163 protein-coding genes, 1 tRNA gene and 2 pseudogenes (1 of these 166 running past the window's edge) are annotated in these 175019 nt (G+C 66.1%); 104 read left to right on the forward strand and 62 right to left on the reverse strand.

Going from position 1 to position 175019, the window contains the following annotated elements:
- Together ACQR1D_RS24605 and ACQR1D_RS24610 are read left to right on the forward strand one after the other, a co-directional pair.
- Positions 1-822, forward strand: the 3' end of a protein-coding gene (locus ACQR1D_RS24605) for a hypothetical protein (protein ID WP_434840268.1). Its footprint begins 828 nt before the window's first position; 822 of the gene's 1650 nt are visible here — the last part of the coding sequence; its start codon lies beyond the left edge, outside the window; its stop codon occupies positions 820-822.
- Between the two features lie 54 nt (positions 823-876).
- Positions 877-1314, forward strand: a complete 438-nt coding sequence (locus ACQR1D_RS24610; protein ID WP_316237573.1) for a DUF5413 family protein — start codon at positions 877-879, stop codon at positions 1312-1314.
- Between the two features lie 28 nt (positions 1315-1342).
- Here the strand turns inward: ACQR1D_RS24610 and ACQR1D_RS24615 are convergent, their stop codons facing one another.
- Together ACQR1D_RS24615 and ACQR1D_RS24620 are read right to left on the reverse strand one after the other, a co-directional pair.
- A complete protein-coding gene (locus tag ACQR1D_RS24615) occupies positions 1343-1591 on the reverse strand; it encodes a GCG_CRPN prefix-to-repeats domain-containing protein (RefSeq protein WP_315803337.1) in 249 nt (82 codons plus the stop codon).
- 32 nt (positions 1592-1623) lie between these two features.
- A complete protein-coding gene (locus ACQR1D_RS24620) occupies positions 1624-1869 on the reverse strand; it encodes a hypothetical protein (RefSeq protein ID WP_316177639.1) in 246 nt (81 codons plus the stop codon).
- A 260-nt stretch (positions 1870-2129) separates the two neighbouring features.
- On the opposite strand from ACQR1D_RS24620, the gene ACQR1D_RS24625 reads away from it, so the two are divergent.
- Both ACQR1D_RS24625 and ACQR1D_RS24630 read left to right on the forward strand, forming a co-directional pair.
- Positions 2130-3089 carry an AraC family transcriptional regulator gene (locus ACQR1D_RS24625; RefSeq protein ID WP_434840269.1) on the forward strand — a complete coding sequence of 320 codons (960 nt, stop codon included), beginning with the start codon at positions 2130-2132 and terminating at the stop codon, positions 3087-3089.
- 63 nt (positions 3090-3152) lie between these two features.
- The gene (locus ACQR1D_RS24630) at positions 3153-3704 is read left to right on the forward strand and encodes a DUF4112 domain-containing protein (RefSeq protein ID WP_434840273.1); all 552 of its coding nucleotides are present in this window, start codon (positions 3153-3155) and stop codon (positions 3702-3704) included.
- 100 nt (positions 3705-3804) lie between these two features.
- Here ACQR1D_RS24630 and ACQR1D_RS24635 read toward each other — a convergent pair whose 3' ends face one another.
- From ACQR1D_RS24635 to msrA, 3 genes are all read right to left on the reverse strand, one after another.
- Positions 3805-4089 (reverse strand): hypothetical protein, encoded by a 285-nt coding sequence (locus tag ACQR1D_RS24635; RefSeq protein ID WP_315733902.1) that lies wholly within the window; start codon positions 4087-4089, stop codon positions 3805-3807.
- Between the two features lie 396 nt (positions 4090-4485).
- Positions 4486-4896, reverse strand: a complete 411-nt coding sequence (gene msrB / locus ACQR1D_RS24640) for a peptide-methionine (R)-S-oxide reductase MsrB (RefSeq protein WP_315803340.1) — start codon at positions 4894-4896, stop codon at positions 4486-4488.
- Positions 4897-4966: 70 nt separating this feature from the next.
- Positions 4967-5680, reverse strand: a complete 714-nt coding sequence (gene msrA / locus ACQR1D_RS24645) for a peptide-methionine (S)-S-oxide reductase MsrA (RefSeq protein ID WP_316217472.1) — start codon at positions 5678-5680, stop codon at positions 4967-4969.
- A 1030-nt stretch (positions 5681-6710) separates the two neighbouring features.
- On the opposite strand from msrA, the gene ACQR1D_RS24650 reads away from it, so the two are divergent.
- Both ACQR1D_RS24650 and ACQR1D_RS24655 read left to right on the forward strand, forming a co-directional pair.
- Complete coding sequence (locus ACQR1D_RS24650; protein WP_316237571.1) at positions 6711-6968, forward strand: hypothetical protein; 258 nt, start codon at positions 6711-6713, stop codon at positions 6966-6968.
- 159 nt (positions 6969-7127) lie between these two features.
- Positions 7128-7379 carry a hypothetical protein gene (locus ACQR1D_RS24655; RefSeq protein ID WP_315803343.1) on the forward strand — a complete coding sequence of 84 codons (252 nt, stop codon included), beginning with the start codon at positions 7128-7130 and terminating at the stop codon, positions 7377-7379.
- 10 nt (positions 7380-7389) lie between these two features.
- On the opposite strand, the gene ppk2 is transcribed toward ACQR1D_RS24655, so the two are convergent.
- From ppk2 to napE, 7 genes are all read right to left on the reverse strand, one after another.
- Positions 7390-8544, reverse strand: a complete 1155-nt coding sequence (gene ppk2 / locus ACQR1D_RS24660; RefSeq protein ID WP_316237570.1) for a polyphosphate kinase 2 — start codon at positions 8542-8544, stop codon at positions 7390-7392.
- Between the two features lie 146 nt (positions 8545-8690).
- A complete protein-coding gene (locus ACQR1D_RS24665) occupies positions 8691-9800 on the reverse strand; it encodes an ATP-dependent DNA helicase (RefSeq protein ID WP_434840042.1) in 1110 nt (369 codons plus the stop codon).
- A gap of 288 nt (positions 9801-10088) precedes the next feature.
- Positions 10089-10751 (reverse strand): NapC/NirT family cytochrome c, encoded by a 663-nt coding sequence (locus tag ACQR1D_RS24670; protein ID WP_316182347.1) that lies wholly within the window; start codon positions 10749-10751, stop codon positions 10089-10091.
- Positions 10748-11200 (reverse strand): nitrate reductase cytochrome c-type subunit, encoded by a 453-nt coding sequence (locus tag ACQR1D_RS24675; protein WP_434840104.1) that lies wholly within the window; start codon positions 11198-11200, stop codon positions 10748-10750. The genes ACQR1D_RS24670 and ACQR1D_RS24675 overlap by 4 nt, the downstream gene beginning before the upstream one ends.
- Before the next feature lie 23 nt (positions 11201-11223).
- Entirely contained in the window at positions 11224-13728 is a 2505-nt protein-coding gene (gene napA / locus ACQR1D_RS24680; protein ID WP_434840043.1) for a nitrate reductase catalytic subunit NapA, read from the reverse strand.
- 15 nt (positions 13729-13743) lie between these two features.
- Positions 13744-14064, reverse strand: coding sequence for a chaperone NapD (locus ACQR1D_RS24685; protein ID WP_315803349.1), 321 nt, complete (start codon positions 14062-14064; stop codon positions 13744-13746).
- Between the two features lie 16 nt (positions 14065-14080).
- Entirely contained in the window at positions 14081-14266 is a 186-nt protein-coding gene (gene napE, locus ACQR1D_RS24690; protein WP_316182353.1) for a periplasmic nitrate reductase, NapE protein, read from the reverse strand.
- A gap of 373 nt (positions 14267-14639) precedes the next feature.
- Between napE and ACQR1D_RS24695 the strand changes: the two genes are divergently transcribed.
- From ACQR1D_RS24695 to ACQR1D_RS24720, 6 genes and pseudogenes are all read left to right on the forward strand, one after another.
- The gene (locus ACQR1D_RS24695; protein WP_434840044.1) at positions 14640-15596 is read left to right on the forward strand and encodes an aliphatic sulfonate ABC transporter substrate-binding protein; all 957 of its coding nucleotides are present in this window, start codon (positions 14640-14642) and stop codon (positions 15594-15596) included.
- Between the two features lie 35 nt (positions 15597-15631).
- Positions 15632-16806 (forward strand): annotated as a pseudogene (ssuD, locus tag ACQR1D_RS24700) (FMNH2-dependent alkanesulfonate monooxygenase).
- A complete protein-coding gene (gene ssuC, locus ACQR1D_RS24705; protein WP_316182359.1) occupies positions 16803-17609 on the forward strand; it encodes an aliphatic sulfonate ABC transporter permease SsuC in 807 nt (268 codons plus the stop codon). The pseudogene ssuD and the gene ssuC overlap by 4 nt, the downstream one beginning before the upstream one ends.
- 10 nt (positions 17610-17619) lie before the next feature.
- Positions 17620-18480: an ATP-binding cassette domain-containing protein gene (locus tag ACQR1D_RS24710; RefSeq protein ID WP_315803354.1), complete on the forward strand. Its 861-nt coding sequence runs from the start codon at positions 17620-17622 to the stop codon at positions 18478-18480.
- A gap of 14 nt (positions 18481-18494) precedes the next feature.
- A complete protein-coding gene (locus tag ACQR1D_RS24715; protein ID WP_434894110.1) occupies positions 18495-19070 on the forward strand; it encodes a flavin reductase family protein in 576 nt (191 codons plus the stop codon).
- 80 nt (positions 19071-19150) lie between these two features.
- The gene (locus ACQR1D_RS24720; RefSeq protein ID WP_284421132.1) at positions 19151-19306 is read left to right on the forward strand and encodes a hypothetical protein; all 156 of its coding nucleotides are present in this window, start codon (positions 19151-19153) and stop codon (positions 19304-19306) included.
- Between the two features lie 444 nt (positions 19307-19750).
- Here ACQR1D_RS24720 and flbD read toward each other — a convergent pair whose 3' ends face one another.
- From flbD to ACQR1D_RS24760, 8 genes are all read right to left on the reverse strand, one after another.
- Positions 19751-21130, reverse strand: a complete 1380-nt coding sequence (flbD, locus tag ACQR1D_RS24725; RefSeq protein ID WP_315803356.1) for a sigma-54-dependent transcriptional regulator FlbD — start codon at positions 21128-21130, stop codon at positions 19751-19753.
- A 53-nt stretch (positions 21131-21183) separates the two neighbouring features.
- Positions 21184-21531: a flagellar motor switch protein FliN gene (fliN, locus tag ACQR1D_RS24730; protein WP_015669138.1), complete on the reverse strand. Its 348-nt coding sequence runs from the start codon at positions 21529-21531 to the stop codon at positions 21184-21186.
- 30 nt (positions 21532-21561) lie between these two features.
- On the reverse strand, positions 21562-22185 hold the full coding sequence (locus ACQR1D_RS24735) for a FliH/SctL family protein (protein WP_315803357.1): 624 nt from the start codon (positions 22183-22185) through the stop codon (positions 21562-21564).
- Positions 22185-23279 (reverse strand): flagellar motor switch protein FliG, encoded by a 1095-nt coding sequence (gene fliG / locus ACQR1D_RS24740; RefSeq protein ID WP_315714167.1) that lies wholly within the window; start codon positions 23277-23279, stop codon positions 22185-22187. Before fliG ends, ACQR1D_RS24735 begins: the two co-directional genes overlap by 1 nt.
- Positions 23280-23323: 44 nt before the next feature.
- The gene (gene fliF / locus ACQR1D_RS24745; RefSeq protein WP_315803358.1) at positions 23324-24922 is read right to left on the reverse strand and encodes a flagellar basal-body MS-ring/collar protein FliF; all 1599 of its coding nucleotides are present in this window, start codon (positions 24920-24922) and stop codon (positions 23324-23326) included.
- 335 nt (positions 24923-25257) lie between these two features.
- Positions 25258-25533 carry a DUF1153 domain-containing protein gene (locus tag ACQR1D_RS24750; protein WP_002714638.1) on the reverse strand — a complete coding sequence of 92 codons (276 nt, stop codon included), beginning with the start codon at positions 25531-25533 and terminating at the stop codon, positions 25258-25260.
- A gap of 249 nt (positions 25534-25782) precedes the next feature.
- Entirely contained in the window at positions 25783-26481 is a 699-nt protein-coding gene (locus ACQR1D_RS24755) for a flagellar hook capping FlgD N-terminal domain-containing protein (RefSeq protein WP_315803359.1), read from the reverse strand.
- 12 nt (positions 26482-26493) lie between these two features.
- On the reverse strand, positions 26494-28098 hold the full coding sequence (locus ACQR1D_RS24760) for a flagellar hook-length control protein FliK (RefSeq protein ID WP_434894109.1): 1605 nt from the start codon (positions 28096-28098) through the stop codon (positions 26494-26496).
- Between ACQR1D_RS24760 and ACQR1D_RS24765 the strand changes: the two genes are divergently transcribed.
- The 5 genes from ACQR1D_RS24765 (at position 28085) to ACQR1D_RS24785 (ending at position 31057) form a co-directional block, all read left to right on the forward strand.
- Positions 28085-28312, forward strand: a complete 228-nt coding sequence (locus tag ACQR1D_RS24765) for a hypothetical protein (RefSeq protein WP_315803361.1) — start codon at positions 28085-28087, stop codon at positions 28310-28312. The two genes, ACQR1D_RS24760 and ACQR1D_RS24765, sit on opposite strands and share 14 nt — an antisense overlap.
- A 142-nt stretch (positions 28313-28454) precedes the next feature.
- The gene (mnmA, locus tag ACQR1D_RS24770) at positions 28455-29651 is read left to right on the forward strand and encodes a tRNA 2-thiouridine(34) synthase MnmA (RefSeq protein WP_434894108.1); all 1197 of its coding nucleotides are present in this window, start codon (positions 28455-28457) and stop codon (positions 29649-29651) included.
- Between the two features lie 27 nt (positions 29652-29678).
- Positions 29679-30314, forward strand: coding sequence for a class I SAM-dependent methyltransferase (locus ACQR1D_RS24775; protein WP_315803363.1), 636 nt, complete (start codon positions 29679-29681; stop codon positions 30312-30314).
- Positions 30315-30390: 76 nt separating this feature from the next.
- Positions 30391-30741: a hypothetical protein gene (locus ACQR1D_RS24780; RefSeq protein WP_316237562.1), complete on the forward strand. Its 351-nt coding sequence runs from the start codon at positions 30391-30393 to the stop codon at positions 30739-30741.
- A gap of 239 nt (positions 30742-30980) precedes the next feature.
- Positions 30981-31057 (forward strand) — tRNA-Met (locus ACQR1D_RS24785).
- Between the two features lie 78 nt (positions 31058-31135).
- On the opposite strand, the gene ACQR1D_RS24790 is transcribed toward ACQR1D_RS24785, so the two are convergent.
- Positions 31136-31987: a LysR family transcriptional regulator gene (locus tag ACQR1D_RS24790; RefSeq protein ID WP_315803365.1), complete on the reverse strand. Its 852-nt coding sequence runs from the start codon at positions 31985-31987 to the stop codon at positions 31136-31138.
- Positions 31988-32122: 135 nt separating this feature from the next.
- Between ACQR1D_RS24790 and ACQR1D_RS24795 the strand changes: the two genes are divergently transcribed.
- Both ACQR1D_RS24795 and ACQR1D_RS24800 read left to right on the forward strand, forming a co-directional pair.
- Positions 32123-33112, forward strand: a complete 990-nt coding sequence (locus ACQR1D_RS24795) for an alcohol dehydrogenase catalytic domain-containing protein (protein WP_434840049.1) — start codon at positions 32123-32125, stop codon at positions 33110-33112.
- Between the two features lie 244 nt (positions 33113-33356).
- Entirely contained in the window at positions 33357-33686 is a 330-nt protein-coding gene (locus tag ACQR1D_RS24800; RefSeq protein ID WP_316182395.1) for a hypothetical protein, read from the forward strand.
- A gap of 142 nt (positions 33687-33828) precedes the next feature.
- Here ACQR1D_RS24800 and ACQR1D_RS24805 read toward each other — a convergent pair whose 3' ends face one another.
- The 3 genes from ACQR1D_RS24805 to ACQR1D_RS24815 all read right to left on the reverse strand — a co-directional run bounded on the left by ACQR1D_RS24805 (position 33829) and on the right by ACQR1D_RS24815 (position 36479).
- Entirely contained in the window at positions 33829-34572 is a 744-nt protein-coding gene (locus ACQR1D_RS24805; RefSeq protein ID WP_316182396.1) for a response regulator transcription factor, read from the reverse strand.
- Positions 34569-35390, reverse strand: a complete 822-nt coding sequence (locus ACQR1D_RS24810; RefSeq protein ID WP_315803369.1) for an alpha/beta fold hydrolase — start codon at positions 35388-35390, stop codon at positions 34569-34571. Before ACQR1D_RS24810 ends, ACQR1D_RS24805 begins: the two co-directional genes overlap by 4 nt.
- 189 nt (positions 35391-35579) lie before the next feature.
- On the reverse strand, positions 35580-36479 hold the full coding sequence (locus tag ACQR1D_RS24815) for an AraC family transcriptional regulator (RefSeq protein ID WP_315803370.1): 900 nt from the start codon (positions 36477-36479) through the stop codon (positions 35580-35582).
- 238 nt (positions 36480-36717) lie between these two features.
- Here ACQR1D_RS24815 and ACQR1D_RS24820 point away from each other — a divergent pair, with 238 nt between their 5' ends.
- Positions 36718-37683, forward strand: coding sequence for an MBL fold metallo-hydrolase (locus ACQR1D_RS24820; protein ID WP_315803498.1), 966 nt, complete (start codon positions 36718-36720; stop codon positions 37681-37683).
- Positions 37684-37703: 20 nt separating this feature from the next.
- Here the strand turns inward: ACQR1D_RS24820 and ACQR1D_RS24825 are convergent, their stop codons facing one another.
- Positions 37704-38693, reverse strand: coding sequence for a helix-turn-helix transcriptional regulator (locus ACQR1D_RS24825; protein ID WP_315803371.1), 990 nt, complete (start codon positions 38691-38693; stop codon positions 37704-37706).
- 85 nt (positions 38694-38778) lie between these two features.
- Between ACQR1D_RS24825 and ACQR1D_RS24830 the strand changes: the two genes are divergently transcribed.
- The 5 genes from ACQR1D_RS24830 (at position 38779) to ACQR1D_RS24850 (ending at position 42908) form a co-directional block, all read left to right on the forward strand.
- Positions 38779-40152 carry a PLP-dependent aminotransferase family protein gene (locus ACQR1D_RS24830; protein ID WP_434840050.1) on the forward strand — a complete coding sequence of 458 codons (1374 nt, stop codon included), beginning with the start codon at positions 38779-38781 and terminating at the stop codon, positions 40150-40152.
- A 93-nt stretch (positions 40153-40245) separates the two neighbouring features.
- Positions 40246-41523 carry a sulfite dehydrogenase gene (soxC, locus tag ACQR1D_RS24835; protein ID WP_316182403.1) on the forward strand — a complete coding sequence of 426 codons (1278 nt, stop codon included), beginning with the start codon at positions 40246-40248 and terminating at the stop codon, positions 41521-41523.
- A complete protein-coding gene (locus ACQR1D_RS24840; RefSeq protein WP_315803374.1) occupies positions 41510-42049 on the forward strand; it encodes a c-type cytochrome in 540 nt (179 codons plus the stop codon). The genes soxC and ACQR1D_RS24840 overlap by 14 nt, the downstream gene beginning before the upstream one ends.
- Before the next feature lie 104 nt (positions 42050-42153).
- Positions 42154-42567 carry a DUF302 domain-containing protein gene (locus ACQR1D_RS24845; protein ID WP_434840051.1) on the forward strand — a complete coding sequence of 138 codons (414 nt, stop codon included), beginning with the start codon at positions 42154-42156 and terminating at the stop codon, positions 42565-42567.
- Positions 42568-42578: 11 nt separating this feature from the next.
- Positions 42579-42908, forward strand: a complete 330-nt coding sequence (locus tag ACQR1D_RS24850; RefSeq protein ID WP_434840052.1) for a hypothetical protein — start codon at positions 42579-42581, stop codon at positions 42906-42908.
- Between the two features lie 348 nt (positions 42909-43256).
- Here the strand turns inward: ACQR1D_RS24850 and ACQR1D_RS24855 are convergent, their stop codons facing one another.
- Positions 43257-43955, reverse strand: a complete 699-nt coding sequence (locus tag ACQR1D_RS24855; protein ID WP_434840053.1) for a helix-turn-helix domain-containing protein — start codon at positions 43953-43955, stop codon at positions 43257-43259.
- 197 nt (positions 43956-44152) lie between these two features.
- Between ACQR1D_RS24855 and ACQR1D_RS24860 the strand changes: the two genes are divergently transcribed.
- From ACQR1D_RS24860 to ACQR1D_RS24910, 11 genes are all read left to right on the forward strand, one after another.
- On the forward strand, positions 44153-46894 hold the full coding sequence (locus tag ACQR1D_RS24860) for a nitrate/nitrite transporter (RefSeq protein ID WP_434840054.1): 2742 nt from the start codon (positions 44153-44155) through the stop codon (positions 46892-46894).
- Between the two features lie 11 nt (positions 46895-46905).
- Positions 46906-50658: a nitrate reductase subunit alpha gene (locus ACQR1D_RS24865; protein ID WP_434840055.1), complete on the forward strand. Its 3753-nt coding sequence runs from the start codon at positions 46906-46908 to the stop codon at positions 50656-50658.
- Entirely contained in the window at positions 50655-52175 is a 1521-nt protein-coding gene (gene narH, locus ACQR1D_RS24870) for a nitrate reductase subunit beta (RefSeq protein ID WP_316237557.1), read from the forward strand. The genes ACQR1D_RS24865 and narH overlap by 4 nt, the downstream gene beginning before the upstream one ends.
- On the forward strand, positions 52175-52885 hold the full coding sequence (gene narJ, locus ACQR1D_RS24875) for a nitrate reductase molybdenum cofactor assembly chaperone (protein ID WP_316182414.1): 711 nt from the start codon (positions 52175-52177) through the stop codon (positions 52883-52885). The genes narH and narJ overlap by 1 nt, the downstream gene beginning before the upstream one ends.
- Before the next feature lie 11 nt (positions 52886-52896).
- Positions 52897-53619, forward strand: a complete 723-nt coding sequence (narI, locus tag ACQR1D_RS24880) for a respiratory nitrate reductase subunit gamma (protein WP_316217448.1) — start codon at positions 52897-52899, stop codon at positions 53617-53619.
- Between the two features lie 63 nt (positions 53620-53682).
- Positions 53683-54447 carry a peptidylprolyl isomerase gene (locus ACQR1D_RS24885; protein WP_316237556.1) on the forward strand — a complete coding sequence of 255 codons (765 nt, stop codon included), beginning with the start codon at positions 53683-53685 and terminating at the stop codon, positions 54445-54447.
- A gap of 11 nt (positions 54448-54458) precedes the next feature.
- Positions 54459-54752 (forward strand): hypothetical protein, encoded by a 294-nt coding sequence (locus ACQR1D_RS24890; protein WP_316237555.1) that lies wholly within the window; start codon positions 54459-54461, stop codon positions 54750-54752.
- Between the two features lie 45 nt (positions 54753-54797).
- Positions 54798-55403 (forward strand): DUF2478 domain-containing protein, encoded by a 606-nt coding sequence (locus tag ACQR1D_RS24895; RefSeq protein ID WP_316217446.1) that lies wholly within the window; start codon positions 54798-54800, stop codon positions 55401-55403.
- Between the two features lie 295 nt (positions 55404-55698).
- On the forward strand, positions 55699-57090 hold the full coding sequence (locus ACQR1D_RS24900; RefSeq protein ID WP_434894107.1) for a hypothetical protein: 1392 nt from the start codon (positions 55699-55701) through the stop codon (positions 57088-57090).
- A gap of 10 nt (positions 57091-57100) precedes the next feature.
- Positions 57101-57610 carry a DUF2249 domain-containing protein gene (locus tag ACQR1D_RS24905; RefSeq protein WP_316182423.1) on the forward strand — a complete coding sequence of 170 codons (510 nt, stop codon included), beginning with the start codon at positions 57101-57103 and terminating at the stop codon, positions 57608-57610.
- Positions 57607-57921, forward strand: a complete 315-nt coding sequence (locus ACQR1D_RS24910; protein ID WP_316182424.1) for a metal-sulfur cluster assembly factor — start codon at positions 57607-57609, stop codon at positions 57919-57921. Before ACQR1D_RS24905 ends, ACQR1D_RS24910 begins: the two co-directional genes overlap by 4 nt.
- A gap of 168 nt (positions 57922-58089) precedes the next feature.
- Here ACQR1D_RS24910 and ACQR1D_RS24915 read toward each other — a convergent pair whose 3' ends face one another.
- Both ACQR1D_RS24915 and ACQR1D_RS24920 read right to left on the reverse strand, forming a co-directional pair.
- Positions 58090-58722: a UbiX family flavin prenyltransferase gene (locus tag ACQR1D_RS24915; RefSeq protein WP_316182426.1), complete on the reverse strand. Its 633-nt coding sequence runs from the start codon at positions 58720-58722 to the stop codon at positions 58090-58092.
- Positions 58719-60245, reverse strand: coding sequence for a UbiD family decarboxylase (locus ACQR1D_RS24920; protein WP_315803389.1), 1527 nt, complete (start codon positions 60243-60245; stop codon positions 58719-58721). Before ACQR1D_RS24920 ends, ACQR1D_RS24915 begins: the two co-directional genes overlap by 4 nt.
- Before the next feature lie 143 nt (positions 60246-60388).
- Here ACQR1D_RS24920 and ubiT point away from each other — a divergent pair, with 143 nt between their 5' ends.
- The 3 genes from ubiT to ubiV are packed head-to-tail and all read left to right on the forward strand — an operon-like array spanning position 60389 to position 62801.
- Positions 60389-60907 (forward strand): ubiquinone anaerobic biosynthesis accessory factor UbiT, encoded by a 519-nt coding sequence (gene ubiT / locus ACQR1D_RS24925; RefSeq protein ID WP_316217443.1) that lies wholly within the window; start codon positions 60389-60391, stop codon positions 60905-60907.
- Positions 60898-61875: a ubiquinone anaerobic biosynthesis protein UbiU gene (gene ubiU, locus ACQR1D_RS24930; RefSeq protein WP_316237553.1), complete on the forward strand. Its 978-nt coding sequence runs from the start codon at positions 60898-60900 to the stop codon at positions 61873-61875. Before ubiT ends, ubiU begins: the two co-directional genes overlap by 10 nt.
- Before the next feature lie 35 nt (positions 61876-61910).
- On the forward strand, positions 61911-62801 hold the full coding sequence (gene ubiV, locus ACQR1D_RS24935) for a ubiquinone anaerobic biosynthesis protein UbiV (RefSeq protein ID WP_316237552.1): 891 nt from the start codon (positions 61911-61913) through the stop codon (positions 62799-62801).
- 240 nt (positions 62802-63041) lie between these two features.
- On the opposite strand, the gene ACQR1D_RS24940 is transcribed toward ubiV, so the two are convergent.
- Positions 63042-63977 carry a LysR family transcriptional regulator gene (locus ACQR1D_RS24940; protein WP_316237551.1) on the reverse strand — a complete coding sequence of 312 codons (936 nt, stop codon included), beginning with the start codon at positions 63975-63977 and terminating at the stop codon, positions 63042-63044.
- Positions 63978-64084: 107 nt separating this feature from the next.
- Between ACQR1D_RS24940 and ACQR1D_RS24945 the strand changes: the two genes are divergently transcribed.
- Positions 64085-64498, forward strand: coding sequence for a hypothetical protein (locus ACQR1D_RS24945; protein WP_434840057.1), 414 nt, complete (start codon positions 64085-64087; stop codon positions 64496-64498).
- 660 nt (positions 64499-65158) lie between these two features.
- On the opposite strand, the gene ACQR1D_RS24950 is transcribed toward ACQR1D_RS24945, so the two are convergent.
- Positions 65159-66496 carry an MFS transporter gene (locus ACQR1D_RS24950; RefSeq protein ID WP_315803397.1) on the reverse strand — a complete coding sequence of 446 codons (1338 nt, stop codon included), beginning with the start codon at positions 66494-66496 and terminating at the stop codon, positions 65159-65161.
- 437 nt (positions 66497-66933) lie between these two features.
- Between ACQR1D_RS24950 and ACQR1D_RS24955 the strand changes: the two genes are divergently transcribed.
- Both ACQR1D_RS24955 and ACQR1D_RS24960 read left to right on the forward strand, forming a co-directional pair.
- The gene (locus ACQR1D_RS24955; RefSeq protein ID WP_315803398.1) at positions 66934-67959 is read left to right on the forward strand and encodes a histone deacetylase family protein; all 1026 of its coding nucleotides are present in this window, start codon (positions 66934-66936) and stop codon (positions 67957-67959) included.
- Between the two features lie 223 nt (positions 67960-68182).
- On the forward strand, positions 68183-69616 hold the full coding sequence (locus ACQR1D_RS24960) for a lysophospholipase (RefSeq protein WP_434840058.1): 1434 nt from the start codon (positions 68183-68185) through the stop codon (positions 69614-69616).
- A 13-nt stretch (positions 69617-69629) separates the two neighbouring features.
- Here ACQR1D_RS24960 and ppsA read toward each other — a convergent pair whose 3' ends face one another.
- Positions 69630-72083 (reverse strand): phosphoenolpyruvate synthase, encoded by a 2454-nt coding sequence (ppsA, locus tag ACQR1D_RS24965; RefSeq protein ID WP_316182439.1) that lies wholly within the window; start codon positions 72081-72083, stop codon positions 69630-69632.
- A gap of 174 nt (positions 72084-72257) precedes the next feature.
- Here ppsA and ACQR1D_RS24970 point away from each other — a divergent pair, with 174 nt between their 5' ends.
- Complete coding sequence (locus ACQR1D_RS24970) at positions 72258-73385, forward strand: SbmA/BacA-like family transporter (protein ID WP_434840059.1); 1128 nt, start codon at positions 72258-72260, stop codon at positions 73383-73385.
- Here ACQR1D_RS24970 and ACQR1D_RS24975 read toward each other — a convergent pair.
- The 3 genes from ACQR1D_RS24975 to ACQR1D_RS24985 are packed head-to-tail and all read right to left on the reverse strand — an operon-like array spanning position 73345 to position 76625.
- Positions 73345-74283, reverse strand: a complete 939-nt coding sequence (locus tag ACQR1D_RS24975) for a 1-phosphofructokinase family hexose kinase (protein WP_315803402.1) — start codon at positions 74281-74283, stop codon at positions 73345-73347. The genes ACQR1D_RS24970 and ACQR1D_RS24975 overlap by 41 nt on opposite strands.
- 6 nt (positions 74284-74289) lie before the next feature.
- Entirely contained in the window at positions 74290-75270 is a 981-nt protein-coding gene (glk, locus tag ACQR1D_RS24980; RefSeq protein WP_316217435.1) for a glucokinase, read from the reverse strand.
- A 2-nt stretch (positions 75271-75272) separates the two neighbouring features.
- Entirely contained in the window at positions 75273-76625 is a 1353-nt protein-coding gene (locus ACQR1D_RS24985) for a GH1 family beta-glucosidase (RefSeq protein ID WP_316217434.1), read from the reverse strand.
- Between the two features lie 212 nt (positions 76626-76837).
- Between ACQR1D_RS24985 and ACQR1D_RS24990 the strand changes: the two genes are divergently transcribed.
- The 5 genes from ACQR1D_RS24990 to ACQR1D_RS25010 are packed head-to-tail and all read left to right on the forward strand — an operon-like array spanning position 76838 to position 82241.
- The gene (locus ACQR1D_RS24990) at positions 76838-77788 is read left to right on the forward strand and encodes an ABC transporter permease (protein ID WP_315803404.1); all 951 of its coding nucleotides are present in this window, start codon (positions 76838-76840) and stop codon (positions 77786-77788) included.
- A gap of 8 nt (positions 77789-77796) precedes the next feature.
- Complete coding sequence (locus tag ACQR1D_RS24995; protein WP_316182444.1) at positions 77797-78663, forward strand: ABC transporter permease; 867 nt, start codon at positions 77797-77799, stop codon at positions 78661-78663.
- Entirely contained in the window at positions 78660-79670 is a 1011-nt protein-coding gene (locus ACQR1D_RS25000; RefSeq protein ID WP_434840060.1) for an ABC transporter ATP-binding protein, read from the forward strand. The genes ACQR1D_RS24995 and ACQR1D_RS25000 overlap by 4 nt, the downstream gene beginning before the upstream one ends.
- Positions 79671-79684: 14 nt before the next feature.
- Positions 79685-80719 (forward strand): ABC transporter ATP-binding protein, encoded by a 1035-nt coding sequence (locus tag ACQR1D_RS25005; RefSeq protein ID WP_434840106.1) that lies wholly within the window; start codon positions 79685-79687, stop codon positions 80717-80719.
- Between the two features lie 34 nt (positions 80720-80753).
- Positions 80754-82241, forward strand: coding sequence for an ABC transporter substrate-binding protein (locus tag ACQR1D_RS25010; RefSeq protein WP_315803407.1), 1488 nt, complete (start codon positions 80754-80756; stop codon positions 82239-82241).
- A gap of 288 nt (positions 82242-82529) precedes the next feature.
- Here ACQR1D_RS25010 and ACQR1D_RS25015 read toward each other — a convergent pair whose 3' ends face one another.
- Positions 82530-82691: a hypothetical protein gene (locus ACQR1D_RS25015; RefSeq protein WP_315714266.1), complete on the reverse strand. Its 162-nt coding sequence runs from the start codon at positions 82689-82691 to the stop codon at positions 82530-82532.
- A 225-nt stretch (positions 82692-82916) separates the two neighbouring features.
- Between ACQR1D_RS25015 and ACQR1D_RS25020 the strand changes: the two genes are divergently transcribed.
- Both ACQR1D_RS25020 and ACQR1D_RS25025 read left to right on the forward strand, forming a co-directional pair.
- Entirely contained in the window at positions 82917-83810 is an 894-nt protein-coding gene (locus ACQR1D_RS25020; protein WP_434840061.1) for an NAD(P)/FAD-dependent oxidoreductase, read from the forward strand.
- Positions 83811-83919: 109 nt separating this feature from the next.
- Positions 83920-84087 carry a hypothetical protein gene (locus tag ACQR1D_RS25025; protein WP_315803409.1) on the forward strand — a complete coding sequence of 56 codons (168 nt, stop codon included), beginning with the start codon at positions 83920-83922 and terminating at the stop codon, positions 84085-84087.
- A gap of 6 nt (positions 84088-84093) precedes the next feature.
- On the opposite strand, the gene ACQR1D_RS25030 is transcribed toward ACQR1D_RS25025, so the two are convergent.
- Genes ACQR1D_RS25030 through ACQR1D_RS25055 form a run of 6 tightly spaced genes read right to left on the reverse strand, consistent with a single transcriptional unit; the run spans position 84094 to position 90353 of the window.
- Positions 84094-84951: an ABC transporter permease gene (locus ACQR1D_RS25030; RefSeq protein WP_315803410.1), complete on the reverse strand. Its 858-nt coding sequence runs from the start codon at positions 84949-84951 to the stop codon at positions 84094-84096.
- On the reverse strand, positions 84948-85877 hold the full coding sequence (locus ACQR1D_RS25035) for an ABC transporter permease (RefSeq protein ID WP_316217428.1): 930 nt from the start codon (positions 85875-85877) through the stop codon (positions 84948-84950). The genes ACQR1D_RS25030 and ACQR1D_RS25035 overlap by 4 nt, the downstream gene beginning before the upstream one ends.
- Positions 85877-86869: an ABC transporter ATP-binding protein gene (locus ACQR1D_RS25040; RefSeq protein ID WP_315803412.1), complete on the reverse strand. Its 993-nt coding sequence runs from the start codon at positions 86867-86869 to the stop codon at positions 85877-85879. Before ACQR1D_RS25040 ends, ACQR1D_RS25035 begins: the two co-directional genes overlap by 1 nt.
- A complete protein-coding gene (locus ACQR1D_RS25045) occupies positions 86866-87840 on the reverse strand; it encodes an ABC transporter ATP-binding protein (RefSeq protein WP_315803413.1) in 975 nt (324 codons plus the stop codon). Before ACQR1D_RS25045 ends, ACQR1D_RS25040 begins: the two co-directional genes overlap by 4 nt.
- Positions 87841-87844: 4 nt before the next feature.
- Positions 87845-89482 carry an ABC transporter substrate-binding protein gene (locus ACQR1D_RS25050; protein WP_315803414.1) on the reverse strand — a complete coding sequence of 546 codons (1638 nt, stop codon included), beginning with the start codon at positions 89480-89482 and terminating at the stop codon, positions 87845-87847.
- A 49-nt stretch (positions 89483-89531) separates the two neighbouring features.
- Positions 89532-90353 carry a sugar phosphate isomerase/epimerase family protein gene (locus tag ACQR1D_RS25055; protein WP_316182448.1) on the reverse strand — a complete coding sequence of 274 codons (822 nt, stop codon included), beginning with the start codon at positions 90351-90353 and terminating at the stop codon, positions 89532-89534.
- Between the two features lie 215 nt (positions 90354-90568).
- Between ACQR1D_RS25055 and ACQR1D_RS25060 the strand changes: the two genes are divergently transcribed.
- Entirely contained in the window at positions 90569-91708 is a 1140-nt protein-coding gene (locus ACQR1D_RS25060; protein ID WP_316237543.1) for a hypothetical protein, read from the forward strand.
- A gap of 30 nt (positions 91709-91738) precedes the next feature.
- Here ACQR1D_RS25060 and ACQR1D_RS25065 read toward each other — a convergent pair whose 3' ends face one another.
- Complete coding sequence (locus tag ACQR1D_RS25065; RefSeq protein WP_315803417.1) at positions 91739-92383, reverse strand: Vgb family protein; 645 nt, start codon at positions 92381-92383, stop codon at positions 91739-91741.
- 32 nt (positions 92384-92415) lie between these two features.
- Positions 92416-93636, reverse strand: a complete 1221-nt coding sequence (locus ACQR1D_RS25070) for a helix-turn-helix domain-containing protein (RefSeq protein ID WP_315803418.1) — start codon at positions 93634-93636, stop codon at positions 92416-92418.
- 87 nt (positions 93637-93723) lie between these two features.
- On the opposite strand from ACQR1D_RS25070, the gene ACQR1D_RS25075 reads away from it, so the two are divergent.
- Positions 93724-94485: a DUF899 domain-containing protein gene (locus tag ACQR1D_RS25075; protein WP_316217424.1), complete on the forward strand. Its 762-nt coding sequence runs from the start codon at positions 93724-93726 to the stop codon at positions 94483-94485.
- A 41-nt stretch (positions 94486-94526) separates the two neighbouring features.
- Positions 94527-94763 carry a hypothetical protein gene (locus ACQR1D_RS25080; RefSeq protein WP_434840062.1) on the forward strand — a complete coding sequence of 79 codons (237 nt, stop codon included), beginning with the start codon at positions 94527-94529 and terminating at the stop codon, positions 94761-94763.
- 318 nt (positions 94764-95081) lie between these two features.
- Here the strand turns inward: ACQR1D_RS25080 and ACQR1D_RS25085 are convergent, their stop codons facing one another.
- From ACQR1D_RS25085 to ACQR1D_RS25105, 5 genes and pseudogenes are all read right to left on the reverse strand, one after another.
- Complete coding sequence (locus ACQR1D_RS25085; RefSeq protein WP_434840063.1) at positions 95082-95867, reverse strand: ABC transporter ATP-binding protein; 786 nt, start codon at positions 95865-95867, stop codon at positions 95082-95084.
- Complete coding sequence (locus tag ACQR1D_RS25090) at positions 95864-96637, reverse strand: ABC transporter permease (protein WP_434840107.1); 774 nt, start codon at positions 96635-96637, stop codon at positions 95864-95866. Before ACQR1D_RS25090 ends, ACQR1D_RS25085 begins: the two co-directional genes overlap by 4 nt.
- Before the next feature lie 200 nt (positions 96638-96837).
- Positions 96838-97781 (reverse strand): annotated as a pseudogene (locus ACQR1D_RS25095) (ABC transporter substrate-binding protein).
- 127 nt (positions 97782-97908) lie between these two features.
- Positions 97909-98646 (reverse strand): histidine utilization repressor, encoded by a 738-nt coding sequence (gene hutC, locus ACQR1D_RS25100; protein ID WP_315803423.1) that lies wholly within the window; start codon positions 98644-98646, stop codon positions 97909-97911.
- A complete protein-coding gene (locus ACQR1D_RS25105) occupies positions 98643-100001 on the reverse strand; it encodes a formimidoylglutamate deiminase (RefSeq protein ID WP_434840064.1) in 1359 nt (452 codons plus the stop codon). The genes hutC and ACQR1D_RS25105 overlap by 4 nt, the downstream gene beginning before the upstream one ends.
- 88 nt (positions 100002-100089) lie before the next feature.
- On the opposite strand from ACQR1D_RS25105, the gene hutI reads away from it, so the two are divergent.
- The 10 genes from hutI to ACQR1D_RS25155 all read left to right on the forward strand — a co-directional run bounded on the left by hutI (position 100090) and on the right by ACQR1D_RS25155 (position 112331).
- Positions 100090-101304: an imidazolonepropionase gene (gene hutI / locus ACQR1D_RS25110; protein WP_434840065.1), complete on the forward strand. Its 1215-nt coding sequence runs from the start codon at positions 100090-100092 to the stop codon at positions 101302-101304.
- Positions 101301-102848 carry a histidine ammonia-lyase gene (gene hutH / locus ACQR1D_RS25115; RefSeq protein WP_316237540.1) on the forward strand — a complete coding sequence of 516 codons (1548 nt, stop codon included), beginning with the start codon at positions 101301-101303 and terminating at the stop codon, positions 102846-102848. The genes hutI and hutH overlap by 4 nt, the downstream gene beginning before the upstream one ends.
- 9 nt (positions 102849-102857) lie before the next feature.
- On the forward strand, positions 102858-104528 hold the full coding sequence (gene hutU, locus ACQR1D_RS25120) for a urocanate hydratase (protein ID WP_434840066.1): 1671 nt from the start codon (positions 102858-102860) through the stop codon (positions 104526-104528).
- An 84-nt stretch (positions 104529-104612) separates the two neighbouring features.
- A complete protein-coding gene (bchI, locus tag ACQR1D_RS25125; RefSeq protein WP_434840067.1) occupies positions 104613-105659 on the forward strand; it encodes a magnesium chelatase ATPase subunit I in 1047 nt (348 codons plus the stop codon).
- On the forward strand, positions 105656-107398 hold the full coding sequence (locus tag ACQR1D_RS25130) for a magnesium chelatase subunit D (RefSeq protein ID WP_434840068.1): 1743 nt from the start codon (positions 105656-105658) through the stop codon (positions 107396-107398). Before bchI ends, ACQR1D_RS25130 begins: the two co-directional genes overlap by 4 nt.
- A gap of 136 nt (positions 107399-107534) precedes the next feature.
- Positions 107535-108503: an alpha/beta fold hydrolase gene (locus ACQR1D_RS25135; RefSeq protein WP_434840069.1), complete on the forward strand. Its 969-nt coding sequence runs from the start codon at positions 107535-107537 to the stop codon at positions 108501-108503.
- Between the two features lie 33 nt (positions 108504-108536).
- A complete protein-coding gene (bchO, locus tag ACQR1D_RS25140) occupies positions 108537-109442 on the forward strand; it encodes an alpha/beta fold hydrolase BchO (RefSeq protein WP_434840070.1) in 906 nt (301 codons plus the stop codon).
- Positions 109443-109494: 52 nt separating this feature from the next.
- Positions 109495-111033, forward strand: coding sequence for a phytoene desaturase (locus tag ACQR1D_RS25145; RefSeq protein ID WP_434840071.1), 1539 nt, complete (start codon positions 109495-109497; stop codon positions 111031-111033).
- A complete protein-coding gene (locus tag ACQR1D_RS25150; RefSeq protein WP_434840072.1) occupies positions 111030-112070 on the forward strand; it encodes a phytoene/squalene synthase family protein in 1041 nt (346 codons plus the stop codon). The genes ACQR1D_RS25145 and ACQR1D_RS25150 overlap by 4 nt, the downstream gene beginning before the upstream one ends.
- Positions 112071-112187: 117 nt before the next feature.
- The gene (locus ACQR1D_RS25155; RefSeq protein ID WP_315803434.1) at positions 112188-112331 is read left to right on the forward strand and encodes a hypothetical protein; all 144 of its coding nucleotides are present in this window, start codon (positions 112188-112190) and stop codon (positions 112329-112331) included.
- A 781-nt stretch (positions 112332-113112) separates the two neighbouring features.
- Here ACQR1D_RS25155 and ACQR1D_RS25160 read toward each other — a convergent pair.
- Positions 113113-113952 carry a hydratase gene (locus tag ACQR1D_RS25160; RefSeq protein ID WP_434840073.1) on the reverse strand — a complete coding sequence of 280 codons (840 nt, stop codon included), beginning with the start codon at positions 113950-113952 and terminating at the stop codon, positions 113113-113115.
- 20 nt (positions 113953-113972) lie between these two features.
- Entirely contained in the window at positions 113973-115502 is a 1530-nt protein-coding gene (gene crtD, locus ACQR1D_RS25165) for a 1-hydroxycarotenoid 3,4-desaturase CrtD (RefSeq protein ID WP_434840074.1), read from the reverse strand.
- A 122-nt stretch (positions 115503-115624) separates the two neighbouring features.
- On the opposite strand from crtD, the gene ACQR1D_RS25170 reads away from it, so the two are divergent.
- The 12 genes from ACQR1D_RS25170 to ACQR1D_RS25225 all read left to right on the forward strand — a co-directional run bounded on the left by ACQR1D_RS25170 (position 115625) and on the right by ACQR1D_RS25225 (position 126698).
- Positions 115625-116494 (forward strand): polyprenyl synthetase family protein, encoded by an 870-nt coding sequence (locus tag ACQR1D_RS25170; protein ID WP_434840075.1) that lies wholly within the window; start codon positions 115625-115627, stop codon positions 116492-116494.
- Between the two features lie 527 nt (positions 116495-117021).
- On the forward strand, positions 117022-118167 hold the full coding sequence (locus ACQR1D_RS25175) for a methyltransferase (RefSeq protein ID WP_316237530.1): 1146 nt from the start codon (positions 117022-117024) through the stop codon (positions 118165-118167).
- Between the two features lie 89 nt (positions 118168-118256).
- Complete coding sequence (gene bchC / locus ACQR1D_RS25180) at positions 118257-119198, forward strand: chlorophyll synthesis pathway protein BchC (protein WP_434840076.1); 942 nt, start codon at positions 118257-118259, stop codon at positions 119196-119198.
- A complete protein-coding gene (locus ACQR1D_RS25185) occupies positions 119195-120205 on the forward strand; it encodes a chlorophyllide a reductase iron protein subunit X (RefSeq protein ID WP_315803440.1) in 1011 nt (336 codons plus the stop codon). Before bchC ends, ACQR1D_RS25185 begins: the two co-directional genes overlap by 4 nt.
- A gap of 31 nt (positions 120206-120236) precedes the next feature.
- On the forward strand, positions 120237-121787 hold the full coding sequence (gene bchY / locus ACQR1D_RS25190) for a chlorophyllide a reductase subunit Y (protein ID WP_316237529.1): 1551 nt from the start codon (positions 120237-120239) through the stop codon (positions 121785-121787).
- On the forward strand, positions 121787-123238 hold the full coding sequence (bchZ, locus tag ACQR1D_RS25195) for a chlorophyllide a reductase subunit Z (RefSeq protein WP_434840077.1): 1452 nt from the start codon (positions 121787-121789) through the stop codon (positions 123236-123238). The genes bchY and bchZ overlap by 1 nt, the downstream gene beginning before the upstream one ends.
- A gap of 29 nt (positions 123239-123267) precedes the next feature.
- Entirely contained in the window at positions 123268-123495 is a 228-nt protein-coding gene (locus tag ACQR1D_RS25200; RefSeq protein ID WP_315803443.1) for a hypothetical protein, read from the forward strand.
- A gap of 150 nt (positions 123496-123645) precedes the next feature.
- Positions 123646-123876, forward strand: coding sequence for a light-harvesting antenna LH1, beta subunit (pufB, locus tag ACQR1D_RS25205; protein WP_315803444.1), 231 nt, complete (start codon positions 123646-123648; stop codon positions 123874-123876).
- A gap of 16 nt (positions 123877-123892) precedes the next feature.
- Positions 123893-124081, forward strand: coding sequence for a light-harvesting antenna LH1, alpha subunit (gene pufA, locus ACQR1D_RS25210; RefSeq protein WP_315803445.1), 189 nt, complete (start codon positions 123893-123895; stop codon positions 124079-124081).
- A gap of 134 nt (positions 124082-124215) precedes the next feature.
- Positions 124216-125061: a photosynthetic reaction center subunit L gene (gene pufL / locus ACQR1D_RS25215; RefSeq protein ID WP_315803446.1), complete on the forward strand. Its 846-nt coding sequence runs from the start codon at positions 124216-124218 to the stop codon at positions 125059-125061.
- A gap of 18 nt (positions 125062-125079) precedes the next feature.
- Positions 125080-126006, forward strand: a complete 927-nt coding sequence (gene pufM, locus ACQR1D_RS25220) for a photosynthetic reaction center subunit M (RefSeq protein ID WP_315803447.1) — start codon at positions 125080-125082, stop codon at positions 126004-126006.
- 17 nt (positions 126007-126023) lie between these two features.
- The gene (locus ACQR1D_RS25225; RefSeq protein WP_434840078.1) at positions 126024-126698 is read left to right on the forward strand and encodes a heme oxygenase (biliverdin-producing); all 675 of its coding nucleotides are present in this window, start codon (positions 126024-126026) and stop codon (positions 126696-126698) included.
- A 340-nt stretch (positions 126699-127038) separates the two neighbouring features.
- On the opposite strand, the gene ACQR1D_RS25230 is transcribed toward ACQR1D_RS25225, so the two are convergent.
- The 3 genes from ACQR1D_RS25230 to ppsR (ACQR1D_RS25240) all read right to left on the reverse strand — a co-directional run bounded on the left by ACQR1D_RS25230 (position 127039) and on the right by ppsR (ACQR1D_RS25240) (position 132411).
- Entirely contained in the window at positions 127039-128598 is a 1560-nt protein-coding gene (locus tag ACQR1D_RS25230; RefSeq protein ID WP_434840079.1) for a GmrSD restriction endonuclease domain-containing protein, read from the reverse strand.
- A 267-nt stretch (positions 128599-128865) separates the two neighbouring features.
- Positions 128866-131040 carry a GAF domain-containing protein gene (locus tag ACQR1D_RS25235; RefSeq protein ID WP_434840080.1) on the reverse strand — a complete coding sequence of 725 codons (2175 nt, stop codon included), beginning with the start codon at positions 131038-131040 and terminating at the stop codon, positions 128866-128868.
- On the reverse strand, positions 131041-132411 hold the full coding sequence (gene ppsR / locus ACQR1D_RS25240) for a transcriptional regulator PpsR (protein WP_315803450.1): 1371 nt from the start codon (positions 132409-132411) through the stop codon (positions 131041-131043). It lies immediately after the preceding gene.
- A gap of 330 nt (positions 132412-132741) precedes the next feature.
- Between ppsR (ACQR1D_RS25240) and ACQR1D_RS25245 the strand changes: the two genes are divergently transcribed.
- Positions 132742-133176: a c-type cytochrome gene (locus ACQR1D_RS25245; RefSeq protein ID WP_315803451.1), complete on the forward strand. Its 435-nt coding sequence runs from the start codon at positions 132742-132744 to the stop codon at positions 133174-133176.
- Positions 133177-133445: 269 nt separating this feature from the next.
- Here the strand turns inward: ACQR1D_RS25245 and ACQR1D_RS25250 are convergent, their stop codons facing one another.
- The 6 genes from ACQR1D_RS25250 to ACQR1D_RS25275 form a co-directional block, all read right to left on the reverse strand.
- The gene (locus ACQR1D_RS25250) at positions 133446-133709 is read right to left on the reverse strand and encodes a hypothetical protein (protein ID WP_315803452.1); all 264 of its coding nucleotides are present in this window, start codon (positions 133707-133709) and stop codon (positions 133446-133448) included.
- An 11-nt stretch (positions 133710-133720) separates the two neighbouring features.
- A complete protein-coding gene (locus tag ACQR1D_RS25255) occupies positions 133721-134932 on the reverse strand; it encodes a geranylgeranyl diphosphate reductase (protein WP_434894106.1) in 1212 nt (403 codons plus the stop codon).
- A gap of 3 nt (positions 134933-134935) precedes the next feature.
- Entirely contained in the window at positions 134936-136270 is a 1335-nt protein-coding gene (locus tag ACQR1D_RS25260) for a BCD family MFS transporter (RefSeq protein ID WP_434840082.1), read from the reverse strand.
- Positions 136267-137181: a chlorophyll synthase ChlG gene (gene chlG, locus ACQR1D_RS25265; protein WP_434894105.1), complete on the reverse strand. Its 915-nt coding sequence runs from the start codon at positions 137179-137181 to the stop codon at positions 136267-136269. The genes ACQR1D_RS25260 and chlG overlap by 4 nt, the downstream gene beginning before the upstream one ends.
- 14 nt (positions 137182-137195) lie before the next feature.
- A complete protein-coding gene (gene ppsR / locus ACQR1D_RS25270) occupies positions 137196-138563 on the reverse strand; it encodes a transcriptional regulator PpsR (RefSeq protein ID WP_434894104.1) in 1368 nt (455 codons plus the stop codon).
- A 138-nt stretch (positions 138564-138701) separates the two neighbouring features.
- On the reverse strand, positions 138702-139598 hold the full coding sequence (locus ACQR1D_RS25275) for a cobalamin B12-binding domain-containing protein (RefSeq protein WP_434896499.1): 897 nt from the start codon (positions 139596-139598) through the stop codon (positions 138702-138704).
- 229 nt (positions 139599-139827) lie between these two features.
- On the opposite strand from ACQR1D_RS25275, the gene bchF reads away from it, so the two are divergent.
- From bchF to bchJ, 16 genes are all read left to right on the forward strand, one after another.
- Positions 139828-140421 carry a 2-vinyl bacteriochlorophyllide hydratase gene (bchF, locus tag ACQR1D_RS25280; protein WP_316183310.1) on the forward strand — a complete coding sequence of 198 codons (594 nt, stop codon included), beginning with the start codon at positions 139828-139830 and terminating at the stop codon, positions 140419-140421.
- Positions 140418-141704, forward strand: a complete 1287-nt coding sequence (locus ACQR1D_RS25285) for a ferredoxin:protochlorophyllide reductase (ATP-dependent) subunit N (protein WP_316217401.1) — start codon at positions 140418-140420, stop codon at positions 141702-141704. The genes bchF and ACQR1D_RS25285 overlap by 4 nt, the downstream gene beginning before the upstream one ends.
- Before the next feature lies 1 nt (position 141705).
- Complete coding sequence (gene bchB / locus ACQR1D_RS25290) at positions 141706-143262, forward strand: ferredoxin:protochlorophyllide reductase (ATP-dependent) subunit B (protein WP_434894102.1); 1557 nt, start codon at positions 141706-141708, stop codon at positions 143260-143262.
- Positions 143237-146827: a magnesium chelatase subunit H gene (locus ACQR1D_RS25295; protein WP_434840088.1), complete on the forward strand. Its 3591-nt coding sequence runs from the start codon at positions 143237-143239 to the stop codon at positions 146825-146827. The genes bchB and ACQR1D_RS25295 overlap by 26 nt, the downstream gene beginning before the upstream one ends.
- The gene (gene bchL, locus ACQR1D_RS25300; protein ID WP_434840089.1) at positions 146824-147729 is read left to right on the forward strand and encodes a ferredoxin:protochlorophyllide reductase (ATP-dependent) iron-sulfur ATP-binding protein; all 906 of its coding nucleotides are present in this window, start codon (positions 146824-146826) and stop codon (positions 147727-147729) included. Before ACQR1D_RS25295 ends, bchL begins: the two co-directional genes overlap by 4 nt.
- A 13-nt stretch (positions 147730-147742) precedes the next feature.
- Positions 147743-148444: a magnesium protoporphyrin IX methyltransferase gene (bchM, locus tag ACQR1D_RS25305; protein WP_434840090.1), complete on the forward strand. Its 702-nt coding sequence runs from the start codon at positions 147743-147745 to the stop codon at positions 148442-148444.
- Positions 148441-149871 carry a BCD family MFS transporter gene (locus tag ACQR1D_RS25310; protein ID WP_434840091.1) on the forward strand — a complete coding sequence of 477 codons (1431 nt, stop codon included), beginning with the start codon at positions 148441-148443 and terminating at the stop codon, positions 149869-149871. The genes bchM and ACQR1D_RS25310 overlap by 4 nt, the downstream gene beginning before the upstream one ends.
- A gap of 19 nt (positions 149872-149890) precedes the next feature.
- Positions 149891-150670: a photosynthetic reaction center subunit H gene (gene puhA / locus ACQR1D_RS25315; protein WP_434840092.1), complete on the forward strand. Its 780-nt coding sequence runs from the start codon at positions 149891-149893 to the stop codon at positions 150668-150670.
- On the forward strand, positions 150667-151320 hold the full coding sequence (gene puhB / locus ACQR1D_RS25320) for a photosynthetic complex putative assembly protein PuhB (RefSeq protein WP_434840093.1): 654 nt from the start codon (positions 150667-150669) through the stop codon (positions 151318-151320). Before puhA ends, puhB begins: the two co-directional genes overlap by 4 nt.
- An 11-nt stretch (positions 151321-151331) precedes the next feature.
- Positions 151332-151835 carry a photosynthetic complex assembly protein PuhC gene (gene puhC, locus ACQR1D_RS25325; protein ID WP_434840094.1) on the forward strand — a complete coding sequence of 168 codons (504 nt, stop codon included), beginning with the start codon at positions 151332-151334 and terminating at the stop codon, positions 151833-151835.
- On the forward strand, positions 151832-152137 hold the full coding sequence (locus ACQR1D_RS25330) for a hypothetical protein (protein WP_434840095.1): 306 nt from the start codon (positions 151832-151834) through the stop codon (positions 152135-152137). Before puhC ends, ACQR1D_RS25330 begins: the two co-directional genes overlap by 4 nt.
- On the forward strand, positions 152134-153195 hold the full coding sequence (acsF, locus tag ACQR1D_RS25335) for a magnesium-protoporphyrin IX monomethyl ester (oxidative) cyclase (RefSeq protein ID WP_434840096.1): 1062 nt from the start codon (positions 152134-152136) through the stop codon (positions 153193-153195). The genes ACQR1D_RS25330 and acsF overlap by 4 nt, the downstream gene beginning before the upstream one ends.
- A 13-nt stretch (positions 153196-153208) precedes the next feature.
- A complete protein-coding gene (gene puhE, locus ACQR1D_RS25340) occupies positions 153209-154261 on the forward strand; it encodes a putative photosynthetic complex assembly protein PuhE (protein WP_316183321.1) in 1053 nt (350 codons plus the stop codon).
- Positions 154258-155469, forward strand: coding sequence for a 5-aminolevulinate synthase (gene hemA / locus ACQR1D_RS25345; RefSeq protein WP_434894101.1), 1212 nt, complete (start codon positions 154258-154260; stop codon positions 155467-155469). Before puhE ends, hemA begins: the two co-directional genes overlap by 4 nt.
- Before the next feature lie 95 nt (positions 155470-155564).
- Positions 155565-157169: a magnesium-protoporphyrin IX monomethyl ester anaerobic oxidative cyclase gene (gene bchE, locus ACQR1D_RS25350; RefSeq protein WP_434840098.1), complete on the forward strand. Its 1605-nt coding sequence runs from the start codon at positions 155565-155567 to the stop codon at positions 157167-157169.
- 1 nt (position 157170) lies between these two features.
- Positions 157171-157836 carry a bacteriochlorophyll 4-vinyl reductase gene (gene bchJ, locus ACQR1D_RS25355; protein ID WP_434840099.1) on the forward strand — a complete coding sequence of 222 codons (666 nt, stop codon included), beginning with the start codon at positions 157171-157173 and terminating at the stop codon, positions 157834-157836.
- A gap of 48 nt (positions 157837-157884) precedes the next feature.
- On the opposite strand, the gene ACQR1D_RS25360 is transcribed toward bchJ, so the two are convergent.
- Positions 157885-158805, reverse strand: a complete 921-nt coding sequence (locus ACQR1D_RS25360) for a LysR family transcriptional regulator (RefSeq protein WP_434894100.1) — start codon at positions 158803-158805, stop codon at positions 157885-157887.
- 146 nt (positions 158806-158951) lie between these two features.
- Between ACQR1D_RS25360 and ACQR1D_RS25365 the strand changes: the two genes are divergently transcribed.
- The 9 genes from ACQR1D_RS25365 to ACQR1D_RS25405 all read left to right on the forward strand — a co-directional run bounded on the left by ACQR1D_RS25365 (position 158952) and on the right by ACQR1D_RS25405 (position 168728).
- Positions 158952-160007, forward strand: a complete 1056-nt coding sequence (locus ACQR1D_RS25365; RefSeq protein ID WP_315803475.1) for a class 1 fructose-bisphosphatase — start codon at positions 158952-158954, stop codon at positions 160005-160007.
- Between the two features lie 35 nt (positions 160008-160042).
- Positions 160043-160918 (forward strand): phosphoribulokinase, encoded by an 876-nt coding sequence (locus ACQR1D_RS25370; RefSeq protein ID WP_315803476.1) that lies wholly within the window; start codon positions 160043-160045, stop codon positions 160916-160918.
- The gene (gene tkt / locus ACQR1D_RS25375) at positions 160915-162942 is read left to right on the forward strand and encodes a transketolase (RefSeq protein ID WP_434840100.1); all 2028 of its coding nucleotides are present in this window, start codon (positions 160915-160917) and stop codon (positions 162940-162942) included. Before ACQR1D_RS25370 ends, tkt begins: the two co-directional genes overlap by 4 nt.
- Before the next feature lie 44 nt (positions 162943-162986).
- Positions 162987-164069: a class II fructose-bisphosphate aldolase gene (gene fba / locus ACQR1D_RS25380; protein WP_315803478.1), complete on the forward strand. Its 1083-nt coding sequence runs from the start codon at positions 162987-162989 to the stop codon at positions 164067-164069.
- 35 nt (positions 164070-164104) lie between these two features.
- Positions 164105-165565: a form I ribulose bisphosphate carboxylase large subunit gene (locus tag ACQR1D_RS25385; protein WP_434840101.1), complete on the forward strand. Its 1461-nt coding sequence runs from the start codon at positions 164105-164107 to the stop codon at positions 165563-165565.
- A 75-nt stretch (positions 165566-165640) separates the two neighbouring features.
- Complete coding sequence (locus ACQR1D_RS25390) at positions 165641-166060, forward strand: ribulose bisphosphate carboxylase small subunit (protein ID WP_316183328.1); 420 nt, start codon at positions 165641-165643, stop codon at positions 166058-166060.
- 163 nt (positions 166061-166223) lie between these two features.
- Complete coding sequence (gene cbbX, locus ACQR1D_RS25395) at positions 166224-167168, forward strand: CbbX protein (RefSeq protein WP_315803503.1); 945 nt, start codon at positions 166224-166226, stop codon at positions 167166-167168.
- A complete protein-coding gene (locus ACQR1D_RS25400; RefSeq protein WP_316218904.1) occupies positions 167165-167887 on the forward strand; it encodes an HAD-IA family hydrolase in 723 nt (240 codons plus the stop codon). The genes cbbX and ACQR1D_RS25400 overlap by 4 nt, the downstream gene beginning before the upstream one ends.
- A 148-nt stretch (positions 167888-168035) precedes the next feature.
- Positions 168036-168728, forward strand: a complete 693-nt coding sequence (locus ACQR1D_RS25405) for a TetR/AcrR family transcriptional regulator (protein ID WP_315803482.1) — start codon at positions 168036-168038, stop codon at positions 168726-168728.
- A gap of 9 nt (positions 168729-168737) precedes the next feature.
- Here ACQR1D_RS25405 and ACQR1D_RS25410 read toward each other — a convergent pair whose 3' ends face one another.
- Positions 168738-169325 carry a PepSY domain-containing protein gene (locus ACQR1D_RS25410; protein WP_316183329.1) on the reverse strand — a complete coding sequence of 196 codons (588 nt, stop codon included), beginning with the start codon at positions 169323-169325 and terminating at the stop codon, positions 168738-168740.
- A 591-nt stretch (positions 169326-169916) separates the two neighbouring features.
- On the opposite strand from ACQR1D_RS25410, the gene ACQR1D_RS25415 reads away from it, so the two are divergent.
- Positions 169917-170732 (forward strand): lytic murein transglycosylase, encoded by an 816-nt coding sequence (locus tag ACQR1D_RS25415; protein ID WP_316183330.1) that lies wholly within the window; start codon positions 169917-169919, stop codon positions 170730-170732.
- Positions 170733-170827: 95 nt separating this feature from the next.
- On the opposite strand, the gene katG is transcribed toward ACQR1D_RS25415, so the two are convergent.
- Complete coding sequence (gene katG / locus ACQR1D_RS25420; protein ID WP_434840102.1) at positions 170828-173005, reverse strand: catalase/peroxidase HPI; 2178 nt, start codon at positions 173003-173005, stop codon at positions 170828-170830.
- A gap of 226 nt (positions 173006-173231) precedes the next feature.
- On the opposite strand from katG, the gene ACQR1D_RS25425 reads away from it, so the two are divergent.
- Positions 173232-174161, forward strand: a complete 930-nt coding sequence (locus ACQR1D_RS25425) for a hydrogen peroxide-inducible genes activator (protein WP_315803486.1) — start codon at positions 173232-173234, stop codon at positions 174159-174161.
- Positions 174162-174548: 387 nt separating this feature from the next.
- Positions 174549-174875 (forward strand): hypothetical protein, encoded by a 327-nt coding sequence (locus tag ACQR1D_RS25430; RefSeq protein WP_434840103.1) that lies wholly within the window; start codon positions 174549-174551, stop codon positions 174873-174875.
- The last annotated feature ends 144 nt before the right edge of the window (positions 174876-175019 follow it).

Below are 175019 nucleotides of genomic sequence, written 5' to 3' on the forward strand. Positions count from 1 at the left end.
ACCTCGACCCGCCAGCGTGGCGCCGCTCCGGATCGCGAGGGCAAGAAGAAGTCGGAGCGCAGCGGCTCGACCTTTCCGTTCAAGGCCGCCATCGCCGCCGGGATCGTGCTGATCCTGATCGGCGCCGGAATTCTGTGGGGCCGGCCGCTGGTCGGCATGGTCAACGGCCTGTTCAAATCTTCCTCGACGGTCGAGGCGCCGAAGGACACCGGCGCGCCGCTGAGCAAGCCGAAGATCACCGACCGCGTCGGCCAGTCGCCGTCCTCGGACCAGATCGCGCCGGTCGCGCAGCGCGTCGTGCTGTATGACGAGGATCCGTCCGATCCGAAGGGCAAGCAATATATCGGCTCGGTGGTCTGGCGCACCGAGCAGATCAAGGCGACGGCCACGCAGAAGGCCGACATCGCGGTGCGCGCCGACATCGAGATTCCGGATCGCAAGTTCAAGATGACGATGTCGTTCCGCCGCAACACCGACACGTCGCTGCCGGCGAGCCACACCGCCGAGCTCACTTTCATCCTGCCGCAGGATTTCAACGGCGGCGGCGTCGGCAACGTGCCAGGCATCCTGATGAAGTCCAACGAACAGTCGCGCGGAACGCCGCTGGCGGGCCTCGCGGTCAAGGTCACCGACGGCTTCTTCCTGGTCGGCCTGTCCAACGTCGATGCCGATCGCGCCCGCAACGTGCAGCTCCTCAAGGAGCGCTCCTGGTTCGACGTTCCCTTGGTCTACACCAATCAGCGCCGGGCGATCATCGCGATCGAGAAGGGCGCCCCGGGCGAGCGCGCCTTCAACGACGCTTTCGCGCTGTGGGGTGACTGAGGAATCAGCACGGGCTTGGCCCGGTCGGCGGGCCGGTGAGGCAGGAGATTGGGCATGAAGCGATATCTCATCTTCGTTGCCGTAGGCCCGGCGCTGGGCGGCTTCGCGCTGCTCCTGGTCACGACCTACATGTCGGGTTATTGGACCAACACCAATCCGGGCGAAGTGGCCAAGCTGTTCAAGGTCTTCGTCACCTCGCTGCAATACAGCTATCTGTTCGGCTTCCTGCCGGCGCTGATGATGTGCGCGATCGACGACATCCTGTTCCACGTCAGGCGCATCGGGCCGACGTTGCGGATGCTGCTGGTGGGAGCCATCGCCTTCCTGCTCGCGGCCTTCAACTACGCCTCGCACGGCTCCGAATACGGCATCATCCAGTGGATTCTGTACGGGCTGGTCGGCTTCATCCCGGCGACGGTGTCATCGTGGCTGGTGCACAGATTCGTCGAGGAGCCGCAGCCGGCGGTCGCCACCGAGCCGCCGACTGCGTAAGCAAGCTGAACACACGAGCAGCTCGGCCCTACCTGCCGTTGCCGCGGCAGCGGCCGCCGGGGCCGATGTGAAACCCGCGCGGGCAGGCGTGCGCCGCCGGATTGGCATAGTTGCGCAGGCATCCGCCATACGGACCGCGGTGCCAGCCGGGGCCGCAGCCGCCGGCGACCTGGATCACCTCCGGCTTGGATCCGGCGTCGATCGAAGCCAGCGGCATCGCAGATGCGCCGACGGTCAGAATTCCCAACAGGAGCGTGCTGGTGAGGATGGTTCGCATCGATGGTCTCCCTGGTTTGATTTGCGAATTGGTCAGCCGCCCGCCGCGAACGCGATGCCGGCACGCACCTCGGTGATGGCCTGATCGATCAGCCCCAGCGCGCGTTCGCGATGGCCGCCCTTGTTCGGTGTCGCCTGAGCCAGCTCGGCTCGCGCCGATTGCAGCATGGTGACGGTCGCGGTCATGTGCGGCTGCGCGCCGAGCGCGTAGCCGATCCCGATGCAACCCGCGAGGGCGGCGCCGAGGCCGAGCTTGCGGGCCGCGGAAGACATGGTCATTTCAATCTCTCCTCGGACTCATGGCTGTTCGACTTGGAGGATGCAGGCCGCAACGCATGTCGGCGTGCGTCCATCCGCATCGCTAGTTGAACCCGTTGCCGCTGTCTTGGACTCATCGGCATGAACGGTCGCGCGACTTGGACTGATCGGCGCTCCCGATCCGTCCTGATGAGCTTTGCCGACTTCAGCGGCCGTTCATCCCGCCGCTGCCACATTGATCGCGTTGCTTCGGAAATTCCTTTGCCTCGGATCTGATTTCGATGACCATCGTCAGGAAAATGCTGTCGACCGACATGCTGCCGAAAGGGCTCGACGACAGGCAGCGCTTCTTGTGCTTTGCGGAAATGTTCGAGCACTTCTCCAACACGGGCGAGCTCGATCCGGCCGAGGACGTGCCGTTTCGCGCCGTAATGAACGCCATCCACATCGGCACCACCCTGCTCGGGCGCTGCGACGGCACCTTCACCCGTGTCAGGCGCGAACGGCGCCAGGTGCTCGCGACCAACGACGACCGCTATTGCCTGGCGCGCAACGCCGGCAGTCGCGAGGCGATGGTCGTTCATCGCGGACGCGAGTTCGCTCTGCGGCCGGGGGCGATGGTGCTGCTCAAGCTCGATGAGCCGTTCTTCAGCGCCGATGGCGCCAATCACAAGCGCTTCGTCAACGTGCATCTGCCGATGATGACGCTGCGCTCGATGGTCTCCGGTGTCGATGACCTGGTCGGGCGCGAATTGGCGCCCGGCGGCGCGCTGTCGCTCGCGATGGACTACAGCGAATTGCTGCTCGCCCATCCCGCCGCGGCCGACGAAGCCGGCCCGGCGATCGCGCAGCATCTGCTCGATCTGGTGGCGCTCGGGCTCGGTGTGCGCGGCGACGCGATGCGCAAGGCCGGCCGCGGCGGCCTGCGCAGCGTTCGCCTGGCGGGGCTGCTGACCATTCTGAACAGCCGCTTCGCCGAGCCGGATTTTTCGGCGCAGAAGCTTGCGGCCGCGGCGGGCCTGTCCGAGCGCTACGTCAATGACCTGCTGCACGAGGCCGGCGCCGGCTTCTCGGCCCGGCTGAACGAGCTGCGCCTGCGCAAGGCCATGGACCTGCTGGCCGGTGGCGGACGCCGCATCAGCGATATCGCGTTTGCCTGCGGCTTCAACGACCTGTCCTATTTCAACCGCTGCTTCCGGCGCCGCTTCGGGCTGACGCCGACCGGCGCACGGGGCCGCTAGGCGAGACAAGGCGGCGGTTCGACGCAACTTGTGCCGGGCCCCGCGCGTTGCCATCTCATGGGTATGCAAGACCAGATGTCCACCTCGCCCCGCCGCGCATCGGGACGCGCCTCGCAGGCGCGCTTCAACGCCGATGAGGCGCGCGGACCGATCATCGACCAGGACGGACGAGAGATCCCGCAAGGGGCGTTCCGGTCCTCGTTCAATGGCGCCTTCGTCGGCCCGGATGGCGTGCGCTTCGATTTCAACACCGCCAATCCGTTCGGCAACCTGAGCCGCGAGCAGCGCATCGCGCGGCTCGAGGCGGTGGCGAAGCTGCTCGACGTCGCCTTCGTCCTGCCCGGCACCAACATCCGCTACGGCATCGACGGCATCATCGGCCTCATCCCGGTGGTTGGCGACCTCATCGCGACCGCGCTGTCGCTGTGGCTGGTGCGCGAGGCCCGGGCGCTGGGCGCGCCCTGGCACGTCATCACGCGGATGCTGGGCAATGTCGCGGTCGAGGGCGTGATCGGCATGGTGCCGGTGGCGGGCGACGCCTTCGACGTGCTGTTCCGCGCCAACATGCGCAACGCCAAGATCCTGCGGCGGTGGCTGGATACCCAGCCGCGCTGACGTGCGACGGGACCGGGGCAACAAACGGACAAACAGACCCCCATAAAAAAACTGCCCCGCACGAGGCGGGGCAGGGTATCGAAGAATGCTCTGGCAGCCGTCAGGCCGCATCGGCGTCCGGCGCCTTGTCGACCACGCGGCGCGGCAGCGGAAACGCCTCGCTCTCATACAGGGTGCGGATGCCGTTCTGGTCGAACCGGGCCTCCTCGACCTGCAGGTAGGCGCCATTCAGCGAATCCGCAGGCAACTCCTCCATGGCGAAGCGCACGGCTTCGGCCGCGGTGCCGAACCGCCGATAGGCGAAACCCGCCCGCTTCTTCTTGCGGATGGCGGCGGGAAACAGTTCGGCAGAGGTGTTGAAGTTGAACGGACGCAGTGGACGCATGGTCTGAGACCTCTTCTTGTCGGCTGGAAGCGCTGACGCGAGCTTTCAAAACATTCAGCTTGGCAATGACGCCAGCGATTGCGGGGGTGGAGGGCGGGATTTGCCGCTCCAGGCGGCCCGGCCCTGCATAGTCAGTTACGACCCCTAATATAGGCCGATTTGGCAGAAATGCGAATCCTGCACGCTCACATCGTAAATCCGGCCCGCTGTGGGCCGCCTTGAAACATGCTGTCTTTTCAGTAGCTTAATTGATCCGCAACTTGTGAATGCAGGAGAGCCCGATCTGCACGGCTAAAATCTCACCCCTTGTGGCCGGTTTTGGCCGCCCGCGCCTCGCCCGCCGCAAGCCAGCGGCCCCGAGTACCGTCGATGACGGGACCGGGGCCGGGCGTGCCATCAGCGCGGTTTCAGCTTCAGCGCCGCCGAGTTGATGCAATAGCGCAGGCCGGTCGGCCCCGGGCCGTCGGGAAAGACGTGGCCGAGATGGCCCGAGCATTTCGAGCACAGCACCTCGGTGCGAACCATGCCATGGGTCGTGTCGGTCTCCTCGTCAACGTGGCTCTCCGTCGCCGGCCGGGTGAAGCTCGGCCAGCCGCAGCCGGAATCAAACTTGGCGTCGGACTCGAACAGGGTCTGGCCGCAGCCGGCGCAGACATAGGTCCCGGCGCGGTGCTCATGCTCATACTCGCCCGAGAAGGGGCGCTCGGTCGCCTTCTCGCGCAGCACGGCGTACTGCATCGGCGTCAGCTCCTTGCGCCATTCCGCCTCGCTCTTGACGACCTTGTTGTTCGTCTTGGTGTCGCTCATCCTGTGGTCCTCCAGGCGGACCCGTATGGTCCGCCCCTGTCATGGCGCTGGTCGGGCCGAACGCGACGCCTCAGTTCGTCGCCTTGGCGTCCCGGACCAGCGTCGGCTTGTCGATGTAGTTCTCGGCGAAGATCTTCTTCAGATTGTCGATCTTCGGCAGGTCGTTATAGGCGATATAGGGTTGGCTGGGGTGCAGCGTCAGGTAGTCCTGGTGATAGTCCTCGGCCGGATAGAACGCCTCGAGCTTGCCGATCTTGGTGACGATCGGCTTGCCGAACACCTTGGCCTTGTCGAGCTGCGCGATATAGGCCTCGGCGACCTTCTTCTGCGCCTCCGAGGTGGTGAAGATCGCCGAGCGATATTGGGTTCCGCTGTCCGGGCCCTGGCGGTTCAACTGGGTCGGATCGTGCACGACCGAAAAGAAGATCTGCAGGATCTTGCCGTAGGAGATCTTCTTCGGATCGTATTTGATCTGGACCGATTCCGCGTGGCCGGTCGTGCCGCTCGACACCGTGCGGTAGTCGGCCGTGGCCTTGGTGCCGCCGGCATAGCCGGAGACCGCGCTGACCACGCCGGCGGTGTGCTGGTAGACGCCCTGGACGCCCCAGAAGCAGCCGCCGGCGACCACAGCGGTTTCCAGCGCGTCGGAGGCCGGCTGGTCCTGGGCCGGCGGCGGGATCACAACGGCCTGCTCGGCGGCATGCAGCGGCTGCCAGGCCAGGATGCCTGCCGCCATCGCACCGAGCACGGCTGTCTTGACGAAAAGGGAGCGGGTGAGGCGCATCTTCGAATCCTTGTGAGGGGGCTTGTCTCGTCTCGCCGGCCGGAAACACTGGCCCGGCCCGGCCTCTGCTGCAAGATACGTCCGTGCCCGTCCGGCGTTACGGGGGAAGTGACACGACTGCGTGAACAGGCGGGGGGCGGCGGCACGTGCGCAACCGCCCGATGGGTGCCGGGACGACGCTGGGAGTTGTGGCGAGACCGTTCCAGGCATGACGATGTGGTCTCGCGGCCCGAATTGCCCGAGGGATGCCGGTTCATCGGCCCTCCGAAGTGGAGGGCGCAGGGAAGGCCGGACCTCGACTGAGGCCCGTGGCCCGCCTGCTTAAAAAATGCAGGCGGCAGGTACCACAGGTTCAGCCGGACAGATCCGGCCCTCCCTGCGCGACGGTGTTAACGCTTATACGTGCTCTCCCCGGGGACCGGCTGTCTTGCCCCCGTCGCCGGCGGATCATCACCGCCAGCTTGGCCTCAGCGTCGGGAGGCCAGGACCACACGCTTTCGCCGTCCGCGCCATGCCGTTCGTCGGCAGGTCCAGGACCCGCTGCAACATGTCGCGTCCATCGCATTCCGCTGCCAACGTCCGTGACGATCGCGATACGTCCCCTGCCGTGCAACGAAACGCAGGCATCATAAGCCTGATTTGGGCAGAGCGCGAAATGATTTATGTTTTTCAGAATACCTTGACAGCTTTTGTCGTCGCCGGCCGATTTGCCCGACGGGCTGCAGGGCGGTGCTGGGCGCGGTAACCGATCCTGCATCGTCGGCAGCCATCAAATTCGCAACGACGGGGTGAGGTCATCGGATGCGCGCCATCTCGTTCACGAACTCACGATGACGTCACGCTTCGTCGATCCTCGAATGATGGTGTGGTTCAGGTCTCGCGGTCGTGATCCCGGCAAGGCGACGACGCCGCGAATATTTCGTTTCCTCTGCGGTCAATACAGAGGCGGTCGCGCCTCGCTGATGACGGCTCTGACCAGAGCATCAATCGCGTGCGTGGTCTCCGCATCCTGAGAACCTGGAGAACAATCATGACATCCTGGAAATCAAAGGCGGCAGCCTTGCTGCTGTCGATGGCCACTGTTGCGCCAGCATCGGCGCAGGGCTGGTTTTTCGGCGAGCAGGAGCCCGGGGCGTTTCAGGCGATGTATCCTGATCGCGACGTGCTCAACGGCGGCGCGCTGACTCCGGCGGGGAAAATGGGCATGGAGCGCGCCTCCGGCGCGGTGCTCGTGTTTCCGCCGCGGGCCCGTCTCAGCCCGTATGATCGGCTGCCGCTGCGGCGGTGACGCGTCGGACCGTCGGCACGAATGATCCCTTCGCCAGCTCTGAGACATGAGCGCGCTCACGAAGGGTTACCGGCTCGCGCAGTCGTGATAGGGGGGCAGCCTTCGCCCGCCTACATGATCGCAAGCGTGAATTGATGCACCACGGAGGGAAGACCGATCATGATCATATTCAGGAGCCTGGCGGCAGCTCTGCTGATGTCGACGCTGGCGGTGACCGCGGCATCGGCGCAATTCTCCGAGCCGGCGGCCTATGAGGCCATGCATCCCGAACGCGACGTGCTCAATGGCGGCACGCTGACGCCGGCGGCACAGGCGGAGTTGGCCCGTCGCGGCGCGCCGGGCCTTCCGAATGCCAATGCAGCGATGCGGCCGGCCGATATGGCGAGGCCGCACCGGCGTCATCGGCGCTGAGCGGGGTGGCTCAGCTCGCGTGCTCCTCGCGCTCGTGGATCACGCTGGCGCGGCCGACGATGAGGTCGTCGACCTGGCCGATGCGCGAGACGTCCTTGCCGGCATAGGGCAGCGAATGCAGCACGCAGCGCATCGCGTTCAGCCGCGCACGCTTCTTGTCGTCTGACTTGATCACGGTCCACGGGCAGTCGGCGGTGTCGGTGGAGAAGAACATCGCCTCCTTCGCGCGGGTGTAGTCGTCCCATTTGTCGAGCGACGCGGTGTCGATCGGCGACAGCTTCCACTGCTTCAGCGGATGCGCCTCGCGCTCCTTGAAGCGGCGGCGCTGCTCGTCGCGGCTGACCGAGAACCAGAACTTGATGAGGTGGATGCCGCTGCGCACGAGGTTGCGCTCGAACTCCGGCACCTGGCGCAGGAACTCGTCGTACTCGACCTGAGAGCAGAAGCCCATCACGCGCTCGACGCCGGAGCGGTTGTACCAGGAGCGGTCGAACAGCACGATTTCGCCCGCGGTCGGCAGATGCTCGACATAGCGCTGGAAGTACCACTGGCCGCGCTCGACGTCGCTCGGCTTGTCCAGCGCCACCACGCGGGCGCCGCGCGGATTGAGATGCTCCATGAAGCGCTTGATGGTGCCGCCCTTGCCGGCGGCGTCGCGGCCTTCGAACAGCAGCACCAGGCGCTGGCGCGCATCCTTCATCCAGTTCTGCAGCTTCAACAGCTCGGTCTGCAGGATGAATTTCTGCTCCTCATAGTCCTTGCGGTACATGCGGAATTTGTAGGGGTAGCCGCCCTGGCGCCAATTGTCGGCGAGCTCGTCGGAGGTGTGGCGCTTGTCGGGCTTGGCCTTGCCCTCGATCAGCGCCTTCATCAGCCTGGCATCGTCCGGCGCGGCGCCGTCCAGCATTGCCCTGACCGGCGCGGAGTTGGGGTCGAGGGCCGGCGGACCGTTGAGCACGGTCTCGAACGCCGACAGCTCGGTGATCTGCGCGGCCTGCATCGATTCGTCCACAAGCGACTGACCGATCGGATCGAGCTTGGCTGCGGACTGCCGGCGCGCGACACGCGCCGTGGCGCTCGCGCGCTTGCGGCGCTGACCGTTGGAAGCCTTGTCTTTCGTCGACTTGCCTTTGGTCTTGCCTTTCGTGGTGTTGGACTTTGCCATACGATCCCGCCGCCTGCTGCTGGTTTAACAGAGATGTGAATCGATCTTTATCCGCCAAGGACCCTGCGTCAGGTTGACGTGGATCAACCTGCCGCAGGTGGGTACCAGCGAGGCGAGCAAAATCGTCTCGCGCGGTAAAGCCGGCGTTACACCACGATCGACAGCCGCTTCGCGGCGCGGGTGATGCCGGTGTAGAGCCAGCGAGCGCGGCTTTCCTGGAAGGCAAAGCTCTCGTCGAACAGCACGACGTCGTCCCATTGCGAGCCCTGCGACTTGTGCACGGTCAGCACGTAGCCGTAGTCGAACTCGTCATAGGGCTTGCGCTGCTCCCACGGGATGTCCTCGATGCCGCCGGCGAAGCATTCGCCGCGCACCGAGACTTTCGTGACCTTGCGTCCGAGATCCTCGTCGGGCGCGACCCGCATGGTGACGATCTTGGACTTCGAGGTCGCGCGCGACTTCACCCGCCACAGCCCGCCATTGAACAGGCCCTTCTTGCGGTTGTTGCGCAGGCAGACCAGCTTGTCGCCGGCGACAGGGAGGGCGTCCTCGATGTCGAGGCGCTGCCGGAAGCGGTTGTTGTAGGCGCGTCGGGTGGCGTTGCGGCCGACCAGCACCTGGTCGGCCTCCATGACGCGGGACGGATCGAGCTCGCGGCGCTCGACCACCTCGCTCTCGCCGTAGCGGCCGACGTCGAGCGTGTTGCCCTCGCGCACGTCCATCGACATCCGCACGATCGGATCGTCCTTGGCCTGGCGGTGCACCTCGGTCAGCATCACGTCCGGCTCGCTGTCGGTGAAGAAGCCGCCCCCCTTGACCGGCGGCAGCTGCGCGGGATCGCCGAGCACCAGCAGCGGGCAGTCGAAGGACAGCAGGTCGCGGCCGAGATCGGCGTCGACCATCGAGCATTCGTCGATGATGATCAGCTTGGCCTTGGAGGCCGGCGCGTCGTCCCACAATTCGAAGTTCGGCTGCTCCTCGCCGGTTTCTTGCGCGCGATAGATCAGCGAATGGATGGTGGAGGCGTTGTCGCAGCCCTTGCTGCGCATCACCAGCGCCGCCTTGCCGGTGAAGGCCGCGAACTTGACCTCGCCGTCGACGCCATCGGCGATGTGGCGGGCCAGCGTGGTCTTGCCGGTTCCGGCATAGCCGAACAGCCGGAACACTTGTGGCGTGCCGCTCTGGCCGGGCTTGGCCTTCAGCCAATCGCCGACGGCCTTCAGCGCGGAATCCTGATGCGGGGAGAAGGTGGTCATGGCTCACAGGGATGGAGCCGCGCGGCGACTCGGGGACATTCCGTGAACCTAAGGGCTGATGCGGGGAGATCAAGCGCTAGCTAAGGCAGGGGTGCCTCGCTTCAGAGAATGGAGGCCGAAAGCGCGCGGCGCGTACGGTGTGCTCCCTCCCCCCTTGTGGGGGAGGGTTGGGGAGGGGGGGGGCTCCGGGCGACACCGCCCGTGTGGGCCCCTCCCCAACCCCTCCCCACAAGGGGGAGGGGAGCCGACTGCGCGCGCGGCGACGGCTCGGCCATTCAGAGAAGTCGACTACTGCCAGCCCGGCACGCCCCGCATGTCCGGCAGGTGGTGCGCGATGCCCTTGTGGCAGTCGATGCAGGTCTTTTCGCCGGTGAACAGGAAGCGTTGATGCGCTTCCACGGCGCGCGGCGACTGCTTGGTGATGTCCATCGACTGGGAGCTGTGGCAGTTGCGGCATTCGAGCGAGTCGTTCGCCTTGAACCGTGCCCACTCATGCAAGGCGAGCTCCAGTCTGCGGTCGGTGAACTTCTCGCGGGTGTTGATCGAGCCGAACAGATGGCCCCAGACCTCCTTGGAGGCCTGCATCTTGCGCGCGATCTTGTCGGTCCAGTTGTGCGGCACGTGGCAGTCCGGGCAACTGGCGCGCACGCCGGAGCGGTTTGAGAAGTGAACGGTCGACTTCAGCTCGGCGAACACGTTGTCTTTCATCTCGTGACAGCCGGTGCAGAACTTCTCGGTGTTGGTGATCTCCAGCGCGGTGTTGAAGCCGCCCCAGAAGATCACGCCGGCGAGGAAGCCGGCGAGCACCAGCACGCCGAGCCCGAACACGGAGCTCGGCTTCAGCAGCACGTCGATGAGGTCGAGAATGAACTGCCAGGCGCGGCCGGCAAGGCCGAGCTGCTGCTCGGGGACGGGTGCCTTGGCGCCCTCCGGGATGTCGGCGCTGCTCATCGCTTGCCACCCGGCTTGTCGTGCGCCAGCAGCGTGTCGATGTCGACGAAGTCGTTGCTGACAAGCGGATTGGCGACACTCTGCGGCACGTGGCACTGGGTGCAGAAGTAGCGGCGCGGCGACACCGACGCCAGGAACTGGCCGTCGCGGTCCATGAAGTGGGTGATCGACAGCATCGGCGCCTTCGACTCCGCGATGCGAGCACGGGCATGGCAGGACAGGCATTTGTTGCCCTGCATGTCGACCTGATAGCCGTCGATCGAATGCGGGATCACCGGCGGCTGCTCCGGATAGTTGCGCACCTCTTTCTCGGCGGTGTTCTTCGTCGGCTGCATCGGCGGCGCCGGGCCTTCGTCATTGAGCGGCGTGGGGCCGCGCAGCGACGAGGAGACGCTCTGGGCGAGCAGGGCGCTCGAGCCGGCCGCAAGGCTGGCTGCGAGCAGCATCATGGCAAGTCTCTTGATCATGATCGTCACACCCGCTCGATGCGCACGGCGCATTTCTTGTAGTCGGTCTGCAGCGAGATCGGGTCGGTGGCGTCGAGCGTCACCTTGTTGATCAGCTTGGACTCGTCGAACCACGGCACGAAGACGAGCCCGCGGGGCGGCTTGTCGCGGCCGCGGGTCTCGACGCGGGCGCGGATGAAGCCGCGCCGCGAGGCGACCTTGACCTCGTCGCCGCGCCTCAGGTTCGCGGCCTCGGCATCGTCCGGATGCATGAAGCAGACGGCTTCGGGGAACGCCTTGTAGAGCTCGGGCACGCGGCGCGTCATCGTGCCGGAATGCCAGTGCTCGACCACGCGTCCGGTCGACAGCCAGAACGGATAGTCCTTGTCCGGCGATTCCGCCGGCGGCTCGTAGGGCAGGGCGAAGATGCGCGCCTTGCCGTCCCGGAAGCCGTAGAACTGCACGCCGGTGCCGGACTTGACGTAAGGGTCGGAGCCCTCGCGGAAACGCCAGCGCGTCTCCTTGCCGTCGACGACAGGCCAGCGCAGGCCGCGCTCTTTGTGATAGGCCTCGAACGGCGCCAGGTCATGGCCGTGGCCGCGGCCGAACGAGGCGTATTCCTCGAACAGGCCCTTGTGGACGTAGAAGCCGAACGCCTTGGATTCGTCATTGGCATAGCCCGGCTCGATCTGGTCGACCGGGAATTTGTCGACCTGGCCGTTCCTGTAGAGCACGTCGAACAGCGTCTTGCCGCGAACCTCCGGCTTCTTGGCGATCAGCTCCTCGGGCCAGACCTCTTCGATCCTGAAGCGCTTGGAGAACTCCATCAGCTGCCAGAGGTCGGAGCGCGCCTCGCCCGGCGCCGAGACGAGCTGGTGCCAAAACTGGGTGCGGCGCTCGGCATTGCCATAGGCGCCTTCCTTCTCCACCCACATCGCCGTCGGCAGAATGAGATCGGCGGCGAGCGCGGTCACCGACGGATAGGCGTCGGAGACGACGATGAAATTGTCGGGGTTGCGGAAGCCCGGATAGGTCTCTTCGTTCGCGTTGGGGCCGGCCTGCAAATTGTTGTTGACCTGCACCCAATAGGCGTTGAGCAGGCCGTCCTTCAGCATCCGGCTCTGCAGCACCGCGTGATAGCCCGGCTTGTCCGGGATCGTACCTTCCGGCAGCTGCCAGATGTGCTCGGCCTTGGCGCGGTGCTCCTTGTTGGTGACCACCATGTCGGCGGGCAAACGGTGCGAGAAGGTGCCGACCTCGCGCGCGGTGCCGCAGGCCGAGGGCTGCCCGGTCAGTGAGAACGGGCTGTTGCCGGCCTCGGCGATTTTGCCGGTCAGAAGATGGATGTTGTAGACGAGGTTGTTGCACCAGACGCCGCGGGTGTGCTGGTTGAAGCCCATGGTCCAGAACGAGACCACCTTGGTCTTCGGATCGGCATAGAGCTCGGCGAGCGCCTGCAGCCGGTTCAGCGGCACGCCGGACATCTCGGCGGCCTTCTCCAGCGTGTAGCCCGAGACGAACTTCGCATACTCGTCGAACGAGATGTCGGTGGCGTCGTTCGGGTTGGCGGCGCCCTTGGCCTTCTTCTGCAGCGGATGCTCCGGCCGCAGGCCATAGCCGATGTCGGTCTGGCCCTTCTTGAACACCGTGTGCGCCTGGACGAAGTCCTTGTTGACGCGGCCTGTCGTGATGATGTGGTTGGCGATGGCGTTGAGGATGTAGAGGTCGGTCTGCGGCTTGAACACCATGCCGATATCGGCGAGGTCGAACGAGCGGTGCTCAAAGGTCGAGAGCACGGCGACCTTGACATGCGGCGTCGACAGTCTCCGATCGGTCACGCGGGTCCACAGGATTGGATGCATCTCCGCCATGTTGGAGCCCCACAGCACGAACGCGTCCGTGGCCTCGATGTCATCGTAGCAGCCGGGCGGCTCGTCGATGCCGAAGGTGCGCATCATGCCGGCCACGGCCGACGCCATGCAGTGCCGCGCATTGGGATCGATGTTGTTGGAGCGGAAGCCGGCCTTGAACAGCTTGGAGGCCGCATAGCCTTCCCAGATCGTCCACTGGCCCGAGCCGAACATGCCGACGCCGGAGGGCCCGCGCTTCTTCAGCGCCTCCTTGTACTTCTGCGCCATGATGTCGAAGGCTTCGTCCCACGTGACCGGCGTGAACTCGCCGTTCTTGTCGTACTTGCCGTTGGTCTTGCGCAGCATCGGGTGCGTCAGGCGATCATGGCCGTACATGATCTTGGACAGGAAATAGCCCTTGACGCAGTTCAGGCCGCGATTCACCTCGGCCTTGATGTCGCCATGGGTGGCGACGACGCGGTTGTCCTTGGTCGCGACCATCACGCTGCAGCCGGTGCCGCAGAAGCGGCAGGCGGCCTTGTCCCATTTCAGCTCGCTCTGCTCGCGCTCGGTGACGAGGTTCGCCGCGAGCGAGGCGCTCGGCATGCCGGCGGCGGCCGCGGCAATCGCGGCGGCTTCCAGCTTCAGCATCTGGCGGCGATCGATCTTCATGTCGGTCATTGGAGTCTCGTGTGATTAGCCGGCGTCGATGGCGTGGAAGACGAGGCAGGCGGAGTGCACGTGCGGCAGCAGTCCGATCCGGTTCATGGTGGCGCCGAGCGCGCCGGCATCGGGCGCATCGACGACGACGATCAGCTTGCCTCTGATGTCGCGGCCGTGGATCTCGCAGCCGGACAGCGCGAGGATGTCGGCTGCGACGCGGTCGAGCTGCTCGGGCCGGGTCTGCACGATGATGCTGGCGATCTCGCCCTTGGCTGGTGCGACGACGGGATCGGCGGTGAGGACGCGGCCGGTGATCAGCGCGCGCCGGTCGAGGGAGGTGCGGTGTGAGAGCACGGCGGGGTCCTTCCGATCAGTGCGCCGCGGGCGGCCCGGGCGGTCCGGCCATCATCTGGTAGACCCACACCGTGAGTCCGTAGGAGCCGACAGTGGCGACCGCGAGCGCAGGCATCAGCACGGCAGTGAGAAACAGGAAGGCAAAAATTTCCATGCGTCTGCGACGCGCACGCGCGTTCGCATCGCCGCCAATGAGCGACATGAGAGAATTCTCGGCTAGGGGGAGGTTCAGGAGGGGTTGCGGCATCCGGGCCGCGCCTGTTCCAACGTTAAGCAAGGAAGCCTTGCCAAAGGCTTGACCTGGATCAAGCGGCGGACCGCGGGGACAATTGGTCGCGGATCGGCGAGCATGCCGGTGCGATCGTGGTTGATGGTCTGTGAAGACCCGTGATCGCGTTGTCGATCGTGAGAAATTCTCGCTGCTTTGCACGGGCGTCTCGATACGAACATCCCTTCGCCGTGTGACGAAACAGGACCGGCATCGCTATTTTTCCGGGGTGCTCGACACGCGTTTCGCCCGCCACCATCATCCCTTGCATCGCATCAATGCGGATGCGCAAGGGTCGGAGAGGGCAATGAAGCGTCGCGATTTTCTCAAACTGTCATTGGCATCAGCTGCGGTGATGAGCTGCGCGGCGCCGCTGCGCGCCGAGGACAGGCCGAAGGAGATCCGCATCGGCACCCAGAAGGGCGGCTTCTTCCCCGCCGTGAAGGCGCGCCGCACCATCGAGGAGACGTTCAAGCCTCTCGGCATCGAGATCGTCTGGGTCGATTTCCAGTTCGGTCCGCCGCTACTTGAGGCCATCAATGTCGGCAGCGTCGATTTCGGCTATGTCGGCGACGCGCCGCCGATCTTCGCGCAGGCCGCGGGCGCCAAGATCCGCTACGCCGCCGCCGTCAAGCAGAACGGCAGCAGCCAGGCGATCGTGGTGCAGAAGGATTCGCCGATCAGGACGCTTGCCGATCTCAAGGGCAAGCGCGTCGCCTTCGGCAAGGGCTCGAGCGCGCACAATCTGCTGGTCGCAGCACTCGAGAAGGCGGGCCTGTCGTGGAGCGACATCACGCCGGCGCCGCTCGCGCCGGCCGATGCCACCGCGGCCTTCGTCAAGGGCTCGGTGGACGCGTGGTCGATCTGGGATCCGTACCTCGCGCTCGCCGAGCTGAAGGAGAATGCACGGGTGATCGCGTGGGACAAGGACGTGCATAAGCCGAACTCGTTCTACATCGTGGGCTCCGACTTCGTTGAGAAGTATCCCGCCATCGTCGCCCGGCTGAACGCCGCGTTCGCCGCCGAGGGCATCTGGGCCAACAGCCATCACGACGAGGTGGCCAAGGCGCAGGCCGAGGCGACCGGCGTCGACATCGCGGCGGTCAGGCGCTTCGTCGACCGTTCGGTCTACAGCGTCGTGCCGCTCGACGACGACATCATCAGGAGCCAGCAGGCGGTGGCGGATCGGTTCGCCCGCATCGGCCTCATTCCGAAACAAGTCAACGTCAGCGACATCGTCTGGAAGTGGACGCCGTCCACCTGACGCCTGATCGCCATCCCAATCCGAAAGAGACTGACATGAGTAACGCTTCGAAGCCCAACGTGCTGTGGTTCCTGCCGACCCATGGCGACGGCCGCTATCTCGGCACCTCGCAGGGCGGCCGCGAGGTCAACTTCAACTATCTGCGCCAGGTCGCGCAGGCCGCCGATCAGCTTGGCTATTACGGCGTGCTGATCCCGACAGGACGGAGCTGCGAGGATTCCTGGATCGTGGCCTCGGCGGTGGCGCCGTTCACCGAGCGGCTGCGCTATCTCGTCGCGGTGCGGCCCGGCCTGCAATCGCCGGCGGTGGCCGCGCGCATGACCGCGACGCTCGACCGCGTCAGCAACGGCCGGCTGCTGGTCAACGTCGTCACCGGCGGCGATCCGGTCGAGAACAAAGGCGACGGCATCTTCCTGTCGCATGAGGAGCGCTACAAGGTCACGCGCGAATTCCTGACCGTCTACAACGCGCTGCTCGAAGGCGAGGCGGTCAACTTCAGCGGCAAGCATATCACGGTCGAGGACGGCCGGCTGCTGTTCCCGCCGGTGCAGTCGCCGCGGCCGCCGCTGTTCTTCGGCGGCTCGTCGGATGCCGGCATCGACGTCGCGGTAGACACCGTCGAGAAGTATCTCACCTGGGGCGAGCCGCCGGCCGATGTCGCGGCCAAGATCGCCAAGGTGAAGGCCGTCGCCGACAGTCGCGGCCGCAAGCTGTCGTTCGGCATCCGCTTGCATGTGATCGTGCGCGAGACCAATGACGAGGCGTGGGCGGCCGCCGGCGACCTGATCAAGCACGTCACCGACGACACCATCGCCTCGGCGCAGAAGATTTTTGCCCGCATGGATTCGGTCGGGCAGCAGCGGATGTCGCAGCTTCACGGCGGCCGACGCGACAAGCTCGAGATCAGCCCGAACCTGTGGCCGGCGTCGGCCTGGTCCGCGGCGGCGCCGGCACGGCGCTGGTCGGCGATCCCGACACGGTGGCGGCGCGCATCCGCGAGTACCAGGATCTCGGCATCGATACCTTCATCCTCTCGGGCTATCCGCATCTCGAGGAAGCCTACCGCTTCGCCGAGCTGGTGTTTCCCAAGCTTGGCTTGAATGTGTCGGAGCGGACGGGCAACGTCACCAGGCTCCGCACCAATACCGGCCCGTTCGGTGAGACCATCGCCAACGAGCACCGTCCGTTGCAGAGGGCCTCGCAATCATGAGTCTGATCGAAAGTGTTCCCAAGGTCCGCAGGCTCGCGGTGCCGCGCGCGGATGGGCTGATCCCCTGGCTGGTGCCGCTCGCGATCATCCTGATCTGGCAGGCGGCCTCGGCCGCCGGCCTGGTCTCGCCACGCGTGCTGCCGGCGCCGAGCGACGTGGCGCGCGCCGGCTGGAAGCTGCTGTGGTCGGGCGAGCTCGGCCGCAACATCTGGGTCAGCTTCTGGCGCGCCTCGATCGGTTTTTTGATCGGCGGCGGCATCGGCTTCGCCTTCGGTCTGGCCAACGGCCTGTCGCAACTGTCGGCGAAGCTGACCGACACCACTCTGCAGATGATCCGCAACGTGCCGCATCTGGCGCTGATCCCGCTGGTCATCCTGTGGTTCGGCATCGACGAGAGCGCCAAGCTGTTTCTGGTGGCGCTCGGCGTGTTCTTTCCGGTCTACCTGAATACGCTGCACGGGATTCGCACGGTCGATCCGCAACTCATTGAAATGGGCCGCGTCTACGGCATGTCCGACCGCGAGCTGTTTCGCCGGGTGATCTTCCCCGGCGCACTGCCGTCGATCTTCGTCGGCCTGCGCTTCGCGCTCGGCATCATGTGGCTCACCCTGATCGTCGCCGAGACGATCGCGGCGTCCTCGGGCCTCGGCTACATGGCGATGCAGGCGCGCGAGTTCATGCAGATCGATGTCGTCGTGCTCTCCATCCTGATCTACGCCCTGCTGGGCAAGGTCGCCGACAGCGCCTCGCGGGTGCTGGAGCGGCTGACGCTGTCCTGGCATCCGGCCTTCAGCAAGCATTGAGGTTCTGGAAATGCAGCAAGCGCTCCGAATTCCCGTCTCCGGTGTGGAGGCGATCGACGGCCCCGATGTGATCGGGCATGCTGAGGCTTTCCGCCCCGTGAGGAAGCACAGCGTGAGTCCGGCCCAACCCGAGACACGCGGCCTGCCGCTCGTGATCCGCGATCTCCGCAAGGCGTTCGGCGACAACGAGGTGCTGCGCGGCATCGACCTGGAGATCGCGGCCGGCCAGTTCGTCGCCGTCGTCGGCCAGAGCGGCTGCGGCAAGAGCACGCTGCTGCGGCTGATTGCCGGCCTCGACAAGCCGACGTCGGGCACGATCAGCTTCGGCGAAGCGGCCGCGCGGCCCGAGGACGTCCGCGTCATGTTCCAGGAACCGCGGCTGCTGCCATGGGCGCGGGTGCTCGCCAATGTCGAGGTCGGGCTCGGCCGCGAGCGCAAGGCCGCCGGCGCGCATGAGCGGGCGCGGCGGGCGCTCGACGAGGTGGGTCTCGCCGACAAGCGCGACCAATGGCCGGCGGTGCTGTCCGGCGGCCAGAAGCAGCGCGTCGCGCTGGCGCGCGCGCTGGTCAGCGGTCCGCGCCTGCTGGCGTTCGACGAGCCGCTCGGCGCGCTGGACGCGCTGACGCGGATCGCGATGCAGCGGCTGCTGGAGCGGGTCTGGGCCGATCAAACCTTCACCGCAATCCTGGTCACCCATGACGTTGCGGAAGCCGTGGCCCTCGCTGATCGCGTCCTCGTCATCGAGAGCGGCCGGATCGCCGAGGACATCAGCGTCGATCTGCCGCGCTCGCGCCAGCGCGGCTCTGCCGAGCTTGCGGCGCTGGAAGGCTCGATCCTGGGCCAGTTGCTTGGACCGGGCACGACGGGGTAGGAAAGGTCAACGCAATGAACTCCATCGTCCGTCACATGCCTGATGCCACGGCGCTCCAGCCGGATTTTCGCTCTGCGATGCGCCAACTGGTCGGAGGCGTCAGCGTCATCACGGTCGGACGCGGCGATGAGGTCACCGGCATGACGGTGAGCTCGCTGTCGTCACTTGCGGTCGAGCCTCCCTCCATCATCGTCAGCCTCAACCGCAACGCCTCGTCCTGGCCAATTCTGCAGCGGGAGGGCGTTTTTGGCGCCAATCTGCTGGCGGCGGATCAGATCGGCGTGGCCGAACGGTTTGCGGGTAAGGGTGGCTTGCGCGGCGTCGAACGTTTCGCAGGGGCGGAGTGGCGCAAACGGGTCACCGGTGTGCCGCTCCTCGTCGGAGCGCTCGCGACGCTGGATTGCGAGGTCGAGGAGATCATCGAGCGGCACTCCCATGCCATCGTGATCGGCAGAGTGGTCCATATCGATGTGGCGCCGCAGTCGGCGGCCCTGGCGTATTGGCATGGCAGCTATGTCGGGGTTGATCGCGACGACGGTCACGGTCGGCTCGCGGCCTTCAGCGTCCCGGATCCGCGGCTGACGCCGTAACGTTCCGACGCTCCCGGGGCGAGCTGGCAACTTTCCTGCGGACGCCTTAAAAGCCGCTGTCGGCGTCAGCAGCGGAAATCATGAAACGGATCGGAACCTGGGCTCTGTATGCGATCGGCACGGTCGCCATCCTCTATCTCGCGCTGTATGCGTACGCGGTCCTGACGCAGCGCGAGTTCACGCCCGGCGATCCCATTCACATCTTCCGCAATCCCGAGGCGCCGAACTATTCGTGAGGCTGTGCCCGGCGACGCCGCGCCGGCGTATTCTCGCGAACCCACGGATCCGCGGACTGTTCACAGTCCTGTAGCTGCATCCAATCGTTGGTCAGAAACTGCACGCGGCAGCGGCGCCACACTTTGATGTGTCCGCCATCCGGCGACGTCTCGACGTCGGATAGCGACAGCGTGGGCGGCCGCCAGCGATAGCTGCGTTCATTGTCCCAGCCGTCGCAGCCCTCCCTGCCACAGGCGATCGTTCGCGAGATCAGCTTGCCTTTTCCTGCGAAGCACCAGCTCCGGACGCCCCATTCCTGACCCGACGATGGGGTGACGAGCGGTGCGTGCGACGTCTGCTCCCAGCAGCCTGACAGCACGCCGCGCGTTGCGGCACCGGCCGGCGAAACGGCAAGCGGCGCGCCGAGGGCCAGCGCGCCGCCGAGAACGATCCGGATGGGCAGATTATACGGGGCTCGGCATGCGCGGCGTGTCGCCGGAGCCCGGCGGCGGGATCGGCACGCCGCCGTCGGCATATTCGTTGAGCTTGTTGCGCAACGTGCGGATCGAGATGCCCAAGATATTGGCCGCATGTGTCCGATTGCCCAGGCAGTGCTTCAGGGTCTCCAGGATCAGGTCACGTTCGACATCGGCGACCGTGCGGCCGACCAGGGCGCGCGTGACCTGTTCCGCCGCCATCGTAGCATGCGCGACGGCGGGTTGGGTCTTGCCGATGTCGAGGCGGGCGCCGTCGGGCGTGAGGATGGCATCCGGCCCGATCTCGTCGCCCTGTGCCATCAGCACCGCGCGATGCATCGTGTTCTCCAGCTCGCGCACGTTGCCCGGCCAGCGGTTGGTGGTGAGGATGCGCTTGGCCTCCGCCGAGATCGGCCGCAGCGGAACGGCATTGGCCTCGGAATATTTGCGCGCGAAATGCTGCGCCAGTTCGAGAATGTCGGCGGGGCGCTCGCGCAGCGGCGGGATCTTGAGGTTGACGACGTTGAGCCGGAACAGCAGGTCCTCGCGGAACGTGCCCTCGCGCACGGCGTCGGCCAGGTTGCGGTTGGAGGTCGCGATGATGCGGATGTCGACAGGGACGGGACGGGTGCCGCCGACGCGGTCGATCACGCGCTCCTGGATCGCGCGCAACAGCTTCGACTGCAGCCGCACGTCCATCTCCGAGATTTCGTCCAGCAGGAGCGTGCCGCCATTGGCCTCCTCGAACTTGCCGATGCGGCGGGCGACGGCACCGGTGAAGGCACCCTTCTCGTGGCCGAACAGCTCGGACTCCAGCAGGTGCTCAGGGATTGCGGCGCAGTTGATCGAGATGAAAGGACGCTTGGCGCGGGCCGAGCGGGTGTGGACGTAGCGCGCCAGCACCTCCTTGCCGGTGCCGGATTCGCCGGTGATCATCACCGAGGCGTCGGAGCCGGCGATCTGCTGGGCGAGCTTGATCACCTTGGCCATCGCCTCGTCGCGATAGACCAGATCGCGGCTGTCATTGGCGACAGCGGCGAGCACCGCCGCGATCAGCTCAGGATCCGGCGGCAGCGGAATGTATTCCTTGGCGCCGGCATGGATGGCGGCGACCGCGGCGCGGGCATCGCTGGTGATGCCGCAGGCCACGATCGGCACGTGGATGTGCTCGGCATCGAGCCGCATCACCAGGTCGCGGATGTCGAGCGCGACGTCGACCAGCAGCAGGTCGGCGCCCTTGCCGCCGCGCAGCACCCGCATCGCCTGCTCGTTGTCCTCGGCATGGGTGACGGTGGCGCCGTTCTCCATGGCGATCTTGGTGGCCGTCGTCAGCTGGCCCTTCAGCGTTCCGACGATGAGAAGCCGCATGTTGGTCTCCTATTCGGTCGTGCCGCTCTCGATCGGCACGCAGGTCATGTCTGTCAGTTGCGGTCGGACTTGATGATTTCGGTCATCGTCACACCGAGCTTGTCTTCGACCAGAACCACCTCGCCGCGTGCCACGAGCCGGTTGTTGACGTAGATGTCGATGGCTTCGCCGACCTTGCGGTCGAGTTCGAGCACGGTGCCGGGCCCGAGCTTCAGCAGCTCGCCGACATCCATCTTCGAGCGGCCGAGCACGGCCGAGACCTGAACCGGGACGTCGAACACCGCCTCGAGGTCGGCCGCGATGCGCGCAGCATGCTCTTCTTCATTGTAGCCGACGTCGCCGCCCAGCGGAGGCGCGTCCGCCGCATTGAGGTCGGGAAGCGGGATCTCGTTGTCGCTCATGACTTAAACTCCCTCGGCCACCACGGCGGCCTAGTTCTTCTTGGACGCCATGTAGCGTCCGACCAGCTCGTTGATCTTGGCGTCGATCGCAGCGCGCTCCAGCACGACCCCGCCATCGGCCCATTCGATACGGCAGTCGCCGGTCGCGATCTCCGGCTCGGCGAGGATGACGAGGCGCCCCTCGAAGCCGCTCTGCTTGGCGAGCTTCTCGATCTTCTCGCGGGCAAGCTCGTACAGCGCGTCGTTGATGCGCAGCACGAGGTGCGGCGTCGCCACCAGATGCGCGAAGCAGTCGTGCACGAGTCCGGTGATCTCGCCGAGCGGCTCCGCCTCGACCAGCGCCGCGCATAGCTTGCGGGCGACGGCGACCGCGACATCGACGGCCTCGGTTTCCATCCGCTGCTCGATGCCTTCGAAGCGTGCGGAGATGCCCTGCAATTGGATGTTGATCTGCTCCAGCGCCGAGGCGACGCGGCGGTCGGCCTCGACCTTGGCTTCGCGCTGCGCCGCCTCGTAGCCATTGCGATAGGCGGCGGCTTCGGCGGCCGCGACCTTCTGTGCGATCTCGGCGGAGGTGGCGGCAGCGCGCTCCCGCGTCGCCTTCTCCGGTGCGGCGAAGTCGGTATCGAACAGGAATTTCGCGGGCTGAGCCATCAATACACCAGTTCGTCGTCGGCGCGGTTCTTGCTGAGCATGATCTCGCCCTTGGCGGCGAGATCCTTGGCGAGGTTGACGAGCAGGGCCTGCGCCTCGTCGACGTCGCGCAGGCGCACCGGTCCCATCGCGGCCATGTCGTCCTGCAGCATCTTGGCGGCGCGGGAGGACATGTTGCCGAAGAAGAAGTTGCGCACCTCCTCGTTGGCGCTCTTCAGCGCCACCCCGAGCTTGTCCTTGTCGACGTTGCGCAGCAGCGTCTGGGCGGAAGCGGAGTCGAGCTTGATCAGGTCGTCGAAGGTGAACATCAGCGCCTTGATGCGCTCGGCGGATTCGCGATTCTCTTCTTCCAGCGAGGTGATGAAGCGGGTCTCGGTCTGGCGGTCGAAATTGTTGAAGATCTCGGCCATCACCTCGTGAGCGTCGCGGCGGCGGGTCTGCGACAGGTTGGACATGAACTCGACGCGCAGGGTCTGCTCGACGCGCTCGATGACCTCCTTCTGCACCGCTTCCATGCGCAGCATGCGGCCGATGACGTCGAGCGCCATGTCCTCGGGCAGGATCGCGAGCACGCGGGCGGCATGCTCCGGCTTCAGCTTGGACAGCACGACCGCGATGGTCTGCGGATATTCGTTCTTGAGGTAGTTGGCGAGCACCTCTTCCTGGACGTTGGAGAGCTTCTCCCACATGTTGCGGCCGGCGGGGCCGCGGATCTCGTCCATGATGCCGTTGACGCGTTCCGGCGGCAGGTATTGCTGCAGCAGGCGCTCGGTGGCGTCGAAATTGCCCATCAGCGCGCCGGAGGCTGACATGCGCGAGACGAATTCGAGCATCAGGTCCTCGACCACGTCGGCTTCGATGGTTCCCAGCGTCGACATCGCCAGCGACAGTTCACGCACCTCGTCGTCATCGAGCTGCTGCCAGATCTTGCCGCCGTACTGCTCGCCGAGGGCGAGCATCATCACCGCGGCGCGGCGCGGCCCGCTCAAGGGCTCGGTCTTCTCGCGCTGCGCCTGGCGGCTCGCCAAGGTCGCGATGACCGTGGAAATGTCGTTGTTGTTGGCGTTGGCGTTCTGGGTCTGCGGCAGCGACATGGCGTCTACGTTCTTTTCAGTTCAGGCGGTTCACGTCGATCGGGTCAGCTCTGCGGCTCGGCGAGCCACTGGCGGATGATGGCGGCGGCTTCGCCCGGGTTGCGGTCGGCCAGCTCGCCCACCCGGTGGACGGACTGAGCGTGGACCTGGCCCTGGACCTGGGCGACGTCGATCATGTTGGCGGTCTGCTGGGCGTGAGCGGCTGCCTGGATGGTTTCGTCGGTGAGCGCCGGCAGGCCGCCGCCCGGGACGGCGATCTCTTCGGTGGCGATGATCTTCTTCACCAGCGGCCGCACCACCATGAACACGACCACGATGCCGAGCAGCATCATCACCGCGAGCTCGATGACGTACATGACGTCATCCTTGGTGAAGTGGAGCATGCCGAGGAAGCCGGTGGGCTCGTTGATCTGCGGCACCGCGGGAGCGTCGGCGAATTTCAGGTTGACCACCTCGACCTGGTCGCCACGCTTCTGGTCGAAGCCGATGGCGGAGCGGACCAGTGCGGCGATGCGGTCGAGCTCGTCCTTGCTGCGCTCCTGATAGACCAGCTCGCCCTTTTCGTTCTTGGAATAGGCGCCGTCGACCAGAACCGCGACCGAGATGCGGTTGACCCGTCCGGCCTCGGTGACCTCCGTCTTGGTGGTGCGGGAAATCTCGTAATTGTTGGTCTCTTCGGTCTTCTTGCTCTGGTCCCGCGGCTGTTGCGGCGGCTGGTTCTGCTGGTTGCCCGGCAGCTCGTTGTTGACCGTGACCTGGCCGTTGTTCTCGTTGGTCGCCGACTGCTCTTCGCGGGTCTGGCTCGAGCGCAGCACGCGGCCTTCCGGATCGTAGCGGTCGGAGGTCTGGGTGATGCGGTTGTAGTCGAAATCGGCGGAAAGCTGGACGCGGGCGCGGCCCGCTCCGACCACCGAGGAGACGATGTCCTCGACCTGCTTGCGCATCCGCTTCTCGAAGGCGTTGCGACGCTCGTCGCCGACCTGCTGGTCGATGTCGGTCTGGGTGCCGTCGGCGAGCAACTGTCCGGCCTCGTCGACGATCGACACCCGCTGCGGCTTCAGGCCGTTGACGGCGGAGGCGACGAGGTGGCGGATGGCGCGGATCTGCGCCGGCTCGAGGGTGCCGCGCACGCGCACGACGATCGAGGCGGACGGCTCCGGGGTCTCGCGCGAGAACAGCGGCCGCTCGGGCAGGACGAGATGGACGCGCGCGGCCTGGACACGGTCGATGGCGCGGATGGTGCGGGCAAGCTCGCCTTCGAGCGCGCGGAGATGGTTGATGTTCTGGACGAAGCTCGTGGTGCCCAGCGCGTCCGACTTGTCGAAGATCTCGTAGCCGACGCCGCCGCCCTTGGGCAGGCCGCCCTCGGCGAGCTTCATGCGCAGCCGGGTCACCTTGTCCTTGGGCACCAGGATGACGCTGCCTTCATTGCGCATCTCGAAGGGAATGCCCTGCCGCTCCAGATCCTTGATGATGCTGGAGGAGTCTTCCATCGTCAGGTCGGTGAAGAGGGTGGTCATCTGCGGCGCGGTCACGCGCATGATGACGAAGCCGAAGAAGCCGATCAAAGCAGCGGTCACCGCGATCATGGCGGTGAGCCGCGCGGCGCCCAAACCCTTCAGGAAGTCCAAGAGACCTTGCAAGCAACTGCCCCATAGTTCGGCATTCGACGGGTGGCCGCTGAAAGGCGATGTGAGCTTCGCGGGCCTTTACGGCCGGTTGCATAGATCGCGAAATTCAATCCTTAACCTTCACCAGCACCCGCATTCCAGGTGGCGATCCGATGTCAGCCGCCACGTCCGCCAGTCGCAGAGGGGGCGCGGAGGTTGGATCGAACCGCTGGGCAATTATTGCCTATGGGAAGGTTTCGATATGGTTAACGATGGTTAAAGGGTCCTAACAAAGTGTAGACATGCAAAAAATCGGCTTGGCGGGGCCAAGCCGATTTTCGAACAAATCCCGTCGCGTCGGTAACGTCTTATTGGCGATATTGCTGAATTCGGGTGGTGCGCAGGCCGGCGAGACCATGCTGGTCGATCGAGAACTGCCACGACAGGAATTCGTCGACGGTCAGGGTGTAGCGGCTGCACGCTTCCTCGAGGGACAGCAAGCCGCCGCGAACGGCGGCAACGACTTCAGCCTTCCGGCGAATGACCCACCTCTTGGTGCCTGGCGCAGGCAAATCCGCGATGGTGAGCGGGCTGCCGTCAGGCCCGATGACGTATTTCACCCTCGGGCGATGGGGTTCTGTCATGGCGTACTCACAAACTCTTAACCACTGAACTCACGGTAAGACCCTACGCCGCCTCGCTTAAAATTTGCCTAAGCGAAGGGCGCGAATCCGGCGCTATGCGCGAACGCCGCCACTTCCGGTGGCGCTGCGCCCCGGGAGCGGAATCGTGGTAAATGATTGGTTAAGAATTTCCGGCGCTTACGCTGACATGTCGCCGCGGCGGCTGAGCTTGTTCGAGCTCAGCCGGGATCGGTTCAGACGGGGCGGGAGCTAGCTCACGATCCGCTGGATCTGGTTCACCGTATAGGTCTGGCCGCCGATCGACAGCAGCGGCGGCTGCTGGGTCAGGTCGACCGAGGATACGGTGCCCTTGACCTGGGTCGAGATGGCCACCGGCGAACCGTTCGTTGCATCGGTGCCGACCACCGTGATCTTGTATTGCCCGTCCGGCCATTGGGTGCCGTCATTGCCCTGGCCGTTCCAATTATAGGTCTGGTTGTCGCCGGCGCTCGCCGAATATTTGCCGCTGAAGACGGTCTGGCCGACGCTGTTGGTGATGCTCACCGTCAGGTTGCTGTCCTTCGGAATGCTGAGATCCCAGCTCGCTTGCCCGTTGGTCATGGTCGTCGTCGAGCCGTTCACCACCGCTGTCTTGCCGACGAAGGCGAGCGCCTGGGTCGCCTGCGTCGTCTGCTGCATCGTGAGCAGCGATGCGAGCTGGTCGTTGGTCTTGAGCTGCTGCTCGACGCCGGCGAACTGCACGAGCTGCTGGGTGAACTGGTTGGTGTCCAGCGGATCCAACGGATTCTGGTTCTGCAACTGCGTCGTCAGCAGCGTCAGGAAGGTCTGGAAATTGCCGGCAATGGTCGAGCCTGCGCTCGAGCCGAGGCTGCTGTTGCCGGTTGACGAATTGGTGTTGGTCGTGCCCGAGACCGGCGGGGGTGCCGTGATCGCGTCGCCGATTGCCATGGAAGCCTCCTGTTAAACCCTGATATCCACGCCGCCTTGCGCGCCGAACATCCGTCCATAGGACCGTCCGGCGAGCTGGACCGGGACGTTTTCGTCCTCGGTCACGATCAGGCGTTGTGCGTTGCCATTCTGTTGATAATCGCCGCCATTCTGGCCGGACGAGTTCTGGTCGCGCAGCGAGAACTGCAATCCGCTGTTGTTGCTCTTGAGGCCGGCGTCCTGCAGCGCCTGCTGGAGCTGCGGCGCCGTCTGCTGCAGCATCGCCAGCGTCTCCGGCTTCTCGACCCGCAGATGCGAGGTCACCTGGCCGTTGCGGTCGACGTCGATGCGGACGTCGATGCGGCCGAGCTCGGCCGGATCCAGTCGGATCTCGAAGCGGCTCTTGCCGTTGAGCGCGGAGGCTGCGATCTCGACGGCAAGCCCATGAAGCGGCACAGCGGCCGCCGTGGCGGCTGTCGCGGTCAGGTTGGCCGAGGTGATCTGGCTGGTCGATGCGGCCGGCGTCGACAGCTGGGGCTGCAACGCGGCCGTGGCCTGTGCACTCGGATCCGGCGCCGGCCCGTTGGTCTGGCTGGTCGTCGGCGCGGCGTTGCGATCATGTGAGGCCGGTGCCTGCACGTTGCCATTCGCCTTCCCATCGCCGGCCTCGACGGAGTCCGGCTTGGCTGCAACAGCGGGCTGTTGCGCGAGCGCGCCATGGCCCGGCTGCTGAGTGGACTGGACGTTGCCATTGCCAGTTTCGGTGACCTTGCCGGCTGCGCCGTCGGCGAGCCCCGTCTTGGTCTGGGTGCCCGGCTTGCCCGTCGTCTTGGTGCTGCCGGGAACCGCCGCATCGAGCGCGGCGGTGAAGCTCTGATCGGCAGATGCGGCAGCGTCGCCGGAGGCCGCCGCTGCCGTCTCCGGCGTCGTCGCGGTGGATCCGGCTCCGTCGGCATCCTTGGCCGCCCCGGTGGATTTGGCTGCGGCCGCCAGCAGGCCCGCCGCGGCATCGACCGAGCCCTGCGGGCCAACACCGGGCACTCCGACGGGAGCGGCCGCACCGGGCGCATTGGTTTTGCCGTCGCCGTCCGCCGTGCCATCGCCGGTGGCGGGGTTGGCGAGGGTGATCTCGGGCTGGATGGCGACGGCGACCGGCGTCGGCACGGCCACGGTCGGCCCGGCTACAGCGGTCGTCGCGGCGCTCGCATCCGTGCCGGCCTGATCGCCGTCCTTCTTGTCGCCCGTCTTGCCGTCGCTGGTCTTGCTGTCGGCGGTCCCGGCCGCATCGGTTTTGGTCGACGTGCCGGCGCTCGCGTCGCCCGGGGTATCCGAACCGCTGTCGTCGGCGCGCGCGGTGCTGCCGTCGGCCTTGTCCGCCGGCTTGTCCTGCGACCTGGCCTGGGTGGTGCGATCGGCGTCGCCGGCCCGCGCCGGCTCGCGGCTCGGGGTGGAAGCGCTGGCGGCGCGCGGCGACGGCGACGCGGAGGTGGGCGGCGACGCTGTCGACGGATCCGGAGTCGCGGCGTCGACCAGCGCCGAGAAGCTGTCGGACGGCTGCGGAGCGTCCTGACGGGACTGTCTCGGCGCCGTGGTCTTGAGAACCGTGCCTGCCTGGATGTCTGACGTGACGCTGAACACCTTGGACCCTCTCGCGATGAACTCGACCAAGCAGTTCAGCAAGGAGCGGGCCAAGCCGGGGTTGCAGAAAATCGCCAACAAATTCAGGTTCTTATGGAATCAATCGGGGCGCGGGCCGCAGCCCTCGTCCTCGCCATTTCTGCCCGGCCGGCAAGATTTGCCGCCGGCATCTGCGACCGGCGCAATTGCTTCGCAGGAAGTGCGCCTATATTAGAGACAGATGCTTTCGTGTTGTTTCCGATCAGGACATCCTGTCCGGAGATCGCCCGAAGCAAGCCATCCGCAAAGACGGCGCATGCGAGGCGTTCCCGCGCCGGGAACCCGTTGCCTGACGCCGCGATCGCAGTGACCGGATCATGCTCAACAGTCTCGATCTCGAAGGCCGTCCCGAAGACACCAGGGTCGTCGTCGCCATGTCCGGCGGCGTGGACTCCTCGGTGACGGCCGCGCTGTTGAAGTCGGAAGGCTACGACGTCGTCGGCATCACTCTGCAGCTCTACGATCACGGCGCGGCGACGCACCGCAAGGGCGCGTGCTGCGCCGGCCAGGACATCCACGATGCCCGCAACGTTGCCGAGCGCCTCGGCATCCCGCATTACGTGCTGGACTACGAAGATCGCTTCCGCGAGTCGGTGATCGACAATTTCGCCGCCAGCTACGCTTCGGGCGAGACGCCGGTGCCGTGCATCGAGTGCAACCGCGCGATCAAGTTCGGCGATCTCCTGAAGACCGCGCGCGAGCTCGGCGCCTCCGTGCTCGCCACCGGCCATTACGTCGCCTCGCGGCGGCTGGCGGACGGATCGCGCGCGCTCATCTGCGCGGCGGACAGCGATCGCGACCAGAGCTACTTCCTGTTCGCGACCACGCGCGAGCAGCTCGATTACCTGCGCTTTCCGCTCGGCGACATGACCAAGCCGGAGGTGCGCGAGCTCGCGCGCCGCTTCGGCCTGGAGGTCGCCGACAAGCACGACAGCCAGGACATCTGCTTCGTGCCGACCGGCCGCTACACCGACATCATCGGCAAGCTGCGCCCGAACGCGATGGAGCCGGGCGAGATCGTCGATCTCAGCGGCCGCGTGCTCGGCGCGCATCACGGCATCGCCAACTACACGATCGGCCAGCGCAAGGGCCTCGGCATCGCTGCCGGCGCGCCGCTCTACGTCGTCAAGCTGGACGTCGCCACCCGCCGCGTCGTGGTCGGCCCGCGCGAGGCGCTGCGCACGCATCGCATCACGCTCCGCGAGGTCAACTGGATCGGTGATGGCGCGCTCGACGCGGCCGCGCGCGAGGGCCTCGAATTGTTCGTGCGGGTGCGCTCGACGCGGCCGCCGCAGCCGGCCTGGCTGCGCGGTGCGGACGGCCGTTACGAGGTCGAGCTCGTTGCCGGTGAAGAGGGCGTCTCGCCGGGCCAGGCCTGCGTGTTCTACGATGCCGCGTCCGGCCGCGCCCGCGTGCTCGGTGGCGGCTTCATCCAGAGCGCTGTTGCGGAAAGCAGCAGCTTGGGCGGCAACGCGATCAGGCCGCAGCGCGTGGCCGAGCCGGTCCGCGGCTGATCAGCATCCATCATTCAGGGCAGGGGCATGGGGGACATCGACCGCGCGGGGGTCGAAAAGGCCTATGAGCGCTGGGCGCCGATCTACGATCTGGTGTTCGGCAAGGTCTTCGATCAGGGCCGCCAATCGACCATCGCGGAAGCCGATCGCATCGGCGGCCGCATTCTCGACGTCGGCGTCGGCACCGGTCTGTCTTTGTCGGACTACGCCCGGACCACGAGGATCTGCGGCGTCGATATCTCCGAGCCGATGCTGCGGCGGGCGCAGGCCCGCGTGCGCGAGCTGAAGCTCTTCAATGTCGAGACGCTCGCGGTGATGGATGCCAAGCATCTCGCGTTCCCCGACAATTTCTTCGACGCGGTGGTCGCGCAATACGTCATCACTGCGGTGCCGGATCCCGAAGCGACGCTCGATGATTTCATCCGCGTGCTGAAGCCGGGCGGCGAGCTGATCCTGGTCAACCATATCGGCGCCGAGAGCGGCCCGCGCCGCATCTTCGAGCTCGCCTTCGCGCCGATCGCGCGCCGACTCGGCTGGCGGCCGGAGTTCCCCTGGGCCCGGCTGGTGAACTGGGCTGCAAAGCATGGCGGCGTCACCTTGGCCGAGCGCCGGCCGATGCCGCCGCTCGGACACTTCTCGCTCATTCGCTACCGCAAGGGCTGATCACCGGATACCCTGGCCGTGCGCTTTGCCAGGCCATCCGCGCGGAACGCGAACGCGCGGTTTGCGTTGCCCCGCCATGAGCATCAGGCAAACCTTGTTCCTCTCGTTCGCACTGGTCTCGGCCGCGGCTGCGGCCCGCGCCCAGGCGCCGCCGACGCCGGCCACGCCGCCGCAGGCAACGGCGCCGGCCCCCAACGCGAATGCCGCTTGTGCGCCGAATGCCCGCGCGACGGCGACGCCTGACGGCATCACCACCGGCCGCGCCGGCGAGCTGCTCGGCGACAAGCTGGCGAAGACCAACGGCGTGTTGTGTCCGCCGAGCGGGGTCGACCCGGAAATGCACGCGCCGACCCCGGAGGGCGGCACGACCCCGGTGATCCCGCCGCCCGGCAGCCCCGGCGGCAATCCGAACGTACAGCCGAAGTGAGCCTCTTGTGATCCGCATTGCCGAGCAGCTGCTGTTGGTCGCACACGTCGGCGTGTGACCCTCGACGAGCGGCGGATACATGCGCAAGGCCTTGGAGAGTCGTCCGGAAATCCCCTCGTGCGAAAACCGCTGCTGCCCGCGAGCTTTGCTTGACAGGGGCGGAGACGCCTCCTTATATGCCGCCCGTTCACAAGGTCCGGCGGCCCGCTTCAACCGGTCTTGCCTTGATCGAACACCGTGGCGGGGTAGCTCAGCTGGTTAGAGCACGGGAATCATAATCCTGGGGTCGGGGGTTCGAGTCCCTCCCCCGCTACCAACGGTCCCCTCCCCCACCCGAACGCTTCGTCCCCATTCTCCCGGTCCGCAAGGCTGGCGCGCCACGCCACGGCGCGGCCTACGATGCCAGCCGCGCGATCACCAGATCGAGCACAGCGCGCAGCCGCGCCAGCCGGCGCAGATCTCGATGATAGCCGAGATAGGTGTCCCGCCCCGGCGGCTGCTCGCCGACGTCGACCTGCTGGAGGCCGGGCGTAGCGTCTCCGAGCGGTCGGGGCAGGACGGCAAGGCCCGCTCCCTGCGCGCAGAGAATGGCCTGAACGTCCCGGTTGTTGCTCCGCATCGCGACCTCCGCCTTCGGGAGTTTCTTCGCCAGCCAGCGCGCGTCGGGCATGTCGGCGAAGGCCGTGTCCATGGTGACGACCCTGATCCCTTCGCCGTCGCCTCCGACGTTCCGGGGGCCGTGAACCGGGCCGTACACGGCATAGGGAATGTGCAAGAGCCGCCGCGAGATCACCTCCGGCTCGTCGAACGACCGAATGCGGAACACGAGGTCCGCCTCGCGGCGGGGAAGGCTGTAGAGCCGAGCATCGGTCAGCAGCTCGACACAAACGCGCGGGTGGAGACGGCCGAACTCGGCAAGGACAGGCGCCAGCATCAAGCGGCCAAACCAGTCCGACGATGAGATCCTGAGGAAGCCGTCGAGTTGCGCCTGCGTTCCGGCCAGGCGTCGCTCGAAGGCGAGCGCTTCCTCCTCCACGCGCTCGGCGTGGGCCAGCACGGCCGTGCCTTCGTGTGTGAGCACGAAACCCTCGGACGTCCGCTGGAACAGCGTCTGGTTCACGGCGGCCTCAAGGGCTGCGAGGCGGCGTCCCATGGTCGGTTGAGACAGGCCGAGCCGACGCGCTGCAGCACCGAGCGTGCCCTCGCGCGCAATGGCAAGGAAGATCCGCAGGTCGCTCCACTCCATGCCGGTCCTTTCAAAAACAGCGCGACGGGATCGCTGGACACCTATTCAGAACTGAATGAATTACGTACAAATTCGATGATGTCCATTCAGAACATGAGGGATCATGGTCTCCGCCATCACAGCAGGAGGTTCTCAATGACCCATTCGATGATGGCTGCCGTCCTCCCCGAAACTGGCGCGCCGCTCCGCGTCACCCCGATCAGCCGCCCGACGCCGGGGCACGGTGAGGTCCTTGTGCGCATCGCCGCGGCGGGCACCAACCCGTTGGACGCCAAGATCCAAGCCGGCCAGGCCGCGCATGCCAAGCATCCCGCGCCCGCCATCCTCGGGCTGGACATGGCTGGGACGGTCGAGGTCGTCGGCCCCGGCGTCACCCGGTTTCGCCCTGGCGACGAGGTGTACGGCATGGTCGGCGGCGTCGGCGGTCATCCCGGAACGCTGGCCGAATATGTCAGCGCCGATGAGGATCTGCTTGCGGCCAAGCCGGCCAACCTCTCCATGCGCGAGGCCGCGGTTCTGCCCCTCGTGACGATCACGGCCTGGGAGGGTCTTGTCGATCGCGTCGGCATTCGACAAGGACAGACGCTCCTTGTGCTGGGCGGAGCCGGTGGCGTCGGTCACATCGTGGTCCAGCTGGGGCTCGCATTCGGTGCAACGGTCCATGCCACGGGAAGCGCGGAGAGCAGGCCCGTGATCGAGCGCCTTGGCGCGACCTTCATCGACCGGCACGAGCCGATTGCCGAAGCGGTCGGCCGCGTGACGGGCGGGCGTGGCTTCGACGTCGTGTACGATACGGTTGGCGCTCTCGACGTCGCCTTCGCCGCGGTGGCGAGGTTTGGTCACGTGACCTCATCGCTGGGGTGGGGCACCCATCCGCTCGCGCCTCTCTCGTTCAAGGGCGGCACCTATTCCGGCGTTTTCACCCTCCTGCCGCTGATCGAGGGTGAAGGACGGCGGCACCACGGCGAGATTCTCGAGAAGGCCGCGCAGATGGTCGAGGCCGGCAAGCTCACGCCGCTGCTCGACCCGCGCCGGTTCGCACTCGAGGACGTCGGCGCGGCCTATGACGCCCTCAAGAAGGGGGGTGGCGCAGGCAAGATTGCGGTCGACATCGGGGCGGCGTGAGCTTGCTCGACCAATCACGGCTGCACAGGTTTCACTCGCAAATGGCAACGCCAAGGGATCGCGCGATGAGAGTCTGGTGCCGCGCCCGCTTCGACCACCTTGTCGACAAAGCCGGAGCAGGCCTCTTCGCCACCGTCGACCAGGTGACACCCGAGATGTTCGATAACCTGCTCGCCACGCATCTCAAGGGTTCGTTCTTCCTCGATCGAGGTCTCCGGTGGGGACCAGATCTGACAGGCGAGACATGGTGACGGCCAGCGAGACACGTCACGCGCGGGGCTTGCCTCAGGCGGCGGAAGTCACCTCGTTCCGCATGAAGCCGGGGATTGCGGCGAAGCAGGCCGTCGAAGCCGGCCGTGACATCGATGCTTGGCTTCGTCAGCAGCCCGGCTTCGTCTCCCGGCTCATGATCTCCAACGCGGATGGCTCGATCACCGACATCGTCGTCTGGAGGTCTGAGCGGCACGGTCAGAATTCGTCGAGAAGGCTAATGGCCGAGACCGCGTTCTCGCCCTTCCACGCAATGGTCGATGGCAAGTCGGTCGACTGGAGATTCGCTGCCGTCCTGATCTGAACGCAGGCGAGGACATGCGCAGCACGCCTGCAGTTGCCCGCACATTCACGGGTGAACGTGTCGCTCGCACCGGATTGCGCAAGGCGGGCTTCGACCTATTCTCTATCGACACCACCCAGACGACAACTCCATGGCGCCCTCGCTAGCACCGCCCGAGCTCGAGGTCGCGGACCTTCTGAACCATGTCCGTCACGGATGTCGCCTCGAGCTTTCTGAAGGCATTGCTTCGATGCATCTTCACCGTGATGAGGGAAATCCCGAGTTCGGCCGCGATCTGCTTGTTGACCAGGCCGCGATCGAGAGCCGTCAGGACCTCCATCTCTCGCGGCGTCAATCGGGTGGCGCGATCCCTCAAGTGATCCTTCGCGCGCTCCTCCTTCTGCCGTCGCGCCTCGATGTCAATGGCTTCGTCGACCGCCGTGAGGAGGTTCCGCGGCTGGAATGGCTTCTCCACGAAGTTGATTGCGCCGGATCGCATGGCGCTGACAGCGGTCGACACATCCGCGTCGCGGGCGCTCATGATGATCGGGGTTCGGACGTTGCGTGCAAAGAGATGCTGCTGCAGCGCCAAGCCGCTCTTGCCCGGCAACCGGACGTCGATCAGGAGGCAGCCGACTTCGCGATCAACGCCCCTGGTGAGCAGCGAAGCTATCGAATCGTGCCACCTGGACTCGAGACCCGCTGACATCAAGATGGCATCGAGTACGTCTCGCGACGTCGTGTCGTCATCGACGACAGCGACGACATGAGGTGGTGGGATCTCCGGCCTGGCCAACCTGAGATGGTGCAACTCGCCGCGGCCACGCGTCCGCGCACCGTGCTGCAGGAGAGGGGAGTCCGCAGCCGAATGCGAGGATGTTCGACGGCGAGGAAGCTCTGCCGTCATTCTGCGATGAACGCGAGAATGTCTGCGTTGAGGACGTCGGCATGGATCGTCAGCATGCCGTGCGGAAAGCCCTTGTAGAGCTTCAAGGTGCCATGCTTGAGCTGTTTGGCCGACAGCAGCGCGGCGTCTTGATAAGGCACGATCTGATCGTCATCGCCGTGCATGACCAGCGTCGGTACATCGATGAGCTTGAGGTCCTCGTTGAAGTCCGTTTCCGAGAACACCCTGATGCATTCATAATGCGCGTGGGCTGCGCCCATCATGCCCTGACGCCACCAATTGTCGACGACACCCTCGATGAGGCGCGCGCCCGGCCGGTTGAAGCCGTAGAACGGAATCGGCACATCGCGATAGAACTGCGCCCGGTTGGCCGCGAGCTGGGCGCGGAGATCATCGAATACGGCGAGCGGCGTGCCGTCTGGATTAGCTGACGTCTTGAGCATGATCGGAGGGATCGCGCTGACCAGAACGGCCTTTGCAACGCGCCCCTGGCCGTGACGGGCGACGTAGCGCGTGACCTCGCCGCCGCCGGTCGAGTGTCCGACGTGGACGGTATTGCGCAGATCGAGCGCGCGCGCGAGCTCCGCCACGTCGGCCGCATAGGTGTCCATGTCATGGCCGGTCGAGGACTGGCTCGACCGGCCGTGACCGCGCCGATCGTGCGCGATCACGCGATAGCCGCGATGCAGAAAGAATAGCATCTGGGTGTCCCAATCGTCGGCGCTGAGCGGCCAGCCGTGATGAAACAGGATCGGCTGTCCGTTGCCCCAATCCTTGTAGAAAATCTCGGTTCCGTCGGTCGTCGTGATGAAGGGCATGGATGCATCTCCAGTTGAGACCCGTCGAGGATTCCGATTGCAGCGCGGGCTACGGCGCGGCCTCGGACGTGAGCGTTCGTTCGACAACGACTTAAAAGAGACCCACCGGAGAAGTCTTCCGTGCGGACTTCCAATCTTGAAAGAATGCACGAGCACGCGCTGGGCAGCTGCAGCGGATGGAGCTACGGTTCAGCTTGTTCGATTGCGGGCGCCCAGCCGCCAAAGCGCCGGGGAGTTTCCGGTCATTCGCCGAAAGGCGGTGGTGAAATGGGCCTGGCTGCTGAAGCCGAGATCGAAGGCGATCGAGACGACTGGCTGTTCCGTCGCTCGAAGCCTCTCCTGGGCGCGGACGATCCGGCGGTGCAGGATATAGGCATGGGGCGGATGCCCGGTGGCGGCCTTGAACTGGGCGGCAAATCGAGATCGGGGAAGGCCAGCGATGTCACTGAGTTGCGACAGGGAGATCGTCCTACCAAGGTGCGCATCGATATAGTCGAGGGCGCGGCCGATACGGTCGGCCGCGGGCTTCGCCGCGTCGCCGGCGCTGATCGTGCGGCCATGATGTCGTTCGATCAAGCGCGAGCCGAACGCCAAGGCGAGCCCTTCCACGAAGGAGGGTCCCGCGATTCCGTCATAGAGGTCCGCGGCCCTGAATGCCAAGGCAAGCTGTCGGAGACCGTCGTCGACGATCCGGTCGGTCTCGAACAGACAGATGTCGCCCGATGGCAAACGCCCGAGCACGCTGTTCATGCACTCGCGCAGCAGATCCTGCGAGAGAAAAACCCTGAGATTGTCGAGCCGGCCCCTGGCCACCCCGCGCCAACGTCCCTGCCGCGGGCCGGTGATCAGCATGGCATTCGGCTCCTCGCCGCCGCTCCAGACGCTGCGTCCGGAGATCAGCAACTCTTGTCGCGCGCGCCGCTGCACCAGCGTCACGACGTGTGAATCATCCTCGCAATCGGAGCAGACTTCGATAGGACCGTTGTGCTCGCTTCGCCAGCGCGACAGGCCGACTTGAAGATGGCGGCCGTTTGCGAGCGTGGCGGGGGCAGGCTTGGCGCGCCATTGAGTTTCGTCGTGCACCAGCATGGAGAGACCTCGTCGAGAAATCGTTTAGTTAGACAGCGCCGACCGGATGCGAAAGAGGCCGTAGGCCGCAGCGCCATCGATTGACGTGCGAATTGGAAAGTCATTCGCACTTTCAGGAAGCAAGCATGGTCTCTCGTCCGCTAGATGTCGTGACCAGCCGTCGCAACGCTGCGCCGAGGCCAGATTGTGGTGGCTGCCGGGAGACGTTGCTGCCGAACGGGCAATGGGAGATCGCAAGATGACACTGGCTGAGAACCATTCCCGCCGAACGTTCTGCATCTGCTGTATCGCCGCAGCCGGTGCAGTTGCCGCGGGAGGCTGGCTCACGCCATCGCAGGCGTTTGCCGAAGCCCGCAACATCGTGGATACGATCCGCGACGCGGCGGCGCATGCGCCGATCAAGGTCCACGCGCTACGCGGCGATGTCAGCATTCTCGAAGGATCCGGCGGCAACATCGCGGTTCTCTCCGGACGCGACGGCAAGCTGCTTGTCGATGCAGGCATTACGGCGTCGCGTCCGAAGCTGCTGCAGAGTCTGAATACCATTGGCCGCGGCCCTGTGACGCGCCTGATCAACTCGCACTGGCATTTCGACCATACTGACGGGAATGCGTGGTTGAACGGCGAGGGAGCGGCGATCGTCGCCCACGCGAACACCCGCAAGCATCTGTTGTCAGCGCAGCGCGTCGAGGACTGGGACTACAACTTCCCGACATCGCCGCTCGCCGCAGTTCCGAGCGAGACCGTCAGCGCCGAGACGACGCTGAAGCACGGCGGCGCGACGGTTGTGCTCCGGCCCTACGGCGCTGCGCATACCGATTCCGATTTGTCGATCACGTTCACCGAGGCCGACGTCCTGCACTGTGGCGACACGTACTGGAACGGAATCTATCCTTTCATCGACTATTCGACCGGCGGCAGCATCGACGGCATGATCAAGGCCGCCGATGCCAATCTGGCCGCGGCGGGCGACAGGACGATCGTCGTTCCCGGACATGGCGCGCCCGTGAGCAACAGGAAAGAGCTCGCGGTTTATCGGGACATGCTCTCCGCCATCCGCGACAATGTCGCCAAGCTGAAGCAGCAGGGACGTTCGGTGGAGGAGGCCATCGCGGCCAAGCCGACCACGGCCTTCGACAGCCGCTTCGGCCAATTCCTGATCACGCCGGCGTTCTTTACCCGACTGGTCTACCAGGGCGTCTGACGTCCGCGGCCGAGACGAAATCATGGCACAGCGCGGCGCCAGCGTCCGGGCGCTTCTCCGACCAGGCGCCGGAACACATTGATGAAATGCGTTTCGCTCTTGAATCCGACGGAGATGGCAACATCCCGGATCGATCGCTCGGGATCGAGCAGCAGCCGCTTCGACGCATGAACCCGGCACTGGAGGACATACATGTGGGGCGACATGCCGGTGGAGGCCTTGAACTGAGCTGCGAAATGCATGCGGCTGAGACCCGCGGCGGCGCTCAGATCCGCCAGCGCGATCGGCTGTTGAAGATGAGCATCAATGAAGGCCTTTGCCCGATTCAGCCGCCACGGTGTCAGCGGCGACAGCTTTCGCTTCGGCGAATGCTCCTGCTTCAGGTGGTAGCGCCCGATCAGGTGGGCCGCGAAGCTGATGCTCAGGCTGTCGAGGAACAACCGGCTCGGGGCGGCGTCATCGGCGAAGGCGCGCATCAGCGACGTCATCAGGTGACGCAGCACCTTGTCGTCCGCTTCCTGCGGGCCGAACAACTCCATCGAAGGGTCGGCGGGCCTGCCGCTGATGTCCTCGTAACATTCCGTCACGGTGGCCGGAGAGACGAACGCCCGCAGGATCGCGTAGTCCTCGCGATAGATTGCCCGCGCATTGGGAAGCGCGGGCCCTGTCAGGACGATGGTGCCTGGAACGACGTCGCCATCGATCACGGACCGTCCGGCAATGGAGAGCGACAGGTTCGTGCACCGCACGGCGTAAGACACCGTGTAGGGCAGGTCGGCCAGATCGGCTTGCACCTCGAGTGCGGCTCTGTCGATCCTTCCGCTCCACATCGAGACCGAGAGTCGTGCTCCGCCGTCCGCGGTCAGCGATGGTGAGTGCGGTGGCTCGCGCCAGCGTCGTTCGGCAGGGATGTGCGCCAGGCTTGGCAGCGAGGTGACCAGGGCCGGCACATGTCGGCCCGTGTGCGATAGTCGCGTCGCCGTGTTGGCTTCTCTGGCCTCGTTGTCCATTGCGCGCCTCCGTCCTTGACCGAGGGGGATGATCCATACAATCTGTCAGAAGAAGCATGCAATCAAAGGAATTGCGGAGAATTGCATGGATTGGCTCCCTACACTTTCCGAATGGCAAGGGCCGCTGTTCGTCCGCATCGTCGATGCGCTCGCCGCGGATATCGCGAGCGGACGGCTGCTGCGTGGGCAGCGGCTGCCGACGCACCGCAGCCTCGCGGCGGAGCTGAGGATCGATCTGACGACGGTCACACGCGCCTATAGCGAGGCGCGTCGTCGAGGCTTGATCGAGGGGCGCGTCGGGCAGGGGACGTTCGTGTCCGAGACCACGGCGCGTGCGTCTCCGGACCAGCCGGCCACGGTCACCATCGACCTCTCGATGAACCTGCCGCCACAGCCGGTCGAGGCGCAGCTCGAACGGCGGATCGAGCAGGGGCTTTCGACCATTCGCACGGAGGCCGGCTTGAGCGCGTTTCTGAGCTACGCGCCGCCGGGCGGCAGCGTGGACCAGCGCGAAGCTGCCGCCCTCTGGCTGCAACCGCGGCTGTCTCATGCCTCGCCCGAGCGGATCGTGATCTATCCGGGATCGCAAGCGATCATCTTCAATGCTCTGCTGGCGCTGACGCAGCCGGGCGATGTCGTCGTGACGGAGGCGCTCACCTTTCCCGGAATCAAGGCAGCCGCTGCGCAGCTCGGTGTGCGTCTCATCGGGGCTGCCATGGATCTGGAGGGGGTCCGGCCCGACGCGCTGGATGACGCCGTGCGCAAGCACCGGCCGAAGGCGGTCTATCTGGTTCCGACACAGCAGAATCCGACTACCGCGACGATGAGCGCCGGACGGCGGCAGGCAATCGCCGACATCATCCGCAAGCGCAACACCGTGCTGATCGAGGATGATGCCTATGGCCCGCTGGAGCCGCGCGTCGCGCCGATCGCGACCTTGATCCCCGAGCGAACCTATTATGCGGCCAGCATCGCCAAATGCATCGCGCCGGCCCTGCGTGTCGCCTATCTGCTGGCGCCCGACGACAAGGCCGAGCAGATGATGCGCGTCAACCTGCAGGCAACGATGCAGATGCCGGCGTCGCCGATGGTTGCGCTGGTCACGCACTGGCTGAAGTCCGGTGTCGCCGACGAGATCATCCGCGCCATCCGCAACGAGGCCGCCGCCCGTCAGCAGCTCGCGTCGCGTCTGCTGAAGGGAGTGACCTATGCCGCGCGTCCCGCCAGTCATCATCTTTGGATGCCGCTGTCGCCGCAGCTCGACGGCACCGACCTGCTGTCGCATCTGATGCGGAACGGCCTGGCCGTCGTCGGTGAGGTCGCGTTCGCGGTCGGCCAGCCGGCACCGCGCGGTCTGCGTCTCTCTCTCGGAGCGGCACGCAACCGGGCCGAGCTCGGCCAGGCATTGCAGGTGCTGTCGCGCGCAGTCACCGCGCGCCCCGTCAGACAGATCGTATAGCGCGATCCCCGGGCGTTCACATCCCCCGGTATAATGGAGGCGCCACCGAATTGCAGATAAGCCTCTGCGACCTCCGTCATCCTGAGGGCACGCATGAGCATCGAAAAGCCGTCTCACACCTGGCTCCGGTCCGATGAGGGAGGCGGCATCTCGCGTCGACGCTTCGTCAAGGCGTCGGCGGTCGCCGTCAGCGTCTCGATAGCCGGCGAAGCGCTCGCCGACGATCTGGCCGACGTGCCGGCGCGGGAGCCGGGTGATGCGTTGTCCGCCTTCAGCGCGCGCTCGCCCTATGTTCACATCGGACGGATTCCGGAGGCGACGCCCGGCAAGCGGAATGTCGATCCCGCCGATGCGATCAACTCTAAGACGCCACTCGACAGGCTCGTCGGCACGATCACCCCGTCGGATCTGCACTATGAGCGCAGCCATTCCGGTGTTCCGAACATCGATCCGGCCAGGCACAGGCTGCTCATCCACGGCATGACACGCGAGCAGCTTGTGCTGACGCCCGATGACATCGCGCGAATGCCCTCGATCTCGCGCGTCGTTTTCATCGAGTGCACCGGCAATGGCTGGGAGAACTGGAAGAAGGCCGACCCCAATCTGACGGTGCAGAATACCCATGGTCTCGTCAGCAGCAACGAATGGACCGGTGTCCCGCTTCGCCATCTGATCGAGCTGGTCGGCAAGGATCATCGCTCCGCCTGGATGCTGGCCGAGGGCGGCGACGCGGCGGGCGTTGCACGAAGCATCCCGCTCACGGATGAGATCATGGACGAGGCGTTCGTCGCCTATGGCCAGAACGGCGAGCCGCTGCGGCCGGCCCATGGCTTCCCGTTGCGTCTCATCATGCCCGGATTCGAAGGCAATCTGAACATCAAATGGCTGCGCCGCCTGAAGTTCGGCGACGCGCCCTGGATGACGCGCTGGGAGACCGCGCGCTACACCCAGCTGCTGGCCAACGGCAAGGCGATGCAGTTCCAGCTCAGGATGGAGACCAATTCCGTCATCACCTCGCCCTCGGGGACGATGACGATCCGCCCCGGCTACAACCGCATCACCGGCCTGGCCTGGAGCGGCCATGGTCGGATCGCAAAGGTCGAGGTGAGCACCGACGCGGCCCGAACCTGGCAGCAGGCCCGGTTGAACCATCCCGTGCTGCCGAAGGCGCAGGCGCGCTTCCAGCTCGACTGGCAGTGGGACGGCAAGCCCACCAGGATCGTCAGCCGCTCGACCGACGAGAAGGGCAACGTGCAGCCCGATCGCAAATCGTTCATCGCGAAGACCGGGACCAACGCGCTGTTCCACTACAGCGCCCAGCAGACATGGAGTATCAGCGGCGATGGGAAGGTCAGCAATGTTCTCGCCTGAGCGCCTTTTCGCTACCGCGCTGGCCGCGGCGCTTCTCGTCTGTCCGGCACATGCGGCCGAATTCGGACGCCCGGCAACGGCGCAGGAGATCAGGCTATGGGACATCGACGTCCGTCCCGACGGCAAGGGCTTGCCAGAGGGCAGCGGCACGGCCGCGCGTGGCAGGGAGCTGTTTGCCGAGAACTGTGCCGCCTGCCATGGCGAAGGCGGGCAGGGCGGCATCAAGGATCGTCTGGTGGGCGGTCAGGGGACGCTCGCCTCTGGCAATCCGGTGAAGACCGTCGGCAGTTTCTGGCCTTATGCCACGACCTTGTTCGACTACATCCATCGCGCCATGCCGTACCAGGCTCCGGGCTCGCTCAGCGTCGACGACTACTACGCATTGTCGGCCTACATCCTCAGCCTGAACGGCATCCTGCCGCCGGACGGCCGTCTCGATCAGGCCTCGCTTCCGAAGGTTAGAATGCCGAACCGCGACGGCTTCGTTCCCGTGCCGGAGTTCAGCAGGGTGCGGGCGCCAAAATGAGCGGATCAGGCTGCCGGCAATCCGCCGGCCGGGGCCTCGTGATCGGGTGGACGCTCGCTCTGCTCGGCCTTCTGACATTGTCGACAACGATCGGAGCACAAGCCATGGACCCGAACGGGCTGATCACGATTCAAAGCCATAATGATCCGGGCACCACGATGCGGAAGCTGCAGGACGCGGTCACATCGAGGGGACTGACGATCTTTGCTCATGTCGACCATCGGGCCGGCGCCGTCGAGGCGGGCATGACGCTGCGCCCGACCGACCTGCTGATCTTCGGCAGCCCCAAAGGGGGAACGCCGCTGATGCAGGCCGCACAGACCAGCGGCATCGATCTGCCCCTGAAGGTCCTCGTGTGGCAGGACGCCGAGGGCCGCACCTGGTTGTCCTACAATGACCCGGCCTGGCTGCTGGGGCGTCACGGCCGACCGGCGGCGGCCGAGCCGGCCGTGCGGGCCATGACCGGCGCGCTCGAGGCGATTGCCGGAGCCGCGGCGTCCGAAGCGTCGCCGCAATAGGGGCGCATGCCATGCCGCGCATATCCTGGCGTTCGCTGTGGGGAGAGATGGCGTCGGATGCCCGCACCATGGGGGCCAGCGCCTATCTGCTCGTCGCAGCATTGCTGTCGATGCTGGTTGCGGTGATCGTCGTCGCGGTTCTCGGCTGGTCGTCCGCAGAAGGCACCGACGTGCCGTCGTCAGGCTATGCCGCGATGGCCATCGGCGTGCTGTTCTCGCTCGTATGCGGCATCGGGCTGATGGTGCTGGTGTTCTATAGCAGCCGTGCCGGCTATGATGAGCCGCCGACGATCGTGTCGCGGGACGCCGACGATCAGCCAGGTCCGCCGGGCCTGGTCTAGGCGGATGTTGCGGCGTGGCAAGATAGAGGCGGGGCTGATTAACCTCACACTGGACAACGTCCAAGCCCTGGCAGTAGCGCCCGGCGTTGAGCCCGCCGATATGCTGAAGTGGCCTCGTCAAATCTAAAAGCAGTCACGTTTAGAGGAGGGCTGGTGAACCCCTGGCTTGGCAATGCCGATCGCGCAAAACCAGATCACCGACGCAGCGGCCGATCGGTTTCGGGCCGTCTCAGCGACTGCCACGCGGAGTGGGTGTGGCGGCGGAGAAGAACCATATCGACGGCTCCGATTCCGGACTCTGCTGATTGACCGTTCCCAACAGAGGGCAGGACCGTTCGCAAAAGAAGCCTACGAGCCGGGATCGTCGATCAGCGGCTTTGGCCGGGCAAACAGCTCCAACTTCTCCTTGCGGTCGATGACGATCTCTCGTCCGCGGATGCGAACCCCATGGCTCGTAAGTTGGGCAAGACTGCGTGACAGGTTTTCGCGCGTCGTGCCGATGTGGGAGGCCAGCGTACCGCGGTCGAATGGAATGACGATATTCGCGTGCGCCGGTTCGCGCTGGGCTTCGGCAAGGATCCAATTGGCGAGGCGCTCGATGCTCGACCGGGCCAGGGTGCCCTTCAGCTTCTTGACAGAAGCGCGATAGGCATACGCCAGCTCCTGAGCGACAATCCGTGCGAATGCGATGTCTTCGTCGAAGAGTGCCCTTACATCGCGGGCCGGGATCAGCAGCACGCGCGACTCGGTCAGCGTGCGGGCTGAATTGAGATACGCCTGATCGACCACGACCGCAGCCAGTATGAAGGTCGACACGGGACGAAGCAGCGAGATGCCCCACTCGGCCTCGTCCTGCTCGGTGTAGATTTCCACCAACCCGCCAATCAGCACATGCAGGAAGTCGGCCTGATCTCCCTCGCGAGCCAACCGCACTCCGGCCGGAAATTGCTGCAGCAGAGCCGCGCCAAGCAGCCGCTTCAGATTCTCGTCGCTGAGGTCCGCGAACAGCGGCAGCGTCTTCAACTGGGCGAGTTCGTCGGGGCGCAAGCGAAGCTCCAGCGGTCACTCACCTGCTATCGCCCTGAATTGTGACAAAAGTCAATTGCATACGTGCGGTCTGATAATCCGATCTGGAGCATTTGGCAGATTGTGGCAGACCGGGCCGTCCGGTTGATGCATCGCAAAACCTTCCCCGGGTGCCCCGAATAACTGCTGTGGCGTCGAATTCATTCGTCGAGGCCACCATGGACGCCGTAGATTCTAGCCCTGTGCACCGAACGCGAGCACTTTGGCTCTCAACAATCTCGTTCACGATCTGCTTTGCGGTGTGGACGATCTTCTCGATCATCGGCATCCGGATCAAGCAAGAGCTCGATCTGAACGAAACCGAGTTCGGCCTCCTGATCGGCACCCCGATCCTGAGCGGCTCGCTGATCCGGCTGATGCTCGGTATCTGGACCGATCAGTATGGCGGGCGCCGCGTCTATACCGTTGTGATGCTCGCTGCCGCGGTCGCGACCTATCTTCTGACCTGGGCGCATACCTATCCGCAATTTCTCGTCGCGGCGCTCTTCGTAGGAATCGCCGGTGGCTCGTTCGCGGTCGGCGTCGCCTATGTGTCGCGGTTCTATCCGACGGCCAAGCAGGGCACTGCGCTCGGAATCTTCGGCGCCGGCAACGTGGGCGCCGCCGTCACCAAGTTCGTGGCGCCGTTCGTGCTGGTCGCCTATGGCTGGCAGACCGTGGCCCAGGTCTGGGCGCTCGCGATCGGCGTCATGGGAATCGTCTTCTGGCTGTTCTCCGAGGAGGACCCGGTGGTCCGCTCGCGAAGACAGCGCAACCAGAAGGCCGGCAGCGCCTGGCTCGAGCTCGCGCCGCTCAAGAACATCCAGGTCTGGCGCTTCGCGCTGTACTACTTCTTCGTCTTCGGCGCCTTCGTCGCGTTGTCGCTGTGGCTGCCGCAATACCTGATCAAGGTCTACGGCGTCGGAATCCAGTCGGCCGGCATGATGGCCGCCATGTTCTCGTTTCCGGCCAGCGTGTTTCGCGCCTATGGCGGACACTTGTCCGATCGGTTCGGCGCCCGTCGCGTGATGTACTGGACATTTCTGGTCGCCGTCGTCGCGACCTTCCTGTTGTCCTACCCGCCGACGGACTACGTTGTGACGACCGTCAACGGAAAGGTCGGCTTCCATCTGGAGATGGGGCTCGTCCCGTTCGTCGTCATCGTCTTCGTGCTCGGCTTCTTCATGGCGCTCGGCAAGGCCGCCGTCTACAAGCACATCCCCGTCTACTATCCGAACAATGTCGGAGCCGTCGGCGGCCTGGTCGGCATGATCGGCGGGCTCGGGGGATTTGTGCTTCCGATTGCGTTCGGCGCGCTGGTGGATCTCACCGGTCTGCGAACCAGCTGCTTCATGCTGCTGTTCCTGCTGGTCGCGGTCGCGCTGGTCTGGATGCATCTCTCGATCCGGCAGATGGAGCGCGGCGTCGCCGGCGAAGCGCTGAAGAGGCTGCCGGAACTGCCGGAAATGGAGGAAATTCACCGGCCCGAGCACATCGGAGCCCTGTCCGGCGCGATCCTCACCGACTGGCGGCCCGAGGACGACACGTTCTGGAGAGAGAAGGGCCGAGCCATCGCGCGACGCAACCTCTGGATCTCCATTCCGGCGCTGCTGTTGTCCTTCGCGGTGTGGCAGGTTTGGTCTGTCGTGGTTGCGAAGCTGCCTTCGGTCGGCTTCAAGTTCACGACCGATGAACTGTTCTGGCTGGCGTCGCTGCCTGGGATCTCCGGTGCAGTTCTGCGCATCTTCTATTCCTTCATGGTGCCGATCTTCGGCGGCCGGCTGTGGACCACGCTGGCCACGTGGTCGCTGCTGATACCCGCGATCGGAATCGGCTATGCGGTGCAGAATCCGGCGACGCCCTATCCGGTGTTCCTGATACTGGCTCTGTTGTGCGGCTTCGGCGGCGGCAATTTCGCCTCGTCGATGGCCAACATCTCCTTCTTCTTTCCTCGCGCCGAGAAGGGCAACGCGCTCGCGCTCAATGCCGGCCTCGGCAATCTCGGCGTCAGCGTCGTCCAGTTCGTGGTGCCGATCGTGATCACGGTCGGAGTCTTCGGCTGGTTCGGCGGAGATCCGGCGATGACGAGTGGGTCGCAGCCGACGCCGATCTGGCTGCAGAATGCCGGCTTCGTCTGGGTACCGTTCATCGTCGCCAGCGCTTTCGCCGCCTGGTTCGGGATGAACGACATCGCCTCCGCGAAAGCGTCCTTCGCCGATCAGGCCGTCATCTTCCAGCGGCGGCACAACTGGATCATGTGCTGGCTCTACACCGGCACGTTCGGCTCGTTCATCGGCTATTCTGCGGGCTTCCCGCTGCTGGCAAAGACCCAGTTCCCGGCCGTCGACGCGTTGCAGTTCGCGTTCCTCGGGCCGCTGGTGGGTGCCTTGTCGCGGTCCGCGACGGGCTGGATGGCCGACAAATGGGGCGGCGGGCGGGTTACCGTCGGGGTGTTCCTGCTGATGATGGCCGGTGTGCTCGGGGTGCTCTACTTCCTCGGCATCAAGGATCAGCCCGGTGCATTCTGGGGCTTCTTCGCGATGTTCCTGCTGCTGTTCTTCGCGACCGGTGTCGGCAATGCATCGACCTTCCAGATGATCCCCAACATCATGCGCCAGGAAATGGCCCGGCTCATGCCGACCGCAGACGCGGAGACGCGGCTGCGCCAGGCCGAGAAGGAATCCGCCGCCATCACCGGCTTCACCTCCGCGATTGCCGCTTTCGGCGCATTCTTCATTCCCAAATCCTACGGCACCTCGATTGACCTCACTGGCGGCGTGCAGGCCGCCCTCTGGGGCTTCTTCGGCTTCTACGTCACCTGCGTGCTGATCACCTGGGCCGTCTACACCCGCAAGGGCGGCGTCCTGCACGACGTCGAAGGGCGCCGAGCGATCGCGACCGCTGCCCAACCCGCTGAATGAGGACGTAAACGATGAGCCATTTTCTCGATAGGCTGACCTTTTTCACCCGGGCCAAGGAGGAGTTCGCAGGCGGACACGGCGTGACGACGACCGAGGACCGTTCCTGGGAGGAGGGCTATCGCAAGCGCTGGCAGCACGACAAGATCGTGCGCTCGACGCATGGCGTGAACTGCACCGGCTCCTGCTCGTGGAAGGTCTACGTCAAGGGCGGCATCGTCACCTGGGAGACCCAGCAGACCGACTACCCCCGGACGCGCCCTGATCTTCCCAATCATGAGCCGCGCGGCTGCGCCCGCGGCGCGAGCTACAGCTGGTACCTCTATTCCGGAAACCGGGTGAAATATCCGCTGGTGCGCTCGCGGCTGCTCAGGCTGTGGCGCGAGGCGCGGGCGCGGATGACGCCGGTCGCGGCCTGGAAGTCGATCGTCGAGAATCCGGACAAGCGCTCGGACTACGTGCAGAAGCGCGGACTGGGCGGCTTCGTGCGGGCGAGCTGGGCCGAGGTCAACGAGCTGATCGCGGCGGCCAATGCCTATACGGTCAGGGCCTATGGTCCGGACCGGGTGTTCGGGTTTTCGCCGATCCCGGCGATGTCCATGGTGAGCTACGCGGCCGGCGCGCGCTATCTGTCGCTGCTCGGTGGCGTCTGCATGTCGTTCTACGATTGGTATTGCGACCTCCCGCCGGCCTCGCCGCAGACCTGGGGCGAGCAGACCGACGTGCCTGAAAGCGCGGACTGGTACAATTCGGGCTTCCTGATGCTCTGGGGCTCCAACGTGCCACAGACGCGTACGCCGGATGCGCATTTCTATACGGAGGTTCGCTACAAGGGGGCCAAGAGCGTCGTTGTCTGCCCGGACTATTCCGAGGCTGCGAAATTCGCCGATCTCTGGCTGTCGCCGAAGCAGGGCACCGACGCGGCGCTGGCGATGGCGATGGGTCACGTGATCCTCAAGGAGTTTCACATCGACCGGCAGACGCCATACTTCAACGACTATGCGCGCCAGTATACGGATATGCCATTTCTGGTGCGGCTGGTGAAATCCGAGGGACGGCTCGTTCCTGAGCGGTTCGTGCGCGCCTCGGATTTCGCCACATCTCTCGACGAGGCCAACAATCCCGAATGGAAGACCGTTGCCTATGATGAGATCAGCGGGGCCATTGTCGTGCCCAAGGGATCGGTCGGCTTCCGCTGGGGCGAAAAGGGCAAGTGGAGCCTGGAAGAGAAGAGCTCGGCGAACAACGATACCCGGCTGCGGCTGTCTCTGGCCGGCATCGAGGACGAGATCGCGCCGGTGGGATTCCCCTATTTCGGCAACCGTCAGCACGATCACTTCAGCGGCACCAATCATCCGGACGTGCTGACCCGCAACGTGCCGGTGAAGCGACTTCGTCTTGCCGATGGTGAGGCGGTCGTGGCCACGGTCTTTGACTTGTTCGCCGCCAATTATGGTGTCGATCGCGGCTTCGGCGGCGACCATCTCGGCAAGAGCTACGATGATCTGGAGCCGTACACCCCGGCATGGGCCGAGGCGATCTGCGGGGTGCCGCGCGGCCAGATCATCGCGGTGGCCCGCGAGTTTGCCTCGAATGCGTCGAAGACCCGGGGGCGTTCGATGGTCATCGTCGGCGCCGGTCTGAACCACTGGTACCACATGGACATGAACTATCGCGGCATCATCAACATGCTGGTGATGTGCGGCTGTGTCGGCCAGTCCGGCGGTGGCTGGTCGCATTATGTGGGCCAGGAAAAGCTGCGGCCGCAGTCGGGCTGGACGCCGCTCGCCTTTGCGCTCGATTGGGGGCGCCCGCCGCGGCAGATGAATTCGACTTCGGCGTTCTACGCCCACACCGACCAATGGCGCTACGAGACGGTCAATGTCAGCGAGATTCTCTCACCGACCGCACCGGCCGGCTCCTGGCACGGCGCGCTGATCGACTACAATGTCCGCGCCGAGCGCATGGGATGGCTGCCGTCGGCGCCGCAACTGCAGGCCAATCCGATCGAGGTATCCAAGCGCGCAGCCGCCGCCGGCCTGGAGCCGAAGGACTACGTCGCGAAGGCCTTGAAGTCGGGCGAGCTGAAGCTCTCCTGCGAGGATCCCGATCAACCGAAGAACTGGCCCCGCAACCTGTTCGTCTGGCGCTCGAACCTGCTCGGTGCCTCAGGCAAGGGCCACGAATACTTCCTCAAGCATCTGCTCGGCACCAAGCATGGCGTGCTCGGCAAGGACCTCGGCGATCAGGGCCACAATAGGCCGGTCGAGGTCACCTGGCATGAGGAGGCTCCGGAAGGAAAGCTCGATCTGCTGGTCACGCTCGACTTCCGGATGTCGACCACCTGCATGTATTCGGACGTCGTGCTGCCGACCGCCACGTGGTACGAGAAGAACGACCTCAATACGTCCGACATGCATCCCTTCATCCATCCGCTTTCGGCGGCGATCGATCCGGTGTGGGAATCGCGCAGCGATTGGGACATCTACAAGGGGATCGCCGAGGCGTTCTCCAGGGTCGCGCCCGAAGTGCTGGGACTCGAGAAGGACGTCGTGCTGACGCCGATCATGCACGACAGTCCGGGCGAAATCGCGCAGGCGTTCGACGTCAAGGACTGGAAGCAGGGCGAGATCGATCCGATCCCCGGCAAGACCATGCCGGCGGTGACGGTGGTCGAACGTGACTATCCGAATCTCTACAAGCGCTTCACCTCGCTTGGTCCGCTGATGAACAAGCTCGGCAATGGCGGCAAGGGGATGGCCTGGAACACCGACCATGAGGTCGAGCTCCTGAAGCGCCTCAACGGCGTCGTCGCTGAGGACGGGCCGACCCAGGGGCTGGCTCGCATCGACAGTGCGGTCGACGCCTGCGAGGTGATCCTCAGCCTGGCGCCGGAAACCAATGGCGAGGTCGCGGTCAAGGCGTGGTCGTCGCTGGAGCAATTCACCGGCCGCGACCATGCTCATCTCGCCATTCCCAAGGAGGATGAGAAGATCCGGTTCCGCGACGTCGTCGCGCAGCCGCGCAAGATCATCTCGTCGCCGATCTGGTCGGGGCTCGAGTCCGAGAAGGTCTGCTACAACGCCGGCTACACCAACGTCCACGAGCTGATCCCCTGGCGGACGCTGACCGGCAGGCAGCAGCTCTATCAGGATCACCTGTGGATGAGGGCTTTCGGCGAGGGCTTCTGCGTCTACCGGCCGCCGATCGATACCAAGACCGTCAAGCCGGTGATCGATCGCAAGCCGAACGGCAATGCGTCCGTCGTCCTGAACTTCATCACGCCGCATCAGAAGTGGGGCATCCACTCCACCTATACCGACAACCTCCTGATGCTGACCTTGTCGCGCGGCGGTCCCATCGTGTGGATCAGCGAGATCGACGCAAAGGCTGCCGGCATCGCCGACAATGACTGGATCGAAGCCTACAACACCAATGGTGCGCTGGTTGCGCGCGCAGTGGTCTCGCAGCGGGTCAAGCAGGGCATGTGCATGATGTATCATGCGCAGGAGAAGATCGTGAACGTGCCGGGCTCCGAGCAGACCGGGCAGCGCGGCGGCATCCACAATTCGGTCACGCGTGTCGTTCCGAAGCCGACGCACATGATCGGGGGCTACGCTCAGCAGGCCTATGGCTTCAACTACTACGGCACGGTCGGCGCCAACCGCGACGAGTTCGTCATCGTCCGGAAGATGTCGAAGATTGATTGGCTGGACCAGCCGACTGCTGACCGGTCGGCCACGACCCCCTCGGAGGCTGCAGAATGAAGATCCGTGCTCAAATCGCCATGGTGCTCAATCTCGACAAGTGCATCGGCTGCCACACCTGCAGCGTGACCTGCAAGAACGTCTGGACGAGCCGCGAGGGGATGGAATACGCGTGGTTCAACAACGTCGAGACCAAACCGGGCGTCGGCTATCCCAAGGATTGGGAGAACCAGTCTCGCTGGAAGGGCGGCTGGTCGCGCAATCGCGACGGGTCGATCCAGCCGCGGATCGGCGGCAAGTGGCGGGTTCTGGCGAACATCTTCGCCAACCCTGATCTTCCTGAGATCGATGACTACTACGAGCCGTTCACCTTCGACTATCAGCACCTGCAGAGTGCGCCCGAGGCATCGGCGATGCCGACCGCGCGGCCGCGCTCGCTGGTGTCCGGAGAGCGGATGGAAAAGATCGAGTGGGGGCCGAACTGGGAAGAGATCCTGGGCGGCGAATTCGCCAAGCGCTCTCGGGACATCAATTTCGACGGCGTGCAGAAGGAGATCTACGGCCAGTTCGAAAACACCTTCATGATGTATCTGCCGCGGCTGTGCGAGCACTGCCTCAATCCGGCCTGCGTCGCATCCTGCCCGTCCGGCGCGATCTACAAGCGCGAGGAGGATGGCATCGTCCTGATCGATCAGGACAAGTGCCGCGGCTGGAGAATGTGCGTCTCCGGCTGCCCCTACAAGAAGATCTATTATAACTGGTCCTCGGGGAAATCGGAGAAGTGCATCTTCTGCTATCCCCGGATCGAGGCGGGGCAGCCGACCGTGTGCTCCGAGACCTGTGTCGGGCGCATTCGCTATCTCGGTGTCGTGCTGTATGACGCGGACCGCATCGCCGAGGCCGCGTCCAAGCCCGACGAGGGCGATCTCTACCAGGCCCAGCTCGACGTCTTTCTCGATCCGAACGATCCCAACGTCCTTGCAGAGGCCGAGCGCCAGGGCATTCCGCATGCCTGGCTGGAGGCAGCGATCCGGTCGCCGATCTGGAAGATGGCGATGGAATGGAAGGTCGCCTTCCCCTTGCACCCGGAATACCGGACCTTGCCGATGGTCTGGTACGTGCCGCCGCTGTCGCCGATCACGTCGGCGGCTTCGTCCGGCAAGATCGGGCACGATGGCGAGATGCCCGACGTCAAGTCCTTGCGCATTCCCATGCGGTACCTCGCCAATCTGCTGACTGCGGGCGACGAGAAGCCGGTGACGCTGGCGCTCGAGCGAATGCTGGCCATGCGTGCCTATATGCGGGCCAAGACCATCGATGGCGTGGTCGACGAGGCGATCGCGAGGCGCGTCGGCCTGAGCGGCGCGCAGATCGACGACATGTACCACATCATGGCGATCGCCAACTACGAGGACCGCTTCGTGATCCCGACCGCGCACCGCGAGCTCGGTGGCGACGCGTTTGATATCCGCGGCTCCTGCGGCTTCTCGTTCGGCAACGGCTGCTCCGGGGGCGAGAGCGAAGTCAACCTGTTCGGGTCGCCGCGCAAGACCAAGAATCCGATGGAGGTCGCCTGATGAAGACGTTCAAGGTGCTGTCGGCGTTGCTGAACTATCCGAGCGGGGAATTGATCGCGGCCATCCCGGAGCTCGCGCGGGTGCTCGACCAGGAAGGCCTCGTCCAGCCTGGCATTCGCCGGGAGCTCGACGTGCTGCTGCAGGAGATCGCCACGAGCGACGTCTACGACCTGCAGGAGCGCTACGGCCTGCTGTTCGACCGCAGCAAGACCCTGGCGCTGCATCTGTTCGAGCATGTCCATGGCGAAGGCCGCGACCGCGGCCAGGCCATGGTCGACCTGCGCGCCATGTATGACAAAGCCGACCTCGTCATCGCCGGCAACGAGCTGCCTGATTATCTGCCGCTGTTCCTCGAATTCCTCGCCATCCGGGAGCTTGCGGATGCGCGCGAGTTGCTCGGCCAGACCAGCCACATCATCGCCGCGCTCGCGGAACGATTGGGGCGGCGGCAGTCGAGCTATCGGGCGGTGTTCGACGCGCTGCTCCAGATCGCCGCGGACCAGCCCCGCGCGGAGATCGTCGATGAGCTGCTGAAGGCGGCGGACGTGGATCCGATGGACCTGCACGCGCTCGACGCGGCCTGGGAGGACGAAGAGGTCAGGTTCGGCCCGGGAGGCGGCGACCAGGCAGCCTGTGGGCACGACAATCTGATCGCAAAACTGCGCCACGCCAAACGTGCGGTCAACGCGCCGCCGTCACAGTTGCAATGAGGGGATTGGCCATGCAAACGCTCAATGCCATCGTCTTCGGCTGGTATCCCTATCTCTGCCTGACCGTCTTTCTGATCGGCAGTCTGATTCGATTCGACCGCGAGCAGTACACGTGGCGCTCGGGCTCGAGTCAGCTGCTTCGGCGGCGCCAACTGATCTGGGGCTCGAACCTTTTCCATGTCGGGATCCTTTTCATTTTTGCGGGGCATTTCGTCGGGCTGCTGACGCCGATCTGGGTGTTTGACATGCTCGGCGTGTCGCACGGCTTCAAGCAGATGCTCGCGATCGTCGCCGGTGGCGGCGCCGGACTGATGTGCCTGGTCGGCATTTCGCTCCTCGCGCATCGCAGGCTCTTCGATCCCAGGATCCGCGCGACGTCGTCTTTTGCTGACACGGGTATCCTTCTGGTGCTGTTCGTCCAGCTGCTGCTTGGCTTGGCGACCATCCCCGTGTCGCTCGGTCATCTCGATGGTCACGAGATGGTCAAGTTCATGGCCTGGGCGCAGGGCATTCTCACGTTGCAGCCTGGAATCGCCGCCAACATTGTCGACGTCCATCCGATCTTCAAGGCGCATCTGGTCCTGGGAATGACCATCTTCCTGCTCTTCCCCTTCACCCGCCTGGTCCACATCTGGAGTGCGCCGGTGTGGTATCTCGGCCGCCGCGGCTATCAGGTGGTGCGCAGCCGCGACGGACGCCGTCATCTTGTGCAACCGATTCAGCCTGCGGAGTAACCGATGGACTGTTCATTGGGCGCGGCGCTTCCAAAGCCGAAGATGGTCAGTGTGAACGGGGTCGTGATCGAACGCGACGTCATTGCCCGGGAAGTTCAGAACCATCCGTCGGACAAGCCGATCCTCGCCTGGCAAGCGGCGGCGCGCGCGCTTGCGGTGCGCGAATTGCTGAGACAGGAGGTCAGGAGGCTCGGCGTAACGGCCTCCCCTCTGCGTGATGCCGAAGGTCGCAGCGAAACCGAGGAAGAAGCGGCGATGCGGGCGCTGATCGCGCGCGAGGTTCTGATACACGAGCCGGACGAATCGACGTGCCGTCGCTTCTACGATCAGAACAGGCAACGGTTCCTTGTCGGCGAGCTCTACGAAGCGTCGCACATCCTGCTGATCGCGCCGAGCAGCGATTCGCTGGCTCGATCGGCTGCGCGAGACGAGGGGCGGACGATCATGGAGGCCGTGCGGAGAAGCCCGGAGGTGTTCGAGACCATCGCGCGCGATCGCTCCGACTGCAGGGTCTCGGCGGAGAATGGTGGCAGGCTCGGGCAGCTGTCGCGTGGGCAGACGACCGCCGAGTTCGACGCCGCGCTGGCCCGGATGTCGGTTGGAGAGGTTGGTCTGATTGAGACACGCTTTGGTATCCATGTCGTGCGCCTTGACCGGCGGGCCCCCGGACAAGTCCTGCCGTTCGACATGGCGAGGGCGCGCATTTCGCAATATCTCACCGAGCGTGTCCGGCACCAGGCGCTCGCGAAATATGTCGCCGATCTGGCAGGCCGCGCGGCGATCGTTGGCGTGACTTTGCCGGCGCCGCAATCGGCGCTGCCGCAGTAGAGGGGGCGATCATGCTGCTCGGGGATCTCATTCACGATCTCAGCGACGACGCGAAGTCGAGTGCGGTGTTGCAGGGGTGTGGCGACCTTACGCTCCTGGTGCGCGTCAGCTCTGTCGCGGATCGCCTCGGCGAGGATGTCGGTGAGTATGCGTCGGCTGCTGTCCGGCGCTTTGCAAATCTCGCCAAGAACGAGGATTGGCTCGGGTTGATGAGCGCCATCGACAGAGCCGCCGATCCCGCGATCGTCTGTCTGACGTCCATGATCAAATGGTCGCTGCAGAGGGATGAAATCGATCACTCCTAGGCCGGGTCCGCCACAGGCTATCTGTGCTGGAGGAGTGGGTTGGACATGTCGAAGCATCAAGCTGATGTTGGGATTCGCATGCACGATGAGATGGTAGAGAAGGTCGGTGTTGAGGCCGCGCCGCTCGTGGCGCTCGTCTACGACGACGGGAAATATCCCTACGAGACGTTCGATCACCTCGTGGATCACTCGCGTCGAGTGCGATTGAAGGTCGCCGGCGCACTGCAGCGAAGGCTGTTCCTCGACGAAAATCGCCGGTGCGACGTCCTGCTCGAGGAGATCGACACGGCCAATCAAACCCCGATCTTCGAGGATCGTGGATCGGGAGCGAGAGGTTGCCGGCTGGATGAATCGGCGCTGGCAGAGGTGACGGTTCGAGTCCTCGCCAGCCTGGATGCGCGTCCAAACATCCTGGTGTTGAACAAGTTTGGAAAGGCAGAGTGCGAGGGACGCGGAACGCTTGATCTGATTGCCCGCGCGCTGGACCTCGCGATACCGACGATTGTCGGCGTGCCGCGCAGCAATATCGATGCCTGGAGAGATTTCTCCGGAGATATGGGGATTGAGCTCGAAGCCCGCGGAGACGTGGAGCGGTGGCTGGAAAGTGTTCGGCAGGATCGAACTATAAACTCAGCCAGCCAGCTGCGCTGATCGCGATTGCGAGCAATCGACGGGTCGGGGGACACAGAACTGCCGAGCCGGGCCGCCGAAGATATCTGCCGGCTGACATGGATGTTCCTCGACGCGACAGGGAGTCCGCCGGTCGTGCTGGAGTCGTCATCACGACGCTGATGACGCGAAATGTTGCGCTCCGACAAAGAATGGCCGGTCGGGCCTGACTAGCATCTTTCCGATGGTCGGGAGATTGTATGGCGCAAGCTCATCGTTCGCGCTTCCTTCGGGCGTGAGGGGACTGTGTTCCTCCGGGCGCCACGGCAATTGCCGAATGGCGCAGCGTCGTCGCGAGTGCTGCGTCCGCGATCAAGAACTGGAGCCGCTCATGATTGGAGCGAAAATCTCGCGCTGGACGATGAGCTATTTCGCGGCAGCGCTGGGGTGGCTGCTCGTTGCCTTGGCAATGCTGGTCGGCGGACTCGGTTACCCCGCTGCAGACCTCGGCGCTCCCGATACGCTTGTCGTTGTGCATGCGGTCTGCATCGGTTGGCTCAGTCTCTCGGTATGCGGCGCCTTGTTCCAGTTCGTTCCCGTTCTCGTCGCAAGGCCGCTCCCCTTCGACAAATGGGCCTTGCCGGCCTTGTTCCTCATCAACGTCGGTCTGGTCTGCCTGATATCGGGTTTCCTCTCACTGGCCGGACGAATTGCTCCAGCCGCTTGGCTTCTGCCGGCCGGCAGCGTGGTGCTCGGCGCCGGTCTGGCGATGGTCGCGCTCGATCTGGGCCTGACGCTCTTCAGCCAGCCGAAGGGGTCTGCTCTATTTGTCATCGCCGGACTTGGCTCGTTATGCGCGACTGTCGCGCTCGGCGCCGCGTTCTCGTTTGCTCTCGCCGGATCGGCGGGCACCTTCGGCGCCGCGCTCCTGGCCGCGGCGATTCCGATCCATGCGATTGCCGGGCTGGGAGGCTGGCTGACCCTGACCGCCATGGGGGTGAGCTATCGCCTGCTGGCCATGTTCATGCTCTCGGCGGACCTCGGCGATCGACAGAGCACATCCGCGCTGAAATTTGGTGCGCTCGCGCTATCGGTGGCAGTCGTGGGCGGATTGTTCGCAATCGGCCTCGCAGCCGAGCTCGGAGCCGTGCTCATCCTCGCTGCTGGTCTTGGGGTGATCTCGCTTGCGCTGTATGGACGGGACATCGCGACGATCTATCGCTCCCGCAAACGGCGCCAGCTCGAGCTGAACATGCGGATGGCAACCGTGTCTTTCGCCAATCTGGCGGCGACGGTGGCGCTCGGCACCGTCATCATCGTCACCGGAAAGGTCGGCGTTCATGTCGGCGCGTTCGCGTTCTTGGCCGTGTTCGGCTGGCTGTCTGGTCTCATATTCGCGAAGCTCTACAAGATTGTCGCCTTTCTGACCTGGCTCGAAACCTACGGTCCCGTGATGGGGCGCGGCCCGACGCCACGGGTTCAGGACCTGGCGGTGGAACGCCGGTCCGAGAAGTGGTTCATCATCTATTTTCTAGGCGTCTGGGCGGCGACCATCATGTTGATGATGGGCGAGGACCAGGCGTTTCGCGGCGCCGCGGCGGTCATGGCCGTGGGCAGTATTGGAATCATACACGAGCTTGTGCGAGTCCGACGTCTTTCCGATGTTGCGGGCTCCCGGAGGCTTCCGGCCGGAGCCATCGCGCCAAGCCTGTTGTTCGCCAGAAACTAGGAGGGAAGCCATGATCGCGTACATTGACGTCGACGTCCGACCGATTCTCAGGGCCGGAGGCGAGCCGTTCTCCGTCATCATGGACGCGGTTGGCCGGCTGGCGCCAGGCCAGGGCGTGCGGCTGATCGCGAGCTTCAGGCCGATTCCGCTGCTCTCCGTCATGGCAAAAAAGGGCTTCGCCCACACCGATCGACCGCTCGACGATGGCGACTGGGAAGTGCTGTTTTCGCCGCTGGCTGCCGAGGACGCCGGTCAGGAAGACGCAGGTGCCAGCCTCGCATTCGAGCGATGGCCAGATCCCGTGGTCACGCTCGACAACCGGGAGCTCGACCCACCCGAGCCGATGGTGCGCATCCTTGCGGCCGCGGAGGAGTTGGCCCCTGGAGAGACCTTGTCGGCACTTCTGGGCCGCGAGCCGGTGTTCCTGTTCCCTGAACTTGAGAAACGTGGCTTTCGCTGGCTCGGCGGGTTTACGCCGGATGGATCGACCTACGAACTGTCGGTGAGGGCTCCGCTATGAGCCGCGATGTCATCGACCGCATCCGCGACGCCATGCGCGTGGTCATCGATCCGGAGCTGGGAGAAAACGTGGTCGATCTCGGCTTCATCTACGACATCACGGCGACGGATGGCGTTGTGCATGTCACGATGACGGCCACGACGCCCGGGTGCCCCGCAACAGGTTTTCTCAAGGAAGGGGTCGCATGCAGCATTGCGGAGATTGCGGGCGTCGAAGCCGTGGACGTGACGATGACATTCGATCCGCCTTGGACCCCATCCAGAATTGATCCGGCCGTTCGTGCTGCGCTGGGTTTCGACAACGTCAATTGACCGAACGAAAGCGAAAAGCTGGTGGCTGCTCGGCCGGGAACAGTCCAGGTTCGCGCGGCAGCACGGAGAGGCGGCGTCTGTACTCCCGCTCGTCGAAGAACACGTCAACCGTCGCAGACGCCTTCGGCTCATCGCCCGAGTGCGTCTGTCGTGTTCTGTCTTCAAGTCCTATCGTCTGTCTTGCTTCGCTACCTCAGCAAGATTGCTTGCTTCGGTCGTCCGGTCCGGAAGCCACTCCCGCGCGTTGGCGCGGAGCCCGGGGACGTCGAGCAGGTTGATCGCGCGGCAGGCGATCTGCTCGATGACGTCATCGAGCGACTGGGGCTTCAGGTAAAACGCCGGCACTGGCGGCGCGATGATCGCGCCGATCTCGGTGGCCTGCGTCATCGCTCGGAGATGACCGAGATGCAGCGGGCTCTCCCGCACCAAGAGGATCAGCCGGCGGCGCTCCTTGAGTTGAACGTCGGCGGCGCGGACCAGGAGGTTGTCGAGCTGGCCCCAGGCGATCGCCGAGAGGGTGCGGATCGAGCAGGGCGCCACGATCATGCCGGCTGCAGAAAACGAGCCGCTGGCGATGCTCGCGCCGATGTCGGCGACATCATGAGCATGCGCCGCCAGATCACGCAGCCGCGCCAGGCTGCCCTGGCCGACCTCCTCGTGCAAGGTGCGCACGGCGGCGTCAGATACCACGAGATGGACCGTGCATTGCGGTTGCTCCGCGAGCCGTTCGACGATGCGCACACCGATCGCGGCGCCCGAGGCGCCGCTGATGCCGACGATGACGTGGTGCCGTCCGCTCATGCCGAGGCCACCCGACCGGCCCCGCCCTCGCCGAGGCCGAGGCTCGGCCACATCGCGTCGATGCGTGCCGCTACGGCGGGGTCCATCGCCAGCACCTCGCCCCAGGCGCGCTCGGTCTCGGCGCCGAGCTTGGTTGTGGCGTCGATGCCGAGCTTGCCGCCGAGGCCGGATTTTGGCGAGGCGAAGTCGAGATAGTCGATCGGCGTGTTGGCAAGCGGCACGAGATCGCGCGAGGAGTCGCTGCGCGTCGCGACGGCCCACATCACCGCGCGCCAGTCGCGGACGTCGATGTCCTGGTCGACCACGATGAGGAGCTTGGTGTAGCTGAACTGCGGCAGCATCGACCACAGGCCGAGCATGATGCGGCGGGCTTGGCCCGGATAGCGCTTCTTGATCGCTACGACGGCGATTCTGTAGGAGCAGGCCTCTGGCGGCAGATGGCAGTCGACCACCTCCGGGAATTGCTGCCGGATCAAAGGGACGAACAGCGTATTCAGCGCCTCGCCAATTCGAGACGGCTCGTCCGGCGCGCGTCCCGTGAACGTCGACAGATAGAGCGGGCTGCGACGCGTGGTGATCGCGGTGACCTGCAGCACCGGAAAGTTCTCGACGGCGTTGTAGTAGCCGGTGTGATCGCCATAGGGCCCCTCCGGCGCGGTTTCGGTGGCCGACACGACGCCCTCGATCACGATCTCGGCGGCCGCCGGCACCGTCAGGGGCACGGTGAGGCATTCGACCAGCTCGGGGCGGTCGCCGCGCAGGATGCCGGCGAAGCGCAGCTCGGAGATGGTCTCGGGCAATGGCAGCACGGCGCTGAGGATGGTGGCGGGATCGGCGCCGATCACGATCGCGATCGGCATGTCGCGCCCCAGCGCCTGCCACTGCTGGTGGTGGCGGGCGCCGCCGCGATGAGCGAGCCAGCGCATGATGGCACGATCGCGGCCGAGCACCTGCATGCGGTAGACGCCGACATTTTCCTGCTCGCCGGTGGATGCGTCCGGCGGGACGGTGATGACGAGCGGCCACGTCAACAGCGGCGCCGGCTCGCCCGGCCAGCAGATCTGGGCCGGCAAGGTGGTCAGGTCGATGTCATCGCCCATGGTGACACATTCATGCACCGGCGCGGCTGATCGCAGCCTCGGCCGGGTCGACAGCGCCGCGCGCGCCAGCGGCAGCTTCTGCAGCGCTTCCCTGATGTCGCGCGGCGGTTGCGGGGCGCGCAGCTCCGCCATCATCTTGCCGAGCTCCGCCAATCGTTCGGGCTGCACGCCCATGCCCCAGGCCACCCGCTCCACGGTGCCGAACAGATTGGTGACGAGCGGCATTGCCGAGAGTGAGCCGCACGCCTTGATCGGCCGTTCGAACAGCAGCGCGGGCCCTTCGGCGGAGATGACGCGGCGATGGATCTCGGTGATTTCGTGGACGACCGAGACGCTGTCGCGAATGCGTCGCAGCTGTCCCCGCTCGTCGAGAAAGCGCAGGAAATCCGACAGCTCGCGGAAGCGAGGGACATCACGTCGCAACGATAGGCTCCGTTCAAAAAACGCCTCGTAGCTGGAACAATCAGTATGATCTTTGTTCCGGGTCAAATACTTCCCCCGCCGATCCGGCCAGAGCTTGTGCCATGAGTTCTCTTCAGGACGCGTCTTCGACCTCACTGCCACTGTTGCCGCCGCTGCTCAGGCAGGCGCTGCGTCCGTTGCCGTTGCTGCCGCTGCAGATTGCGCTCGGCGCTTTCCTGCGCGGGCTTCTGCGCCGACATCCGCATCTGCTCGACCGGCTCGGGTCGCATCGCGGAAAGCGCTTTGGCATCAAGCCGACCGATCTGCCGTTCGCATTCGTGATTCAGGCGGGCCCGCAGCAGCCGCAACTCGTGGCGGTGCGCGAGCTGCCCACCGGCCTCGATGCCTCCATCTCCGCATCGATCGTGAGCCTGCTGGCGCTGGTCGAGGGCCGGCTCGACGGCGATGCGCTGATGTTTTCGCGTCAGCTGGTCATCGAAGGCGATATCGAGGCGGTGCTGGCGCTCCGCAATGCGATCGACGATGCCGGTCTGGATCTGGTCGCTGAGATCGCGACGCTTTCGGGGCCGTTCGGCGTGCCCGCGCAACGCCTGCTCGCGGCCGCGCGCGACTCGCTGCTGAGATTGACGACGAACGAAAGCGGGATGCGACGATGGAGCTGATCTGTCCGGCAGGGACGCCGGCGGCGCTGAAGAGCGCGGTCGAAGCCGGTGCCGATGCCGTCTATTGCGGCTTCGCCGACGAGACCAACGCCCGCAACTTTCCCGGGCTGAATTTCAGCCGCGCGCAGATGCGCGAAGGGATCACGTTCGCGCATCGGCGCGGCGCCAAGGTGCTGGTCGCGATCAACACCTTCCCGCGCGCCGGCGCCGTCGAGCTGTGGCGTCGCGCGGTCGATGATGCCGTCGAGGCCGGGGCTGACGCGCTGATCCTTGCCGATGTCGGGCTGATGGACCATGCCGCGCGGCGCCATCCCGAACAGCGACTGCATGTCTCGGTGCAGGCGGCGGCGGCGAATGTCGACGCGATCGCGTTCTACGTCGAGAATTTCGGCGCCCGCCGCGTGGTGCTGCCGCGCGTGCTGAGCGTGCCCGAGATCGCCGAGATCACCCGTGAGACGGCCTGCGAGACCGAGGTGTTCGTGTTCGGCGGACTTTGTGTGATGGCCGAGGGCCGCTGCTCGCTGTCCTCCTACGCCACCGGCAAGTCACCGAACATGCAGGGCGTGTGCTCGCCGCCCAGTCACGTCGCCTATCAGGAGACGCCACAGGGAACGACCTCGCGGCTCGGCGGCTTCACCATCAACCGCTTCGGCCGCGACGAGCCGGCCGGCTATCCGACGCTGTGCAAGGGCCGCTTCTCGACCACGCAAGGCGCCGGCTACATCTTCGAGGATCCGGTCAGTCTCGATGCCACGACCCTGCTCGAGGGTCTGCGCGAAGCCGGCGTCACCGCGCTCAAGATCGAGGGCCGCCAGCGCGGCCGCGCCTATGTCGACAGCGTGGTGCGGCATTTTCGCAGCGTGCTGGCAGCGCTCGATGCCGGCAGGTCCACCGAGGCGGCCGACCTCACGGCGTTCACCGAAGGGCAGGCCACCACGCAGGGCGCCTACCGCAAGACCTGGCGTTAGACGACATGACAATGGCGGATCAAGGCGTAGAGCGAATGCAACTCACTCTGGGGCCCGTGCTCTACAATTGGCAGCCGGAGCGCTGGCGTGATTTTTACTTTCGCATCGCCGACGAGGCCCCGCTCGACCGGGTCGTGGTCGGCGAGGTCGTCTGCTCGAAGCGCGCGCCGTTCTTCGAACCCCATTTGCCTGAAGTCATCGAGCGGCTTATGGCTGCCGGCAAGCAGGTGCTGCTGGGGTCGCTGGTCCTGGTGTCGTTGCGGCGCGAGCGCCGGCAGACGGCAAGCCTCGCCGAGTTCGGCCACGGTCTGGTGGAGGTCAACGACCTCACCTGCCTCAAATCGATCGCCGGCCGGCCGCATGCCATCGGGCCATTCGTCAACATCTACAACGAGGCCAGCGCCGCGTTTCATGCCGCCCAAGGCGCCACCCGGATCTGCCTGCCGCCGGAGCTGCCGCTGTCCTCGGTTGCCGCCATCGCCGGCGCCGTGCCGGAGGTGGCGATCGAAGTATTCGCCTTCGGCCGTGTGCCGCTCGCGATCTCCGCGCGCTGCTATCACGCCCGCCTGCACAAGCTCGCCAAGGACAATTGCCGCTTCGTGTGCGAGCAGGACCCCGACGGCCTCGTCGTAACGACGCTGGACAACCAGGCGTTCCTCACCATGAACGGCGTGCAGACGCTGTCGCATGGGTGCTCAAACCTGCTCGGCGATCTCGATCGTCTGAAGCAGAGCGGCGTGACATCGCTGCGGCTATCACCTCAGGCCTGCGACATGGTCGCGGTGTCCGAGCATTTCCAGGCGGTCCTGGCGGGGCGCGTGGAAGCCGAAGCCGCAACGGGCCGCCTGCGCGAGATCTATCCGGACGTTCCATTCGCCAACGGCTTCCTGCACGGCGCCCCCGGGGCGTCCTACGTCTCGGGATAGGTACTGCCGCGTCCTTTCGAGGTGAACTCAGATGTGCTCAGTCTGCATGTTGACTGACCACGGATGGACGACGTTGCGAGACGACGCGCAGCCCGTTCTTGCCGGCATGCTGCAGATTGCTGACCGCGCCAAGGCGGAAGCCCAGGAAGCCGGGGAAATCGTGGTCTGTCCCCGATTTCCCCTCCCAAGCCGGCTGACGTCCTACACGCCGACCGCAGAGCCCAGCTGACGGCCGGCGCCTCATCCCGACTTGTCGCTGAACGTGGCGGGAAGCGTCGCGAGGAACGCCATGACGCGCTGCGTGCGCAGGGGCGGCCGGCGGTTGGAGGTGCGCAGCATCCATAGGGGCTCCGCCGGCGCCCGCCAGGGCATAAGCACTTCGACCAGCTGGCCGGTGCGCAGGTCGTCATGGAAGAGCCACGCCGGCCCCCAGCCGATGCCGAACCCATTCGCGATCAAAGCGACCGACGCGTGCGCGTCGTCGCAAATGTGCTTGGGCTTGGGCGCGACGCGAACGAGCTTTTTGCTGCGCGGATCGGTGAAACGCCAGGTCAGGATCTGCCCGCTCGCGGGATTGCGGAAGCCGACGTGGTCATGTTCGGAAAGCTCGTATGGAGTCGCCGGCGCGCCGCGCGCGTTCAGATACGCGGGCGAGGCGCAAGCGATCCAGGAGAACGTGCAAAGCCGCCGCGCCAGATGACCGGGCGCGCGATCGAGGGGGCCTGAGCGGATGGCGATGTCGACGCCTTCCGCCGCGAGATCAAGAATCTCGTTGCGGAACTTGATCTCGATCTCGATTTCCGGCCGCTCCCGCAGGAACGCGGGAAGTCTCGGCAGGATGCAGGCACGCGCGAACGAGGCGGGGGCGGTCACTCGCACCCGTCCGCCATCGTTACGCGTGGCTTCGCCGAGCGCGGATTGGACGCGATCGAGACTTTCGGCCAGCGCGCGTCCCGCCGCCATCAGCCGCTCGCCCTCTTCGGTCAGCGCCAGCGAGTGGGTGGTGCGATGCAAAAGCCGTATCCCGCGAGCCTGTTCGAGGCGGGCGACCGCCTTGGACATCGCGGAAGTGGTGGTCCCCGCGCGCCGCGCGGCTTCGGCGAAGGAGCCCGCCTCGACGACGCGGACGAAGGCGAGGAGACGCGAGAGGTCGGGAGGCAAGGCCGTTGTGGACATCCTGTCCACATAGTCATGGCGGCGCGGTCGCTACAAGAGGCCGTTCCGATGGGCCAAATGGAGAGCGTCAGCGCGCATCCGCGCCACTAGAAACCGCGAGAAGTCCCATGAACCCCATCGAAATCACCCTGCAATCCCTCGACGCCGCCGAGCGCGTACTTCCCCTCGGCGAGCCGGTCTACATGCTCAATCTGCTGCGCTACCGCCCGCATGCGCGTTACGAGGACGGCTTCGACGCCGCGCCCTGTTCGGGCCGCGAAGCCTTCAACGAACGCTATAGACCGGCCTTCCGGCGTCTCGCAGCCGGTAAGCCGCTGGTGCGGATGTTTTCCGTGCCGGTCCTGGCGAGCCTGGTCGGCCCGCAAGGCGAACGCTGGGACGAAGCGGCGATCAATGAATACGGCGATTTCGCCGCCTTCCGCTCGATCGTCGACACCGAGACCTACCAGCGCGAAGTCGCCCCGCATCGGCACGCGGCGCTCGAGGATTTCCGGTTGTTCGCGCTCGCCAAGGCGATGTGAACGCATCGGGGCGCCGGCCTTCATTTGGCATCTCAGGACGTGGTTGGATCGCGCGCAAATGCGGTATTGGCGGACTATCCAACCGCCGCGAGGCCAGTTGGGCCGTTCGCAGGCAAAGAAGCAGAGCTTCCAAAATAGTGGGTCTCGCGATGTAGCGGACCCCCGCTACCCGCTTTCCTCGCATTTCCCTTGCTGGCGTGATATGCCTCTGCGTCGATCAGCAGGTTGAGATGGTGAGACTGAGTCCGTTTCCACCAGGTCCGGATTGCTCCAGTTGGCTCTGAAAATCTTACTTGCCGGCTTTGCCGTGTTTCCCTTGGTGCTGCTCTGGTTCGGAGGTCCAATTGTCTGGACCGCCCTGCGAACCGGGCGGCTGCTCGCTCGTGGAGCCGTCTACGATCGCGAGGTACAGCCTAAGATGTACTTTTTTGGGTTGGTATTCTGGTTTTGCATATTTTTCGTTATGGCAGGGATTAGCTCATCCGTGCTCGTGCATGTCGACGACTGGATTCTCAATTAGACGCTATCCTGCGATTCTTCGTTCCTTCCGCCGCGCTGCCGCGCATCGCCCCGGAATGACGGCGAGGCACCGAAAAAAAACGGCGGCCCGGGGGGGGGGCCGCCGTTGGAGTCGAGACCACGCGAAGCTAAGCGTGGTGCTCAGGAGGCTCGGAGCTGGACGCGCTGGATCTTGCCGACGATCAGCAAGTAGGCGCACGCCGCGACCAGGGCGTTGAGGCCGACGAACACTAGTGCGCCGTTGAAGGAGCCGGTGGCCGACAGGATGTAGCCGATCACGATCGGAGTGGTGATGCTGGAGAGGTTGCCGAAGGTGTTGAACAGGCCGCCGGAGACGCCGCCGGCTTCCTTCGGCGAGGTGTCGGAGACCACAGCCCAGCCGAGCGCGCCGATGCCCTTGCCGAAGAACGCCAGCGCCATCAGGCCGACCACCAGCGCCTGGCCGTCGACATAGTTGCAGCCGATGATTGCCATCGACAGCAGCATGCCGCCGACGATCGGGATCTTGCGGGCGAGCGTCAGCGATCCCGTCTTGCGCAGGATGGCGTCGGAGATGAAACCGCCGAGCACGCCGCCGATGAAGCCGCACAGCGCCGGCAGGGTGGCGACGAAGCCGGCCTGCAGGATCGACAGGCCGCGCTCCTTGACCAGATAGACCGGGAACCAGGTCAGGAAGAAATAGGTCAGCGTGTTGATGCAGTACTGGCCGATATAGACGCCGAGCATCATGCGGTTCGACAGCAACTGTCCGATATGCGACCAGGTCGGACCACCGGAGGTAGCCTTGGCGTCCTTCGCGCCCTCCATGTCGACCAGCGCGCCGCCGTCCTTGATGTAGTCGAGCTCGGCCTGGTTGACGCTCGCGTGCTCCTTCGGTCCGTACATGGTCCTGATCCACATCAGGCCCATGAGGATGCCGAGCGCACCCATCACTGTGAAGACGTGGCGCCAACCGAACGCATGCGCGATCCAGCCCATCAGCGGCGCGAAGATCACGGTCGCGAAATACTGGCCCGAGTTGAAGAAGGCCGACGCCGTGCCGCGCTCGTTGCTCGGAAACCAGGCGGCGACGATGCGGGCATTGGCCGGGAAGCTCGGCGCTTCGGCGAGACCGACCAGGAAGCGCAACGCGAACAGCGCGGTGACCGCGGCGGCGCCGGAAAAGAAGCCGATCCAACCCTGCATCATGGTGAAGATCGACCAGATCACGATGCTGCAGGCATAGACCCAGCGCGAACCGAAGCGGTCGAGCAGCCAGCCGCCCGGCACCTGCGCGAGCACATAGGACCAGCCGAAGGCGGAGAACACATAGCCCATCGCGACGGGATCGAGATGCAGCTCCTTGGACAGCGAAGGTCCTGCGATCGACAAGGTCGCCCGGTCGGCGTAGTTCACGGTCGTGACCAGGAACAGCATGGTCACGATAAACAGCCGCACGCGTGATCGGCGCAATTCGGCCGTGGTTACGATAGCGCTCATGCGCTCCACCTCTCTTGTACGTTCCTCGATGACTGTCCTAGAGGAGAGGGAGGGCCGGGGTCCAAACCGAAGCCTGTATCAATCGATGCAAATTTTGGATCGATCCCCGGGGTCTCCATGCCGGTTGAAGCCTGGGGCTCGTCACCAGCCGCGGCTTGCGATGCATGAGCTGGTCAGGCTTGCGCGCCGAGGTTTTGCAGATTTCGTGGCGCAGTCGACCGCCGTCGCGGCGGATCTCTCCCCACATCCACCGCGCCTCACGCGCCGGATCGCCTGGATCCCGGCGCACTCGCTGCCGAGAAGATACGATGCACAGCGTACCGTTCCGCCGGTTGGAAGCTGCCGGCACGGACCGATCGACGTGCGAACCATCCGTGCTTGTATCCGTCGTGACTGCGTGCACAATCGTCGGTGCGAGCGAACAGGAGCCATTGCGCGTGAAGGCCGTCTACACCGAGCTGCATCGCAGCCATGATCCGCAATTCTATCTGGTGCGTGGCGTCGTCAAGCGCACCACCGAGCAGCCCGAGCGGGCGGATCGTTTGCTTGCGGGATTGAAGGCCGGCCATCACGAGTTGGTCGCGCCGCTTCATTTCGGCCAGGAAGCTCGCGCGCGCGTGCACAGTCCGGAATACCTCAATTTCCTGGAAGAGGCGTGGGACGCCTGGGCCGCGCTCGGCGATGCCGGTGCGGAAATGATCCCGAACATTCATCCCGTTCGCAATGCCGCCACCTATCCGACGCACATCGTCGGGCGGCTGGGCTGGCACACGACCGATACCTCAGCGCCGATCGGGCCGGGGACGTGGGAAGGCGCCTGCGCCGCGACCGACGTGGCTGCGACCGCAGCGCAACTGCTGCTCGACGGCGAGGATGCGATGTACGCACTGTGCCGGCCGCCGGGCCATCATGCGTATCGGGACATGGCCTCGGGCTTCTGCTTCATGAACAACTCCGCCATCGCGGCCGCGCATCTGCGTCAGCGCCACGAGCGCGTCGCCATCCTCGACGTCGACGTCCATCACGGCAACGGCACGCAGGGCATCTTCTACGAGCGGCCCGACGTGCTGACCATCTCGATCCACGCCGACCCCACGCATTACTATCCGTTCGTCTGGGGCTATGCGCATGAGCGCGGTGCAGGCGCCGGGCTTGGCGCCAACCTCAACATTCCGCTGCCGCTCAAGAGCGGCGACGACACCTATCTCAAGGCGTTCGAGACCGCGGCCAAGACGATCCATGCGTTCGCGCCCGGTGCGCTCGTGGTGGCGCTCGGCCTCGATGCCTCCGAGCACGATCCGCTCAAGGGGCTCTCCGTGACCACGCCAGGTTTCCGTCGCATCGGCGGCGCGATCGCGCGGCTCGGCCTTCCCACGGTGTTCGTGCAGGAGGGCGGCTATCTCTCGGACATTCTCGGGCAGAACCTGACCGCGGTGCTCGGAGGCTTCGAAGCGGCGCGGTAGGCCTTCATCTCGTCCTCGCGATCTCTTCCTGGTGTGCCTGCAGAACGCCATCGCAAATCATTCGCATGGCGGCGCTTGACGTGCGGAGGCGAGCCGCGACGCGACCACGCGAGGCTCGACAGAGCAGGTGACTGGCGAAACATCCGGCTCCAATTGCTGCACCATTTAGCAAGTGCTAGGCTTTGCGAACTACCCTCGGCTGTAGTCGGCTCGGAGGGACGTGATGAAGCGGCGAATGATCGGCCTGGATACCCTGGTCGGGGGACCCGAAGAGGCATTGGCCCAGCCGACGGCCAAGCTGACCCCGTCGGAGCTCAGCTCCGCAGCCTCGGCCGGCCGGCCATCCCGCCGAAGGCTGCTGGCCTCAGCCGGCCTCGGCCTCGGCGCTGCGGCATTTTCGTTTTCCTCCGGCCCGTCTTTCGCGCAGCCACGTGACGGCGCAAGCCTTGGCCGGCCGGTGCGCGTCAGCAAGGATCGGCTCGATGCGCTCGCAGCGAAGCTCCACGCCGTCTTCAATGAGCAGAATATCTTGCCGCCATTCTCGGCCGACAAGCACGGGGCGCGGGTCGACGTCGAACTGCGCCGGCTGACGACCTACACGCGCATCCCCAGCACCGGTGAGCGCGTCAAGGTCAGCGGCCTGCTCGCGCTGCCCGCCGATCACAAGGGCGCACTGCCGGTCGTGTCGTGGCAGCACGGCACCATCCTGTCGTTCGACCAGGTCCCGTCCAATCTCGTCAAGCTGGCCGATCCGAACTACGAGCCGCGCGACAATGTCGATTCGATCGAGACGCTGTTCAACGTCCAGCGCCTGGTCGGCAACGGGTTTGCGTTGATCGCGGCCGACTATCTCGGCAAGGGACCGTATCGCCAGGGGCGAGGCGAGGCCTATGCGGTGAAGGACGCGACCGTGCAGTGCTGCCTGGACGTGTTGAACGCGGGTCTGCTCGCGCTCGATCACCTCGGCCTGCGAAAGACCGGGCTGTTCCTGAACGGCTGGTCGCAGGGTGCCTTGAACACGCAATGGCTGCGCCAGGAGCTGCAGCGGCGGCGCGTCGCGGTGGCGGCGAGCGCCACGCAAAGTCCGTTCAACAATCTTGCGGATTCGATGCGCTATTGGGTGTCCGCCCAACCGGGCAGCGCGTCGACCGACAGCACCTATCCGAAGCAGCCGATCTGGATCACGCCGTGCGTCATCGTCCTCCTGGGCAGCTATCGCCAGTATTACCGGCTCGGCGACCTGTTCAAGACTGCGATCAAGCCGCAGCACGTCGCGCTGGCCGAGAAATACTTGGCCGACTACAGCATGGACGAGACGTTCAGCAAGTCGGTGCCGCAGCCCTCGGATCTGCTGGTCGACGGCTTCTTCGAGCGCTTCACCCACGAGACCAACAGCCGCTTCCTCCGCCGCCTGGCCGGCAACAGCTCGACCTATTGGGATTATGACTCCCCGATGCGGTTCTACTACGGCCTTCTCGACGAGGCGCTGCCGCCGAGCCTCGTCAAGATGCCGCTGGCGGCCGACGGGCGCTTTGCGCAAGGCATCGCGGTCGCCGGCGCCAGCCATCGCGGCACGTTCCTGGCAAGCCTCTATGGCGGCGGCGACGTCATCGGCGGCGCTTCGACCGTGCTGGACTTCTTCAAGACCAGTTCCTGAATTTCGGCGATGATCAGCTTGCCAGCGCCTGCGGCCTGTGGGTCGCGAGCTCCCGCTCGGCGGTGCGGACGATCTCCATGGTGCGCACGACGCTCGCCGGATTGACGCTGATCGAATCGATGCCGAGTTCGGCCAGATAGCGCGCGACTTCCGGATAGTTGGCCGGCGCCTCGCCGCAGATGCCGACATGGCGATGGTTGCGGTGCGCGCCCTCGACCGCCATCCGCAGCATCGCCAGCAGGCCGGGATCACGCTCGTCGAAATCGAAGGCGACGATGTCGGAGTCGCGGTCGACGCCGAGCGTGAGCTGGGTGAGATCGTTGGAGCCGATCGAGAAGCCGTCGAAATGTTTGGCGAACTCGTCGATCAGGATGACGTTGTTCGGGATCTCGCACATCATGTAGATCTCGAGCCCGTTTTCGCCTCTCACGAGGCCATGCCCGGCCATCGCCGCAATCACCTTGCGTGCCTCCTCCACGCGGCGGCAGAACGGGATCATGATCTTCAGATTGGAGAGCCCCATCGTGTCGCGCACGCGCTGCAACGCCGCGCATTCCAGCGCGAAACCGGCGGCGTAGGCGGGATGCGCATAGCGCGAGGCGCCGCGGAAGCCGAGCATCGGGTTCTCTTCCTTCGGCTCGAAATCGGAGCCGCCGATCAGGCTGGCATATTCGTTGGTCTTGAAGTCCGAGAGGCGCACGATCACCGGCCGCGGGTAGAATGCCGCGGCGATGGTGCCGACGCCTTCCGACAGCCGCTCGACGAAGAAGTCGGCGGGCTTCTTGTAGCGCGCGGTCAGGCGCTTGATCGTCGCGCGATCTTTTGCCGTGGTCACCTTTGCGGGCGTCGCCAGCGCCATCGGGTGGATGCCGATCGCCTGGTTGATGATGAACTCCATGCGCGCAAGGCCCACGCCATCGTTCGGCAGCAGCGCGGTCTTGAAGGCCAGTTCGGGGTTGCCGAGATTGACCATGATCTCGGTGCGCGGCTTCTCCAGTCTGTCGATCGCCAGGCGCTCGACATCGAACGGCAGTGCGCCGTCGTAGACATGGCCGGCATCGCCCTCGGCGCAGCAGACGGTGACCGTCGTTCCGGTCTTCGCGCGCTTGCTGAAATCCTCCGTGCCGACCACGGCCGGCACGCCGAGCTCCCGAGCGATGATCGCGGCATGGCAGGTGCGGCCGCCATGATCCGTGACGATCGCCGCCGCGGTCTTCATCACCGGCTCCCAGTCCGGACTGGTCGACGCGGCGACCAGCACCTCGCCGGGGCGGAACGCGTTCAGATCCTTGGGATTGCGGATCAAGCGGATCTTGCCGGTGGCGATCTTTTCGCCCACGGCGCGGCCGGTTGCCAGCGTCCTGCCGGTCTTCTTCAGAACGTAGGTCTCGATCGCCTCGGGCCGCCGCTGCGAGGCCACCGTCTCCGGCCGCGCCTGGATGATGTAGAGCGCACCGTCGCGGCCGTCCTTGGCCCATTCGATGTCCATCGGTGTCGGCCTGCCGGCCTTCTGCGAGTAGTGCGCCTCCACGACGATGGTGGCCTGCGCCAGCTCCAGCACGTCGGCGTCGCTGATGCAGAATTTCGCCCTGTCGGCCGGCGGCGTCGTCTCGGTGCGCGTCGTGGGGCCGCGGCTTCGTGCGCCGGCCTTTACGCCGGCTTTGGCATAGACCATCCGCTTGTCCTTGGCGCCGAGCCGGCGCGACAGCACGCTGCGGAAGCCGGCCGCGAAGGTCGGCTTGTGGACGTAGAACTCGTCCGGATCGACCGTGCCCTGCACGATGGTCTCGCCGAGGCCATAGACCCCGGTGATGAAGGCGACGTCGCGAAAGCCGCTCTCGGTGTCCAACGAGAACATCACGCCGCTCGCGGCGCGGTCCGAGCGTACCATCTTCATCACCGCCACCGAAAGCGCGACCTTGTCGTGGTCGAAACCGTTGTCGATGCGGTAGGAGATCGCGCGGTCCGTATAGAGCGAGGCGAAGCAGCGGCGGCACGCCTCGAACAGGTCCTTGGCGCCGCGAATGTTGAGAAAGCTCTCGTGCTGGCCTGCGAAGCTCGCATTCGGCAGGTCCTCGGCGGTGGCCGAGCTGCGCACGGCAACCGCGACGCCGCGGCCATACTCCTGCTCCAGCTGCTTGTAGGCCTCTGCGACCTCGTAGCGCAGGTCGTCACGGTCGGTCGCCGCGAAAACGATCGCGCGCGCCTTCGCCGCGCGTTTGGCGAGATCGGCGATGCGGCGCTTGTCGAGGCCTGCGAGCAGCTTGCGCAGCTCGTCGTCAGCGCCGGTCGCGCGCAAGGCATCGCGATAGGCGGCGGCCGTCAGTGCGAAGCCGTTGGGTACGCGCACGCCCTGCGACGCCAGCGCCGAATACAGCTCGCCGAGCGAGGCCGTCTTGCCGCCGACCCCGGGCACGTCCTCGATACGAAGGTCCTTGAACCAGCGGATGTAGCCGGGTGCCGTCATCAGTGATCTCCCGCATCGCAGCGCAAACTTCAGTTTGTCGCGACGGGCGGCGGCTGCCTTGCGCAAGATCAAGCAGGGCGCTCCGCGAGCCCCTTAAATCGCGAGATGACAACGGTTCCACCATAGGCAAGGATGTTTGGTAAGACTCATCAATCGCACCCATCCGGATCACCAATGATCTCCGACGACGAGAACGAGGACGGCAATCGCGAATGGTCGCGGTTCTGGCTCACGGCGCGGCAATTCTGGCTCGGATCGACGGCATGGCGGGTCTGGCTGCTCTGCGTCGCCCTGATCGTCCTCGTGGTGCTTCAGCTCTACGTGCAGTTTCGGTTCAATTACTGGAACAGGGATTTCTTCGACGCATTGGAAGGCCGCGATCCGACGCGGCTGCGGCAGCAGGCCGCTCTGCTCATTCCGCTCTGCCTGGCGAGCGTCGTGCTGGGGATCGTCTCGGTGTGGGGCCGCATGGTGATGCAACGCAACTGGCGGCAATGGTTGAGCACCAAGGTGATCAACTATTGGGTCGAGAACGATCGCTATGCGCGGCTCGCAACGGTGCAGGGCGATCTGAAGATTCCGGAGTATCGCATTGCCGAGGACATCCGCATCGCCACCGATGCACCGATCGACTTCGTGGTCAGTGTGATCTCCTCGCTGCTGACGGCGGTCGTGTTCGTCCAGGTGCTGTGGCAGGTTGGCGGATCCATCGGTTTTGCCGTAGCCGGGCACCAGTTGTGGATTCCAGGCTATCTGGTGGTCAGCGTCGTCATCTATTCCGGACTGGTGACCGGGGCGATGCTGTGGGTCGGTTCGCCGCTCACGCGCGTCATCCAGACCAAGAACCAGGCCGAATCGGAGCTGATTACCGCAGCACATCACTTGCGCGACATCGGCGAAGGCATCGCGCCCAAGCAGGAAGAGCGCAGCGTCATTGCTGGGCTGTGGATGGCGCTCGACCGCACGATCCGGCAATGGAAGCGGCTGTGCTGGCAGCTGATGCGCAATACCCTGGTGTCTCATCTGAATTCGCTGCTCGCGCCGATCATCGGCCTCGTGCTGTGCGCGCCGAAGTTCCTCGATGATCAGATGACGCTGGGCGAACTCACCCAGGCTGCCGCCGCGTTCACGCTGGTGCAGGGGTCGTTCAATTGGATGGTGGACAATTTCAACCGCCTCGCCGAGTGGATGTCGTCGCTGGAGCGCGTCGGCGGGTTGCTGCTCTCGCTGGATCGGCTCAACGGTGATACGGCGAGCGATGTCACGCCGTCTCGAGCCGCACATCAGCCAGCAGACGGCTGACGTCGGCGGGATCGGACAGCGCGGTGCCGGTGCGCAGCAGCGCCGCGGCACCTGCGGCGACTGCAAAGCGAAACGCTTCGTCCAGCAGCTCGCCCGCGGCGAGCTTCGCGACCAGCGCGCCGAGAAAACTGTCGCCGGCGCCGACTGCGTTGACCGGCACCATCGTCAGCGGCTGAGCGCGCAGCACGCGGTGGCGGGTGACCAGCAGGGCGCCGAGATGACCCATGGTCAGCGCGACGGCGCCGGCCTTGCCGCTCGCGACCAGCGCGTGGGCGGCTTTCTCCCAGGCCGTTGCATCGGGCAGCGCGCCGCCGACCAGCTCTTGCATCTCGTGCAGCGACGGCTTGATCAGGTCGACCCCGCCGGCAACCGCCGCAGCCAAAGCTGGTCCCGAGGTGTCGAGCACGAATTGCGCGCCGTGTGATCGTGCAAGCGTCGCAACGCGCGCGTAGAAGTCGGCCGGCACGCCACGCGGCAGGCTGCCGCTGCCGACGACGAACCGGGGGAACGGATCCTGGGCCGCGAGCAGGGTAAGGCCGGCCTGCCACTCGGCCTCGGTCAGCGTCGGACCCGGCAGGATGAAGCGATAGGGCTGGCCGCTGACGCGCTCCTGGACGAAGAAATCCTCGCGCGTGTCCTCGGCCGTTGCCCAGGTGTGGCTGGCGACGCCTTCCTTCTCGACGAGTTGCTTCAGCAGCAGGCCGGTCGGGCCGCCGACCGGATAGAGCGCAGTGACGTCGCCGCCGAGTCGGGCGATGACGCGGGCGACGTTGATGCCGCCGCCTCCGGGATCTCGCTGTTGCGTCGTGCCGCGCAGCTTGGCCACCGGCACGATTTTCTCGACGGTCGTCGAGACGTCGACGGCCGGGTTCGGCGTGATCGTGACGATGTCGCTCATTCGATCTCAGTGCGTCGGGGAGCCGCCGCTCGCGGTGATGCCGGCCTCGAAGAACGATTTGAGGCCGAGAAAGCTGATGTCGGGCTTGGTGACGAGATGAACCGGGATCGGACGCAGATAGCTGTCATAGCGCCCCTTGCTCTCGAACTGCCGGCGGAAATCGGATCTGGCAAAGTAGTCCGGAAACCGCGGCGGAATGCCGCCGGCGATGTAGACGCCGCCGCGGGCGCAGAAGGTGAGTGCGAGGTTGCCGGCGACAGCGCCGAGCCAGGCGCAGAACATGTCGAGCGTCGCGCGGCTGGTGGCGCAGCTGCCGTCGAGCGCGGCGTGGGTAATCGCTGCGGCATCGCGCGGCGGCACGTCGACGCCATCCACCGCCGCGACGGCTCGATAGACATTCTCGAGGCCCATGCCGGACAATGCGCGCTCGATCGAGACATGGCCGAAGCGCTCGCGCATCTTCGCCAGCACGGTGGCCTCGCGCGCCGTCGTCGCCGGCAGCGTGGCATGACCGGCCTCGGTCACGGCAACCATGGGGTGGCCGTCGCCCGGCAGATAGCAGGCGGCGCCGAAGCCAGTGCCCGGGCCGATCACCAGCATCGGCGCGCCGTCGACCGCGGCGCTTCCGCCAAGCGAAAACAGGTCGTCGGGATGTAGCGCTGGCAGCGACCAGCCGACCGCCTCGAAATCGTTCAGGAGCTTGGCCGAGCGCAGCTTGAACCGCTCCGCCAGTTCGGCGCCGTCGATCACCCAGGTCGAGTTGGTCAGCATGCCGCGATTGCGTTCGATCGGGCCGGCGACGTCGAGCACGGCCGCGTTGGGCGCTCCGCCGGTTGCTTGGCGCGAGAGGAAGTCGGTGATCGCGTCAGCGATGGTCGGAAAATCCGCGACCTTGAGATGAGCAACCTCGCCGATGGTGCCGCCGTCAAGCAGCGCGAAGCGCGCATTGGTGCCGCCGATGTCGCCCAGAAGAACGCGTTCGCTCATCCTCACTCTTCCGCCCGGTTGTGCCGCCCGGCGGGATCGTCGGATGCCCGGTGAGCCGCAATCATGTTCGAATACCACCGCGCCGACGCCTTGGGAATGCGGCGCTGGGTGGCGCGATCGACATAGACAATGCCGAAGCGCTGCGAATAGCCTGCCCCCCATTCAAAATTATCCAGGAGCGACCAGACGAAATAGCCGCGCACGTCGGCGCCCGCCGCGATCGCCTGTTCCATCGCGGTCGTATACGCCTTGAGATAGCCGATCCTGCCGTCGTCCTGGATGCTGCCGGATGCATCGACGATGTCATTGGCCGCCGTTCCGTTCTCCAGGACGTAGATCGGAAGCCGGAACCGGCTGTGGATGTCCAGGAGCGTATCGCGGAACGCCTCGGGCACGACAGGCCAGCCGATTGCGCTGCGCGGCACTTCCGCGGGAGGCGGTCCGAAGCTGGCGCCCATCAGGTTGCTGCCCGCCTTGACGTAGTGCGGCGAATAGTGATTGAGGCCGAACCAGTCGACGGGGCGAGCGATCTGCGCCATGTCGCCGGCTGCGATATAGGGTGCGACGGCCTCCTGGAGCTCCGGCGGGTAGCAGGCAAAGGCCTGCGGAAACGGGAAGGCATCGTTCCAATAGGCGGCGAGCCGCAAGGCGGCCGCGGCGTCCTCCGCACTGTCGCTCGCAGGGTAGCAGGGCTGCCGATTGTGGATGGCGCCGATCGAGGCGCCGGCCACATCCCTGCGCAGCACGTCGACGGCGCGGCCATGGCCGAGATTGACGTGATGAATGGCCTTGTGCAGGGCCGCGCCGTCGGCGATCCCCGGCGCGTGCCAGCCGAGGCCGTAGCCGAACAGGGTGAACACGCAGGGCTCGTTGAAGGTCGCGAAGCGCTTGACCCGGTCGCCATAGCGCCGCGCGACCAGCGCGGCATAGTCGGCGAACCAGCCGGCGATATCGCGGTTCTGCCAGCCGCCGAGCGCCTCCAGCGCCTGCGGCAGGTCCCAGTGGTAGAGACAGAGCCACGGCTCTATCTCAGCGGCAAGCAGGGCGTCGATGAGGCGGTCGTAGAAGGCGAGACCGGCTTCGTTGGCCGCGCCGCGGCCCTGCGGTAGCAGCCGCGGCCAGGCGACCGAGAACCGATAGGCATTGAGGCCGAGATCGCGCATCAGCGCTACGTCCGCAGCGTAGCGATGATAGTGATCGCAGGCGGTCTCGGCGGTGTCGTTGTGGCTCACCCGGCCGGGGGCGCGCAGATAGACATCCCAGATGCTGTCGGCGCGGCCGTCGAGGTGCGCTGCGCCCTCGATCTGGAAGGCCGAGGTCGAGGCGCCCCAGAGAAAGCTCGGACGGATGGTCATGATCGAGATGGGCCCTTGCGTTGTTGCGATCAGCCGCATGATGGCGGTCGCCGGCGCTCCGCCGTTGACCGGGATCAAGCGGGCGATACCCCGGCCGGTGCGGTGTGCGAAGGTGCCTGCGTCGGGCAATGGCAATCATGCAGGCAACGGGCTTGCATCGGAGCCGAAAGCTGTGGAACGTGCGGCCGCCGAAAACTGGAGTCCCGGCGCGAATGAGCGTTTTTCTGCTGCGGCGCTTCCTGACCCTGCTGGCGACCCTCGTCGGCGCGTCGCTGATCATATTCCTGGTGCTCGACGCGCTCCCGGGTAACGCCGCCCAGATGCTGATGGGCGCGGATGCCTCGCCCGATGCGGTGAGGGCGCTGACCGTCAAGCTCGGGCTGGATCAGCCGCTGGCCTGGCGCTACCTGCACTGGATCGGCGGCCTGCTGACCGGCGATCTCGGCAACAGCTACGCCTATGGAACGCCGGTGGCCGAACTGATCCGCGAGCGGCTGGCGATGACCATTCCGCTCGCGATCCTGGCCATGGGACTCACGACCGTGCTGGCGCTCGCGGCCGGCATCTACACGGCCGCCAATCACAACCGCCTCGGCGACGTCGGCGTGATGTCGCTGACCCAGATCGGCATCGCCTTGCCGAACTTCTGGTTCGCGATCCTCCTCATCCTGTTGTTTGCAGTGAAGCTGCAATGGCTGTCGGCCGGCGGCTTCCCCGGCTGGGAGGACGGCATCTGGCCGGGCCTGCGCGCGCTGCTGTTGCCGGCTGTGGCGCTGGCCGTGGTGCAGGCCGCGATCCTGGCGCGGGTGACGCGCTCGGCCGTGCTCGACGTGCTGCGCGAGGATTTCGTGCGCACCGCGCGCGCCAAGGGCCTGACCAAGCGCGAGGTGCTGTGGCAGCACGTGCTGCGCAACGCGATGATCCCGGTGCTCACCGTGATGGGCCTGCAATTCGCCAATCTGCTCGCCGGCACCATCGTGATCGAGAACGTGTTCTATCTGCCCGGCCTGGGGCGCCTCATCTTCCAGTCGATCGCCAACCGCGACCTGATCGTCGTGCGCAACTGCGTGATGCTGCTGGCGGCGATGGTCATCATCGTCAACTTCGTGGTCGATGTGCTGTATGCGGTGATCGATCCGCGCATCAAGGTGCACGAGTTGTGAGTTCTGCCGTGGTCGTTCAAACGGGCGCTGCGCCTGCGTCCAATGCGTTCTGGCGCCGCGCGCTGCGCCATCGCAGCTTCACGGTCGGCGCGCTGCTCTGTCTGCTGGTGCTTGGCGCCGCACTGCTGTCGCTGGTATGGACGCCATGGTCGGCCTATGAGATCGACGTCGCATCCAAATTGCGGCCGCCATCAGCAGCGCATTGGCTCGGCACCGACGTGCTCGGCCGCGACATCGTCTCGCTATTGCTGGTGGGTGCCCGCGCGACCATTCTGGTCGGCGTCATCGCCGTCGGCATCGGTCTCACCTGCGGCGTCTGCCTCGGCCTGGTCGCAGCCGCCCGGCGCGGCTGGACCGAGGAGCTGATCATGCGCTTCAGCGACTTCACCTTCGCCTTTCCCGCGGTGCTGTCGGCGATCATGCTGGCGGCGGTGATCGGGCCGGGCATGGCGACGTCGATCGCCGCGATCGGCATCTTCCAGATCCCGGTGTTCGTGCGCGTCACCCGCGGCCAGGCCGGCGCGATCTGGGCGCGCGAGTTCATCCTGGCGGCGCGCGCCGCCGGCAAGGGCCGCTTCCGCATCACCATCGAGCACGTGCTGCCGAACATCCTGTCGATCCTGATCGTGCAGGCGACGATCCAGTTCGCCCTGGCGATCCTGGCTGAGGCGGCGCTCTCCTATCTCGGCTTGGGCACCCAGCCGCCGCAGCCGTCCTGGGGACGGATGCTGAACGATGCGCAGACATTGCTGTTCCAGTCGCCGAGCCTCGCCGTGTATCCTGGTGCCGCCATCGCGCTCGCGGTGCTCGGCCTCAACCTGCTCGGCGACGGCTTGCGCGATCTGCTCGACCCACGGCTGGCGAGGCAGCGATGATGGCGAGCGATCAGCCTCTGCTCGATGTGTCGGGTCTCGGCATTCGGCTCAATACCAGCCGCGGCTCGGCGCAAGCTGTGCGCGAGGTCTCCTTCGCGCTCCGGCGCGGCGAGACGCTCGGCATCGTCGGCGAGTCCGGCTGCGGCAAGTCGATCACCGCGCTCGCTCTGCTTGGGCTTCTGCCCGATAGCGCCGTCGTTAGCGGCAGCATCAAGCTTGATGGCCGCGAGCTGGTCGGTCTCGGTGATGCCGATTATTGCACGCTGCGCGGCAACCGCATCAGCATGATCTTTCAGGAGCCGATGACCGCGCTCAACCCGATGCACACGATCGGCCATCAGGTGGCCGAGCCGCTGCTGCGGCATACCGGCTGCACGACGACCGAGGCGAAGCGCCAGGCGATCGCGCTGCTCGACCGCGTCGGTCTGCCGGACCCCGCCCGACGCTACGACGCCTATCCGCACCAGTTCTCCGGCGGCCAGCGCCAGCGCATCACGATCGCGATGGCGCTTGCCTGCAAGCCCGACGTGCTGATTGCCGACGAGCCGACCACCGCGCTCGACGTCACCATCCAGCGCCAGATCCTCGATCTCATCGCCGATCTGGTCGCCGAGCGCGGCATGGCAATGATCCTGATCTCGCATGATCTCGGCGTGATCGCCGAGAACGTGCACCGCATGATCGTGATGTATGGCGGCACGGTGGTCGAGAGCGGCACCACCGACGCGGTGTTCTCGCGCATGGGTCATCCCTACACGCAGGGCCTGTTCAGGGCGCGGCCGCGGCTCGGGGTCCGCAAGGGCACGCGCCTCTCGACCATTGCCGGCACGGTGCCGGAGCTGGCCGATCTGCCGGCCGGTTGTCCGTTCGCAGATCGCTGTGGGCTGGTGATCGACGCCTGCCGCACCGCGCCGCCGTCTCTGGGCGAGATCGGCGCCGGGCACGGCGTCCGCTGCATCCGCGCCGATGCCGCGCTCGCGCGTGACCCGGTGGGAGTGGTCGCTTGAGCACCGCCGCGCAGATGTCGGCCGAGACGCCGCTGCTCGAGGTCACGGATCTCGTGCAGCGCTATGCGCTGCCGCGCGAGAGTCTGCTGCGGCCGCCCGGCGAGGTGCTCGCGTTGAACGGCGTGTCGCTGTCTTTGATGGCGGGCAAGAGTCTCGGCATCGTCGGTGAGTCCGGCTCCGGCAAATCGACCTTGGCGCGGCTGATCATGGCGCTGGAGAAGCCGTCGTCGGGATCGGTGCTGATGGCCGGACGCGACCTCCACCGCCTTTCGGCGGATGAGTTGCGGCGCGCCCGCCGCGAATTCCAGATGGTGTTCCAAGACCCGTACGGATCGCTCGATCCGCGCCAGACCATTGCGCGCATCGTCGCCGAGCCGCTGACCGCTCTGGAGTCTCCTGATCGCGAAGTCCTGCGCATGCGCGTGGCCACGGTGCTGCGGCAGGTCGGATTGCGCGATGCCGACATGGACAAATATCCGCACGAGTTTTCCGGCGGCCAGCGCCAGCGCATCGCGATCGCGCGGGCGTTGATCACCCAGCCCAGGCTGATCGTCGCCGACGAGCCAGTCAGCGCGCTGGACGTGTCGGTGCAGGCGCAGGTGCTCAACCTGATGCAGGACCTGCAGGAGCAGTACGGCCTCAGCTACGTGCTGATCAGCCATGACCTCGCGGTCGTCGACTATCTCTGCGACGAGGTCGCGGTGATGTATCTCGGCCGCATCGTCGAGCGCGGGCGGCCGGAGGACCTGTTCGGCCAATGCGCGCATCCTTATACGCGCGCGTTGCTCGACGCCGTGCCTCGCGCGCAGGCTGGCGCTGTCAGGCGCCGGCGTACGGACGTTGCGATCGCCTCGCAGTCATCGGGAGCCGCCGGGTGTGCCTATGCGCCGCGCTGTCCGCTCGCCGATGCGCAGTGCCGCACGACGGCCCCCGCATTGCGAACGCTCACGGGAGCGCATTCGGCCGCCTGCCATAAAGCGGAAAGCGTGATGACGCTGCCGGCGCTCGTCGCAACGGAACAGCAGCCACTTGTCTCGAAGCCGCTTTGACGCGTAATTTGGTTTCCTCAGGGAGAAACAAACAATGTTGAAAAGACTATCGATCATCGTCTTGGCCGCGCTCGTTGCGGCCGCAGCGCCGGCTCACGCGCAGAACAAGAAGGACAGCGTCGTCGTCGGCATGACCTTGGAGCCGCCGGGGCTCGATCCGACCAGCGCGGCCGCGGCGGCCATCGCCGAGGTGACGCTCTACAACGTCTATGAGACGCTGACCAAGATCAACGAGGACGGCTCGGTTTCGCCGCTGCTGGCCTCGAGCTGGCAGGCCTCGTCCGATCTGAAGAGCTACACCTTCAAGCTCGCCAAGGGTGTGAAATTCCAGAACGGCGAGGCGTTCGACTCCGCCGCGGTGAAGTTCTCGTTCGAGCGCGCCGGCGCCGCCAACAGCACCAACAAGGACAAGGCGCTGTTCCAGGCGATGGAGTCCGTGACGGCTCCCGACGCCGAGACCATCGTCGTCAAGCTGAAATATTCTGAGCCCAACCTGCCGTTCCTGCTCGGACAGGCCACCGCATCGATCGTCGAGCCGAAGAGCGCACCGACCAACGCGACGCAGCCGGTCGGCACCGGGCCTTACACGCTGGGCGCCTGGGCCAAGGGCTCATCGCTGACCTTGAACAAATGGCCCGAGTATCGCAACGCCGCTGCCGTGAAGCTGTCCAAGGTGACGATACGCTTCATCTCCGATCCGGCGGCGCAGGTCGCGGCGCTGCTGTCCGGCGACGTGGACGCCTTCCCGCGCGGCACAACGGCGCGCACCTTGCCCCAGTTCAAGTCCGACCCGCGCTTCACCGTGCTGATCGGAGGCTCCAAGGCGAAGACCATCGTCACCATCAACAACAAGAAGAAGCCGCTCGACGACGTTCGCGTCCGCCGCGCGATCCTCGCCGCGATCGATCGCAAGGCGATGATCGAAGGCGCGGTCGACGGCTTGGGGACGCCGATCGGCAGCTTCTACGTGCCGGGCTCGCTCGGCTATGTCGACACCACCGACATCAATCCCTACGACCCGGAGAAGGCGAAGAAGCTGCTCGCCGAAGCCGGCGTGACCACGCCGCTGCAACTGTCGTTGCGGCTGCCGCCGCCGGCCTATGCGCGGCAGGGCGGCGAGGTGCTTGCGGCTCAGTTGGCCAAGGTCGGCATCGTCGCCAAGATCGAGAACCTCGAATGGGCGGCGTGGCTGTCACAGGTGTTCAACGGGCCGCATGATTTCGACCTGACGATCGTCTCGCATGTCGAGCCGTTCGATCTCGTGAAGTTCACCGAGAAGAACTACTATTTCGGCTATCAGTCCGAGGCCTTCGACAAGCTCTATCAGAAGATCGTCGATACGCCTGATGAGACCGGGCGTGCCAAGCTGCTCGGCGACGCCCAGCGCATGCTGGCGACCGATGCCGCTGCGGGCTTCCTGTTCCAGCCGCAGTGGATCACGATCATCAACAAGAAGCTCAAGGGCGTCTGGAAGGACGTGCCGCAGTTCGAGAATGATTTCTCGAGCTGGTCGTGGGAATGATTGTCGCCGCTCTTCGTATAACACCGCAGTGAAGCTGCACGATACAGCGCCCTCTCCCCTTGTGGGAGAGGGCATCGCCGGCCTATCCGCGTGCGCGGTAGGGTGAGGGGTATTGCTAGCGGTATTGCTCCGAATACGGCTCTCGCGGCGGGAGATCCCTCACCCAACCGCGTTTGCCGCTCTGTCCTACTTGTCTCTCCCAAAAGGGGAGAGGGCGTATAAGCAGCCGCCGTGCTTTCGCAAATGATCGTCTGGTGGCTTCGATGAGCCACACGATCCTTGTCCCAATCAGTTCGGCCAATCGATCGGCGTGAAGCGCAACTGCCGCCGCCGCATCTCGGCCTGGAGTTCCTGCGCATACTGCTTGGCCCGATCACCGATCAGGCGGTAGGGGCCCCCGATCCGGCTGTCGGCGGCCACCTGCTTTCGGACACTTTCGTAGTACGCCATCAAGCTTTCATCGGTCGAATTTACAAATCGCATCCACGCGCCCTCGCAACAAATCCCCCTCGCTGCTAAGTTTGCACGGCTTTTCCGCCGCGGCAGCGACATAAGTTAACACTCGATGGCCGTGAATGGTTCCATTCTTGTTCCGGCGTCTCCGCCAGTTGACAAGAGGATCAGGAACCGTTCCGCCTCCCGACATTTGGTTCCGTTAGTTGAACCAGAGCGACAATGCACACCGAAGTACTTATCATCGGCGGCGGTCCCGCAGGCCTGATGGCCGCGATCTACCTCGCACGGTTCCGGCGCCGGGTCGTGATCGTCGACAGCGGCGCGTCGCGGGCGGCGCTGATTCCCCGGAGCCATAACCTGCCGGGTTTTCCGAACGGCATGCCTGGAAGCGAGCTGCTCGCACGGATGCAGCGGCAGGTCGAAGAACTTCACGTTCCGATCATCCGGAGCACGGTGAGCGCTCTCGACACGCGCGATGCAGATCTCGTTGCGACTCATGAGCGCGGAACGGTCACCGCACAGCGCGTCATCCTCGCAACGGGGATTGTCGACAAGCAGCCGCCGTTGGCCGATTGGCGAGCGGCGGTCGGTGACGGCGAGCTGCGCTATTGTCCCGTCTGCGACGGCTTCGAAACCATCGGCCACAAGATTGCGATCGTGGGCGAGCTCGCCGATGCCGCCGGCAAGGCGCTGTTCATGCGCGTCTACAGTTCGGACGTCACCTTGATCCCGATCGATGATGCGCAGGATGCGGCCAAGCGGCAGGAGCTTGCCGCCGCCGGCGTTCGGGTGACGCCGCAGCTTCATGCGTTGCAGCGCCGGGACGGTGCGCTCGAAGCGTCGTTCGTCGATGGCAGCCGCGCGCGGTTCGAGATCGTGTATCCTGCGATGGGGGCCGATGTCCGCTCCGACCTCGCCATCCGGCTCGGCGCGCGGCATACGACTGAGGGCTTTCTCGAGGTCGATGCCAAGCAGCGCTGCGGCGTCGCAGGACTCTATGGCATCGGCGACGTCGTCACCGACCTGCATCAGATCGCGGTGGCGTTCGGCCATGCCGCGGTCGCCGCCTGTCACGCGCATCATTCATTGCCGATGCGCCATGCGGAACCATAGCGGCAAGGCGGCGTGGAATTGATCACAACCTGAAATCGCGATATCCCGTGTGAGTGCCGTTTGCGTTGATGTGTCGGACCATGATCTTATGGACAGAAGATCGGCATGCATGACTGCGGCATTGAGTTGTCGCGAGGAGGCCGAACGCGATCCGGCCCGCCGCGATCAGTGGTTGCAGCAGGCGTCGAAATGGATGGCGCTGGCGGGCGAGCAGGCGGGGCATGCCATGATCGTCTGCGAGCATGGTGCCGCGGCTCGTCACGACGCTAGCCGTTGACCATAGCTATTGCAGCGTCGGGTCGAGCCGGTCGCGCAGCCAGTCGCCGATGACGGACACGGCGAGCGTCGTCACAACGATCGTGACCGCTGGCGCCAGCATGATCCACGGCGCGCGCGTCAGATACTCGCGACCATAGCCGACCATGTTGCCGAGGCTCGTCATCGGCGGCTGCACGCCGAGCCCGAGAAAGGACAGGCCGGACTCCAGCAGGATGACTTCCGGAAACACCAGCGTCATCGACACGATCAGAGTCGAGGCGATGTTCGGCAGGATGTGCCTGAGATAGACCCGCTGCGGCGTCGCGCCGAGCTGGCGCACGGCGGCGGCGTAGCCTTGCGCATTGGCGGAGATGGCGAGCCCGCGCGCGATGCGTGCGTAGCGTTCCCAGCCGAACAGGCCCATCAATCCAATCAGCAGCGGCAGCGAATTGCCGAAGAAGGCGAGCACGGCGAGCGCCAGGATCAGGAACGGCATGCTGGCCTGGAAGTCCGCCAGCATCAGGACCGCCTGCTCGACGAGGCCGCGGAAATGCGCGGCGAGAAAGCCGAGCGTGGTGCCGGCGATGGCGGAGATCGCGGTGGCGCCGAATGCAATCAGCAGCGAGATCCGGATCGAGACGATCAGCCGTGACAGCACGTCACGGCCGAGCTCGTCGGTGCCGAGCCAATGCGCCGGGTTGCCGGGCAAGGACAGGCGATTGCGCAGATCGAACTTGGTGAAGCCGTATGGCGCGAGCTGATCGGCGAAGATCGCCAGCAACAGCATCGCGACGATCCAGCCGACGGCGATGGTCACGGAGACGGGAATATTCGGCCAGCGCGGCCGCCGCGCGGCGGGCGATTTCAATGCAAGGTCGGTCATGCCTCTGCTCCCTTGCTGCGCAGCCGCGGATCGAGCAGGCCGTAAAGGAAATCGACGATCAGGTTCGACGTGACCATCGTCATCGCCACCAGCAGCAGGATGCATTGCACGACCGCGAGGTCGCGGTTGGCGACGGCGACGACCAGCAGACGGCCGACGCCGGGCCAGGAGAACACGCTCTCGACCACGACAGCGCCGGCGATCAGGCTGCCGACCATGAAGCCGAGAATGGTGACGGTGGGGATCGCCGCGTTGGGCAGCGCGTGATTCGTGATCACCCGGCGCCACGGCACGCCCTTGGCCGACGCCGTTCTGATATAGGGCTGACCGAGGATTTCCAGCATGGCGCTACGCGTGAACCGCGCCAGCACCGCGGCGCCGCCGAAGCCGAGCGTCACGATCGGCAGGATGGCATGACGCCACGAGTCCTGTCCGCCCGACGGCAGCCAGCCGAGCTGCACCGCGAAGATCAGCACGAGGATCAGCGCCAGCACGAAGCTCGGCACCGTGAAGCCCGCGACCGCCGTGATCATCACGGCGCGGTCGATCGCCGATCCCCGATGCAGCGCGGCGTAGACGCCAGCGGGAATGCCAAGCAGCACTTTCAACAGGAACGCCGGGGCGGTCAGCGCCAGGGTCGCGGGGATGCGCTCGATGACGAGCTGGATCGCGGGCCGGCCATCACGCATCGAGCGGCCGAGCTCACCTTGGCCGATCGCCCTGAAGTAGTCGAGATATTGCATCCAGATCGGATGATCGAGGCCCCAGGCCTTGCGGAACGCTTCGATGACCTCGGGCGGCGCTTCGGGCCCCATGATCATCAGCGCGGGATCGCCCGACAGCCGGAGCACGATGAAGGCAAAGGTAACGACGAGCGCGATCGTCAGCAGCGCACGCGCCAGGCGGATGGCGAAATAGCGCAGCATCACGCGGCGTCCTGGGTCTGCGATTGCTGCCCCGAGACGAGATGACAGGCCACCTGGCGCTGCTGATCCAGCGCGGTGAGCACGGGCTCCTCGTGGGCGCAGCGGGCGGTCGCGTGGCTGCAGCGCGGATGGAAGGCGCAGCCGGCGGGACGCGCCGCCGGATTGGGCGGGTCGCCCGTCAGCACGATGCGGTTGGTGCTGCGGCGTCCCGGAGCAGGGGAGGCTGATACCAGCGCCTGCGTGTAGGGGTGCTGTGGCCGCGCGAACAGATCGTCGGCGTCGCCATACTCGACGATGCGGCCGAGATACATCACCGCCACCTTGCTGCTGATCTGCCTGATGACGCGCAGGTCATGGCTGATGAACAGCATCGTCAATCCGAGCTGGGCCTGCAGGTCGACCAGCAGGTTCACGACCTGCGCCTGGATCGAAACGTCGAGCGCGCTGACCGGTTCGTCGCAGACGAGGAAGTCTGGCTTGGTCGCCAGCGCGCGGGCGAGCACGATGCGCTGACGCTGACCGCCGGACAGGGCGCCGGGATAGCGGGCGCCGTGGCTGTCGTTGAGATCGACCGCCTGGAGCAACTCACGCACGCGCGCGTCGCGCTCGGCTTTGGTGCCGATGTCGTGGATGTCGAGCGGCTCGCGGATCTGCAAGGCCACGGGAAGTCGTCGATCGAGCGCGCCGAGCGGATCCTGGAAGATCATCTGCATGCGCGCGCGCTGGGCGCGCCACGCCGCCGAGCCGGGGGCAGCGATCGGCGCGCCGTCGAAGCGCACGCTGCCGCGGTCAGGCGGCTCGAGCCCGAGCACCATGCGGCCGGTGGTGGACTTGCCGGAGCCGGATTCGCCGACAATGCCGAGTGTCTCGCCCTTCTGGATGGAGAAGCTCAGGCCATCGACGGCGTGGACGGATGCGGGACGCCCGAACAGGCCGGACCGCATCCGATAGGTGCGCGAGATCCCGGAGACCTCGACCAGCGGCGCTGTCATTCGGCGGCGAGCTCCACCGGCAGGCGCTGCGGCCGCAGGCAGGCCACCGCGCGGTCTGGCTCCACCGGCGCCAGCGGCGGCACGCCGGCGTGGCAGCCGTCGCCGGCAAACGTGCAGCGCGGCGCGAAGGCGCAGCCGCTCGGCAGCGCGCGCGGATCAGGCACCGTGCCGGGGATCGCCTGTAGCCGCCGCCTGATGCCATCGAGCGGCGGCAGCGCGCCGATCAGGCCCTGCGCATAGGGATGCCAGGGATCGTCGAACAGCCGCGTGGCGGGTGCGCGCTCGACGATGCGGCCGGCATACATCACGCAGACGCGGTCGCAATTCTCGGCGACGACGCCGAGGTCGTGGCTGATCAGGACCATCGCCATGTTGAACTCGCGCCGGATGGCCGACAGCAGATCGAGGATCTGCGCCTGGATGGTGGCGTCGAGCGCAGTGGTCGGCTCGTCGGCGATCAGGAGGTCGGGCTGGCCGGCGAGCGCCATCGCGATCATGATGCGCTGGACCTGGCCGCCGGAGAATTCGTGCGGATAGGCCGACAGCCGCCTGACAGCATCGGGGATGCCGACGAGATCGAGCAGCCTCAGCGCCTCGATGCGCGCGGCCTCGCCGCGCAGGCCGCGATGCAGCGCCAGGCTTTCACACAGCTGGCGCCGGATCGTGAGCACCGGATTGAGCGCGCTGGCGGGATCCTGGAAGATCATCGCGATGCGGCGGCCGCGCACCTGGTCGAGCACCTTGCCGTCGGCGCCGAGCAGCTCGCGGCCTTCGAGCCTGGCCGAGCCTGATACTTGCGCTTTGCCGGGCAGGAGACCCAGCGCCGCGAGCCAAGTCACCGACTTGCCGGATCCGGACTCGCCGACGAGGCCGATGGCCTCGCCCTTGCCGATGTCGAGATCGATGCCGTGCAGCACAGGCGTGCCGTCGAAGGCGACCTTCAGGCCGGAGATGCTGACCAGCGGCGCCACGGCGTCACGCTCCGTAGTTGCCGGTGCGGAAGTCCATCGCGAAGGCCGGCGAGGCCTTCCATTTGATCGACTTCGGCTTGGCGGTGAAGGTCGCGTTCTGGTGCAGCACCGTATAGGCGGGGTCCTCGCGCTCGGCGATCTCCAGCATGCGGCGGAACGCCTTCTTGCGCGCCTCGCGATCGGTCGAGGTTTCCAGGAACTCCGACAGCCGGTTGAGCTCGTCGTTGCTCCATTCGCCGACCTGCTGCTGCTGGCCGTTGGGGCCGTGCTGGGCGACCAGCGACGACACCGGATCGTTGAAGGCGGCCGAGTTCGACCAGTCGCGCACCGCGCGGGTCGGGCCGCGCTCCAGGATCTGCGACCAGTTCTCCTTGGTCTCGATCTGAACGTTGAGGCCGACCGCCTGCCACATCTCGACCAGCACCTGCGCGGTCGCGACCTGGTTGGTGTAGTAGTTGTTGAGCAGGCGATAGGGGATCGGGTCACCCTTGTAGCCGGCCTGCTTGAGCAGGTCCTGCGCCAGCTTCGGATCGAACGCCGGCACGCTCCAGTCGGCGATGAACATGTCGCCGTAGAACTCCCATTGCAGGCCCTTCGGCACCTGCGTGCGGCCGGCCCACAGGCTGTCGACGATGGCCTGGCGATCGATCGCATGGGTGAAGGCGCGGCGCACCAGGGGATTGGCGAGCTGCGGATGGTTCTTGTCGAACACGGTGAGACGGTGATTGAGGATGGTGCCGCCCTGGACCTCGAACGCCGCGTTCTTCTCGATGCCGGCGATCTGGTCCGGCGGGATGTCGCAGGCGAACTGGTATTCGCCGGACAGCAGGCCGTTGATGCGGCTCGCGACCTCCGGCACTTCCAGGAACCGGATGCGCTTCAGCGGCGGTCGGCCGCCCCAATATTCGTCATGAGCCTCGAGCGTCAGCGACACGTCGGGCTTGAACTCGACGATCTTGTAGGGACCGGTCGTGATCGGCTTGCGCGCCCAGTCGAGATAGCTCGCAGCCTCCTCCCAGCCGCGCCGGCTCATGATGTCGGAGCCGTAGCGCATCAGGCGGCCCTCGATGGTCACATCGGGCGTCGCGTTGACGAAGCGCACGGTGTATTTGTCGACGGCGTCGACGCGGACGAGGTCCGGCCACATCCGGCGCGCCACGCCGATCACGTCCGGCGGCAGCTCCTTGCCGGGGCGCGGCGTCGGGATCTTCTCGAACGCCTTGATGGTGGTGCGGCTCTTGGCTTCGCTGTCGCCGAACATGCGCTCGCGGCTGAACGAGAACACGACGTCCTCGGACGTCATCTCGTCGCCATTGTGGAACTTGACGCCCTGGCGCAGCTTCAGCTCGACGGTCTGGTCGTCGATGCGCTTCCACTCGGTGGCAAGGCCGGGGACGGCTTCGAGATTGCCGCGGAAGTTCTTCGAGATCAGGCTTTCCCACAGCGACGAGTAGAACACGCGCTCGCCGACATTGGACTGCTCGCGCAGCACGTCGAGCACGTTCGAGTTGGTCACCTTCTGTACGGCGATGGTGACCGAGGGACGGTTGTCGGCTTGCGCGATCGACACGCGCGGCAGGATGAAGCTGCCGCCGATCGCGGCGCCGGCGCCGAGCAGGCCGCGGCGGGTGAGCTTGGTCATGGCAATCTCTCTGTGGTCTGAGGTTGTCTGAAAGCGCGAACGTGGTGGCTTACTGAGCCAGCTCGAGCGAGGCGAGATACGCCGCGCCGGCCTTGACGTGATCGTGGTTGCGCAGCTCGAGGATCAGGCGCGGATTGGAGGTGAGGCGGGCCAGCGCGCGAAACACCGCCACCCAGCGGATGTTGCCTTCACCGGGCGCCCAGTGGCGGTCGGCATAGCCATCGGTGTCCTGGAGATGCACGTGGGTCAGCATGTCGCCGGCGGCGTCGACGTAGTAGTCGACCGGCGGTGCGCCCGTCGAATGATGCGCGTAGTTGGCATGGCCGGTGTCGAGCGAGACGCGCACCTTGCTGCTGCCCAGCGCCTTCGCCAGGCCCACGCGATCGAGCGGATCCTTGTCCTCGATGTTCTCGATCACCAGCTCGCAATTGGCCTGTTCGGCGGAAGCGATCACATCGGACAGCGTCGCCCTGACACGCTCGATCAGCGCCTCGCGGTTGTCCGGCAGCATGTCGATGTTGTTGTAGTCCCAGGTCGTGTAGGGCGAGTGGATCACCATCTGCGTGGCGCCGAGGAACTCGGCGACCTCGAGCCCCTGCAGCAGGCGCTTGGTGACGGCGCGGCGGATCATCGGATCGTGGCTGTCGATCTTGAAGCCCCAGAACGGGCCGTGGATGCCGAGCCGGCCGGTGTGGCCCGACAGCATCGACTTGATCTCGTTGGCGGTGCTGCGCCAGTCGCTGTCGAGAAGATCCGCCCGGAAGAAGTCCTGGATTTCGAGATCGCGCTGGCGTTCGAGCAGCCAGTCGCGATGCGCGGGAATGGACTTGACGGAGAGGGCGGCGCCGAGCACCGGCAGCGTGGTGGTCATGTCGAGGAAACCTTTGGCCTGCGTGAGACCCGGCAAGCGCTAGCGGAGTTCGATGACGCTCCCATGAAGGGCTGTGGAGGACGACCGCGACATGTTGTGCCTGCGCCTGCACGAAGCCGGTCAGCAGATCAATCCCTGGGGTAGTCGCGCATTCGTCGCTGCTACTTGACGTAGCCGCGGGAATTGCAACAATGCGGCGAAAACGGGGAATTGGGATGACGGTGCGGCGGGCGATCCTTGGAACGGTACTTTCACTTCTGGCGCTGACGGCGATATCTGCGTTGAACGAGACTGCGCATGCGAAGGGGCCCTACGGCTCCGTCTCCGTGGCCGGTTGGTCGGGCGGCGCCTACACCGACGACAACACCGGGAAGTTCTCGAGCTGCATCGCATCCGCCAGCTACAAGAGCGGCATCAATTTCGGCGTTCTCGCGCTGCCGACCTACAACTGGGCTCTCGCCTTCATCCATCCTGGATGGTCGCTCTCGCAGGGGCAGAAGTTTCCCATCGTGCTCAGCTTCGACGGGCGCAATTCCTACAATGTCGAGGGCTCGGTGTGGTCGGCCAACATGGTCGTCGTGCCGATGCCGAACGACTCCAGCCTGATCAAATCGTTCAGGGCGGCTCGGACGATGTCGGCCTTCGCGCAGGGCAACCTGTTCCAGTTCGATCTGAACGGCACGTCGGTGCTGCTGCCGTCGCTGGCGAATTGCGTGCGCATGATCAATGCCGGCGGATTGGCGGCAGCGACGAATTTCACGGTGCAGCCCGGTGCTCACTCGGCGCAGCGTCAGGCAGCTCCTGCCGGCGCCGCGCCCGCCGCAACCGCCAGCACGCAGCCGTCACGTGCCGCGGAGGATTCTCCCGAGCTGCAGTTGGAAGCGATGCAGATCGCCTCCAACTTCATCCTCAAGGCCTCGCTGTCGCATCCGGCCATTCTGGGCGGAGGCGAGCGGCCGGTGTGGCTGACATCGGGCGGGGTCGCCTGGAAGGCGGACAACGCCACCGGCTTCGTTCGGATCGTGCCGCCACAGCGCAATGTCGACGGCCTGGAAGTCGCTGCCACGATCATCGGCAACGACGCGCGCGACTGCAAGGGCAAGTTCATCTCGGCGCGCAACAGCGAGCTGGTCGACAGCGCCGTGGTGTTCCGCGGCATGTCCTCCTGCGAGGACAGCGAGAAGTCGGATATCGCCGAATACTTCATCTTCCCGCGCAAGGCCGGCGGCTTCGTGCTGTTCTCGGTGGTCACGCCCACCAGGCCGGTCGGTGGCGGCGGTGGCCAGCAGCTGCAGACGCGCGAGGAGGCCAACGCCAATTTCCGCAAGGCGGCCTACACCTCGATCGGCAAGTAGGCCACTTCCTGTCGCGGAGCCGTCAGCAGCTCACCCTCGCGCCCGCTTCGGCCGCCTGATCGCGCGCACCTTGCCGCTGTCGCCGCCGCCGCAATACAGGGTCTCTTCGCCGTCGGATTCCATGCCGGAGACGCCGGTGCCGGCGGGCATGTCGAGCTGGTCGAGCACCTCGCCGGTGGCGGGATCGATGCGCCTGATGTCGCTGACGTCGTCCTCCCAGGTGCCGTGCCAGAGCTCGCCGTCGACCCAGGTGACGCCGGTGACGAAGCGCGTGCACGGAATGCTGCGCAGGATCTTTCCGGTCGCAGGGTCGATCTGGTGGATCTTGCGATCGCGATAGGCGCCGACCCAGAGCGATCCCTCCGCCCAGGCAAGTCCGGAGTCGCCGCCACCCGAGGGCGCCGGGATGGTCGCGAGCACGCGGCCGTCGTCGGGATCGACCTTGTGAATGCGATCTTCCGCGATCTGATAGAGATGCCGGCCATCGAACGCCGTGCCGGCGTGAGAGGGGAGATCGATGGACGTCCGCACCGTGCCGTCGGCGGGATCGAACGCCTTGATGCTGCTGCCGGTCGCGATCCACACCTGCCGGCCGTCATAGCTGACGCCGTTGACGCGCTCGGCGCCGTCGAAGGGGCCGTACTCGCGAGTGATCTCTGCGGCTGCTCGTGTCATGTCTGCCATCCTCTGCTTCCGATGGACCCACGCTAGTCGAGCGACGACCACGCGGGGAGTAACAACGCCGTCGCGAATTCCGGTACGACCGGACAGGTCCAGCGTTGCGCGCGGCCGCGGCCGAACGACTGCACCTTCCCAGACGATGCGAGTTCGTCGAGGGCACGCTGCACCGTTCGCTGGCTTGCGCCCAGCGCCAGCGCGAGGCCGGAGCTCGACCAGGCCTCGCCATCGGCAAGGCAGGCGAGCACGGTGGCGTTGTCGTCCTCGATCGGCTGCGCCAGCACGACGACCTCGCGATCGTCACACGGCACCAGGGCGAAGCCGTCGCGCGTGGCATGGATCTCGGCGAGGCCTTGGAGCAACTGGCGCAGCCGTCCGATCTCGACGCGCAGGCGCGCGCGGTGCGACTCGTCGGCCTCCTTGCCGCGGAACGCATGCGCGATCAGCTCGGCCCGCGGCACGTCGTCGGGCGCTCCCTGGGCCAGTCGCCGGGCGAGTGCAAACAGCACCGGGCGCCGCGCCAGCGGCACGATCTGGCTCGCCTGGCGTACCGCCAGGCGGCAGGCATCGATGATCAGCCGGTCCGACCGCAACAGCCGCTCGACGTCGTCGAGCTGCAGCAGGCGTTCCTCGCCACGCCGGATCATCCGCGCCGCCGGTGCCGACAGCGCCGACGAGGCCCGCTCGATCTCCGCCCGGAGCTCGGGAATGCGGGCCTGCTGCGCCGACCGCGCGGCGCGTTCGAGCGCCGATCGCGCGGTCTTCGTTTGCAGCCGGCGCAAGGCCAGTCCGGCCACGATCAGTTCGTAGATCGTGCGGGCCGCCGGCAGCAGTGGCGAGGGATCGAGATCGGCGAGGCCACGCTCGGCGTCATCGAGGTGCCCGACCAGCACCATGCGCCTGATCTCGAGGCTGCGCGCATAGGCAGCGTTGGCGCGGTCGCCGTGCTGCTCCAGGGTCTCGCGCGCCGCCGCGAGCGACTTCGTCGGCCAGCCGAGGTCGCGCGCTGCAAGGGCGATCTCGGCCTCGGCGACGGCGCAGCGGGCGCGGGCCAGAACCGCCTTGGGACCGAAGCTTCGCGCGGCCTGCCGGAGCAGCGCCTTCGCGCGCCCGAAATCGCCAAGCCGCGCCATCGCGATGCCGCGCAGCGCCAGCGCCGGGGGATCATCGCGCAACGCGACCCGGTTCAATGCGCCGAGCGGATCGCCCGCGGCGAGCGCCTGCGCCGCCGCCGAGATCAGCGAGTCCATGCAAATCCCGCCATACTTGTCACTCCCGGTCGCTCTCCTGCCGATCCTAGTCTGAGCTGCGGTCAACACGCAAAAAGGATGACGACCATGACCATGCATATCACCGGAACGCGCGAAGATTGGTTGAAGGCCCGGCTCGACCTGCTGCAAGCCGAGAAGGAACTTACCCGCCGCAGCGACGAGGTGGCGGAACGCCGCCAGGCCCTGCCATGGGTGCGCGTCGACAAGGCCTATCGCTTCGACACCGAGGACGGGCCGGCGACGCTGCCAGACCTATTCAAGGGCCGCTCGCAGCTGCTCGTCTATCACTTCATGTTCGGCCCCGATTTCCAGGTCGGCTGCCCATCCTGCTCGATGATCGCCGATGGCTTCAACGGCTTCCAGGTCCATCTCGCCAATCACGACGTGATGCTGTGGGCGGTGTCGCGCGCACCATTGGCGAAACTGAAAGCCTACAAGGCGCGCATGGGCTGGAGCTTCCCCTGGGCGTCATCGGCGAGCAGCGACTTCAATTTCGACTTCAACGTCGCGATCACCGAGGAGCAGCAGCGCCAGGGCGGCAGCGAGTACAATTATCGCACCAGTCCCCCGCTCGGGGCGTCCGATGTGCCGGCGATGGTGGCGGAGATTGCCGCCGGCGCCGGGACCGACGGCGCGACCTTCATGCGCGACCGGCCGGGCATGAGCGCCTTCGTCCTCGAGGATGGTGTCGTCTATCACACCTATTCGAGCTATGCCCGCGGCCTCGACGGCCTCTGGGGCGCCTATCAATGGCTCGATCGCGCGCCCAAGGGGCGCAACGAGCAGGGCGTCTGGTGGCGGCGCCACGACGAATACGGCACACGCTAAGGAGCAGAGCCATGGCGTTCTTCCCGACCAGGATGCGCGTGATGCCCGACATCGCCAATGGTCTCCGCTACGCTGCGGCGCCGACCTTCGCGCTGATGGCGGTGCTGAACGCCATGGCCCGCGACGGCCGGTCAGACGTGATCTGCTCGGCCATGCCGGCGGGTGCGCCGCTCGGCGACATGACCGTGATGTATCTCCTGATGAGCGCGTTCCATCTGGTGCCGTGGTTGAAGCGAATTGGAGGAAGCCTCCATAGGAATCGATGCGATGTGAGCTGATCGTCGACGCAGCAGTGAGCTATGCAGCTAAGAGTGTCCTTGCGGAGAGAGACCCTCACCCAAGCGAGTGTATGGATGAGCCGGCGATGCCCTCTCCCACAAGGGGCGAGGGCACTGCATTGTGCAGTCTTGCCGCGGCCCCAATTGGAACGCGTCGCTCGAGATCGCTTCAAGCGCGGTGGCCACTACTGCGCCCTCCCCTTGTGGGAGAGGGCATGTACGACAGAGCGGCAAACGCGCTTGGGTGGGGGTCTGTCTCCGCGATCCCGCTCGCAGAGGCGGGGCGCTGAGCGAGGCCACTTAGCTGGCGGCCACTTCTCACGCCTCCGCCGCCACCTTCAGCGCTTCCGCGCGAATTTCTTCCACCAGCCGCTCCTTGAGCGCTACGAATTCCGGCGAGGTCTTGACCTTGTAGGAGCGCGGATGCGGCAGCTCGATCTTGATGTCGGCCTTGATGCGGCCGGGCCGCGCGCTCATCACCAGCACGCGGCTGCCAAGGAAGATCGCCTCCTCGATGTCGTGGGTCACGAACAGCACCGTTTTCTGGTCGCGCTCCCAGATGCCGAGCAGCATCTCCTGCATCAGCACGCGCGTCTGGTTGTCGAGCGCACCGAACGGCTCGTCGAGCAGCAGGATCTTCGGATCATTGGCGAGCGCGCGCGCAATGGCCGTGCGCTGCTGCATTCCGCCGGAAAGCTGCTTGGGCCAGTGGTTCTCAAAACCCTTGAGGCCGATCTGCTGGATGAAGCGGTCGGCGATCGCGTTGCGTTCACTCTCCGGCACGCCGCGTTCGCGCAGGCCAAAGGCGATGTTTTCGCGCACGGTGAGCCAGGGAAACAGCGTGTAGGACTGGAACACCATGCCGCGATCGGCGCCGGGCCCTGTCACTTCACGGCCATCGAGCAGCACCTTGCCGCTGGTCGGATGATCGAGCCCGGCGACGATGCGCAGCAAGGTCGACTTGCCGCAGCCGGAGGGCCCCAGGATCGTGACGAAGTCGTTGTTGCCGATCGTGAGTTCGACCGGCTCCAGCGCGCGCGTCGGCGCATGTCCCTGGCGGGCCGGGAAGATGCGCGTGACGTTGTCGATGACGAGCGTGGTCATGCCAGCTTCCACGGGAACAGCCAGGCGTTGAACGCCTTGAACAGGAAGTCCGAGATCAGCCCGATCAGGCCGATGACGATGATGCCGAAGATGATCTGCCCGGTGTTGAGCAGCGCCTGGCTGTCGGTGATCATGTGGCCGATGCCGGAGGACGAGCCGATCAGCTCGGCGACGATGACGTAGGTCCAGGCCCAGCCCAGCACGAGCCGCAGGATCTCGGCGATGTCGGGCGCCGCGGACGGCAGCAGCACGCGGCCGATGATGCCGGAATCGCTGGCGCCAAGCGTATAGGCGGCTTCGACCAGATCGCGCCTGGTATTGCCGACGGTGACCGTGATCATCAGGATGATCTGGAACACCGAGCCGATGAAGATGATCAGCAGCTTCTGCAGCTCGCCGATGCCGGCCCAGAGGATCAGCAGCGGAATGAAAGCCGATGCCGGCAGATAGCGCGCGAACGAGACGAACGGCTCCAGGAACGCCTCGACCGGCTTGTAGGCTCCCATCAGCAGGCCAAGCGGGACGGCGATCACGGCCGCCAGCACGAAGCCGCCGACCACGCGCCAGACCGTCATGCCAATATCATACAGGAAGCCGAACTTGACCAGCAGATCCCAGCCCTCGCGCACCATCGTCAGCGGATCGGCAAGGAAGGTCTTCGACACATAGCCGCCGAACGTCGCCAGCGACCACGCCGCGACGAACACGACGAAGAAGGCGAGGCCAAGCGCTGTTCGGGATCTTGCGCTGACGGGATCGAGAGGACGGATCACGGAGAAGGCTTTCGTGGACTGGTGCGGGTCGTTCGAGGAGAATGGCTTCAGAGCAGGAAGACGCGGTTTTCAGCAGAATGAATCAACTCCGTCATTGCGAGGAGCGAAGCAACGAAGCAATCCAGAGTCTCAGGGGTGGCTCCTGGATTGCTTCGCTTCGCTCGCAATGACGAAGTCACCCAGATCGCGCTTCGAGTCTACTTGATGAAGCTCGCATCATAGAGATCCTCGATCTTCGGGATCTGCTTGATGATGCCGACCTCGAGCAGGAGCTCGGCCGCGTCCTTGTTGAAGGTCTTGAACTCGGTCTCGAAGAACTTCTGGCTCGCAGCCTTGTCCTGCCAGCGCAGATATTTGGCGGAATTGCCGAACTGATCAGCCGTCTGCTTCACGTCCGCGCCCATGATCTCATAGGCCTTGGCCTGGTCCTTGGCGATCAGGTCGAGCGCCTCGAAATAGCTGTCGGCGAGCGCCTTGGCGGCCTTCGGGTTCTCGGACAGGAATTTCGGCGTGCAGCCGAACGTGTCCATCACCATCGGATAGTCGAGCGTGGTGGCGATGATCTTGCCCTTGTCGGGGGCGGCGCGGACCGTCGAGAGATACGGCTCGTAGGTCATCGCGGCGTCGTTCTGGCCGGCGACGAAAGCCTGCGCGGCCGGGCCCGGCTCCATGTTGACGACGGTGACGTCCTTGATGCTCAGGCCGTTCTTCTTGAGCATCCAGGCCAGCCCGAAATAGGGCGAGGTGCCCGGCGCCGATGCTGCCACCGTCTTGCCCTTCAGGTCCTTGATCGAGGCGATGTCGTTGCGTACGGCCATGCCGTCGGCGCCGTAGCTCTTGTCGAGCTGGAAGATCTGCTTGGTGGCGACCCCGTTGGCGTTCCAGGAGATCCAGGTCTCGACCGTCGTCGCCGCGCACTCACGTCGCCGGCGGCAATGGCGAGGTGGCGATCCTTCTGCGGGATCTTCTTGATGGTGACGTCGAGCCCGTTCTTCTTGAAGATGCCGGCCTCCTTCGCCAGCGTCAGCGGCGCGAAACCGGTCCAGCCGGAAATGCCGACGCCGACCTTGACGTCGTCGGCGTAGGCGGTCGTCGAGGCCAGGAGCGCGGCCGTTACTGCGAGAAGCCCTAGTCTGCGCATCGTCATCGTCCTTTGCTGTGAGAGGAAGCTTGTCGTGCGGCTCGCAGCCGTGATGGCTGCGATCTCCGCTTGTCTTTGCATGCGTGCTTGCAAATCCCGTGCTCAGATCGGGCGCGCATGAGCCGTCTCATTCGCTGCCCCTGAATCGTGCTACCAGGCGGTGCTGCTCGCCGGGATAGATCAGCCTGACAGCCGTGAGCGGCTGCCCCTTGCGCCAGGTGTGGCGCTCGATCACGAGGCAGGGTGCGCCGGTCGCGATGTCGAGACCTTCGGCAATTGTATCGTCGGCGACGATGGCGCTGATCGCGTGCTCAGCCTCGGTCCAGGGCACGTGATGCAGCAGCCATGAGCCTGGCGGATCGATCTTGAAGTCGGCCTTGGCCGCATCGGGCACCGCGTCGAGATCGATCAGGCGATCCTCGATTGCGAACGGGACGTTGTCGGCGCTGTGCCGGCAGCGGATCGCAATCACCTTGCACGGTTTCTTGACGCCGAGCCGCTCGCGATCGGCAGCATTGGCCGTGCGGCGGGTCGAGGAGATCAACTGATAGCCGTAGGCGCGGCCGAGCGCGCCGATCTCGGCGCGGATGTCGGGGATCTTCAGCACCGCCGACAGGAATTGCGGACGCCGCACGAACGTGCCGGCGCGACGTCGTCGCTCGATCAGGTCGGCCTGGGCGAGCTCTGAGAGCGCCTTGTTCACGGTCATGCGCGAGCAGCCGTAGCGCGCCATGATCTCGTGCTCGAACGGGATACGATGTCCGGGCGGCCATTCGCCGGTGAGGATGCGGCGCTCGATGTCCTGGCGGATCGTCTTGTAGAGCGTGCCGGCGCCCGGCTTGACGCGATCCTCGGCGAGGCTCATGCGAGCAGCCTCCGCACCGCCGTGTTGAAGCCGCGCCGGGCGGCCTCGCGCGAACGATGATGGCCGCCCTGGACGACCTTGGCGCCGCTCGCCCAGACACAGTCGATGGCGTCGTGCGATGTCGCGAAGATCCAGCCGTCGAGCAGCGCATCCTGCGTCCGCCCTGCGAGCGACGGATGCGACAGATCGAGCGTGACGATATCGGCACGGCCTCCGACCTGGAGTCCGGCGTTGGATTGCGCCAGCGCCTGCGCGCCGCCGGCGAGAGCGGCATCAAACAGCGTTCGGCCCGTCGACGCATGCGGGCCCGACGTCAGCACGTTGCGCTCGCGATGCGTCAGCCGCTGACCGTATTCGAGCTGGCGCAACTCGTCGCTGACGCCGACCAGCACGTTCGAGTCAGTGCCCACGCCAATGCGCCCGTGCGCGCGCAGATAGTCGCGCGCCGGGAAGATGCCGTCGCCGAGGCTGGCTTCGGTGATCGGGCAAAGGCCGGCCGTCGCGCCGCTCCGCGCGAGCGCCGCCGTTTCGTCGGCCGTCATGTGCGTGGCGTGGATCAGGCACCAGCGCGCATCGACGGTGTGGTGATCGAGCAGCCATTGCACCGGACGCCGGCTCGACCAGGCGAGGCATTCCTCGACCTCTTTGACCTGCTCGGCGGCATGGATGTGGATCGGGCCGCCGTCCGCGAGCGGCAGCAGGGCCATCAACTCATCCGGTGCGACAGCGCGCAGGCTGTGCGGCGCGATGCCGAGATTGGCGCCACGAAGCGAGCTGATGGCCTTGCGCGAGGCCGTCAGCAGCGTGGCAAACTGATCGATATTGCAGATGAAGCGCCGCTGGCCGTCATGCGGCGCCGCGCCGCCGAAGCCGCCATGCGCATAGAAGCTCGGCAGCAGCGTCAGGCCGATTCCGGATGTCTGGGCAGCCGCGGCGATGCGCACCGCCATCTCGGCGATATCGGCGTAAGGCGTGCCGTCGCGATCGTGGTGCAGATAATGGAATTCGCCGACCCGCGTGAAGCCGCGCTCGAGCATCTCGACATAGAGCAGCGTCGCGACCGCCTCGACATCCTCGGGACGCATCGACAGCGCGAAGCGGTACATCGTCTCGCGCCACGTCCAGAACGTGTCGGTGGAATGTCCGCTGACCTCGGCAAGCCCGGCCATGCCGCGCTGGAACGCGTGGCTGTGCAGACTGGCGATGCCGGGGATCGCGACCTCGTGTTGCTCGTCTTCTGAGGTCGGAGGCACGCCCGCCGAGACCTGCGCGATCGCGCCGTTGCTGATGACGACCTGCACGTCCTCGGCCCAACCCGTGGGCAGAAGCGCGGATGCGAAGTGCAGTGACGCCATGTTTGATGAGCCCGCTGGACAGAACGGCGGAAGCGAGTTTATGTATAGACATATCGCCCGTCAAGCTTTCGTGAAGGTGGGAGGCAACATGGCCGAGCGTTTCGACCGGATCTGGCGCAATGCGCGGCTGGCAACGCTGCGCGAGAGCGCGGCTGGTCTTGGCGTGATCGAGCAGGGCGGGGTCGCTGCCCGCGACGGCCGCATCGTCTTTGCTGGTCCGCAATCGGATTTCCCGGCCGACGCTGACGCGCCTGAGCTGATCGACTGCGACGGCCGCTGGATCACGCCGGGCCTCGTCGACTGCCACACGCATCTTGTTTACGGCGGCGACCGTGCTCACGAGTTCGAGTTGCGTCTGGCGGGCGCAAGCTATGAGGAGATCGCGCGGGCGGGCGGCGGCATCGTGTCCACCGTGGCCGCCACGCGCGCCGCGAGCGAAGAAGCGCTCATCGCCAGCGCGATGCCGCGGCTCGATGCGCTGATCGCCGAGGGCGTCACCACGATCGAGATCAAGTCCGGCTACGGCCTGGAGACCGCGACCGAGCTGCGGCAATTGTCTGCAGCCCGCGCGCTCGGTGGCAGGCGGCCCGTCTCCGTGCGCACCAGCTTTCTCGGCGCTCATGCGCTGCCGGTCGAAGCGGATGGCGACAGGGATCGCTATATCGATCTCGTCTGCAACGAGATGCTGCCGGCAGTCGCCAAGTCCGGGCTCGCTGATGCCGTCGATGCCTTCATGGAGACCATCGCCTTCTCAGCGGCGCAGGCGACGCGTGTCTTTGCCGCGGCCAAGATGCACGGTCTGCCGGTCAAGCTACATGCCGATCAGCTTTCCAATCTCGGCGGCGCGGCGCTTGCGGCCGAGTTCGGCGCGTTGTCGGCCGATCATCTCGAGCATACCGACGAGGCTGGCGCGGCCGCGATGGCCCGGAGCGGCACTGTCGCCGTGCTGCTGCCCGGCGCGTTCTATTTCATCCGCGAGACGCAGAAGCCGCCAGTCGATCTGTTCCGCAAGCACGGCGCGAAGCTCGCGCTCGCGACCGACTGCAATCCCGGCTCGTCGCCGCTGACATCCTTGTTGCTGGCCATGAACATGGCGGCGACGCTGTTCCGGATGACCGTCGACGAATGCATCGCCGGCGTGACGCGCGAAGGCGCGCGTGCCTTGGGCGTATTGGGCGAGACCGGCACGCTCGAAGCCGGCAAGCGGTGCGATTTGGCGATATGGGACATCGGCCGTCCTGCTGAACTCGTCTATCGCATGGGCTTCAATCCCCTTCATCAGCGCGTCTGGAGAGGGCGATGAGCACGATCGTTGCGGCGCCCGGCCGCGTCGGCCTCGACGACCTCGCGCACGTCTACGCGGGCGCGCCGCTTGCGCTCGATCCGTCCTATTGGCCGCGCGTTGACGCTGCCGCGGCCATCGTCGCCAAGGCGGCGCAGGGCGCCGAGCCGGTCTATGGTATCAACACCGGCTTCGGCAAACTCGCCTCGAAACGCATCCCGCCGGAGCAGACCGCACAGCTCCAGCGCAACCTGATCCTGTCGCATTGCTGTGGTGTCGGGCCCGCCACGCCAGAGCCGGTCGTGCGGCTGATGATAGCGCTTAAAATCATCTCGCTCGGCCGCGGCGCCTCTGGCGTGCGCCGCGAGATCATCGAGCAATTGCAGGCGATGCTGGCGCAGGGTGTGTGTCCGTTTGTGCCACAGCAGGGCTCGGTCGGTGCGTCCGGCGATCTCGCGCCGCTCGCGCATATGACGGCGGTCATGATCGGGGAAGGCCAGGCCTTTCTTGACGGCCGGCTGGTGCCCGGGCGCGAGGCGCTCGCGTGTGCCGGACTTGCGCCGCTCACGCTCGGACCGAAGGAAGGGCTCGCGCTCATCAACGGCACGCAGTTCTCGACGGCCTATGCGCTCGCCGGCCTTTTCCGCGCGCATGATCTGCTCGACGCGGCGCTGGTGACGGGCGCGCTGTCGGTCGATGCCGCGATGGCCTCGACCGCGCCGTTTCGTCCCGAGATCCAGGCGCTGCGCGGCCATCCCGGGCAGATCGCGGCTGGCCGCGTTCTGACCGTGCTGCTCGACGGCAGCGATATCCGCTTATCGCATCTCGAAGGCGACGAGCGCGTGCAGGATCCGTATTGCCTGCGGTGCCAGCCGCAGGTCGCCGGCGCGGCGCTCGATCTGCTCACCCAGGCGGCGCGCACGCTCGTCACTGAAGCCAACGCCGTCACCGACAATCCGCTGGTGCTGGTCGAGACCGGCGAGATCATCTCGGGCGGTAATTTCCACGCCGAGCCGGTGGCGTTTGCCGCCGATCAGATCGCGCTGGCGCTGTCCGAGCTCGGCGCGATCAGCGAGCGGCGCATCGCGACGCTGGTCGACCCCGCGCTGAATTTCGGCCTGCCGCCGTTCCTGACGCCGGAGCCCGGACTCAATTCCGGTTTCATGATCGCGGAGGTGACGGCGGCAGCGCTATTTGCCGAGAACAAGCAGCGTGCGCTGCCCTGCTCGATCGACTCCACGCCGACCAGTGCCAATCAGGAAGATCACGTCTCGATGGCCGCGCACGCGGCGCGGCGGCTGCACGACATGGCAGACAATCTCGCTGCGATCATCGGCATCGAGCTGCTCGTCGCCGCTCAAGGCATCGAGCTGCGAGCGCCGCACAGTACCAGCGCGGCGCTGTCTGCTGTCATTGCCGCGCTTCGCGCGCATGTGCCGGCGCTGGAGCACGACCGCTACATGGCCGACGATCTCGCCAAGGCCGCCGCGCTTGTCAGCGGCGGTGTGCTGGCCGGGGTTGCGACGCATGCACTCGGACGCGATCCGTTCCCCAAGCTTGGATGAGAGGGACCCATGAACCGACGCCTGGACAATGAGCGGGTGATCCGCGCGCCCCATGGCAGCGAGATCAGCGCCAAGAGCTGGCTCACCGAAGCGCCGCTGCGCATGCTGATGAACAATCTCGATCCTGACGTGGCCGAGAAGCCCAGCGAACTGATCGTCTATGGCGGCATCGGCCGCGCCGCGCGCGACTGGGACAGCTTTGATCGCATCGTTGCCTCCTTGCGCAAGCTCGAAGCCGATCAGACGCTTGTCGTGCAGTCCGGCAAGCCGGTCGGCATCTTTCGTACGCACCCGGACGCGCCGCGCGTCCTGATCGCCAACTCCAACATCGTGCCGCATTGGGCGACGCTCGATCACTTCAACGCGCTCGATAAAATGGGCCTGATGATGTACGGCCAGATGACGGCCGGCTCCTGGATCTACATCGGCAGCCAGGGCATCGTGCAGGGCACCTACGAGACGTTCGTCGAGGTCGGCCGTCGCCACTATAAAGGCGATCTCGCCGGCAAATGGATTCTGACTGCTGGCCTTGGTGGCATGGGCGGCGCGCAGCCGCTGGCAGCCACGATGGCCGGTGCGTCGATGCTCGCCGTCGAATGCCAGCCGAGCCGCATCGAGATGCGGCTGCGCACCGGCTATCTCGATCGCCAGGCCGCCTCGCTCGACGAGGCCCTGGCGCTCATGGCCGAGGCTGCCAACACCAAGAAGGCGGTGTCCGTCGGCCTGCTTGGCAACGCCGCCGAGATCTTCCCGGAGCTCGTGCGCCGCGGCGTCCGCCCCGACATCGTCACGGATCAGACCAGCGCGCACGATCCGATCAACGGCTATCTGCCGAAGGGTTGGACGCTCGCCGAATGGGAGGCCAAGCGCGCGTCTGATCCCAAGGCGGTCGAGCAGGCGTCCAAGACGTCGATGGTCGGCCACGTCCAGGCCATGCTGGATTTTCACGCCATGGGCATTCCGACGCTCGACTATGGCAACAACATCCGCCAGATGGCGAAGGACATGGGCCTTGCCAATGCGTTCGATTTTCCGGGATTCGTGCCGGCCTATATCCGCCCGCTGTTCTGCCGCGGCATCGGTCCGTTCCGCTGGGCCGCGCTGTCGGGCGATCCCGAGGACATCTACAAGACCGATGCCAAGGTGAAGGAGCTGCTGCCGGACAACAAGCACCTGCACAACTGGCTCGACATGGCCCGGCAGCGCATCAAGTTCCAAGGCCTGCCGGCGCGGATCTGCTGGGTCGGGCTCGGCGACCGTCATCGCCTCGGTTTGGCCTTCAACGAGATGGTGGCGCGCGGTGAGTTGAAGGCGCCGATCGTGATCGGACGCGATCATCTCGATTCCGGCTCGGTTGCCAGCCCGAACCGGGAGACCGAAGCGATGCGCGACGGCTCCGACGCGGTGTCGGACTGGCCGCTGCTCAACGCGCTGCTCAACTGCGCGAGCGGCGCGACCTGGGTGTCGCTGCATCATGGCGGCGGCGTCGGCATCGGCTATTCGCAGCACGCCGGCATGGTGATCGTCGCCGACGGCACTGATGATGCCGCGCGGCGGCTGGAGCGCGTGTTGTGGAACGATCCGGCGACCGGCGTGATGCGCCATGCCGATGCCGGCTACGAGGATGCCATCGTCTGCGCCGAGGCCAACGGCCTCGATCTGCCGAGCCTCGCCCGCTGATCTCTGATGGGTTGAAGAGCGGCCCCTGATTGTGGTCTCATGCCGGCAACGCGACCGAGACGCGTCGCGGCGCAGGGGACGCTCATGGGAATCGCCTTTCCGTTCTCGGCCATCGTCGGCCAGGACGAGATGAAGCTGGCGCTGATGATCGCTGCCGTCGATCCCAAGGTCGGCGGCGTGCTGGCCTTTGGCGATCGCGGCGCCGGCAAGTCCACCGCGGTGCGCGCGCTCGCCGCGCTGCTGCCGCCGATGAGCGCGGTGGTCGGCTGTCCCTATCAATGCGATCCGGCCGACGTCGCCGCGCAATGCGCCGCGTGTCGCGCGCGCTCCAAGCCGAGCGGCAAGGCGAAGAAGCCGGCGGCGTTGAAGGCGCATCAGGTGCCGGTGCCGGTGATCGACCTGCCGCTCGGCGCCACCGAGGACCGCGTCGTCGGCGCGCTCGATCTGGAGCGTGCGCTGGCTCATGGCGAGAAATCGTTCGAGCCGGGATTGCTGGCGCGCGCCAACAGAGGCTTTCTCTATATCGACGAGGTCAATCTGCTGGAGGATCATCTCGTCGATCTTCTGCTCGACGTCGCCGCCTCCGGCGAGAACGTCGTCGAGCGCGATGGCCTCAGCATCCGCCATCCGGCGCGCGTGGTGCTGGTCGGGACCGGTAATCCGGAGGAGGGCGAGCTGCGGCCGCAACTGCTCGATCGCTTCGGTCTCTCGGTCGAGGTCAAGACGCCCCCTGACCTGCCGACGCGCATCGAGGTGATCAAGCGGCGTGACGCGTTCGAGACAAATCCCACGGCGTTCGTCGGGCATTGGGAGAAGGAGGAGGCCAAGCAGCGCAAGCGCATCCTGGCCGCGCGCGAGCACATCGGCTCGGTGAAAGTCGCCGATCGCGAGCTGGAGCAGGCGGCGCGGCTGTGCATGGCGCTCGGCACCGATGGCCTGCGCGGCGAGCTCACCTTGATGCGTGCGGCGCGCGCCGCGGCGGCGCTGGACGGCGTTAAGGCGGTCGATGACGGCCATCTCAAGACGGTGGCGCCGATGGCGCTGCGGCACCGTCTCAGGCGCAATCCGCTCGACGATTCCGGCTCGTCGGTGCGGGTCGAGCGCGCGCTCGCCGAGCTGTTTGCAACGTGAGCGACGGCGCTACGATCTGGGCCGATGCGATGATCGCGGCCGCGCTGGTGGCGATCGATCCGCCGGCCGCGTCGGTGCTGTTGCGTGCGGGCGCGGGACCGGTGCGCGATCAGTGGCTCGATCTGTTGCACGACTTGATGCCGTCGTCGACGCCTTTGCGCAAGCTGCCGCCGTCGATCTCCGACGATCGCCTGCTTGGCGGCATCGATCTTGCCGCGACGTTGCAGGCGGGGCGGCCGGTGCTGCAACGTGGGCTGCTCGCCGATGCCGATGGCGGCGGGCTGATCGCCGTGATGGCCGAGCGCATGTCGCAGTCGACGGTCGCACATCTCTGTGTTGCCCTCGACACCGGGGCTATCAGCATCGAGCGCGATGGCATGTCGCTGCGCGCGCCGGCTCGGCTCGGACTGATTGCGCTCGACGAGGGCATCGGTGATGAGCGCGTGTCGCCTGCCTTGGCCGACCGCCTGGCCTGCCATCTCGATCTCAGCAAAGTTGCGCGCGTCGATCTCGGCGAGAGCCTGTTCGACTCGTCCGACATCGCAGCAGCGCGTGCGCTGCTGCCGCAGGTCCGTTTCCCGGACGAGGCGATCGCGGCGCTGACGACGACGGCCTGTGCGCTCGGCATCGACTCGCTGCGCGCGCCGTTGCTCGCCTGTCGCGTCGCGCGCATCGCAGCGGCGCTTGATGGCAAGGTCGAAGTCGCAGACTCGCACGTCGCCTGCGCCGCGCGGCTGGTGCTGGCGCCGCGCGCCACCCGGCTGCCTGCAGCGGATGACGAGACCGAGAACAGCGAGGCGCCGGAGCCCGAGAATGAGTCGGCCGAGAGTGAGGACGACGACCGCAGCGAGAACGGTCCGCTCGAGGATCGCGTGCTCGAAGCGGCGCAGGCGGCCATTCCACTCGACCTGCTGAAGCGGCTGCAGGAGGAACGCGCGACCCGAATCCGCAGCAGCAGCGTCAGCAAGCAGGGCACCGCTCAGAAGGCGCCGAAGCGCGGCCGTCCGATCGGCGCCCGTCGTGGCGAATGGCGCGCCGGCGCGCGGCTCAACGTGCTTGAGACTCTTCGCGCGGCAGCGCCGTGGCAGCCGCTGCGGCGGCGGACGCAACGTTCCGGCAAGAGCGGCCGGCTGATCGTGCACAAGGACGACATTCGCATCACCCGCTTCAAGCTGCGCTCGGGCACCACGACGATCTTCGTCGTCGATGCCTCCGGCTCCTCGGCCTTGCAGCGGCTTGCGGAAGTGAAGGGCGCCGTCGAGCTGCTGCTGGCCGAATGCTACATCCGCCGCGACGAGGTCGCGCTGATCGCGTTTCGCGGCAAGGGCGCCGAGCTCTTGCTGCCGCCGACGCGCTCGCTGACGCGCGCCAAGCGCAGTCTCGCGGCGCTGCCCGGCGGCGGCGGCACGCCGCTGTCGGCGGCGATCTTCGCCGCCACCGAGCTCGCGCTCGCCGTGAAGGCCAAGGGCCAGGCGCCGACCATCGTGCTGATGACCGACGGCCGGGCCAATGTCGCGCGCGATGGCGGCGGCCGCGGCGAGGCCGAGGCGGAGGCGCTGGTCGCTGCGAAGCAGCTCGCGCTGACCGGCATTCCGGTCGTGCTGGTCGATTCCTCGCCTCGCCCGCAGGACAAGGCCGCGCAGCTCGCCGGTGCGATGCAAGCGCGTTACGTCGCGCTGCCTCATGCCGATGCCGCACGGTTGTCGCAGGCCGTCATGGCGCAAGCCGGCCGCGGCTGACGGCGCTGGAACCCGCGGCGTCAAGCGGCGTTCCAACGGTGACTGACAAGACGTTCGGTCATCGCTATGCTCGTCCCGGTCGGTCGGCAGTGGTGGACTCTGCTATCCGCAGGAAAAAGCCAGACAGGAGCACGCCATGCAGGTCGCTTCGACCACACAGAGTGATCATGCCTCTGCTCCGGGCGTGGTCACGATGCCCCCGCCGTTGTCCGCGCCGCGCTTCGAACTTACGGATGCGCGCGTCGGACGCATCACCTGCTATGGCGATGGCCCGGCGGCGCCGGGCGATCGACGGCCGCTGTTGCTCATTCACAGCGTCAACGCCGCGGCGACGGCCTACGAGATGAAGCCGCTGTTCGAGCACTACCGCCAGACGCGTCCCGTCTATGCGCTCGATCTGCCGGGCTTCGGCCTGTCCGACCGTGCCGATCGCATCTACACACCGCGCATCATGACCGACGCGATCCTGCTCGCGGCGAACGAGATTCGCCGCCGTCATGGCGACGCCGCGATCGACGCCATCGCGCTGTCGCTCGGCTGCGAGTTCGCCGCGCGCGCCGGCACCGAGGCGCCGAACCTGTTTCGCACCTTGGCGCTGCTCAGCCCGACCGGCTTCGATCGCCGCGCCGAGGCCGCAGCCAAGACGGCTGGCAACAAGGACACGACCCGCGCCATGCCATGGGTGCGCAACATCCTCAACGTCCCCCTGTGGAAGCACGGATTCTTCACCCTGCTGACCTCGCGCGCCAGCATTCGTTTTTTCCTGCAGAAGACCTTTGGTCGCAAGGACATCGACGAGGGCCTTTTGGAATACGACTACATCACCACGCACCAGCCCGGCGCCGAGAACGCGCCGTATTCGTTCGTCTCCGGCTATCTGTTCAGCACCAATGCCGTGAAGCTCTACCAGGCACTGGCGATGCCGGTCTGGATGGTGCATGGCGTGCGCGGCGATTTCGTCGACTATCACGGCAAGCACGCCGTCGAGGCTCTGCCCAACTGGCGGATCGAGGTGATGCAGACCGGGGCGATGCCGCATTTCGAACAGCTTGATAAAGTCGTCGCCAGCTACGATGATTTCCTGACGCGCGCGGCCGATCGTTGACGGTGCCGGCGGCGTCCAACCGCGTGGGCCGGCATGAGCGACAAGCCGAACTGGAGCGTCGACGGCAGCGACTGGCCCAACCGGGCGGCCAGCCGCTTCGTCGAGGCCGCGGGCCTGCGCTGGCACGTTCAGATCATGGGCGAGGGGCCAGTCGCGCTGCTCGCCCACGGCACCGGAGCCGCGACCCATTCCTGGCGCGATCTCGCGCCGCTGCTCGCCAGGCACTTCACCGTCGTCGCGCCGGATCTCTCCGGCCACGGCTTCACCTCCACGCCGCATTGGCGGCGGCTGTCGCTCGACGGCATGTCGCGCGATCTCGCTGGCCTCTGCGAGAAGCTTGCGATCGCGCCTGAAATCGCGATCGGCCATTCCGCGGGCGCGGCGATCCTGACCCGCATGACGCTCGATGGCCTGATCACGCCGAAGCTGATCGTCAGCCTCAACGGCGCCTATCTGCCGTTCGGCGGCGCGGCCGCGCAGTTCCTGTCGCCGCTCGCCAAGATGATGGCGCTCAATCCGCTGGTGCCGCGGCTGTTCGCCTGGCGGGGCCGCGATCCGGCGGCGGTGCATCGGCTGCTGAAGGGGACCGGCTCGACGATCGACGCGACAGGCGAGCGGCTGTATCGGCGGCTGGTCGGCAGCCCCGGCCATGTCGGCGCCGCGCTCGAGATGATGGCGAACTGGGACCTGCATCCGCTTGGGCGCGAGCTGCCGCGGTTGAAGACCGCGCTGCTTATGGTCGCGGCCGCGCATGACCGTGCCATTCCGCCAGACGTCGCGCGTCGCGTCCAGCAATCGGTGCCTCAGGCGCAGCTCGAACTCATTGATGGCCTTGGTCATTTGGCCCATGAGGAGCAGCCGGCGAGGATTGCGGGCCTGATCGTCAACGCCGCCGAGCGCGCCGGCGTGCTCGCAGTGCAGCAGGAAACGTCAAACTAGATTGACATTTTTTGGCTGGCGGAAGCGTCAATTTCAATTTACGCTTTCGCCTATGCTCGACGTCTCCACCATCAAGGCCGCTGTCCCGGCTGCGCTCGGAGACCGGCCGCATGCGGTGGTGATCGGCTCCGGCTTCGGCGGCCTCGCCGCAGCGGTCCGGCTCGGTGCGCGCGGCTATCGCGTCACCGTCTACGAGCAGCTCGACGCGCCCGGCGGCCGCGCCTATGTGCATCGCCAGGACGGCTTCACCTTCGATGCCGGCCCGACCATCGTCACCGCGCCGTTCCTGTTCGAGGAGCTATGGCAGCTGTGCGGTCGGAGGATGTCCGACGACGTCACGCTCAAGCCGATCTCGCCGTTCTATCGCATCCGGTTCGACGACGGCACCGTGTTCGACTGCTCGGGCGACCCGGCCGAGATGCGCGCCGAGGTGGCGCGGCTGTCGCCCGGCGACGTCGACGGCTACGAGCGCTTCATGAAGGCGAGCGAGGCGATCTTCAGAAAGGGCTTCGAGGAGCTTGGCGACGTGCCGTTCCTGTCGTTCATGGACATGGCCAAGATCGCGCCGGCGATGATCAAGCTGCAGAGCTTTCGCTCGGTCTATGGCCTCGTCTCGCACTATGTCCGCGACGAGCGGCTGCGCATCATCCTCAGCTTCCATCCGCTGCTGATCGGCGGCAACCCGTTTACGACCACGTCGATCTACTGCCTGATCGCCTATCTCGAGCGGCGCTGGGGCGTGCACTTTGCGATGGGGGGCACCGGCGCGCTCGTCGAGGGACTCGTCGACCTGATCGAGGGGCAGGGCGGTGCGGTGCGCTGTTCGACCCCCGTCGCGGAGATCACGACCAGGAACGGCGCCGCCACCGGCGTGCGACTCGCCTCCGGCGAGACGATCGCGGCCGACGTCGTCGTTTCCAATGGCTGCGCGGCCTGGACCTACAAGCATCTGCTGCCGAGCGTGCCGCGCCGGCGCTGGACCGATGCGCGCATCGACCGTGCGCGCTATTCGATGAGCCTGTTCGTCTGGTATTTCGGCACGAAGCGCCGCTACGACGACGTTCAGCATCACACCATCCTGCTCGGCCCGCGCTATCGCGAGCTGCTCGACGACATCTTCCGCCGCAAGGTCCTGGCGGATGATTTCAGCCTCTATCTGCACCGGCCGACCGCAACCGATCCGTCGCTGGCGCCCGACGGCTGCGATGCCTTCTACGTGCTGTCGCCGGTGCCGCATCAGGAGAGCGGCATCGACTGGTCGGCGACGGCCGAGCCGTTCCGCAAGCGGATCGAGACCGCGCTGAGCGACACGCTGCTGCCGGACCTTGCCGGCGAGATCGTCACGTCGCGGCTGCTGACGCCGGATGATTTCGAGCATCGCCTGTCGTCCTATCGCGGCGCGGCGTTCGGGCTCGAGCCGGTGCTGATGCAGAGCGCCTGGTTCCGGCCGCACAACAAGAGCGAAGAGGTCGAGCGGCTCTATCTGGTCGGCGCGGGCACCCATCCCGGCGCCGGCCTGCCGGGCGTGCTGTCCTCGGCGCGTGTGCTCGATGATCTCGTGCCCGCGCCGCATGAGCTGGAGCGGCGATGAGCTGGCAAACGGACATTGCGATCTGTCGGCGGATGTTGCGGGGCGGATCGAAGACGTTCTTTGCCGCCTCGAAAGTGCTGCCCCGCGCGGTCGGCGATCCCGCCGTCGCACTCTACGCGTTCTGCCGCGAGGCCGATGACGCGATCGACGGGCCCGGCCGCCGCGTCGACGCCGTCGAGCTGCTGCACGAACGGCTCGACCGGATCTATGATGGCGCGCCGGACGACAGTCCCGTCGATCGCGCGCTGGCCGGCGTCGTGGCGCATTTCACGATTCCGCGCGCGCTGCCGGAGGCGCTGCTCGAAGGTCTCGCCTGGGACGCCCAGGGGCGCCGCTATGAGACCCTGAGCGACGTGCTCGCCTATGCCGTGCGCGTCGCCGGCACGGTCGGCGTGATGATGTCGCTGCTGATGAACCGGCGCGAGGCCGGGACGATCGGACGCGCCTGCGACCTCGGCATCGCCATGCAGCTCACCAACATTGCCCGCGACGTCGGCGAGGACGCGCGCGCCGGCCGGCTCTATCTGCCGCGGCAATGGCTGCGCGAGGCGGGTCTCGATGTCGAGACCTGGCGTGCCGCGCCGTTCTTCGACGACCGCATCGGCCGGGTCACCGCGCGACTGCTCGCAGTCGCCGACGTGTTCTATGCGCGCGCTTCCGCAGGCATCGCCGATCTGCCGTGGAGTTGCCGGCCCGGCATCCATGCGGCGCGGCTGATCTATGCCGAGATCGGCCGCGAGGTCGCACGTGCCGAATTCGATTCGCTGTCACGGCGCGCATTCGTCTCGATGCCGCGCAAGCTGCAGCTTCTCGGCAAGGCCGCGGTGATGTCGCTGCTGCAGGAGCAGCCGTCGCTGGCGCCGCCGCGGCCGGAGGCGCGCATTTTGATCGAGGCGGTCGTCGCGGCGGATGCGCAGCGCCCGCACGAGATCGCGCCGCCGCGCCGGACTGTTCACGATCGCGCGCTGTGGGTGCTCGACCTGTTCGAGCGCCTGGAGCGACGCGATCAGTTGTTGCGCTCGGGGCGGTCGTCGTAGCGAGGCGAGGTCGTCGGCATGACGGTAAGGCGGCCGGCGCGGATTGCAGCGCTCGGAAAGCCGCGCGTGAGACGCTCAGATGCGGAAGGCCAAGGTCAGACCCGCGAGTGACGCGCCATGAGCGAGATGGGGGGCCTGCTCGAATTCGTCGTCGTCGCGATGTGCATCGCCGGCTGGCTCGTGCTCGAATGGCAGGGCCGCCGCCTCGACCGCCAGCGCGCCGAGCGCGAGGCCAGGGAACGCGAAGCGGAGAAGCGGTAGGGTGGGGGAGGCGGATTCACGTCTCAAACAGCGATCGACATAGCTTCGCGTTCTCGCGGCAGATGTTGCCCGAGCTTTGCGATCAGGTCGTCCCTCGCGAGAGTGCAGAGGGCGCAGGGAATGCCGGGTGAAGGCCCCACCCATGGCCCGCCTGCAGAAAAAATGCAGGCGGCAGGTACCACAGGCAAAGCCGGTTCAACCGGCATTCCCTGCGCGACGGTCTTCACGCTTATACGCAGTCTCCCTGGTGCGCCGGGCTTGTTGGCCACCATCACCACGCGGCACATCAGCGCCATCGCGGCTTGATACCAGCGTCGGGGTATCAGGACGCTGCGATTTCACGTCCGCAAGCTGCCGTTCGTCCGCGCATCCGAAGACACGCTGCGGCAACATCGCGGCCATCGCATCCCCACCTCGCGTGTCGTGACGATCGCGCGCTACGCCCCTCTGCGGTGAGGCGGGATGCGCGGAGATAATCATGATTCACGAAAAATCGCAAGAGATTTATTTTTATCGGAAGTCGGCGCCATGTTCTCAGTCGTCGTCCCGGCGAACGCCGGGACCCATACCCCCAGGGAGCGGTTTGAGGCAGGCTGGCTATTGGCATTTTGCCCATCATTAAGGCCGCGGCGTATGGATCCCGGATCGGCGCTGTGACGCGCTGGGGCGCGTCACGGCTTGTCCGGGACGACACCTGTTGGTTTGTCGCGAAAGCACACGCCCTGGGGCGAAGCGTTTGCGTTCTTATCGGCCTCTTGATCAACCTCGTCCTCTCCGGCCCTCACCACCGCGGCATCCGGAACGGCAGCATGGCCTGCACGATCGGCATCTGGAAGCGGTCGAGCGACAGGCTCTCATGCATCACCGCGACATCCTCGCCGTGCAGACGGGCGGCGAGATGGGAGCGCGCGTAGAACGGGGCGTCCTCCAGCGTGCTCACGACGCGCACCGGTGCGTCGGCGTCGGCGCGGGCGCTGCGGTCGACGCGCCACAGCGTCTTGCGCAAAGGCGCCTCCGTGAGCGGCGTGATCGATTCCAGACGGCCCGCGGGGTCGACGTGCAGCGCGAGCGACGTATCGGCGCCGTCGCGCGCGACCGTGTCATAGGAGATCACGGTGCCGGTGCGCGTCGCCGCGCGCGACCATTGCCAGCTCTGGAAGTCGCGCTCCAGCGGCGCGTCGCCATGGTTGATGTCGAAATAGCCGTCGCCGCGCCAGTGCAGATCCGGATGATCGAAATCGACCGACACGCGGCAGCATGGCGCGATCGGCTGCCAGCGGTGGCGTCCCTCGGTATCGAGCGTGAACGCGATCTCGTTCAGCGCCGTCGGCACGACGCGGACGCGACCGCGCAGCGGCAGCGGCCAGGGCACGCTGACCTCGCTGATCTCGATGGTGAGCTCGCGGCCGTTCCAGGCGAGGCTGCTCGGACCGAGCCCGAGGCTCGCAGGCTCGCGCGTGATTGCGCCGCGTCCGCGCTCGGTCATGGCCCAGCGCCGCGCGCGCGCGCCATAGAGCGCAACGTTGAGCGCACAGTGATTTTCGGGATCAGCCGCTCCCCGCCGCCGCACCCACGCGTAGTACGGCGAGAACACGCTGCCGACGAAGGCGATGAGCGTCATGCCGAAGCGGCCGTCATCGCTCAGCGCGTCGACATACCACCACGCATAGCCGTGGTCCGGGACAATGCGGTCGAAGCAAGGTCCGCGATCGCCCGCGCAGCGGCCATCCGGCCCGACAGCGCCGCCATCGGCACGCCCGGTCCCGGATGCGCGCTGCCCCCCGCCACGTAGAGCCCCGGCAGCCTGGTCGGCGCGCCCGGCCGCTGGAACGATGCCATCCAGCCGTGCGAGCTGCGGCCGTACAGCGCGCCCCCCGTGCCCGGAAACATCCGGTTGAAGTCCGTCGGCGTTGTCACGCGGGTCAATTCCGGCGTCGTCGCGATGCTGAGGCCGCAGCGCTGCAACAGGTCGAAGGTCTGGCGGGCACATTGGCTGATCTCCGAGGGAGCGAAGCGATGATGATCACCTGACGCGGGCGCGTTGATCAGGACGAACAGCGGCTCGTTGCCGCCGGCCTCGCGCGGCTGGTCGTCGCGATCCTGCGCGCAGACATAGACGGTGGGCTCGGCCGGCATCGCGCGGCGGTCGATCAGCTGATCGAACTCGGCGCGGTAGTCGCGCGAGAAGAACACGTTGTGCCGCACCAGCGGAAAGCCGTCGGCCCGCGCGAGGCAGCTCCAGGTCATCGCCGAGAGCGAGCGCGCGGACTGCGGGATCGCCGGCAGCGCGCGCGCGGCGTCCGCGCCAAACAGCCCCTGCGCCAGCGCGGCGACATCGGCCGTCGCGATGACGGCGTTGGCGGTGATCTGCTCACCGGTCGCGAGCCGTACGCCCGCGGCGCGACTGGCGCTCGTGACGATGCCGGCGACCTCGGCGTCATAGCGGATGCTGACGCCGTGGCGCCGCGCCAGCGCCGCGAGGCACGCGGCGAGCTCGTGCATGCCGCCGTCGATCAGCCACACGCCGGCCTGCTCGACATGGGCGACCAGCATCAGCGTCGCCGGCGCATGGAAGGGCGACGAGCCGCAATAGGTCGCGTAGCGGCCGAACAACTGCTGCAGTCGGGCATCGCGGAAATAGCCCCCGAGCGCCTTCCACAGCGTCTGGAACGGACGGATCGCCGTGAGATCGCGGAAGCCGGCATTGCGCAGCAGATGCGTCATGCTCGGCGCCGGGGTGCGGATGAAGGGATCCCTGAGCACCTCGAAGATGCGGCGGGCGTCGCGGCAGAACGCGCGATAGCCCTCGGCCTCGCTGCGTCCGGCGAAACGACCGATGGCGTCAGCGGACCGGTCCTCGTCGGCGAACAGATCGAGCGTGCGGCGATCGGTCCAGGCGTGGCGGGCGAGAACGTCGAGCGGGGTGAGGGTGAGGTGATCGTCGAGCGATGTGCCGATGTCGGCGAACAGCTCCTCGAACACCCAGCGCATCGTGAACACGGTGGGGCCGGAGTCGATCCGGGCAGGGCCGATCGCGATCTGGCGCATCTTGCCGCCAGGCGCGGCGGCGCGCTCGATCACGGTCACCTCGGCGCCACGCGCGGCGAGGGTGAGCGCGGCGCTGAGGCCGGCGATGCCGGCGCCAACCACGATCACGCGGTGATCGGCCATCGCTTGTGCTCCTGTCCGCTCGGCCTGACGCAGGAAATGTCTAGCATGATTTACAGTATGGGTGTAAGTTGAAATTTACATAGGCGAGGACCGGCATAGGCCTCGCGGCAGGGGAGGCTGGCATGGACGTGATGGCCCGGATCGAGAAATCCCTCGTCACAGCGGTCGCTCTGGCCGATCGGCCCGGATGCCCGCCGCGCCTCTCGGCCGCCATGCAGGCCGCGGTGTTTCCCAAGGGGGCGCGGGTTCGTCCGCGGCTCTGTCATGCGGTGGCCAGCGCCTGCGGCGACGACGAGCCGGCCGCGACCGATGCGGCGGGATCCGCGATCGAGCTGCTGCACTGCGCCTCGCTGGTGCATGACGATCTGCCGTGCTTCGACAACGCGGCGCTGCGACGCGGGCGGCCCTCGGTGCATGCCGCGTTCGGCGAGCCGCTCGCGGTGCTCGCGGGCGATGCGCTGATCGTGCTCGCATTCCAGACGCTCGCCAAGTCGCGCTGCTCGCCGCTGCGGCTGGCGCAGCTGATCGCGACCATCGGCGATGCCGTCGGCGTGCCGCATGGCATCTCGGCCGGGCAAGCCTGGGAGTGCGAGCCGCAGATCGACCTGTCGCGCTATCACCGCTCCAAGACGGGCGCGCTGTTTGCGGCGGCCACTGTGTCGGGCGCCGCTGCAGCGGGGCATGAGAATCCGGAGGCGTGGCGCACGCTGGGCGAGACCATCGGCGAGGCCTATCAGGTCGCCGACGACATCCACGATGCCGCCAGCGATGAAGAGGAGGCGGGCAAGCCCGTCGGCCAGGACGCCGCGCATGGCCGGCCCAACGCTGTGCTGATCTATGGGCTCACCGGCGCCGTCAGCTATCTGCACGATCTCGTCGCCGACGGCATCCGCACCATGCCGCCCTGCGCCCACGCGCACGAGCTGCGCATGCTCATGGAGCAGGAAGCCAAGCGCCTGGTGCCGCGCCGCCTCGCGGCGTCGGCGGCGTGATGTTTCGGCCGCGTTGAATGGCAACGCTCGCGCCGCGCGCACAGTGCCCACCCTCCCCTGGAGGGGGAGGGGCGCCGAGCATGCGCGCAGCGGCATGCGCGGCGGGGTGGGGTGACGGACTGTCCGCGCCTGTGGTGCTGATGGCTTCGCGGGCGCCGGTGCCGGCAAACCTGATGTTGCCTCGACCCATCCTCACCTGTTTCCGGGCTCACCCCACCCCACCGCGCGCGTTGCGCGCGGTGACCCTCCCCCTTCAGGGGAGGGCAATCGCATGTGGAAATTCCGGGCTGTCGCGACGAACGATCCTGCAAGTTAGTTACTCCGTCATGCCCGGGCTTGTCCCGGGCATCCACGTCGTTCTCAGCATGCCGGCCGACGTGGATGGCCGGGACAAGCCCGGCCATGACGACGTGGAGAGAGACGAGCACAAAACGGCGATCGCCACATGCGATTGCCCTGCCCTCCAGGGGAGGGTGGGCAGTGGTGCGCGTCGATGCGCTATTGCCCGCCGACTGGAGCATTGATCCGTGTCGACCGTCGTCCGCCACGACACTCCGCCCCCGATCAGCCTCATTGATCGCTGGCGCGGCTGGCGCGACGCGCTGCTCGCGAGTGCGGCGTTCCAGCGCTGGGCGGCGGCGTTTCCGTTGACGCGGCCGATTGCGCGCAGGCGGGCGGCGGAGCTGTTCGACCTGTGCGCAGGGTTCGTCTATTCGCAGACGCTGGCGGCTTGCGTGCAGCTCGATCTGTTCGAGACGTTGCGCGCCGGGCCGTGCGATCTCGCGGCGCTGGCGTCGCGCGCGGTGGTGCCCGAGGCCGCGATGGAGAGCTTGTGCGAGGCGGCGAGCGCGCTGCAATTGCTCGAGCGTCGCGGTGCGGCGCGCTACGGGCTCGGGCCGCTCGGCGCGGCGCTGCTCGGCAATCCCGGCATCGCCGCCATGGTTCGACATCACGCCGCGCTGTATGCCGATCTCACCGATCCCGTGGCGCTGCTGCGCGGACAGGACCGCGAGCGCCGGCTCGCGCAGTACTGGCCGTATGCGCTGGACAAGACCGGCGATGCGCTGACACGCGACAGCGTCGCGCCCTACACGGCGCTGATGGCGGCGTCGCAGCCGATGATCGCGGACGTCGTCCTCGCAGCCTATCCCTTGAGTGGCCACCGTTGCCTGCTCGATGTCGGCGGTGGCGACGGCAGCTTCCTGACCGCCGCCGCGCGGGCTGCGCCGCAGCTGCAGCTCAAGCTGTTCGATCTGCCGGAGGTCGCCGCGATCGCGCAGGAGCGTCTCGCCAAGGCCGGGCTGGCCGATCGCGTCACGATCACGGCCGGCAGCTTCTACGACGATGCGCTCCCGACCGGCGCGGACGTGATCTCGCTGATTCGGGTCGTGCACGATCACGACGACGAGGCCGTGGCGCGGTTGCTCGCGAAGCTGCGCGCCGCGCTGCCTGACGATGGCGTGCTGCTGCTGGGCGAGCCGATGCGCGAGGCGGCCGGCGGCAGCGATGGCGTCAGCGCCTATTTCGAGATCTATCTGCGCGCGATGGGGCAGGGGCGGCCGCGCAGCCCCGCCCGCTTGCGCGAGCTGCTCCACGCGGCGGGTTTTTCGCAGGTGCGAGTGCTTCGCACCCGGATCCCGCTGATCGCCAGCGTGATTGTCGCGAAAAGCTGACACTCAAACTGTAAATATATATTGACACTCTCCATAGTCGGACTAACCTCACATCCGTAACTAAGCGGGCGTCGCCGGGGAGTTGGGCTATGGACGCGATCGCCGTCGTACTGGGGAGGCCGAGGGAGTTGTCGCTGCAACAGCTGCAGCTGGCGGATGCCCCGGACTGCCTGACCGTCGACATCGAATGGAGCGCGATCAGCACCGGCACCGAGCGGCTGCTGTACGAGGGACGGATGCCGTCCTTCCCGGGCATGGGCTATCCGCTCGTACCGGGCTACGAGGCGGTGGGCCGCGTCGCGCGCGCCGCGCCAAACTCCGGTTTTCGCAAGGGCGAGCGCGTGTTCGTGCCGGGCGCGGCGCGCTGCTTCGGCGAGGTCAGGAGCCTGTTTGGCGCCGCCGCCTCGCGTCTCAACGTTCCCGCACAGCGCCTTGTTGCGATCGATGAGACGACGGGCCAGCGCGGCGTGCTGCTGGCACTGGCGGCCACCGCCTATCATGCATTGTCGATCGGTGGTGACGGCCAGGCCGAATGCGTCGTCGGCCATGGCGTGCTCGGCCGTCTGCTGGCGCGGCTGATCGTGGCGATGGGCGGCGATCCGCCCGTGGTGTGGGAAAGCAATCCGGAGCGCGCCGTTGGTGCGACGGGCTATCGCGTCATCGATCCCTCAGAGGACAGCAGACCCGACTATCGGCTGATCTTCGATGCCAGCGGCGATGCCGGGCTGCTCGACAGCCTCATTGCTCGCCTGGCGCCACGTGGCGAGATCATCCTCGCCGGCTTCTACAGCGCGCCGCTCTCCTTCTCCTACCCGCCGGCCTTCATGCGCGAGGCGGCGATCCGCGTCGCCGCCGAATGGACGCACGAGGATCTGCTCGCGGTGCGCAATCTCATCGACACCGGTCGGCTGTCGCTGGACGGGCTGATCACGCACCACGCCGACGCCTTGTCCGCGGAGAGTGCCTACCAGACCGCGTTCGACGATCCCTCATGTCTCAAGATGGTCCTGGACTGGAGAGCTGCCGCATGAACGCCCCGACCAAGATCACCGCCAATCTTGCCGCGATGACGGATGCCTTGCGTGCCGAGGCCGCGATCGAGCCGGATGCGCCGGTGACGGCTGCGCCGAAGAAGGCCACGCAGATCATCGCGATCTACGGCAAGGGCGGCATCGGCAAGAGCTTCACGCTCGCCAACCTGTCCTACATGATGGCGCAGCAGGGCAAGAAGGTGCTGCTGATCGGCTGCGATCCGAAGAGCGACACCACCTCGCTGCTGTTCGGCGGCCGGGCCTGCCCGACCATCCTCGAGACCTCGTCGAAGAAGAAGCTCGCCGGCGAGGAGGTCAAGATCGGCGACGTCTGCTTCAAGCGCGACGGCGTGTTCGCGATGGAGCTTGGCGGGCCCGAGGTCGGCCGCGGCTGCGGCGGACGCGGCATCATCCATGGCTTCGAGCTGATCGAGAAGCTCGGCTTCCACGATTGGGGCTTCGACTATGTGCTGCTGGACTTCCTCGGCGACGTCGTCTGCGGCGGCTTCGGCCTGCCGATCGCGCGCGACATGTGCCAGAAGGTGATCATCGTCGGCTCCAACGACCTGCAGTCGCTCTACGTCGCCAACAATGTCTGCTCGGCGGTCGAGTATTTCCGCAAGCTCGGTGGCAATGTCGGCGTCGCCGGCATCGTCATCAACAAGGACGACGGCACCGGCGAGGCTGCGGCGTTCGCGGAAGCCGCCGGCATTCCGGTGCTGGCCTCGATCCCGGCCGACGACGACATCCGCCGCAAGAGCGCGAGCTATCAGATCATCGGCCGCCCCGGCACGCCCTGGGCGGCGCTGTTTGAGCACCTCGCCCAGAACGTCGCCGAGGCGCCGCCGCGGCATCCGCATCCGCTGACGCATGACGGTCTTCTCGGGCTGTTCAAGGCCTCGGAGGTCGGGCGCGACGTGGTGCTGGAGCAGGCGACGCTCGAGGACATGTGCGGCAGCACCGCGGTGGCCAAGCCGTCGCTCGAAGTGATCTACGACAGCGTGTGATGGGATCGGTCGGCGAGCGGAATGTAATGCAATGAGCGATCCTGTGGTCCATCAGGCAATCAGCGCGCAGAGCGGCGCAGCGGCAGCTCTTCTGCCGGCGCAGCCCGAGGCGCTCGGCTGCCACGCCGGCAAGGCCGAGTTCAAGCGTGCGGCCGATGCCGCCGGCAAGAGCGAGGTGCTGGCGCGCTACGCGGCCGACTATCCGGCCGGGCCGCACGACCAGCCGCAGAGCATGTGCCCGGCGTTCGGCTCGCTGCGCGTGGGCCTGCGCATGCGGCGCACCGCGACGGTGCTGTCGGGCTCGGCCTGCTGCGTTTATGGCCTCACCTTCACATCGCACTTCTACGGCGCGCGGCGCAGCGTCGGCTACGTCCCGTTCAATTCCGAGACGCTGGTCACCGGCAAGCTGTTCGAGGACATCCGCGAGGCCGTGTTCAAGCTGGCGGACCCCGCCAACTACGACTGCGTCGTCATCATCAATCTCTGCGTGCCCACCGCGTCGGGCGTGCCGCTGCAGATTCTCCCGAAGGAGATCAACGGCGTCCGCGTCATCGGCATCGACGTGCCCGGGTTTGGCGTGCCGACCCATGCCGAGGCCAAGGACGTGCTCGCCGGCGCGATGCTGAGCTACGCGCGCCGCGAGGCGGAGCAGGGTCCGGTGCAGGCGCCACGCGTGCCGCGCGGCGATCGGCCGACCATCGCGCTGCTAGGTGAGATGTTTCCGGCCGATCCCGTCGGCATCGGCATGATGCTGGCGCCGCTTGGTCTCGCCGCGGGTCCCGCGGTGCCGACGCGCGAATGGCGCGAGCTGTATGGCGCGTTGGACTGCGCGGCCGTGGCGGCGATCCATCCGTTCTACACGGCCTCGATCCGTGAGTTCGAGGCGGCGGGCCGCCCGATCATCGGCTCGGCGCCGGTCGGCTGGGATGGCACGGCGGAGTGGCTGGAGGCCGTTGGCGCGGTCTGCGGCGTCGGGCGCGCGCAGATCGATGCGGCCAAGAACGCGGTGCTGCCGGCGATCCGCGGCGCGCTTACGGCGACTCCGATCCGCGGCCGGATCACGCTGTCGGGCTATGAGGGATCGGAGCTGCTGGTCGGGCGTCTGCTGGTCGAGAGCGGCGCCGACCTGCGCTATGTCGGCACGGCCTGTCCGCGCACGCGCTGGTCGGAGGCCGACTGTGCCTGGCTCGAGAGCCGCGGCGTGCGCGTGCAGTACCGCGCCTCGCTGGAGCAGGATCTCACGGCGGTCGATGAGTTCGCGCCGGATCTTGCGATCGGCACCACGCCGGTCGTGCAGAAGGCCAAGGCGCGCGCGATCCCGTCGCTCTACTTCACCAATCTCATTTCGGCGCGGCCGCTGTTCGGCGTCTCCGGCGCCGGCTCGCTGGCGCAGGTCGTCAACGCGGCGATCTCAGGCAAGGCCCGCTTCGACGAGATGCGCGACTTCTTCGAAGGCGTCGGTGAGGGCGACACCGCGGGCGTGTGGCAGGGCACCCCTGTCGCGCGTCCCGACTTCCGCGACAAGTACCGCAAGGCGGTCGCGGCGCAGGCCAAGGCGCGCAAGTCCGAGGAGATGGTGTGATGCTGATCCTCGACCACGATCGCGCCGGCGGCTATTGGGGGGCGGTCTACGCGTTCACCGCGATCAAGGGCCTGCAGGTCATCATCGACGGCCCCGTGGGCTGCGAGAACCTGCCGGTGACCTCGGTGCTGCACTACACCGACGGCCTGCCGCCGCATGAGCTGCCGATCGTCGTGACGGGGTTAGGCGAGGACGAGCTCGGCCAGAAGGGCACCGAGCAGGCGATGAAGCGCGCCCGCGCCGCGCTCGATCCCGACCTGCCGGCGGTGGTCGTCACCGGCTCGATCGCCGAGATGATTGGCGGTGGCGTCACGCCCGAAGGCTCCAACATCAAGCGCTTCCTGCCGCGCACCATCGACGAGGACCAGTGGCAGAGCGCCAACCGCGCGTTGAGCTGGCTGTGGAGCGAATACGGCCCACGCCGGATTCCTGAGCGCAAGCCGCGCGCCGACGGCGAGAAGCCCAGGGTCAACATCATCGGGCCGATCTACGGCACCTTCAACATGCCGTCGGATGTCGCCGAGATCCGCCGCCTGGTCGAAGGCATCGGCGCCGAGATCAACATGGTGTTCCCGCTCGGCAGCCATCTCGCCGACGTGCCGAAGCTGGTCAATGCCGACGTCAACATCTGCATGTACCGCGAGTTCGGTCGCCTGCTGTGCGAGACGCTGGAGCGGCCTTATCTGCAGGCGCCGATCGGGCTGCATTCGACGACGAAATTCCTGCGCTCGCTGGGCGAGATGCTCGGCCTCGATCCCGAGCCGTTCATCACCCGGGAGAAGCATACGACGATCAAGCCGCTGTGGGATCTGTGGCGCTCGGTGACGCAGGACTTCTTCGGCACCGCGAGCTTCGGCATCGTCGCCTCTGAGACCTACGCACGCGGCCTGCGCAATTTCCTGGAGATGGAGCTCGGGCTGCCCTGCAGCTTTGCCATCTCGCGCTGTGCCGGCGCCAAGACCGATAATGACGCCATCCGCAAGGCCATCCACGAGCGGCCGCCGCTGGTGCTGTTCGGCAGCTATAACGAACGCATGTATGCGGCGGAAGCCGGCAACCGGTCGATCTACATCCCGGCCTCGTTCCCAGGCACGGTGATCCGGCGCCACACCGGCACGCCGTTCATGGGCTATGCGGGGGCGACCTACGTCGTGCAGGAGGTCTGCAACGCGCTGTTCGATGCGCTGTTCAATATCCTGCCGCTCGCAACCCAGCTCGACCAGATCGCGGCGACGCCGGCGCGGCTCGAGCGTGAGCTGCCATGGGATGACGGGGCCAAGCTCGCGCTCGACCAGATCATCGAGACCCAGCCGGTGCTGGTGCGGATCTCGGCGGCCAAGCGGCTGCGCGACGCCGCCGAGCGCGGTGCGCGCCAGGCCGGACTCGACAAGGTGACGGAGGACGTTCTCGCGCATGCGCGGTCGCAGCTCGCAACGGGCCAGGCCGCGTAGGCGCGGGGATAGCGGAGAGGGAGAGGACGATGTCGTTATACGAACGCATGGATCGTGACGTCGCACCGAGATCGCGCGAGCGCATCGACTATCTCCTGGTCTACGCGATGTGCTTCGCCGTGCTGATGGTCGAGGGCGTGCTGCGCCGGATCGGCTCCATCATCACCGGCCACCGGCCCGCGCCGCTCGGCGCGATCGTCGGTGAAGCAAGGATCAAGGCCGCGAACTGCGCGACCTCGTCCTTCATGGGACTTTAAGTTCGAGAGCGGTCAGTGCGCTCTCTGGGTTCGCAAGGAGTTCGTGCGGCTCGCCGCACGGATGTCATCCCGGCGACGGGATGACACTTCGACGCCGCTCATCTCGGTGGGCGGCATCCGGCCGAAAGGCCAACACCAGGAGGTACCACTATGGTGGACGTACCAAACAAGGGAGGCTCTCTGTCGGGGCTGACCGAAGCGGAGGCGAGGGAATTCCATAGCATCTTCATGACGAGCTTTGTGGTCTTCACGGCGGTTGCGATCGTCGCCCACATTCTCGCCTGGATGTGGCGTCCCTGGCTGCCCGGGCCGACTGGCTACAAGGCGGCGATGGATGGGGCAGCCCACTACGCCACTCTCGCGCTCTCCTACCTGACCTGATCGAAAGGAGAAAACTATGTGGCGCTTGTGGTTGTTGTTCGATCCCCGCAGGGTTCTCGTGGCTCTCGGCGTGTTCCTGTTCGGACTGGCATTGGTGATTCACTTCATCCTGCTCAGCACCAACCGGTTCAACTGGCTGGAGGGGCCGCGTGCAGCGAAGACGTCGTCGATCTCCGATCCGGCAACGCCGGTGAAGCTCAGCTAGCAGCTCGACGACCAGAGGGAAGCGGACGGGCGACGGCGGCAGACCCCGTTCGCCCGCTTCCCAAATCCTCTCGTCCAACGAATTCACGACACGACACGTAGCATATCGCGCGACGGGCAGCGGAGGCAGGACCGATGGCAATGCTCAGCTTTGAACGAAAATACCGCGTCCGCGGCGGCACGTTGATCGGCGGCGACCTCTTCGATTTCTGGGTCGGACCGTTCTACGTCGGCTTCTTCGGCGTGACGACGATCTTCTTCACCTTCGTCGGCGTGGCGCTGATCCTCTACGCCACGGCGCTCGGACCGACGTGGAATCTCTGGCAGATCAGCATCAACCCGCCCGATGCCAAATACGGGCTGTCGTTCGCGCCGCTCACCGAGGGCGGCTTCTGGCAGCTCATCACGGTGTGTGCGCTCGGCGCCTTCGTCTCATGGGCGCTGCGCGAGGTCGAGATCTGCCGCAAGCTCGCGATCGGCTATCACGTGCCTTTCGCCTTCGGCTTTGCGATCTTCGCCTATTTCACGCTGGAGGTGATCCGGCCGGTGCTGATGGGCTCATGGAGCTACGCCTTCCCCTACGGCATCATCACCCACCTCGATTGGGTGTCGAACACCGGCTATCAGTTCGGCAACTTCCACTACAATCCTGCGCACATGATCGCGATCACGTTCTTCTTCACGACGTGTCTCGCGCTCGCGCTGCACGGCTCGCTGATCCTGTCGGCCGCCAACCCGGGCAAGGGCCAGGAGATGAAGTCGCCGGAGCATGAAAACACCATGTTCCGCGATCTCCTCGGCTACTCCATCGGCACGCTCGGCATCCATCGCCTCGGTCTGTTCCTGGCGCTGTCGGCGGTGTTCTTCAGCGCCGTCTGCATCGTCATCTCCGGTCCCGCCTGGCTGATGCCGGAAGGCAATGCCTGGTCGGACTGGTGGGACTGGTGGCGCCACGTCCCGATCTGGTCGCCGCCGCAATGAGTTCAAGGAGAGGTCGTCATGGCCCAATACCAGAACATCTTCACGCAGATCCAAGTTCGTAGTGCGATCTATCCGGGTATCCCGATCGAGCCCGGCGTCTGGGAGCGGATCGGCAAGGGCAGCTTCAACTATTGGTTCGGCAAGCTCGGCGATGCCCAGGTCGGCCCGGTCTATCTCGGCTTTCTCGGCCTCGCGTCGCTGATGTCGGGCTTCGTTGCGATCGAGATCATCGGTCTCAACATGCTGGCATCGGTGAACTGGAGCCCGCTCGAGTTCATCCGCCAGTTCCCGTGGCTGGCCCTGCAGCCGCCGGCGCCGGAATACGGCCTGCAGATCTTCCCGCCGCTGCAGGAGGGCGGCTGGTGGCTGATGGCCGGCTTCTTCCTGACGACGTCGATCCTGCTGTGGTGGGCGCGCACCTATCGCCGCGCCCGCGCGCTCGGTCTCGGCACGCATGTGTCGTGGGCGTTCGCGTCGGCAATCTGGCTCTATCTGGTGCTCGGCTTCATCCGGCCGATCTTCATGGGGAGCTGGAGCGAGGCGGTGCCGTTCGGCATCTTCCCGCACCTCGACTGGACCAACAACTTCTCCATCACCCACGGCAACCTGTTCTACAATCCGTTCCACATGCTCTCGATCGCCTTCCTGTACGGGTCGGCGCTGCTGTTCGCGATGCATGGCGCGACGGTGCTGGCGATCAGCCGCTACGGCGGCGAGCGTGAGCTCGAGCAGATCGTCGACCGCGGCACGGCCTTCGAACGTGGTGCGCTGTTCTGGCGCTGGACCATGGGCTTCAATGCGACGGCCGAGTCGATCCATCGCTGGGCCTGGTGGTTCGCCGTGCTTTGCACCTTGACCGGGGGCATCGGTATCCTACTGTCGGGCACGGTCGTCGACAATTGGTTCGACTGGGGCGTGAAACACGGGCTGGCGCCGCCGCGCTGAGTCCTGCAGGTCGAGAGATGTTGGACAGAGTTGAACAGATCGATATGGCCGGGCGCAGCACGCGTCCGGCCAGTCTTTTGCAAGCGATGCGGGAGCGGACCAAGACGCTCCACGTCACCGCGGAGCGGACCGGCATCGTGGCCGAGCTGTTGCGGGGGCGCGGCACGCGACAGGCCTACGCGTTGTTGTTGCGCAATCTGCTGCCGGTCTACGAGACGCTCGAAGCGGAGCTGCTCCGCCATCAGGGGACGCCAGTGATGGGTCGCATCGTGCGGCTGGAGCTGCATCGCAGTGCTGCGATCAAGGCCGATCTGGCACAGCTTGATGCCGGCGATCTGCCGCTGCTGCCCGAGGCCATCGCCTATGCCGGTACGATCGGCGAAGCGGGATCGGGAGCGGGGCACGCGCTACTGGGGCACGCTTATACGCGCTATCTCGGTGATCTCAGCGGCGGCCAGATCATCAAGCGCATTCTTGCGCGATCGCTGGATCTGGGTGCCCAGATGTTGTCGTTCTATGAGTTTCCGGACATCACCGACATTGCGCACTTCAAGGATGAATATCGCGCCGCACTAGAACAGGCGGGCGCCGCGATATCGGACCATAGTGCCATCGTCGAAGAGGCGGCCCTGGCGTTTACGCGGAACATCGCGCTGTCGGAGGCTCTGCAGGCCGTCGGCTTCGGAGCTTGAAATTGAGGCGCCGTGCTCTCTTCATGGGTCCTGCAGGCCCGCGCGGGCTCGGCAACATCACGCCGGATCAGCACTTCCTCGAATTACGCCCCCGCGTGATTGCGAGCGGTCTGATTGATTCAGCACCAGGGAAGTGGTCGCTCCCCGGATCCAGAACTACAAGACGTCTTTCCGAGCTGATCGAAGAAGCCACGGAGGCCAGCATCTCGAAGCGGCAGACCCTCGCCGAGGAGGGCGCACTCCAATTTCCTCTTTACCTGCGTCATTTCTTCTTGGCCCCGAATGGCGTTTGCGTCGGGGCCATATACGAAACCTACCAATGAGAACGCCGTAAGTGGAGTTATGATTTATTCCGCACTTTCGCCACGCGACGCTGGGGCAGCGCGCTCCGGACGAACTCGTTGAATGCTTGGGAAAGGAGTCGTCGCCGTTCCGCCCAGAACTCTGTAGCATGATCTATAGCCCAAAGCGAAGCATCGGTAGGAACGCATTGGCTGTCCAAAACGTCACGCTTCAGCCGCTTTAAATAAACTTCGGGACCTGCTTGGCCGATCGACTTATTTACGTCACCGTTGATGAAGGCGATGTTCGCAATGACGTCGGCATCGGAGCGGTGTTTCTCAGGGAATTGAGCACGGGGAAGAATGTGATGACGGTCTATGTCATCGTGCAACAGCACCTTCGCGCCCGTATAGAAATCCAAGATGCCGCATTGCATGCACGCTATGTACACAGCCAGAAGTCCGCTTCGATCATTGATCGCTCCAGAAAAGTCGTTTGGGTGCGCAACGAGCGATGGTCGTAGCTGCCGTAAATTCTTAAGCAGCGCGCCGACCGGATCTTCGGCGCGGCAGGCCCGGAGATCCTGATCTAGCGCAGATTCAGCGGAGCCGCTGTACCGATGCAAGAGGGCAGCGACTGCGAGCCATCCAATCAGGGCGCGAGCATCACGTGTCTTCGGCTTCATAATAGCGCACAAAGCAATCAAGGGAACCAGCAGAGCACCGGACCAAAGGATATCCATGTTGACGAGACCGAGTTCGCTGCGAATGAGACTTATGGCGAGCTCGGTCGCTCGCTCCGTCCGCTTCCATGCCGCATGAACTTCGTTGCGTTCGAGCTCATGTAAGGGAGTTCGGTTTCGTCCATCAGGTTTGGCAACAAACGCACACGCTCGAAACAGATGCATCACGCTGAGGCGCGTGAAACCCTGTTTTTTCAGGCGATCAATGAATGGCGCTACCTCCTCGGCGATAAAGCCAGAGTGCCTTGCCGCAATCTGAGCACTTTCGATGTCGTGCTTTCTGAGCTTCACGCCGAGAGTATTGATCCGATTGAATGCGAGCACGGCATCGTCAAAGCTGTGGTTTACCATACTGACAAGCGGCACCTCATATTCCAGGATAAGTCGGACTTTTTCGAAGCTCGCCTCCCGTCTATCCGCTATCCGACCGCCGTTCATCCCTCGGCGGATCTCGCGGTAGCGCTGATTGTCTAGCAGTTCTGCTACACGAAACCAGTTTCGGTCGTTGCGCGTAGCGGCATTCGCGAGAATGAACTCGTCCTCATCCGGGTTGAAGACGACGTCAATGCCTTCGTCTCCATTCATTACGCGCGACAGTGTGATCACGCGCTGCTGGCCGTCAATCAGCCAGCTCATGTGTGTCCCACGCGTTGGTCGGGGGTCGCTGCGCCTGGCACGTACCTCCTCCGTGCTTTGCCACAAGAGGAGCGACGAGATCGGGAAGCCGCGATACAGCGAATCGATCAAGAACGGTGCACGGCCCCGCTTCCAAACATACTCGCGCTGGAACTCAGGAATAACAATCCGACCGCTCCGATATGCATCCACAAGCTGATTCACCTTGATCGTGTCGGGCTTCAATTGGGGTTCCAGCATTTTCGTCCTCAAGGCTCTGCGTCGCGATGACCGGCGTGCGCCAAGGCCGTTTGCTTTTCCGCAAGGCGCTGACGCCGTGGAAATAAATGAGACCGCTCGCCGCTCTCGGATGGAGCGGCATTGACCGCTGCCCTCACCTCCCCGGCTCGGATTTGATCGCCAAAGGATATCCGATGTAGCCGCGCAAGGAAGGGTTGTTGATTGAACGTGAACAGAAAAATTTGTCGGGCTTGTTGCAGATCTTGCTCAGAGGCGAAATACGAGGTCTCACTCCTCGCTCTGCGAGCGATACCACACCAGGTGCTCCAGGATCTCCAGCGTCCGCGTCGTCGAATTGCGGATGCTCTCCAGCATCTCCGGCATGCTGCCGGCCTGCGCGCCGTGCGTCACCTCCAGCGCGGCGAGCTGCGCGTTCTCGACGGTGGACGCGGCGAGCTCCTTGTAGATCAGGCTTGCACTCTGATCGAGCCGCAGGGTCGGGCGGCGGGCGCCGTCGATCTCTTCCTGGAAGCGCGCCCGGGCCGCCTCGGCGGTCTTGCGCTCGGTCAAGTCCGAGAAGATCAGCACGAAGCCGAGCACGCGATCATACGGCGCGATCACCGGGTCGGCGCGCACCATCAACGGCCGTTGCGGCGAGGCGCCGCCGGTCAGCGTCAGCTCGCCGCGCCAGCTGCGCTTGTTGCGCATGAGGTCGTCGAGATTGGCGCGGAATTCCGCCGGCGCCGTGCAGTAGCTGCCGAGATCGCGCAGATACGGGATGTGCGGATGCGAGGCGCGCAGCTGCTGCTCGAATGCTTCGTTCATCAGCAGGATGCGGCCCTCGACATCGGCGATGATGACCGGCTGCTCCGAGCGCAGCACCTGGGCGCTGATCGTGGCGAGCTGGTCCTGCGCGATCACCATGCGCACCGAACGCAGCTGCAGCGCCACGTCGGCGACCGTCTCGCTGACGACGCGGGCGGAGGCGAGCTCGGCGCTCGACCAGGGCTCGGACTTGCCTTCGACCAGCTGATGCCATTTCGCAAACGAGCGCCGCGGCGACAGATCCGACGGATCGTCGCCGATGATGACGGCCTTGAGCGGGTCGCCGCCCCAGGTCACCGTCCGCACCTGCTCCGGCCGGAACCACAACAGATACTCGCCCTCGCTCGCCGACAGCGGTGCGGCGATCAGGCCGCTGGCGATCGAGCGGATGTCGGCAAAGGACGGTTCGTCGAGCGTCAGCGAGCTGGTCGCCGTCAAGCCCTCGGGGGCTGCTCCCGGCGTGTTGCGCCGGCGATCGAGCCAGGCGGCGAGATCGCGGATGCGCTGCGTCGACGGGACGTCGCCGGCGGTCGTGACCTGGCCCTCGAACAGCAGCGCCGCGCCGCTCGCACCAAGCGGCTGCAGCAGCGACTGCGAGCCGTCGAACAGCGCCGCCTGCCATTCGCCGTCGCGCGACACCGCTTCGACCAGCCGCTGCTCCAGCCGGCGCACGACCAGCTCGGACTGGCTTTGGGCAAAGCTCTCCAGCGCCGCGATCCGGATCGCGCAGGTCTCGGCCAGCGCCTCGCCTGCCGCGCGAATGTCGAACGGCACGAAGCGCGGCTCATAGTGATGGCAGGCGATCAGTCCCCACAGCCTTCCGCTGACTATCAGCGAGCACACCAGCGTCGCGCCGACGCCCATGTTCTGCAGGTATTTCTGGTGGATCGGCGACATGCTGCGCAGGCAGCTCAGGGACATGTCGAGGTCGCGGCCGTTGAGCGGCGAGATGCGCGGCTGCAGCGGCACTGGCGTGTAGTTGACGTCGACCAGGAGGCGCACGCGGTTGCGCTCGTAGAGCCGGCGCGCGATCTGCGGAATGTCGGATGCCGGATAGCGGTTGCCGAGAAAGGCCTCCAGATCCGGCCGCCGCCGCTCCGACAAGACCTCGCCATGGCCGTCCTCGTCGAAGCGATAGACCATGACGCGGTCGTAGCCGGCGATCTCCCTGAAGATGTTCGCCGTCTCGTCGCACAGGCCGAGCAACGATGAGGCCGAGGTGATGCGGTGGAAGGCGCTGTCGAGCGCAGGCGCGATGTTGGTCGTCTTCGTCGCCGGCTCCAGCTCGACGATCAGCCCGCCATTCGAGGGTCGGTGAAGCGTGCAGTCGACCCGGCGCGGCGGCGCCCCGGCGGTGCATCGCAGGGTCATCGGAGCCAGATGGAGGGGGCTGTTGAGATGCGGCAGGATCTGCAGGGCCAGGTCGCCGCCAAGATCGCGCAAGGGACGGCCGACCACGGAGCCGGTGTTGAGGAAGACGGCCGCATTGGTGCTGGCCTGGATGACGATGTTGTCGGGCTCCTTGACCGCCAGGAGAATGCCGTGCGGCTGGATCGAGCCTGCGAGATGAATCTGTTCACGCTCGCAATCCGCAAGAGTAGCGTGGCCGAAGGCCGGCGTTGTCAGCGGAACGGGCAACTATCTCCCCTTTTCGGTTTCCTCGTCGCTTTCTTCGAGTTGGCTCAGATTATACCGATCGAGCTTGGCGTAAAGACTCTGGCGGCTGAGGCCGAGAATTTCGGCAGCCGACGTCCGGTTCCCGTTGGCGAGCTCGAGCGCAGCGCGGACGTAATGCTGCTCGACGACTTCGACCGTGCTCCTCACCAGGTCGCGCAACGGTGTCTTGCCGACGGATTCATTGAGGCCCGCGAGGGCGACCCGCAGATTGTCATGCTCCGCCGCGGGCGACAACCGCCTGGCGATGTTGCGCAACACCAGGCCGATCCGGCGCTGGCCGTCGAGGCCATGGGCGGCAGCCGAGATCTCGACCTCGGTCTCGGTCCCGAGCTCGCCCTGGATCGTGGTCGACAGCAGCCGGACGGCTCCATGGCGCTCGACGTTGGAGATCAGCACCGAAAGGTCGGCGCCGGGGCGCGTCAGCCACCGGCTCAGCTTCTCATCGATCAGCGCCTCTTTCGATCCGACCTCGACCAGCTCCAGGAAGGCCCGATTGGCCCGCTTGATGGCACCGGTGCCATCGATGCTGATGACGGCATCGGGAAGATTGTCGATCAGCGCTTCGGGATCGTCGGGGAGCGGGCCCGGCTGCGCGGCCTTGCCGATCGGCGCCATCTGCAGCAGGAACATCGGCGCGGTCTCGCTGGTCATCAGCGACCCCCGGAGCATCCAGGGTGCGGTGTCGTGGCCGAGGTGAATCACGATGCCCGGCGCCTTGCCCTGGTCGCGGACGCGCCTCAGCATCAGCTCTACCGGCTCGCGATCCTTTTGCGGGATCTCCTGCAGGAACTCGCGGCCCACCAGATTGTCCCGGCGACGGCTTGAAACGCCGAGCGCGGCCGCCGCCGTCCGATTCGCTTCGACGATGCGCAGATCTGACACCTTCGTCAGCAGCACAGCCTCGTTGGAGTCCTCGATGACCAGGCGGTAGCGCGTCTCGATCTCGCGCAGCTTCCAGTAGTCGCGCTCGATGGTCTGCTGGGCCGAGATCAGCCGGGCCTGGAGCTCCGCGACCGCCTGCAGATTCTTGCCGATCGCCAGCATGCCGGCCCGGCCGCCGAGCAGCACGGTCGTGAATTCCATCGGCAGCTCGAGACCGCTCGGGAACCGCTGCGTGATCTGCCGGAACGCGGAAATGCCGGTCCGCTTGGTGTCCTGCATGATGCGCTCGATCTTCTCGCTCGCATCATCGACGATCTCGGACCAGGGACGGCCGAGCCAGATGTCGACATTCTCGGCTGACATGTTCGGCGACAGCGTCGCCTCACGGATCACGCCGTCCATGTCCAGCAGCAATGTCACGTCGGGTCGTGGACCGTGAAACTCGGCCATGGTCTTGGCACCCGTTATCTTTGGCACCCTCTTGAGACGCTCGGGGGATCGCGGCCAGTTCATTTGGCGCGCATTTTGAAGGTGTTGCGCCCCATCCCGCTAACGTATTGAGAGTCTTGAGAATGTCGTTAGCCCATGCAGGGCGCTCGCTGTCAAGGCTTATTTCAGAGCATCCTTCTTTCGTTGGTATCCCTGCGCCTATTGCATGTTCGAGCTGCGACTTATTCGCTCACTTTCGCCTGAACCAGGCATGACAAGATCACGTGACACTGTTACCTGTAAGGAGCAAATCACATGGGCTAACAAAAACGACGCATCGGGAGGTCGCATATGCTTCGATCGGGTTTGGTTGCAGCGGTCATGACTGCCATGTCGGCGGGCGCCGCGTTCGCGTTGGACGGCGGGGACGCTGCCAAGGGCGAGCAGGTCTTCAAGCAGTGCATGACGTGCCACCGGATCGGACCGGAGGCGAAGAACGCCGTCGGTCCGGTACTCACCGGCGTCGTCGGCCGGCCCACCGGGACCTATCCGGGCTTTGCCTATTCGGAGCTGAACAAGCATGCCGGCGAGGCGGGGCTCGTCTGGACCGAGGACAATATCTTCGCATACCTCCCGGATCCCAACGCCTTCCTGAAGAAGTTCCTCACCGACAAGGGCAAGGCGGATCAGGCGACCGGCTCGACCAAGATGGTGTTCAAGCTCGCCAACGAGCAGCAGCGCAAGGACGTCATCGCGTATCTGAAGACGTTCTCTGAGAAGAAGTGAGCGGCGTCGGTACCGCGCTCAGGTTCTGAGCGGTTGCCCGCGCACCTTCCGCACGCACCCGTGTCGTCCCGGCGAACGCCGGGACCCATACCGCGTGATCTCCCTTGGGGCACGCTGCGCGTTGAGCCTTCTGTGAAACCGATAGTTGCCGGTGGCTATGGGTCCCGGCGTTCGCCGGGACGACAGCTGTGGGTGCCCTTGGCAGCCGGCTTGCGTCAGCTGGGTTTGCGCGGGCCGAGCGCATGAGTCATTTGAAGAGGCGATATGCCTCAACGCCACCGCTGCCTGAGATCAGCCGCGTTGGCGAGGCCGGAGGCGGCGAGGCAGCCGGCGAGCCAGAACCACGGCGCCCCGGTCAGCGCGCAACGTACAGCCAGCAGCAGGAACACCCCGGCGAGCAGATTGGGCAGCAGCGCGAGCGGGCTGATGCCGCGGCGGTGGCGCTGCCAGATCCACGTCACGGCCGCAAGCTCCACCGCGACCACCGTTAGGATCAGGTCGACCAGATGCGGGCTGTGAAACAGCTCATCCATCGCGCGAGCCGCTACGCCGCCCTCGCGAGCCCGGTGAGGTGCGCGATGTTCTTGAAGAAGATGCGCACATGCGACAGCGGCTTGGCGCGGACCAATTCCTTGTTCATGTAGGCGTCCCAGGTCAGCTGCTGGACGTCCTTGTCACGGCAGATCGCGACGAAGCGCTCGCGGCGGGCATCGCTCGTGTACCAGTAGCGCTGCATCAGACCGAGGATGAAGAACACGGCGCCATGCCTGCGCATGAAGGATCTGCGGGCCGTCGCCAGGGCGGCTGCATCGCCGGTCTTGAGGAACAAGGCAACGGCGTCGGCGGCCGCGCGGCCGCCAGCCATCGCGTAATAGATGCCTTCACCGGAGGCCGGGGCCACCACGCCCGACGCATCGCCGGCCAGCACGACGTCGCGGCCATTGTCCCAGCGCGACAGCGGCTTCAGCGGGATCGGCGCGCCTTCGCGGCGGATGGTGTCGAGATCGTCGAGCGCGGCAGCCTTGCGGAATTCGGCGACTGAGCCCCGCAGCGAAAAGCCTTTATGCGCGCTGCCGGTGCCGATGCTGGTGGTCGGTCCGTGCGGAAACACCCAGCTGTAGAAGTCCGGCGACAGCCGGCCGCGATAGACGACATCGCACCGCGCGGCATCGAACACCGGATGGCTGCGGTCCGGCGAGCGGATGATCTCGTGATACGCGAACACGTAGCGCATCTCGCCGGCTTCGGGGATGCACTGGCGCGCCACGGCCGAGACCGCCCCGTCGGCGCCGATCACGGCGCGCGTCCGCACGCTGTCCTCGCGCACGCTGCCGTCGTCCATGCGCCGGACGTAGTGCACCACCGACCTGCCGTCGTCGTCGCGCGCGATATGGCTGAAGGTTCCGGTGCGGCGGATCGCGCCGCCTTCCGCCGCGCGTGCGCGCAGCCACTCGTCGTAATGCTCGCGATCGACCATGCCGACGAAGCCGCCGTCGATCGGCATGTCGACGTCCCGGTTGCTCGGCGACACCATGCGGGCGGACGAGATTCGGGCCACCAGCAGATGGTCGGGAATCTCGAACTCGGCGACCAGCCGCGGCGGGATGGCGCCGCCGCACGGCTTGATGCGGCCGGCTCGGTCGAGCAGCAGCACGTGATGGCCGTGACGGGCCAGATCATTCGCGGCCGTTGCGCCGGCCGGTCCGCCGCCGATGATCACCGCGTCGAAGGTCTCGGGGCTGGAGGAGGGGCTCATCGGTCAGGCTCCCTGGTTGGCCGGCTGTGGCTGAAGCGGCGACGTCTGCTCGCGCGGGCGCTTGATCCAGATCGCGAGCCAGGCGGAGAGAACGAACAAGGCGGCTTCGGCGGCGAACACCGCCGCGTAGGCCGAGGCGGTCGACGGCATGAGGTGACGCGCAGCGTCTGCCGCCGCGGTGCCGACGAAGCCGCCGATGCCGAACGAGATCGCCTGCGAGGCGCCCCACAGGCCCATGCGCGTGCCCTCGCGATTGTCGCGGCCTTCGCTGACCATGTTCATCATCGCGCCGATCGCGGCGATGGCGTAGACGCCGTTGGTGATGCCGAGCAGCAGCACGGACGCGCGTAGCGGCCAGGCCGGGCCGACAGTGGCGGCGGCGACCAGGCTGAGCAGCGCCAGCGCCGAGGCGAGGCAGCCGCCGATGATCCAGGGCTGCGGCCGCGTCCGCCAATCGGCATGCAGGCTCGCCATCGCCGGCATCAGGATCATGCCGATCAGCGCGCCCATGTGCTGCACCGAGGAGAGCTGCGTGGTCTGGCCCGGCGTCATGCCGAACACGCTGCCAGCGAACGGCTCCAGGATGAGGTCCTGCGCGCTGTAGGCGAGCATCGAGACGAAGATGAAGATCGCGAACCGTCGCGCCTGCGGCTCCCGGCAGATCTCGCGGAAATCCTCCATGAAGCCGGAGCGATTCGCGGCGCCGGAGGTCGTGTGAGGAGACGCGTCGGGCTGCTCGATCCCCCAGACGCCCAGCAAGGTCAGCACCATGGCGATCGCCGACACCGTGCCGGACACCAGCATCAGCCGCTCGCCGGAGAACGGATCGAGCGCCTTGCCGGCCACCGCGGTCGTGACGATGAAGCCGGTGATCATCATGATCCAGGCGATCGAGGCGGCGGCGCTGCGCCGCGCCGGCGCGGTGCGCTTGGCGAGCAACACCAGCAGCGAGGTGCCGGCGGCGCCGACGCCGATGCCGATCATGATGAAGGCGAGCACGGCGATCGCGAGCCCGAGAGCGAGATGCGTTGCCATCAGCGCGGTGGCGGCGGCGGCCAGCAGGCCGCCGGCGGCGAGCACGGCCATGCCGCCGACGATCCAGGCGAAACGACGCCCGCCGACGTCGGAGCCATGACCGAGCCAGGGCCTGAGCACCTGCATCGCGTAATGGATCGCGACCAGGAGGCCGGGGATCATGGCCGGCAGAGCGAGCTCGATCACCATCACGCGGTTCAAGGTCGAGGTAGTCAGCACCACGACCGCGCCGAGCGCGGTCTGCACAAGGCCCAGCCTGACGATGCCGACCCAGGACAGAGGAGCGAGCGCAGCGCTGCTCATGCCGGCAACCCCGCCAGCGCGAAGGCCGTAACCAGCATGCCCAGCACGTAGAGCAGCACGCCGGTCCCGTTGTACCAGGGCGCGAGCTCGCGCGGATTCGTCATCAAGCGCCGCATCAGCACCAGCTGGGCCGCGATCAGCGCTGCGACGATCGCGGCATGGGCCGGTCGGCTCCAGACGATAAGCAGCACGAGCACCGCGACCTGCGCCAGCGCCATCGTGATGCAGGCGAGGCGGGCGGCGCGCTCGGGCCCGAGCAGCACCGGCAGCGAATTGACGCCGCTGACGCGATCGCCATTGATCGACTTGAAGTCGTTCAGGGTCATGATGCCGTGCGCGCCGGCGCTATACAGCAGGGCGATCGAGAGCACCGGCCAGGACGGCGCCTGCGCGCTCATGATCGCCGCCGCGGTGATCCAGGGCAGTCCTTCATAGCAGAGGCCGACGGCGCTGTTGCCCCACCAGCCGTTCTGCTTCAGCCGGATCGGCGGCGCGCTGTAGGCCCAGGCGAGCGCAAGGCCGAGCGCCGCCGCGGCAAAGCCCCAGGTGCCGAGCAGGGTGGCGACGCCAAGCGACAGCACCGTCCAGATCAGCGCGATATGGAGACCCCAGCGTCCGGGAATGCGGCCCGACGGGATCGGGCGGTCCGGTTCGTTGAGCGCATCGACATGGCGGTCGAACCAGTCGTTGACGGCCTGGCTGGTGGCGCACACCATCGGCCCGGCGAGCACGAGGCCCGCGATCACGATCGGCCAGCGCGTCGCCAGCGGCGCGCCTGACGACACCACACCGCAGCCGAACGCCCAGATCGGCGGAAACCAGGTGATCGGCTTCAACAGCTCGAGAACGGCCGAGGGCTGAAGCCTTGAAGGAATCCTTGGAGCGATCGGGACGGGCGCGATCTCGGTCATTGCAGCTGTTCCACCTATTCCAACTGGCTGTCTTCTTCGCTCGGCTCGGCAAGGCCATAGCGCCGCAGCTTGACGTAGAGGCTCTGCCGGCTGAGGCCGAGCATCTCGGCCGCGGTCGCGCGGTTGTCGCCGGTCAGCTTGAGCGCCGTCTCGATGCACATCCGCTCGATCACGTCGGTGGTCTCGCGCACCAGCTCCTTGAGCGGCACGCGGCCGATCAGCTCGGCGAGCTGCTCACGGGAGCGTGGAATGTAGCCGTGGTCGCCGCCGTCGCCGGAGATGCGCGGCCCGACATTGCGGATGGTGAAGCCGAGCCTGGCCTGGCCGGGCGCCCCGACCGTGCTGGCGGAGATCTCGACGTCGACCGGCGAGCCGTGCTCGCCGCGGACGACGCTGGAGAACAGCTTCACGCTGCCATGCTGGCGCAGATTGGTCAGCATGACCGAGAAATCGATCGCCGACTTGCCGATCCAGCGGTCGATCGTCTCGCCCAGGATCTGGTGCATGTTCTCGATCTGCGCGAGCTGCAGGAAGGTGGCGTTGGCGTGCAGCAGGCGGCCGTCCATGTCGGTGATGACGAATCCGTCGGGGGCCGATTCGACGAACTGCACGAGCTGGGTGTTGACGTCGGAGCTCTTCGGGAGTGCAGGCTGCGTGGCCAGCGGCGAGAACCGCAGCAGGAACAGCGACGCGTTGTCCTGCCGGAAGAAGGTGCCGTCGAGCAGATAGTCGCGGCCGCCGTCGAGCCGGATCCTGGCGCGTTCGATCTTGCCCTGCGAGCGGATCGCCAGCGACAGGGATTGCGACATCGCCATGTCGTCGAGCAGCAGCGCATCGGGAAACAGCTTGCCGATCAGATTGACGGCGCCGTGATCGAGCAGGGCGGCCGCGGCCGGGTTGGCCTCGACGATGCGATGGCTCACCGCATCGACGATGAGGACCGGCTCCGACGTGATCTGGAACAGGATCCGGTAGCGCGATTCGGCGTTGCGCATGCGCGAATAGTCGCGCTCGATGGCAACTTGCGCCTCGATCAGCTTCTGCTGGAGCGCGGCGGTGGCGCGCACGTCGCGGCCGACCGCGATGAAGCGCGCCGCGCCCTTGATCGCCACCACCGCGAACAGGATCGGGATGTCAGGCCCGCGCGCGGCCGGATAACGCACCTCGCGCCAGCGCGACACCTTGCGCTGGGAGGCTTCGGCGAGCAGCAGCTCTGGCTTTGTCTGGCTTTCCTCGGACACTGTTGCTTGCCAGGATCGGCCGATCCACGCGTCTGTGTTTCTCAGTTCAAGCGGCAGGCCGGCTTGTTGAAAAGCCAGGTCCTGAATGTTGCCGTCGGCGTCGAGCGCGAGCGCAATGTCGGACGCTGCGGCCACCAGCATGCCCGCAACGTCCGCATTGAGGTCGCCAAGCGACTCTTTCGGAGCTCTGAACGCCCTCACCAACGCCGTTGTCCTCCCAGTCAAGGAGCCTTCGCGCGGCAAGTCTCGTTCCAGCATTCATCTTCACTGCACCCTCAGCTATCGCCGTTCGGTCAGAAGACTGACGACGTGCCGGGCTTGCGAAGCCTCTCTGCTCGGATCGGAGACGACACCGTCGCCACCGACCAGGAGAACGAGTTCAGGCCGTTCAATAAAAGCAGGACCGCAGACCAGCACGCCGACGTCCTGGTTGGAGGACTCGCGCCGGACCATCCTTATGTTTGAGGCGAGATCGTCAAGCTTCCTGTCGCTGGTGGCGAAGAACTCGACGACGTTGAACCACTGCGAGCGAAGCGTCTCGACGAAGCCGCGATCGGCCGTGTCCGGCTCGATCCAGGTGTCGAAGCCGTCGCGACGGAAGAACTCGCCCGCCAGCACGAGACCGAACATCATGTGGCCCAGCTCGCGCCTGTCGCCCGGCGCCGTGGTCAGCAGCACGCGCAGTCCTGCGGGCGCGACCGCGAGCTCGGCGCAGAAGGCCGAGCTGAAATGCCGCAGCAGCTGCTGCAGCCGCCACAGCGCGAGCGTGACGTCGGCGAAGTCGCGCTCGTCGTCCGCCCACAGATGGCGCAAATGGTTCGCGGTGGGGACCAGGAGATCGAGATAGATGCGCTCCAGGGTCTCGCCGTGATCGCGATGCGCCTGGATGGCGGCCACTGCGCCAACATCGTCCGCATCCAGCACGAGTTCGGCGAAATCAGCCGCCTCCTGCGCCGACGCCGTGATGATGGCCGGGACGCGTTCCAGCGCGGAGGCATGGGCCATCACGAGTCGCGGAATGATCTCGGCTTCGATCGCGTCGTTGAGTTGGGGATGACGTGTGTTGCGCAGCGGCGCGATGATGCGCGGCGATGCAGGCGAACGAAAACCGGGCTGCCCACGCTTCGTCCGAAAGCGGGCTCGCGGAAATCGGGCTGTCTCATTGAGCTCGGTCATAAGCGCCTCCCCTCCATATGAGCGCACGTCACTCGTTGCGTCAATATTATTTGACGTCAATTTTGATTGACACTCTTCCTGCCCAGGTCTAGCGTTTCCCCATCGGGCTCGCACTCGGGGATTTGCGATGCGCCACCTGCGAACTGCACAACGTGACGTTGATCAGACCGAGTGCGGTGCACCACCAATCCCCCTGTGGTTGTCGTCATCGCATCACTGGGCACCGATGTTGTCAAATCATCTTTACACATCGTGTGATGCGCAGTTCACATCCGCCACTGATCCGTCGCTCTGGAGCCAGCTCTGCTTCACGCCTGACCCGGCGTCGCGTGCAAAGCGGCAAGCGCTTTACACGGCTGAGGAAAAGCGCCGGCGCGACGCCACGCCATGGACTCTGGTGCAGGGCATTCTGGCGCCGCTGCAATTTCTCGTCTTCCTGATCAGCCTCGGCCTCGTGGCGCGCTATCTCGCGACCGGCGAGGGGCTGTGGCTCGCGACCGCCTCCGTCGTTCTCAAGACGGCGCTGCTCTACACCATCATGATCACCGGCTCGATCTGGGAGCGGGTCGTGTTCGGGCGTTATCTGTTCGCACCGGCCTTCTTCTGGGAGGACGTGTTCTCGATGCTGGTGATCGCGCTGCATACGGCCTATCTGGCTGCGATCATCGGCCATGTCGGCAGCGCCCAGCAGCAGATGCTGCTCGTGCTCGCCGCCTACGCCGCCTACGCGATCAACGCCGCGCAATTCCTGCTCAAGCTGCGCGCGGCGCGGCTGCAGGACGAGGCGATGGCGGCGACGTCCCGTGCGGAGCGCGCGTCATGAATGCTCATGCACAAGCCTGTGCCGTGAAACCACCTGCTTCGCCGGACGGCGTGCTGCGTGAGCGCGGCCAGCGCGAGGTGTTCTGCGGCCTGACCGGCATCGTCTGGCTGCACAGAAAGATTCAGGACGCGTTCTTCCTCGTCGTCGGCTCGCGCACCTGCGCGCATCTGATCCAGTCGGCCGCCGGCGTGATGATCTTCGCGGAGCCGCGCTTCGCCACCGCGATCATGGAGGAGCGCGATCTCGCCGGGCTCGTCGACGCCAATGACGAGCTCGACCGCATCGTCGGTCAACTGCTGGCGCGCCGTCCCGAGATCAAGCTGTTGTTCCTGGTCGGCTCCTGCCCGTCGGAAGTGATCAAGCTCGACCTGTCACGCGCGGCGCTGCGGCTGTCGCAGCGCTTTTCGCCTGATGTGCGCGTGCTCAACTACTCCGGCAGCGGCATCGAGACGACGTTCACTCAGGGCGAGGATGCCTGCCTCGCGTCGCTCGTGCCGGTACTCCCCACCGCCGATCGCGGCGCGCGACCGTCGCTGCTCGTGGTCGGCGCGCTCGCCGATGTCGTCGAGGATCAGTTCAGGCGGACTTTTGCGGCGCTCGGCATCGATCAGGTTGCGTTCCTGCCGCCGCGGCGCTCGTCGGAGCTGCCGGCGATCGGCCCGCAAACGCGGGTGCTGCTGGCGCAACCCTTCCTCGGCGACACCGCACGCGCATTGGAGGAACGTGGCTGCCGCAGGATTGCGGCGCCATTCCCGCTCGGCGGCGAAGGCACGGCGCTGTGGCTCGCAGCCGCGGCCGACGCCTTCGGCGTGTCGCGCGCCCATGTCGAGCGGACCATCGCGCCGCTGAAGGCGCGGGCCGAGCGCGCGCTGGCGCGCTACCGCGCGCAGCTCGCCGGCAAGCGCGTCTTCCTGTTTCCGGATTCGCAGATCGAGATCCCGCTGGCGCGTTTCCTGGCGCGCGAGATCGGCATGGAGCTGATCGAGGTCGGCACGCCCTATCTGCACCGCGAGCATCTCGACTCCGAGCTGGCGCTGCTGCCTGATGGCACGCAGCTCAGCGAGGGCCAGGATGTCGAGCGCCAGCTCGATCGTTGCCGCGCCGCGCGGCCGGATCTCGTCGTCTGCGGGCTCGGCCTCGCCAATCCGCTGGAGGCCGAGGGTCTCACCACCAAATGGTCGATCGAGCTGATCTTCACGCCGATTCAGGGGTTCGAGCAGGCCGGCGATCTCGCCGAGCTGTTCGCGCGGCCCTTGCTGCGGCAAACCAGACTGGCGGTGTGAGATGCAGCTGTCGGTCTGGACCTATGAAGGACCGCCGCACATCGGAGCGATGCGCATTGCGACCGCGATGCGCGACGTGCACTACGTGCTGCATGCGCCGCAGGGCGACACCTACGCCGATCTCCTGTTCACGATGATCGAGCGGCGCGACCGCCGGCCGCCGGTCACCTACACCACGTTCCAGGCGCGCGATCTCGGCGGCGACACCGCGGATCTCCTGCAGAGCGCGGCACGCGCGGCCTATGAGCGTTTCCAGCCGGCCGCGATGCTGGTCGGCGCGTCCTGCACGGCCGAGCTGATTCAGGACGATCCCGGCGGTCTTGCGCTGGCGTTGAAGCTTCCGATTCCGGTGATCCCGCTCGAGCTGCCGGCCTATCAGCGCAAGGAGAATTGGGGCGCTTCGGAAACGTTCTACCGGATTGTACGGGCGTTGGCTGCGTCTTCCGCTGATGGCTCCCCCCGCCGTGAAAGGAAGACAGGCGCCCGTCCAGTCTGCAACCTGCTTGGTCCGACGGCTCTCGGCTTCCGTCATCGCGACGACCTCGCGGAAGTGACCAGGCAGGTTGTGGAGCTCGGCATCGAGATCAACGTGGTCGCGCCGTGGAACGCGACGCCGGCCGATCTCGCTCGCCTTCCTCAAGCCGATTTCAACATCGTGCTCTATCCCGAGATCGCGCTGACGACGGCGCAATGGCTCCATCGCCAGTTCGGCCAGCCTTTCACGCGCACGATCCCGATCGGCGTCGGCGCGACGCGGGACTTCATTGCGGAGGTCGCAGGCCTCGCCGGCGTCGATGCGGCTCCGGTTCTGGCGCGCAACGAGAGCCGGCTGCCGTGGTATTCGCGCTCGGTCGATTCGACCTATCTCACCGGCAAGCGCGTCTTCATCTTCGGCGATGCCACCCACGCAGTGGCCGCGGCGCGCGTCGCCACGCAGGAGCTCGGCTTCGAGGTCGTCGGCCTCGGCACCTATGCCCGCGAATTCGCTCGCGAGATCCGCGAAGCCGCCGCGCTCTATGCCGTCGAGCCTGTCATCACCGACGATTATCTCGAAGTCGAGGCCCGCGTCAGCGAGCTGCGTCCCGAGCTCGTGCTCGGCACGCAGATGGAGCGCCACATCGCCAAGCGGCTCGGCATTGCCTGCGCTGTGATCTCGGCGCCGTGCCACGTGCAGGATTTCCCGGCGCGCTACTCGCCGCAGATGGGCTTCGAAGGCGCCAACGTGCTGTTCGACACCTGGGTTCATCCGCTGATGATGGGTCTGGAGGAGCATCTGCTCGGCATGTTCCGCGAGGATCACGAATTCGCCGATCACGCGCCGTCGCATCTCGGTGCCGCGCCGGCGGCTCCGCCACAGCAGCCGCACCTGCGAGTCGTTGAAACCGTCGCATCCGTTGAACTCGCCTGGGCCTCCGACGCCGAGCGCGAGCTGACCAAGATTCCCTTCTTCGTGCGCGGCAAGGCGCGCCGCAACACCGAACGGTTCGCGCGCGAGCGCAACGTCAACCTGATCACGCTCGAGACCTTGTACGATGCCAAAGCGCATTTCGGTCGCTGACGTCACACCCATCCGGGTGGTGATCGTGACGATGGACAGCCATCTCGCCTCGGCTGCCGTGCGTGCACGCACGACATTGCAGGCAGAGCTGCCCGGTCTCGATCTCAAGGTTCACGCGGCCGACGAGTGGGGCTGCAATCCGAACGCGCTCGCGCACTGCCTCGACGACATCGCCACCGGCGACATCGTGGTCGCCACCATGCTGTTCATGGAGGACCACATCCAGCCGGTGCTGCCCGCGCTGGCGGCGCGCCGCGACCACTGCGACGCCATGATCGGCTGCCTGTCGGCCGGCGAGGTCGTGCGCCTGACCCGTCTCGGCAAGCTGACGATGTCGGGCTCGGCCACCGGCGTGCTCGGCCTCTTGAAGCGGCTGCGCGGCAGCAACCGCTCAGGCTCTTCCAGCGGCCAGGGCCAGATGAAGATGCTGCAGCGGATGCCGCGGCTGCTGCGCTACATCCCTGGCACCGCGCAGGACCTGCGCGCCTACTTCCTGACGCTGCAATATTGGCTCGCCGGCTCCGAGCAGAATTTTGCGAACATGGTGCGCTTCCTGGTCGGCCGCTACGCCGACGGGCCGCGCGCCTCGCTGCGCGGCAGGCTGAATGCCGCCGAGCCGGTGACCTATCCGGATGTCGGTCTCTACCACCCGCGTCTGCCGCAGCGGATCGTGGAACGCGCCGACGAGCTGCCCACCACATCGAAGGCGGTCGGCCGCGTCGGCGTGATCTTGATGCGCTCCTATCTGCTCGCCGCCAACACCGGGCATTATGATGGTGTGATCGCGGCGCTGGAGGCGCGCGGGCTCGCCGTGGTGCCGGTGTTCGCCAGCGGGCTCGACTCGCGCCCCGCCATCGCGCGTTACTTCCAGAAGGACGGTGTCGCCACGGTCGACGCGGTGATCTCGCTCACCGGCTTCTCGCTGGTCGGCGGTCCCGCCTATAATGACGCGCGTGCGGCCGAGCAGGTCATGGCCGGGCTCGATGTGCCCTTGATCGCGGCGCATCCGCTGGAGTTCCAGACCGTCGAGCAGTGGCACGACGACGCGCGCGGTCTGACGCCGGTCGAAGCCACCATGATGGTCGCGATCCCCGAGCTCGACGGCGCCGTCGGCCCGACCGTGTTCGGCGGCCGGTCGGCGATGGCCGATGCCGGCCGTGACATGGCCTCACTGCCGGAGCGTGCGACGCAACTCGCCGCGCGGGTCGCGAGGCTCGTCGAGCTGCGCCGCTCGGCGCGCGCCGAGCGGAAGCTCGGCGTGGTGTTGTTCAACTTCCCGCCGAACGGCGGCAGCGCCGGCACCGCGGCCTATCTCTCGGTGTTCGAGTCGCTGCACAATGTGATGACATCGCTGCGTGCGGCAGGCTACACGATCGACGTCCCGGATACTGTGGACGCGCTGCGCAACCGTGTGCTCAAAGGCAATGCCGAGCGCTTCGGCACCGTCGCAAATGTCGCGGCGCGCATTCCGGTCGATCAGCATGTCCGGCGCGAACGTCATCTGGCCGAGATCGAGAAGCAGTGGGGCCCGGCGCCCGGCCGTCATCAGACCGATGGCGCGAGCCTCCTGGTGCTCGGCGAGCAGTTTGGCAATCTGTTCGTCGGCCTGCAGCCCGCCTTCGGCTACGAAGGCGATCCGATGCGGTTGCTGTTCGAGCGCAGCTTCGCGCCGACGCATGCGTTCGCAGCGTTCTATCGCTGGCTGCGCGAGGACTTCCGCGCGCATGCCGTGCTGCATTTCGGTACCCATGGCGCGCTCGAATTCATGCCGGGCAAGCAGGCCGGGCTGTCCGCAGAATGCTGGCCGGAGCGGCTGATCGGCGACCTGCCGAACTTCTACATCTACGCGTCCAACAATCCGTCCGAGGGCGCGCTCGCCAAGCGCCGGGGCGGCGCGACCCTGATCAGCTATCTCACGCCCTCGATCACCAGCGCCGGCCTCTACAAGGGTCTCGCCGACCTGAAGTCCTCGCTCGATGCCTGGCGCAATCTGTCGCCTGACGCCACTGATCAATTGAGGGAGGACAGTGCGGCGCTGATCCAGGCTCAGGCGGCGACCGTCGATCTCGCCGCCGCGGAGCCGGCCTGGGGCGATGAGCGCAACGCCAGGATCACCGCGCTGTCGGCCAGCGTGCTGGAGCTGGAATATTCGCTGATCCCGCACGGCCTGCACGTCGTCGGCTCGCCGCCGCCGGCGGAGCAGCGCGCCGAGCTGCTCGATCTCGCAGGGATCACCGACACAGCCAAGCGTACCGAACTCGACCGCTTGCTGGCGACTGACAACGAGACGCCCGCGATCGTGCATGCGCTCGACGGCGGCTACATCCGCCCGGTGCCGGGCGGCGATCTCTTGCGCAACACCGACGTGCTGCCCACGGGGCGCAATCTCCACGGCTTCGATCCGTTCCGCATCCCCAGCGCCTTCGCGCTCAAGGATGCCGAGCGCCAGGTGGCGCGGCTGCTGGCCCGCCATGCCGGCGAGGGTCACACGCTGCCGGAGACGATCGCGCTGGTGCTGTGGGGCACTGACAATCTCAAGACCGAGGGCGGGCCGATCGCGCAGGCAATGTGGCTGATGGGCGCCGAACCGCGCCATGACAGCTATGGCCGTCTCTGCGGCGCCAAGCTGATCCCGCTGGAGCAGCTCGGACGCCCGCGCATCGATGTCGTGATCACACTGTCCGGCATCTTCCGCGATTTGATGCCGCTACAGACCAAGCTGCTGGCCGAAGCCGCGCTGCTCGCGGCATCGGCGGATGAGTCGGCCGAATTCAATTACGTGCGCAAGCATGCGCTGGCGTTCCAGGCCGCGCATGGCGGCGAGATCGCCGATGCCGCGCTGCGCGTGTTCGGCAATGCCGAGGGCGCCTATGGCGCGAACGTCAATCACCTGATCGATTGCGGCGCCTGGACCGACGAGGACGAGCTCGCCGACGTCTACACGCGGCGCAAGGGCTTTGCCTATGGCGCCGACGGCCGCCCTGTCAGGCGCGACGCGCTGCTCGGCCATGTGCTCGCGGGCGTCGATGCCGCCTATCAGAACGTCGACTCGGTCGAGCTCGGCGTCACCACCATCGATCATTATTTCGATACGCTCGGCGGCATCAGCCGCGCGGTGAAGCGCGCCAAGGGCGAGGCCGCGCCGGTCTATATCGGCGACCAGACCCGCGGCGAAGGCACGGTGCGCACGCTGTCGGAGCAGGTCGCGCTGGAGACCCGCACCCGCACGCTCAATCCGAAATGGTATGAGGCGCTGCTCGCTCACGGCTATGAGGGCGTGCGCCAGATCGAGTCGCACGTGACCAACACGGTCGGCTGGTCGGCCACCACGGGCCAGGTCGCGCCCTGGGTCTATCAGCAGATCACGACGACCTTCGTGCTCGACCCCGCGATGCGCGAGCGGCTTGCCTCGCTCAATCCGGCCGCGTCGGCGAAGATCGCCAATCGCCTGATCGAGGCGCATGAGCGCAATTACTGGACCCCGGACCCCGACATGCTCGACGTGCTGCGCAAGGCCGGGGAAGAGCTCGAAGATCGCCTCGAAGGCGTGGGAGTGGCTGCATGAACGTGACCTTGAGACCTCCGCTGACGACGGCGCCGCGCCGACCTGACGGGGCCGGAAGCGTCCAGGTGCAACTCGACCCGAACGTGGTCATCGACACCGCGAAGGTGTTCTCGGTGTACGGCAAAGGCGGCATCGGCAAGAGTACGACATCGTCGAACCTCTCGGTCGCGCTGTCCAAGCTCGGCAAGCGCGTGCTGCAGATCGGTTGCGATCCGAAGCACGACTCGACCTTCACCCTGACCAAGCGGCTGGTGCCGACGGTCATCGACATCCTCGAGCAGGTCAATTTCCACGCCGAGGAGCTGCGCCCCGAGGACTTCGTGTACCAGGGCTACAATGGCGTGATGTGCGTCGAGGCCGGCGGGCCGCCGGCCGGCACCGGCTGCGGCGGCTATGTCGTCGGCCAGACCGTGAAGCTGCTCAAGGAGCATCATCTGCTCGAAGACACCGACGTGGTGATCTTCGACGTGCTCGGCGACGTCGTCTGCGGCGGCTTCGCCTCCCCGTTGCAGCATGCCGATCGCGCGCTGATCGTCGCCGCCAACGATTTCGACTCGATCTTCGCCATGAACCGAATCGTCGCCGCGATCCAGGCCAAGTCGCGCAACTATCCGGTGCGGCTCGGCGGCGTGATCGCCAACCGCAGTGCCGCGACCGACCAGATCGACAAGTTCAACGAGCGCATCGGCATGAAGATGCTGGCGCACTTCCCGGACCTCGACGTCATCCGGAAGAGCCGGCTGAAGAAGTGCACCTTGTTCGAGATGGAGGCCTCGCCGGACGTCGAGCGCGCCCAGAACGAATATCTGCGCCTCGCCGCCTCGCTGCTGGCCGGCGTCGAGCCGATCCAGGCCTTGCCGCTCAAGGACCGCGACATCTTCGATCTCCTGGGCTTCGATTGAGTGAGGCTGGCACATGACGACAGCGCAATATCTTGCCCGCCGCAGTGAAGTGGAGACCTATTTCGACCGCACCGCGGTCGCCGCCTGGACGCGGCTGACCTCGGATGCGCCGGTGGGCCGCATTCGCGCCACGGTGCGTGCCGGCCGTGACGAGATGCGGCGGACGCTGCTGTCGTGGCTGCCGCTCGATCTGCGCGGCGCGCGGATCCTGGATGCCGGCTGCGGCACCGGCAGCTTTTCCATCGAAGCCGCGCGGCGCGGGGCCGAGGTGGTCGCGGTCGATATCTCGCCGACCCTGATCGAGATCGCCCAGCGCCGGCTGCCGGACGACATCAGCCGCAGCGCCATCCACTTCGTCGCCGGCGACATGCTGGATCCCAGGCATGGCGGCTTCAATTTCGTGGTGGCGATGGATTCGTTCATCCACTACCGCGCCGAGGACGCCGTGCGCATCGTCGCGGGCCTCGCCGCGCGCACCTCCGAATCGATCCTGATGACCTACGCGCCGCGCACGCCGTTGCTGGCCGTCATGCATGCGGTGGGCGGCGTGTTTCCGCGCGGCAATCGCGCGCCGGCGATCGAGCCCGTGACGGAACAGAAGTTGTATCGGCTGATCGCCGACCATCACGATCTCGCCGACTGGCGCTGCGCGCGCAGCAGCCGCATCGCCAACGGTTTCTACATCTCGCAAGCGCTGGAGCTTCGCCCGTCATGAGCGCGCGCGCACCATCGGTCCTGCAACTGTGGACGCGGCTGTCGTCGCGTTATCTGCCGTTTGCGGATGCCGCCTCGACCGAGCTGCCGCTGTCGCGCTTGATGCGGCTGTCGCTGTTCCAGGTCTCGATCGGCATATCGGTGGTGCTGCTCAACGGTACGCTCAACCGCGTCATGATCGTCGAGCTCGGCGTTCCCTCATGGCTCGTCGCCACCATGGTGGCGTTGCCGCTGGTGTTCGCGCCGCTGCGGGTGCTGATCGGCTTCAAGTCCGACCATCATCGCTCCGTACTGGGCTGGCGCCGGGTGCCCTACATTTGGATGGGCACCTTGCTGCAGTTCGGCGGCCTCGCGATCATGCCGTTCGCGCTGCTCCTGCTGTCCGCGGCCGACGCGCCGGGCCAGGTGATCGCTGGCCGTATCGGTGCGGCGTTGGCCTTCCTGCTGGTCGGCGCCGGCCTGCACACCACCCAGACCGCCGGCCTGTCCCTTGCCACAGACATTGCCCCTGAGCAGTCGCGCCCGCGCGTGGTCGCCTTTCTCTACGTCATGCTGATGTTCGGCATGATGGCGAGCGCGCTGACCTTCGGCGGGCTGCTCGCCGAGTTCAGCGAGATGCGGCTGATCCAGGTCATCCAGGGCGCGGCGCTGACCGAGATGGTGCTCAACATCATCGCGCTGTGGAAGCAGGAGGCGCGCGATCCCTCGCGCACGTCGGCTGCACGTGAGCGGCCGCGCTTCGGCGATTCCTGGCGGCAGTTCCGCGAGGCCGGCGGCTCGATGCGGGTGCTGGTCGCGGTCGGGCTCGGCACGGCCGGCTTCACCATGCAGGACATCCTGCTCGAGCCGTATGGCGCGGAGATTCTGCACCTCACGGTCGGCGAAACCACGGCGCTGACGGCCTTGTTCGCAGCCGGCACGCTCGCAGGCTTCGGCCTGTCGGCGCGCCAGCTGGGCAAGGGCGCCGATCCCTATCGGATCGCAGCGCTCGGCGGACTCGTCGGGCTGTTCGCGTTCTCCGCGGTCATCTTCTCGGCGCCGCTCGCCTCGCCCCTGCTGTTCCGGATCGGCACGACGCTGATCGGATTCGGCGGCGGCCTGTTCGCGGTTGGCACGCTGACGGCGGCGATGGCGCTGGTGCAGAACGGCGAGAGCGGGCTCGCGCTCGGCGCCTGGGGCGCAGTGCAGGCGACGTCAGCGGGTGTAGCCATCGCCGGCGGTGGCGCCATTCGCGATGTGATGTCGCAGCTGGCATTGAATGGAAGCCTCGGCGTCGCGCTCGCCGGGCCGGCGACCGGCTACAGCATCGTCTACCACGTCGAGATCGCGCTGCTGTTCGTCACCCTTGCGGTGATCGGGCCGCTGGTGCGGCGGCGGGCGGCGGAGCCACAGCAGCTTCAATTCGGAATCGTTGAATTTCCAGGTTAGCCCAGTCGGGGAGGAAGCCATGACGTCTTTCACGAGCTACATCGATGTCGCCCAGGTGGTGCTTTACGGGTTCTGGTTGTTCTTCGCGGGCCTGATCTTCTATCTGCGCACCGAGGACAAGCGCGAAGGCTATCCGCTGCAGTTCGAAGGCCGGATCGGCCGGCAGACAGCTTCGAGCGGTCACGGCTTCCCGACGCCGCCGTCGCCCAAGACCTATCATATGCATGGCGGGCGCACCGCCACGCTGCCGAACTGGGACAACGACCGCGCCGATGCGCCGGTCACGCCGATGTATCCGTGGCCGGGGACGCCCTATCTACCGACCGGCAATCCGATGCTCGACGGCGTCGGCCCGGGCTCCTTCGCCGCGCGCAAGGACGAACCGGAGCTGACCATGGACAACATCCCGGCGATCGTGCCGCTGCGCGTCGACGGCAGCATCTTCATCGCCTCGGAGGACCCGGATCCGCGCGGCATGCCGGTGATCGGCTGCGACGGCAGGCTCGGCGGCAAGGTCCGCGAGGTCTGGGTCGACCGCGCAGAGATGCTGATCCGCTATCTCGAAGTGGAGGTTGACGGCATCGTCGGCCGCCACGTGCTGCTGCCGATGACCATGTGCGTGGTCGACAAGTCGCGCAAGGCGGTGCTGGTCGATGCCATCCTCGGCTCGCAATTCGCCAGCGTGCCCGGTCTCGCCAGCCCCGATCAGGTCACCAAGCTCGAGGAGGACAAGATCGTCGGCTACTACGGCGGCGGCCATCTCTATGCGACCCCTGCACGCCAGGAGCCGCTGCTGTGAGCACCCGTCGGGACCAGGATCAGCTGATGCTGCCGGCAGGCGAGCGCCTGTTGTGGCAGGGACAGCCCACGGTGAAGGCGCTGCTGCTGCGCGTCTTCCACCTGCGCCTGGTGCTCGCCTACTTCGCGGCGCTGTTCGGCGCCCGCGTGGTGACGGGCACGCTGGATCACCAGCCGCTCGCGGCCTCGCTCGCCGGCGCGTCCTCGCTGGTGACGCCTGTGGCGCTCGCGACGCTGCTGCTCACGGGCCTCGCGGTGCTCTACAGCCGCACCACGCGCTACACCATCACCAGCCGCCGCGTGCTGCTGCAGTTCGGCGCCGTGCTGCCGATGACCTTGAACGTGCCCTTCAAGCAGGTGGCGCGCGCGGACGTGAAGCTGTTCTTCGACGGCTCCGGCGATCTGCCGCTCGGCGTCACCGCCCAGCAGCGGCTGTCCTATCTGCTGCTGTGGCCGCATGCGCGTCCGTGGCGGCTGAACGAGGTCGAGCCGATGCTGCGTGGCGTGCCTGATGCCCGCGAGGCGGCCGAGATCCTCGCAAAGGCGCTGGTCGCGGCCTCGGACGGCGCGGTTGCGGCGCAGCCGCTCGCCGCAGGGAACGACCAGCCGCAAGGCGCGTCGCCTGCCGGCGCGGTGGCCAGCGCGGCGTGATGGAGGGTGTCATGAGCCAAGCCGAGGGCCATGTCGAACACTACGTCGATCACTATGTCGAGCATCACGCCGAACCCGAGATCGTCATTCCGAAGGGCGCGCTGCGCGCGGCCTTCGCCCTGGTCATCTTCTCCCTGGTTGCGGCCGGCGTCGGCCGCTGGACCGGCGTAGGCACCATCCACACCGACCACGCCGCCGCCGTGCAGACGGTGGCGCTGCGGTTCGAGGACCGTCCCGATGGCGGCATCTCCGTGGTGTCGCCCGACAGCGGCAAGGTCGTCGGCATCGTCGAGGCCGGCGGCGACGGCTTCCTGCGCACGGTGTTGCGCAGCATGGCGTTCGATCGCCAGCGTCACGCGATCGGCTCGGGGCCGGCCTTCACGATTAACCGCTGGTCCGATGGACGCATGAGCCTGGACGATCCGGCGACCGGACGGCGCGTCGATCTCGGGTCGTTCGGTAACGACAACAAGCGCCGGTTCACGGAGCTGATGACGATGGGAGAAACGCGATGAGAGGATTATGGGCCAACGAGCCGCGCCGCTTCGACATCGGCTGCAGCATCGAGGTCGAGCAGACCTCGGAAACGCTGCACGCGCATGTCACGCTGGACCGCGACGTCGGCATCCGCCCGGGTGACGAGGTCGTCATCCATGGCGAGCCGATCACGGTCAAGTTCGGCGAGCAGCTCAATTTGCGGCGCACCGCGACCGTGGTCCGGGCCGGCCCCGTGAAGCGCATGATGATGCATGTCGCGGGCTATCTCGAGCTCACGGAACTGTACGACGTCAGCTTTTCGGACGGGAGGGTCAGATGATCGCAATCGAAGGCGGATCCGGCAGTATCTCCACCAAGATGGCACTGGAGGACACGATCCTCACGCCACGCTTCTACACCACCGATTTCGCAGCCATGGACCGGCTCAATGTCGACCTGGTGCGCCGCGAATGGGATGCCGTGATGGCCGAGCTGCGCGCCGACCACAACCGCAAGCACTTCGTGCGCACGGCGGAATTCGAGAAGGATTTGAACGAGCTGCCCGAGGCGCTTCGCGTCGAGTTCAAGGACTTCCTGGTGTCGTCGCTGACCGCCGAGTTCTCCGGCTGCGTGCTCTATGCCGAGATCAAGAAGCGGATCACCAATCCCGACATCCGTGAGCTGTTCCAGTTCATGAGCCGCGACGAGGCGCGCCATGCCGGCTTCATCAACGAGATCCTCAAGGATCACGGCATCGGCGTCGACCTGAGCTTCCTCACCAAGACGAAGAAGTACACCTACTTCAGGCCGAAGTTCATCTTCTACGCGACCTATCTCTCCGAGAAGATCGGCTATGCCCGCTACATCACCATCTATCGCCAGATGGAGCGGAACCCGGAGCGCCAGTTTCACCCGATCTTCAAGTGGTTCGAGAGGTGGTGCAACGACGAGTTCCGCCACGGCGAGGCGTTCGCGCTGCTGATGCGCGCCGATCCGAAGCTGCTCAGCGGCCTCAACAAGCTGTGGATCAAGTTCTTCCTGCTCGCAGTGTTCGCCACGATGCATGTCCGCGACCACATGCGCCCCGCCTTCTACGAGGCGTTGGGCATGCCGGTGGACGAGTACGACATGCGGGTGTTCCGCATCACCTCGGAGATCTCGCGCCAGGTCTTCCCGGTGATGCTCGACATCGACAATCCGCGCTTCTGGGACGGCCTGAAGCGGTTGCGCGAGATTTCGGAGGCGATTGCCGACGCCAAGGCGCAGGGCGGCATCATGGGCACGCTGAAGCGCGCCGTGCTGCCGCTCAAGGCGGCGCTGACCTTCGGCCGGCTTTACATGCTGCCGGCCAAGAGCAACGCGCTGCCACGGGAGATCAGGCTGCAACCCGCCTGGTGACAAGGAGCCGGCCATGGGCGCGACCGCGATTGCCATTCCCTATGTCGTGTTCGTCTGGTGGTTCTCGACCGGCGCCGTGCTGGCGCTGGTCGGGCTCGCCGCCCGCCATCCGGCCGCGTTCAAATGGGGCACGGCCGCGGCGTTCGTCGCGGCCCTGTCGGGCGTCGCGGTGTCGAGCCAGGCCGCCGAGGACGCCAACGCCTATTGCGCCTTCACCTGCGCGATCCTGCTGTGGGGCACGGTGGAGATGTCGCTGCTCGCCGGCTGGATCACCGGCCCACGCCCCGAGCCGTGCCCGCGCGACTGCACGCCGGCCTCGCGCGTCGGCTTCGCGCTGCAGGCGATCGCCTATCACGAGCTGGCGCTGATCGCGACCGCTGGCCTCGTCTTCGCGGTGACATCGGGCGCGCCCAACCGTCTGAGCTGGTGGACCTTCGCCGCGCTGCTGGTGCTCAGGCAGAGCGCGAAGATCAATTTGTTCCTCGGCGTGCGCACCCTGAACGACGAACTGCTGCCGCAGCAGGTCCGCTTCATGCGCAGCTATTTCGCCAAGAAGTCGACCAACCTGCTGTTCCCATTCTCGATTGCCGCGGCGACCACCGCGACCGTGCTGGTCGCTGCTGCCGCGCTCGGCGCCAAATCCTCTTTCGACGGCGTCGCGCTGTCACTGCTCGCCTCGTTGATCGCGCTCGGCCTGCTCGAGCATGGCTTCATGGCGCTGCCGATGCCGGTGATCAATCTGTGGCGCTGGAGCGCGCCAGTCGAGCCGGCGATGGCGACCGTCGCTGCCATCCCGGCACCGGCGCCCGTGATGCCGATGGCGCGTCCCGTGCTGGCCGTCGTGCCGGCCACGCCTGAGGTGGAGCGCCCCATGCCTGCGCCAAAGACGTCGATGTCGGCGCAGAAGACTGCTGCGGCCCTGGCGCGGCAGCGGCTCGAAGAACAGTTTCGCCAGGCCTATCGCCAGGCCCGCGCTGACGCGCAGGCGCAAACCATCACCGGACTGGCCGCGGTGTCGGTCACGCCGCCGGTCGATCCGAACACAGCACAGGGGGGAGTACCATGAACTACGAAGACTATTTCCGCCGCCAGCTCGACGGTCTCAGGCGCGAAGGACGCTACCGCGTGTTCGCCGACCTCGAGCGCAAGGCCGGCGCCTTCCCGCGTGCGACCTATCGTGGTCCCCATGGCGAGCGCGATGTCGCGGTGTGGTGCTCCAACGACTATCTCGGCATGGGCCAGCACCCCAAGGTGCTGGAGGTGATGCACGAGGCGCTCGACCGCTGCGGTGCCGGCGCCGGGGGCACCCGCAACATCAGCGGCACCAACCACTATCATGTGCTGCTGGAGGAAGAGCTCGCCGACCTCCACGGCAAGCAGGCCGCGCTGCTGTTCAATTCGGGCTACGTCTCGAACTGGACCTCGCTGTCGACCCTGGCGGCGCGCATGCCCGGCTGCGTGATCCTGTCCGACGAGCTCAACCACGCCTCGATGATCGAGGGCATCCGTCACAGCCGCTGCGAGACCCGGATCTGGCGCCACAACGACGTCGCCGATCTCCGCGACAAGCTGTCGGATCTCGATCCCAAGACGCCGAAGCTGATCGCGTTCGAGAGCGTCTATTCGATGGATGGCGACATCTCGCCGATCTCCGATATCTGCGACGTCGCCGACGAATACAACGCCATGACCTATCTCGACGAGGTCCACGCCGTCGGCCTGTACGGCCCGCTCGGCGGCGGCATCTCGGAGCGCGACGGCGTCGCCGATCGCCTGACCGTGATCGAGGGGACCCTGGCCAAGGCGTTCGGCGTGATCGGCGGCTACATCACGGCGTCCAGCACCGTCTGCGATTTCGTCCGCAGCTTCGCCTCCGGATTCATCTTCTCCAGCTCGCTGCCCCCCGCGGTCGCCGCCGGCGCGCTCACCAGCATCCGGCATCTCAAGGCGAGCAATGTCGAGCGTGCAAGGCATCAAGACCGCGTCGCGCGGCTGCGCCGCCGGCTCGACGAGGCCGGCGTCAGCCATCTCGACAATCCCAGCCACATCGTGCCGGTGATGGTGCGCGACCCCGTGCTGTGCAAGCGGATCAGCGACGTCCTGCTCGACCGCTACGGCATCTATGTGCAGCCGATCAACTATCCGACGGTGCCACGCGGCACCGAGCGGCTGCGCATCACGCCGTCGCCTTATCACTCCGATGCGGACATCGAGCATCTGGTGTCGGCGCTCTCGGAGATATGGGCCGAGATGGGCCTCGCGCTGGCGGCCTGACGGAAGAGGAATCGCACGGCGTTTGAGCCATATCAATTTGTCAATCTAACTTGACGTTACGATTGTTGGACAAATTGATAGTCGGGGAGAACGCCGTGCGGATCTTGTTGCTGCATCCGAATTATCACTCCGGCGGCGCCGAGATCGCCGGTAACTGGCCGCCGGCCTGGGCGGCCTACATCTCCGGCGCGCTGAAGGCCGCGGGCTTCACGGACCTTCGCTTCATCGATGCGATGACCAACGATCTCTCCGAGGATCAGGTCCGCGCCATTCTGCGCAGCGAACAGCCTGACGTGATCGGCTGCACCGCGATCACACCCTCGATCTACAAGGCCGAGCGGCTGCTGGAGATCGCCAGGGAAGAGCATCCCGACGCGCTCACCGTGCTCGGCGGCATCCACGCCACCTTCATGTACCAGCAGGTGCTGACCGAGGCGCCGTGGATCGACGCCATCGTGCGCGGCGAGGGCGAGGAGATCATCGTCGACCTGATGCGCGCCCGCGAGGACGGCCGCTGGGACAACGACCGCCGCAGCATCAGGGGCATCGCCTATCGCGACGGCTCGGAGGTGGTGGCCACGGTGGCGGCGCCGACGGTGAAGAATCTCGATGCGATCACGCCCGACTGGAGCGTGCTCGAATGGAGCAAATACATCTATATCCCGATGAACAAGCGCGTCGCCATCCCCAACATGGCGCGCGGCTGCCCGTTCACCTGCAGCTTCTGCTCGCAGTGGAAGTTCTGGCGCGACTATCGCATCCGAGACCCGAAGAGGGTGGTCGACGAGATCGAGACACTGATGCGCGAGCACGATGTCGGCTTCTTCATCCTCGCCGACGAGGAGCCGACCATCAACAAGAAGAAATTCGTCGCGTTCTGCGAGGAGCTGATCCGGCGCGACCTCAAGATCCTCTGGGGCATCAACACCCGCGTCACCGACATCCTGCGCGACGAGGCGCTGCTGCCGTTGTACCGCAAGGCCGGCCTGATCCACGTCTCGCTGGGGACGGAAGCCGCGGCGCAGATGAAGCTCGACCGCTTCAACAAGGAGACCACGGTCGCGCAGAACAAGAAGGCGATCCAGCTGCTGCGCGACGCCGGCATCGTCGTCGAGGCGCAGTTCATCGTCGGCCTCGAGAACGAGACCCGTGAGACCCTGGAGGAGACCTACCAGATGGCGCGCGACTGGAAGCCGGACCTCGCCAACTGGGCGATGTACACGCCGTGGCCGTTCTCCGACCTGTTCCGCGACCTCGGCGACAAGGTCGAGATATTCGACTACGAGAAGTACAATTTCGTCACGCCGATCATGAAGCCCGACGCGATGGACCGCGGCGAGCTGCTCGACGGCGTCATGAACAACTACCGCCGCTTCTACATGCACAAGGCGCTGTTCTCGTACCCGTGGGCCGGCTCGGGCGAGCGCAGGCGCTATCTGCTCGGCTGCCTCAAGGCGTTCCTGAAATCCGGCTTCGAGCGGAAATTCTACGATCTTGGCCGCGTCAATTACTGGGGGCCGCAGTCCAAGGGCAAGGTCGATTTCGGCTTCGATACGTCGCGCAAGCGCGCTGATCCCGGCAAGATCGAATGGAAGACGAGCCATAATCGCAAGCTGAGCGGACCGCAGCAGGCCCAGCTGATGGCCTGCGGCGGCGGCACCGAGCAGATGAGCGAAGAGGCCGAGACGAGGGTGCACTGACATGCACAGCACGCGCGCTCAGCATGTTCCGCTGCGGCGCGCGGCCGCTACGTCGGACCATGCGGACGGTCTCGCTGAAAGCCACATCGCCGGGCGCATCGGTCCCAATGCGATCATCCAGACCGCGGAAGCCTTGCGTCTGCTGCACGGCGAGGAGGCAGCGCGCTGCGTGTTCGCGGCCGCGCGGCTCGACACCTATCTCGCGACGCCTCCAGCGGCGATGGTCGACGAAGCCGAGGTCTCGCGGCTCCATCGTGCGCTTCGGACCGAGCTCGACGACGAGACCGCGCGTGCCGTCAGCACCAGGGCAGGGCGGTTGACCGGCGCCTATCTGCTCGCGCATCGCATCCCCGGCGCGGCGCAACGTGTGCTCCGGCTGCTGCCGGCCCGGCTCGCGAGCCGCGCGCTGACGCGGGCGATATCCGCGCATGCCTGGACGTTTGCCGGGACCGGCACCTTCACCGCACGCCCGGGCCGGCCCACCATCTACCAGATCAGCCATTGTCCGCTGTGCCGCGGCCATCACGGCGATCACGCCATCTGCGACTTCTACGCTGCGACCTTCGAGACGCTGTTCGCAACGCTCGTGCACCCCGACGCCCATGCGCGTGAGATCGCCTGCGAAGCCTGGGGTGACGAGGCCTGCCGGTTCGAGATCGAGTGGTGAGACGGCGCCATGCGAGACGCGACGCCGCCTTGGCATCGGGTGTTGCACTCAGCTCGGCAGAAATCGCGCGCCTTCCTTGCCGAGGAAGTCCAGCATCGCCTGCGCCGGCGGCAGCAGCAGCTTGTCGGCACGCCGCACCGCGTGCCACTGCCGGATGATCGGCAGGCTCGCGACCTTCAACGTGACCAGCCGCCCCTCGCTGAGCTCATGGGCGACCGTGTGCTGCGAGATGAAGGCGATGCCGAGGCCGGCGATGACGGCCTGCTTGATGGTCTCGTTGCTGTCCATCTCCATGCTGGTCTTTGGCTTCAGACCATGCTTCTCGAAGAATGCCTCCATCAGCAGACGGGTGCCTGATCCCGGCTCCCGGGTGATGAACACCTCGCCGGCGAGATCCTCGGCCGCGATCCGCTTGCGGCGCGCCAGCCGGTGGTTGGCGGGGGCGATGATGATGTGCGGGTGCTTGCCGAAGGGCCGCATATCCACGGGAACGTCGGCCGGTGGCCGGCCCATGATGGCAATGTCGAGATCATAGCCGCGCAGCGCCTCGCGCAGGCTGTCGCGGTTGCCGATCCGCAAGGTGACGTCGATCTTGGGGAAGCGCCGCGAAAATTCCGCGATCGCAAACGGCACGAAATATTTCGCGGTGCTGACCGCGCCGATCGCCACGCGGCCGCCGCTGCGTCCGGCGAGAATGTCGAGCGCCTGCTCGCAATCCTGCAAGGCGGCCTCGACGCGTTCGGCCAGCGCCAGCACGCTGCGCCCGGCCTCGGTCAGGATCATGCCGTCGGTGGTGCGCTGGATCAGCGGCAGCCCGGCGAGCTCCTGAAGATTGCGGATCTGCAGGGTGACGGCAGGCTGAGTGAGGTTCAAACGGCCGGCCGCTGACGTCACCGACCCCGAGTTCTGCACGGCGGCCAGCGCCCGAAGCTGGCGGATGGTGAGATCGCGGGAGAAATGCCGGCTCATGGAACCCTCGATGAGATCGTTCACATAAGGAAAACTTTGGTCTATCCAAAGATATTGAAATTTCCCTAATTAGGCAAATCGAGTGTTGATAGCAGCGCGGCACGACGCATTCGTGCGGCTTCATCAAGTTCCCGGCAGAGGATCTGATGGCGAGGGAGTGGCCCATGGATCACCAGATGGATCATCATCAGACATTGCAGGCACATCTGGCGGCGCAGGGTGCCGACGCCGATTGCGCCGCGGTCATCGCGGCTCTGGCCGGGGCGGCGCGCGAGCTCGCGCGGCAGATCGCGGTGGCGCCGCTGTCCGGCGTCGACGAAGGCGCTGCCACCGTGAACGCCGACGGCGACGTCCAGAAGGCGCTCGACATCGTCGCCGACAACCTGATGCGGGATGCGCTGCGCCGGGCTCCGGTCGCTGGCATCCTGTCCGAAGAGGGCGACCGGCCGGAAACGGTCAATGCTGCTGCCCCACTTTGCGTGGCGATCGACCCGCTCGACGGCTCGTCGAACCTGCAGAACAACATCTCCGTCGGCACCATCTTCTCGATCCGCCCGCGGGGGCGCGACGTGCTCTCCAGCTTCTTCGAGCCCGGCACGGCACAGCTTGCCGCCGGCTTCTTCGTCTATGGACCGCAGACCTGCCTGGTGCTCGCGATCGACCATCGCGTCGATCTCTACGTCCTGCACCCGACCTTGCACGAGTTCATGCTCGCCAAGTCCGGGATCCGCATCCCGCAGGATACGCCGGAGTTCGCCATCAACGCGTCGAACCGCCGGCACTGGAGCGGGACCGTGCGCAACTATGTCGACGAATGCCTGTCGGGCGCCGCCGGCCCGCGCGGCCGCGACTTCAACATGCGCTGGATCGCCTCGCTGGTCGCCGAGGCCTATCGTATCCTGATGCGCGGCGGCGTGTTCCTCTATCCGGCCGACTCCCGCCCGGGCTATCGCGAGGGCCGGCTGCGGCTGGTCTACGAAGCGCATCCGATGGCGCTGATCATGGAATGGGCCGGCGGCTCGGCCTCGAGCGGCCGCGCGCGCATCCTCGAACTGTCGGCGCGCTCGCCGCATCAGCGCGCGCCGCTGATCATGGGCGACGTCCGCCTCGTCCGCGACGTCGACCAACTGCATGAGGGCATCGAGCCGCTGTTCGAAACCAGCGATGCGCCCCTGTTCGCGCGGCGCGGCCTGTTCCGCTGAGCCTGCCTGCCGAACGCGCCTTCCGGAGAAAGTTCATGTCACGTCGTCATCCCATCATCTCGATCACCGGCTCGTCGGGCGCCGGCACCACGTCGGTCAAGAAGACCTTCGAGAACATCTTCCGCCGCGAGAACGTCAAGGCGGCCTATATCGAGGGCGATGCCTTCCATCGCTACAATCGCGAGGAGATGCGCCGCAAGATGGTCGAGGAGGCCGAGCTCGGCAACAAGCACTTCAGCCATTTCAGCCCCGACACCAATCTGTTCGAGGAGCTCGAGAAGACCTTCCGCGACTACTCCGAGACCGGCACCGGCATGACGCGCCACTACGTCCACGACGAGGAGGAGGCGCGGCTCTACGACACGAGGCCCGGCAACTTCACCGAGTGGAGCCGGCTGCCGGAGGACTCCGACCTGCTGTTCTACGAAGGCCTGCACGGCGCGGTCGTCACCGAGAAGGTCAACATCGCGCAGCACGCCGATCTGAAGATCGGCGTCGTTCCGGTGATGAACCTGGAGTGGATCCAGAAGCTGCACCGCGACCGCGCGTCGCGCGGCTACACGACCGAGGCGGTCACCGACACGATCCTGCGCCGCATGCCAGACTACGTGAACTACATCATCCCGCAGTTCTCGGAGACCGACATCAACTTCCAGCGTGTGCCGACGGTCGACACCTCGAACCCGTTCGTTGCCCGCTGGATCCCGACGCCCGATGAATCGATGGTCGTGATCCGGCTGAAGAACCCGCGCGGCATCGACTTTCCCTATCTGCTCTCGATGATCCCGCAGAGCTTCATGTCGCGCGCCAATTCGATCGTGATCCACGGCGCCAAGCTCGATCTCGCGATGCAGCTCATTCTCACCCCCATGATCATGCAACTGATGGACCGAAAGAGGCGCACGCTATGACCGCCAACGCCGTGCAGACGCTGGCTCCGAAAGCCGATCCCAGCCATGCCGAGATGGCGAACGCCATCCGCTTCCTGGCAATCGACGCCGTCGAAAAGGCGAAATCGGGTCATCCAGGCATGCCGATGGGCATGGCCGACGTGGCAACCGTCCTTTTCTCGCGCTTCATGAAATTCGATCCCGCCGATCCGGCCTGGCCCGATCGCGACCGCTTCGTGCTGTCGGCCGGTCACGGCTCGATGCTGCTCTATGCGCTGCTGCATCTGACCGGCTACGAGGCCGTCACGATCGATGAGCTGAAGCGGTTCCGGCAATGGGGCGCCAAGACGCCGGGCCATCCGGAGTATGGCCACACGCCCGGCGTCGAGACCACCACCGGTCCGCTCGGGCAGGGCATCGCGACGGCGGTCGGCATGGCGCTCGCCGAGCGCCTGATGAACGCGCGCTATGGCGACGATCTGGTCGATCACTACACCTACGTGATCGCCGGCGACGGCTGCCTGATGGAGGGCATCAGCCACGAGGCGATCTCGCTCGCGGGTCATCTCAAGCTGAATCGCTTGATCGTGTTGTTCGACGACAACCGCATCTCGATCGACGGCTCGACCGATCTCGCCTGCTCGGATGATCAGCTCGGACGCTTCGCCGCGTCGGGCTGGGCGACGTCCCGCATCGACGGCCATGATCCCGAAGCCATCGAGGCTGCGATCGCTGCGGCGCGGCAGAGCAACCGCCCCAGCATGATCGCGTGCCGGACCACGATCGGCTTCGGCTCACCCGGACGGCAGGGCTCGGAGAAGGCGCATGGCGCGCCGCTCGGGCCGGAAGAGGTCGAAAAGACCCGCGCGGCACTGCACTGGCCGCACCGTCCGTTCGAGGTCCCGGCCGACGTGCTGGTGAGCTGGCGCGAGATCGGCGCGCGCGGCCGCAGCGTGCGCCAGGCCTGGAAGGAGCGTGCGCGCAGGCTGTGCACCGCGGACCGCTCGCCCTGTCATGATGCGCTGAACAGGAAGCTGCCGGCCGCCTATGCCGAGCGCATGGCGCAGTTCATCGCGCAGCTCACGGCCGAGCGGCCGAAGATCGCCACCCGCCAGGCGTCGCAGAACGTCATCGATGTGATCGCGACGGTGCTGCCGAACCTGCTCGGCGGCTCGGCGGACCTGACCCACTCCAACCTGACCAAGGCGAAGACGCACAAATCCGTCACACCGGCCGCGATGGATGGCAACTACATCCACTATGGTGTGCGCGAACACGCGATGGCTGCGGCCATGAACGGCATCGCGCTGCATGGCGGCTTCATTCCCTATGGCGGCACCTTCCTTGCCTTTGCCGACTACAGCCGGCCGGCGATTCGCCTGGCCGCGCTGATGGGCATCCGCGTCATTCACGTGATGACGCATGACTCCATCGGCCTCGGCGAGGATGGCCCGACGCATCAGCCGGTCGAGCATGTCGCGAGCCTGCGCGCCATTCCGAACCTCCTGGTATTCCGCCCAGCCGACGCGGTCGAGACGGCGGAAGCCTGGGACTGCGCGCTGCGCGCGGAGACCTCGCCGTCGGTGCTGTGCCTGTCGCGGCAGGGGCTGCCGGCGTTCCGTACCGAAGCATCTGATCAAAACAAGGTGGCGCTCGGCGCCTACGTGGTCGTCGAGCCCGAGGCTGGGCGCGACGTGACCTTGATTGCGACCGGCTCGGAGGTGGCGATCGCGCTGGAGGCGGCCAAGCTGCTGGCGGCCGAAGGCGTCCAGGCGGCCGTGGTGTCGGCCCCCTGCTTCGAGCTGTTCCGCAAGCAGTCCGCCGAGTATCGCGCCGAGGTGCTCGGCGCTGCGCCACGCATCGGAGTCGAAGCCGCGATCGAGGGTGACTGGGCGCGCTGGCTCGGCGATGCCGGCGAGTTCGTCGGCATGCACGGCTTCGGCGCCTCGGCGCCGGCCGAGGTGCTGTACCGCGAATTCGGCATCACGCCTGCGGCGGTCGCCGATGCGGCGATGCGCAACATCATCCGGGCGCGGGCGTCCTGAGCCGCGCCACCATTCAGAACATCGAAACAGGGACGGAGACCAACATGGCGCGGATCACGCTCAGACAATTGCTGGACCATGCGGCCGAGCGCGGCTACGGCGTGCCGGCGTTCAACATCAACAACATGGAGCAGGGGCTCGCGATCATGGAGGCGGCCGCGGCGGTCGATGCCCCCGTGATCATCCAGGCCTCGCGCGGCGCGCGCACCTATGCCGGCGACATCATGCTGTCGAAGATGATCGACGCGCTGGAGGAGATGTATCCGCAGATCCCGCTCTGCCTGCATCAGGACCACGGCAACGACGAGGCGACCTGCGCCACCGCGATCAAATACGGATTCACGTCCGTGATGATGGACGGCTCGCTCAAGGCCGATGCCAAGACGGCCGCCGACTACGACTACAACGTCGACATCACGCGCCGCGTGACCGACATGGCGCATTGGGTCGGTGCCTCGGTCGAGGGCGAGCTCGGCGTGCTGGGCTCGCTCGAGCATGGCGGCGGCGAGCAGGAGGACGGCCACGGCCTCGAAGGCAAGGTCAGCCGCGACCAACTGCTGACCGATCCCGACCAGGCGGTCGATTTCGTCCGCGCCACCAAGGTCGATGCGCTGGCGATCGCGATGGGCACCTCGCATGGCGCCTACAAGTTCTCGCGCAAGCCGGATGGCGAGATCCTCGCCATGAACGTGATCGAGGAGATCCATCGCCGGCTGCCGAACACGCATCTCGTCATGCACGGCTCGTCCTCGGTGCCGCAGAGCCTGCAGGACATGTTCAACCAGTTCGGCGGCGAGATGCCGCAGACCTGGGGCGTGCCGGTCGAGGAGATCGTGCGCGGCATCCGCCACGGCGTCCGCAAGGTCAACATCGACACCGACTGCCGGCTGGCGATGACGGCGATCTTCCGCAAGGTCGGCGCGTCGTCGAAGGTCGAGTTTGATCCGCGCAAGTTCCTGAAGCCGGCGATGGACTCGATGCGTGATCTCTGCCGCGAGCGGTTCGAGCAGTTCGGCGCCGCCGGCAACGCCTCGAAGATCAAGGTGCTGCCGCTGTCGGAGATGGCCAAGCGCTACCGCTCCGGCGCGCTCGATCCGCGAATTGGGGGAATGACTGAAGCTGCCTGACATCAACGGCGATAATGAACATTCAGGAGGAATACATGAACGACCAATCGATCACCGTCCGCGGCAAGGATCGCTACAAGTCCGGCGTGATGGAATACAAGAAGATGGGCTACTGGGAGCCGTCCTACCAGCCCAAGGACACCGATGTCATCGCGCTGTTCCGCGTCACGCCGCAGGATGGCGTCGACCCGGTCGAGGCGTGCGCTGCCGTCGCCGGTGAATCCTCGACCGCGACCTGGACAGTGGTGTGGACCGACCGCCTGACCGCCGCCGAGAAGTATCGCGCCAAGTGCTACCGGGTCGAGCCGGTGCCGGGCTCGCCGGGCAGCTATTTCGCCTACATCGCCTATGATCTCGACCTGTTCGAGCCGGGCTCGATCGCCAACCTGACGGCCTCGATCATCGGCAACGTGTTCGGCTTCAAGCCGCTGAAGGCGCTGCGGCTCGAAGACATGCGGCTGCCGGTGGCCTATGTGAAGACGTTCCAGGGGCCGGCGACCGGCATCGTCGTCGAGCGCGAGCGGCTCGACAAGTTCGGCCGTCCCTTGCTCGGCGCCACCGTCAAGCCGAAGCTCGGCCTGTCCGGCCGCAACTATGGCCGCGTCGTCTATGAGGCGCTGAAGGGCGGTCTCGACTTCACCAAGGACGACGAGAACATCAACTCGCAGCCCTTCATGCACTGGCGCGAGCGCTTCCTGTACTGCATGGAAGCCGTCAACAAGGCGCAGGCGGAGACCGGCGAGATCAAGGGCACCTACCTCAACGTGACAGCGGCGACGATGGAGGACATGTATGAGCGTGCCGAGTTCGCCAAGGAGCTCGGCTCGACGATCATCATGATCGACCTCGTGATCGGCTACACCGCGATCCAGTCGATGGCGAAGTGGGCGCGCCGGAACGACATGATCCTGCATCTGCATCGCGCCGGGCACTCGACCTACACCCGGCAGCGCTCGCATGGCGTCTCATTTCGCGTCATCGCCAAGTGGATGCGGCTCGCGGGCGTGGACCACATCCATGCCGGCACCGTGGTCGGCAAGCTCGAAGGCGATCCCAACACGACCCGCGGCTACTACGACATCTGCCGCGAGGACTTCAACCCGATGCGGCTGGAGCATGGCGTGTTCTTCGACCAGAACTGGGCGAGCCTGAACAAGCTGATGCCCGTGGCCTCCGGCGGCATCCATGCCGGCCAGATGCACCAGTTGCTCGACCTGCTCGGCGAGGACGTCGTGCTGCAGTTCGGCGGCGGCACCATCGGCCATCCCCGCGGCATCGCCGCCGGTGCGACGGCCAACCGCGTCGCGCTGGAGGCGATGATCCTGGCCCGCAATGAGGGCCGCGACTACGTGCATGAAGGTCCTGAGATCCTGGCCAAGGCGGCACAGACCTGCACGCCGCTGCGCGAGGCGCTGGAGATCTGGAAGGACGTCACCTTCAACTACGAATCGACGGACTCGCCGGACTTCGTGCCGACCGTCACCCCTGCCGCTTGAACCACGTTCGATGCGTCGCCGTGCTGCGGGCCGGACATCGGCTCGCCCGGCAGCACAACATCAGGAGATTTCAACATGCGCGTGACCCAGGGTTGCTTTTCTTTCCTGCCCGATCTGACCGACGAGCAGATCACGGCCCAGATCCAGTACTGCCTCGAGAAGAATTGGGCCGTGAACATCGAGTTCACCGACGATCCGCATCCTCGCAACACCTATTGGGAGATGTGGGGCCTGCCGATGTTCGACCTGCGCGACGCCGCCGGCATCATGCGGGAGCTCTCCGAATGCCGGAAGATCTATGGCGACCGCTACATCCGCATCTCGGCCTTCGACTCCAGCCATGGCTGGGAGTCGATCCGGCTGTCCTTCATCGTCAACCGGCCGCAGAACGAGCCGGGCTTCCGGCTCGACCGCCAGGAAACCGTCGGGCGCAATCTGCGTTACTCGACGCGGTCCTATGCGGCCGAGCGCCCTGAAGGCGAGCGCTACTCATAAGAACACTGCGCCGAAGTCCCGTCCCGTCGGGGGAGGGGACTTCAGCGCCGGCTCTGCCGCATTGATCAAGTCCGATTCGACGGCGTCCCCTGCTTGCCGGAGTTCGCGGGAGGATCTGCCGCCAGCGTGTGCGAACTTCGGCCAAGCGGAGCACCAGCCCATGATGCAGGCCACGCAGGCGGATGCCGACAAGGCCACGCCGGTCGACACCGTCGACCTGCGCCGCGAGTTCGAGAGCGTCGACATCGCACCCGTGCTGGAGCAGCTCGACCGCGAGCTGGTCGGGCTCACCCCGGTCAAGACGCGAATCCGCGAAATCGCCTCGCTGCTGATGATGGAGCGGATCCGCCGCAAGATGGGGCTGGCGACGACGTTTCCGACCTTGCACATGTCGTTCACCGGCAATCCCGGCACCGGCAAGACCACGGTCGCGCTGCGCATGGCCGGCATCCTGCATCGGCTGGGCTTCGTCCGCCGCGGCCACGTCATCAGCGTGACCCGCGACGATCTCGTCGGCCAATATATCGGCCACACCGCGCCGAAGACCAAGGAGGTGCTGAAGAAGGCGATGGGGGGGGTCCTCTTCATCGACGAGGCCTATTATCTCTACCGTCCCGAGAACGAGCGCGACTACGGCCAGGAGTCGATCGAGATCCTGCTGCAGATCATGGAGTCGCAGCGCGAGGACCTCGTGGTCATTCTTGCCGGCTATGCCGACCGGATGGAGAAGTTCTTCCAGAGCAATCCCGGCTTCCGCTCGCGCATCGCCCACCACATCGACTTCCCCGACTATTCGGAAGCCGAGCTGCTGACGATCTCCGAGATGATGCTGGAGGGGCAGAACTACCGCTTCACGCCGGAGGCCCGCGCCGCCTTCGAGAAGTATATCGCCGTCCGGCGCACCCAGCCCTTGTTCTCCAACGCGCGCTCGATCCGCAACGCGCTGGATCGGATCCGCCTGCGCCAGGCCAACCGGCTGGTGTCGCGGCTCGACCGCGTGCTGACGTCCGATGACGTGATGTCGATCGAAGCCAGCGACGTGCTGGCAAGCCGCGTGTTCGCCAAGGGGGCCGACGCGGGAGACGGCAGGGTGGAGGCGCAATCATGAGTCTGGCTCTGGTGAGGAACGCGCCGCTCGACGACCTCCGGCGCCGCATCGCCGACGCCGGCGCACTGATCTTCGACGTCGACGGCACGATGGCCGAGACCGAGGAGATCCATCGCGAGGCCTTCAATGAGGCGTTCGTCGCGGTGGGCATAGACTGGCACTGGGGCCGCCGCATCTACAAGGAGCTGCTGCGTGTCACCGGTGGCAAGGAGCGCGTCCGTGCGTTCGACCAGATGCGGCGCACGGGTCCGCCGCTCAGCGACGCCGTCGTTGCCCGGCTTCATCGCATCAAGACGGAGCGGTTTGCCGCGCTGATGGCCGACAAGGGCTGCCCGTTGCGCCCGGGCGTTCAAGCCTTGCTGGAGGCTGCCTCGGCCCGCGGGCAGCGGCTCGCGATCGCGACGACGACCACGCGCGGCAATATCGATGCCCTGTTGGCGCCCGTGCTGGGCGCCGACTGGGAGGCAGGATTTGCCGCCGTCGTGGCGGCCGACGATGTCGCGCGCAAGAAGCCCGCACCGGATGTCTACCTGGAGGTCTTGTCGCAGCTCGATCTACCCGCGGCCAGTTGCATCGCGATCGAGGACTCCGGTAACGGGTTGATGGCTGCGAGCCGCGCCGGCGTTCCCGTGCTGATCACGCGCAGCCTCTACTTTCACGACGACACGTTCGACGGTGCGCTCGCCGTGCTCGATGACCTCGGGGAGTTTGTTGCCTGAGGTATTTTGAGGTGTTTGTGGTGATACGTTGCCGATTATGTACGCCACCATGCGCATAGCCGCGTGGCGTGGTCGTTCTATTGCCGTCTCGACAAGAACGTGTAATCCCTTGACGACATGTCTTCATGTCGAGTCGAGGTCGTTGAGTATGGCCCGCACGCAGGCCAAATTGAAACGTACGGACGTTGCCCGCACGGAAGCGTTTCGCGGGCGGGTGGGACGGCCGCCGAAGGCGCTCGCTGGAAACATCGAGGAGCGTATTCTGGACGCTGCGCGCGCGGTGTTTCTCGAGCGTGGCTTCGACGGTGCCAGCATCGACGAGATCGCTGAACGCGCTCCCGCCAGCAAGCCGACGATTTATGCCCGATACACCGGCAAGGCCGCCTTGTTTGCCGCCGTCGTCGCGCGCTCCATCAACGACGTGATGAATCTGGGATCCTACACGCCGGTGGCCGGCACCGCACAGGAGAAACTGGTCGGACTTGCCATCGCCATCGTCGATCGCGCGCTGAAGGACTCGCTGGGATTGTTACGGGTCACGATCGGGGAGGCTTACCGGTTTCCCGATCTCAGTTGTCAGTTTCATGACGTCTCACGCAAACGGGCCGCCCATGCCGTGGCGGTGCTGCTCGGCGAGACGATCGGCGCCTCGGCCACGACCGCCCGCCGGACGCCGTCGAAGGCGTCGGCCGCCTCTGCCGAGATCTTCATCGATCTGATCGTCATGCCGGTGATCATGCGCTCGCTCATGGGCGAGAGCGAAAGGACGATCCGCAGGGAGCTGCCCGGCTTCGTCCGTGACCGGGTCAAGACGTTCCTGACGCTGCAGCCGAAGGCGTGAGCGGCGCGATCAGCGTCGCCGCAGCGATGACGGTTCGAGCGTCACCTGCTTGAGATCGTTGCCGCTGACGACGACCACGACGAAGGCGAGCTTGCCGTCCTTGTTCATCAGGCCGCCACTGATCGCCCGGCCGGCCGCCGAGCGCTCGGCGATCCGAATCGCATCCGACATCTTGAGCCGGACCGTGGTGAGGGCAGCCAGGCTGTTACGGTCGCTTTCGCTCAGTCCATCCACGGTGGAGAACAGCACGCTGTTGCGCACCTTTGCCGTGGTGCCGTCGATGTCGGATTCCCAGATCCGTCCGCTCTGCAGGGTTCGGACCTTGTAGACGGGGGCGTCGAGCCCACCTTCGAAGCTGATGTCCGCGGTCTTGGAGCCCGGATGAATCCTCTCGGCGATCCGCAGCGCCTGGTGCAGTGACACCTCCGTCCGCCGGAACTTGTCGAGCTCGCGATCGATCGTCTCCTGACTCAGAGCCGGATCGGTGGAGACTTGTGGATCCCTCTCGGTCTGCATGCCGCTGCCGGTCCCGGCGACGGCGTGCGCCAGGGGAGTCCACGACAGCAGGATCAAGCTCAAAAGAATGATTCGTTTCATGACGGCCTGCTGTCTCCGATCTCGGTCGGTGCTTGTAGAGCATTCCCTTGGGAAACGGTTGCGATAAAACGAAACTGTATCGTTTTATAATGATGGCCGGAGGACCTGTCAAGGTTGGCTTCCCCGGGAGGTGTCTGGATCCAGAAGGAACCCATTCCTGCGCGGCTCTCGAGGCCGCGGACGAACGGAGCGGAGATCGTCGTCGAGGCCGACGATCTCGACGCTGGTGACTCACCCGACCATGCGCGAACGCGCCCGCGCGTCTCACGCCGCTCTTGCTAAACGAAACCGTATAATAATGCCGGGCGGGCCGAACTCCGATGCGGCCGCAGTCGGCATCGCGATTTCAGAAGGTGATCGTTGGAACCCGCATGGCGATCGGTTCCGCCAGCGGTGCTGGTGCGCACACAGGCGATGGTCGACGCCCGTTCATCTGCGGCTAATTCCCGCCCGGCTATGATTTTCTTCCATTTCCGATAGGTTGTCGCCGTTGCAAACCGGGGCAGCCGATATGACCGCCGCCAGCGGCGTCCGATGTCCCGCAGGATAATGGTGCGAGCCGCATCGGCGGACGCGACCAGAGGAGTCTGAATGAGCAAACGCCGGGCCATGATCACCTTCACGTTCACCGCCGCGACGCTGCTCGCTGCCTGCGGCGGCGTTGCGCAAGCGGCGCAGTGCGGCTCGTCGCCGGCGGGGTTCGAGGCGTGGAAGCGCGAGTTCAGCGAGGAGGCGAGGGCGAAGGGCGTCGGCGGCACCGCGATATCAGCGCTGATGCAGACCAACTACGCCTCGGCGACGATCGCGGCCGATCGTGGCCAGCGCAGCTTCTCGCTGTCGCTCGATCAGTTCCTCGTCAAGCGCGGCGCTGCTGCGATCGTCGCGCGCGGGCGCCAGCTCAAGCAGTCGCAGGCCGCGATGTTCGCCTCGATCGAGCAGCGCTACGGCGTGCCGCCCGGACCGCTGATCGCGATCTGGGGCATGGAGAGCGCGTTCGGCAGCCAGCGCGGCAATCAGCACATGCTGTCCTCGATCGCGACGCTCGCCTATGACTGCCGCCGTCCGGAGTTCTTCACCGACCAGCTCTATGCCGCGCTCAAGCTGATCGACCGCGGCGTGCTTTCTGGCAACACCCGCGGCTCGATGCATGGCGAGGTCGGGCAGACCCAGTTCATGCCGAAGAACATCCTGGCCTATGGCGTCGGCAATCTCGACGTCGCCGCCAATGCGCTCGCCTCGACGGCGAACTTCCTGCGTGCCAATGGCTGGAAGGCGGGCGCCGGATATCAGCCGGGCGAGCCGAACTTCGCAGCCATCGAGGCCTGGAACGCCGCCGGCGTCTATCAGAAGGCGATCGCGCTGATGGGCCGCCAGATCGACGGCGGCGGCTCGGCCGCGGCGCGCTGACAGGCTCGCGACTGATAAGCCTGTTCCATCAAAAAAGCGGCGCTTCATCGCTGAAGCGCCGCTTCTCTGTATGAGCAGTCAGTCGGCGTCTCGCCTCAGGCCTTCAGCTCGAACCGGTCGAGGTTCATCACCTTGGTCCAGGCGGCGACGAAGTCCTTGACGAACTTCTGCTTGGCATCCGAGCTCGCATAGACCTCGGCCAGCGCGCGCAGTTGCGAGTGCGAGCCGAAGATGAGGTCGGCGCGGGTGGCCGTCCACTTGATCGCGCCGGTCTTGCGGTCGCGGCCCTCGAAGGTGTGCTCGCCCTGATCGACCGGACGCCAGGCCACGCTCATGTCGAGCAGGTTGGCGAAGAAGTCGTTGGAGAGCGTCTCGGTCTGCGCGGTGAACACGCCATGCTTGGAGCCGTTGGCATTGGCGCCGAGCACGCGCAGGCCGCCGACCAGCACGGTCATCTCCGGTGCGGTCAGGGTGAGCAGTTGCGCCTTGTCGACCAGCAGCTCCTCGCCGGACAGCCACTGCTTGCCGCTGAGATAGTTGCGGAAGCCGTCATGGGTCGGTTCGAGCACCGCAAACGATTCGACGTCGGTCTGCTCCTGCGAGGCGTCGGTGCGGCCCGGCGCGAACGGCACCGTCACCTCGACGCCGGCCTTCTTGGCGGCCGCCTCGACACCGGCATTGCCGGCCAGCACGATCAGGTCGGCGAGCGACACCTTCTTGCCGCCGGCCTGCGCGTTGAACTCCTTCTGGATGCCCTCGAGCGTCGAGAGCACCTTGGCAAGCTCGGCCGGGTTGTTGACCGCCCAGTCCTTCTGCGGGGCCAGACGAATGCGCGCGCCATTGGCGCCGCCGCGCTTGTCCGAGCCGCGGAAGGTCGAGGCCGAAGCCCAGGCGGTCGAGACCAGCTGAGAGACCGACAGGCCCGAGGCGAGGATCTTTGCCTTCAGCGACGCGACGTCCTTGTCATCCACGAGCGGATGATCGACGGCCGGCACCGGATCCTGCCAGATCAGGTCTTCCTTCGGCACCAGCGGGCCGAGGTAGCGCACCTTCGGGCCCATGTCGCGATGGGTCAGCTTGAACCAGGCGCGGGCGAAGGCGTCGGCGAACTGATCCGGATTCTCCATGAAGCGGCGCGAGATCTTCTCGTAGGCCGGATCGAAGCGCAGCGCGAGGTCGGTGGTCAGCATCGACGGCGCGTGGCGCTTGGACTTGTCGTGTGCGTCCGGCACCGTGTTGGCGCCGGCGCCGTGCTTCGGCTTCCACTGGTGCGCGCCGGCCGGGCTCTTGGTCAGCTCCCATTCATAGCCGAACAGATTCCAGAAGAAGTTGTTGCTCCACTTGGTCGGCGTCGTCGTCCAGATCACCTCGAGGCCGGAGGTGATGGTGTCGCCGCCCTTGCCCGAGCCGTATTTGCTGGCCCAGCCGAGACCCTGCTGCGCGATGTCGGCGCCCTCAGGCTCCGCCCCGACCAGCGACGCGTCACCCGCGCCGTGGGTCTTGCCGAAGGTATGACCGCCGGCGATTAGCGCCACCGTCTCTTCGTCGTTCATCGCCATGCGGGCGAAGGTCTCGCGGATGTCGCGCGCGGCCGCCAGCGGGTCGGGGTTGCCGTTCGGGCCTTCCGGGTTGACGTAGATGAGGCCCATCTGCACGGCAGCGAGCGAGCCCGCGAGCTGACGGTCGCCGCTGTAGCGCTCGTCGGCGAGCCACTTGCCTTCGGGACCCCAATAGATGTCCTGCTCGGGCTCCCAGGTGTCGGCGCGGCCGCCGCCGAAGCCGAAGGTCTTGAAGCCCATCGATTCCAGCGCGACGTTGCCGGTCAGCACGAACAGGTCGGCCCAGGAGATCTTCTGGCCGTATTTCTGCTTGATCGGCCATAGCAGGCGGCGGGCCTTGTCGAGGTTGGCGTTGTCGGGCCAGCTGTTCAGCGGCGCAAAGCGCTGCTGACCGGTGCCGGCGCCGCCGCGGCCGTCGCCGATGCGATAGGTGCCGGCGGCATGCCAGGCCATGCGGATGAAGAGCGGACCATAATGACCGAAGTCCGCCGGCCACCAATCCTGCGAATCGGTCATGAGCGCGTGCAGGTCCTTGATCACCGCGTCGAGATCGAGGCTCTTGAATTCCTTGGAGTAGTCGAACGTCTCGCCGAGCGGATCGGACAGGTTCGAGTGCTGATGCAGGACCGACAGATTGAGCTGGTTCGGCCACCAATCCTTGTTCGAAAATCCCTTCAAGCCGCCCGAAAACGGGCACTTGCTGACGTCATCCATGTTTGCCTCCTGACGTGATCGTCATGGTTCCCCCTGGGGGAGCCGGGACCCTACGCGGCTACTTCGATCAGGGGAAATTGAGATTGATGATCATAACGATAAGATTATCTGATGAACGCGGTGTGACGCCCGTCCAAACGCAAAACGATGCCAGACGTTGGCGACACACCTCAGGCTTGTAGTCAGGGAAAATTGACTTCGCGCCGGTGAGCGATAAGATAATCTGATGATACATTTGACGATGCGGCAGCTTCGCTATTTCGACGCGCTGGCGCGTCTGGGGCATTTCGGCCGCGCCGCCGAGGCCTGTGCGATCTCGCAGCCGGCGCTGTCGATGCAGATCAAGGAGATGGAGGAGGCGCTCGGCGGCGTGCTGCTGGAGCGCAACGCCCGTCAGGTCGTGCTGACCCGGTTCGGCGAGCAGCTCGCCGAACGCGTCCGCGAGATCCTGCGCTCGGTCGACGAGCTCGGCGACTTCGCCCGCGCCTCGCGCGACAAGCTCACCGGCCGGCTGCGGCTCGGCATGATCCCGACTGTCGCGCCTTATCTGTTGCCCAAGGTGATCGGGAACTTGACGCGCAAGCATCCCGAGATCGACATCCACGTCCGCGAGTCCAAGACGCCGACCTTGATCGAGGAACTGGTCGAGGGCCGCCTCGATGCGGCGATCGTCGCGCTGCCGGTCTCGGAGCCCTCGCTGACCGAGGTCGCGCTGTTCGCGGAGAACTTCCTGCTGGTGCGGCCGCCGGAATATGAAGGCGCTGACGTGCCGAGCAGCGAGATGCTGCGCGAGATGCGGCTGCTGTTGCTGGAGGAGGGGCACTGCTTCCGCGACCAGGCGCTGTCGTTCTGCAACATGCAGGCGCCGCGCGAGATGCTCGATGCCTCCTCGCTGTCGACCCTGGTGCAGATGGTCGGCGCCGGCATGGGCGTGACGTTGATTCCGGAGATGGCGGTCGGCGTCGAGACGCGCTCGGCGTCGGTGTCGCTGGCGCGCTTCGCCGATCCGCAGCCGCAGCGCACGGTCGGCATGGTCTGGCGCAAGACCAGCCCGCTCGCCAAGCAACTGATGCAGATTTCCGAGATCGTCGGCAGCGCGGCCGAGGGTCTGCGCAAGCAGGCCGCGGCAGCGCAGGGCCGCAAGCGGCGCGGCTGAGCGCCGCGCGTGACGACGCCGGCTGACGCCAATCCTGCTTCCCGCCCGCGCCGTGTAGGAACGATCCGTCGTCGTGGCCCGTCACGTGCGGCTTTCCATGGCATAAGTCTTGTATCGATCTCCGCGAGCGGTCGAACGTACGACGCGCACGCGGGGTGGCGATGCCGCCGGATCGTGATCTCGGTCGGTTGGCTCGCCGCTCGCGCCGATTGCTGATCGAGGCTGCGCACCTGGAGAACGGTCCATGCCTGAGCCCCTTCGACATGAGGGCCTCCGTCATTGCGGGGAGCGACGCGACGAGGCAACCCAGAGTCCCGCGATGGTTCTGGCTTGCTTCGCTGCGCTCGCAAGGAGAGAGCTCGTTCGGGGATGTGGCGAGGAGGTCGGGTGAAAATTGACGAGCGTGATGATGGCGTCCTGGCCTTTGTCGACACTGACGGCCGCATCTGGGCGCAATGTGCGCGTCCCTCTCAATATGCCGCCGACACCGACTACGTGATTGAAGGCCCGCTGAGCGGCTTTATCTACGAGGAGGGGACGTTCACGCCGGACAGCGAACAGGCGTTTCGCGCCTGGCTCGACGACCGCTTGATCAGCGACGGGATATTCCATGTCCAGGACAAGGAGACGGCGCTGTCCTTGTGTCGGCGGATCGCGGTGGCCGCGCGCGACATCCTGACCGACCGGTCGGCCTCGTCCCGTTGCCCGCGCTGATCTCTTCATCTTCCGGTAATAATAATTCTATTGCGTAATTTCAGAAATTGTGCTTATCTGTGCGTACCCCGCCTCGAGCAGAGGGACGTACGCGTCGTCACGATACGTTGAGGTGGGCTGCGATGGACGTGACGGCTGCGCCAG

The organism is Bradyrhizobium sp. HKCCYLRH2047 (assembly GCF_051168175.1).
In the GTDB taxonomy this organism is placed as follows: Bacteria; Pseudomonadota; Alphaproteobacteria; order Rhizobiales; family Xanthobacteraceae; genus Bradyrhizobium.

What these genes read in the sequence shown, in the direction of transcription:
- ACQR1D_RS24610 (WP_316237573.1), top strand. Translation starts at nt 877, where the DNA reads ATGAAGCGATATCTCATCTTCGTTGCCGTAGGCCCGGCGCTGGGCGGC.
- ACQR1D_RS24615 (WP_315803337.1), bottom strand. Translation starts at nt 1,591, where the DNA reads ATGCGAACCATCCTCACCAGCACGCTCCTGTTGGGAATTCTGACCGTC.
- ACQR1D_RS24620 (WP_316177639.1), bottom strand. Translation starts at nt 1,869, where the DNA reads ATGACCATGTCTTCCGCGGCCCGCAAGCTCGGCCTCGGCGCCGCCCTC.
- ACQR1D_RS24625 (WP_434840269.1), top strand. Translation starts at nt 2,130, where the DNA reads ATGACCATCGTCAGGAAAATGCTGTCGACCGACATGCTGCCGAAAGGG.
- ACQR1D_RS24630 (WP_434840273.1), top strand. Translation starts at nt 3,153, where the DNA reads ATGCAAGACCAGATGTCCACCTCGCCCCGCCGCGCATCGGGACGCGCC.
- ACQR1D_RS24635 (WP_315733902.1), bottom strand. Translation starts at nt 4,089, where the DNA reads ATGCGTCCACTGCGTCCGTTCAACTTCAACACCTCTGCCGAACTGTTT.
- msrB (WP_315803340.1), bottom strand. Translation starts at nt 4,896, where the DNA reads ATGAGCGACACCAAGACGAACAACAAGGTCGTCAAGAGCGAGGCGGAA.
- msrA (WP_316217472.1), bottom strand. Translation starts at nt 5,680, where the DNA reads ATGCGCCTCACCCGCTCCCTTTTCGTCAAGACAGCCGTGCTCGGTGCG.
- ACQR1D_RS24650 (WP_316237571.1), top strand. Translation starts at nt 6,711, where the DNA reads ATGACATCCTGGAAATCAAAGGCGGCAGCCTTGCTGCTGTCGATGGCC.
- ACQR1D_RS24655 (WP_315803343.1), top strand. Translation starts at nt 7,128, where the DNA reads ATGATCATATTCAGGAGCCTGGCGGCAGCTCTGCTGATGTCGACGCTG.
- ppk2 (WP_316237570.1), bottom strand. Translation starts at nt 8,544, where the DNA reads ATGGCAAAGTCCAACACCACGAAAGGCAAGACCAAAGGCAAGTCGACG.
- ACQR1D_RS24665 (WP_434840042.1), bottom strand. Translation starts at nt 9,800, where the DNA reads ATGACCACCTTCTCCCCGCATCAGGATTCCGCGCTGAAGGCCGTCGGC.
- ACQR1D_RS24670 (WP_316182347.1), bottom strand. Translation starts at nt 10,751, where the DNA reads ATGAGCAGCGCCGACATCCCGGAGGGCGCCAAGGCACCCGTCCCCGAG.
- ACQR1D_RS24675 (WP_434840104.1), bottom strand. Translation starts at nt 11,200, where the DNA reads ATGATGCTGCTCGCAGCCAGCCTTGCGGCCGGCTCGAGCGCCCTGCTC.
- napA (WP_434840043.1), bottom strand. Translation starts at nt 13,728, where the DNA reads ATGACCGACATGAAGATCGATCGCCGCCAGATGCTGAAGCTGGAAGCC.
- napE (WP_316182353.1), bottom strand. Translation starts at nt 14,266, where the DNA reads ATGTCGCTCATTGGCGGCGATGCGAACGCGCGTGCGCGTCGCAGACGC.
- ACQR1D_RS24695 (WP_434840044.1), top strand. Translation starts at nt 14,640, where the DNA reads ATGAAGCGTCGCGATTTTCTCAAACTGTCATTGGCATCAGCTGCGGTG.
- ssuC (WP_316182359.1), top strand. Translation starts at nt 16,803, where the DNA reads ATGAGTCTGATCGAAAGTGTTCCCAAGGTCCGCAGGCTCGCGGTGCCG.
- ACQR1D_RS24710 (WP_315803354.1), top strand. Translation starts at nt 17,620, where the DNA reads ATGCAGCAAGCGCTCCGAATTCCCGTCTCCGGTGTGGAGGCGATCGAC.
- ACQR1D_RS24715 (WP_434894110.1), top strand. Translation starts at nt 18,495, where the DNA reads ATGAACTCCATCGTCCGTCACATGCCTGATGCCACGGCGCTCCAGCCG.
- ACQR1D_RS24720 (WP_284421132.1), top strand. Translation starts at nt 19,151, where the DNA reads ATGAAACGGATCGGAACCTGGGCTCTGTATGCGATCGGCACGGTCGCC.
- flbD (WP_315803356.1), bottom strand. Translation starts at nt 21,130, where the DNA reads ATGCGGCTTCTCATCGTCGGAACGCTGAAGGGCCAGCTGACGACGGCC.
- fliN (WP_015669138.1), bottom strand. Translation starts at nt 21,531, where the DNA reads ATGAGCGACAACGAGATCCCGCTTCCCGACCTCAATGCGGCGGACGCG.
- ACQR1D_RS24735 (WP_315803357.1), bottom strand. Translation starts at nt 22,185, where the DNA reads ATGGCTCAGCCCGCGAAATTCCTGTTCGATACCGACTTCGCCGCACCG.
- fliG (WP_315714167.1), bottom strand. Translation starts at nt 23,279, where the DNA reads ATGTCGCTGCCGCAGACCCAGAACGCCAACGCCAACAACAACGACATT.
- ACQR1D_RS24750 (WP_002714638.1), bottom strand. Translation starts at nt 25,533, where the DNA reads ATGACAGAACCCCATCGCCCGAGGGTGAAATACGTCATCGGGCCTGAC.
- ACQR1D_RS24755 (WP_315803359.1), bottom strand. Translation starts at nt 26,481, where the DNA reads ATGGCAATCGGCGACGCGATCACGGCACCCCCGCCGGTCTCGGGCACG.
- mnmA (WP_434894108.1), top strand. Translation starts at nt 28,455, where the DNA reads ATGCTCAACAGTCTCGATCTCGAAGGCCGTCCCGAAGACACCAGGGTC.
- ACQR1D_RS24775 (WP_315803363.1), top strand. Translation starts at nt 29,679, where the DNA reads ATGGGGGACATCGACCGCGCGGGGGTCGAAAAGGCCTATGAGCGCTGG.
- ACQR1D_RS24780 (WP_316237562.1), top strand. Translation starts at nt 30,391, where the DNA reads ATGAGCATCAGGCAAACCTTGTTCCTCTCGTTCGCACTGGTCTCGGCC.
- ACQR1D_RS24790 (WP_315803365.1), bottom strand. Translation starts at nt 31,987, where the DNA reads ATGGAGTGGAGCGACCTGCGGATCTTCCTTGCCATTGCGCGCGAGGGC.
- ACQR1D_RS24795 (WP_434840049.1), top strand. Translation starts at nt 32,123, where the DNA reads ATGACCCATTCGATGATGGCTGCCGTCCTCCCCGAAACTGGCGCGCCG.
- ACQR1D_RS24800 (WP_316182395.1), top strand. Translation starts at nt 33,357, where the DNA reads ATGGTGACGGCCAGCGAGACACGTCACGCGCGGGGCTTGCCTCAGGCG.
- ACQR1D_RS24805 (WP_316182396.1), bottom strand. Translation starts at nt 34,572, where the DNA reads ATGACGGCAGAGCTTCCTCGCCGTCGAACATCCTCGCATTCGGCTGCG.
- ACQR1D_RS24810 (WP_315803369.1), bottom strand. Translation starts at nt 35,390, where the DNA reads ATGCCCTTCATCACGACGACCGACGGAACCGAGATTTTCTACAAGGAT.
- ACQR1D_RS24815 (WP_315803370.1), bottom strand. Translation starts at nt 36,479, where the DNA reads ATGCTGGTGCACGACGAAACTCAATGGCGCGCCAAGCCTGCCCCCGCC.
- ACQR1D_RS24820 (WP_315803498.1), top strand. Translation starts at nt 36,718, where the DNA reads ATGACACTGGCTGAGAACCATTCCCGCCGAACGTTCTGCATCTGCTGT.
- ACQR1D_RS24825 (WP_315803371.1), bottom strand. Translation starts at nt 38,693, where the DNA reads ATGGACAACGAGGCCAGAGAAGCCAACACGGCGACGCGACTATCGCAC.
- ACQR1D_RS24830 (WP_434840050.1), top strand. Translation starts at nt 38,779, where the DNA reads ATGGATTGGCTCCCTACACTTTCCGAATGGCAAGGGCCGCTGTTCGTC.
- soxC (WP_316182403.1), top strand. Translation starts at nt 40,246, where the DNA reads ATGAGCATCGAAAAGCCGTCTCACACCTGGCTCCGGTCCGATGAGGGA.
- ACQR1D_RS24840 (WP_315803374.1), top strand. Translation starts at nt 41,510, where the DNA reads ATGTTCTCGCCTGAGCGCCTTTTCGCTACCGCGCTGGCCGCGGCGCTT.
- ACQR1D_RS24845 (WP_434840051.1), top strand. Translation starts at nt 42,154, where the DNA reads ATGGACCCGAACGGGCTGATCACGATTCAAAGCCATAATGATCCGGGC.
- ACQR1D_RS24850 (WP_434840052.1), top strand. Translation starts at nt 42,579, where the DNA reads ATGCCGCGCATATCCTGGCGTTCGCTGTGGGGAGAGATGGCGTCGGAT.
- ACQR1D_RS24860 (WP_434840054.1), top strand. Translation starts at nt 44,153, where the DNA reads ATGGACGCCGTAGATTCTAGCCCTGTGCACCGAACGCGAGCACTTTGG.
- ACQR1D_RS24865 (WP_434840055.1), top strand. Translation starts at nt 46,906, where the DNA reads ATGAGCCATTTTCTCGATAGGCTGACCTTTTTCACCCGGGCCAAGGAG.
- narH (WP_316237557.1), top strand. Translation starts at nt 50,655, where the DNA reads ATGAAGATCCGTGCTCAAATCGCCATGGTGCTCAATCTCGACAAGTGC.
- narJ (WP_316182414.1), top strand. Translation starts at nt 52,175, where the DNA reads ATGAAGACGTTCAAGGTGCTGTCGGCGTTGCTGAACTATCCGAGCGGG.
- narI (WP_316217448.1), top strand. Translation starts at nt 52,897, where the DNA reads ATGCAAACGCTCAATGCCATCGTCTTCGGCTGGTATCCCTATCTCTGC.
- ACQR1D_RS24890 (WP_316237555.1), top strand. Translation starts at nt 54,459, where the DNA reads ATGCTGCTCGGGGATCTCATTCACGATCTCAGCGACGACGCGAAGTCG.
- ACQR1D_RS24895 (WP_316217446.1), top strand. Translation starts at nt 54,798, where the DNA reads ATGTCGAAGCATCAAGCTGATGTTGGGATTCGCATGCACGATGAGATG.
- ACQR1D_RS24900 (WP_434894107.1), top strand. Translation starts at nt 55,699, where the DNA reads ATGGCGCAGCGTCGTCGCGAGTGCTGCGTCCGCGATCAAGAACTGGAG.
- ACQR1D_RS24905 (WP_316182423.1), top strand. Translation starts at nt 57,101, where the DNA reads ATGATCGCGTACATTGACGTCGACGTCCGACCGATTCTCAGGGCCGGA.
- ACQR1D_RS24910 (WP_316182424.1), top strand. Translation starts at nt 57,607, where the DNA reads ATGAGCCGCGATGTCATCGACCGCATCCGCGACGCCATGCGCGTGGTC.
- ACQR1D_RS24915 (WP_316182426.1), bottom strand. Translation starts at nt 58,722, where the DNA reads ATGAGCGGACGGCACCACGTCATCGTCGGCATCAGCGGCGCCTCGGGC.
- ubiU (WP_316237553.1), top strand. Translation starts at nt 60,898, where the DNA reads ATGGAGCTGATCTGTCCGGCAGGGACGCCGGCGGCGCTGAAGAGCGCG.
- ubiV (WP_316237552.1), top strand. Translation starts at nt 61,911, where the DNA reads ATGCAACTCACTCTGGGGCCCGTGCTCTACAATTGGCAGCCGGAGCGC.
- ACQR1D_RS24940 (WP_316237551.1), bottom strand. Translation starts at nt 63,977, where the DNA reads ATGTCCACAACGGCCTTGCCTCCCGACCTCTCGCGTCTCCTCGCCTTC.
- ACQR1D_RS24945 (WP_434840057.1), top strand. Translation starts at nt 64,085, where the DNA reads ATGAACCCCATCGAAATCACCCTGCAATCCCTCGACGCCGCCGAGCGC.
- ACQR1D_RS24950 (WP_315803397.1), bottom strand. Translation starts at nt 66,496, where the DNA reads ATGAGCGCTATCGTAACCACGGCCGAATTGCGCCGATCACGCGTGCGG.
- ACQR1D_RS24960 (WP_434840058.1), top strand. Translation starts at nt 68,183, where the DNA reads ATGAAGCGGCGAATGATCGGCCTGGATACCCTGGTCGGGGGACCCGAA.
- ppsA (WP_316182439.1), bottom strand. Translation starts at nt 72,083, where the DNA reads ATGACGGCACCCGGCTACATCCGCTGGTTCAAGGACCTTCGTATCGAG.
- ACQR1D_RS24970 (WP_434840059.1), top strand. Translation starts at nt 72,258, where the DNA reads ATGATCTCCGACGACGAGAACGAGGACGGCAATCGCGAATGGTCGCGG.
- ACQR1D_RS24975 (WP_315803402.1), bottom strand. Translation starts at nt 74,283, where the DNA reads ATGAGCGACATCGTCACGATCACGCCGAACCCGGCCGTCGACGTCTCG.
- glk (WP_316217435.1), bottom strand. Translation starts at nt 75,270, where the DNA reads ATGAGCGAACGCGTTCTTCTGGGCGACATCGGCGGCACCAATGCGCGC.
- ACQR1D_RS24985 (WP_316217434.1), bottom strand. Translation starts at nt 76,625, where the DNA reads ATGACCATCCGTCCGAGCTTTCTCTGGGGCGCCTCGACCTCGGCCTTC.
- ACQR1D_RS24990 (WP_315803404.1), top strand. Translation starts at nt 76,838, where the DNA reads ATGAGCGTTTTTCTGCTGCGGCGCTTCCTGACCCTGCTGGCGACCCTC.
- ACQR1D_RS25000 (WP_434840060.1), top strand. Translation starts at nt 78,660, where the DNA reads ATGATGGCGAGCGATCAGCCTCTGCTCGATGTGTCGGGTCTCGGCATT.
- ACQR1D_RS25005 (WP_434840106.1), top strand. Translation starts at nt 79,685, where the DNA reads ATGTCGGCCGAGACGCCGCTGCTCGAGGTCACGGATCTCGTGCAGCGC.
- ACQR1D_RS25010 (WP_315803407.1), top strand. Translation starts at nt 80,754, where the DNA reads ATGTTGAAAAGACTATCGATCATCGTCTTGGCCGCGCTCGTTGCGGCC.
- ACQR1D_RS25015 (WP_315714266.1), bottom strand. Translation starts at nt 82,691, where the DNA reads ATGGCGTACTACGAAAGTGTCCGAAAGCAGGTGGCCGCCGACAGCCGG.
- ACQR1D_RS25020 (WP_434840061.1), top strand. Translation starts at nt 82,917, where the DNA reads ATGCACACCGAAGTACTTATCATCGGCGGCGGTCCCGCAGGCCTGATG.
- ACQR1D_RS25025 (WP_315803409.1), top strand. Translation starts at nt 83,920, where the DNA reads ATGACTGCGGCATTGAGTTGTCGCGAGGAGGCCGAACGCGATCCGGCC.
- ACQR1D_RS25030 (WP_315803410.1), bottom strand. Translation starts at nt 84,951, where the DNA reads ATGACCGACCTTGCATTGAAATCGCCCGCCGCGCGGCGGCCGCGCTGG.
- ACQR1D_RS25035 (WP_316217428.1), bottom strand. Translation starts at nt 85,877, where the DNA reads ATGCTGCGCTATTTCGCCATCCGCCTGGCGCGTGCGCTGCTGACGATC.
- ACQR1D_RS25040 (WP_315803412.1), bottom strand. Translation starts at nt 86,869, where the DNA reads ATGACAGCGCCGCTGGTCGAGGTCTCCGGGATCTCGCGCACCTATCGG.
- ACQR1D_RS25050 (WP_315803414.1), bottom strand. Translation starts at nt 89,482, where the DNA reads ATGACCAAGCTCACCCGCCGCGGCCTGCTCGGCGCCGGCGCCGCGATC.
- ACQR1D_RS25055 (WP_316182448.1), bottom strand. Translation starts at nt 90,353, where the DNA reads ATGACCACCACGCTGCCGGTGCTCGGCGCCGCCCTCTCCGTCAAGTCC.
- ACQR1D_RS25060 (WP_316237543.1), top strand. Translation starts at nt 90,569, where the DNA reads ATGACGGTGCGGCGGGCGATCCTTGGAACGGTACTTTCACTTCTGGCG.
- ACQR1D_RS25065 (WP_315803417.1), bottom strand. Translation starts at nt 92,383, where the DNA reads ATGACACGAGCAGCCGCAGAGATCACTCGCGAGTACGGCCCCTTCGAC.
- ACQR1D_RS25070 (WP_315803418.1), bottom strand. Translation starts at nt 93,636, where the DNA reads ATGGACTCGCTGATCTCGGCGGCGGCGCAGGCGCTCGCCGCGGGCGAT.
- ACQR1D_RS25075 (WP_316217424.1), top strand. Translation starts at nt 93,724, where the DNA reads ATGACCATGCATATCACCGGAACGCGCGAAGATTGGTTGAAGGCCCGG.
- ACQR1D_RS25080 (WP_434840062.1), top strand. Translation starts at nt 94,527, where the DNA reads ATGCCCGACATCGCCAATGGTCTCCGCTACGCTGCGGCGCCGACCTTC.
- ACQR1D_RS25085 (WP_434840063.1), bottom strand. Translation starts at nt 95,867, where the DNA reads ATGACCACGCTCGTCATCGACAACGTCACGCGCATCTTCCCGGCCCGC.
- hutC (WP_315803423.1), bottom strand. Translation starts at nt 98,646, where the DNA reads ATGAGCCTCGCCGAGGATCGCGTCAAGCCGGGCGCCGGCACGCTCTAC.
- ACQR1D_RS25105 (WP_434840064.1), bottom strand. Translation starts at nt 100,001, where the DNA reads ATGGCGTCACTGCACTTCGCATCCGCGCTTCTGCCCACGGGTTGGGCC.
- hutI (WP_434840065.1), top strand. Translation starts at nt 100,090, where the DNA reads ATGGCCGAGCGTTTCGACCGGATCTGGCGCAATGCGCGGCTGGCAACG.
- hutH (WP_316237540.1), top strand. Translation starts at nt 101,301, where the DNA reads ATGAGCACGATCGTTGCGGCGCCCGGCCGCGTCGGCCTCGACGACCTC.
- hutU (WP_434840066.1), top strand. Translation starts at nt 102,858, where the DNA reads ATGAACCGACGCCTGGACAATGAGCGGGTGATCCGCGCGCCCCATGGC.
- bchI (WP_434840067.1), top strand. Translation starts at nt 104,613, where the DNA reads ATGGGAATCGCCTTTCCGTTCTCGGCCATCGTCGGCCAGGACGAGATG.
- ACQR1D_RS25135 (WP_434840069.1), top strand. Translation starts at nt 107,535, where the DNA reads ATGCAGGTCGCTTCGACCACACAGAGTGATCATGCCTCTGCTCCGGGC.
- bchO (WP_434840070.1), top strand. Translation starts at nt 108,537, where the DNA reads ATGAGCGACAAGCCGAACTGGAGCGTCGACGGCAGCGACTGGCCCAAC.
- ACQR1D_RS25145 (WP_434840071.1), top strand. Translation starts at nt 109,495, where the DNA reads ATGCTCGACGTCTCCACCATCAAGGCCGCTGTCCCGGCTGCGCTCGGA.
- ACQR1D_RS25150 (WP_434840072.1), top strand. Translation starts at nt 111,030, where the DNA reads ATGAGCTGGCAAACGGACATTGCGATCTGTCGGCGGATGTTGCGGGGC.
- ACQR1D_RS25155 (WP_315803434.1), top strand. Translation starts at nt 112,188, where the DNA reads ATGAGCGAGATGGGGGGCCTGCTCGAATTCGTCGTCGTCGCGATGTGC.
- ACQR1D_RS25160 (WP_434840073.1), bottom strand. Translation starts at nt 113,952, where the DNA reads ATGACGCTCATCGCCTTCGTCGGCAGCGTGTTCTCGCCGTACTACGCG.
- crtD (WP_434840074.1), bottom strand. Translation starts at nt 115,502, where the DNA reads ATGGCCGATCACCGCGTGATCGTGGTTGGCGCCGGCATCGCCGGCCTC.
- ACQR1D_RS25170 (WP_434840075.1), top strand. Translation starts at nt 115,625, where the DNA reads ATGGACGTGATGGCCCGGATCGAGAAATCCCTCGTCACAGCGGTCGCT.
- bchC (WP_434840076.1), top strand. Translation starts at nt 118,257, where the DNA reads ATGGACGCGATCGCCGTCGTACTGGGGAGGCCGAGGGAGTTGTCGCTG.
- ACQR1D_RS25185 (WP_315803440.1), top strand. Translation starts at nt 119,195, where the DNA reads ATGAACGCCCCGACCAAGATCACCGCCAATCTTGCCGCGATGACGGAT.
- bchY (WP_316237529.1), top strand. Translation starts at nt 120,237, where the DNA reads ATGAGCGATCCTGTGGTCCATCAGGCAATCAGCGCGCAGAGCGGCGCA.
- bchZ (WP_434840077.1), top strand. Translation starts at nt 121,787, where the DNA reads ATGCTGATCCTCGACCACGATCGCGCCGGCGGCTATTGGGGGGCGGTC.
- ACQR1D_RS25200 (WP_315803443.1), top strand. Translation starts at nt 123,268, where the DNA reads ATGTCGTTATACGAACGCATGGATCGTGACGTCGCACCGAGATCGCGC.
- pufB (WP_315803444.1), top strand. Translation starts at nt 123,646, where the DNA reads ATGGTGGACGTACCAAACAAGGGAGGCTCTCTGTCGGGGCTGACCGAA.
- pufA (WP_315803445.1), top strand. Translation starts at nt 123,893, where the DNA reads ATGTGGCGCTTGTGGTTGTTGTTCGATCCCCGCAGGGTTCTCGTGGCT.
- pufL (WP_315803446.1), top strand. Translation starts at nt 124,216, where the DNA reads ATGGCAATGCTCAGCTTTGAACGAAAATACCGCGTCCGCGGCGGCACG.
- pufM (WP_315803447.1), top strand. Translation starts at nt 125,080, where the DNA reads ATGGCCCAATACCAGAACATCTTCACGCAGATCCAAGTTCGTAGTGCG.
- ACQR1D_RS25225 (WP_434840078.1), top strand. Translation starts at nt 126,024, where the DNA reads ATGTTGGACAGAGTTGAACAGATCGATATGGCCGGGCGCAGCACGCGT.
- ACQR1D_RS25230 (WP_434840079.1), bottom strand. Translation starts at nt 128,598, where the DNA reads ATGCTGGAACCCCAATTGAAGCCCGACACGATCAAGGTGAATCAGCTT.
- ppsR (WP_315803450.1), bottom strand. Translation starts at nt 132,411, where the DNA reads ATGGCCGAGTTTCACGGTCCACGACCCGACGTGACATTGCTGCTGGAC.
- ACQR1D_RS25245 (WP_315803451.1), top strand. Translation starts at nt 132,742, where the DNA reads ATGCTTCGATCGGGTTTGGTTGCAGCGGTCATGACTGCCATGTCGGCG.
- ACQR1D_RS25250 (WP_315803452.1), bottom strand. Translation starts at nt 133,709, where the DNA reads ATGGATGAGCTGTTTCACAGCCCGCATCTGGTCGACCTGATCCTAACG.
- ACQR1D_RS25255 (WP_434894106.1), bottom strand. Translation starts at nt 134,932, where the DNA reads ATGAGCCCCTCCTCCAGCCCCGAGACCTTCGACGCGGTGATCATCGGC.
- ACQR1D_RS25260 (WP_434840082.1), bottom strand. Translation starts at nt 136,270, where the DNA reads ATGAGCAGCGCTGCGCTCGCTCCTCTGTCCTGGGTCGGCATCGTCAGG.
- chlG (WP_434894105.1), bottom strand. Translation starts at nt 137,181, where the DNA reads ATGACCGAGATCGCGCCCGTCCCGATCGCTCCAAGGATTCCTTCAAGG.
- ppsR (WP_434894104.1), bottom strand. Translation starts at nt 138,563, where the DNA reads ATGCTGGTGGCCGCAGCGTCCGACATTGCGCTCGCGCTCGACGCCGAC.
- ACQR1D_RS25275 (WP_434896499.1), bottom strand. Translation starts at nt 139,598, where the DNA reads ATGACCGAGCTCAATGAGACAGCCCGATTTCCGCGAGCCCGCTTTCGG.
- ACQR1D_RS25285 (WP_316217401.1), top strand. Translation starts at nt 140,418, where the DNA reads ATGAATGCTCATGCACAAGCCTGTGCCGTGAAACCACCTGCTTCGCCG.
- bchB (WP_434894102.1), top strand. Translation starts at nt 141,706, where the DNA reads ATGCAGCTGTCGGTCTGGACCTATGAAGGACCGCCGCACATCGGAGCG.
- ACQR1D_RS25295 (WP_434840088.1), top strand. Translation starts at nt 143,237, where the DNA reads ATGCCAAAGCGCATTTCGGTCGCTGACGTCACACCCATCCGGGTGGTG.
- bchL (WP_434840089.1), top strand. Translation starts at nt 146,824, where the DNA reads ATGAACGTGACCTTGAGACCTCCGCTGACGACGGCGCCGCGCCGACCT.
- bchM (WP_434840090.1), top strand. Translation starts at nt 147,743, where the DNA reads ATGACGACAGCGCAATATCTTGCCCGCCGCAGTGAAGTGGAGACCTAT.
- ACQR1D_RS25310 (WP_434840091.1), top strand. Translation starts at nt 148,441, where the DNA reads ATGAGCGCGCGCGCACCATCGGTCCTGCAACTGTGGACGCGGCTGTCG.
- puhA (WP_434840092.1), top strand. Translation starts at nt 149,891, where the DNA reads ATGACGTCTTTCACGAGCTACATCGATGTCGCCCAGGTGGTGCTTTAC.
- puhC (WP_434840094.1), top strand. Translation starts at nt 151,332, where the DNA reads ATGAGCCAAGCCGAGGGCCATGTCGAACACTACGTCGATCACTATGTC.
- ACQR1D_RS25330 (WP_434840095.1), top strand. Translation starts at nt 151,832, where the DNA reads ATGAGAGGATTATGGGCCAACGAGCCGCGCCGCTTCGACATCGGCTGC.
- acsF (WP_434840096.1), top strand. Translation starts at nt 152,134, where the DNA reads ATGATCGCAATCGAAGGCGGATCCGGCAGTATCTCCACCAAGATGGCA.
- puhE (WP_316183321.1), top strand. Translation starts at nt 153,209, where the DNA reads ATGGGCGCGACCGCGATTGCCATTCCCTATGTCGTGTTCGTCTGGTGG.
- hemA (WP_434894101.1), top strand. Translation starts at nt 154,258, where the DNA reads ATGAACTACGAAGACTATTTCCGCCGCCAGCTCGACGGTCTCAGGCGC.
- bchJ (WP_434840099.1), top strand. Translation starts at nt 157,171, where the DNA reads ATGCACAGCACGCGCGCTCAGCATGTTCCGCTGCGGCGCGCGGCCGCT.
- ACQR1D_RS25360 (WP_434894100.1), bottom strand. Translation starts at nt 158,805, where the DNA reads ATGAGCCGGCATTTCTCCCGCGATCTCACCATCCGCCAGCTTCGGGCG.
- ACQR1D_RS25365 (WP_315803475.1), top strand. Translation starts at nt 158,952, where the DNA reads ATGGCGAGGGAGTGGCCCATGGATCACCAGATGGATCATCATCAGACA.
- ACQR1D_RS25370 (WP_315803476.1), top strand. Translation starts at nt 160,043, where the DNA reads ATGTCACGTCGTCATCCCATCATCTCGATCACCGGCTCGTCGGGCGCC.
- tkt (WP_434840100.1), top strand. Translation starts at nt 160,915, where the DNA reads ATGACCGCCAACGCCGTGCAGACGCTGGCTCCGAAAGCCGATCCCAGC.
- fba (WP_315803478.1), top strand. Translation starts at nt 162,987, where the DNA reads ATGGCGCGGATCACGCTCAGACAATTGCTGGACCATGCGGCCGAGCGC.
- ACQR1D_RS25385 (WP_434840101.1), top strand. Translation starts at nt 164,105, where the DNA reads ATGAACGACCAATCGATCACCGTCCGCGGCAAGGATCGCTACAAGTCC.
- ACQR1D_RS25390 (WP_316183328.1), top strand. Translation starts at nt 165,641, where the DNA reads ATGCGCGTGACCCAGGGTTGCTTTTCTTTCCTGCCCGATCTGACCGAC.
- cbbX (WP_315803503.1), top strand. Translation starts at nt 166,224, where the DNA reads ATGCAGGCCACGCAGGCGGATGCCGACAAGGCCACGCCGGTCGACACC.
- ACQR1D_RS25400 (WP_316218904.1), top strand. Translation starts at nt 167,165, where the DNA reads ATGAGTCTGGCTCTGGTGAGGAACGCGCCGCTCGACGACCTCCGGCGC.
- ACQR1D_RS25405 (WP_315803482.1), top strand. Translation starts at nt 168,036, where the DNA reads ATGGCCCGCACGCAGGCCAAATTGAAACGTACGGACGTTGCCCGCACG.
- ACQR1D_RS25410 (WP_316183329.1), bottom strand. Translation starts at nt 169,325, where the DNA reads ATGAAACGAATCATTCTTTTGAGCTTGATCCTGCTGTCGTGGACTCCC.
- ACQR1D_RS25415 (WP_316183330.1), top strand. Translation starts at nt 169,917, where the DNA reads ATGAGCAAACGCCGGGCCATGATCACCTTCACGTTCACCGCCGCGACG.
- katG (WP_434840102.1), bottom strand. Translation starts at nt 173,005, where the DNA reads ATGGATGACGTCAGCAAGTGCCCGTTTTCGGGCGGCTTGAAGGGATTT.
- ACQR1D_RS25425 (WP_315803486.1), top strand. Translation starts at nt 173,232, where the DNA reads ATGATACATTTGACGATGCGGCAGCTTCGCTATTTCGACGCGCTGGCG.